The organism is Variovorax sp. 10N420 (assembly GCF_056394705.1).
The window spans coordinates 1-222,125 of record NZ_JBFTIJ010000007.1; the positions used below are offsets into that span (position 1 = coordinate 1).

The window sequence follows — 222,125 nt, forward strand, 5'->3', positions numbered from 1 at the left end:
AGGCGCGCTGGACTCGGCTCTCAAACGAATTGCCGGTGTGCCGACGGTCGAAAGCCTGAACACGCCGATTTCTCAGAGCACTCAGGCTTGGGAGCAAGCCATGGAACGAGATCAGCAGCAAGTTCAAGAGCGCACGCTGGAACAGCCACTCACCATGCTGCGACAAGCGCGGGCAATGAGTCTCTGAGCCGAAAAAAACGACTACATCACGCCAAAGGTCGCCAGCGCCTCGCAGGCACTCATGCCATCCTTGATCGCATCCGCCACCTTGTTTTCGGTGCGCACCTTGTCCAGTGCCTTTGCCACGGCTTCCGCCTCGACCGCGCGCGGAATCACCAGCACACCCTCGCGATCACCGAACAGCAAATCGCCCGGTGCAATACGTACGCCGTCGATCTCGATCGTGCAGCGATAGTCGATCACCTGCCCCCGCACTCCCTGGTCCTGCGCATAAGTGCCTCGGCAAAACACATTGAACCCGAGACGCTCGATTTCATTGGCGTCGCGCACGTAGCCGTCAAGAATGGCGCCCGCGGCCTTGAGGTGCTGCGCCCGCGTCGACATCAAGCCGCCCCAGAGCGCATAGCGCAACGAGGCGCCCGTGGCGATATAGATTTCGCCCGCCTTCAGATCGTCGAGCGCCTCGAGCATCAGTCCGAAGGGCTTGCCCGACAGCGGCCCGGCCGATCGATTGCCGTCATTGATGACGTCCGCCTCGAGCACCGGCATTGCACGCCCGACGATGCGCATCGTCTTCTCCAGCGGCGCGATGCCCGCGGGAAGAAACTGGTGCTGATAGCCCATCGTGTCGAGCACATCACCTACCGCAGCAACGAAGAGTTCGTCGCGGATTTGCTGGAACAGGGCGTGGTCGCTGTCGTTCATCGTCTTTCCTTGTGGTTCAAATCGGAAATGAAAAAAGCCGCGCCCTGGGACGCGGCTTGTTGTTGTCCAACGCAATCGCGCTCAACGCTCAATCGTCAGGGCAACCCCCATGCCACCGCCGATGCACAGCGACGCAATGCCCTTCTTGGCGTTCTGCCGCTGCATCTCGTGCAGCAAGGTCACCAAGATGCGGCAACCGGACGCACCGATCGGATGGCCGATCGCGATCGCACCGCCGTTCACGTTGACCTTGTTCACGTCCCAGCCCATTTCGCGATTCACGGCGCAGGCTTGCGCAGCAAAGGCTTCGTTGATTTCGAGCACGTCCAGGTCCTGGGACTTCCAGCCCGCGCGCTGCAACGCCTTCTGCGATGCCGGCACGGGTCCCATGCCCATGAATGCAGGATCGAGGCCGGTGCTCGCGTAGCTGGCAATGCGGCCAAGCGGCTTGAGCCCGAGCGCCGCGGCCTTCTTGGCGGTCATCACCATCACCGCGGCAGCGCCGTCGTTCAGGCCGGAAGCGTTGCCGGCCGTCACACCACCCGCCTTGTCGAAGGCGGGGCGCAGGCCCGCGAGCCCTTCGGCACTGGTCTTGCGATTGATGAACTCATCCTTGTCGAAGACGATCGGGTCGCCCTTCTTCTGCGGGATGTTGACGGCGACGATCTCGTCCTTGAACTTGCCGGCGTCCTGCGCAGCGGCGGCCTTGGTCTGGCTGCCCAGTGCGAGTTCATCCTGGGCGGAGCGGCTGATGTCGTATTTCTTGGCGACGTTCTCGGCGGTGATGCCCATGTGGTACTGGTTGTACACGTCCCACAGGCCGTCGATGATCATCGAATCGACCAGCTTCCAGTCGCCCATGCGCTGGCCGTTGCGCGAATTGGGCAGCACGTGCGGCGCGAGGCTCATGCTTTCCTGCCCGCCGGCAACGACGATTTCGCTGTCGCCGGTGGCCACGGCCTGTGCGGCCAGCATCACTGCCTTGAGCCCCGAACCGCAAACGGCATTGATCGTGAGCGCCGGAACCGAATTGACGATGCCGCTCTTCAGCAGCGCCTGGCGCGCGGGATTCTGTCCGCTGCCCGCCGTCAGGACCTGGCCCATGATGACTTCGCCGATCTGGTCATTGCCGACCTTGGCGCGCGCGAGCACTTCCTTGATCACGAGCGCGCCCAATTCCGTCGCAGGAATGTTGGCCAGCGAGCCGCCAAACTTGCCGACGGCCGTGCGTGCGGCTGAAACGATGACGATGTCTTCCATGATGTGCTCTCCGATGCGTGGATTGAAATGACAGTTGAAACGACGGGAAAGGGGCGGTTCAGGCTTTTGCTTTGACGTAGCGACCCGGCGCCGGCTCCAGCGCCTTGTAGGCGGTGCCCTTGCCGTAGGTCTTGGGGGCAGGGATCTGCTTGCCCGCATGGGTCTTGAGCCAGTTGGACCAGTCGGTCCACCAGCTTCCGGGGTGTTCGGTCGCGCCGCTCAGCCACTCGGCTTGCGTCTTGGGCAGCTTGCCGTCTTCGCGGATCCAGTGGCTTCGCTTCTTCTTCGCCGGTGGATTGATGACGCCGGCAATATGGCCGGACGCCCCCATCACGAAGCGCTTCTTGCCCTGCAGGAGTTGCGTCGACGCATAGGCCCCGCCGATCGGCACGATGTGGTCTTCACGCGAGCCGTAGATGTAGACCGGCGCATCGATCGCACCAAGGTCCACCTTCTCGCCCGCCACGGTCACTGCACCGGGCACCGCCAGTTTGTTCTCGTGATAGGTGTTGCGCAGGTACCAGCAGTACATCGGTCCCGGGAGGTTGGTCGCGTCGCTGTTCCAGTAAAGCAGGTCGAACGGAGGCGGCGTTTCGCCCTTCAGGTAGTTGCCGACGACGTAGTTCCAGACCAGGTCGTTGGGCCGCAGAAAGCTGAAGGTCGACGCGAGTTCGCCACCTTGCAGCAGCCCGCCCTTCCCCATCTGCATTTCGCGGAACTGCACGAAAGGCTCGTCGATGAAGATGTCGAGCACGCCGGTGTCGGTGAAATCCAGCAAAGTCGTCAGCAACGTCACTGAAGATGCCGGCTGTTCGCCACGCGCAGCGAGCACAGCCAGCGCCGTACTCAGGATGGTGCCGCCGACGCAGAAGCCCAGCGTGTCGATCTTTCCACCCTTCTTGTTCTGGCCGGTGATTTCCTGCGCGACATGAATCGCCTTGATGGCGCCGTCCTCCACGTACTGGTCCCACGTGTATTGCGCCATCGATGGATCCGGATTGCGCCAACTGACGACGAACACGCGATGCCCCTGCTCCACCGCATAGCGGATCAGCGAATTCTCGGGCTGCAGGTCGAGGATGTAGAACTTGTTGATGCAAGGCGGCACGAGCAGCAGAGGCCGTTCATACACCTTGGCCGTGAGCGGCTTGTATTCGAGCAGTTGGAAGAGATTGTTCTCGAAAACGACCGCGCCCTCGGTGGTGCCGACATTGCGGCCCACTTCGAACGCGCTTTCATCCGTCATGCTCAGGTGGCCCTGCTGCACGTCGTGGAGAAGGTTCTGGATCCCCTTCGCGATGCTCTCACCGTGCGTTTCGATGGCCTTCTTCTGGGCCTCGGCGTTGAATGCAAGGTAATTGCTCGGCGACGAAGCCGCCATCCACTGCTCCACCGCGAAGCGTAGGCGGGCGCGAGTCTTGGCATCGGCTTCGACCGCCTCGGCCATACTGAGGAGCGTCCGCGCGTTCAACAGGTAAACAGCTGCGGCAAACGATGAAACCGGATTGCTGCCCCACGCTTCGCTGGCGAAACGCTTGTCCGTTGCCGACCGGCTGGCCATGTCCTGACGCCAAAGCTCCGTGGCTTCGCTGATGTACTGCTGCTGCAGTTCCTGGAGTTTCTCGGTGGAAAGGAAGAGTTTCGGGAGATCCCAGGGCGCGTGGTGCCCGTCGCCCTGGATGCCCTGCGTGGCTTGGGCGCCCTGCAAGCCCAGTGATTGGAAGGATTCGAGCGCCTTGCTCCATCCCTCTGAAAGCGCCTGCTGAAAGGGCGCAAAAGGCTCTGCCGCCGCAGTGTGTTCTTGTTTCATCATGTCTCCTGCTGCCTCACCTCTTCAGAACGGGATTTGAGTATGCTGCATTCGCAACCGCCTCACCAGCAAGACCTCCGATAACTTCCTGAAACAAAACCGTCTATGCACCTTGTCGTGATCGCGTGGCTCTACGTTGCCTTGATGATGGCAGTCGCCGAGGCGACCAACACCAACGGCACCGTGCTGGGCGCCGTCTTCACCTTTCTACTCTATGGGCTGGCGCCGGTGGCACTGGTGGTTTACCTGATGGCCACGCCCGCACGGCGCCGCGCTCTGAAGGCGCGTGAAGCGGCTGCGCGAGAGGCGGCGATCCGGGCGCATTCAGCCGCGCCAGATGCAGGCGGCGAAGCGGCCGCTGAACCGGTCCCGCCGGTGCGAGAAAAAGCGTAACGGGTTGTGGACGGTGCACCAGGCGTCGCTGCTGTCGTTTCCGTGCAGTAGGGTGACGCCGGCAGCAACCAGGCGCTGGCGGGCCAAGCCCGCCAAGTCTGCCATCCATTTGCCTGCAGCCATTGGAGTGCCTGTGCTGTCCGCCGCGACGAAACATTTACGCGCCTCGGGTGAAACTGCTTCAAATGCAGCACGAACCTCATCGCCCACTTCGAAGGCGTCGGGGCCGATGCACGGACCGAGCCATGCCATGACACTGCCCGCACCGCCGTCGGCTTGAAAAGTCTCCAGCGTGCGTTCGATCACACCGGCGGCAAGCCCGCGCCAACCGGCATGCGCCGCGGCGACTCGCCTGCCAGCCATGTCGGTGAACAGCACCGGCAGGCAATCGGCGACCATGATCGTGCAGGCGATGCCGCTTACATCGGTGGTGCAGGCGTCGGCAGCCGCGCCGTCCACGCTGGAGGCATCGAGCGCGAGCACTCCCGTTCCATGGACTTGCTGCAGGAACACCGGCCGTGCGCCGATCGCGTCGCGAAGGGCTTGCCGGTTGGATTGCACCGCGGACGGGTTGTCGCCCACGTGGTCGCCAAGGTTCAGGCCCTCGTAGTTCGCGGTCGATATCCCGCCTGCACGCGTCGTGCACAACGCCTTTACGCCGGGCGGCGCCGGCCATTGCGGGACGAGCCAGTCAGGATCGATCACGCTTCAGCGTCAGGGCATTGCGAAGGTTGGGCGCGCTGGAAGGCTTCCAGCTGCATGCACGCCTCGAAAGCTGCCATCGTGCGCGGCAAGCCCGAAAAGTCGCAATCAAAGCGCTGCCCGTTGAAAATCTGCGGCACCAGGCAGCAATCGGCCATCGTCGGCGTGTTGCCGTAGCAGTACGTGCCGGCGGGCAGCAACGCAAGCTGACGCTCGAACGCCAGCATGCCTTCGCGTACCCAGTGGCGATACCACGCGTTCTTGGCGTCGTCGTCCAGCTTGAGTTCGCGGACCAGGTACTTCAGCACGCGAAGGTTGTTCAGCGGATGGATTTCGCAGGCAATCGACTCCGACAGCGCCCGCACGCGTGCCCGGCCCACCGGATCATGCGGCAGCAGGGCCGGCTCGGGGTGGATTTCGTCCAGGTATTCGATGATGGCCATCGACTGCGTAAAGCGTTCGCCATCGTCTTCGAGAAGGGGCACCAGCATGTCCGGCGAGATGGCCGAGAAGGGCCCCGTCTTGTGCTCGCCGCGGGCGATATGCACCGGGATGTAGTCGTAGTCCAGTCCCTTGAGATTCAGCGCAATGCGGACGCGGAACGATGCGGAGGATCGGAAATAGTTGTGCAGCTTCATCATGGCGCAAGCATATCCCCGCCCGGCGCCCACAGCCCTGGCGCGGACAACGCACCCTGCCCTCTGGCACACTGCCATCTTCGCTGAAAAGGACGTTTTTTCATGGCCTCCGAATACGTTTTCACCCCCTGCCCTGTCGTTTCGATCCCTGTCGTCGGCCAACCCGGCCGCTTTCCGGTGCACCGCATCTATTGCGTCGGCCGCAACTACGAGGAACACGCCAAGGAAATGGGGTTTACCGGCCGCGAGCCGCCCTTCTTCTTCATGAAGCCGGCCGACGCCGTGGTGGTGGTCGATGCCGGAACCACCGGCACTATGGCCTATCCGACGCTCACCAAGAACCTGCACCACGAGATCGAACTCGTTGCAGCGATCGGAACCGGCGGAAAGAACATCAAGGCCGCCGACGCGCACAAACACATCTTCGGCTATGCCGTGGGCCTCGACATGACCCGCCGTGATCTGCAGAACGACATGAAGAAGCAGGGTCGTCCGTGGGACATCGGCAAGAGCTTCGAGCAGAGCGCGCCCATCGGGCCGATCGTGCCGGTCGCGGAGGCGGGCGATGTCGAGAAGGCGGAGATTTCGGTGACCGTGGGCGGCGTCGACCGGCAGCGGAGCAACGTGAGCAAGCTGATCTGGAGCATCGGCGAAACCATCGAGCATCTGTCGGCCGCCTGGGAATTGCAACCCGGCGACCTGATCTTCACCGGCACGCCGGAAGGCGTTGCAGCGGTGGTCGCAGGAGACACGCTCGTCGGCGAAATCACCGGCCTGCCGTCGCTCACGGTCAAGGTCGTCTGAAACCGGCATGTTCCTGCGCGTCCCCATCAAGCACTGCAAGAACTGCGGCACGGCGGTGGTGTACCGCATTCCTGACGACGGCGACACCAAGGAGCGCGCCGTCTGTCCGGCCTGCAACACGATCCACTACGAAAACCCGCTGAACGTGGTGGGCACGATCCCCGTGCTGGGCGACCGCGTGCTGCTTTGCAAGCGCAACATCGAGCCGCGATGGGGCAAGTGGACGTTGCCGGCGGGCTTCATGGAGCTGAACGAAACGACTGAGCAAGGCGCAGCACGCGAAACCGACGAGGAAGCCGGTGCCGAATACGAGATGGAAGGCCTGTTCGCGGTGATGAGTGTCGTGCGGGTGGGGCAAGTGCACCTCTTCTACCGCGCGCGTCTCTTGAGCGACAGGTTCGATCCGGGTCACGAGACGATCGAGGCGAAGCTCTTCACCGAGGACGAGATTCCCTGGGACGAAATCGCCTTCCGCACGGTCAAGGAGGCGCTCCGGTTTTACTTCGAGGATCGGCGGCGCGGCAGCTTCGATCGCGTTCATACCCTGGACATCGCATGAAGCGGCTGAAGTCTTGCGCCGTCATCGTGGGCTTGTTGGCAACGACGCTGGCGCGCGCGGAGCCCGTGGGCGAAGTCGACACCGTCTTCAAGCTGATCGGCCCCGACCACAAGATCGTCGTCGAAGCCTATGACGACCCGAAGGTCAACGGCGTCACCTGCTATGTTTCGCGCGCCAAGACGGGCGGCGTGTCCGGCGCGCTCGGATTGGCCGAAGACAAGTCCGAGGCTTCGATCGCATGCCGGCAAGTCGGACCCGTGAGCATTGTCCAGCCGCTGCCGAAGCGCGAAGAGGTCTATAGCGAGCGCCTGTCGGTCATGTTCAAGCGGTTGCGCGTCGTACGGATGGTCGACGCGAAGCGCAACACGCTCGTCTACCTGACCTATTCCGATCTCCTCATCGATGGCTCCCCGAAGAACAGTGTCACTGCTGTTCCGATCGACCGCGCGACGCCGATCCCGCAAAAATAACGCGAGCAGCCGCGCATGAACACGAGCGCACCAGGCAACGCTGTCCGCGAGCTGTTCGCGGCTCTGTGGCGCTACGCCGAGGGCGCACGACCGCAGTTGCTCACCGCGACGGTGCTTCTCACCTGTTCGCAGCTCTTGCGGCTTACCATGCCGTGGTTCGCAGCGCAGGCGATCAACGCGCTGCAGACCGGCGACATCGGCCGCGCGGGCCGCTGGATCGCCGCGCTGTCGGGGGTGTATGTCTTCTCATGGGCAATCCACGGGCCTGGACGCATCCTCGAGCGCAATGTCGGCCTGCGCGTGCGCGAAAAACTGGCCGACACGCTCTATGCGCGCATCGCCTCGGCGCCGCTGGTCTGGCACGACGCGCACCATTCGGGCGAATTGCAGCACCGGGTGCATCAAGCGAGCCGCGCGCTCTCGGATTTCGCGCAGAACCAGTTCATCTATCTCACCAACATCGTCAACTTCATCGGCCCACTGATTGCACTGACCCTGCTTTCGCGCAGCAGTGGCGCGATGGCCATCGTCGGCTATGTGGTGATCGCTGTCGTGATCGTTCGCTTCGACCGCTCGCTGATGCGGCTCGCGCGCGTCGAGAACGATGCCGACCGCCGCTACGTCGCGGCGCTGCTCGATTTTCTCGGCAATGCATCGACGGTCATCGGCTTGCGCCTGTCGGCCGCATCGCGATGGCTCCTGGGCCGGCGGATGGAAGCCATCTCCGAGCCAATGAAGCGCACCGTCGTGCTGAACGAAGGCAAGTGGTTCGCCGTCGACCTGATGGGGTTGGCGTTGACCTGGGGCCTCGTCGTGATCTACGTCTGGCAGTCGCGCGCGCCAGGCCAGACGGTGTTGCTCGGCGGCGTGTTCATGATTTATCAGTATGCGCAACAGGCGGCGAGCGTTGTGTCGTCGATGGCAGCGAACTTTCAGTTCTTCGCGCGGATGCACACCGACTACAGCAGCGCAGCGCCCATCTGGGAAGCGCCTTCGCGGGTTGCCGATCTTGCGGACGAACGCATCGACAGCCAAGCCAATTGGCAGACGATCGAGGTCAGCGGATTGGTGTGGAACTACCGTCCGCGCGGCATGCAAGCGGCCGGCGAGACGGCGCGCAGCGGCCTGCATGAAGTGTCCCTCGCGCTCCGGCGAGGCGAACGCATTGCCTTGGTCGGCCCGAGCGGCGGGGGCAAGAGCACCTTGCTGCGCGTGCTCGCGGGCCTCTATGCCCCACAGGCGGGCACGGTGTTCATCGACGGGCAACCGCAACCCTGGCCTCTATTGCGAACCTTCGCGACGCTGATTCCGCAGGAGACCGAAGTTTTCGAGGCCAGCGTGCGCGAGAACCTGAGCTTCGGCCAGAGCTTCGATGACGCCGATCTTCATGCTGCCATGCACGTCAGCACTTTCGACGACGTGTTGACGTCAACGCACGCGCATCTCGACACACCGCTCTCCGAGCGCGGCTTCAATCTGTCCGGTGGCCAGCGGCAGCGCCTGTCGCTCGCTCGGGGCGTGTTGGCGGCGCAAGGCAGTTCGCTGTTGCTGCTCGACGAACCGACCAGCGCCCTCGACGCAGCAACCGAGGCGCGTGTCCTCGAACGGATGGCCGGTGCGTTTCCCAATGCTTGCGTGATCGCTTCGATCCACCGCCTGAGCTTGCTGGACCGATTCGACACTGTCGTTCTGATGGAGGCCGGAAGGGTCGTCGATGCAGGGCCACGCGACGCGCTCCTGGCGCGCCAGCAAAGCCTTCGCAGCACCGCGGCACCGGCCGCAACCGCGCCGTGCTAAAAATGCTCCCTCGCCGTGAGGCCGAGGAATCCCTCGCCTAGACCTCGTTTCGAAGAAAAGCCATGCAAGTTCAGACCTACCTCCTTCGCCTCGCGATTTCATCGATCGCAGCGGCCTCCTTGGTCGCATGTACGACCACACCGATGTCCACGCCGCAAAGCCAGGCCCCCGCGCCTGGGTTCTACCCATTGCCGCCCGCCTCGGCACCCCGCGCCACACCGCCTGCGCCCAAGCCGCAGGCGATATTCATTCGGCCCGCTCCAGGGCGCACGCTTTCCACTTTCGACGGCGGGCAAAACAAAGGCATCGACATTGCGGGCAACTTGGGCGACCCGATCGTGGCGGCGGCCGATGGGCGCGTCGTGTATGTCGGCGGCGAACTGCGCGGCTACGGCAACATGGTGATCGTCAAGCACAACGAAACCTTTCTCACTGCCTACGCGCATGCGCAGACCATCAACGTGAAGGAAAACGAGGTGGTGCGCCAAGGCCAGAAGATCGCCGAGATGGGCAACAGCGGCGCCGAACGCGTCAAGCTCCACTTCGAGATTCGCAAGCAAGGCGTCGCCGTGGATCCCGAGCCATACCTCAACGGCGATCTGCACTAGCGCCGGCCTGTCTATTGGGGCAGCCTTCGGCTAGCTTCCCCCCTGCAGGAGCCGCAAGGTGCCGCGGTCGGTGCTGCCGCCGAAGTATTTTTGAAGGCACGCGCGAAACACTGGAGTCGATGCATCCGCAGTGATCGAAAACAAGGTCATCGATGACCAGAACTTCTGGTCATCGGGCGCACCGAAAATCTCCGCGGCGCTGCGACCTTCCACCGCAAAGACCAACTCACTGCATGCCTTCAGCCGCGCACCGAGGACCGGATGCGCGAGGTACGCACGCGCTTCCTCGAGCGATGAAATGGCGTAGCGCTGCGCCATCGCACTTCGTCCGAGGCCAGCCAGTTGAGGGAATATGAACCACATCCAGTGGCTGCGCTTTTTGCCGGCGCGCAGTTCATCCAGGACGTGGTCCATCACGTCCTTCTGGGCATCCGTGAAGCGCTTCAAATCGAAGGGATCGTTCATGAACGAGCTCCTCCTGTAGGTCGCATCTGTCCGCGTATGACGAAGTATGCCGCGTGCTTTTCAGGTTGTGGAAGGGTGAAATCCATAAGTAGATAAGGAGACCACCATGCACTGCGAAGCGATCCATTGTCCCGATTCGGAGACAGTGAGGTTTGCAATTTATCCGGACGGCTTCGATGGACCCCGCATCATGGCTCACGTATCCGATGAGGCACTTCTCGAAATTTTCGGCTCAGGCGAAGGCGAGGAAGACCTCGTCGAGACCTGCGACGCAAGCTTCGACGTGATCGAACCGCTGGCCCTGGCGCGCCACAGGGCAGCGCCTTCCCTGCCCGTCAAGTTGGAGATCGCTGATTTCCTGTCGTTCGTGTCGCATTCGGTCGCTGAGATACATTGCGTTTGAGTGTCTCGTTGCCGAAGCGCGTTGCTGCTGTCTCAACAGCGTGACGCGTACGGCGCCATTCCGGGTGAATGTTCAGCCCTCGTCTTACAAGCGGCGGCTTGCTGTCCTCCGATAAAGCGTGATTGCGCGGATCTGCGCCGGACAGAGTGCTATTGCGCTGTCTGGCGAGTGCCCGCAAGCGAAGGGGCCCTGAAGATGACTGAGTTTGCTGCGTCCGCCTGGCCCGTTGCGCCAGACACGAACATTGCCTATGCCGAGATAAGCGACTATCTCGGCTTGATGTTTCATAAGGGCGTCGCAACCGCAAGTTGCCCGTCGTGCCATACGGTCAATCGAGGGTGCGTCACCCGTTGCCGCGCGTGCGGAGAGGCAATGCCGACCGGGGTCGATGAGCAGATCGACACTTCCTCGTCGCGGCACGCCGCTCGCAAGGGCGAGTTGCTGAACTCGAACTATCGCCCGCTCCGCAATGTTCTCTTTCTTGTGCTGACGCCCGCGGTGCTGCTTTCTTCGATGTTCGTCGGTTGGGAAATGTCCCGCTCTGCGTCCAGAACGGTCCCCGAAGTTGCGCAGACGGCACGAGTGGCGCGAGCGCAGACCGTTGCGCCCAACCTGTCCCCACCTCCTTCTACGCTGCAAGCGCCCAGGAAGTTGCAGGAAATCGCGTTGGTCACCCCGGAGAGGGACCACAGCGAAGCCGATGCAGCGCCTCGGCCTCAAGAATCGACCGTCGAGGCTGAAGACGACGACGCGGGTGCACTCTCCCCTCGCTCGTCGTCATCCGTGCCTCGCAAGGCTTCGAACGGCAGCCGCTCGCGCGCGGTGAGGGCGACGTCGGACCCGCTCGCCGCGTGCAGGGACCAAGTCTTCTTCGCTCGCGCCATTTGCATCAACACACGATGTGCGGAACCCGGCGCATCGCGTTTCGGGCAGTGCCGGCAGGCCCTCCGCCAGCGCAAGATCGACGAAGCACGGCGCAACCCGACATTGGTGGGGTGATGTGCGGACACTGCGATATCGCTGCCTCGCAGAAACCCGACACCTACTGCTGTCGTGACCCACTGAAGCGCAGCGCTTTCACGATCAGCGAAAAAGCCGGCGACGGTTGGCGCTTGCTGGGGTAGTACAGGTGGTAGCCGGCGAATTTCGGACACCAGTCCTGCAGCACCCGAACGAGTCTTCCGGATTCGATGTGCACCATCAACTCATCTTCCGGCAGCAGCGAAATTCCCAGCCCGGCCAGCGCCGCATCCACCTGCGGCGGCGCCGTGTTGAAGATGAGAGGACCATCGACTCGCACGTTGACCTTTCGCCCGCGCTTTTCGAAATCCCAAACGTACAGTCCACCCGATGTCGGCATCCGCTGATTAATGCATTGATGCGCTGTCAGTTCGGCCGGCGTCTTGGGTACGGGATGAACTGCAAAGTACTCCGGTGAAGCCACGACGGCCATTTGCAGCGGTGGGCCGATGGGAACGGCAATCATGTCTTTGTCGATGGTGTTCCCCATGCGAACACCAGCGTCGAACCGGTCTGCCACGATGTCCCGAAAACCGTAGTTCATGTCGAACTCGAGCTTGATGTCGGGATACTCGCGCAGCAGCGGCATGAGCTTCGGAAGCAGAACGGTTTGCAGAACGTGATCGCCGCAGGTGATGCGCACCGTGCCTGCAGGCTTGTCGCGCAACTCGGTCAATGCTTCGAGCTCTGCTTCGATCTCGTCGAATCGGTAGCCGATGGCCTTCATGAGCCGCTCGCCGGCCGGGGTGGGCGCGACGCTGCGCGTGGTGCGCGTCAACAAACGGATCTTCAAGCCTTCCTCCAACCCGCGGATCGCCTGGCTCAGCGCCGACTGCGTGACACCGAGCGTGCCCGCTGCCTTGGTGAAGCTGCCCTGGCGGGCCACTGTCACGAAAGCAAGCAGGTCGTTGAGGTTGCGGCGAGGCATATCGCTGTCTCACAGGAGAACTGATTAGTGGCGGTAATAAATGTATTAAGCATTCATTACCTAGTCAATCACGCCTCGGGTCGGCAAACTTCCCTCAAGCTGAATGCGAAGACATCGAACGAGGCAAGACATACCCGCCTCGGCACTCACACCACCTCCCAAGGACATCGACCATGAGAACCACAAAGTGCACCTCCGTCGGCGCAGAGCCGGTCGGCCCGGCGAGCGACCGACGCGAATTCCTGAAGATGGCCGCCTCCGGCGCGGCTGCTGTCGGCATGCTGTCGGCGACGGACCCTTCACTGGCGGCAGCACCACCAAAGAGCACAAGCCTGCCCAATGACGCCGACAACTTCTACACGAGCGACCAGGTCACGGTGCGCCAGATCGCCTTCAAGAACCAGTACCAGATGACCGTTGCCGGGAACCTCTTCGCTCCCAAGGCGCTGGACCGGAAGAAGCGCACGCCGGCAATCGTGGTCGGCCACCCCATGGGGGCGGTGAAGGAGCAAAGCGCAAACCTGTACGCCACCAAGATGGCCGAGCGCGGCTTCGTCACGTTGTCGCTCGATCTCCCCTTCTGGGGCGGCAGCGAAGGCCAGCCGCGCAATGCCGTTTCGCCGGACATGTATGCCGAGAGCTTCAGCGCCGCGGTCGACTTCCTCGGCAACCAAGCCTTCGTGGACAGAGAGCAGATCGGAGCCATCGGGGTTTGCGGCAGCGGCAGCTTTGTCGTCAGTGCGGCGAAGATCGATCCGCGCATGAAGGCCATCGCCACGGTGAGCATGTACGACATGGGCTCGGCCAACCGCAATGCGCTCAATCACTCGCAGACGCTGGAGCAGCGCAGACAGATCATTGCCGCGGCCGCGCAGCAACGCCAGGCGGAATTCGACGGGGGCGCCATTCAATACACAGGCGGCACGGTCCTCGAACTGACGGCGGATACAGATCCCATTCAGCGCGAGTTTTTCGATTTCTATCGAACGCCGCGCGGCCAGTTCACGCCACCGGGCGCATCGGCAAGAACCACCACGCGGCCTACGCTGACCAGCAACGTCAAGTTCATGAATTTCTATCCGTTCAACGACATTGAAACGATTTCGCCGCGGCCCATGCTGTTCATCACGGGCGACCATGCGCACTCCAGGGAGTTCAGCGAAGACGCCTACCAGCGCGCAGCCGAACCGAAGGAACTGCACATCGTTCCCGGTGCCGGTCACGTGGACCTCTACGACCGGGTGACCCTGATCCCATGGGACAAGCTGGGGGCGTTCTTCGGCAAGCACCTTGTCGCGGCGGTCGCCTGATGACGGCACAGTCCATCGCCGCATCCACAGGGAGCGGCCCTTTCGACCGCCATGGCAATGCCCCCGCTGCGCATTGGGGAGGCGTCTTCGCGATGGCGCTGTGCGTGTTTGCGCTGATCGCCTCCGAGTTCATGCCGGTGAGTCTGCTGACGCCGCTGGCGTCCGACCTCCAGGTCACCGAAGGCATGGCCGGACAGGGCATCGCAATCTCCGGCGCTTTCGCGGTACTCACAAGCCTGTGCATCCCAGCCATCGCAGTTCGAATCGATCGCAAGATGCTGCTGCTGGCGCTGACGGCGATGATGTGCCTCTCGGGGGCCATCGTCGCGCTCGCGCCGAACTATCAGGCATACATGGCCGGCCGGGTACTGATCGGCGTCGTCATCGGCGGCTTCTGGTCCATGTCGGCCGCCACCGCCATGCAGTTGGTACCGCCTGCCCAGGTGCCTCGCGCCCTGGCCATCTTCAATGGCGGCAATGCGCTGGCCACCGTTGTGGCAGCGCCACTGGGCAGCTATCTCGCTTCGATCGTCGGCTGGCGCGGCGCCTTCTTCTGCCTGGTGCCACTCGCGATCGTTGCATTCATCTGGCAGTGGTTCAGTCTGCCGGCCATGCCCGCGCAGGCACGGACACAGCGCTCCAGCAACGCCTTGAGGCTACTCAAGCGCCCCGTGGTGGCGTTCGGAATGATGGCGGTGGGCATTTTCTTCATGGGCCAGTTCGCGCTTTTCACCTACCTTCGGCCCTTTCTCGAAACAGTGACGCGCGTCAATGCGTCGGCCTTGTCGCTCCTGCTGCTCGCAGTGGGCGTCGCAGGTTTCATCGGCACCACGGTCATCGGCCGATTTTTGAAGATGGGTTTCTACAGCACGCTCGCGGTCATCCCTGTTCTGATGGCCGCCATCGCGGCGGCGCTCATCGCCGCAGGCTCTTCGGTGGTCGCCACGGCAGTTCTGCTGGGTGCCTGGGGGCTCGTAGCAACGGCCGCGCCGGTGGGCTGGTGGACTTGGGTCGCACGAACGCTCCCGGGGGACGCCGAGGCCGGCGGAGGGCTGATGGTGGCGGTGGTCCAGTTCGCTATCGCGCTGGGCTCCACCGCCGGTGGGGTGCTGTTCGATAGCAGGGGGTATCAGAGCACCTTCGCTTTCAGTGCCGGACTGCTGGTGGTTGGCGCGCTCCTGGTTATGGTGACAGCGCGGACGAATCGGACGCCGCCTTCGTGAGCTGTCGAGCTGTGGCTTATGCGGCGGGAAGAGGCTCAGGGCACCGCACAGGAATTCAGTTCGGCAATGAAAAAGGACGTCCGGTGATGAAACCGGACGCCCTTGGACGTTTTGTGAAATCGATCTAAAGAGGGGCTGTGCACCGCATGAATACTGGGCTTCGGCCAATTGGAAGAATCGGAATGGCTGGTTGCCCCTAATCGCATGACCGGCGGCAAGCCCCCGATTGACAAGCTCCGCGAGGGCAATGTCTCGCTGGTTAGGAGCGCGGCGGAAGGCGCATTGGACTACCCGTGAAGCTCGTCACCCCCAAGCTACGGGAGCGCGTCGTCGAGGCCCGTATCGGCCGACTGGCCACGCATCTTGCCGAGCCGGCACCGATCGACACCCGCCAACGCTGGCTTTGGATCAAGCCGCTTTTCAAGTCCTGCGGGAGCACTCCGTGTACTTTGTGCTGCCAACAATTTTGCAACGGCATTCGCAGAAGCCGTCGCGCGCGACCGTTTCGAAGGCAAGACGAGGCGTCTCCTCTATCGACCGCATCTGGAACAGCTGTGCGTGACATCGATCAGTTCGAGCCGCGAATTGACGCTGGTCGATCTGCGAGGTGCCGCCGTCTATGAAGTTGGGATCGATACGGATGCCAGCCGTGCACGCTCTCACGCCTCGGGGCAGGCGCTGTCGGAAGCGGTACACGCTGATATGCCCGATATCGACGGCATTCTCTTCAACTCGCGCTTGACCAGCGGTGACTGCATGGCCATCTACGATCGCACCTTCAAGGCCCTCTCCGGCAGCCCGCCGGTGGCGCTGGTCCAGGCAGCGCTGTTGCCAACCGAGCTTGCCCGCCTTGGCATTACGGTTCGGCGCAAGCGTGGATACGTGCAACCATGACGCGCGCCACCACAGGACACTGCCCATGATGCCAAGGCTGCGCATTCTTTCGGTGTGGCGTTCACGCCCGTTGCACAACACTCGGTCGGCTACGACTTCGGTATCCGTCACGCTTTCTGATCTGACGCTGGCGCAACGGCGTTGGACGCACTGCGGAAGAAGCGAAAGGCAATGCCCATGGAAGCCAAGAGTGCGTGCACCGCCGCCGAGCCGATTGCTCAATGAGCCATGCTGGCGGTACGTCTGCTGCACGCGGCACTCGCGCTTCTTTGCTCCGACCCGTTGCTGCCGCTCACACGTCCAGGTGAACGGCAGCTGTGCACAGCCTCATCCGGTATTCGGCGGCTTTTGAACGTCTCGATTGGCGTAGCGCTGCCGAGATGAGCTGCAGCTTTCTGACATGCCACACTACTGCGACCGACTACCGCCTTACAGCCAATAGCCGCCGCTCGGTGAGCCCGCCTCGAACGACGGCAACCAGAGTCTGAAGCAGCCATTGCAAAATCACACGCCAAGTTCACCACACATGGGCGACGCGTTGCAGTCGACCAAGCGAAGCTCTCTTGAGCATCTCAGCGCCTGATGGATCCTTGATTTTTCGATCGATACTGTACATGCTCGGTCAATGATCGCTGAACTTAAGACCCTCATCGCCGTTTGCAAGTACGGAACATTCGCGTCCGCTGGCGAGCACATCGGCCTGACGCAATCGGCGGTGAGCAGTCAGGTCCGTCGGATTGAGGAGGGCCTTGGCTTCGCTCTGTTCGATCGAACCGGGCGCTCCGCCACCCTCAACGCCGCCGGTCGAACGGTCCTCGAGCGAGCGGAACTCATCTGCACGCTGTTTGCAAAGCTCGGCGATCCGCCCGATGAGCAGTCAACGCAAGGTCTTTTGCGCATTGGCGCGATTGCGTCGGCGCAGTCGACGCTGGTCGTGCGTGCGCTCGACCAGCTCCGCACGGCGCTCCCGCTGGTTCGGGTCCACGTGGCTCCCGGCGTGTCTCTTCGGTTGATGGACGATCTCGATGCCGGAAGCATCGACGCCGCCGTGATGATCCGGCCGCCCTTCGGCATGCCGCCTGACATGACATGGCAGGCGCTCGTCCACGAGCCTTTCGTGCTGATCGTCTCGAAGAATGTTTCGAGCAGCAAGGACTGGCGCGAATTGCTGCGGGTGCAGCCGTTCTTGCGATACGACCGCGTGTCTTTTGGCGGGCGAATGGCAGAAGGCTTCCTGCGGCGGCAAGCGATCAATGTGAAGGAGGGCATCGAGCTCGATGAGATCGCCGCACTCATCCAGCTCGTGGCGAACGGGATGGGCGTCGCGCTCGTCCCGCTCGTCGAAGCCCATTTGCCGTTGCCCGACACCGTCCGGGTGGTGTCGTTGGGCGAGCACACCTTCTATCGGGAGATCGGGCTGCTCCAGCGCCGGGGTCGAGCGAGCTCGCCGATCGTTGCCCATTTTTCGCGTTGCCTGGCGGAAGCTTCGGAGCCCCCCACCACAAAGGCAGGTACTCGGGGTGGCGCGGCGGGCAAGAAGCGGTCTACCCCTTTGCGTTCATGATGTCCTTCCAGCGCTCAGCGCGCCTCGTACCCTTCAAGGGGTTTGTCGGTGGGGTTCGCCCACGCGGCTTTGGTCATCTCGGTGGCGGGCAAGCCCACGATCACGTTCTGCGGCGGGATCGGCTTCAAGAACCACTTGTCGTAGATGCGCGCGGCGTCGCCGCTCTTCGCCAGCGACACGATGCTCTGGTCGACCACCTTCTTGAGCGCAGCATCGCCCTTGGGCAGCATGATGGCGATCGGTTCGGTGCTCAACACCTGGTCCAGCAATTTGTACTGCGCTGGGTCCCTGCTCTTCGAGATCAGCGTTGCGAGGATCTGTCCGTCGGCCACGAAGGCGTCGGCACGGCCGGTTTCCAGCAACAGAAAGCCTTCGCTGTTGTCTTTGGCGGTCAGCTCCGTCGCATCGCTCTTGAGCTTTCGCAGCAACTGCACGGAAGTGCTCCCCGTCGTCGCTACCACCGTCTTGCCGGCAAGCTGGGCCGTCGAGCGGATGCCGGAGGTCGATTTGACTGCCAGGCGCACGCCTTCCACGTAGAGCGTGGGCGCGAAGGCCACGTCCTTTTGACGCGCCGCGTTGTTGGTGGTGGTCCCGCATTCAATGTCGACCGTGCCGTTCTGCACGAGCGGGATGCGGTTCTGCGGCGTGACCAATTGGTACTTCACCTCCAGCTTGTCGAGCTGGATCGCCTTCTTGATGTCTGCGATGACGTGCTCGCAGATGTCGACATGGAAGCCGGTGTACTTGCCGGGGCCGAGCGCGAAAGACATCGCGCCGGAAGCGTCGCGCACGCCCATCGTGATCACGCCCGATTCCTTGATCTTCTTCAGGGTGTCTGTATGCGCCGTAGCGGCACTCGCGCAGGTCAACAAGGCAGCGGCGACGCCTGCCAGGACCGGAAGTTGCTTTTGCATGATCTCGCCTTACTTTGCAAACAACGAGCCGAGATCGGCGAACGATTTCATCTCGATGGCGTTGCCCGACGGATCGAGGAAGAACATCGTGGCCTGTTCGCCGGCTTCACCCTTGAAGCGGATGTACGGCTCGATAACGAATTCCGTCTTGTTCGCGATCAGCCGGTCGGCCATGGCTTGCCACTTGTCCATCGGCAGGATGGCGCCGAAATGCTTGACCGGCACGTCTTGGCCATCGACGGCGCTGCTCTGCTTGTGGCCGCACTCATCGGGCGCCAGATGCGCAACGATCTGATGACCGTAGAAGTCGAAGTCGACCCACTCCGGCGCACTGCGGCCTTCAGGGCACCCCAGCAAATCGCCGTAGAACGTGCGGGCTTCTGCAATATCGCGAACCGGAAACGCGAGATGAAACGGAATGCGTTGGGATGTGTCGGTCATGGGGTCCTCGTGGTGCTGTGGTTCAGAATGACGCGACTTTAAAAAGCGGATCGCATAACCGAAAGCGATATAAATTCTCGCTAAGCAACACGTTTTGAAATGAATCAATGAACACGAGCAACTATCTTCCAGTGATCCTCGAGCACGCCAGCCGCATGATCAACCACGGTCCCACGGTCTTGATCACGACTTACGACGGTACGCGCCGCAATGTGATGGCGGCCGCGTGGTCGATGCCCGTGGAGTTCACACCGCCGCGCGTCGCAGTGGTCATTGACAAGAAGACCTACACCCGTGAATTGATCGCAGCCAGCGGCACGTTTGCGATCTGTTTACCGGGATCGACACTCATCGACCTGACGCATGCTGTTGGCAGCACCAGCGGACGAACCGTGGACAAGTTCAGTCATTTCGGTATCGCGACCGAGCTCAGCGCGTCGATGAATTTGCCAGTGTTGTCATCTGGCTGTTCCGCGTGGCTCGAATGCCGATTGATTCCGGAAAGGCACAGCGAAGATGCGTATGACACGTGCTTCGCAGAGGTTGTCGGAGCGGCCGCCGATCCGCGAATTTTCAGGGACGGTCACTGGCTGTTCGAGAGCGCCAACGCCGATCTGCAGACCATCCACCACCTTGGTGGTGGCAACTTCGTCTGCGCAGGGAACGTCATTCGCGCAGCGGGCCTGTAGGTCACCATGGAGTTACAGCAGTCTGAGAAAGCTGTGCATCGAGTTGAACCTCGGAAGTTCGTCGCACTGCCCGCCGGTCCTACTCCCGCTGCAATGCCCTCCAGATGCGGACTTGAAGAACCTTGCCTGCTACAAGTCGCGCCATCGCTTGAACCCGCAAAAGACTTATCAGCGTGCTGACGCTGCGGACATTGCGCGTCAGATCAAGCACGAGGGCTTCGCCGTATTTCTCCGGTCGTGCGAAAGTCGGGTTCGCCGATTTGAGGCGATCAGCACCAGCGGCCGACGGCAGTCACCTGGGGACATTGACGTCATCATTGGCTGTCGCTCATGAGCGTGCGGTCGCCGGCAGGCGCGTCAGAAGCCAGAAGGACGTGCCGGCGTACCTGATCGCTCGTGATGCGGTTCGCCGCCACAGACCGCTCCCCTCCCCCTCGGCCCTGCGTCAGGACCGAGCTGACCTCTGGGCTCGGCGATCTTCTGAAATGCGGGTCGCAGGACTTCAAGGTGCCGGCACCGCGACGCGATTTGCCGGCACGATCTGCGCCTGATAGGAAAACACCTCCCGGCTGCGCGAATCGACTGTCACCTTCAACCAGTTCACATCGTTGTTGCCGTTCGCCTGGTTGTCGCCGAAAGTCTCCACACGCGTGAAGTTCTCCAGACGATGTCCCTGTGCGTCAAGCAGCGGCTTGTCGATGCGGTGATAGTGCGAGTCGCCATGCACGTAAGCCACGGGACGACGGAATGCGACGACCTCATCGCGCAGCGCCATCAGGTAGTCTTGGAAACCGTCGGGTTGCCCGTCTGTTTGTGCCAGCGTCAGCGCATTGCGCAGCGGCGCGCGGGTGCCATCGGTCGCATCCCACCCCGGATTGGCCTGAGAAATGATCATCACGGCGGCCGACTGAAGCGCCGCCGCATAGCGGAACGACTCGCGCAGCCAGGCGATGTTCGCCTGATTGCGGGCCGTCCACTCGGCAGCGTCCGGCGCGGTATCGCAGAGGTTGTTGCACGAGCCCTGAACGTTGAGCGTGACGTACATGACGTCGCCTAGCGTCCAGCGGCGGTTTTCGACACATGGCACCGGGCCATTGACTCCGAGGCACAGGGGCGAAGTCTGCACCTCCTGGTGCATCCGCCGCTGCCCCAGCGAGTACGGGGTGCCGAAGAAAACCTTCCGCTCGTGGTCAAGACGCTCGCGCGAGGAGAAGCCACCATTTGCGGGACGATCGCAGTCCGTCCAGTCGTTGTCACCCGGGGTCAGCATCGCCGGCGCGCGCAACGCATTGAAGAAACCGAGCGCCTGGAGGTAGAGCGCATCGGTGCAGGTGGTGGGCGTCACTGATCCTGGCGTGCCGTTGCCGGCCTTGAGATCCCCGTCGTGGACACTGAAGGCAAGGTCCTGACGGTTCATGTCGGCGATCAAATTGGGCACACCGCTGAGTGCCTGGGCGTCGGAATATGGGAGGTCTCCCCACAATCCGATGGCGTACGGCTCAGAGCGGTCGTGCCGCTCGTCCCGCTGATCTGCGCTGGCGGCTCCCCCACCAGTCGCCAGCAGCACGCTCAGTGCGAGCGACAGAAGACGGCTCTTGTTCATGGGACTCCTTGAGAAAGGTCTTCGAAAGACGTGCAACGCAAAAGCAATCCCAGCAGTCTAGAAAGCAGTTTTGACGATTCGATGACCGAAGGGCGTGCTAAGCCGCGGAGCGCCAAGACGGCGCCCTCTGACCTTTATGAATGACCTCGATGGCGCGACCAGCCCCAATGCTGATGAATATTTGAGTCGTGGCTCGTCCGTCAGTACCTAGTCCCATCACCATGGCGGCGCCCGACGTGAATTCTTCCGCTTTTGCTGAAGCTGCTGAGGGGTCGGCAGCCAACTCGCCATCGCTCACGACCACTCCAGTCATCGCGGAATCTCCGAGGGCTGCAAGAGCGCCTCGCAAAACGACCTTGGCCAACAAGACCGTGACGGTCAAGCCCTGCTCGAAAGGGCACGACCGGGAAGAAGGCTAAGCCAGTCAAGGCCAAGGACGCGCTCGCTGTGCCGGCTCCGAAAACACTAGCATCGGCGGCACGCTCTGCAGACGAGCGCGCGCCGGACACCACCAAGAAGATGAAGCTTTTGCGAGACAGCTTCACGATCCGCATCAGGACTACGCGTTGATTGCATCTCTCAAGATGCGCGCCCTCGAATACAAGCGACCGGCGAAGAAGAGCGAGCTGCTACATGCCGGCCTGCATGCGTTGGCAAAGCTCACCCCACGCGAACTGGGCGGTGCACTGGACGCCCTCGCGCCTCTCAAGGCAGGTCGCCCAAAGAAGAACGCTGGCTGAGGTTGCCGCTGCCGGCGCGGCCTGGGTGGCCAAGAGTCGCGTTCAGGCGACCGGCGGTGGAGTCGTTGCGGCGGTCGGCGCTCCCCGGAAACTTTGACCGATTTCTACTGGACGAACGGTGGCGCCAAACGTTTCCCGATGGCCACCGCGTCAAGCGTGGGGGTGTTCTTAATGCAGGCCACAGAGTAGCGCGAAAATTGCTGCTCTGCAGCAAAAACGGACTGCGCCATGAAACGAAAGTCACCGGCAGAACGCATCCCTGTGACGGACCAGGTCGGCAAGCGACACGTCGTTGTGCGATACGTGGAGGTGGAGACCGACCTCGCCGCAGGAGAGCACCAGCCGACAATAGAGGCTTTTGAGTACCGCCTCGAGGCCGGCCGCAGTGTCACGCGCACGGGAGTCGGAACTTTTCAGACGGTCGACGGAGTGCTCATGCTGAAAGTCCTCGAGCCGTAGGCATTTCTTGCGCTTGAGCGCTGCCCTGACCCGGCGTGGACAAACCGAGGCTCGTCAGGATGGAATTCACCACGCCCTTGTTGCCGAGGATCAGCATCCATGCATAGGCTCGCGTGACGCCGCCCGAGAGAAACGTGGCGACCAGCCCGAACAGGATGGTGTTGCGCACGAGCGGCGACGGCGAACGCGCGAGCACGTACGCCAGGGGGAAGCCGAGCAGGATCGCCAATGCCGTGACCTTCACCGCGATCATGAAGGTCTGGAAGGCCACGTGCCGCGCATAGTCGGAGCCGAGAGCCTTGACGCAGTTGTCCAGCGTCATCGGCCCGCCGAAACTCGCGCCGCCCGGGTCCTGCTTCAGGAAGCTCATGCCGATAAAGGACACGAGGCTGATGGCGAAGCGCTAGCCTCTGATGTGCTCGACCGGATAATCCTCCAACTTTTAGAAGGAACCTCAGTTTGAACAAGACAGAACTTATCGCCGCCATCGCTGCGGACACGGAACTCAGCAAGGCCGATGCCGGTCGTGTACTTGATTCAGCACTTGAAAATTTGACGCAGGCATTGGCGCGCGGCGAAACAGTGCAACTCATCGGGTTCGGCAATTTCGCCGTGGCGAGCCGCGCCGAGCGCGCCGGCCGCAATCCTTCGACCGGCGAGACGATGACGATCAAGGCGAGCAAGGCCCCAAAGTTCACGGCAGGCAAAGCCCTGAAGGATGCTGTCAACGCAGCCAAATGACCCTTCGGCATAACCTGCCGCTGCCACTCGAGCCTTTGACAAGCGTCGCCGAAGGGAGGACAAAAGCACTGGGCCTCTCTTGCGCCATGACTGGGCATCGTAGCCCTCGCGCGAAAACTTGCGATTGCGCTGTGGCTTATTTGCAGCACGGAGAGATACCGACCGAGGCCTTGCTAAAGCCGGCCACAGCCTGAGCCGGGCTTGGTGACAATGCATTCATGATCAAGGTCGACGCGCCCGCGAAGCAGGCGGGTCACGCCATAGGTGGTCGTCCAAGTGGGGCGCGCCGGTGACTGGGTTTGTCAGTGCGCTTCGCGCGCATGCAGCATGAGGTGAAGGATGTTCACATCCTCACGGATAGAAGGTCGTCCGAGCACTGACCCGAACACTTGCGATACCCCGACCTCGCGACTGAGATGCATCTCGAATGCCATGCCATCGCCATTCGTTCCGCGACATCTTGGTGCCGTCATGAACTATCGCCGTTGATCCGAAAGATTTGACAAAGAAGTCCCCATGGAAGGCCTACGTGCGATCGCATTTTCGATGCGTGCGCAATCGACAAGCGGCCCAACGTAGCGCGCCGTGTCTTTTGACCGGCAAGTCAGCGCAACCTGGCTCCGCGGTGCCATCGGAGGCCTCATGCGGTCGAATGTCACAGCATCTAAGCCCGCCCCTTCCCAACAACCGGTGTGGCGCGTACTTCTGCTCCGCAGCGGTTGCGGTCCTTGCGCCGATGCGCGCGTACTACCGTAGTCGGCCCGGAAGCGGCTGGCTGCGGATTGTTCACCAGCACCCGATCAGTGCGCACGCGCTTCAATGTGATCGCGGCCTGCGAATCGCCTCCCCTGCCCCGCTTTTTGCCGTCCGTCCAGGCCGGGGCGTTCAACTTCCGGTCGATAACTGCCGAAGGCCACCATGATCAACGTCGGATTGCGGCCAATATCGTCGCTGCAAGCGCCTCGTAGTCGCCGCCGAAGTGATGGCCTCCGGGCATCGCGATGGTGTGCGCGCCGGCACTCTCCAGCAGCGGGCACAGGGAGTCCTTTCGTTCTTCGGTTCCATAAATGCACAACGTGGCATTCGCCGGCATGTTTCGCGCTTCGGGAGCGATCGGGCGATCGCCGCTCTTGCCGATCCAATTGCTCAGATGAAACTCGAACGAAGCCTTCTCCCCAGGCCCGAGAAGCGCAGTGAGGCGTACCTGGGCGCGTGTGGGCGCCGGCAGGCGGTTGAGGGCGAAGGGCAGGACGTCGGCCCCTTGGGAATAGCCGATCAAGACGACTTCACTTCGCCTCCAACGCGCCGCGTAGTAGCGAATCACCCGGTCGATGTCGACGGCGATGCCTTCTGGCGTGCGCGCGGACCAGAAGTAGCGCAATGAATCGATACCGACGACGGGTACGCCGCTCTCTGCGAGCGACGCTGCGACACCCTTGTCGATGCCCGCCCAGCCGCCGTCGCCCGAAATCATCACCGCGAAGCGAGTGCCTTCCCTGCCGGCCGGTACTTCGGTGATCGGCAAGTCCGCAAGTTCGGCGGGCGGCCCTTCGGGGGCCGCGCGGCTCTTGGCGAGTTGCTCGAATGCAGCCTGGAACCCAGCAGGCAGCTCCTGGGTGCTCGACCCGCCGCTTGCCGTAGGGGCGACCCACGTGGCTCCAGGCACCTTGCGCGTGAACGCCTCGGCCTCTGCGGCACAGGACGGCGGCACTTCGCCTTGCAACACGCTCCAGGGCGCCGTCAGACGCGGGCCGGCCTCGAAGTCGACACCGCCGGCGATGCGATGCCATCGCAGCGATCCTTCAGCGCACAACGGCATCGGCAGTGCCAGCTGGGGACAGAAATCGAGCGACACGGCGCCCGCGAAGGTATCGGCCGGCGCCTGCGCGAGCAACCCATAGACGAATGCACCGCCCTTTCCTGTGCCTACCAGCAGCGGCTCGAGGTACACGGGCAACTTCTCGGAGGCCTGCACGTAGCGCGCGAAATTCTCGATACCGCCCGGTCCGTGGACGCACTCGCGGCTCACCGCCGCGATGCCGTCATAGAAGGCGCCAAGAGGCACGACGAGCACCATCGCACCCTTGCCGACCATCCACCGCACGAGCTTCTGATCCTTCGCGTTCGGCGCGGAAGTGCCGGAGAAGAGAAGCACGAACTGCCGAACCTGTCCCGACGGACGAAAAACCGGGATGTCCACGAATACGCCATGCGAGATGGTGTGAGCGGGCTTGAGCATGGCCGTTGAGTCTCGCGTCTGCGCGCCGGCGAACTGCAGCCAACCCGCGAAGATGAGCGCCGCAAGGCCAAGCGCCCTCAGGCCACGCACGCGCGCAATCCAACCGTTCATTTCGTGATCACTCCCTTGGCGCCGCCGCCGATCAAAGCCGCCAAGTCGATCAGCACGAGCAGAGGCGACACACCGCCCGGGGCGGCCAGGTAGCGCGCCTCCCAGACGGGTTCGAACTTATCCTTGAAACTGTACAGACCCCGGAAGTTGTAGAAGCGCTCGCCATAGTCGAAGAGAACGCGCCCGAGCCGCTGCCACCTGGGTGCATTCTGGCGCGTCGCCATGCCGGCCATGGGCGACATCCCCAGGCCGAACTGCCGGAACCCTTCGGCCTGCAGGTGGAGCAGGATCTTTGCAAACATGAAGTCCATGGTGCCTGGCGGCGAATCGGGCAGATGACGCATGAGGTCCACGCAGGCCTCCTGCGCCGCGTCCGTGATGAACAGCGTCGCAAACGCAATGATGCGCCCCTCATGTCGCACCACCGCGATGGGACAGGGCGGCAGGCGATCGGGCTCGAAGCGCCCGACCGAGAAGCCCTTTTCGCGGGTGTTCTGCTTCTCCAGCCATGCGTCGGACACCTTCTGCAGCTCGGGTATGACGCTTTTCGCCTCTTCGGGCGAGAGCACCTCGAAGGACAAGCCTTCACGCTGGCCTCGATTCATCCCCGAGCGCAGGTTGGCCCTTCGAGCGCCCTTGAGGCTGAAGCCGGGCAAGTCGATGTGCGCGTACTCGCCCAGCTTGAAGACCTGCAGACCACAATCCAGGTACAGGGGCAAGCTCGCTGGCTCGACCTGATAGAAGGCCGGCCGACCACCATGGGCAGTTGCAAGTTCGACAAACGTCCAGATCAGGTCGGGCCACTCGCCCGTTTGCCCGAAGGGGCCGAAGAGCGCTATCCACGATCGGCCGCGCTTGCCGTACATGAGGAAGCTCTTGGCCGTCGGCGAGAACAGCAGGTGCTTGTCTCCCATCAGCGCCATCCAGCCTTGCGGCGCCGAACCGGCTCGGACGATGGCGGCCGCACAATCGATCTCGTCATCCGACGGCGAAGCCACCTCCCCTGCAGGAGGGCGCAACAGTTGCCACAGTCCGAATGTGAGTGCAATCAACGCCGCCCCTAGCAGCGCGCGCAGCGAACGCGGCGCTTGCGCATCGAGTTCGAACTGCCACCACAGCCCGCGCGTGTAGCTCACCTCCTGATAAGCGAACAGAAGGATCCAGACGCACGCTGCCAGGACCGCAGCCAGTGCGAGAAGCCATCCCGGCTCCAGGCGTTGGGAGAACAGCGACGAGGGACGATCGAACTCGCGTCGGGAGACCCACAGCAAAATCGCGAGCACCGACATCAGAGCGGCCTCGTTCAACGCGATGCCCTTGGGCAGTGCAAGAACGCCGGAAACGACGGCCAGCACCAGCGCAACCCACCACGCGCCGTCAAGCCGATGGAACAGCCCCCGAGCCACCAGGAGAAAGCCAAGGCCGGCAACACTGCCTAGAAAGTGCGATGCCTCTATCAGAGGCAACGGGACCTTCAAGGCTTCGAGCAAATCCCGCGCGTCCTCGGTCAGCGGCGTCACACCCGACACCAGCAGCCAGACGCCCGCGACCAACGCCAAGGCAGTCAGCAGGCGAGGGCTCAGGCGCATCGCTGCACGACCCACCGGGGCCGCGACGCCGGAGCGCAACTCGTAGGTCAGCACGATCGCTGTCGCCACGACCAGCGGGATCACGTAGTAGATGCCGCGATTGAGGAGCAACGCGCCGAGCATGGCTTCGGTCGAAACGTGCGGGCCACTCACCAACAGCATGACCGCCTCGAAAACTCCCACGCCGCCCGGCACATGGCTCACGATCGCTGCCGCAATGGCGATCGCATAGAAGCTGACGAAGGTGGGCAGCGGAATGCGATCCGCCGGCAACAAGAACCACAGTGCCGACGCCGAGGCAGTCAGTTCCAGGGCTGATATCGCCAACTGGCGCACCGCAAGTCCGATCGGCGGGAGCCGCAGTGTCCATCGCGCTCCGAGCTTGAGCGCTCGCCGTCCAACGCAAAGCGAGAGAAAAGTGCCCAGACCGAGCAGCGTCAGTCCTGCGGCCGATCGCAAGAAGGAAGATGGCAGGCGCAGCAATGGCGCGACGTCGGGTGCGCCCCAGAGGATGGCAACCGCTCCGAACGCGGAGATGCCCAGGCCAAAGGCCAAGGCGTTGAACGCGATCACCTGCGCAATCTGCTGTGGCGTCAGCCCGGCGGCTGTGTATATCCGCGTGCGGACGGCACCGCCCGTCAAGGGACCGAAACCGATGGTGTTCGAAAGCGCGTAAGCGACAAAGGAAGTCAGCAAGACTGTCGATGGCTTGATGCGGGCGCCTGCGTAGGAGAGAGACGAGAAGTCGTACCCCGTCAGGATCAGATAGCTCGCAGCGGTCGCCGCCAATGCAAGACCGATGCGAAGGTCCGGCGTTGCAGTGATTGCCTGCATTACGCTGGCGTAACGCACCTCGCTCAACAATCCGTGAAGTGCCTTGCCGATCAGGACGCACAGGAGCGCGGCCAGCACCACCATCAGCCATGGCTTGAGCCGTGGCCAGCCATTGGCGAATCTGTAACTCAGCAGCGAGAGACCTCTGGGGATGGCAGCTTCGGATTCGATCACGACAAGATGCTGGTTTCCAGAATGCCTCGCATTATGAGTCACCTGCGCACTCGGACTTGATGAATCCGGAACCTTCATCGGCTCTTGTCGATCACCTCAAGAGGGCGCTCCACCAAAGATCTGTGCCCCTCTAGAGGCATGAAAGGACTGCACATGACCCAGACCACTGAAGAAATGGCTGACATCGATCCCGATCGCGTCTTCAAGGATCTTGCGATGCAGCACGGGCTGCTTTCCTCCAACAGCGATTCGGTCGGAGACGAGCTCTGGTCTTACACGATGGCCGTGGTGGCACTGTGTGCCAGGATCGCCGACGCACACGACGAAGTTGATGAAGCCGGACCCGCGGGTGAATCGATTCGAGCGGCGCTCCTGGACTACCGGGTTCGATAGCGGCGCTGATACATTCCCGCATCGAGCTGGCTTACTTGCCACGCCACGTGCGGGACAGCTCGAGGCACTGACCGAGGCAGTCAGGCTTGCGAGCCACATTGGCAATTGAATACCGGCGCATTGCATGGACGCGACCCGCAACCAGCGACGACCGGCTTCCAAAGCGGCCATGCATCTCGGCAGGTGAAAGACGCTGGCTTCGCTGCGGCGCGAACCTGACGTCCCAGTGGCCCAGCATCGGCGTTCGGAGGAGGTCTACATCTGGCATATTGGACTGAACTGGCAACGGACCGACTGTAGCCTTGGACCAGGCGCCCTTAAAGCCAGATCAGCAGGAAGACTGAGCGGTCGTGACGAACGGCCGGTTGCGGCCGACTGTAGCCCGTCGCGGCACGGATTGAACCTTCGTCCGCCCTCGAAGACCTTTGCGCACAGAGACACTTAGGCTCGTCAGCCACCACTATTGCCCCGGCTAGTCGACGCCATAATTTTGAAACGTGAACACGGTCGAGGAATCGTGGTGGCTATATGCGATGTGCCGCAACACATAGTGCTTGCCTGCGGAAACTCCGGCCCAAGCGGCCAGTGGAAAGACTCCAGCGCCACGTTCGACTGCCCGACCTCGAAAGGATGCTTGCACCAAGTTGAATTTGCGCAGGCCATATGTGTTGCGGTGCGAAGACTGAACAGCCATGTCAAACGTCAGGTTCTAGCCCGGTGCCGCCTTGGCATACCGGCATAGACTTGTCGTGGAAAGCCCACGGCACCCCGGGCCAAGCCACCTGCTCCACCCGCACTCGTGAGCGCGTGCGCGTTAGGATTGATTGATGCACGACATGAAAGCTACCTTCCCGCACTACGACCGGCGAACGATCCTTCTACATTGGTTGACTGTGGCGTTGGTGGTGTCACTGTGGGTCCTGGGGCAGACCATCGATTGGTTTCCAAAGGGCAATCCGCGGATCTTCGCCCGCAGCACGCACATCTCACTGGGCGTTGCACTCGCAATCGTACTGGTCGCTCGCGTTCACTGGCGCTTCGGTTCGCGAGCGGTTCGCCTGCCACCTGCTGGGCTTGGTTGGCCCGACAAGCTCGCGACGATCCTGCACTGGCTGCTGTATGCCATGCTGATCGTGACCGTGGCTCTTGGCATCGCCAATGCGTGGGTGCGCGGGGACACGATCTACAACCTGTTCAGGATCCAGCCCTTCGACGCGAACAACAAGAGCCTTAGGGAGACGGTTGAAGATTTGCATGGGCTTGCAGCCAACACGCTGCTGATCATTGCCTTCTTCCATGCCATCGCAGCGCTGCTGCATCATTTCGTCTTGAAGGATGGCGTACTTCGACGCATGCTGCCGAACCGGCCCTGACAACATGAAAGAATTCCACAGGATCAAGCACGTCGGCTGGTTACGCGCAGCCGTACTGGGGGCAAACGACGGCATCGTCTCAACAGCAAGCTTGGTGATCGGTGTCGCGGCCGCGCATGCTGCGCACGGCAGCATTCTTGTGGCCGCAATCGCGGGGCTTGTGTCGGGCTCCATGTCGATGGCGACCGGCGAGTACGTGTCTGTCTCTTCCCAATCCGACACTGAATCGGCCGCACTGAAGGAGGAGCGCGCCGAACTCGCCCGCGATGCCAGCGGGGAGCACCGCGAACTTGCCGCGATCTACGTACGCCGAGGTCTCGACCTGGCGCTGGCGCGCCAAGTCGCCGACAAGTTGATGCGCCATGACGCGCTCGACGCTCATGCACGCGATGAACTCGGCATCTCGGCGATCACAACCGCGCGACCGCTGCAGGCAGCCTTTGCGTCTGCCCTCAGTTTTGCCATCGGTGCCGCACTTCCGCTCGTTGTCGTCGCTCTCTACTCAGGTCCGAACCTCGCAGCGGCCGTGGCGGTCGCGGCCTTGCTCGCGCTCGCGGGCCTCGGTGCATTGGCAGCCAGGACCGGCGGCGCGAAGCTTCTTCCGGGCGTCGTGCGTGTGACCTTCTGGAGTGCACTCGCGATGGCCGTGACCTATGCCGTGGGCACTTTCTTCGGGACGGTCGTTGCGTGATCCTGGCCCGGGGCTGCGATGCGCGGCTTGAGATTCAGCGTTGCGCACCCGACCCGGTCGATGCAGGCACGGCGCTGACCGTCCTGAGACTTCGATACTCATTCGATGGCAATTCGCCATGGACGTAGGCTGCACGTCATTTCACGGGCGAGGTGACTACCGTGGCCTGGCTTGCGCCATATCAATGGGCGACGCTGGGACGATCCGATACTGGTCGCATCTCCACTGCCAAAGAACGCGCCATGTATCAGCGAATTCTTGTTCCGGTTGACGGAAGTCCCACGTCACGCCGCGGTTTGGACGAGGCCATCCATCTCGCCCAACTCACTAAAGGCCGCCTGTGCCTGTGCTTCTGGTGCGCGCGACGGGGTCTGAGTCGAAGGACGACAACGGATCATCCGCGCCTTCGCAAGCAGACGCGCCGGAGATTGAAACTGGAACAAACTGAATGGCGGGCCGGGGCAACGACGCCACGGTCGCCAAGTCCAATCGGCTCGGTCAGGAAATGCACCGGCGCCAGTTCGAGTCGCCCCGCATCAGTTGCGGATCTCGACCGCGAACTCCCTTGGCGGTCATTCCACCAAGGCGCGCCAGCGAGTCAAGAGTGAAGGGATGTCCGGCGGTTCGTCGGTGGGGACATCAAGTGTCGCGGAACGCTCCATGTCGTCCAGCGGCTCCTGGGTGATCAATTGCTGCTCCAACACGGCAAGAGTCGCCTCGGAGGCGTCGTCGCCACGACGCAGTCGTGCCGCTACCCTTTGACGCAATTGGACTGCGGATGCGTGGCAGTGAAGGATTGTGAAAGGCACTTGCAGCTCGGCCGCCAAGGCACGGAACACCAGTCGTTCCTCTCGCCGCAGAAACGCCGCGTCGACCACGACCGGATAGCCAGCCTGCAGCGCCGCGCGGGCACAGGCTGACAGCCGCTGAAAGGTGCGCCGGGTGCCTTCGGGGGTGAAGATGCCAATCTCCTCATTTGCAGAGTGCTGCATTGGCGCCAAACCGAAGATCCTCTTGCGCTCGACGTCGGAGCGGATGCGGATCGCACCCGCAGCGGCCGATAGCTCCGCCGCAATCGTGGACTTGCCTGATCCAGACACTCCCTGAGTGATCATCAGGCCGAGCGTGGCGCCTGTGTCCTGCGCTCCAAGAGCTTCGGCGCAAGCGAGATAGTCGGGTTCCAGCTGCTCCGATCTCTCGCCGAGTGCTCGCCCACGTATGCAGGCCACCATCTCTCGCACCAACGCCCTGTACAGTTCGTAGCTCCGAAGCACCCCTGTACCGGCATAGTCTCCACTGTGCTGCAGGTATGCATCGAGGAAGCGAAAAGCAAGATCGATCCGGCCGTGCGCCTTGAGATCCATCGTGAAGAAGGCCACATCGCTCATGACGTCAATCCAGCGCAGTGCCGGATCGAACTCGATGCAGTCGAACGCGATCAAGTCATCGTCGATCAGGACCACGTTGGCCAAATGGAGGTCGCCATGGCATTCGCGCACGGCGCCCTCGCGCTGGCGCTCAAGCCATGCGGTTCGTAGCCACACGCCGTGCCGCGAAATAAAGTCCTGCAACCCGATCAGTCGCCCAGGACCATATCGGGCTCGCACAATTGCCAACGCTTCGTTCATCGTGCGCAAAACCTGCTGCGGCGCCCCAAAATCAGAGAACAGCGGGGCGACCTCCGCTTGTTGGTGGAATTCAGCCAGACGTTGCCCAAAGCGCACCAGATGATCGGTTCTGAGCCGCCCTGCCAAGAGCAAGTTGCGCACAAGCGCATCCTCGGGAAAGCGGCGCATGCAAACGGCAAAGTCGATGGCGCTGTCGCCGCCTCCCAGATACGGGGCCTCGCGTGTGCCGCATACCGGCACCACGCCGAGGTAGATCGAGGGCGCAAGGCGTCCATTGAGCCGCACCTCTTCCTCGCAGCAGTGCTTGCGCTCCGCCAGCGTACTGAAGTCAACAAAGGAAAGATGAACCGGCTTCTTAAGCTTGTACGCCAAGCGATCGGTCAGCAAGACCCAGGAGATGTGCGTTTCGATCAGCGCCACCTCGTGGCCGGACTTCTTGCGCAGGTGCTCGCGCAGCGCCACGACAAGAGTCGGGTCGACCGCCGGCGCAAAGGTGCTTTGCAGTTTCATCCGTGCGACCTCCGCAAAAGCCTACTTTCTGTCCTTGCGGCGCTTCTTCTCCTTCGCCGCGGCTTGCGCCTTCCCACATTTAAGCCGTGAAGCCGTCTGGACTGCGTGGCAGCCGAGGCGGCGTCAAGAGGACGGCTGTATGCAGCGATCCGCCGTTCGATCGCAGGCGCCGGTGATCGCCGAGGCCTGTTTTGCTTGTCGAATGTCTTCCCGGATGCGGCGCACCAGATAGCTCCCTGCGCTGAGGTGCCCCAGTGCGACCAAGTACGAGATCGCGGCAAAGACCGGGTCTTGATTGATGCCCGATCTCGGGTCCAGCAGGGCGACGGACCACGCCAGGAGAATGAAGATCCACGCGAGCAAGGCCAAACACGCGTGGACGTAGATCCACAAAGTCTTCACAGCAGTTCCTTCCGCATAGCAAGTGGCCGCCTTTTTTCACGTCGCTCAGTTCCTGACTCGGTGACTACTGGCGTTCAGTGCGCGCCGGCGTCATCACCACGGGCGCAACAGAGGGCGACTTGAATCCGTAGAAGCGTTCGTTCAGGTGCTGTGTCACGGCGAGGACATCCTCGTCACTCCAGTTGAGTGAGCCCGCGGCTTGCCAGCGAACGACCTGCGCTTGCAGGCTCGCCCAGTCCGTCGCCAGTCTGCGTTCGCGCCAATGCACCTGTGTCGTGTGACATGCAACGCAGTGGGTCGTGTACAGAAGTTCCCCGCGCGACTGAGCAATGGCCGAGGCGCTGACCAGTGCTGCCAACAGAATGCATGTTTTCAAAAGCTGAGTTGCCATTGGGCGCTCCTCGTGCGCATCGTCGCACCGCAGATGCTTGCCAACGACGAAGCGCCAGCATGTCGCATCGACCCCGGCTGCATCTTGATGCAGCGCAATGATGCGTGAAGTTCACAGCTACCGCGAAGGTTCGATGTCTTTCCTTGCGCGCGATCAAATTTCGGCCGCGCCCGCCTCTCCAACGTTCGCTGTATGAGTCGTCCAGTTCGTCCTCCGTGCGCAGGCTGCTGCTCCTCGCCGTGATGACCTTCTACTGGCCCTTCCAGCCCGATTGAGGCACAGATGAACTGGCGGACCTTTCAATTCACCCGTCGAAAGCCAAGGAGGAGGCAACCGCAAAATCGGCGGTCTCCAGCAACACGGGCTTTCGAGGATCGCGCCGATAGTGGCGCAAGGCCGCCGCCTCGATCTGGTCAAAGTGATCGCGACAAGCAGTGACGAGACTCTGGCCGCCACCTTGAGCACCGAACACGTCGCGCAACGCCTCCTCGGCGATCTGCGCGACGATTCGGAGTCCGGCGCTCCCCGTCGGATAGATCGCGAACAAAACGCTCGCTCGATCAAAGCAATAGATCGCATCGCTGGTCATGGCAACTCTCCTGATTCGTAGTCACGCGGTCGCACGGGCAAATCGAAGCCTGCTCCGAAATGGGCGACCGAGTCTTGCGTCAGATCAAGGAGCCGTTGCGGAATGCGCGCGATCCAATCTGACCCCGCGCACCCCGCGCCAGCCGCTGCTGAACATTCGCTCTCGGGAGACCCACATGAAAGACCAATGGATTGTCTTGGGCAATGCGTCGGTGGCCCGCATCCTGCGACGCGACGACGCCTGCTCGCCACCGGTGCCGGTGCAAACGCCGATAGACCTCGAGGGAAAACGGTCATGACATCGAAAAACCTTCTTACGACCGTGCTGATGGCCCTGAGCGCGGCCGCATGCGCGGCCGATGAGGCCGAGGAGGCCAAGGAGGCCGCAGAGCAGAGCAAAGCCAACGCGGGCAAGATCTCCCAGGCGATCGCCGAGGCCATCCGTCGGCGACCCGGTTCCAGGAAAAAGCGACGGCATTTGCCAGACAAGCGCTTGACTCCAGCAAGGAGGCTGCGATCAGGGCCGAGGAAGAAGGCAAGAAGGCATCCGCGGCCACCCGCGAAGCGCTCGCCAAGGCCGAAGTGGCGGTCCAGAGCGCGATGGCTCCCACCAAGGAAGAAGCCGAGAAGGCCGCGGCTGCCGCGCGCGAAGCGCTCCAGAGAGCCGAGGAAGCCACACAGCGGGCCGCGCAAGCCGCGAAGGATGCAGCGGCGAAGAGCATCGAAGCGGCCAGGGGAACGAAGCCGACCCCTGCCCCGCCGGCCGTCAAGTCCTAGAGCCCGCGCGCGCAACTGCGATGCGGGCGCGGCGCCCGAGTTCGAAGTGCCTGATTCTTGATCGAGCGCAAGTGGCCTGTGGACGCCCTTACATAGACTGAGATTGCCGATTGATGACTGTCTCAGCGACGTCCGGTCGACACCGTTCAACCCAACTTGGAGCATGTCAAATGAATGCATTGACTCGGTTCGATCGCCTCGACAATCCATTTCCGGAAATGTTCCGCCGACTCGCGCGACCAATGCAACTCATCGACGAAAGCGCACTGCCTGGTGACATTCGCCTCGACATCAGCGAGAACGACAAGGAATATCTCGTGAGCGCAGAGGTCCCCGGTGCCCGGAAGGACGACATTCGTGTGGCCATCGAAGGCAACTACGTCTCGATCTCCGCGGACGTCAAGAAGGCGCAGGAAGAACGGCACGGCCGGTCGCTCGTTCGCGAGACCTACCATGGCAGCGTTTCGCGCGGTTTCACGCTCGCCAGCGAGGTCGACGACAAAGCCTCTGTGGCGAAGCTCGAAGACGGTGTGCTACGTCTCACTTTGCCCAAGCGCGAAGGCTCCGCCAGCCGAACGCTGAAGATTCAGTAGAGCCCAGTGCAAATGAGCACCAAGCATTCCACGACGCTCAGGGCGATCGCTTTCGTCATGGCTACGCTCGGCGCGACGGGCCTGCTGATTGCCGCGGGCCTGACAGAAGAGCCGCAGCCGCAGCCGGCGAAAGATTGTCTCGTCTGCCCGGCGACCAGCGCGCGTTGACGCCTACCAATCATAAAAAGAGAAGCCATGAGCCAGCTCATTTCTTCACTGATGAAAGCAAGCGTCTCCAGCGCGAGCTTGGACGACACCGTTGCGCAAGTTGAGGCATTGCTCATCGGCAAGCGTCTGGGCTGGGTTCCGGTCCTTGATCCCTCGCGAGGCGTGGCCGTGGGGGTCATCAGTGCCTTGGACATCGTCAGCTTTCACGCGCACAAGCGCGATGCCCACACCACACGGGCATGGCAAATGTGCTCGTACAAGCCGATCGTGGTGGACGTCGAAACTCCGCTCGCCCTGGTTGCCTCGCTGATGGTCGAACAAGGCGTCCACCACGTGGTCGTGACCGATCGCAAAGGACTCGCGGGCGTTGTTTCTTCGCTCGATTTCGTTCGAACATTCGTCCCGCAAAACCGCCGCGCCGATGGTCGGCCGTAGATGCCACCCGAAGGGAAGGCCGTGTGTCACTGATGCGGTTTCACGCACACGTTGAAGACAACTCGGCCGCGTTCGCCATGGAAGGCTGAATCTCGTCGCTGCGAACGAGCAACACCGGGATGGAGCACCGCGCCATGACCTTGGTCGTCACGGACCCGAGCAGGAGGTTCTTCAGGGCGCCTTCACCATGCGAGCCCATGATCAGAAGATCGAACCTTCCCGCCTGGGCATAGGCGGCGATTTGGCTCGCCGGATCTCCGATCCTGTGGACAAATTCTGCCTTGACGCCCTGATGTGTCAGCAGGGCACGCACGGGCTCAAGCACCGCGTGCGCGCACTCCTCGTAATAGCTGTCGACGAGTGCCTTCCCCAGGGCAGCGGCCGCTCTCGCGGTGACGGCGGGGACCGCGTGCAACACAGTGAAGGTGTTGGCGCTTCCGAAGGAATCCATGTGTTCGCCAAGGAAGGACAGCATGTGCCTGGTGTAGGCGCTGCCGTCGACGGGCAGAAGAATCTTCATGGCCGCTAACCGTCCAACGGAACGCCGCCCCCGAAGCGGCAAGCCCACTGATCCCAGAGCTCTTGGTTTACAGCGATCAGGGTCTTCTGCCAGGCAGCGAAGATCTGGTACTGGTTGCGCTGTGCCTGAACGCAGACCTCGACTGCCGCCCTTTGCCAGTCCAGAGCGGAGATCGCGTAGCGGTCGCGAACCGGCGACAGCTCCGCGAGTGAAGCGGTGTGCGTCATATCGTTCATGGATGCCTTTCAAGTGACAAGTGACAGCGATTGAAAGATTCATGTTAGATGCAGCACTCTGCGCTGAATTTGCGCCACATCAAAATCTCCTCGCGCTGCGCCTTCAATACTGAGTGACCTATCTACCTCCGGAGCACGCCATGTACCAACGCATTCTGGTTCCCGTCGACGGCAGTTTGACCTCGCAGCGCGGATTGAATGAGGCCATCGAACTCGCGAAGATCACCAAAGGCTGTCTGCGGATGCTGCATGTCATCGACGACCTTTCGTTCTCCCTGGCCTTGGATGCTTACTCCGGCCATCCAGGCGAATGGATGAAGCAGTTGCGTGAAGGCGGACGCCGCATCCTCGATGCGGCGAAGGCAACCGCTGAAGCGGCGGGCGTAGAAGCCGATACCGTGTTATGCGATCGTGTCACCGGACCGGTCTACGAGCAGGTCACGACCGAGGCGAACAACTGGCACGCGGACCTGATTGTTCTGGGCACCCACGGTCGTCGTGGTATCGATCGATTCGTGATGGGCAGCGGTGCAGAAAACATCCTCCGTCATGCGCGCATTCCCGTGCTGCTGGTGCGCGCATCGGAGGCCGCAACCAAGGCTCAGTCCGAATCGGGCAGCGTCAAGGTGCATCTGCCCTCGGCCGCGCTCTCGCTCGAATAGCGCCGCACAGAGTCCAAGCTCGACGGAGCGTTTCGACACCGCCGGTTGACACAGTGTTTCTCGTTGATGCGCCACGTTCGCGGTGGCGTTGCGAAGCAGGTCTAGATTGGCGTCATGGAACTCACCCTCGTATTCAGGAGACCATGATGACCGCCACGCACGCTTCGCACGCCTACGAACTTCGCTTCCACGCGCTCTTCGCGGACCACCGCTCCTTTTCCTTCCCGTGCGACGCGACAGGGCGCGTCGATATGGATTTGCTGAGCGAACGCGCCCTCAACAACTATCTTTACGCCCGGGCGATGATGGGCATGGAAGTGTCATGGCCAGATGTTCGCCCGAGCACAACGCACTGAATTCGGCCGCGGGCAAGCGCCAGGGCCGGCGCGGCGACAAAGCCGCCCCTGCCTGCCGATTTCCGGGGCATTGCCGCTTGGCCATTTCGCTGCTTGCGCTTGTCGTTGCCCTTGCAGGGGGCAACTGCATGGGCGCGCAGCCCGGCCCGGCCGATCTGCGAACTTTCTACAACGCAATGGTCGACCGCCGGCTGGAAGTCCCGCCCGACGAGAGCCAGCGATACGGCCTGCTGGCAGTCGCCGAGCTTGAAAGCACCGGCACGGAAGCGCGATTGGCTCAGTACGTGGCAGTGGTCGACCGCAATCCGAACGTCCAAGCCATCTTCATCTATTGGTTGCCAGCCGCAGCACCTCCCGAGCTGATCGGCGCTTCGCCGGTTTCAACCGGACGCGGCGGCGAGTTCGATCACTTCCAGACGCCCTTGGGCGTCTACGAGCACACGCCGTCCAACCCCGATTTTCGGGCCGAAGGCACACGCAACGACAACGGTATTCGCGGCTACGGCCTGGCCGGCATGCGTGTGTTCGACTTCGGGTGGCAGCAAGCCGAGCGCCTGTGGGGGCGTGGCGGCGCCAGCACGATGCGACTGCAGATGCATGCCACCGATCCTGACTACCTCGAGCCCCGTCTCGGAAGCGTGCAATCCAAAGGCTGCATCAGGATCCCGGCGAGCCTGAATCGCCTGCTCGATCAGTTTGGCGTGCTGGACGCGGACTATCTCCGGGCTCGTAGCGAAGGTTCGTCAATGTGGGTGCTGCCGGCCACGCAGACCCCGGTCGACACCGGTGGTCGCTACCTCGTCATCGTCGATACGCAGCGAACACAGCGTCCCTTCTGGGTGCCCAAGCCGGGCCATTCCGAGCGGAGCAATTCCGCCCTGCCTGCGCCTTGATCCAGCGCAAGACCATCCCGGGAGCGAGCACCTAAAGTGGTGACGAAGCCCCAGCTGGCTTCCCGAAAGGAAATACCCATGAGATCGGATGCACAACTGCGAAGCGACGTCCAGGCGGAGCTGGACTGGGACCCGGAAATCAAGTCCTCCAGCATAGGGGTGATCGCCAATGACGGGGTCGTCACGCTGGCGGGTCATGTCGGCAGCCATGCAGAGAAGTACGCTGCAGAGCGCGCGGCGCAGCGCGTAAAGGGCGTCAAGGCGCTCGCCGTCGAGATCACGGTCAAGCTACCAGCGTCCGATGAACGCACCGACGCCGACATCGCACTCGCCGCAGAGCGCGGCCTTGAATGGTGCGCACTCGTGCCAGCGGGCAAGATCAAGCCCTTGGTCGAAGGCGGCTGGATTACGCTCAACGGCGAAGTAGATTGGGAATACCAGAGAAAGGCCGCCGAGAGTGCGGTGCGCAATTTGATGGGCGTCACAGGCGTCTCCAATCTGCTCAAGCTCACGCCAAAGGTTGTCCCGTCAGACGTCGAGAAGCGGCTGCACGAAGCCCTCGCGAGACAGGCCGATCGTGAAGCCGATCGGATCCAGATCACGGTGACCGGCTCGCAGGTCAACTTGACCGGCCGGGTGCATTCATGGGCCGATTTCAACGCCGCACAAGGCGCAGCCTGGTCCGCGCCGGGTGTCACGAGGGTCGTGAATGACCTCGTCGTTCGCGACTAAGCCAGGCGGAGGCCGCAATGAGCATGTCCTGGTAATCGTCTATTCCTACACGGGGACCTCACGTCGCGTGGCGCAACTGCTGTGCAGCCAGCAGCACTGGTACATGGCAGAGATCGTGGAACTCCGCCCCCGTAGGGGCGCCTTCGGGAGCTTGCGGTGCGTTCTCGACTCAGTGTTTCGGCGTACACCTGCCATCCGCTACGACGGGCCACCCCCGCAGGACTTCGATGTCGTGGTGCTGGTATCACCGGTCTGGGCGCAGCGACTTGCCGGACCCATGCGAAGCTTCATCGCCAAAAAATGCGCTCAACTGCCCGATGTGGCCGTGGTGTCCGTCATGGGCGGCACAGGTGCGCCCGACGTGATCTCCGAGGTCACGAGACGGATCGGCCGTGCGCCGATCCTCAGTACCTCGCTCGCGATGCACGAAGTGGATGACGGCAGTTTTGCCGCCCGGCTGCAGGCTTTCGGCACGGCAGTGGGCAGTGCCGAGGATTCACATTCGGTCGTACGCCCCGCGGTCCTGTCGCCGCTGGCCGTCTGAGGCATTCGGAAAGGGATCGAGCACCATGTATGGATTCAAAGTCGCCGTGAGCCGCATTCCCTTCGACGAAGTCGTCGCCATGGTCGTCAATGCGCTTAAGGGCGAGGGATTTGGCGTTCTCACTGACATCGACGTACAGCGCACGGTCAAGGAAAAGCTCGGCGTCGACATGGGAGCGTATCGCATCCTGGGTGCCTGCAATCCGCAACTGGCTCTTCGTGCATTGCAAGCCGAGCCCGACATTGGGCTTCTGCTGCCCTGCAACGTGATCGTTCGCGCAGAGCCGCCCGACCGCGTGGTCGTCGGCTTCGTGAATCCGCAGAGCCTGGTCGGTCTTTCGAGTGCGCCAGACGTCTCGGCGGTCGCTGACGAGGCCGAACAGCGCCTTCGTCGTGCGTGTGCACGCCTCAAGGTGTAGGGCTGCCATCAACCTGACGCTCGGGCGTCGCCCGCCAGGCACGCAGACTGACCCATCGGATTGGAGCTGGAGAAAGCCATGGAAACATCCATCAAGTCACTGCTTGTTCACATGGACGGCACGGCAGCCGCCGGAACCCGGCTGAATCTGGCGCGCCAATTGGCAACCACCTGCCACGCGCGGGTGAGTGCGCTGTTCGCTGTGGCGCCGCGATACCTTTCTGTGCTTCCCCTGATACCGGGCATGCCCTCGATGCCGTCCGGGGCGCCAATTGATCCGAACCATCGGCTTCTGGCGTTGAGCGCCTTCGAGCAAGCTTCCTCGGGCAATGCGCCGCCGTCCGAATGGATGGAGCTCACCGGCGAGCCCGTCGTCGAGACTTTTTCCCGCCGAGCCCTGAGCGCAGACCTGCTGTTTCTCGGGCAACGCGATCCCGACGATGTGTCCGGCTATGACGTACCGGCCGACTTCGTCGAATCAGTCCTGATCGACAGCGGCCGGCCTGCCTTCATCGTTCCGCACGCTGGCCCGGCGAGTATTGCGCCCAAGATCGTGCTTGTCGCGTGGAAGCCCACGCGTGAATGCGCGCGTGCCGTGACTGGCGCCCTTCCGTTCCTGCGAAGCGCGAGCAAGGTTTTTCTGATCGAGGAAGGCGACGACCCGACGCAGGCAGCGCCAGTCGAAGTCCGGGAGTATCTGCGCCTGCATGGCATTGTGAACGTGCATCAAAAGGCCAATCTTCCGGAGCACCGTGCCGGCGAGGCATTGCTCTCGGTCGCCGCGGAGTGCGACGCCGAGATGATCGTGATGGGTTGCTATGGCCACAGCCGCGCGCGCGAACTGGTCCTCGGCGGCGTCACCCGAACTGTGCTGGACTCCACCCGGCTCCCGGTGTTGATGGCCCACTGAGGCCTGGCCGCTCAGCCACCGTGGGCGCCAATGCGCGCTGGACGAACGTGGTCAATGCATCGTCAAGCGCTCCGAGCATGGCCTGAACAGGATCGCTTGACCTTCGTCAAACGAGCGACGTCACACGACTTGCATGATTGAGTCTCCCACGGGAGTCATTCATGACCATTCGCCATCTGGACCGCCTGCTCTCGCCGACCTCGGTCGCGGTCTTCGGCGCTTCCAGCCGCCCCGGCAGCGTCGGCGCGACCGTCTGGCGCAACTTGCGCGCGGGCAGTTTTGCCGGCGCGGTCTACGCCATCAATCCCAAGCACAGCTCGCTGGATGGTGTGCCCGTGTTCGCAACGGCGGCACAATTGCCAGCGGTGCCGGACCTGGCCCTTCTGTGCACGCCAGCCGACACGATCGCCCAACTGGTGGGCGAACTCGGAGCGCTCGGCACCCGCGCGGTCATCATCATGACGGCGGGACTCAGCGCGACACAGAAGCAATCGGCGCTCCACGCAGGGCGCCCCTATCTGATGCGTATCCTGGGGCCCAATTGCATCGGGCTGTTGAGTCCGCATATCGGACTCAACGCCAGCTTCGCCCACACCGATTCGCTGCCCGGCGAAATCGCTTTCGTGTCGCAATCCGGCGCATTGGTCACCGCAATGCTCGACTGGGCCAAGAGCCGCAAGATTGGGCTGTCTCACCTCGTCTCGCTCGGCGACCATTGCGATGTCGACTTCGGCGATTTGCTCGACCACCTGGCCAGCGATGCCCGCACCCGGTCGATCCTTCTCTACATTGAGTCGGTCCAGTCGCCGCGCAAATTCATGTCTGCCGCGCGTGCGGCAGCGCGCAACAAGCCCGTGATCGTGGTCAAGGCTGGGCGCGCTGGCCGCGGCGTTCAAGCTGCTGTCAGCCATACGGGCGCGCTGGCCGGCTCAGACGTGGTGTATGACGCCGCCATCCGCCGGGCAGGCATGTTGCGGGTGGACACGCTGCAGGATCTGTTGATCGCCGCCGAGACGCTGGCGCACTTTCGGGGCAACCGCAGCGAAACACTCACCATCATGACCAATGGCGGTGGCGCGGGCGTCATGGCAGCCGACGCGGCGGCACGCGCCGGCGTTGCGCTCGCCGAACCCGGCGAGGCGCTGATGGAACGGCTGAACGCCATGCTGCCGAGCCAGTGGTCGCATGCGAATCCGATCGACATCATTGGCGACGCACCCATCGAGCGCTACACCGCCACGCTCTCCACGCTGCTGGCCGACGAATCAACCGGCGCCGTGCTTTTCATGCACGCGCCGACCGCGATCGTGCGTAGCGACGACATTGCCCGCGCTTGCCTTCCATTGCTGCGCAAGAGCGTTCCGCGCGTCATGAGCGCCTGGCTCGGCGACGCTGCGGTCGCCCAGGCACGCCAGATCTTCGAAGAGGCCGGCGTGCCCGACTACCCAACACCGGAGGATGCGGTTCGCGCATTCGCGATGTTGCAGACCTATCGGCGCAACCAGGACATCCTGATGGAAGCGCCCTGCGCCAGCGAGCGGCCGGCGCCCGATGTTGCTGCGGCGCAATTGCAACTCGATGCGGCGCTGGCGCAAGGTCGCGAATGGCTGGGAGAGCAGGAAGCCAAGACCGTCCTCCATGCTTACGGCATCCCCGTCGTTCCGACGCTCAAAGTCCCAGCGTCGGCCGAGGCCCTCTTTTCCGGCGCGCGCGCGCTTGGCTATCCGCTGGTGGTCAAGATCGACTCGCGCGACATCACGCACAAATCCGACGTCGGAGGCGCCATGCTCGACCTGCGCGACCAGGCATCACTGGACCGCGCGATCAGCGACATGCTGCGTGCCGTCCGCGCCGCCCGACCCAAGGCGCGCATTGATGGCTTCACGCTGCAGCCCATGGTGCACCGCAAGCACGCGCAGGAGGTGATCGTGGGCGCTCGCATCGACCATGTCTTCGGTCCTGTCATCTTGTGCGGCCAGGGCGGAACTGCGGTGGAGGCCATGGCGGACAGTGCCATCGGCCTGCCTCCGCTCAACCGGAGCCTCGCGCGAGAGCTCGTATCGCGCACACGCGTGTCACGACTGCTGGCCGGCTACCGCGACCACCCACCCGCGCAGATGGATGCGCTCTACGACGTGCTGATCGCGGTGTCCCAGATGCTCGCGGATCTGCCGCAACTGGCCGAACTCGACATCAATCCGCTGTGGGTCGACGAGAACGGTGCGCTGGCGCTCGACGCACGCATACGCGTCACGGCCGCAGCTGGAGGCGGCGCCGACCGGTTCGCGATCCTTCCCTATCCCACGCAGTGGATTCGTACCCACGTCTGGAATGGTCGCACGATCACCGTACGACCCATCCGTCCCGAGGACGAGGCTCAGCACCGGCGCTTCCTGGAACAACTCGATCCGGAGGATGTCCGACTGCGCATCTTTCAGATGCGACGCGAGCTCCCGCGAAGCGAACTCGCGCGACTGACCCAGATCGACTATGACCGGGAAATGGCTTTCATTGCCGAGGCCGTCGATGCGCAGGGCGTTCTCGAGACGTTGGGCGTGGCACGCACGGTGAGCGACCCCGACCGCGTGGAAGCTGAGTTCGCGATCATCGTCCGCTCCGACCTCAAGGGACTGGGGTTGGGAAAGCTGATGTTCGAGCAACTGATTGACCATGCAAGAAGCCGCGGCATCGGCCGACTGGTCGGCCTGGTGCTACGTGAGAACACGCGGATGTTGAACCTGTCACGCGCCATGGGCTTCAAGGCAGATCCGATCGAGCCGGATTCATCCGGCGTGCGCCGGATGGTCAAGGTGCTGAACGACAGCAACGAAGCTTGATCCACCGCAACATTCACGATGTGGCACCGACGCACGATGAGTGCATCTGCATAGCCAAGGAGTCATCGCCATGATTCGCAACGTTGGAACCCTCGATCGCGCGCTGCGCGTTGGCGCCGGTGTGGTGCTGCTCGGGCTATCGATCATGGGGATGATCGGACCATGGGGCTTTCTGGGCATCGTGCCCCTGATCACGGGCCTGGTGGGCAACTGCCCGGTCTATTCAGTGTTCGGCTTGAAGACCTGCGCGACCATCGATTCGCCAGCTCCGAAAAGTTCGCGATGAAAGTCGCCATGCCGCCCAAAGTCCGGAGCGCCGCAGCCGCTTGGCAGATGGTCGTCGCCCTGGCAATGGTGGGAGCCGGCGTGCTCTGGCTTGCCTCGGCCCTGCTCGTGGCCTGGGTCACGCAGGACTGATCGTCCTTTGGCTCGACTTGTGTTGTTTGCGGCCGTGTAGCCGCGCAGCGCCTGCACGCGCGGCTTGCGCCTCAACGTGCCCAGCGCCAATCGAGGATCTCCGGCATGTCCTCTCCATGCGCAGTGATCCACGCCCGATGGGCCTGCAGGCGATCGCGCAGGGACTGCCGCACGTGGCCCGCCTCGTCCCGGATCCGCGCCACCCGATCGATCGCGTCGGCAGCGAGATGGAAGCGGTCGAGCTTGTTCAGCACGGTCATGTCGAACGGCGTCGTGGTCGTTCCCTCCTCCTGGTAGCCGTGCACATGGAAGTTGTCGTGGTTCGTACGCTTGTACGTCAACCGGTGAATGAGCCACGGGTAGCCGTGGTAGGCAAAGACCACCGGCTTGTTCGCGGTGAAGATTGAGTCGAACTCCGCATCCGGCAATCCGTGAGGGTGCGCGGAAGGCGACTGGAGCGTCATCAGGTCGACGACATTGACCACGCGCACCTTCAGGTCAGGTAACTGCACGCGAAGCAGGTCGACCGCCGCCAGCGTCGGCACGTCGCCCGCACACGCCATGACGACATCCGGTTCCGCGTCCTGGTCATTGCTCGCCCAACTCCAGACCCCTAGTTCGACGCTGCGTCGGCCGTGTGGCTCTACTCGATCAGTCCGCGTCCGATTAAGTACCGGCGGCCTTCGTGGCTGATCCCCCAATGTGCGCCCCCGGTGCCCATAGCCGACGCGATCAACTCGATGGGAGACTGGCCGACGATCTCCGTCGCGCCCGCCCAGGCTGGCCTGCCGATCCTGCTCCAGTGCAAGGATCGAACCGGCATCGTGCAGGGGAAGCGGATATGAGCCAGCTCGAACTGCTCATCGCCAAGAGCCGCCAGGATGCGCGCAGCCAAGGGATGCGCCAGTTCATTCTGATCGAGCGGCACCTCTGCAACCGCGAGATCGGAGACGTGGCGGAGCGCAACGTCGAAGACATCTTGCGCTACCGCGTGCCGGGCGAGCTTCGCATTGCCGAGCTGCGGGCCGTCGAGACCAGTCGCTCAATGGTGGCGTGGGAGGCCGACAACGAGGGCTCCCTGGGGCTCGATGGCCCCGCCCCAATCAAGTTCGTCACCGACTTCGATGGCGAGGTCGTCCGCATCACCGCCCCCGTCCACTACACCAAGGAGCATCGGCCATGAACGCCGCGCAAAACAAGGGTGGACGCCCCAGGTCGACCACCAATGAAAAGCTGCCCAAGGGCGTGCGAATGGTCGAGGGCAAGCTCTACTGGCGCGGCACCGATCCGGCCAGCCGGGAGGTCGAGAAGGCCCTGCGCGAGGCGGGCGTCAGCCGGCGCTGCGGCACCACGGTCGCCGAGGCCAAGAGCTGGTATTCCCAAAACGTCGAGCCCCGCCTGAAGGGTCAGTCATGAAGTGCGCCGCGTGCGAGAGCACCGAGCAACAGGTTGTCTCGACGCGACCAGGGGCGGCGAAGGTCACCCGCCTTCGCCGCTGTCTGGCGTGCGGCCACCGCTGGACTACGGTTGAGTTGGCGGCCGAGAATGTAACGATGTTGGAGAGGGCCGCCCAGGCTGTGCGGCATTTCGCAACCCTAGCCAAGGAGATCGATGATGCCGCGCCCTCGCACGGTTAACCGCAAGACTCCAGACCTCCCTCGCGGCATGCGAAAGGTGCGCGCGAATGCTTGGTACTGGCGCGGCACCGATGTGGGCACGAAGGAGATCGAGAAGCGACTGCGCGCGTTGGGCGTAACCATGTTCGCTGGCAAGACGCCGCTCGAAGCTCGACGCTGGTGGGAGAAGCACATCTCCCCTGCCCTGTCCGCCTTGGTGCCGACTGACGAGATCGTCGGCACGGTCGAGGAGATCATCCGCAAGTACGAAGCCGACGAGCTGCCCAAGTTCACCCGCGAGCTGACTCGGAAGGAATACGAGGGCCGGATCAAGCGCGTGCGCGCGGCGTTCGCGAAGAAGCGGTACGCAAAGACAGAGGCCGAGGCCATGATGCCTGGCTACCTGCGCGATATCAACATCACCCAGCACCTTCACGAGAACCGCTCACGCGGCGCGTCGGCCAACAAGGATATTCAGGCGCTCTCGCGCATGTTCCGGCTCGCCCGTATCCGCTGGGGGCTGACCGCTTACAACCCGTGCGCCGAGATCAAATACCTGCCCGAGAGCCCGCGCACCGAATACGTCAACGACACGCGCTACAGCGACATCTATGCAGCCGCCAGCCCGGTGCTCCAGTGCAAGTGCATGCTGGAGATCAGCACCCAGACCGGTGCCCGCGAGGGGATGATCTTCGACATTCGCTTGGGCGACTTCGACAACGACGGCATTGATCTGCGCGTCACCAAGAAGAAGAACGACAAGGGCTTTACGACCAAGCGGTACGTGATGACCCCCGATCTGAAGGCGGCGCTGGACCGCGCCAAGGAACTGCGGAAGAAGAACCGAGGCGGCGCGGCCAGCCTGCCGAGCGACTACCTGTTCATCACCCGAAACGGCAAGCCGTACACCAAGGAATCGTTCAAGAGCCTCTGGCGGGCGGTGCGCACGAAGCTCGGACTGAAGCCTCGCGAGATCGTTTTCCACGACATGCGGGCCAAGGCCGCCAGCGATTCGGAGTCCGACGTGGCCGCCCAGGAGCTGCTGCACCACGAGGACGTGAAGGTCACGAAGCGCGTCTGCCGTCGAAAGGTGCCAACTTCCACCCCGCTCCCCTCCGCAATCGGGGGACGCCGAGGAAGCTAACTCGCCGCAGGCTGCTGCGCGTGAAACATCTGCGAGAGTGCGCCTTCCGCTGCAGGTTGCCGGCCCCGCAGCAGTTCTGCCATTCTTCGCGCAGCATTCTGCTGTTGAAACGTCGCCCAGCCCGCTCGAATGTCCGCGCCGACAAAGTGCATAAACCGTTGATCGTTTGAAGCGAGGCGCATTCGACTCACGCACTCGTCTATGGCTACGCCTTTGAAGAACAGGTGGTAGAAGGTGATGTAGGCCACTGCGGCGTCTGCCCACAGGGCCTCTCCTGAGTTGCCGATCAGAGCCCAGAACGGGTGATCTTGATCCTCGTGCATAGCCATCCTGCAGCCCGAGCCGCCCATGCAAGAAGACATTGCGATCAACAGCGTCCCCTGCATGGAATTCGTGAGGGGTGCCAGCGACTGTCGCAGCTGAGCCCACTGGAGAAAGTGCCCGTTGGACAGTTGAATTCCCTCGTTGTTGCCGTGCATGCTCAGATGAAGGATCGGCAATCTTCCCGGGTTCGCCTGTAAAGCCTGCATGAGTCGATCGTTCAGGCTTTGTTCGAACGTTCTGGGCGTGGTGACCAGGCTGTACCAGTGGGGAATCCCGGCGAGCCGAAGTGCCTCGCACAGCGCACGGCCCTCGCTGCGACCATCGAGCAGATCGGTGTCTGCAGGGGACTCTATGACGTAAACGAAGCCGTTGACCATGTGAATGCCTCCAAAACCTACCGGCCGAGAAGACCGCGTTTGTCACAGACCGGGCCTATTTGTCACCGCCCACGAAAAAGGGGTTAGCGTTTTTTGCGCTAACCCCTTGATTCCATTGACGTTTTTGGTCGGTGTGAAAGGATTCGAACCTTCGACCCCTTGCACCCCATGCAAGTGCGCTACCAGGCTGCGCCACACACCGAAGCCCGCGATTATAGCGGCCCCAAATCAGTGACCTGTGGTCAGCAGCTCACGAATTTCGTTCAGCTCGCGCCGAAGGTGTAGCAACTGCGACAGATCGACCGTCCGCGCCGTGGATTGCGGTCGCTGTTGCGGCTGAGGAGCATCCACCTCGTCGTGAAGTGCAGCATCGAACTCCTCTTGATCGATTTCTACGGCTTCCATGCCTTGGAGCGGGACATCGCCTGCCTTCCGACGGTCGCGCTCGGACTGAACCATCTCCTGCAGCTTGTTGCGAGCGCCACTGATCGTGAAGCCCTGGTCATACAGCAGATCTCGAATGCGACGGATCATCAGCACTTCATGGTGCTGGTAATAGCGCCTGTTTCCGCGCCGCTTCATTGGACGAAGCTGCGTGAACTCCTGTTCCCAGTAGCGCAGCACATGCGGCTTGACGCCGCACAACTCCCCGACCTCACCGATGGTGAAGTAGCGTTTGACGGGGATCGGAGGGAGGGTTTTCTCCATTGAAATCAATACGGTGCGAGCGAAACCTGAGAGGTTACTCCACCTGATTACCAAGCGCCACGCCTTATTGGGAGCCCACGCTCCATTCCACTTCTTGAGGCCCCTCTTCCGAGATGCTTCCGTGGATTTGTTCCTTGAGCTTTGCGCTTGCGTGGAACGTTGCAACGCGGCGTTCGCCGATGGGGATGGCCTCACCGGTGCGCGGATTGCGCCCTGGCCTTGGCGCCTTGACGCGGATCTGGAAATTTCCGAAACCCGAAATCTTGACGTCGGTCCCTTCGATGAGGCTGTTGGCAATCAAATCGAAGAATGCTTCGACCATGTCCTTGGACTCGCGCTTGTTCAAGCCGATCTGCTCGAACAGCAGGTCCGCCAGGTGAGCTTTGGTGAGCGCCGGCGTTTCGAGGGCTTCGAGCGTGAATTCCATGGCGTTCATATCCGAAGCCGCGCACCAAGCTGCGCGGTGAGTTGATCGACGATTGCACGCAGTGCCGCTTCGACCTGCTGGTCAGTCAAAGTCGCTGCGTCGCTGTTGAAACTGAGTCGGACTGCCATGCTCTTTTCGCCCTCGGCGAGACCGCCCGTGACGCCTGAACCATCGCGCGACACGGTCGGGCGGTAAATGTCGAAAAGCGTGAGTTCGCGCAACAGGCTGGGATCCGCCGCAGCCCGGATTGCACTCATCAATGCATCGTGGGTCACTGTTTCGGAGACCACGACGGCGATGTCGCGGTCGACGGCCTGGTGCTTGGGAACCGCATGCGCCACAGGCACAGATCGGGCGGTGACGGCTTCTAAGTCCAGTTCGAACAAGACCGGCGCATGTGCCAGATCCCACTTCTGGCGCCAGCGCGGATGCAGTTCACCAACCACCCCGATCGCTTGGCCGTCCAGCCGCACACGGGCAGCACGCCCCGGGTGCAGCGCCGGATGCTCTGCAGGTTCGAATGTCGCGATGCGCGGCGCGAGCAGCGCTTCAACATCGCCCTTGATGTCGAAGAAATCGGCACGGTGCGCCTTGCCTTCCCACCGCGAATCTTCAGCATCGCCCCAAGCCAGACCCGCCACCCGCATCGGCTGACGGATACCTTTCACGGTACTGTCAGTGGTGAGGACGGTCTCGTCACGCATAAAGACACGGCCCAATTCAAAAACGCGCGCCCGCGGCGCCTTGCGATCCAGATTGAACTTGAGCACCTGCATCAGTGAACCGATCAGCGAAGAGCGCATGACGCTCATTTGACTGGCAATCGGATTCAGAAGTTTGATCGGATTGGTGTTGCCCGCGAGGTCTTGCTCCCAGTGGGATTCGACAAAGCTGAAGTTGATCGTCTCCTGATAGCCCAATGCCGCCAGTCGCTGCCTGACGGCAAAACGGCTGCGCTGGGCTTCGGGCCGCACGCGGGCCGTGATGAGCGCCAGAGGCGGCGTCGTGGGAAGGTTGTTGTATCCGATGAGTCGGGCCACCTCTTCGATCAGGTCTTCCTCGATCAACAGGTCGAAGCGATGCGGCGGTGGCGTGACGATCAGCTTGCCATCACCTTCTTCCACGTTCAACGCGAGGCGTCGCAACGCATCTGCGCATTGCGCCTGCGTGAGCGGCATGCCGATCACGCGCGCGGCGCGGGCCGGGCGCAATGTCACCGGCTTGGCTTCCGGCAGTCGCAAAACCTGGTCGTCGACAGGACCTGCTTCGCCGCCACAGATCTCGGTAACCAACTGCGTGATCCGCTCGATGATCGCCACCGTCCGACTTGGATCCACTCCGCGTTCGAAACGATGACCTGCGTCGGTCGAGAAATTGAACCGACGCGAACGACCTTGAATGCTCTCGGGCCACCAAAAGGCCGCCTCGATATAGATGTTGCGGGTGTCGTCGGAGACGGCGGTCGTATCACCGCCCATGATGCCTGCGAGCGACTCGACTTCCTGCTCGTCGGATATGACGCCGACCTTTTCATCGACAGTGACGGTGCTTCCGTTCAGCAGCTTCAGGTGCTCACCGGGCTTGCCCCAGCGAACGGTCAAGCTCCCATGAATCTTATCCAGATCGAAGATATGGCTCGGCTGGCCGTACTCGAACATGACGTAGTTCGAAATGTCCACCAGCGGCGAGACGCTGCGCTGCCCGCAACGTGCAAGCCGATCGACCATCCATGCCGGGGTGGTCACTTTCGTGTCGACGCCGCGAACAATACGGCCGGAGAACCGGCCGCAAAGCTCGGGAGCTTCGACCTTTACGGCGAGCTTGTCAGAGATTTTTGACGCCGCAGGTGCGATCGCCGGTGTCTCCAGTGGCGCCCCTGTCAGGGCCGCCAGTTCACGTGCAATGCCAAACACGCTGAGGCCATGGGCAAGATTCGGCGTGAGCTTCAGTGTGAGCAACGCATCGTCCAGCTTCAGCACTTCGCGAACGTCGGCCCCTACAGCGGCATCGGGTGCCAATTCGAGCAGTCCGCCATGGTCGTCGCTGAGCTTCAGTTCACGGGCCGAACACAGCATGCCTTGGCTTTCGACGCCGCGGAGCTTCCCGAGCTTGATGAGGAAGGGCTTGCCATCTTCGCCAGGCGGAAGCTCCGCTCCGACCAGAGCCAACGGCACCTTGATGCCCACTCGAGCATTGGGCGCTCCGCAGACGATGTTAAGCAGAGCGCCCCGACCGGCGTCGACCTGGCAGATGCGCAAGCGATCGGCGTTCGGATGTTGAACGGCTTCCTTGATTTCGCCCACCACCACCTTGGAGAAAGGCGGCGCGACGGGCCTGCGCTCCTCAACTTCGAAGCCACCCATCGTGAGTGTTTCGGCCAGTTCGGCGCTGCTGAGCGGCGGGTTGCAGAACTCGCGCAACCAGGACTCGGGAAATTGCATCTCGTCGTTCTCGTTCTGTTTACTGGAATTGGCGCAGGAAGCGCAAGTCGCCGTCGAAGAAAAGGCGCAGATCGTCGACACCGTAGCGCAGCATCGTCAGTCGGTCTGGTCCCATGCCAAACGCGAAACCGATATAGCGCTCGGGGTCCAAGCCCATATTGCGTACGACGTTCGGGTGGACTTGTCCCGAGCCCGCGACCTCAAGCCAGCGACCGGCCAGTGGACCGTCTTGAAATTGGATGTCGATCTCCGCACTGGGCTCGGTGAAGGGAAAAAAGCTTGGACGGAAGCGCAGCACCAGATCGTCGCTCTCGAAAAAAGTGCGGCAAAAATCGGTGAAGACAACCTTGAGATCCTTGAAGCTCACGTTTTCGCCAAGCCAGAGTCCCTCGCACTGGTGGAACATGGGCGAATGAGTGGCATCGCTGTCGACGCGGTAGGTGCGTCCGGGCGCGATCACGCGAATTTCGGGCGCCTTGACTGCTCCACCAGAATCCGCCGCTGCCGCTTCGAACTGCGCGGCGTACTTCTTGATGTGCTGATGTGCGTAGCGGACCTGCATCGGACTCGTGTGCGGACGCAGGTTGTATGGGATGCCATCCTCCCCATTGAGATCGACGTAGAACGTGTCCTGCATCGAGCGGGCCGGATGATTCGGCGGATTGTTCAGAGAAGTGAAACTGTGCCAATCGCTTTCGATTTCAGGACCATCCGCAACGTCGAAGCCCATGCTCGAGAAGATTGCCTCTATGCGCTCCATCGTTCGGCTGACCGGATGAAGGCCACCCGAAACGCGCTTGCGGCCCGGCAAGGTCACATCCAGAGCCTCAGAGCGCAACTGCACCGCCAGTTCTTCGTCGGCGAGTTGCTGACGGCGCTCCGCCAGCGCAGCTTCGATGGCCTGCTTGGCGAGGTTGATCGCTGCACCCCTGGATTTTTTCTCGTCCACGCTCAGCGAAGCCATGCCTTTCATCAATTCGGTAACGCGGCCGGCCTTGCCGAGAAATTGCGCTTTGGCGTTTTCCAGTTCGGCCGGAGCCTTCGCTTGGGCAAAGGCTTCGCGGGCGGTATCGACAAGGGAGTCCAACTCGTTCATGAGGGTGTGGGAGATGAAACAGGAACAAACGGGGGAGGATGAAGAAAGGGCTGGTGCCCTTTCAAGCGCCAGCCCTCATGTCGTGGGCGCAGGCACCATCGTGGATGGCAACCTGCTATGCGGGATCACGCTGCCAGCTTGGCCTTGACCTGCTCCACGATGCCGGCAAAAGCGGCCTTGTCATGCACGGCGATATCGGCGAGCACCTTGCGGTCGATTTCGATACCAGCCTTGCGGATGCCGTTGGCGAACTGGCTGTAAGTCAGGCCCAATTCGCGCGAGGCGGCGTTGATACGCGCAATCCAAAGTTGGCGGAATACGCGCTTCTTGGTACGGCGGTCACGGTAGGCATATTGGCCTGCCTTCATCACCGCCTGTTTGGCGATGCGGAAGACATTGCCGCGGCGACCACGGAAACCCTTGGCGAGTGCGAGAACCTTCTTGTGGCGGGCGCGAGCCGTTACACCACGTTTGACGCGAGGCATATGTGTACTCCTTGTTCGTCTGGTTAGATGCCGCTGCCGGGCAACATGGCGGCCATGGAAACCATGTTGGTCTCATGAACTGCTGTCGCACCCCGCAGGTGACGCTTGTTCTTGGTGGTCTTCTTGGTCAGGATGTGACGCTTGAAGGCTTGCCCGCGCTTGACGGTGCCACCTGGACGAACGCGGAAACGTTTTTTCGCGCTGCTCTTGGTCTTCATTTTGGGCATGTAAATGCTCCTCTTGTTTGTGCTCGTGAGGCGCCGCGGATGTTCCGCGGGCTTGTTGGCCCCGAGACACTTCTACATCTCGCCTATGCCTGCACCTTCAAGGCGCAGGCAGCGGCGAAATCCTTTAAAACAGCAACTTAGGCCGCCGCTGGAGCCGCCGTTGGCTCCACAGTCGGTTTTGCGGCTCCCGCCTTCTTGCGACCAGGAGCGATCATCATGATCATCTGCCGGCCTTCGAGTTTCGGAAACTGCTCCACCACGATCAGATCACCGAGTTCATCGCGAATGCGCTGCAGCAGTGCCAGCCCAAGCTCTTGGTGCGTAATCTCACGACCACGGAACCGGAGGGTGATCTTGCACTTGTCGCCGTCTTCCAGGAAACGGCGAATGTTGCGCATCTTGATGTTGTAGTCGCCGTCGTCGGTGCCTGGGCGGAACTTGATTTCCTTGACCTCAATCACCTTCTGCTTGGATTTCGCTTCGGCTGCCTTCTTTTGCTCGTGGTACTTGAACTTGCCGTACTCGATCAGGCGGCAGACCGGCGGATTGGCCGCCGCGACGACTTCCACCAGATCCACGTCCTGCTCGCCGGCAAGGCGCAGCGCCTCAGCGAGGCTCACGACCCCCAATTGCTCATTGTCGGGCCCGATCAGGCGAACTTCCGGGGCCATGATCTCCCGGTTAAGGCGGTGTTGGCGTTCCTCGCGGTGGCGGCGGTCGCGAAATGCAGTAGCGATGGTCAGAATCCTTCAAACAATTTGCTACAAGAATGTAGCGAACGCCATAGAGTTCGCGCCCACAAGTCGTCTGATAAAAATCAGCCTTTGAACTCTCTCTAATTCAAAGCTTGTGTTGGATGTCGTGAGCAATCTTTTGCGAGAACGCTTCTATCGACATGGCACCGAGATCCACATTGCCTCGGGCGCGCACTGCGACGGCACCTGCTTCCTTTTCCTTGTCGCCTACGACAAGGATGTACGGGAGCTTTTGCAACGAATGCTTCCGTATTTTATACGTAATCTTCTCGTTGTGTAGGTCGAGCGAAACTCTAAGACCTTGACTCTGCAGCGTTTTTGCAACCCCGGACGCGTACTCTAACTGTCCCTCGCTGATGTTGAGGACCGCCACATGCACTGGAGCCAGCCACGCGGGCATTGCCCCCGCATGATGTTCGATCAGCATGCCGATAAAGCGCTCCAGGCTCCCCACGACGGCGCGATGAAGCATGACCGGATAAGCGCGCCCGCTGGTCTCCGTCACATATTCACCACCCAAGCGCTCAGCGGTGTTGAAGTCAACCTGCATGGTCCCGCACTGCCATTGGCGGCCGATGGCGTCCTTCAGCGTGTACTCGATCTTGGGTCCGTAAAAGGCGCCGTCGCCAGGCGAGACGACGAAATCGACGCCCGAACGCCGGAGGGCCTCCATGACGGCGAACTCTGCCTTGTCCCACAATTCGTCCGAACCCACGCGGTTCTCGGGCCGGGTTGCGACCTTGTAGAGAATCTCCGTGAAGCCGAAGTCCGCATAGACCTTCTGCAGTTGCGCCGTGTACGCGACGCACTCATCGAGGATTTGATCCTCGGTGCAGAAGACGTGACCGTCGTCCTGCGTGAAACCACGAACACGCATGATGCCGTGCAAGGCGCCGCTGGGTTCATTTCGGTGGCATTGGCCGAACTCTCCGTAGCGCAACGGCAGATCACGGTAGCTGCGCAGATCCGATTTGAAAATCAGGACATGGCCCGGGCAGTTCATCGGCTTGAGCGCGTACTCGCGCTTTTCCGACTCGGTAGTGAACATGTTTTCGCGGTAGTTCTGCCAGTGGCCGGTTTTCTCCCAAAGGCTCTTGTCCAGGATCTGCGGTCCCTTGACCTCCTGGTAGCCGGTTTCGCGGTAAACGCGGCGCATGTACTGTTCGACTTCCTGCCAAATGGCCCAGCCTTTGGGATGCCAGAACACGACCCCCGGCGCCGTCTCGTCGATGTGGAACAGGTCAAGTTCCTTTCCCAGCCGGCGGTGGTCGCGCTTCTCCGCTTCCTCGATGCGGCGGATGTAGTCGTCCAGTTGCTTCTTGTCGGCCCAGGCCGTACCGTAGATGCGCTGCAATTGCTCGTTCTTTGCGTCCCCGCGCCAATAGGCGCCTGCCAGCTTCGTCAGCTTGAACACCTTCAGGAACCGTGTGTTCGGCACATGCGGGCCGCGGCACATGTCGACGTATTCCTGGTGGTAGTACAGCCCCATCTCCTGCTCATCGGGCATGTCTTCCACTAGCCGCAGCTTGTAGTCCTCGCCCCGCGATTTGAAGACGGAGATGACTTCCTCGCGCGGCGTCATCTTCTTGATCACGTCGTAGTCCTGCGCGATCAGTTGCCGCATGCGCGCTTCGATGGCCTCCATGTCCTCCGGGGTGAAGGGGCGCTCGAACGAAATGTCGTAGTAGAAGCCCTCATCGATGACCGGGCCGATGACCATCTTCGCCGTCGGGTAGAGCTGCTTGACCGCATGGCCGACCAGGTGGGCCACCGAATGCCGGATGATCTCCAGGCCTTCATCGTCCTTTGGAGTGATGATCTGCAGCTTTGCGTCGTGGTCGATCACGTCGCTGGCGTCTACCAGGCGGCCGTCGACTTTGCCGGCGAGTGTCATCTTCGCAAGGCCGGGACCGATTGCCTTGGCAACCTCGGCCACAGAAACCGGGCCAGGGAACTCGCGGCGCGAGTTGTCAGGGAGCGTGATCTGAATCATGAAAAACCTCAGCGAGAAAACAAAAAAGCGCGGTACTTGACCGCGCTTGGCTTGGTGATGTGCCGGTGACTTCCGGCGTGCGCGGCCTACTGGCCTTTCCCCTGAAGGAAAAGACCGCTGATTCCTTGCGGTGTAGTTCGCGGTGTCATAACCAAGGTGCCTTTCTCGCTCTTGTTGGGGCTGGAAGAAGCTGGAGATTCTATCCTCGGCGGCCGGTAATGCGCGTGCATCTCCGTCTCGCCCTGAGCGGACGAAAAAGATCCCCGAGGATCGCCCCTGCAGGGATCTTTCCGATTTTGCAGGCCCGTGGCGGGCCGCATCGGCTCAGTGGAACTGCTCTTCTTCCGTCGAACCCGTTAGCGCCTTGACGCTGGAGGAGCCGCCCTGGATCACCGTCGTGACGTCGTCGAAGTAGCCTGCGCCGACTTCCTGCTGGTGCGAAACAAAGGTGTAGCCCTTCTCGCGCGCCGCGAATTCCGGCTCTTGCACCATTTCGACGTAATGCTTCATGCCTTCGCCATTCGCATAGGCATGTGCGAACTTGAAGGTGTTGTACCAGTTGATGTGGATGCCCGCGAGCGTGATGAACTGGTACTTGTAGCCCAGCGCCGAGAGCTCGTCCTGGAACGCTGCGATGGTCTTGTCGTCAAGATTCTTCTTCCAGTTGAAAGAAGGCGAGCAGTTGTACGACAGCAGCTTGCCTGGACATGCGGCATGCACGGCCTGGGCGAATTCGCGCGCAAAGCCGAGGTCCGGCGTACCGGTTTCGCACCACACGAGGTCGGCAAAAGGCGCATAGGCGACGCCGCGGCTGATGGCTTGCTCCAGGCCGTTCTTGACACGGTAGAAGCCTTCCTGCGTGCGTTCGCCGGTAAGGAACGGCTTGTCGTTGGCATCGTGGTCGGATGTGATCAGGTTTGCCGCTTCGGCGTCCGTACGGGCCAGCACAATGGTCGGAACGCCCATCACGTCGGCCGCAAATCGTGCCGAAATCAGCTTCTCGCAGGCTTCATGGGTCGGAACCAGCACCTTGCCGCCCATGTGTCCACACTTCTTCACTGCGGCGAGCTGGTCTTCGAAGTGCACACCGGCAGCACCCGAAGCGATCATGTTCTTCATCAGTTCGAAAGCGTTGAGCACGCCGCCAAAGCCGGCTTCCGCATCAGCGACGATCGGGAGGAAGTAGTCGATGAACTCCTTGTCCCCGGGATTGACGCCGCGCGACCACTGGATCTCATCGGCGCGCTTGAACGTGTTGTTGATGCGGCGAACCATCGTGGGCACCGAGTCATAGGCATACAGCGACTGGTCCGGATACATGGTTTCCGAGGTGTTGCCATCCGCGGCAACCTGCCAGCCGGACAGGTAGACGGCCTCGAGACCGGCCTTGGCCTGCTGCATTGCTTGCCCCGCGCTGATGGCACCGAATGCGTTCACGTAGCCCTTCTTGGCGCCGCCGTTGATCTTCTCCCACAGCTTCTCGGCGCCGCGCCGAGCGAGCGTGTGTTCGATTGGCAATGAGCCGCGCAGACGCACCACGTCTGCAGCGCTGTAGCCCCGCTTGACGCCCTTCCAGCGCGGGTTGGTGGCCCAGTCTTTTTCGAGGGCGGCGATCTGTTGTTCGCGGCTGAGTTGTTCGGTGAGGGTCTGTGGCATGGTCACTCCGAGGGTTGATTGAGAGGAGGCGCTGTCGCGGCCGTTGGAGCTACTGTATGGCAAACGTGTCCACTCTTATGTCTTATAGAAGACATATTTTTCTGCGAACAAAATCAATGACTTATGGCGTTTTTTCTCAATGCAAAATTATTTTTCTTGTATTGAGAAAAAATATTGCGGCGCAGCACTCGCTTGTTTCACTATACGGAATGGCGTTTGGGGCAATGAAAAGGTGAAAAGGCGATTGCCCGATCTCGCGATGACTGGCTTGCCAGAGACGCTACGAGGGCGCACACGCAGCGAGAGCGCGCTGTCACATAAGGCATCATCGAATCAGTCCTCCTCAAGCATTCAAGTCTTTTGAACACCGCACTCCCGGCGCCGCAGCGCCTTGTCGCTTACGGCTGCCTCGCCTTGAGCATGTCGCTCGTGGGTGGCTACGTCGCGCTTTCAAAGCCGCTCGTCGCGGCGTTCCCGGTCCTCTTGCTCGCATGGCTGCGATTCGGCATTGCGGCACTTGCCATGCCTCACTGGCTTCGACGCCCTGCGAACGAGCCGCCCATGACACCGCACACGCGCGGACTGGTCTTCCTCGAATCGTTCCTCGGCAACTTCATGTTCTCGATCTGCATGCTCTTCGGCGTGAGTTTGACGAGCGCGGTGTCTGCCGGCGTGATCATGGCTTCCATACCGGCAGTCGTCGCAATTGGCAGTTGGCTCTTCCTGAGAGAACGCATCACGGCGCGCATCGGCGCGGCGATCGTATGTGCGGCCTTCGGCATCGGATTGCTGGCGCTGGCGCCGGCACAGGCAGCGGTGCATGCGAGCGACGCGTCGCCCGCCCGCATGCCATGGCTCGGCAATCTGCTCATCTTTTGCGCCGTTCTTTGCGAAGCCGCGTACGCAGTGATCGGCAAGTCGTTGACGGGAAGGCTGGGGCCGAAGCGGATTTCCTCTTTGATCAACCTGTGGGGATTCGCGCTTTCGACGCCGCTGGGCATCTGGTTCGCGCTGCGCTTCGACTTCAGCGCAGTCTCCGTTGGCATCTGGGTCCTCTTGCTCGTCTATGCGCTTGCAGCAAGCATATGGACCGTCTGGCTTTGGATGACCGGCCTCAAGAGTGTCCCCGCATCGCAGGCGGGCGTGTTTACCGTGATGCTTCCAGTGAGCGCGGCGGTGGTCGGCGTGGTGGTCCTGGGAGAGGATCTGTCGGTGCCGCAAGTGATCGCCTTCTCGCTCGCGCTGCTCGGCGTGTTGCTTGCGACTTGGCCGTCGCGACGTGCCTGAAGCCATCTCTTGCCACTGTCGAGGGAAATCACTGGGCTTCTCTCCTCTGAAAAAACAACAGCTCCCAATGAAAAAAGCCGTTTTTCCCTTGGAAACGCGTTTCTTCTCCTTTAGCATCCGCAATGCCGATGGAGACACTGCTTTTCATTGGTGAAAGTGTCCAACCAAAAAAGGAAATCAACCATGGCAACTGCAAAGAAGGCTCCGGCCAAGAAAGCGCCGACAAAGAAGGCGGCTCCCGCAAAGAAGGCAGCCGCACCGGCGAAGAAGGCTGCTCCTGCAAAGAAGGCGGCACCCGCCAAGAAGGCGGCTCCGGCCAAGAAGGCTGCTGCAAAGAAGGCTCCCGCAAAGAAGCGCACTCCCAACGCTGCGTTCATGAAGGCACTGACCCCCAGCCCGGCGCTTGCAGCTGTGGTCGGCTCGACGCCTCTGCCGCGCACCGCTGTCGTGAGCAAGCTGTGGGACTACATCAAGAAGAACAACCTCCAGGACAAGGCCAACAAGCGCAACATCAACGCCGACGCCAAGCTGAAGGAAATCTTCGGCAAGCCGCAGGTCTCGATGTTCGAACTGGCTGCACTGATTGGCAAGCACGTCAAGTAAGAGCCATCCAGGCGCCCCGCGCGCTTGAATCAAAAAAGCCGGCATGCGCCGGCTTTTTTTTGCCCTGAGCGCGTGCGCAGGTTCACCCCTTGGCCTGCGCCGCCTTTCTGATCGAACTCAACGTACCGCGGGTCGTGATCACCTCGGGGTCCAATGGAATCTCGATCAGGGTGCCTGTATCGGCAGCCAGAGCACGCATCAACGCCCCCTCGAACTGCGCGGTTTCCGTCACGCGTTCGGCCGCATAGCCATAGGCCTTGGCCAGCGCGCAGAAGTCGGGGTTGCGCAATTCCGTGCCGCTCACCTTGGACGGATATTCGCGCTCCTGGTGCATGCGGATCGTGCCGAACATGCCGTTGTTCAGCAGAACAATGATGCTCTTGGCCCCATGCTGCGCCGCTGTGGCGAGTTCCTGCCCCGTCATGAGGAAGTCTCCGTCCCCAGCGATCGTGAAAGCAACGCGGCCGGTGGCGATGTTTGCGGCGATGCCGGCGGGCACGCCATAGCCCATGGCGCCGCTGGTGGGCGCCAGTTGGGTCTTCGCACCTTTGACGAGGCCGTGATAGCGGAAGTAGCGATGCACCCAGCTCGCGAAGTTGCCCGCGCCGTTCGTGATTGCAGTGTCAGGCGGCAAATGCTTCTGGAGCAAACCGACGACCGTCACCATGTCGACAGCGCCGCGCGGCGCCTCTGCTGGCAGGCCGGCAAGCGCCTGCGGCTCGAGGTTTGCAACGTAGTCGGCGTTGGCCGCGCTCGTCCATGCCTCCCAGGGCAGTTCGGTCGGAGCGCTCAACACCTCCAGGCTGCGCGCGGCCGAACTCATGCCCGCGTTGATCGCCAGGTCGGCCTGATAGACCCGATTGAGCTCTTCCGCGCTGGCGTGGATGTGCACCAGCGTCTGTTTTGGCTTGGGTGCTTCGAGGAGCGTGTAGCCGCCGGTCGTCATCTCGCCAAGCCGCGGACCGATCGCGATGATGAGGTCGCTTTGGCGGACTCGATCGGCAAGCTTGGGATTGATTGCAATGCCCACGTCGCCAGCGTACAGCGGATGGTGGTTGTCGAAAGTGTCCTGAAAGCGGAACGCATTGGCAACGGGCAGCTTCCAGTTCTCGGCGAATCGCTGCAGTGCCTGGGCTGCTTGCGTCGTCCAACCACCGCCGCCGGCGATGACCAGTGGGCGCTGCGACTTCAGCAGCAGTTCACGGAGGGTGCGCAAGGCGCCAGGATCGCTCCAGGGCTCCACCGGCTCCACGCGCCGCAGCGGTCGCGCATCGGTGGTCGCGCGCAGCATGTCTTCGGGCAGCACGACCACTACAGGCCCGGGGCGCCCGTTCATCGCCGTCGCAAAGGCCCGCGCGACGTATTCGGGAATGCGGTTGGCATCGTCGATGCGCTCCACGCGCTTCGCGAAGGCCTTGGTGCTGGGTCCGAAGAAGCTGCCGTAGTCGACCTCCTGGAACGCCTCCCGATCTCGAAAATCGCTGCCGACGTCGCCAACAAAGAGCACCATCGGCGTCGAATCCTGGAACGCGTTGTGCACGCCGATGGACGCATTGGTGGCACCCGGCCCGCGCGTGACGAAGCACACGCCCGGCCGCCCGGTCAGCTTGCCGTGCGCCTCGGCCATGAAAGCCGCGCCGCCTTCCTGGCGATTGACGATGAACCGGATGCGCTCGCGATAGGCATGAAACCCGTCGAGCACGGCCAGGAAACTCTCTCCAGGAACGCCGAAGGCCAGTTCGACCCCCTGCTCTAGCAGACACTCGACGATCAGGTGACCCGCGGGTTGTGATGAACTCATTTAAGACGCGCCCTTTTGCTGCAACAACGTTGATGAATTATGTGCGGGCCTCGCGCCGGCTTGCCTTAATTCACCGATTGGTTAAATTCGCCACATGCGCACAAAAGCCAGACACACCGCGCCGAGCGAGCCGCGTTCCCGGGACGCCGACCGATCGCAGCTCGCCATCCTTGCATCGGCTCGCGACGAGTTCGCACGGCATGGTCTTGCCGGTGCCCGCATGGACAGCATCGCCGAGCGCGCGGGGCTCAACAAGCGGCTGATCTACTACTACTTCGGCAGCAAGGACGACCTCTTCCTCGCCGTGCTCGAAGGCACCTATGCGGACATCCGGCAAGCCGAGCAGCGGCTTCACCTGGACGAGGTCGAGCCCGTCGAGGCCATTCGTCGCCTGATCTCCTTCACGTGGCACTACTACCTGGAGCATCCGGAGTTCATCACGCTGCTCAACAGCGAAAACCTGCATCGCGCCGAGCATCTCAAGCGCTCCGATCGCATCCAGGAGATGAACTCGCCGCTGGTTCAACTGCTCGACGGTGTACTGGAGCGGGGCAAGCACAACAATCTCTTCCGCGCTGGCGTCGATCCCGTTCAGCTCTACATCTCCATCGCCTCGCTCTGCTATTTCTACCTGTCGAACAACGACACCCTGTCAGCTGTGTTCGGACGCAATCTGCGCGCACCCAAGGCGATGGCGCAGCGACTCTCGCACATGACGGATCTCGTACTGGGCTACGTCCTGCGCTGATACGGGTATCTCCTAGGCACGCACTCGTTGCGCCGTTGCAATGGGCTTCCTAGAATCGTTAATTCACTTGTCGGTGAATTGAACATACCTTGTCGATGCTTCGCAACTTCCTGCTCTCCCCCGCGCTGCGGCCTTTCCTGCTCATCGTGATTCTGCTGGTGCTGTGGGACCTCGCGATCCGGCTTTTCAAGATCCCTGCCTACCTGATCCCTCCGCCATTGCAGGTTGTGCAGCAGTTGATTGCCGAGTGGCCGCGCCTTCTCGCGGAAAGCTGGAAGACCACGGTCGCGACGCTCGGCGGATTCGCACTGACGATCGTGATCGGGATTCCGATCGCGATGGTGATCGCCTATTCGCGCCTGGTGGAGTCCTACGTCTATCCGCTGCTGGTGTTCTCGCAGAGCATTCCCAAAGTCGCGATCGCCCCGCTCTTCGTCGTGTGGTTTGGCTTCGGCATCTTTCCGAAGGTGATCTCCGCGTTCCTGTTGGGTTTCTTTCCGGTGGTGGTCTCGACGGTGATGGGTTTCAAGTCGGTCGAGCCCGACATGCTCGACCTGGCCCGCTCCATGGGTGCGAGCCGACTGCAGACCTTCTTGAAGATCAGTCTCCCGCAGGCGATGCCGGCGATCTTCAGCGGGCTCAAGGTTTCGGTCACCTTGGCCGTGGTCGGCGCAGTCGTCGGCGAGTTCGTCGGCTCCAACTCCGGCATCGGCTACGTGCTGCAGGTCGCCAACGGCAACTTCGACCTGCCGTTGATGTTCGCCGCCCTGGTCGTGCTGTCGACGATCGGAGTGATTCTTTTCGTCGCCGTCGACCTCGTCGAACGGCTGATGATTCCGTGGCATGCGTCGCAACGCCACGCCCAGTGAGTTCCAACCACTCTTCCAGGAGACAACCATGAAGAAGATGCTGACATCCCTCATTGCCGGAGCCACTGCGGCACTGGCGCTCGTCTTGACGCCCGCACATGCGCAGAACAAGCCGCAGGACAAGGTCACCCTGATGCTCAACTGGTATCTCTACAGCGAGCATGCCCCGTTCTTCCTGGGCAAGGAGCGCGGCTATTACGCAGACGAAGGCATCGACCTCGACATCCAGGAAGGCCGCGGCTCGGCCGTGACCGCGCAGGCAGTGGCCGCCAAGTCGGCAACCTTCGGCTATATCGACGTCACCACCATGATCAAGGCCGCCGCAAAGGGCGCTCCGCTGAAGTCGACGGGCGTCCTGTTCCAGGTCAGCCCGATGTCGGTCATGGGTTTCTCCGAAAAGAACATCAAGACGCCCAAGGACGTCGTCGGCAAGACTGTGGCCACGACGCCGGGCGACTCGATGTCGCAGATGTGGCCGCTCTTCCTGAAGGTCAACAACATCCAGGCCGACCAGGTGAAGATCGTCTCGGGTGACGCGCAGACCAAGCTCAATGCGGTAACCAGCGGCCAGGCCGACTTGCTGCTCGGCTATGTGATGGACCAGGCGATCAAGCTTCAGGACGCCACTGGCAAGCCTGTCACGCCGATCCGGTTCGCGGACTCCGGCGTCAACCAGATCAGCTCGGGGATCATCACCAACAAGAACCTCCTCACCGAGAACCCCGACCTCGTGAAGCGCTTCATGCGCGCCTCGACGCGCGCCGCCGAGGCCGCCGAGAAAGACCCCGCTGCCGCTGTTGACGCCATGCTCAAGGCCAACCCGAAGGCCGGCGTGCGCGACACGCTCATCCTGGGTATGAAGCAGAGCGTGGCGCTCTATCACACCAAGGACACCGCCAACCAGCGCCCCTTCCGTGTCGCGATGAAGAACGTGGACGACTCACTCGACCTGCTCGTGCAGTACGGCGGGATGGACGCCGCCACCCGCGGCAAGGCCGAAGACTACGTGACGCTCGACTTCCTGCCCTGACCAGCTCGCCCCCAGGCTGCGCGCACTTCGTGTCGCTTCGCCTACCCCCTACCGGGGGCAACACCAGCGGTCCGGCAAAGCCGGCTCCGCGGTGTTTCCCTAAAAGGTGCGTTCCAGTTCGGCTCCGTTTTTTCTTAATTCATGACTTCTGATGTTTTGATCGAAGCGCGCGGCGTCTCGAAGATCTACCAAAGCAAGGACGGGCCCATCGAATCGCTGAAGCCGCTCGACTTCTCGATTCGCGCAGGGGAGTTCGTCTCGGTGGTGGGGCCCTCAGGCTGCGGCAAGAGCACGCTGCTGAAGATGGTCGCGGGGCTCCTGCCGATCAGCGGCGGTACGCTCTCATTGGCTGGCCATCCGATCATCGGTCCGCAAAAGGACGTCGGGATCGTCTTCCAGAGCGCGGTGCTGTTGGCATGGCGAAGCATCGAGGAGAACATCCTCCTGCAGGCCGAGATCCGGCGGATGCCCAGGACGGCGGCACGCGAACGCGCTCGCGAGTTGATGAAGATGGCCGGACTCACCGGCTTCGAGAACAAATACCCGTGGCAACTTTCCGGCGGCATGCAGCAGCGAGCGTCGATCTGCCGCGCGCTGCTGCACGACCCGTCGGTACTGCTGATGGATGAGCCCTTTGGCGCTCTCGACGCGATGACACGCGAGAAGATGAACCTAGAGCTCCAGCGCATCTGGTCTGCCTCCAGGAAGACGGTACTCCTGATCACGCACAGCATTCCCGAGGCAATTTTCTTGTCGGACCGCGTGATCGTGATGAGCGAGCGCCCCGGTTCGATCGCCGCCATCTACGACATCGACCTGCCACGGCCCCGCCCCTTGGATGTCATGGGCACCGAACGCTTTGCTGCGTACGCACGCACTCTGCGCGCGCACTTCTTCGCGCAAGGTCACCTGGACGCGCACTGACGCTTCGCCATGTCCGCCGCGAACATCTCTTCCGCGCCTTTCGTGCGCGTGCTTGCCGTCGAAACCGGCATGCGGCCGATGACGCTGCGCCTGCCGTTCAAGTTCGGCGCAGTCACGCTCACCCGCTGTCCGCAGGTGTTCGTGCGGGCCACCGTCGACTGCGGTGCGCACGGGGTGGCCGAAGGCTTTGCGGCCGAACTGATGGTGCCCCGCTGGTTCGACAAGCGGCCAGACCGAACCCAGGCGGACAACGTCACGGACCTTGGATGGGCATTAGAGGCCACGGCCAATGCCTACACGACAGCCGAAGCCGCGCCGGCATTCGCCCTGTTCGCCCGGCACTATGAATCGCTGATGGCACACGGCGCTGCACTCGGCCGCACGACGCTCTCGACCGCCTTCGGCCAAGCCGTGCTCGATCGCGCAGTCCTCGACGCGCTATGTCGCGCGACACAGGTGTCGGTCTACACCGCTATCCAGTGCAACATGATCGGAATGGTCGACACATCTCTGATGAATGACCTCCACGGCTGGGACTGGAATCGCTGGCTTGCCAAGCGCACTCCGGCCGACCATCTGCAGGCGCGCCATACGGTGGGCATGCTCGACGTACTGGATGGCGACACGGAGGATGCGGCCGGGCTGCCCGTCAGCCTCCCGGCCGTGGTGCGCCGCTACGGCCATCGCTATTTCAAGATCAAGCTGGGCGGGAATCCTGAGACGGATCTTCAACGGCTGCAGCAAGTGCTGGCGACGCTCGACACCATCGCGCCTGGGCATCAGTTCACCCTCGATGGCAATGAACAGTACGCCGACGCATACGCGCTGCGCGCGCTCTGCGAGGGCCTGCGCCAATTGCCGCAGCTTGCCGCTCGTCCCGAAGCACTGCTCTATCTCGAACAACCCCTGCCGCGCGACGCCAGCATGGACCCGGCGCTGCTCGAATTGCAAACGCCTTCGCCGCTCCTGCTCGATGAAGCGGATGGCACTCTGGACGCGTTCCATGAAGGGCGTTCGCATGGATGGCGAGGTGTCTCCAGCAAAGCTTGCAAAGGCTTCTACAAAGCCTTGATCAATCGCGCACGCTGCGATTCGTGGAATTCGGCCGATGCAGGCGGTCAATATTTCATGTCCGCCGAAGACCTCACATGCCAGGCAGGACTGGCCGTGCAACAGGACCTGGCACTTGCTTCCCTGCTTGGTCTGCAGCACTGCGAGCGCAATGGCCATCATTACGTCGATGGCTTCGGCATTGCGCCAGCGGATGAACAAGCCGCCTTTGCCGCCGCGCACAGCGACCTCTACGAAACCAGCGCTGGCCGCCCTCGCCTGGCTATTCGCAATGGCCGGATCGAGATCGGTTCGTTGGCAAAGACCGGCTTCGCTCACTCGGCAGTGCCTGATTTCGCCGGCCTGCACCCCCTCTCGCTTGCGTCCACGTTCGTGTAGACGCTGGCGCACTTCAACTCTCAAACACAGCGGAGAACACCATGACAACACAAAGGCTCGGAATCATCATGCACGGCGTCACCGGACGCATGGGCACGAACCAACACCTGATTCGCTCGATCGTCGCGATCCGGGCGCAGGGAGGCGTGACGCTGTCTAACGGCGACAAGGTCATGCCCGACCCGATCCTCATCGGACGCAACGCAGAGAAGATCCAAGCGCTGGCCAAGGCGCATGGAATCGAGCGCTGGGGCACCGATCTCGATCTTGCGCTGGAGAACAAGGACGACACCATCTTCTTCGACGCGGGCACCACGCAGATGCGCCCCACCCTGCTGGCCAAGGCCATCCGCGCAGGAAAGCACGTCTACTGCGAGAAGCCGATCGCGACCAATCTGAACGAAGCGGTGGAGATCGCCCGTCTTGCCGAAGGCTCTGGGCTCAAGCATGGCGCGGTGCAGGACAAGCTCTTCCTGCCTGGCCTGCGCAAGCTCGACATGCTGCGGCGCGCCGGCTTCTTCGGTCGCATGCTGTCGGTGCGGCTCGAATTCGGCTACTGGGTGTTCGAAGGCGACCTGCAGCCCATTCAGCGCCCGTCGTGGAACTACCGCAAGGAAGACGGCGGCGGGATGATCCTGGACATGATGTGCCACTGGCGCTATGTGCTGGACAACCTGTTCGGTGAGGTCAAGTCCGTGTCCTGCCTCGGGACGACTCACATTCCCAAGCGCTGGGACGAAGAAGGCAAACCGTACGAAGCCACCGCGGACGACGCGGCCTACGCGACCTGCGAACTCAAGGGACACAACGGCGAGCCGGTGATTGCGCAGATCAACATGAGCTGGGTCACGCGCGTGCGGCGCGACGATCTCGTCACCTTCCACGTGGACGGCACCGATGGCTCCGCCGTTGCGGGCCTGTCGTCGTGCCGTGCGCAATCGCGCGTTGCAACGCCGCGGCCAGTCTGGAATCCGGACGAGAAGCAGACGATGAACTTCTTCGATCAGTGGCAGGAGATTCCGGATTCGCAGGTGTACGACAACGGCTTCAAGATCCAGTGGGAACATTTCATTCGCCACGTCGTGGAGAACGCGCCGTACAGGTGGACTCTGCCTGAAGGCGCCAAGGGCGTGCAGCTCGTCGAGGCGGCGCTCGAAAGCTGGAAAGACCGGCGCTGGGTCGACGTCCCCGAACTCAAGATCTGAGTCTTTCCCATGGCCATTTCACTCACTCTCCCCACCGCGAGTGGCTCTCTCGCGCCCTACACACTGCGCGGAAGCACCCCAGTCAAGCCGCCGGCGGGCGTCAAGTTCGACCGCACCGCCTATTCGGCAGCGCACGTCGTGGCCGATGCCACGGCCGCCATCGACCCGTGGCTGCAGTGCGCGGTCGACTGGGATGCCACTATCGACTACCGCCGGCACCTTTGGTCGCTCGGCCTCGGCGTGGCCGAAGCAATGGACACCGCGCAACGCGGCATGGGTCTGGATTGGCCGACCTCTCTCGAACTGATCCGCCGCTCACTCGACGCCGCAAAGCACGTACCCGGCGCGCTGATCGCATCCGGCTGCGGCACTGACCATCTGGACATCGACAACGTCAAGACCACCGACGACGTGATCCGCGGCTACGAAGAGCAGATGGCGGCAATCGAAGCGCTCGGCGGCAAGCTGATCGTGATGGCCAGCCGTGCGCTCGCCCGCGTCGCCAGGAGCCCCGCCGACTACGAGCGCGTCTACGACCGCATCCTCAGCCAGGCGAAGCAACCTGTGGTGCTGCACTGGCTCGGCGATATGTTCGATCCGGCGCTCAGCGGCTATTGGGGCATGCCGGACATCGATCGCGCAATGGACACGGCGCTCGGCATCATCGCGGCGCATCCGCACAAGGTCGATGGGATCAAGATATCCCTGCTCGACAAGGACAAGGAAATTGCCATGCGTCGCCGCCTCCCAGCGGGTGTTCGCATGTACACCGGCGACGACTTCAACTACGCCGAGTTGATCGCGGGCGACGGATACGGCAGCGAACCCACGCACGGCAAGAGCGATGCGCTGCTCGGCATCTTCGACGCGATCGCACCGGCAGCAAGCGCCGCACTGGGCGAGCTCGCGCTCGGCAACGTCGACAAGTTTCATTCGATCCTGGGCCCGACGGTTCCTCTGTCGCGCCACATCTTTGCGGCACCCACGCGCTTCTACAAGACGGGCGTGGTCTTCATGGCATGGCTCAATGGTCATCAGAGCCATTTCACGATGGTCGGCGGTCAGCAGAGCACGCGCTCTCTGCCGCATCTGACAGAACTGTTCAGGCTCGCCGACGCGGCGAACCTGCTGGAGCAACCTGAGTTGGCGGTTCGGCGCATGAAGACACTGCTGGCTCTGCACGGCATTGAAGGCTGATTGGACGATGCGCGACTTCTCGAAGAATCACGACTGGCTGTCGATCAACACAGCCACCATTCGCAAGCAGCTCGGTGCCGAAGTGCCGCTGGACCGCATCATCGATCAGTGCGCCGCAAATGGCATCCGTGCCATCAGCCCGTGGCGCGACCAGGTCGGGGCCGTCGGGCTCGACAAGATTGGCAGGCAGCTCAAGGCACACGGCATCGGGCTTTCAGGGTACTGCCGCGGCGGCTTTTTTCCGGCACCGGACGCGGCGGGGCTCAAAGCAGCGCTCGAAGACAACCGGCGCGCCATCGACGAGGCGAAAACGCTCGGCGCGCCTTGCCTGGTGCTGGTTGTCGGCAGCCTCCCGGGTGCGCTCGATGGCAAGGCGATCTACAAGGACATCAGCCGCGCGCGCAGCGAAGTGCGCGATGGCATCGCAGCGTCCCTCGACCATGCGCGCCAGGTCGGCATGCCGCTCGCCATCGAGCCCCTGCACCCCATGCAGGCGGCCGATCGCGCCTGCATCAACACCCTCGAGCATGCGCTCGATCTCTGCGATGAACTTGATCCCACACGCTCGGGAATGCTCGGGGTCGCTCTCGACATCTATCACGTGTGGTGGGATCCCAAGCTCCAGCAGCAGATCGCGCGCGCCGGCAAGGAGCGTCTGCTGGCCTACCACGTGTGCGATTGGCTGACGCCCACGCGCGATTTGCTGTCCGATCGAGGAATGATGGGCGATGGCGTGGTCGAACTGAAGAAGGTTCGAGGCTGGGTTGAGGATGCCGGCTTCGAAGGCTTCAGCGAAGTCGAAATTTTCTCGACGCTCGACTGGTGGCAGCGCCCAGGCGACGAAACGCTGGCCACCTGCATCGAGCGGCACCGCAGCGCCGTCTGACCGGCGCGCCTTGGCGCCTCAGAGACGGCGCGCCTGCACGCGCTGGCGCGACCAATAGATGCCATCCAGACGATCGAGCCGCACTTCCCCGCCCGTCGAAGGTGCATGCACGAAGCGGCCCTCTCCGACGTAGATGCCCGCGTGCGATGGCGTGGATGCGCCGAAAAGAACCAGATCGCCCGAGCGCAGGTCAGAGATGGCTACCGGATATCCGAACGAAGCCATTCTTGCGACGGTGCGAGGGGTCGCTTGACCGACGCTGCTTCGATAGACGTAGGCGATGAGTCCGCTGCAATCGAATCCCCCCTCGGGTGTGTTGCCCCCGTAGCGATAGGGCGTGCCAACCAGCCCCAGCGCATGAACGGCGACATCGTTCGATTGCTCGGCACTCAGTGACGCGACGCCGGCGCCGGGCAACTTCGCCGGTGGGCTCGCGCAACCCACCACCCAAAGGAAAGCACTCAGCGACAACAGCCGAAACAGCATGCGGAGAGGCATCAGTCCGAGTGGAGGGAAAGGAGCAAGAGGAGCTGCAGACATGGCCCGGGAGCATGCCATAGGCATCGACTGCCGAGCAGCCAGCGCCACGACTTTCCGCTGCATGTGCTGCAATTCGCAGATGCCTGAACCGAACCTCGACGCACTGCGGCGCTACGCCGTATCACGCACCCTCTTCAAGCCGACAACGTTGCCGGGTGCGATCAGGCGGCTGGGGTTCGTGCAGGCCGATCCGATCCGGGCGCCGGCGCGCGCGCAAGACCTCACACTGCGTCATCGCGTCGCGGACTACCGCGCTGGCGATCTGGAGCAACGGTATGCGCGGCTGCCGGTCGATGAGGACTGCCTCGTCAACTATGGTTTCCTGCCGCGGGAACACCTCTCGCTGATGCATCCACGCGAAGCCCGACGCGCATGGGACCCGGAGACGAGTCGCAGGGCCGCCGATGTGCTGGCCTTCGTTCGCGAGACCGGGCCAGTGCATCCGCGCCAGGTCGAGCAGCAGTTCGCCCATGGACGCGTGACGAACTACTGGGGCGGATCGAGCAATGCGACAACGCATCTGCTCGACGACATGCACTATCGCGGAATGCTGCGCGTCAAACGGCGCGAGAACGGCACCCGGATCTACGAGGCGATCACACATGCACCGGCCGACGACAGCCCAACCGGCCGCGCACAACGCGCGGCTGCGCTGATCGACCTGGTGGTACGCAAGTACGCACCTCTGCCGGCTGCGAGCCTGACTTACCTCGTGCGTCTGCTCGGATATGGCGCACCGCATCTCACGGTGCAAACGCAGGCAGCCTTGCGGCTGGCGCGCGATTGTCTTGCGAGCTGCCGCATCGACGGCGTGACCTGGTATTGGCCGGCCAAAGAGAATCCGAACTCGCGGCGCCACGAGCCCGATGAAACGTTGCGCCTGCTCGCGCCGTTCGACCCGGTCGTATGGGATCGCCGTCGATTCGAGCTGCTATGGGGCTGGACGTACAAGTTCGAGGCCTACATGCCCGCGCCGAAACGACAGTTCGGCTACTACGCGCTGCCGATGCTGTTGCACGACCGCGTGATCGGCTGGGCCAATGTCTCGGTTCGCGACGGACAGGTCGAGGCGGCCTTCGGCTACGCCGGCAAGAAACCGGCAGGGCCGGCGTTTCGATCCGCTCTTGACGACGAGTTGGAGCGCCTGACGTTGTTCCTCTTGCGACGTCCCGGCGCCGATTTCAGGGTTTTGCCGCTTGCGTGACAGCACGGGTGGCCGGCCTTGCCTAGAATTCGTGCTGTTCCGGCCTGAGGGCCGGGACAAGCGTTCTCAGGGCGGGGTGAAATTCCCCACCGGCGGTGATGGCGGCGAAAGTCGCACAAGCCCGCGAGCGCCCGCAGCGCGCCATGTGCAGCGGGGTCAGCAGATCCGGTGAGATCCCGGGGCCGACGGTCACAGTCCGGATGAAAGAGAGCGCGACCCCGTTGCCGGGCAGCGCATTCGTGCGCGTGCCCCGGCTCCGGGTTCGTGCGCCCTGATTCAGGAAACCTTCAAAGGCAAACCATGAGTCAGATCAACGACCTTCCCCTCTCCGCCACACGGGCTTCGGCCCAAGCGCCTGGCCGCCGCATTGCATTCGTGCAGGCGCAATGGCATTCGGACATCGTCCATCAGGCGCGCGACGCGTTTCTCGCCGAAATGGAGCGCCAGGGCGTGGCGCTCGACACCATCGACGTGTTCGACGTGCCCGGTGCATTCGAGATTCCATTGCACGCCAAGCGGCTCGCGACTTCCGGTCGATATGCCGCGATCGTCGGATGTGCGCTCGTTGTCGACGGCGGCATCTACCGTCACGAATTCGTCGCCAGCACGGTGGTGAATTCGCTGATGACGGTACAGCTGGAGACCAACGTGCCGATTCTTTCAGCCGTGCTCACCCCACATCACTTCCACGAGCATGTGGAACACCGCAAATACTTCCATCGCCATTTCGCCGTGAAGGGCACGGAGGCGGCCGAAGCATGCATGAAGACCATTGAAGGCCTGAGCCGCGTCGACGCGCTGATCGCTGCCTGACGGAGCGGGTTCAGGCCGATACGGGGATGAGCGCCTCGCGCCGTACGCGGCGCACGTTGAAGGCGCTCACGATCAGCACCCCCTGCACCATCGCGAGGCCGACGATCACGCTGGCGTACTGGCCGTGGTCCATCAGCCGGCCAAAGACCAGCGGTGCAAAGGCTTGCCCGATGTCGAGCCCCGCATACACCACGCCATACACGCGTCCCGTGGCGTTGGCTGGTGTCGAACGCTTGACCAGCAGATCCCGCGACGGGCCCGCGATCCCCGCCGCGAATCCCATGGCGCCGAACATCACCGGCACGAGCAAGGGCGCGAAATCGCCAAACGCCAGCACGAGCGCGATGGCGGCCGCAATGCCGAAGCCTGCGCCGACGATGCGTTCGCAACGTGACGGATCCGAGGCCAGGAATCCGCCTACGACCATGCCGGCCGCGCTCGCGACCATGTAGATCGTCAGGCACATGGCGATCAGCGTCACCGGCACTGCGTGCAGCCGCCCCGCCGCCGTCGGCGCGAAGGTCTGCACGACGCTCAAGGCCATCGCGTAGAAAAAGAAAAACCCGAAGCACATCCACACCGCGGGAATCTTGAGGAAGGCAAACTCGCCGCCGGCTGCATCGAACCCCGTCGCCTTGTGCACTGCCTTGACGTCCAGCGACAGCACGCTGCGATTGACCCAGAGGATGAGCAGGACCACCACAGCCAAGGCCCCCGCCGAAGCCAGCGCCACTCGCCACGAGAAAGCCATTGCCAACGGCACCACGAAGGCGGGCGCCAAGGCCCACCCCAGGCTCCCGGTGATGCCATGCACGCTATAGGCATGGCCCAATCGCGTAGGCGCCACCTTGCGGTTGAAAAGCGTGTAGTCGACCGGGTGAAACACGCCATTGCCAATGCCTGCCGCCACTGCGCAGACGAGCAGCATCCAGTAGCTTTGCGCCATGGCATAGCCGAAGGCCGCAAGGCTCAACATGCCGAGCCCGACAAAGAGCACAGGCCGGGGACCCAGTTTGTCGACGATGAATCCAGAGGCTGCCTGCACCATGCAGGAGACGACGAAGAACACCGTCAGCACGGCGCCCAGCTCGGTGTAGCTCACGTTGAACGCATCCTTCAGCCATGGGAACAACGGCGGAAGAATCAGTTGACTGAAGTGGCTGACGGCATGCGCGAGGCCCACGAGGCCGATCAGCTTGGCGTCCGAACCCAAGGAAGGGGCGGTGGCGGTCGCATTGGAGGAAGACATGGATTGCAACAAGAATCTGGGTTGAGCACCGATCCTAAGCTGCGCCGCCGCGGCAGAATGGCGATACAGAGACAACATTTGTCGAAACCATGCCGTCCACAGCCGCCCCAACGTCGGCGCCCGTCGACACGCCGCCAGGGCGCACGCTGCCAGCCAGCACAGCACCCTCGGCCAGCGTCGGTCCGCTCACGCCGCACCTCTACGCACCTGACGCGCTGCGCCCCTTGCGGGCCAAGGAACACTTTCTGAAGGCCGATACGCTGGTCGAACTGCACCGGCATCCATGGCCCCAACTGACTTTTTCGACGCGCGGCGTGATCCGTCTGAGCACCGAGGACGGCAGCTACATCGTTCCGCCCTCCCGGGCGCTCTGGGTCCCGGCGGACATGTCGCACAGCATCACGCTGATCGAAGACGCTGAACTCCGCACCGTGTATCTCCACAGCTGGTTGGGCCCGGCATGGGAGAAATGCGAAGTGCTCGAGATCAGTCCGTTGCTGCGCGCGCTGATGCTGGCGCTCGACACGACCCCCGACGGCCTGCCACCCGCCGAGCCGCACGCTGCCCAACGCGAACGCTGGATCGCACCACTGCTCATAGACGAACTCGAACGCGCGACGCAGATCCGCATTGACGTGCCGTTGCCTGCAGACAAGCGCTTGCGCCAGTTGTGCGAGGCGCTCCTGCGCAATCCAGCCAACCGTGCGACGCTCGCCGAGAGAGCGCATGCAATCGGCGCCAGCGAACGAACGGTCGCCCGGCTCTTTCGGGACCAGCTCGGCATGAGCTGGCAGCAGTGGCGCCAGCAGGCGGTGCTCGCGCATGCGCTGCCGCTACTGGCGCGCGGAATGGCGGTGAGCCAGGTCGCATCGGCCAGCGGTTACGCCACCGACAGCGCCTTTTGCGCAATGTTCAAGGCGGCCACGGGCCAGTCGCCCACCGCGTTCCAGCACAAGCGCCGTCTGTAGGGTGGGGGGCGGGTGCGGGAGCGGTCCAGCTCTTTTCCGTACGTATCATCGCCGGGTGAATTTACAAACCTATTGCGTCTGTGTCCGCAAGCCATGGCCATGAACCGCGACCGGCTCGTGCGCTGGCTTCCTTTTCTGGCATGGCCCCGGCCTGACCGCGCATTGCTCGTGAACGAGGCCGCTGCCGGCGTCACGGTCGCACTGATGGTCATTCCGCAGGGTGTGGCTTATGCAGCGTTGGCAGGCATGCCACTGGTCACCGGCGTGTACGCGGCCTTGCTGCCTGCACTGATTGCCGTCCTCTTCAGTTCTTCCGCCCGGCTGTCCGTGGGTCCGACGGCGCTCACGAGCCTGCTGGTCGGCGCATCTCTCGCACCTCTGGCCATTCCAGGGAGCAGCGAATGGGTTGCCTACGCTGTCTGGCTCACGCTGCTGTCCGGGGTGATGCAGGTGGTGCTCGGCGCGGCAAGATTCGGCTGGGTGCTGCGTATGGTGAATTCGCCGGTGTTGATGGGATTCACGCAAGGCGCGGCCGTGCTCATCACGTTATCGCAACTGCCGGCGCTGCTGGGCTTCACGGGGCGCTCCTATTCGCAGTTGCTCCACGGCCCGCTGCCGGACTTCATCGCCATTGCGTTCGGCCTCGGCGGCATGGCGGCGCTGTGGCTCGGCAAGCGCATGATGCCGCGCTTTCCGACCACCATGGCGCTCGTCGCGGTTGCGGCGGCCATCAGCGCTGCCATCGACTATGCGCTGCGCGGCGGCGCTGTCATTGGCAAGCTGCCCTCGGGCCTGCCCTCCTTCTACTGGCCGGGCGGGCTTTCGATGAGCAATCTGGGCGACCTCCTGCTGCCGGCGTTTCTCATCACGTTGGTCAGCTTTCTGGAGACGGCATCGAGCGCCAAGGTCGACAACGCCCGGGCCGGCAAGCTGTGGAACGAAAACCAGGACCTGATCGGCCAAGGCCTGGGAAAGATTGCATCCGGCCTGACCGGATCGTTCCCTACGAGTTCTTCTTTTTCGCGGTCGGCCATCACGCTCTACGCAGGCGCCAAGACGCAATGGTCAACGCTTTTCAGCGTGGCAGTGGTGGCGGCCGCGTTGCTGTGGGCCATGCCATGGCTCTATCACGTGCCGCAGGCCGTGTTGGCTTGCATCGTGGCAACCGCGACCATCGGACTGCTCCGGCCTTCAGCTTTCATCGCGTTGTGGCGCATCTCCCGCATCGAGGCGGCGATCGCGCTGGCGACCTTCGCTCTGACCATCGCGACTGCGCCGTCGATCTACTGGGGAGTGCTCGGCGGCCTGCTGGCGGCGCTGGCGCACTACATGTATCGCCATCTGCATCCGCGAATCATCGAAGTCGGCTTGCATCCGGACGGCAGCCTGCGCGACCGACACCTTTGGCACTTGCCATTGCTCGCGCCCAACCTTTACGCATTGCGCATGGATGCCGAACTGGATTTCGCGTCGGCCAGCACGCTCGAGCGCGCGATCAGTGTGGCACTGGCGGAGCGGCCGGGCCTGACGGACGTATGCCTGTTCGCATATCCGATCAACCGCGTGGATATCACGGGGGCCGAAGTATTCGGGAGCATTCGCCGGTTGCTCGAATCGCGGGGGGTGCGCTTGCACGTCTCAGGGCTTAAGCTGCCGGCACAACAGGTGCTCGAACGCGCGGGACTGCTCGCACCTGGACCCCTGCTCTTCACCTATCGGACCGACGCCGAAGCGCTGGCATCCATTGCACAGTGCGGCGCCTCGCCCGAAGTGCCGGCCGAACTCAGTCCTTCACTGGCCCACGCAGGCTCTTGATGGCGGACCGCTGGCTCTTGCCCTCGAGCCGCCGCTGTCTCGATCCATAGGTCGGCTTGGTGGCGCGCCGCACGCGCGGCGGCGTTGCGACGCCATCGATGAGTTCCTGCAAACGGGCGAGCGCGTCGGCGCGATTCATGTCCTGGCTCCGATGCCGCTGCGCCTTCATGACTAGCACGCCCTCGCTCGTGATGCGGCTGTCGCGCGCAGCGAGCAGCCGCGCCTTGACGTCCTCGGGCAATGAACTGGCCGAAATGTCAAAGCGCAAGTGAACTGCGCTGGACACCTTGTTGACGTTCTGCCCGCCCGCACCCTGCGCGCGGATGGCGCTGAATTCAACCTCCGCCGGATCGACCAGCACCGTGGTCTGCGGCATGGAAACCATCATTCGGCGTCATTCGCCGCGCGCGGATTTGACTGGCACGTCCGTCACGCCCCCGGGCTCCATCAGCCGCACCGGACTGTCGGTTGCCTGTCCTCGCGCACGAGCACCTGCAACATCGGCGGCCGATGGTTCCCGCGGCCGCGCCGCCGCGCGAAAGCGGTCAAAGCCGCCGCGAGGGTTGAAGCGCATGACCCAGGGAGTCGCCGGCTTGCCGGTAAGCCGAGCCCAACCGTAGCGCAGCCCCCAAACCATCGCCAGCAAAAGCACGGCAAAAGCCAGGCTGACCGCGAACACGAGACCGAGCAGGAACAGAACCAGGCGAACAAGAAAATTGACCATCGCTCTTAGGCCACGGCCTCGGCCCTTGGTTCCCCGGCCTTATGGAAGTCGAACTGGCCGGGAGCCCGGATCGGATCGGTGGTCACCACGATCGCGTCCTTCGGTCCGAAGGTGCCGTCGAGCAACAGCTTCGACAAAGGATTCTCGATGCGCTGCTGGATCGCTCGCTTGAGCGGCCGCGCGCCGAACACCGGGTCGAATCCGACCTTCGCGATTTCAGCCAAGGCGGCCGGCGACACGTCCAATTCCAGGTCCATCTTTGCCAGTCGCTCCTGCAACACCTTGAGCTGGATCGCCGCAATGGCTTCGATGTTCTTCGCGTCGAGCGCATGGAAGACCACCGTCTCGTCGATGCGATTCAGGAACTCGGGCCTGAAGTAGTTCTTCAGCTCGTCCCAGACAGCATCCTTGATCTCCTCGGTCGGTCGACCCACCATCGACTGGATGAGCGGCGAACCGATGTTGCTGGTCATGACGATGACCGTGTTCTTGAAGTTCACCGTGCGGCCCTGGCCGTCGGTGAGCCGGCCATCGTCGAGCACCTGCAGCAGCACGTTGAAGACATCCGGGTGCGCCTTCTCCACTTCGTCGAGCAGCAGCACGCTGTATGGCTTCCGGCGCACGGCTTCGGTCAGATAACCGCCCTCCTCGTAGCCCACGTAGCCGGGCGGCGCACCGATCAGTCGCGCGACCGAATGCTTCTCCATGAATTCACTCATGTCGACGCGGATCAAATGATCTTCGCTGTCGAACAGGAAGCCTGCCAGGGCCTTGCACAGCTCGGTCTTGCCCACGCCCGTCGGGCCGAGGAACAGGAAGGATCCCGTTGGGCGATTCGGGTCGGAGAGCCCCGAGCGCGAGCGACGAATTGCGTTCGCAACCGCGCCGATGGCTTCGTCCTGACCCACCACGCGCTCGTGCAGCTTGTCTTCCATCATGAGCAGCTTGTCGCGCTCGCCCTGCATCAGCTTCGATACCGGAATGCCCGTGGCGCGCGCCACGACTTCGGCGATTTCCTCTGCGCCAACCTGCGTGCGCAGCAGCTTCGGCGCGCTGGACTTGCCCTTGTCGGCTTCAGTCTCCTGCGCTTCCTTCAGGCGTTTTTCCAGCCCCGGCAATTTGCCGTACTGAAGCTCGGCCACCTTGTTGAAGTCACCCTTGCTGGTGAACTCGGCAATCTGAAACTTGATCTTGTCGATCTCTTCGCGGATTTGGGCGCTGCCCTGGGCTTGCGCCTTCTCGGCCTGCCAGATCTCGTCGAGGTCGGCGATCTCCTTCTGCAGCCTGGCGATCTCGTCCTCGATCAGCCCCAGTCGCTTTTGCGATGCTTCGTCCTTCTCGCGCCGCACGGCTTCGCGCTCGATCTGGAGCTGGATGAGCCGGCGATCAAGCCGGTCCATCACCTCGGGCTTGGAATCCATCTCGATCTTGATCTTGGCCGCGGCCTCGTCGATCAGGTCGATGGCCTTGTCGGGCAGAAAGCGGTCCGTGATGTAGCGGTCGGACAACTCGGCCGCGGCGACGATCGCCGGGTCAGTGATATCGACGCCATGGTGGACCTCGTACTTCTCCTGCAGGCCGCGAAGGATCGCGATCGTCGCTTCGACGCTCGGTTCGCCCACGAGGATCTTCTGGAAGCGGCGCTCCAGCGCAGCATCCTTCTCGATGTACTTGCGATATTCGTCGAGCGTCGTTGCACCGACGCAATGCAGTTCGCCGCGCGCGAGCGCCGGCTTGAGCATGTTGCCCGCGTCCATGGCGCCTTCGGCCTTGCCCGCGCCGACCATGGTGTGCAGCTCGTCGATAAAGACGATGGTCTGGCCTTCATCCTTGGCCAGCTCGTTGAGCACGCTCTTCAGGCGTTCTTCGAATTCCCCGCGGAACTTCGCGCCTGCAAGCAATGCGGCCATGTCCAGGGACAGCACGCGCTTGCCCTTGAGCGACTCAGGCACCTCGCCGGCGATGATGCGCTGCGCAAGCCCTTCGACGATGGCCGTCTTGCCAACGCCCGGCTCGCCGATCAGCACCGGGTTGTTCTTGGTGCGGCGTTGAAGCACTTGGATGGCACGGCGAATCTCTTCGTCGCGGCCGATGACGGGATCGAGCTTGCCAAGGCGCGCACGTTCCGTCAGGTCGAGACAATATTTCTTGAGCGCTTCGCGCTGGCCTTCGGCATCGGCGCTGTTCACGCCCTGCCCGCCACGAACGGCGTCGATGGCCGCTTCGAGCGATTTGCGCGTCACACCATGGCTGCGCGCGAGATTCCCGATATCGGCCTTGCTGTCCGCCACGGCGAGCAGATAGAGCTCGCTCGCAATGAACTGGTCATTGCGCTTGATCGACTCTTTCTCGGTCGCCTGCAGCAGCTTGCCCAATTCAGGACCCACCTGAACCTGGTCATGGCCCTGCACCTGCGGAAGCTTCTTGATGGCGGCTTCGGCGGCGTTGAGCAATCCGGGCACGTTGGCACCGGCTCGCTCCAGCAACGCTCGAGGACCGTCGTCCTGGCGAAGCATGGCGACCAGCAGATGGACCGGCTCTATATAGGCGTTGTCATTGCCCAAGGCGAGCGACTGGGCATCGGCAAGGGTTTCCTGGAATTTGGTGGTGAGTTTGTCTTGACGCATGGCTTGATTCCTGCATTCAAAATAGGGCTGTTCGGCGTCTATATCAAGACCGTCCGGATCTTTTTTACACCAGCAATCTTTGGAGTCGATAGATGGTCAAGTCAACATGGGGTGGCGCCAGGCGCCTGATGCTCGGCGTTCTGGCGGCAGGTCTGTTGGGCGCCGCAGGCGTAGTGTCGGCGCAGACGTCCTCCGCGCCAATCCGGCTGCTCGTTGGTTTCCCGGCAGGCGGCGGCACCGATGTTATTGCGCGCATGCTGGGCGACAAGCTCAAAGACCAATTGGGAACGTCGATCGTCGTCGACAACCGCGCCGGCGCCGGTGGGCAGATCGCCGCGCAAGTGCTCAAGAGTTCGGCGGCAGATGGCCACACCTTTTTCCTGACGCACGACCACACGATCTCGATCCTCCCGCAGGTGGTGAAAAACCCGGGCTTCGATCCCGCTCATGATTTCGTGCCGGTCGCGGGTTTTGCAACCTTCGCCAATGCGTTGGCTGTCTCGGGTGGCACGCCAGCGAAGTCGATGAATGAATATGTGGCGTGGGTGCGAAACCAGCGCGGCGGCAAGGACACCATCGGCGTGCCGGCGCCGGCATCCATTCCTGAATTTCTCGTCAAGCTGGTGGGCGCCAAATACAAGCTCGACTTGCAGGCAGCGCCCTATCGCGGCAGCGCGCCGATGATGTCCGACATGCTGGGCAACCAGATCGCCGCAGGCATCGGCTCCATTCCGGACTTCATCGAAAACCAGAAGGCCGGGAAGATCCGCGTCGTCGCCGTCATCGGAGACAAGCGCCAGGCGGTGTTGCCACAGGTGCCCACCTTCGCCGAGCTCGGCCTGGCCGGACTGGAGGACCTGCCCTACTACGGGATCTTTGCGCCAGTCGGCACCCCTCAACCAGTCATTGATCAGTTCAACAATGCCTTGGCCAAGGTGCTCGCAATGCCTGACGTGCGCGAACGCCTCACGGCGCTCGGTCTGACCGTCGGTTTCATGCCGCAAGGCCAATTCGCCGGCCGCGTAAGAAGCTATACGCAGACTTGGGCGAAGATCATCAAGGAAAGCGGCTTTACGCCTCAGTAAGGCACATCAAGCGTTGCTGGCGACGATGCCCCAGCGCGCCAGCGCCGCATCGTCGTCCACCCTGGCATCGACCCAGCGGGCGCCTTCAGGGGTCTGCTCTTTCTTCCAGAACGGCGCCTGGGTCTTGAGATAGTCCATGAGGAACTCGCACGCCTGGAAGCTCTGGCCGCGATGGGCTGAAGTCACCGCCACCATCATGATCTGGGCTTCTGGCTGCAGGAGCCCTACACGATGCACCACGCGTGCGCCGAGGATGTCGAAGCGGCGATGCGCCTCATCGATCATGGCTTCGATCGCCTTCTCGGTCATGCCGGGGTAGTGCTCGAGTTCCATCGAACTGACTGAACTGCCGTCGTTCCGGTCTCGCACGGTGCCGATGAAACTGCAGACCGCCCCGACGCGCGCATCGCCGGCGCGCAGCGTGGCGATCTCCGCTTGTAGGTCGAAGTCTTCCGCTTGAATAGAAACGCGTGCGCCAGCCATTCCAGGATTGTGGCACTGCGATAGACTCCCGCGATGCCTTCCAGCGCCCTGCAACGCTTCCCCTCTTCTCGCGAAGAACAGGTCTGCACGCGCCTGCAAGGCAAAGCCAAAAAACCAAAGCTCGTCTGACCGGAGCTTCGGTTCCGTCGTCGGATGAGCGACGGAACTGCAAGGCCCAAGCTGAAGCTGGTTGTGCGCGCGCATCTGACGGTGGTCATTCCATCGGTCGATTCCTCGAAGGAAAGTCGCGTGCAACATTCATCTCTCTCCACACCACCTGTCTCTGATTTCTCGGGGCTCTGGATTCCGCTGGTGACGCCTTTTCGTGACGGCGCCGTTGACCATGCAGCCCTGGCGGGGCTGGTCGAACGCCTTGCGCCGACCGGTATTGCAGGATTCGTGGTCTGCGGCTCGACAGGCGAAGCGGCCGCGCTCGATGAAGGCGAGCAACTGGCGGTCCTCGCGACCGTGGGCCGAGCAGCCCCGGCCATGCCGCGCATCATGGGGATTTCCGGCTACCACCTCGGCAAGACGCTTGATTGGGTTCGGCGCTTGAGCGAGCAAGAGACAGCCGGACTGCTTGTGCCCGCGCCGAGCTATGTCCGGCCGTCGCAAAGTGGGTTGGTGGAGTGGTTCAGCGCTATTTCCGAAGCCAGTGCAGCGCCGGTCGTGATCTACGACATCCCCTACCGCACCGGCGTTTCGATCTCGGGCGATACGCTCTTGACGCTTGCGGCACATCCACGCATTCGGGCGATCAAGGACTGCGGCGGCGACGGCGCAAAGACGCGAGCCTTGATTGCAGATGGTCGACTACAGGTTCTTGCCGGGGAGGATGGCCAGATCTTCAGCACGGTGGCCGAAGGTGGGGTGGGCGCGATTGCCGCCAGTGCACACCTGCAGACTGAGCGCTTCGTTAATGTGATTCGCCTGCTTCGGGAAGGAAAGTTGGCGCAGGCTCGAGCGTTGTGGCATCCGCTGCTGCCGCTCATCGAAGCCTTGTTCGCGGATGCGAATCCGGGCCCACTGAAGGCAGTGCTCGCCAGCGAGGGAGTTCTACTCGATGAGTTGCGCTCCCCAATGACGCGCGCGCCGGCGGCGGCCGGCGAGCACCTGTTGCAAATACAGGCCGCCCTCAACCGCCGGTGACAGGCGGGAAAAATGCGACTTCGCTGCCGTCGCGCAGGGCAGCGCTTTCGGTGCTCATGATCTGATCGAGCGCCATCCGCACGGCCCGGCCCCGCGCGAGGATGCTCGCGTGAGGCTCGCCGCGCGCGATGAGTTCATCGCGCAATTTGCCAAGGTTCTGCGCGTCTGTTTCGATGGTCTCGGCACCCGTTCCGAGCGCCTCTCGAACCGACGCGAAGTAGCGAACGTTGATCTTCATGCTCAAGCCAGCAGCGACGCAAAAGGAATGAACTTCACCATGTCGCCCGCCTTGAAAGGCTGGCCTGCGGGCGTGTCGATCAGGCCGTCGCCCCAGACAGTGGACGTCAACACGCCGGAACTCTGGTTGGGGAAGACATCCAGCCCGCCTGCCGCGTTGCGCCGCGCACGCAGGAATTCGCGCCTGCGGTCCGCGCGCGGCCAGTCGAAGTCAGCGCGCACAGCGACAGACTCGACGGCGATTCGCTTGGCGCCCTGGAGAGTGAGCAGGAAGGGCCGCACGAGCATCAGGAAGGTCAGGAAACTCGACACCGGATTGCCTGGCAATCCGCAAAGGTGGGCATTGCCAATCCGCCCATAGGCGAAGGGCTTGCCGGGCTTCATCGACAGCGACCAGAGATTCAGTTGGCCCAGATGCTGCACAGCAGCCTGGATGTGGTCTTCCTCGCCCACGGAAACGCCACCTGTGGTGATGATCAAGTCGTTATGAAGCGCCGCTTCTCGCAAAGCATCGATGGTCGCTTCGCGGCGATCCGGCACGATGCCCAGATCGCTGACGTCGCAGCCCAGCCGTTTCAGCAGCGCCCGCATGAAGAAGCGATTCGAGTTGTAGATCGAGCCCGGTTTCATGGCTCCGGGAGCAACCTCGCCCGGCATCACGAGTTCGTCGCCGGTTGACAGAAGTGCCACACGCGGCCGCCTTGAAACCAGGAGTTTGGCGAGACCTACGCTCGCCGCCAACCCAAGCCCTGCGGGGGTGAGCCGATCGCCTTTTGACAGCACCACGTCGCCTGTGGCCACGTCTTCACCGGCGCGGCGAATCCACTGCCCGGCGGCGGGAATGATGTCGATGCGCACGCTGCCGAGACCACCCTCCTCGGGCAAGGCACTCGTATCTTCCTGCATCACCACGGCATCGGCGCCTTCGGGGATCTGCGCGCCAGTGAAGATGCGTGCGGCAGTGCCAGGCTCCAAAGGCGTGCCCACGGTGCCCGCCGGGATCCGCTGCGATACGCGCAACACATTGCCTGGCGCTGTGCAGTCAGATATTCGAACCGCATAGCCATCCATCGAACTGTTGTCGCGCGGCGGCACTGTCAAGGCGGACGTGACGTCCTGCGCCAGCACCCGGCCGTCAGCATCGAAAGTCGAAACACTTTCCGCGCCGAGCAACGGCGTGGCCGCGCTCAACAACCGAGTCAGCGCCTCTTCAAGGGCCATCAAGGGGGGGCGCGAGGAAGGCTCAGCCATGGTGATTCACCTTGTAGTCGAAACGCTCCGCATGCTGCAGCAGCCATGCGCAGATGGCATCGACGTCGTCGAGGTCAAAGACCGGCAACTCCGTGCGCTCGGGCAACGCCGCCGGTGTGTTCGTCGCGATGCCGACCGTAAAAGGATCTTCCGGGTACCGCACGGGACGCGGCCGCTCTCCCACGGCGGGTGGTCGCCAAACCTCGATTCTGGGCAGATCGGTGTGCTTGAAGCCTTCGACAAGCACCCAGTCGACTCGTTCGTCGAGCTCAGCGATGAGGTCATGCACGTCCAGTTCCGTGGGCCGCTCGAACTCACGCATGAGCGCGAGTCGCTTGTCGGACGCGATCACGACCTCGAAGGCGCCCGCTTCGCGATGGCGGTATGTGTCCTTGCCCGGGTGATCGATGTCGAACTTATGGTGCGCATGCTTCACCACGGAAACACGTTGTCGCTCGCGCTTGAGCGCGGGAATCAGCCGCTCGACCAGCGTTGTTTTCCCCGCTCCCGAGAAACCCGCAAAGCCGATGACTTTCATGCGTCTACCGTGGCGTCAGTCGCAGTGAGTGGCGATATAGGCCTTGACTGCTTCGGCATCGGCAGGCAGCTTGACCACCCGTTTTGGAAGCGCTTCGATCCCCTCGAAGCGGGCCGGCCGCTCGGGCTCGTGGCCGAGCGCTTCGACGATGGTTTCAGCAAACTTGATCGGCAGCGCCGTCTCCAGGACGATCATCGGCACGCCGGGCGTGAGGTGCTCGCGTGCGGCCTTCAAGCCATCTGCCGTGTGCGTATCGATCAGGGTGGCAAAACGCTTGTCTGTATCTCGGATGGTCGCCAGGCGGTCCGCGTGCGTGCTGCGGCTGCTTGCAAAGCCGAAGCGCGACGCAGAATGTGCAAAGGCGGGGTCGAGGCTCAGGTCGAAGCGACCGGCCCGGCCGAGTTCGCCCTCGAACAGGCCGCGCGCCTTGGCAGCGTCACGTCCCACCAGGTCAAACACGAAGCGCTCGAAATTGCTCGCCTTCGAGATGTCCATGGAAGGACTCGATGTTTCGTGCGTGTCGGCCGCAGAGCGCACGCGGTAGACGCCGGTGCGGAAGAACTCGTCGAGCACGTCGTTCTCGTTCGTCGCAACCACCAGCGTGCGGATCGGCAGCCTCATCATGCGAGCCACGTGCCCGGCGCAGACGTTGCCGAAGTTGCCCGAGGGCACCGCGAAGCTCACCTGCTTGTCATTGCTGGCGGTGGCCTGGAAGTAGCCTGCAAAGTAGTAGACGACCTGGGCCAGTAGCCGCGCCCAGTTGATCGAATTGACAGTGCCGATCTTGTACTTGCGCTTGAAGGCCAGGTCGTTGGACACCGCCTTGACGATGTCCTGGCAGTCGTCGAAGACACCCTCGATCGCGAGGTTGTGGATATTCGCGTCCTGCAGGCTGAACATCTGAGCCTGCTGGAAGGGACTCATGCGGCCATCGGGCGAGGTCATGAAAACGCGCACGCCTTTCTTGCCGCGCATCGCGTATTCGGCAGCACTGCCCGTGTCTCCGCTGGTCGCCCCGAGAATGTTCAGTTCTTCACCACGGCGGGCCAGCTCGTATTCGAACAGGTTGCCGAGCAGTTGCATCGCCATGTCCTTGAAGGCCAAGGTCGGGCCATTGGACAGCGCTTCGAGGTAGACACCATCTTCAAGCTCGCGCAACGGCACGATCTCGGCCGTACCAAATACTTCCGCGGTATAGGTCTTGGCGCAGACGGCCTTGAGATCCGTAGGCGGGATGTCGTCGATGTACAGCGAGAGGATCTCAAAAGCGAGGTCGGCATAGGCCAAGCCGCGCCATTTCGCCAGCACGGCGGCATCGACGGCCGGGTATTGCTCAGGCAGGTACAAGCCGCCGTCGGGCGCCAGGCCTTCCAGGAGAATCTCGCAGAAGCGCCGGCGGTCGGGGTGGCCGCGGGTCGAAAGGTACCGCATCAGGACAGCTCTTCCTTGCGAAGACGAACGATCGGAGCGAGCACTGTGGGCAAGGCTTGCAGTTGGGCCAAAGCGTCGTCCAGGGTGCCTTCTCGGGTGTCGTGCGTCAGAATGATCAGGTCGGTCTGGGTTGATCCTTCGCCGCCGACCTCATCCGCTTCACGCTGCAGCACCGCGTCGATGCTGATGCCGGCAGTGGCCAAGAGTCCGGTCACCTTCGCGAGCACGCCAGCCTCGTCGGCCACGCGCAGTCGCAGGTAGTAGCTGGTCACCACTTCCGACATCGGCAGGACCTTCAGGTCGCTCATCGCGTCCGGGTGGAAGGCAAGGTGGGGAACGCGATGCGCCGCGTCGGCCGTGTGCAGGCGTGTGATGTCGACCAAGTCGGCGATCACCGCGCTCGCAGTGGGCTCGCTGCCTGCGCCCTTGCCGTAGTAAAGCGTGGTCCCGACCGCGTCGCCGTTGACGACCACCGCGTTCATGGCGCCCTCGACATTGGCGAGCAAGCGTTTCGACGGAACCAGCGCCGGATGAACGCGCAACTCGATGCCCTGCGCCACGCGCTTGGTCACGCCAAGGAGCTTGATGCGATAACCGAGCTGCTCGGCGTACTTGATGTCCTGCGCGGCGAGCTTGGTGATGCCTTCCACATGGGCCTTGTCGAACTGCACCGGAATGCCGAACGCGATGGCGCTCATCAGGGTGACCTTGTGCGCGGCATCCACGCCCTCGATGTCGAAGGTCGGGTCGGCTTCAGCGTAGCCCAGGCGTTGCGCTTCCTTCAGCACCGTCGCGAAGTCGAGGCCCTTGTCGCGCATCTCGGAGAGGATGAAGTTGGTGGTGCCATTGATGATCCCGGCAATCCACTGGATGCTGTTGGCCGTGAGACCCTCGCGCAATGCCTTGATGATCGGGATGCCGCCCGCTACGGCGGCCTCGAATGCCACCATCACGCCCTTGTCGTGCGCGGCTGCGAAGATTTCGGTGCCGTGCACCGCTAGCAGCGCCTTGTTGGCCGTCACCACGTGCTTGCCGGCGGCAATCGCCTCGAGCACCAGTTGCTTGGCGACGCCGTAGCCGCCGATCAGCTCGATCACGATGTCGATGTCGGGGTTCGCGATCACAGCGCGTGCGTCATTGACCACCTTCACGTCTTCGCCCACGACGCCTTTGGCGCGCGCAGTGTCGAGGTCCGCAACCATGGTGATCTCGATGCCACGGCCGGCGCGGCGCTTGATCTCTTCTTGATTGCGCTGCAGCACCTTGAAGGTGCCGCTACCGACCGTGCCGATGCCGAGCAGGCCAACTTGGATGGGTTTCATTGGGTTCGTCTTGGAATGCAAGGTGTTCGAAAGATGGGGTGTCGACGTTCACGTCCAGGCGAGTCATGCGAGCCGGGTTCGATAGCGCTCCAGGAAACCGGCGATTCGCCCGACAGCTTCCCTGAGGTCTTCTTCGTGAGGAAGGAAGACGATGCGGAAATGATCAGGCGTCGGCCAGTTGAAGCCAGTGCCCTGGACCAGCATCACCTTGGTTTCCTTCAGCAGGTCGAGGAAGAACTGCCGGTCGTCGTCTATCGGGTAGACCTTCCGGTCGAGCTTCGGGAACATGTACAGCGCCGCGCTCGGCTTGACACAAGTCACGCCGGGAATGGCCGTGATCAGCTCGTAGGCCAGGTCACGCTGACGTCGCAGCCGGCCGCCCGCCCCCACGAGGTCATTGATGCTCTGGTAGCCACCGAGCGCTGTCTGGATCGCCCATTGGCCCGGCACGTTGGCGCACAGCCGCATGTTCGAGAGCATGTTCAAGCCCTCGATGTAGTCACGCGCCATCTTCTTGTCGCCCGACACCACAAGCCAGCCCGCACGATAGCCGCACGAGCGATAGCTCTTGGACAGCGAATTCAAAGTGAGCGTGAGCACGTCGGTCGACAGGCTGGCAATGGCGGTGTGCTCGACTCCGTCGTACAGCACCTTGTCGTAGACTTCGTCCGCGAAGATCACCAACCCGTGCTCACGCGCGATGTCAACGATGCCATTGAGCAAATCGGTGGAATACAGCGCGCCGGTCGGGTTGTTCGGGTTGATGACCACGATGCCTTTGGTGCGCGAGGTGATCTTTGCGCGAATATCGTCGAGATTCGGCATCCAGTCGTTCTCCTCGTCGCACAGGTAGTGCACCGGCTTGCCGCCCGACAGGCTTGCCACCGCGGTCCATAGCGGGTAGTCGGGCGTCGGCAGCAACAACTCATCACCGTCGTTCAGCAGCGCGTTGGTCGCCATTGCAATCAGCTCACTGGCGCCGTTGCCCAGGTAGATGTCGTCGAGCGTCACGCCCGCGATCCCCTGCTTTTGCGTTTCATGCATCACGGCCTTGCGCGCCGCGAAAATTCCCTTGCTGTCCGAATAGCCTGCCGAGGCGGGCAGATTGCGGATCATGTCCTGCTGGACCTCTTCTGGCGCATCGAAGCCGAATACGGCGAGGTTGCCGATGTTGAGCTTGATGATCTTCTGGCCCTCTTCTTCCATCTGCTTGGCGGCGTCCATGATCGGTCCGCGGATGTCGTAGAGCACGTTGGCCAGCTTGGCCGATTTCTTGAGCGGTTTCAAAGTCCCTCCAAGGGGGTCAGCGCAGGGGAAAACCTATAATTTGACCACAGTTCGAACGCCCTCCCGATGAAGCTCCAGCCTGACAAATCCGACGTCCAAACACTCACTGCACACGGCCCAGGCTGGGTGGCCATCAACAACGAACGGGTCGAATCGAGCGTCGTCGTCGGGTCCCGTGGCGAACGTTTTGAGTGGAACTGCAGTACCTTCGAGGATTTGAACGCCGAGCACTTCGCTCCATTGGCAGCCCTTGGCGCCGAGCTGATCATCTTCGGAAGCGGCGCGCGGATCCGTTTTCCGCAGCCGAAATGGCTTCAGCCTCTCATGGCGCAGCGTACGGGCGTCGAAACCATGGATACGCCTGCTGCCTGCCGCACCTACAACATCCTCGCCAGCGAAGGCCGCCATGTGGTCGCGGCCCTGCTGGTGGAGAGGCCTGACGTTGGGCAGTAGAGGCTTTTCGAGGTAAAATCGCGGGTTGCGAACCGGCGGCCAGCCCTCAGTTAGCAACGACCAATCCTCCATGAACCCGACGCGCGCGGGGCATGGAATCAAACGGAGAAAACAAGTTTCATGGCGATCGTTGTCAACAAACCCATTCCCGAATTCGACGCCAATGCCACCGGCGGCCTGAAGGTCTCGAACACTTCTCATTTGGGCCACGTCCTGGTCATGTATTTCTATCCCAAGGACAACACGCCAGGCTGCACGACAGAAGCCATGCAGTTCCGGGATCGGTACAAGGACTTCGAGAAGGCCGGCGCCACGGTATTCGGCGTCTCGCGCGACAACATGAAGTCGCACGACGAATTCAAGGCCAAGCTCGAACTCCCTTTCGAACTCATTGCAGACACGGAGGAAAAGATGTGTCACATGTTCGGCGTGGTCAAAAACAAGATCATGTACGGCAAGAAGGTCAAGGGCATCGAGCGCAGCACGTTCCTCATCGGCGCTGATGGCGTGCTCAAGGCAGAGTGGCGCGGGCTCAAGGTACCAGGCCACGTCGACGACGTGCTCAAAGCTGTCAAGGCGCTCAAGAAAGCTGCCTGATCTCTGAAGTGTGTGAGGTTTGCGCGGACGCGTTGGCGGCGCGCAACGAACTCAGGAGGCGACACTGTCGATGTGCATAATGGCTCCATGCCGTTGAGCTCCGCGACCGCATCCACCGAACAAAGCCGCCCAGGTCTTCAGGCGGCTTTTTCGTTTTCTGGCCCCTTCACTTTTGCGAGCGAACCGCCCCATGCCCCTGCCCCCCGCCCCCACAAAACGTGCCGCATTGCTTTCGCCGGACGCACACAATGCGCCGGCCCGCTCCTTGCACGGGAGGAGCGGCCGTCGCCCGTCGCAGCGCCGGTCGGAACAGGAGGAAACAAACGAGCCCCGGCCCCTTGAGCTTTTCGACCGGCGGGCCTCCGAAGGCGGCGGTGACGTCGAAACTCCCCCGTCACCAAGGTTAAAGGCACCCGCACCCGCGCCACAGGAAGCTCCGCAACGGCTCCCGGAGCCGCTTTCAAGCGCCGTCACGCCGGAGCAACCAAGCCAGACTCGCTCCAGGCGAAACAAGGGAAATGGTCCTGCCAAGCTCTTCGTTCTCGATACGAATGTGCTGCTGCACGACCCGATGTGCCTCTTCCGGTTCGAAGAGCACGACATCTTCCTGCCGATGATCGTTCTCGAAGAGCTCGACGGTCACAAGAAGGGAACGACCGAGGTCGCCCGGAACGGACGCCAGAGCAGCCGTACGCTCGACGGCCTGGCCGCGGCGCAGGGTGCGGACATTGGCAAGGGGTTGAAGCTGGACACCACCGGCCACCGCGAGGCCGGTGGCAAACTGTTCTTCCAGACTGCTCCGCTAAATTACTCCTTGCCCACCAGCCTGCCGCAAGGCAAGGCGGACAACCAGATCCTCGGCGTGGTACAGGCGCTGCGCGATCTCTATGCCAAGGATGGTCCCGGCCGGGTAAAGCAGGAGGTCGTGCTGGTGTCGAAAGACATCAACATGCGTGTGAAAGCGCGCGCACTGGGTCTCGCCGCAGAGGACTACCAGAATGACAAGACTCTCGAGGACGGCGACCTCCTCTATTCCGGATCGCTCGCACTGCCGGCGGATTTCTGGACGCGCCAGAGCAAGACAATCGAAAGCTGGCAAAGCGGGAGCAGCACGTTCTACCGCGTGAGCGGCCCGATCGTGCCCAATCTGTACATCAATCAATTCGTCTTCTTCGAAGCACCCGGAGAGCCGAGCATGTATGCGCGCGTGACCGAAATCCGGGACAAGACGGCCGTCCTCAAGACTCTCAAGGACTACGGCTCCGTCAAGAATGCTGTCTGGGGCGTGAACACACGCAACCGCGAGCAGAACTTCGCGATGAACCTGCTGATGGACCCTGAGGTTGATCTGGTCACGCTGACCGGCACTGCCGGCACCGGCAAGACATTGATGGCACTCGCATCCGGGCTCACGCAGGTGCTCGACGATCGTCGCTATACCGAAATCATCATGACGCGCGCGACGGTGAGCGTGGGCGAAGACATCGGCTTCCTGCCGGGAACCGAGGAAGAAAAGATGGGCCCCTGGATGGGCGCACTGGACGACAACCTCGAGTTCCTCGCCAAAGGCGACGGCGGCGGCGCCGGCGAATGGGGCCGTGCCGCCACCAATGAGCTGATCAGAAGCAAGATCAAGATCAAGAGCATGAACTTCATGCGCGGACGGACCTTCCTGAACAAGTACGTGATCATCGACGAGGCGCAGAACCTGACGCCAAAGCAGATGAAGACACTCGTGACCCGCGCAGGCCCCGGCACCAAGATCATTTGCATGGGCAATCTGGCGCAAATCGATACGCCCTATCTCACGGAGGGTTCGTCCGGCCTCACCTTTGCAGTGGACAAATTCAAGGGCTGGCCCCACAGCGGGCATATCACCCTGGCACGCGGAGAACGATCCCGCCTGGCGGATTTCGCCAGCGAGGTCCTGTAGGCGGGCTGAATCTCTTAAGGGGCGCTACGGGCGCCCTTTTTTGAGTCTTCAGAACGCTCCTGACAAGACGTTGTCAGGAGCTGTCGCGCAGCATGACGGCTTCATTCACTGCAAAGGAAGCCGCTCATGACATCCGCCATCAACTGGTTCGAGATCCCGGTCGCCGACATGGACCGCGCGCAATCGTTCTATGAAAAGATTCTGGGGCGCACACTGAAGCGTGAAGACTTCGGGGGAGGCATCATGGCCGTCTTCCCGTACGAAAGCTCCGCCACCGGTGGATGCCTGGTCGCCGGAAACACCCAATCAGCCGCCGCGGGGACCGGAGTCCGGATCTACTTGGACTGCGCCCCGAGCATCGATGCCGCACTGGCCCGTGTGGTGGCAGCCGGTGGGCAGGTCGTTACACCCAAAACAGCGCTCCCGGCGGAAATGGGCTTCTTTGCCCATCTTCGAGATACAGAAGGCAATGAAGTCGGCCTGCACGCCTTGGGATGACAGCGATGACACGCAAGAACTGGATCGCCGTCGCCAGCGCCGAACACGCCCGCCGCGGGCGCGATGATCCCAAAGGCGGCTTCATGCAGGTGGGCCACGGAAAGCTGGCGCCGCTCAAGCGAATCGCTGCCGGGGACCGGGTCGCCTACTACTCGCCCACCACCGAATTCGGCCACGCCGATAGGCTGCAGAGCTTCGTGTCGATCGGAGTCGTTCAGGGGGGCACGCCCTATGAGGCAGACATGGGCAATGGATTCATTCCATGGCGAAGGGACGTACGTTACGCGCCAGCCTGCGAAGCGCAGATCCTGCCTCTGATTGAAAAATTCGACTTCGTTGAAGACCCCACGAGATGGGGTTCCAAGTTTCGTTTCGGCCTCTTGGAGGTCGACGAGCACGATATTCGTTTGATCGCCGACGCCATGAAGGCAGACAGTCGGCTATTGGAATTGGACCTCTGACCTTTGATCTTTGAATTCCGGATGGAGAACTTGATGCAACCCGAACTTCAACGGCTGGATGCCTTCCGCGTCGCAGGACTCACAGCACGCACGACCAACCGCGACGAAACCGACCCACAGATTGCCCGCATCGGCCCATTGTGGGCACGCTTTTTCGATGAGCGCGTATACGAAAGAACGCCCAATCGGAAGGCCGACATGCACCTTTACAGCGTCTATTCAGGGTACGAGAGCGATGCGCACGGGGCCTACGACATTACCACCGGCGTCGCCGTGACCGACGCGCCTGCGGCAGTGCGCATCGAAGGTGGTGACTACCTTGTCTTCACCGGACACGGACAAATGCCGCAAATGGTGCTCGCGGTATGGCAGACGATCTGGCAGTATTTCGAGTCGCATCCGGAGGTCAAGCGCCGCTATCGCAGCGATTTCGAAGCGTACAGCGGCCCAGAGGAAGTCGCCATCCACATCGGAATCCAACTGGATTGACATGAAACTGAGAGCGGCACGACCCAAACAATGCATCCGAACCTGACGACTCCATGCGCCGTGCCGATCGCCTATTTCAAATCGTCCAGATCATCCGCGGACGCCGCCTGACGACTGCCGCTTTTCTCGCGCAGCGCCTGGAGATTTCCGAGCGCACCGTTTACCGTGACATCGCCGATCTCCAAGCGCAGGGAGTGCCACTTGACGGCGAGGCCGGCGTCGGATATCGGCTGGGCTCCGGCTTTGACTTGCCCCCGCTCATGTTCACTCAGGACGAAGCAGCGGCATTGGTTGCTTCGGCACGGCTCGCGCAGAGTTGGGTCGATGCGGCCATGGCGCGCGACATCGAATCGGCTCTTGGCAAGATCCTGTCGGTACTCCCGCCAGCGGCACGCGTGTCCGCCGAGAGCCTGGCGCTCTATGCGCCGGCATACGCCCTTGACGACGGCACACGCTTGCGGCTGCAGACGCTGCGGGAAGCTGTGCAGGCACGCCAGAAGCTGCGCATGGACTATCGCGATGTCGTGGGATCGCCAAGCCAACGCACGGTGCGGCCACTGGGTTGCTTCTATTGGGGAAAAGTGTGGACGTTCTCTGCCTGGTGCGAACTCCGCGGAGACTTCCGCGGATTCAGGATCGACCGAATCAGTCAGATCGAAGTCCTGCCGGAGCGCTTTCGTGACGAGCCGGGGAAAACGCTCGCTGACATGCTTCGGAGGCTGCAGGCGGACTCGCAGAAATCAGACGCGTCGACGCGCCAGATCGATTGACTAAAAATCGTCGCTGCCCATCGCGAGATTTTCAAACTTGGTCAGTGGCTTGAGGAACGCAAGCTTGACGGTGCCTGTCGGACCATTCCGGTGCTTGCTGATGATCACCTCGGCAACGCCAGGCTCCTTGCTGTTCTTGTCGTAGTAGTCGTCTCGATAGATGAACATGATGATGTCGGCATCCTGCTCAATCGCACCCGACTCGCGCAGATCACTCATCATGGGCCGCTTGTCGGTGCGGCTCTCCACACCGCGGCTGAGCTGCGAAAGCGCAATGACTGGACATTTGAGCTCCTTCGCCAGCATCTTCAAGCCACGGGAGATTTCACCAACTGCCGTGGCTCGGTTCTCGTCGTTCATGCTGCTGGACACGCTCATCAGCTGAAGGTAATCCACCACAATCAGCCCCAGCTTGCCATATTGACGAGCGAGCCTACGTGCATTGGCGCGCAATTCGCTCGTGGTCAGGCCCGGAGTTTCGTCGATGTGAAGCGACACGTTGCGCAGCTTCTCAATCGCTTCGGTAAGGCGCGGCCATTCTTCGTCCGTGAGCTTGCCCGTGCGCAAGTGGCCTTGGTCGATGCGGCCTATCGACCCGACGATGCGCACAGCCAGTTGCGAGGCACCCATTTCCATCGAGAACACTGCGACCGGCAAACCTTCGTTGAGGGCAACGTGTTCGGCAATGTTGATGGCCAGCGACGTCTTTCCCATCGACGGTCGCGCAGCCAACACGATCATGTCGCCCGGCTGCAGCCCCGAGGTCATCTTGTCGAATTCGTAAAAACCGGTGCGGACACCCGTGATGTCGTTCGGGTTCTCGGCCATCTCGGTCACCCGATCAAGCAATTCGACGACCAGGGAGTCCATGCCCTGGAAGCCTTGCTTCATGCGGGAACCTTCCTCGCCGATGTTGAAGATCTTCTGCTCGGCCTCGTCCAGGATCTTGTCGACAGGCTTGCCCTGCGTGTTGAAGGCATTGGTCGCAATCTCGTCGCTCGCGCTTACCAACTTTCGCAGGATCGAACGTTCGCGCACGATTTCAGCGTATCGGCGAATGTTGCTCGCGCTCGGTACGTACTGCGCGAGCGAATTGAGATAGGCAAGCCCACCGATCTCTTCGGCCTTACCGAGATTCTGCAATTGCTCATAGACGGTGATCACGTCCGCTGGCTTGCTGGCGTTGATCAGCATTCCAATCGCGCCATAGATCAGCTTGTGCTCATGGCGATAGAAGTCACTGTCTACCACAACATCGCCCATGCGATCCCAAGCGCCGTTGTCGAGCAAAAGTCCCCCAAGCACACTGGATTCGGCTTCTATCGAATGCGGGGGGATGCGCAGTTGCGCAATCTGACGGTCTGTAGATGGGTCGTTATCGGCGTATGAAAAAACGGCGGACATGGAGTTCCTTGCAACCCTGCATGCTAAGCCGCACACCGCTCGGCGTCACGTGGACAAGGCTGTGAATAAACAGTGATCTTCCGGTGCAGCACGCGGGGACAACACGAAGCGGCAGAAAAAAAGCCGCCCGAAGGCGGCTCTTGAGACGGGGATGAGCCCGCAGTTCGATCAGGCGCTTTCGCCGTACACCGTCACGGTGATTTCGACCACCACGTCCGTATGCAGTGCAACGCTGACGGTGCTGTCGCCGACGATCTTGATCGGACCGCTGGGCATGCGCACCTTCGACTTCGCAACCTTGTAGCCGAGCTTGTTGAGCTCCTCGGCGACATCGTGGTTGGTCACCGAACCAAACAGACGGCCATCAACGCCGGCCTTCTGCGTCAGCTTGACTGTCGTGCCCGCGAGCTTTTCGCCTTGAGCCTGGGACTCGGCCAACTTGGCGGCCGCGGCCTTTTCGAGTTCGACGCGCTTGGCTTCGAATTCGGCCTTGTTTGCCTCAGTGGCGCGACGCGCACGTCCGGTGGGGATCAGAAAATTCCGTGCATAACCGTCTTTGACTTTGACGATTTCGCCCAGCACACCAAGGTTGACGACCTTGTCCAGAAGAATGACTTGCATGTTGTCTTGCTCCTTAGACGCGGTGTTGGTCGCTGTACGGCACCATCGCGAGGAAGCGAGCGCGCTTGATGGCGGTGTTGAGTTGACGCTGGTAAATAGCGCGCGTGCCAGTCAGGCGAGCCGGAATGATCTTTCCGTTTTCGCTGATGAAATCACGCAAGGTGTCGATGTCCTTGTAATCGATTTCTTCGACGCCAGCGACGGTGAAGCGACAGAAGCGCTTGCGCTTGAAGAGCAGCGATTGTGTATTGCGCTTGGGGCGCTTGTCTTTGTTGAATTTCTTGAACGTGGCCATTTGAGGACCTCTTTTCGAAAATTAATCTTGCTGAAAATCCTGAATGTGCAAAACCGGATGCTTGCCGTTACCAGGAGTGGCGAGGAAACCCTGAAAACGCCAGAAACTTCCAAGAGCCTGCTTTGCGAGTCGCTCGGCTATTGCGCCGAACGCGACAGCTTTGATGGCTGTCTTGACCTGCCGGGGATGACCCACTTCGGCAATCGTCGACTCATGTTCGAGTCTCAAATCGACAGCAGGCAATCCGGCGGGGGTGAATCGCAAAGTTCCGATTTCGGCGACGCAGGCAGTCAGCACAAGCTGATTGGCTGCGGCGGCGCTCACACAATCAGTTGTTGTTGGCGGCGTATTCGGCCTGCTGAGCCTTGCGGGCTTCTTCGCGCTCTACAGTCTTCATCATTGAAGAAGGGCCGGTTTCGGCTTTCTTCTTGACAACGGTGAGGTGACGAAGAACGGCGTCGTTGAACTTGAACGCATGCTCCAGCTCGGCCATCACGGCTTGTTCAGCCTCGATGTTCACGCACAGGTAGTGTGCCTTGTTGAGCTTGTTGATCTGGTAAGCGAGCTGGCGACGGCCCCAGTCTTCAACACGGTGGACTTTGCCGCCGCCGGCAGTAATCAAGCCCTTGTACCGCTCCAGCATGGCCGGAACTTGTTCGCTTTGATCCGGATGGATCAGCAAGATGATTTCGTAGTGACGCATAGCGCTCCTTGTGGATCTTCCGTAGAAGGGATTAAGCCACCCGCAGCGTCGGTCGCGGTGTGGCAAGGCAAAGCCGGAAATTATAGCAGCGAGGCTGTCAATCGCCCGTCAGGGCGCGCTCCAAAGCCATGACTTTCTCCGGCCCCACAGCACTGCGGATCTTCGGGAGGAGATCGAGCAGTTCGTCGTAGTTGGAGGTCTTCTCTACTGACAGGTTGAGCCTGAATCCCCGCAATCCCAGGGCCCCGGTGAGTTGCGTGGCAATGGGATAGGCGTCTTTGTAGCGCTGCTGATTTGATCTTCCGTCGTCCTGTCGAGCGAGAACAAGCACCGGTGCGGGCTCGACGGGCGAGGATGAAATCTGCGCCGACGCCACAACCGAGTTGGGGGGTGCGGCAGACCCGAATGGAACGCCCAGTAGCCCAAGCTGAACAAGTTGGTCGATGTCTTCTCGGGCCACACCCACGCCGGCACCGATCACGTCGTCGACGCAGCGTTTTCCGTCGAAAAGAATAAATGCCGATCGCTGCCGCGCAGTCAGCGGCAGTGATCGATCCTTGAGCACCCGATGCCCGGCCTCTGTCTTTACAAGAATCATGATTTCGACGCCAAAGTCTGAAGTCGCAAACGCCGGCCGGCCGGCCGGCGCGTGTGCGCTCCGCAACTGCACTCCCTTGGAGCCGAGTTTGACACCAAAGATGCGTCAATTTGTAAAAGCAGCAACCTGACGCCACCATTACAGCCGGCGGCGTGACGTAAGTCGTTGCGTGGCAGTCACACAGTCGGAGCGCTCTGCTCCGACGTGCCTAGCGCGCTGCGAGTTGCTTCCAGGTGTCGATGACGCTGTCGGGGTTGAGCGAAATCGATTCGATACCCTGCTCTGCGAGCCACTGAGCGAAATCCGGGTGATCGCTAGGGCCCTGGCCGCAGATGCCAACGTATTTGCCTTCGGCTTTGCACGCCTTGATCACGCGACCGAGCAGTGCCTTGACAGCAGGATCCCGCTCATCGAAATCGGCCGCTAGCAACTCCAGGCCGGAGTCGCGATCCAGACCGAGCGTGAGTTGCGTCAAATCGTTCGATCCGATCGAGAAGCCATCGAAGTACTTCAGGAATTCCTCTGGGAGGATGGCATTGCTAGGTACCTCGCACATCATGATCAGCTTGAGCTCGTTTTCGCCTCGCTTGAGACCGTGGTCGCCCAGCAACTCAGTCACGCGCTTGGCTTGGCCCAGCGTCCGCACAAAAGGCACCATGATCTGAACGTTGGTCAGGCCCATCTCATTGCGAACTCGCTTGAGCGCTTCGCATTCCATGGCGAAGGCTTCGCCAAAATCGTCGCTGAGGTACCGCGCCGCACCGCGGAAGCCGAGCATCGGGTTTTCTTCTTCGGGTTCGTAGCGGCTGCCGCCGATCAGCTTGCGGTATTCATTCGACTTGAAATCCGAAAGCCGAACAATGACGGGCTTCGGCCAGAATGCGGCACCGATCGTCGCGATGCCTTCTGCCACCTTGTCGACATAGAACGCCCGCGGAGATGCGTGGCCGCGCGCAACTGATTCGACCGCCTTTTTGAGATCGACGTCCACGTTTGGATAGTCGAGGATCGCCTTGGGGTGCACCCCAATGTTGTTGTTGATGATGAACTCGAGCCGAGCCAGGCCCACGCCATGGTTCGGCAATTGGGCAAAGTCGAAGGCCAACTGCGGATTGCCGACGTTCATCATGATCTTAAGGTCGATCTCTGGCATTTCTCCACGCTTGACTTCGGTCACTTCGGTTTCGAGAAGCCCGTCGTAGATGAAGCCCGTGTCCCCTTCGGCGCAGCTCACCGTGACAAGCGTGCCGTCCTTGAGGAGATCCGTGGCATCGCCGCAACCGACCACCGCCGGAATGCCAAGTTCGCGTGCAATGATGGCCGCATGGCAGGTGCGCCCGCCGCGGTTCGTAACGATGGCAGCCGCACGCTTCATGACCGGTTCCCAGTTGGGGTCAGTCATGTCGGTCACCAGCACGTCGCCAGGTTGCACCTTGTCCATTTCGCTGATGCTGTGCACCAGGCGGACGGGACCGGTTCCGATCTTCTGGCCGATGGCGCGGCCCTCTGCCAGCACGGCGCCCTTGCCAAGCAGCTTGTATCGCTGTTCGGCCTTGCCCTGCTGCTGGCTCTTGACGGTCTCCGGGCGCGCTTGAAGGATGTAGATCTGTCCGTCGGTGCCGTCCTTGCCCCACTCGATATCCATCGGACGGCCGTAGTGCTCTTCGATCACAAGTGCGTACTTCGCAAGCTGCTCGACTTCGGCGTCTGTCAGTGAATAGCGGTTGCGCTGCTCGGCCGGCACGTCGGTCGTATTGACCAGCTTGCCGCTCGCTGCCTTCTGAGCCGCAGTTGCGAATTCCATCTGGATCAGCTTCGAACCGAGGTTCCGGCGAATGACCGCTCGTTTGCCTGCTTTCAGGGTGGGCTTGTGCACATAGAACTCGTCAGGGTTGACGGCCCCCTGCACCACGGTTTCGCCGAGACCATAGCTGGACGTGATGAAAACTACGTCCTCGAAGCCTGATTCGGTATCGATGGTGAACATCACGCCGGCCGCGCCCAGATCGCTGCGAACCATACGCTGCACACCCGCCGAAAGCGCCACCACGTCGTGCGCGAACCCCTTGTGAACGCGATAGCTGATCGCACGATCGTTGTAGAGCGACGCGAAGACCTCTTTCATCTTGTGAAGAACGTCGTCGATACCGACCACATTGAGGAAGGTCTCCTGCTGACCTGCGAAAGATGCATCCGGCAGGTCTTCGGCCGTTGCGGATGAGCGAACAGCGAAGCTGGCCTGGGGGTTGCCGGCCGAGAGGGTGGCGAATGCGGCTGCGATAGCCTTCTGCAGGTCCGCGGGAAAGGGCTGGTTCTCGACCATAGCGCGAATTTCGGCCCCGGCTGCGGCGAGGGCTCGCACATCATCAGTGTCGAGCTTTGCAAGCCTCGCACTGATCTTGTCGGCCAGTCCGTCGTGCGCGAGAAATTGCCGGAACGCGTGTGCGGTCGTCGCAAAGCCGGTAGGAACGCGCACGCCCTGGGGCAGTTGAGAAATCATCTCGCCGAGGCTGGCGTTTTTGCCACCAACCGACTCGACGTCGGTCATCCTCAGGTTTTCGAACGGTACGACCAGGGCGGTCGCTTCGAAGAGTGCAGACATGGGAAAGCTCCAGAAGTTGAAACTGATGCTGCATGCAGACGGCGCAACGCGATCATTCTTCTTGCTTGGGGCGCTGACGAGGGTGCATGGAAGGATTTCGACGGGAACGGCGTTCGGCATTCCCGATAATGGGCCGAATTGTAGGCGCGCCACGGACCGGCGCGCCTACGGACAAGGCAGCCATACCATGCACACCCGCACTGTTTTCTTCGTCTCCGACGGCACCGGCATTACCGCCGAAACCTTCGGGAATGCCGTCCTTGCCCAATTTGAAATGAAGCCCCGCCACGTGCGGCTACCCTTCACGGACACGGTCGACAAGGCGCACCAGGCGGTTCGACGGATCAACCACACGGCCGAAGTAGAAGGGCTGCGCCCTATCGTCTTCACCACGCTGGCCAATATGGAGGTCCTCGAGGTGATCGAAACCGGCTGCAAGGGCATGCTGCTCGACATGTTCGGCACATTCGTCCGGCCGCTCGAAATCGAGTTAGCGATGAAGTCAAATCATCGGATCGGCCGTTTCAGCGATGTGAGCAAGAGCAAGGAATACAACGAGCGGATTCAGGCCATCGATTTCAGCCTTGCACATGACGATGGCCAGAGCAACCGAGACCTTGATGGAGCGGATGTGATCCTCGTCGGCGTCAGCCGCAGCGGAAAGACCCCCACTTCGCTCTATCTCGCCATGCAGCATGGCCTCAAAGCCGCAAACTACCCGCTGATCCCCGAGGATTTCGATCGCCGCCAGCTGCCGCCCGCTCTGCTACCGCACCGCAAGAAGATCTTCGGCCTCACGATTCAACCTGAGCGGCTGAGCGAAATCCGTAACGAGCGGCGGCCGAACTCTCGCTATGCCAGTATCGAGAACTGCCGACATGAAGTCAGCGAGGCGGAGGCAATGATGCGCCGGGCCGGCATCCGATGGCTGTCGACCACGACCAAATCCATCGAAGAGATCGCGACGACCATCCTGCAGGAACTGCGTCCTGAACGACTGACGTACTGAACTCAGTGCCAATCGGCTCTCTGCCGGTTGGCGAGTTTTGCGCGAAGGCGAGCGGCGTCAGGCGGTGACTGCCTCTTCGGCAGGCGCCGAGGTTCGAATCAGGTGATCAAATGCGCTGAGCGCTGCCTTGGCACCGTCTCCCGCTGCAATGATGATTTGCTTGAACGGCACTGTCGTCGCATCGCCCGCGGCAAAGACACCCGGCACAGACGTTTGCCCCTTGGCATCGACCACGATCTCGCCGTGTTTCGACAGTTCGACGGTGCCCTTGAGCCAATCTGTATTGGGCACAAGACCGATCTGGATGAACACGCCTTCAAGCGGCACGGTGTGACTCTCGCCGCTCGCGCGATCCTTGTAGACCAGGCCGCTGACCTTCTGGTTGTCGCCCGTGATCTCGGTGGTCTGCGCATTCGTGATCACCTTCACATTCGACATGCTGCGCAGCTTTCGCTGCAATACCGCATCGGCTCGCAGTTGCGTGTCGAACTCGATGAGCGTGACGTGCCCCACGATTCCGGCAAGGTCGATGGCCGCCTCAACCCCTGAATTGCCGCCGCCGATCACCGCCACGCGCTTCCCCTTGAACAGGGGACCGTCACAGTGCGGGCAGTAGGCCACGCCCTTGTTCTTGTACTCGTGCTCACCTGGCACGTTGATGTTGCGCCAGCGCGCGCCGGTTGAAATCACTACCGAGCGGCTCTTCAGGGAAGCGCCGTTTTCGAGCTTCACCTCGATGTAGTCATTGCCCGGCACCAAAGCAGCAGCACGCTGCAGGTTCATGATGTCGACTTCGTAGTCGCGCACATGTTCTTCAAGCGCGAGGGCGAACTTGGGCCCTTCGGTTTCTCGGATCGATATGAAGTTTTCGATGCCCATCGTGTCAAGCACCTGCCCGCCGAAGCGCTCCGACGCAACGCCGGTGCGGATGCCCTTTCTCGCTGCATACACGGCCGCAGCGGCTCCAGCCGGCCCGCCGCCGACGATCAACACATCGAAGGGTTCCTTGGCGGCAATCTTCTTCGCCTCGCGCTCGACTCCGCTAGTGTCGATCTTTGCGAGGATCTCTTCCAGGCTCATGCGACCCTGACCGAATTCTGTGCCATTGAGGAAGACGGTCGGTACCGCCATGACCTGTCGCTCCTTGACCTCGTCCTGGAAAAGCGACCCATCAATCATGGTCGTCTTGATGCGCGGGTTCTGAACAGCCATCAGGTTAAGCGCCTGAACGACGTCAGGGCAGTTGTGGCAAGTCAGCGAAATGTAGATTTCGAATTCGAAATCTCCATCAAGCCCGCGAATCTGTTGCAGCACCGCCTCATCCACCTTGGGCGGATATCCACCGACCTGCAGCAGCGCAAGCACCAGCGAAGTGAATTCATGACCCATCGGCAAGCCTGCAAAGCGGGGGCCGTGGTTTTCACTCGGACGATTGATCGAGAACGAAGGCTTGCGATGGTTGTCGTCCCGGCTCTCCGTGATCTTCACCAGCGGAGACGACTCAGCAATGTCTTTCAGCAGCGATTGCAAATCGCTCGATGCCTTGCTCTCGTCGAGCGAAGCCACGATTTCGATTGGTTGAGCGATGCGATCGAGGTAGCTTTTGAGTTGCGATTTGGTGCCGGCGTCGAGCATGGTGGGACTCTCTCTTGGTGGTGCGAACGGAATAAAAAAGGCCCGGGAGCTATGCGCCCGGGCCGCGGCGCACGGAGGCGACTTAGATCTTGCCGACCAGGTCGAACGAAGGCTTCAGCGTTTCGGCGCCTTCAGTCCACTTGGCGGGGCAGACTTCGCCAGGATGTGCTGCAACGTATTGCGCGGCTTTCACGCGGCGCAGCAGTTCGGCAGCGTCGCGCCCGATTCCGTTGTCATGCACTTCGATGGTCTTGATCTTGCCCTCGGGGTCGATCACGAACGTGCCACGGTAGGCGAGGCCGGCGTCTTCGCCCTCTTCGATCAGCACCTGGAAGGCGCGGGCAAGTTGCTGGCTGGGGTCGCCGATCAGCGGATATTGGACCTTTGCAATGGTGTCCGATGTGTCGTGCCATGCCTTGTGCGTGAAGTGCGTGTCAGTCGACACACCATAAACCTCAACGCCGAGTTTCTGGAACTCTGCGTAGTGGTCGGCAAGGTCGCCGAGTTCGGTCGGGCACACGAACGTGAAGTCGGCCGGGTAGAACACCACGACAGACCATTTTCCCTTGAAGTTCTCGTTGCTAACCGGCACGAACTTGCCGTTGTGATACGCGGTGGCCTTGAACGGGACGATTTCGGTATTGATCAGGGACATGTTTACTTCCTTGGTGGCTGATGAAATGGGCGAGCAGTGAGTATAGCTACCAGATCTACTATTTCAATAGTCATTTGCTATGAAAAGTATGCCTGTCACCTATTGGGCCGCTCCCCGGAGCTCGAATTTCGGCGAATGCGAACAGGTATGAGCCTCAAACGCATGCCGAGCGCTCCAGCATGGGATTGCTTGCGCCCCGTCCCCACGCGCTCACAATCGACCCTTTCAAGAACAAGGAAAATCCATGAAGGGCGACCCTCAAGTCATCGATCATCTCCAGGCGCAACTCAAGAACGAGCTGACAGCGATCAACCAGTACTTTCTTCACTATCGGATGCTCAAGCATTGGGGCTTGGACAAGCTCGCAAAGAAAGAGTACGAAGAGTCGATCGGCGAGATGAAACACGCCGACAAGCTCATGGATCGCATCTTCATGCTGGATGGGCTACCCAACTTGCAAGATTTGGCCAAGCTCAACGTCGGCGAAGACGTGCCGGAGATTCTGGAGTGCGACTTGAAGGCGGAAACGGGCGCTCAAGCAACGATCAAGGCTGGAATCGCCCACTGCGAAGCTGTACGCGACTATGTCTCACGGGATCTTCTGCAGGAGATCCTGGACGACACGGAAGAACATATCGACTTCCTGGAGACGCAAATCGACCTCGTCGACAAGGTGGGACTTCAGAACTATCTGCAAGCGCAGATGGGGGAGATCGACTAGCTTTGCCTGAGGCGATGCACGTGGGGCTTGCCCCGATTTTTTTTGGGACTTTGTGCGTTGGGAACGGTCGCCCTACTCGGTCCATAGTTATTGCAAATGCGAAGAATTCGTATTTATAATGAACCCGTTCCCAACAGCCAGCGAAGTCGCTTCAACCATGATCGTTTGTGTATGCCGCCGAGTCTCCGACCGCGAAATCGCACGTCATGTGCGGGCCGGCATGAGCTTTGATGAAGTGCAGTTTGAACTCGGCGTGGCCACGCAGTGTGGCCAATGTGAAGGCTGTGCACGCGATGTCGTCGCCCAGTGCAGCGCCTTGCATCCCGTCGCTGCGCTCAGTCGCGAAACGAACCAAAGGGCGATCCATCTTGCCGATTCCATCCAGGAAAGCAACGCATGGAACTGTTCGCAGCACTCGGTGGCAGTCTGATCTTCGTAGCTGGTTCGACCTGGTGGATCTTTCGCAAGTAGTTCGCTAAGTGGTCTGCTGATGCGGAGCGCTCAAAGAGTGCTTCCTTATCGAAAAATTGATTGTGTCTGACCGCTTCTCCTCCCCCTCCACTTCGGTCCTTGGGCTGTCGCGCAATGCTGTTATCGCGGGAGGTGTGGTTCTCGCGCACCTCGCGGCTTTATGGGCGCTTCAAAGCGGCCTTCTGCGGCGGGCTGCGGAAGTGGTCATTCCGGTCGAGATCCTGAGCGAATTCATCGAGCCGCCCAAGCCTGTTGATCCGCCGCCTCCACCCCCGCCCCCACCGCCGGAGCCGAAACGGCAAATCACGAAAACGCCACCTCCGCCCAGACCGCAGGCCATTCGAGAACCCAAGCCGACTCCGGCACCCAGTGCGCCGACCGGCAGCATCGAACCGCCGCCCCCACCTGCACCGATTGCGCCCCCGGCTCCACCGGAGCCGCCCGCCCCTGCACCTGCGCCGCCTGCGCCGCCATCGGTCCAATTGCCGTCAAGCGACGCCGACTATCTGCAGAACCCGAAGCCGGTTTTTCCTGCCATTAGTAGGCGGCTTGGCGAGCAGGGCAAGACGGTCGTGCGCGTGCTGATTGGCGTCGATGGTCTGCCCAAGCGGGCGAGCATCCAGACGTCGAGCGGCTACGAACGCCTGGATGAGGCAGCGCGCAATGCTGTGATGTCTTGGCGCTTCGTACCGGGAAAACGCGACGGCGTCGTCGAATCCATGGAATTCAATGTGCCGATCAACTGGGTACTTAAATAATTTTTTCTGGAGCAACTTCGTATGAACTCGCAATTCGGCCTGATGAATGTCTGGCATCAGGGTGACTTCGTTACCAAGGCGGTCGCTCTCTTGTTGATCGGCATGTCACTGGCGTCATGGGTAGTGATCATCATCAAAGCGCTGGATGTGATCAGGTACAAGCGCTTGGCCAAGCACTCGCAGGACTTCTGGCATAGCGAGGACTTTGCAACTGCACTCAATAAGCTCGGCAAGGACGACAGCAATCCGTTTCGTGCGCTTGCACTGGAAGGCCGAGAAGCCGCGGCGCATCACCGCAACACCAAAGCTCACCTCCATGATGCGCTCGACGTCAGCGACTGGATTACGCGCGCCCTTCGCAATGGCATCGATGAATTCACAGCGCGGCTTCAGACCGGGCTCGCAGTGTTGGCGTCAGTCGGTTCGACTGCTCCGTTCATTGGCTTGTTCGGCACGGTCTGGGGCATCTATCACGCCTTGATGAGCATCGGTTCCGCCGGTCAGGCAACAATCGACAAGGTGGCCGGACCGATCGGAGAAGCGTTGATCATGACGGCGCTAGGTCTCGCCGTGGCCATTCCCGCGGTACTGGGCTACAACGCGCTGGTCCGCGGCAACAAATTCGTACTAACCAAGCTCAACAGCTTTGCGCATGATCTGCACGCGTATTTCGTCACGGGCGCAAGAGTGCAAAGCGGCGGCGAAGCGACGGTCGTTCCACTCAAGAAGGGCTGAGCACCATGGCGTTCGGAACACAAGATGAACCCGATGAAGTGATGAACGAAATAAATATGACGCCGTTGGTCGATGTCATGTTGGTCTTGCTGATCATTTTCATCATCACCGTGCCGGTCATGAAGCATGCGGTAAATATCGACTTGCCGAGAGCCACGAGTGAGCCCGAGCAGGCCAAACCTCAGAACGTCTTGTTCACCGTGGCGGCGGACGGCACCTATTTCTGGAACGACCAGAAGATCGAGGATTCCGAACTGGCGGGGCGCCTCGCTGTCGAAGCGGCCAAAGAACCGCAGCCAGAGCTGCATATTCGCGGAGACAAGGCAGTCCGGTATGAACGCGTGGCTCAGGCAATGTCTGCCGCTCGTCAAGCGGGTGTACGCAAGATCGGCTTCATCACCGAGCCGGAGCCCAGATAGGAGTTCGGACGAAAGGTCGATCAGTTCGTTGACTTTTTGTTGAGAATAATTATCATTTGCAAATCGCCCGATAAACCCGGCAAGACACTTCATGCAAACCTCGCCCAACTCCCTCTCCGTCTCGAGTCATCGTTCGCTGGATCATGTCGGCCGTAGTAGAGCTTCGACTGTCGACGATTCAATAGGCCTACCGTCATTGGTCGAGAGCACCGAACTGCTCAAGGGCGGCAAGACGGTGGGTATTCTGCACAATGGTTCGCTCTATCGGCTGCAAGCCACCAAGCTGGGCAAGCTGATCCTGACCAAATAGTGGCCATTTCGATTTCGCGCAAGTTTCATCGTGGGGCGACCAAAGGAGAATCCTCCCAGGGTCGTTTTAGCTAGCCAACGGTTCGCCGACAGCCATGCTTTTTTTCCACGTTTGTCGATCAAACAAAAAAACGCCGACGCAGAGTCGGCGTTTTCGTTTGAGTCGCTGTCAGAGGCCAATTGCAGCAATACCAGCGCGTGCGATTTGCGCATCTTCATTGGACTTGACACCGCTTACCCCGACCGCGCCGATCACGTGACCGTCTTTCACGATCGGCACCCCACCTTCAAGCAATCCTTGGATGCCCGGCGCTGTCAAGAACGAGGTACGACCGCCGTTGATCATGTCCTCATACGTCTTGCTTTCGCGTCGCCCTATGGCGGCGGTGTGCGCCTTGGCAGGCGCAATGTGCGATGAAAGCGCTGCGGCCCCATCGAGCCGCTGCAGCCACAACAAGTTTCCGCCGTCGTCTGCGATGGCGATGGTGACAGCCCAATTGTTCTTGAGCGCCTCAGCCTCCGCTGCTGAAGCGATGGCCTTGACATCGGCGAGTTCGAGAAAGGACTTGGACTTCATGATCTTCAGGAAAAGTTGAGTAACCCGAGAGCATAGCGCTCGCTTTATCCCAGGCTCCGGTGCCCCCGGCAGCTAAGACCATCTCGGCGCAGGTATTTGTGATTTGACTCCCTTGCAACGACCTAGAATGCGCCCAACTGCAGCGTTGCAGCACATACCTGGAGTTTCAGCAATGAACGACCGTGTCACTACCCTCGATACCTCCTCCGCTTACGGCCGGCCGCTAGCCCAAGCGGATCGGCAGCGCGTACTGCGCAACACCTACTGGCTGCTTGCTCTGAGCCTGCTGCCCACCGTGCTCGGCGCCTGGCTTGGCGTCGCGACCGGAATCACTCGCAGCCTCACGGGCGGACTCGGGCTCATGGTGTTCATGGGCGGTGCCTTCGGCTTCATGTTTGCGATCGAAAAGACGAAGAACTCGGCTGCGGGCGTTCCCGTTTTGCTGGGTTTCACCTTCTTCATGGGCCTGATGCTCTCGCGCCTGATCGCAATGGTGCTCGGGTTCAAGAACGGCTCCGAACTCATCATGACCGCCTTCGGGGGTACCGCGGGAGTGTTCTTCCTGATGGCTTCTCTCGCCACGGTGATCAAGCGAGACCTCTCGGGTATGGCTAAGTGGCTCTTTGTAGGCGCGATGGTTCTGATGGTGGGCGCGATCATCAACGTGTTCGTCGGTTCGAGCGCGGGCATGCTGGCGATCTCGGTCGTCGCCATTGGAATTTTCTCTGCCTACATGCTGTACGACCTGAAGCAGATCATCGACGGCGGCGAGACCAATTACATCAGCGCGACGCTCGCGTTGTACCTCGACCTATTCAACGTGTTCCAGAGCCTGCTGATGCTGCTCGGTATTTTCGGCGGCGACCGCGACTGAACAATTTCGACCTAAACCAAAAAGGGCCCGCAGCAGCGGGCCCTTTTTTCATGCGCGGTCGAACACCGCTATAGATTCAACGTGTGCCGTATGAGGAAACATGTTGACCACACCGGCGAACGTACACCGATAGCCCGCTTGATGCACCAGAAGCCCCGCATCACGGGCAAGCGTCGAAGGGTTGCAGCTCACGTAGACAATCCGCTTCGGAGGTGTCCATTCTTCTCGCCCAAGCAAAGCCTGCTGATGGAGATCGGCGAGCGCCTTGGCGAGTGCGAATGCTCCCTCGCGCGGCGGATCCACGAGCCACTTTTCAGCAGCACCGTCTGCCATGAGCCTCTCAGGCGTCATGTCGAACAAGTTGCGTGCGACGAAGCTCGTCGCCGCGAGCGGCCGCCGGCCAGGGGTCGCCGCTCGATTGCGTTCGAAGTTTTCGGTGGCGCGCGCGACCAGCGTGTCGCTGCCTTCAATCCCCAGTACTTCACGCGCCCGGCTCGCAAGTGGCAGCGTGAAATTGCCAAGCCCGCAGAACCAGTCGATCACGCGTTCGTCAGACCTCACATCGAGCAGTCGAAGCGCCCGACCGACGAGCACACGATTGATATGCGGATTGACCTGCGTGAAATCGGTCGGTTTGAACGGCATCCTCACGCCGAACTCGGGCAATTCATAAGCCAGAAGGGTGCCGCCCTCTTCCAGCAATTTCACCGTCTCGGGGCCTTTGGACTGCAGCCACCACTGGACGCCTGAGTGCTGCGCCGCAAATGTCTTCAGCCGAGCAACGTCAGCATTGGACAGCGGTTCCAAATGCCTCAGCACGAGTGCGATGACGCCCAGACCAAGGCCATCCGGTGCGTCGCCGCAGGCCAGTTCAATTTGCGGACAGGTTTCGCGAGCGTCCATCGAGCCGATGAGTTCACGCAGAGGCATCAGCATCTCGCTGACCTGCACTGGCAACACGGGGCATACCTTCATGTCCGCCAAATAGCGACTCTTGCGTTCGTGGAAGCCGATCAGCACGGTTCCTTTTTTCACGACGTGGCGCACGGACAGGCGCGCCCGATAGCGGTAGTGCCAGGCGGGTCCTTCGAGCGGACGCAGGATGTTGTCGGGCCGCACCTTCCCGAGGTGCCAAAGGTTGTCTTCAAGCGCGCGCTGCTTCACAGCAACCTGCGCGGCCGCGTCGAGATGCTGCATCTTGCAGCCACCGCAAGCGCCTGCGTGCAAACCGAAGTGCGGGCAGCCCGGCCGCACTCGCTGCGACGATTCGCGACCAATGGTCGTCACGGTGCCCTGCTCCCAATTGTTCTTCTTGCGATGAACGTTGAACTGCACCTCTTCGAAGGGCAAGGCACCTTCGATGAACACCACCATACCGTCCGCTTTGTGAGCGACGCCTTGCGCGTCGAGGTCGAGCGATTCGACCTGCAGCCATTCACCGCTCGAGCGCTGCGCCTCTTTCTTTTCTTTCGAATCCGTCATGCCCGAATTGTCTCAGGCCGCGGGAGGGGATCATCCCAGGTCTTATAAAAGTGCGTCGCGCTGCACACCGGCGCGAGCCAGTTGTCGCCGCATCTTCGCAAGCGCCTCATTCTGGATCTGTCGAACGCGTTCACGCGTGAGGCCAAGACGCGCACTCAGCACCTCGAGTGTTTCTGGATCGCGATCATGCAGACCGAAGCGCCCTTCCAGGACCTCTCGCTCGCGCTCGTTCAGAACGCGGATCCACTGATCGAGAAGCTTCTCTATTTCGTGCGTCTGCGTAACGCCTGTCGGGTCGGCACCGTCATCGACCGAAGCCACGATATCGGCGAGCGTAAAGCTTTCATCGCCACGTTCGCTGCCTGCGTCCAGCGAACGCGGCGCCTCCGCGAGCGCCATCAGGTCCGCCACCGCTTGCACCTCAAGGCCCAGGAATACAGCCACGTCTTCGACGCGCACGCCGTCGGGTCGGCGAGCGAGAAATTCTGGATCGCCTTCCAGCGCACGGCGCGCGCGCATCAACTGCTGGAGTTCGCGCACGACATGCACCGGCAATCGGATGGCGCGCGCCTGCATCATTGCCGCACGTTCGATGGACTGCCGAATCCACCACGTCGCATAGGTCGAGAAGCGGAACCCGCGCTCCGGCTCGAACTTGTTGATCGCATGCATCAGGCCGAGATTGCCTTCCTCGATCAGATCGCCCATTGGGACGCCGCGTCCGAGATAGCCCTTTGCGATGTTGACCACCAGACGAAGGTTGTGCTCGATCATCGATTGCCGCGCGGAAAAGTTGCCGCTTCGCGCCGCGCAGGCGGTTCGATACTCTTCTTCCGGAGTGAAAAGCTGGGTTCGGCGGACTTCGCGCAAGTAGAGCGTCAGCGAATCGCCGCCTTCGCCCGCCGTATCAACCAGGGTCGCATCGCGCGGATTTCCGATGTGCTTCTCTTCGCCGCTCCCGCCTAAATCGCCCTGGAAGGTGATCCGTTCAGTGTCGGTGAGTTGCGCGGGACCGAAAGCCGCAGTGCCGCCGTCGCCCGCCGCTCGCCGCACGGCCGCAGTGCGATAAGGGCGGGAAGCGGCCATGGCATGCTAGCGCTGTGGCAGGTACCGAGCCGGGTCGACCGGCTTGCCCTGACGACGAATTTCAAAGTGCAGCTTCACTCGGTCTGCGTCGCTGTTGCCCATTTCCGCGATCTTCTGTCCCTTTTGAACGGACTGATCTTCCTTGACCAGCAGTGTGCGGTTGTGCGCGTAAGCAGTGAGATAGGTGTTGTTGTGCTTGAGGATGATGAGGTTGCCATAGCCCCTCAAGCCCGCACCCGCGTAGACCACCCGGCCATCGGCCGCGGCGAGTACAGAGTCGCCAGCCTTGCCGCTAATATCGAGGCCCTTGTTCTTGGCTTCGTCGAAGCCGGCGATCAACGAACCTTGCGCCGGCCAGATCCAGCCCACATCTTCGTCACCGGATGCCGCAGCTGCGGGCGATGTTGGCGACGCTGTGATGGGCGAAGCTGGCTTTGCCGCTGCGGAGGCACCCGCCGCCGCTGCTGCCGCGGCAGTTGCCGGCGCTACGATGGGCTGCGTGACTGGCCGAGTGACGACGCCGGATGCTTCCGCACCGGCAGCCGCCGAAGCAGGCGATCCTGCAGCCGTCGCGCCTCCGGGGGCTGGAGGAATGACGCGCAACACTTGGCCGACTTCGATCAGATCGGGATTGTCGAGATTGTTCCAGCGCGCGATGTTCTGCCAGCTCTGGCCCGTTTCGGTGCCGATGCGGCGGATGGTGTCACCAGGACGAACGGCGTAATAGCCAGGCTTGCCATAGTTCTCGATTCCGGGAAGCGGCTTGCCCGACGCATCGGTGGTGATGGGGGGAACGCCCGGCGTCGCGCTTGCATTCGACCCTGCGACCGGTGCACGCGTCATGGTGCCGCGGTCTTCGACTGGCACCTGACCGCGTGGTGCTCCACACCCCGCAATCACGAGCGCGGACACCAGCGTCACGCCGGCGAGCCAGCCCCGATTGCCAAAACCCTGCATGTGTTCTTCCTTCAAGCAATTCCCGATTTTAGGGGGACAAAGTGGACCGCCTCAAGAATGCGGCGCTCGAGTCCGCGGGCAGTTTTATCGATCACGACCAAAGCTTGTCCGCCGGTCGCGGATGATGTCGGGGCAACGATCCGGCCACCTACCGCAAGCTGTGTGACCCACGCCTCGGGCACCGTCTCTCCGCCCGCCGCCGCAATGATGGCGGCGTACGGCGCACCTTTGGCGTACCCCACCATCCCATCGCCCAGCAGAAGGTGCACAGTGGCCAAGCGGAAGGGCCGCAGGTTTGCACGAGCACGCTCATGCAGTCCTCGCAAACGCTCGATGCTGTAAACCTCGCTTGCCACTAGACCAAGCACCGCGGCCTGATAGCCACAACCGGTGCCGATCTCGAGCACCCGGCCCAACCGCTGCGCAGGCTTGTTCGCCAAGGCAGGCGCACCAAGCAGCAACTCGATCATCCGTGCGACCACGTTCGGTTTCGAGATTGTTTGGCCCAAGCCGATAGGCAGGCTCGTGTCTTCGTAGGCCTGGTTGACCAACGCGCTGTCGACGAACCGATGCCGTTCAACCGTTCCCATTGCTCGCAGCACGCGTCCGTCCGCGATGCCCTGCGCGGCAAGGCGCTGAACCATGCGCGCGCGCACCGCATCGGATGCCATCGAGGGCGCTCCTTGAATCATCGGTCTGGTGGGCGTCAAGGGTGCCCGGCTGGGAGCGGGAGAAGAGGCCGACGATGTCAGCCGCACGGGAAATCCAGGTCGCTGTGCCGCCATGTCAGGATGGCTCACCCAGCCGAGCCACCGTGTCGCGCCACTGGTCGAGATGAGCGTGATCAGTCAGGTCGATCTGCAGTGGCGTCAGCGCGATATGCCCCGCTGCTGTTGCGTAAAAATCAGTGCCTTCGCCGCTGTCCTTGGCGCCACCTGCCCCGGCGATCCAATACATCGTCTCACCGCGCGGACTGTCCTGCGTGATCACCTTCTCAGCCGAGTGGCGGCGTCCCAACCTGCAGACCTTGACCGACTTCAGTGCATCGAAGGGAAGGTTCGGCACGTTGACGTTCAACAGAAACGCGCCGCCTCCGAGCATCTGATCCCGCTCGATCTGCTCGACCAAGCGCTGCGCAGCACGAGCGGCAGCGTCGATGTGCGCCCATCCTTTTTCGATTTGCGAGAAGGCAATGGCGGGGATGCCGAAAAGATATGCCTCCATCGCAGCCCCGACGGTGCCCGAGTAGATCGTGTCGTCGCCCATGTTGGCACCGTTGTTGATGCCGGAGACAACCAGGTCCGGTCGATAGCCGAGAAGGCCCTTCAGAGCGACATGCACGCAGTCGGCCGGTGTTCCCGTGACGTAGCGAAACCCGTTGTGCGCGGTGTGCACGTACAGAGGCGCCGCCAACGTGAGCGCATTCGACTTGGCGCTGTTGTTGTGCTCAGGCGCGACCACTTCGACTTCCGCAATCTCCTTCAGCGCATCGTGCAAGGCAACGAGGCCAGGAGCCTGGTAACCATCGTCGTTTGAAATAAGTATTTTCATGGCGTCTATGGGTCCGCGCGATTGTAGGCGGCGGACGCGTCACGACTGGGACAACGCGGTCGTTGGAGCCCGCCTATCATGATCCGCATTCTTCACCATCCAGACTCATTGACAGGAGACACGAGCATGCACGCATGGCTTTGCGAAAACCCCACCGGCGTCGACGCACTGACGTGGAAAGAACTGCCGACGCCCCAGCCGGGCCCAGGTCAGGTGCTCATCGAAATCAAGGCGGCCAGCCTGAACTTTCCTGATCTGCTCATCGTGCAGAACAAGTATCAGATAAAGCCGCCGCTGCCCTTCGTTCCAGGCTCCGAATACGCGGGCGTGATCGCTGCGGTCGGTGAAGGTGTCACTCACCTGCGCGTGGCCCAGAACGTTGCATGCCTTTCTGGCACCGGCGGATTCGGCACGCACACGATCGCACCAGCGGCCCTCTGCATGCCACTGCCCGATGGTTTTGGGTATGTCGACGCAGCGGCATTCATCATGATTTATGCCACCTCGTGGCACGCCCTGATGGACCGAGCGCAATTGAAGGCCGGTGAAACCGTGCTCGTACTCGGTGCCGCAGGAGGCGTCGGCACGGCCGCAATACAGATCGCAAAAGCCGCAGGCGCGAAGGTTATTGCAGCGGCGTCGACAGACGAAAAATGCGAGCTCTGCAAATCGATAGGCGCGGACATCACCATCAACTACACCACACATCCAGTGCCCAACGCATTTCGCGATGCCGTCAAAGCGGCGACCGAAGGCAAAGGCCCGGACGTGATTTATGACCCCGTGGGTGGCGAATTCGCCGAGCCGGCGTTCCGTTCGATTGGCTGGCGCGGGCGTTATCTGGTCGTAGGCTTCGCTGCAGGGCCCATTCCCTCGCTGCCTTTGAATTTGATGCTCTTGAAAGGTGCATCCTTGGTTGGCGTGTTCTGGGGGGACTTCGCCAAGCGCGAGTCGAAAGCCAACGCGCAAATGATGGCCGAATTGGCAAAGTGGTATGGCCAAGGGAAGATCAAGCCGGTCATCGACAGCACGATGCCGATGGCGGATCTGAAAGCGGCCTACGCGCACATGGGATCGCGCGGCGTCAAGGGCAAGCTGGTGCTGGTCAACTGAACTGCCAGTCGATCCAACGAAAAAGGCCCGCCGATGCGGGCCTTTTCAATTACCAGGGAGTCCTTACTTGATTTCGAAGTCGGACAGCGATTTACCGGCCGCCAGAGCTTCGGTGACCCACCGCGGCTTACGACCACGGCCACCGGACCAAGTTTCACCGGTCGGGCCGCGATACTTGGCGGCCGACTTGGCAGGCACAGCTGAAACGCTCTTCTTGCCAGCGCGCGCCGAGAGTTTGAGGTCGGTTGCTGTCAACCCGTATTCAGCGATCTTCTTGCGCAGTTCCTCGATCACGCCTGCACGCTCTTGATTTCTAAGCTCTTCGGCTTGCTTTCGCAATTGCGCGATCTGCTCATCGTGCTTCTTGATCTGGGAATTGATGTCGGCAAGGGTTGAGGCCATCGGTGCTAATCCTCCGAATTGGAAAGCGAAAATTCTAATTGAAATCGCAATTGCCGCAACTGCATGAACCAAAAAAAAGCGCCGGCTTGAAGGCCGGCGCTTTTTTTGATCAAGTAGTTTGGGGTGGCTGATGGGACTCGAACCCACGACGACCAGAATCACAATCTGGGACTCTACCAACTGAGCTACAGCCACCGCAGAGCCACGAATTCTAGCGTGAAAAAATCACTTTTCCACGGCTACTGCGGAGTCGGACGGCTTCGACACCAAAATTTCTGCCTTGAACCGATCCTTCAGCATGTCGTAGTAGGCAGCGGTCTCGGCCGCTCCCACCGCTTGCCCTACCTGTTCCGTCTCCTGCTTTGCCACCTCTGGGCTCGGTGGAGTGCGTGGGACCGTCTTGTTGACGCGTACGACTGCGAACCCTTGCGCACCCAGATCCGCGCCGACAAGCGTGGGCAGTTTGGCACCGTCAGCGCGAAGGGCGCTTTCGATCACTGCAGCCGGTTGCGACTGCGTCTCCAGCCGAGAGACCGTGATTGGCGCACCGAGGTTTGCGCCAGCCGGATTCGCCTGCCATGCGGCAAGCTTGGCAAGGCCCTCTGCCTTTGCAAGCGCCGCGGAGCGTTCGGCGATCAGCTGCGTGCGAACCTTTTCCTTGACCTCCTCGAACGGCAGCGCGCGAGCGGGCGAATATTGGGTCACACGCCCGGAGGCTAGTTGATTCGGACCGATTTCAACCGCCTCGGTGTTGTGCTTGCGCTCGATCGAATCGGGGGCGAACAGGGCATTCAGGAAATTGCGGCTTGCCAATGGGCCGGTGACACCTGGGGCGGGAGTCCGTCCGACATTGTTGGCCGATTGAATCGTAAGCTTCAGCTTTTCGGCCGCGGGCTTGAGACTATCGGGCTGCTGATAAACGACGTCCGTGAAGATCTCTGCCGCCTTGGCAAATTCCTGCGTCGCTTGTTGGCTACGCACTTCGTTCTCGATGGTCGCGCGAACCTTTTCGAATGGCGGCACAACAGCCGGCTTGATGTCGTTGAGCTGGATGATGTGATAGCCGAATTCAGTCTCGACCACGTTGCTGATCTCGCCCTTCTTGAGCGCAAACATCGCGTCCTCAAATGGCTTCACCATCGCGCCGCGAGTGACGAAATCCAGATCGCCGCCTTTTTCAGCCGATCCTGGGTCCTGCGAATTCTTGCGTGCGACCTCTGCAAATGTGCTCGGCGCCTTTTGAACTTCTGCAAGCAATTGCTCCGCCTTCGCGCGCGCCTTTTCGCGTTCGGCTGCAGGAGCGCTGGCGGGCGCGGCAATGAGGATGTGGCTTGCTCGTCGCTCTTCCTTCGTGCCGAAGCGGGCGCTGTTCTGATCGTAGTAACTGCGAAGATCGGCTTCGCTGACGGAAATGTTCTTCTTTGCGGCCTCGAGATCGAGAACCAGGTATTCGACGCTGGCTTGCTCGGGTGCACGGAATTGCGCGGCATGCTCCCTGTAGAACGATTGGAGATCATCGTCGCTGACGCTGACCTTCGAAGCGAAGTCGGCCGGCTTGAAAAGCGACACCTGGATCTCACGACGGTCGTAGTAGGCATTGAGTGTTGTCGCGGCCTGGGCAGCGGTCGCGAACGAAGTGCCTGATACGCCGAGCGAGACTTGCTGCGTTGCCAGGTCCGCCCGAACCGCCGCCTCGTATTGCTCAGGCGTACGTCCAGTTGCGCGCATGAAGGTTTCCCGATCGAACTTGCCGTCCGGCGTGCGGAACGACGCGAGGCCTGCGTCTTCGGCGAAAAGGCGGGCAAGCCGCTCTTCGGACACGGTCATGTTCGACTTGGATGCCGCTGCCTGCAGCACACGCTCACGAACCATGCGCTCGAGCGTTGCATAGCGCGCTGCATCGGAGTCGAGCATTGCGGGTTCGATGTTGGGGGCCTGCTGGCGAATCCGGTCGACTTCATTGCGATGCTGCTGATCCCACTCGGGGCGCGTGATGTCGGTGCCCGCCACGTGCGCAACCGTCTCGCCTTGGCCGCCACCCTGATACCGGTCGACGCCAAACAGCACGAACGACGGAATGATCAGCAAGAACAAGAGCACCATGATGATCTTGTTGTACTTGCGGAAGGAATCAAACATGCTTGAGGCTCTCTCTGACGAATTGCGGAACGGCAACAAAAAAGGCGAACACTCTGTTCGCCTTTGCATCGGGGTGGTGGGTGCTGAGGGGCTCGAACCCCCGACCTACGCCTTGTAAGGGCGCCGCTCTACCAGCTGAGCTAAGCACCCCCGAAACAGTATCTCAGTTCAATGCGTCCTTGAGCGCCTTGCCTGGACGGAACTTTGGAATCTTGGCGGCCTTGATTTTAATCGCGTCGCCAGTGCGTGGATTGCGACCGGTCCGCGCGGCGCGCTTGCCGACTGCGAAAGTGCCAAAACCGACGAGCGACACGGAGCCGCCTTTTTTGAGCGTGGTACGAATGGCGCCGATGGTGGACTCGAGTGCGCGCGTCGCAGCGGCTTTGGAAATGTCGGCGTTTTTTGCGATGTGCTCAATCAGTTCGGTCTTGTTCACAAGGGCCCCTTGCAGAAAAAAATGTTGATCAGGGTCAGAAGCGATCCCGTCCCCGCGACCAAGCCGCGGGGTACATGAATGGATAAGGGTGGCAGTTCTGACGCGCCGGCAGCGCACTGCCGACAGGGATTACAACCACTGGTCTACGGGGTGTCAATACGACACTCACCCCATAGACCACGGCAAGGAGCGCGATTTTAGTGGCGTTTTCATGAAGCCGTTTTCAAAGCGCTTCAGCAATCGCTCGACCGAGATCGACCGTGTTCCCCGTACCACCGATGTCCGGCGTGCGCGGGGCACCGCTGTCGGGCGCGAGTACCTTTTCGATCGCCGCCAGGATCGCGTCGTGCGCGGCCTTGTGCCCCAGGAACTCGAGCATCATTGCGCCGCACCAGATCTGTCCGATGGGATTCGCGATGCCTTTGCCCGCGATGTCGGGTGCCGAGCCGTGGACGGGTTCAAAGAGCGAAGGCGTCGTGCGCTCGGGATTCAGGTTGGCACTGGGCGCGATGCCGATGGTGCCGGTGCATGCCGGCCCGAGGTCCGAGAGGATGTCGCCGAAGAGATTGCTCGCGACGACCACGTCGAAGAAATCCGGCCGCTGCACGAAATGAGCCGTGAGGATGTCGATGTGAAACTTGTCCAGGTTGACCCCCGGATAGCTCTTCGCCATCGCGGCGACGCGCTCGTCCCAATATGGCATCGTGATGGAGATGCCGTTGGACTTGGTTGCGCTGGTGAGATGCTTTTTGGGCCGTGATTGAGCAAGCTCGAAGGCGAACTCGAGCACGCGATCCACACCCACGCGCGACATCACCGTTTCCTGCACAACGATCTCCCGCGCAGTGCCCTCGTACATGCGCCCTCCGATGCTCGAATACTCGCCTTCGGTGTTCTCGCGCACGATGTACATGTCGATCTCGCCAGGCTGTCGCGGCGTGCCGTCGCGCCTCACCACCGGCGCAATGATGCCCGGCATCAGGCGAGCAGGGCGCAGGTTGATGTACTGGTCGAACTCGCGCCGGAACAGCAGCAGCGAGCCCCACAGCGAGATGTGATCAGGGATCTTCTCTGGCCAACCGACGGCGCCGAAGAAGATGGCGTCGTGCCCGCCGATCTGGTCTTTCCAGTCGTCGGGCAACATTTTTCCGTGCTTCTCGCAGTAGTCCCAGCTCGAGAAGTCGAAGTGGTCGAACTTCAGGTCGATGCCGAACTTGCGGGCCGCTGCGTCGATCACGCGCAAGCCTTCGGGCATGGTTTCCTTGCCGATGCCGTCGCCAGCAATGACTGCGATATGTTGGGTACTCATGTCTCGATGCTCGGGTGCCGCTTTGAAGAATGAAACGCCATTGTGCGTCGCTTGCACCAGGGATTCAGCGGCCGCCGCGAACAGCGAGGCTCACACCGACGGCCGTGATGGCAATGCCCGCGAGCGTCATGGCCGTGATCGGTTCGGAAAACAACAGCCACGCCATCACGGCCGTGCACGGCGGCACCAGATAGAGAAGGCTTGTGACGGCAGTGGCTGTGCCGCGCTGGATCAGCATGTAAAGCAGTGAGCTACCACCCAGCGATAGCGCCAGCACCGACCATGCCATGGCGCCGCCCGAAGCCACGTTCCAGTGGATGCTTTCCTGCTCCAGCGCAGCAAAGGGCAAGGTGACGATCAGCGCCGCCGCCAGTTGGATGGCGTTGGCGCTGCGCACATCGCACGGCGCCACGAAGCGCTTCTGGTACAGCGTGCCCGACGTGATCGACAGCAGCGCCATGATCGCGAGGCTCATCGTGAGCACGCTCACCTCGCCACCTTCGCCAAGCTTGCGCGATACGACGAGAAGCAATCCGATGAAGCCGAGCAGAAGCCCTGCCCATTGAGGACGCGTGACAGTGCCGCCGCGCAATGAAAGCCAGATCGCGGTCAATACCGGCTGGATGCCGACAAGCAGCGCGACCAAGCCCGAACCCATGCCCGCCCGTACTGCCGCCCACACACCGCCCAGATAACCCGCTTGCATCAACACGCCCGTGACGGCGAGATGACCCCACTGCATCCGCTCGCGGGGCCAAGTGACGCGCGCGAGCCTTACCCAGACCAGGAAGCAGGCGACCGACAGTGCGTAGCGCACAACCAGGAACTTCAAAGGTGGCGCATGGGGCATGCCATAGCGCGCCACGATGAAGCCGGTGCTCCAGATGAGCACGAAGACACCCGGCATCGCTCGCAACCAGCCCGCCGAGCGGGCTGCAACGCTCATTTGGCCCGCGCCCGAATTTCGGGGATTGCTTTTTGGAGGTAATAGACCATCGACCAGACCGTGAGGACTGCGGAAATCCAGATCAGCCACTGGCCCCAGGCACCGGTGTCGATCGAGCCGAACAAAGTGCCATTGAAGAGCAGGAACGGGATTGCGATCATCTGCACCGCCGTTTTGACCTTGCCGAGCATATGAACCGCAACGCTCTTGCCAGCCCCGATCTGGGCCATCCACTCGCGCAGCGCCGAGATGGCGATCTCGCGGCCGATGATGATCAGCGCCACGAACACATCGGCCCGATTCAGGTGCACCAGCACGAGCAGCGATGCGCATACGAGGAATTTGTCGGCGACCGGGTCCAGGAAAGCGCCGAAGGCCGACGTCTGGTTAAGCTTGCGCGCCAGAAAACCGTCGAGCCAGTCCGTCGCGGCGAAGACGATGAACATCACCGTCGCGATGAGATTGCGCATCGGCTCGGACAGCGGCAGATAGAACACGCCCACAATCAACGGAATCGCGACGATGCGCGCCCAGGTCATGATCGTTGGCAGTGTCCAGAACATCGGGTCGATTGTGTCATGGCATGAGGACGGTTCCAGGCTAGTGCAAAGCGCGATAGATTTCCTCTGCGAGGTCCAACGCGATTCCGTCCACCGACGCGATGTCTTCCACGCTCGCCGCCGCGACGCCGCGGATGCCTCCGAAGCGTTGAAGCAATCGAGCGCGGCGCTTTGGGCCGATTCCAGGGATGTCTTCGAGTTGGCTGCCGCCGACGCGCACCTTGGCTCGCTTGGCCCGCATGCCGGTGATGGCGAAGCGATGCGCCTCGTCGCGGATCTGCGCCACGAGCATCAGCGCCGCAGAATCCCGCCCGAGGTAGACCTTTTCCCGACCGTCCGCGAAGACAAGTTCTTCAAGCCCGACCTTGCGCCCCTCGCCCTTCTCCACGCCGACGATCAGCGACAGCGGCAATCCAAGTTCGCTGAATACCTCGCGCGCCATGGAGACCTGCCCCTTGCCGCCGTCGACCAGCACCAGATCGGGCATGCGTGCAGAGCGCGTGCCCGGCGGGGCGTCCGAACCTGCGCCAGCGGCGTCCCCAGCGGGCGGCGCATCCGTTTCGGCCGCCATGGCCTCCGCCAGCTTGCCGTAGCGACGGTGCAGCACCTGGCGCATCGCGGCGTAGTCGTCGCCGGGCGTGATGCCTTCGATGTTGTAGCGGCGGTACTCACGGTTCTGCATCGCATGATGCTCGAACACCACGCATGAGGCCTGGGTCGCTTCGCCGGCAGTGTGCGAAATGTCGAAGCACTCGACCCGGAAGGTGTCGAGATCGTCCGGCGCGAGTTCGAGCGCATCGACCAGGGCTCGTGTGCGCGCCTGCTGCGAGCCCTCTTCCGCGAGCAAGCGTGCGAGTTGCAGGCTCGCGTTCTTGCACGCCATCTCCAGCCAGTGGCGTCGCTGCTCGCGAGGCTGGAACACCGCCGTGATGCGCGTACCGGCCTGCTGCGACACCGCCTCGATCAGATCGCGGCTGACAAGTTCGCTCAGAACCAGCGTCGCAGGCACGGGGACATCGATGTAGTGCTGCGCGATAAACGCTTCGAGCACCTGAACCTCGACAGCGACGGAGACAGGCGATGCGTCGTCGTCTTCGACATCGCGCTCGCCATGCTGCATCTGCGCGGCGTCCTCGACGTGCACCGGAAAGTACGCCCTGTCGCCCAAGTGCCGACCGCCGCGCACCATCGCCAGGTTGACGCAGGCCTTGCCGCCCTGCACCTTCACCGCGAGGATGTCGACGTCCTTGTCCGAGGCAATTTCCACCGACTGCTGGTGCAAGACGCGTGACAGTGCCGACATCTGGTTGCGCAATTCGGCCGCTTGCTCAAACTCGAGCTTCTCGGCGTGCGACATCATCCGCGCCTCCAACTGCGTGAGCACGGCTTGCGTGTCGCCCATCAGGAAGGCTTCGGCATTGGCGACGTCCTGCGCGTAATCTGCAGGCGCGATGTAGTTCACGCAGGGTCCGCTGCAGCGCTTGATCTGATAGAGCAGGCAAGGCCGCGTCCGGTTGCTGAAGACCGTGTCCTCGCACGTGCGCAGCCTGAAGACCTTCTGCAGCAGTTGAATCGACTCCTTCACCGCCCATGCGCTCGGGTAGGGACCGAAATACCGGTGCTTTCGATCGACCGAGCCCCGGTAGTAGGCCAGCCGCGGAAAAGCATGCGAAGCAATCTTGAGGTAGGGATAGCTCTTGTCGTCGCGAAAAAGAATGTTGTAGCGCGGCTTGAGCGTCTTGATGAGGTTGTTCTCGAGAAGCAACGCCTCGGCCTCGGAGCGGACCACCGTCGTCTCCATCCGGGCGATCTTCGAGATCATGTGGCCGATGCGCGTGCCGGCGTGGTTCTTCTGGAAATAGTTGGCCACACGCTTCTTTAGATTGCGTGCCTTGCCCACGTAGAGCACGGCGCCCGCCGCGTCGAAATATCGATAGACGCCAGGCAACTGCGGCAACGCCGCCACTTCGCTGAGCAACTGTTCTGAATGCGTTTCTGACATGTCTTTATCGGGATTGCGCGCCGGGCAGCACCGGCTCGCATCGCACGTCGGTCTTGACCGAATTGGCGATGAAACATTGATCGTGCGCCAAATGGTGCATCTCTTCGATCTGCTCATGGGACGGGAGCTTTTCGCCGGAAAAGCGCACGTCTGGTTGCAGCGTGACAACGGTGATCATGATCTTGCCGGTCGCGCCGCGCCCCATCTTTCCGGTCGCATGGTCGCTATACCGATCCACGCAGAAGCCGCGCTCCGCAGCGATCGACAGGAACCACAGCATGTGGCAACTGGACAGCGACGCCACGAAAGCCTCTTCGGGGTCGACCGCCGCGGGGTCGGACAGCGGCACCGGCACCACGTGCGGCGACGAGGATCCGACCCATTCGGCGCCGCCGTCGAAGCGAATCGCGTGGCGGCGGCTGTACCGGTTTCCAAGGAAGTCCTGGTCGCCGCGCTGCCAGAGGATGTCGGCCGAATGCTGTGACATGAATGCCGTCTCCGGTGTCGTCATAAGGGGCTGTAGAGTATCCCGCGATGCGTTGGGACATTTTCTGCAAGGTGATTGACAACCACGGCGATGTCGGCGTCTGCTGGCGCCTCGCAGTCGCGCTGGCGAGCGCTGGGGAGACGGCTCGGCTCTGGATTGACGAGCCTTCCGCACTGAAATGGATGGCCCCCGATGGCTGCGAAGGCGTCACCGTCATCGTCTGGAAAAAACAGGTTGCGGCGGAGCAACTCGCTGCCCCGGGGCCCGACGTGCTGATTGAAGCCTTCGGTTGCGATCCGGCGCCAGGTGTCGTGGCGCTCTTCGCCCAGCAGCATCACGATTCCGGCATCGGCAACCGCTGGATCAACCTGGAGTACCTGTCGGCCGAGCCCTATGTCGAGCGCCTGCATGGACTGCCCTCCCCTGTCTTCCGCGAGCCAGCGGCCGGACTCACGAAGCATTTTTTCTATCCTGGATTCACGGCGGCGACCGGTGGGCTCTTGCGGGAGCCTGAGTTGATGGCGCGGAGGGAGCGCTTCGATCGTGCGGCATGGCTGGCGCAGCAGGGAATTCCGTGGCAGGGAGAACGACTCGTCTCTCTGTTCTGCTACGAGCCCGCGGCGCTTTCGGACTTGCTGGCGCAGTTGCAATCCGCTGGACAACCAAGCCGCCTTCTCGTCACGGCTGGCCGCGCGGCGGCAGCCTTGCCAGTTGGGCCTGCGCAACGGGGCGCCCTTTCCATTTCGTGGCTGCCCTACATGTCGCATCAGGATTTCGACCATCTGCTTTGGGCGTGCGACCTGAATTTCGTTCGCGGAGAAGATTCACTGACAAGAGCGCTGTGGGCCGGCGCGCCTTTCGTCTGGCAGATTTATCCGCAGGACGACGACGCCCACCACAACAAACTCAATGCGTTACTCGACTGGCTGCAAGCACCGCCCTCTCTGCGCAGGTTTCACCATCTCTGGAATGGCGTCGCCCCGGGGCCCCTTCCGGAGTTGGACCCGACGACGCTCGCAGCCTGGAACGCCGCGGCGCTCACGGCTCGCGCCCGCCTCCTGGCGCAGGATGACCTTTTGACGCGCTTGCGGCGCTTCGTCGCCCAAAAAAGCTAAAATTGCGGGCTTTGCGGATTTCCGGCCGGTTTCACCCGTAGCCCGCCTTCCGCTGAACCGCCGCAGTGCATGTGCAACGAGCGGCTTACATCCAGAGACCCTGAATATGAAAATCGCTCAAGAAATCCGTGCCGGCAATGTGATCATGCATGGCAAGGACCCAATGGTCGTCCTCAAGACTGAATACAGCCGCGGCGGCCGCAATTCCGCCACTGTTCGCATGAAGCTCAAGAGCCTGATTGCCAACTTCAATACCGAAGTGGTCTTCAAGGCCGACGACAAGATCGACCAGATCGTGCTCGACAAAAAAGAGTGCACCTACTCCTACTTTGCAGACCCGATGTATGTCTGCATGGACACCGAGTACAACCAGTACGAAGTCGAAGCCGAGAACATGGGCGATTCGCTCAATTACCTCGAAGACGGCATGCCCGTTGAAGTGGTGTTCTACGACGGCAAGGCCATTTCGGTCGAACTGCCCACCAGCGTCGAGCGCGAAATCACCTGGACCGAGCCAGCCGTCAAGGGCGACACCTCTGGCAAGGTCATGAAGCCAGCCAAGATTTCCACCGGCTTTGAAATCGGCGTGCCGCTCTTCGTTGCACAAGGCGACCGCATCGAAATCGACACCCGCACTGGCGAATATCGCAAGCGCGTCTAAGCAATTGAACGTCCTGGTGGATCAAAAAACTGGCTCCTGCGGGAGCCTTTTTTACGTCGCTCGAATGCCAGGTCCGAAAACTGCAAGGCGCACAATTCAGGATCGCTTTTTCGCAAGACCATGCCCAACAGTACACACGACCTTCACGACAAACGCCTCGCCGACGCCTGGGCCACCCTGCAGTCTCACGCCGACAAGGGGCTTCCGCTGAACACCGATCCATCGCGACTGGCGTTCGCCGATCCCGAATTCCTGCTGCGCCGCGAAACACGCGGGCTTCGCATGCAGTTGGAGCTGATGAAGCCCGACATCGAAATGCGTGCCCACGGAATTGAAAACACGGTGGTGGTCTTCGGCAGCGCCCGCTTTCGCAGCGAAGAAGAATCCGGAGCGCTGATCGCGCAGGCCGAAGCCGCCGGTGACACCGTTGCCGCGACACGCTGGCGCAAGCTCGCGCGCAGCTCGCACTACTACGAAAAGGCGCGCGCCTTCGGCAAACTGGTCGCGCAATACAGCAATGAGCGGGATCCGGAAGACAAGCTCTTCGTCTGCACCGGCGGCGGCCCCGGCATCATGCAGGCCGCGAACCGGGGCGCGTACGAAGGCGGAGGACTTTCCGTAGGCCTCGCCATTGCGCTGCCAATGGAAGAGGAAGCCAATCCTTACGTCACGCCGGCGCTCAGCTTCAAATTCCACTACTTCGCGATCCGGAAGATGCATTTCATGATGCGTGCGAAGGCGCTGGTCGCCTTTCCGGGCGGCTTCGGCACGCTGGACGAGCTGTTCGAGGTCATTACACTCGTGCAGACCCGCAAGGCCAAGCCGGTGCCGATCGTCCTTTTCGGCTCCGACTATTGGAAGCAGCTCGTCAATTTCGAGTTTCTTGCCGAGGAAGGGGTGATCTCGCCGGATGACGTCAAGCTGATCGAATACGTCGATGCGCCGCAGAACGCTTGGGACTACATCAAGCGCTTCTACAAGCTCTGACGATCACCTGACGCTCACGCGACGTCGGCCGCGCTGGGGACTCGCAAGCCCCAGACAGCGCGCGTGCCGAGCGCGACCACGCCGCCAACGATCCAGAACACACCCGCCACGCCGATCACCGCCCCCGCGGCGCCGAAGAGCATCGGCATCGCGACGCTGGATGCATTGAGCGTCATCACGCGCAGCCCTAGCGCCTCGCCGTGGCGTGCATGGGGCGTGATCTGGTGCAGCATGCTCATGACCATCGGCTGCACGGCACCGAGAGCAATGCCCAGCAGCACCGAACATATGCCCATGCCAACGGCCGAGGTCATCAACGGGTAGGCCGCAAACACCAGCGCAGTGATGACGTTCGATCCGGTGATCACGGTCCGCTCGCTCAGGCGAGAGGCCACGATCGGCAGCACGACCCGGATAGCGGCCGCCGCAACGGCAAAGGCTCCAAGAATGGAGCCGATCATCGACGCGCTCAGCCCGCGTTCGTGCCCGAGGATCGGCAAGACGAACGTATGCACGTCCCACGAGGCGGATTGCAGCCAATTGACGAACAACAGGCGCCGAAACATCGGCTGGCTCAGGAGATCCCACGCGCGCGGCTTGGGCGCACCATCGGGCAGGCGGATGGTCGGCAGTTCGGCTGTGCCGCGCGCCAGCATCCAGCACGCAATGGGCAGCAGCGCCAACAGCACGAAAGCCACCCGATAGCCAACCAGATCGCCCGGCACCGGCCCCGCATGGTCGATCAATAGGCCGGTCACGAACGGGCCGACGAAATTTGCAGCCGCCGGCGCGATCGCCAGCCAGCTGAATACCTGCTTGAGCTGTGTCGAATTTGTCGCTGCACGGCCAACGTGGCGCTGCAGTGCGATGACCGCGATGCCGGTGGCACCACCGGTGAGCAAAGCAGCAACGCAAAGCACGGGGAATACAGGAAAGGCCGCCGCCAGGCCGGCGCCCGAGGTGGCCGCGATGACGGCGATCGACAGCGGTCGCCGCAAGCCATGGCGATCGGCGAAGCGCCCCGCCGGCAACGCCAGAAAAACCTGAGTCAGTGCAAACAGCGACAGCAGCACCCCGACGGCCGCGGCACTATAGCCTTCGCTCAGCGCCAGGAGCGGCGACGCCAGCCGGGTGCCCGTCATCGCCGCGTGCAGGCACACCTGGGCTGCGATGAGCCGTAGCAAGCTGGCGTTCACGCGGCGCCGTCGTCCTCGACGTCGGCCATCGGCAGCATGCCTTGGGTCTGGGACTCAGGGAGTGCCTCGACCTTGCGCAGCGCGAGACGCATCTGCTTGGCGCGGGTGTCCGCCTTGTCGATCGTGTCGGACGCCTTTGCGACCTGCTCCTTGATGCGCGCCACCCATTCGCCGTAGCGCTCGAATTCGGTCTTGACGGCGCCGAGGACTTTCCAGACCTCCGAAGCCTGATGCTCCAATGCCAGTGTGCGAAAGCCCATGTGCAGACTGTTGAGCATCGCCAGCAGCGTGGTCGGGCCGGCCAGCGTCACCCGATGCTGGCGTTGGATCGCGTCCATCAGACCGGGGCGGCGCAGCACTTCGGCATAGAGGCTCTCGACGGGAAGAAAAAGAATCGCGAAGTCCGTGGTGTGCGGCGCCGCCAGGTAGTTTTCCGCGATGGACTTTGCTTCAGAGCGAATGCGCGCTTCGAGCGCCTTGGCAGCGACTTCGGCCGCGCCCGGGTCGGCCCGTTCATGCGCATCGAGCAATCGCTCGTAGTCGTCGCGCGGAAACTTGGCGTCGATGGGCAGCCACACCGGGGAGCCATCATCGCCCCGCCCTGGAAAGCGAATCGCGAAGTCCACGCGCTGGCCGCTGCGCGGCTTGGTCTCGATCTGCTTGGCGTATTGCTCGGTGGTCAACACCTGTTCGAGCAAGGCTTCGAGCTGGACTTCGCCGAACACCCCGCGCGTCTTCACGTTCGTCAGGACACGCTGCAGGCTTCCGACCCCCACCGCCAGCGTCTGCATCTCACCGAGGCCCTTATGGACTTGCTCAAGGCGATCGGCGACCTGCTTGAAGCTCTCGCCGAGGCGCGCCTCCAGCGTGCTCTGGAGCTTCTCGTCGACCGTCTTGCGCATCTCGTCGAGCTTGGCCGTGTTGGTCTGCTGGAGCTGCGCGAGTTGCGTCTCCATCGTGGCACGTACCTCGGCAAGCCGCCGCGCGTTCGATTCGCTCAGTCCCTGCAATTGCGTGTTGAGCGTGTCCCCGAGCGTCTTCTGCAGCAACGTGAGCTGCTGTGCGAAAGCGTCGATCTGCGCGTTTTGCGTGCGCGTGTTTTCCGCACCTTGCTGGACGAGCGCCTGTTGAAAGGTGGAAAACGCCTGCGCCGTCTCCTGGCGAGCGCCGCGAGAGGATTCGCCGATTTCGTGGCGCAGTTCGCGCTCGACGCGCTCGTTGCCGGCCGCCAGTGTCGCGATCAAGAAGGAATGGTCTGGAGGAGTGGGTGGAGGGGGTCTTCGCACCAGCAGCCAGATGACCAGCAAAAAATTCAGGGCCGCCAGGGCCAAGAGGATCCAGGTTTCGATCACGGGTCGCGTTGTCTTTTCAGGGTTTGCCAAGCACGTCCGGATTGAGCGGCGTGACGGGCTTGTTGTTGACGAGATAGCCAATGAGGTTGTCCGCAGCCAGGTCGGCCATGGCGAGCCGCGTCGGAACGGTGGCGCTCGCGATGTGCGGCGTCAGGACGACGTTCGGCACCTTCAGCAGGTCGGGATGGACTTTCGGTTCGCCCTCGAAAACATCGAGGCCGGCGGCGGCGATCCGCTTGTCGCGCAGGGCCGCAGCAAGTGCTGCGTCATCGACGATCCCGCCGCGCGCAATGTTGACCAGCGTGGCCGTCGGCTTCATCAGCGCCAACTCGGCGGCGCCGATGGTGTGGTGCGAGGCCGGTGTATATGGCACCACGAGCACCACGTGATCGGCAGTCCTGAGCAGATCTTCCTTGCTGGCGTAGCTGGCCCTGCAATCGGCTTCCAGCTTGGCATCGAGCCGCGATCGGTTGTGATAGATCACCTTCATGCCGAAGCCCAACGCGCCGCGGCGCGCGATCCCCTGCCCGATTCGGCCCATGCCGATGATGCCGAGCGTGGAGCCGTGAATGTCCGAGCCGGCGAACATGTCGAAGCTCCACTTTTCCCACTTGCCTGCGCGCAAAAAGTGCTCGCTTTCGGCAATGCGGCGGGCCGTGGCCATCAGCAGCGCGAACCCGAAATCGGCTGTGGTTTCGGTCAACACGTCAGGCGCATTGGTGCCGAGCACCCCGCGGGAGGTCATCGCATCGATGTCGAAGTTGTTGTAGCCCACGGCCATGTTGGCGCAGATTTTCAGCTCGGGGCAAGCGCCAAGGACCTCGGCGTCGATGCGCTCGCTGCCGGTGGTGAAGACGCCGACCTTCCCCTGCAACTTCTCGATCAGCTGGGCCTTGGTCCAGCTTTCGTCGTCAGGGTTGGATTGGACTTCGAAGTGCTCTTCAAGCCTCGCGATGGTCTCCGGAAAGATCGCGCGGGCGACCAGGATCTTGGGTTTATTCATGATCGATGAAAGAAGATGAAGCTGACAAGAACAAAGAGCGGCATCAGGATGGCGCCCGACCACAGCATGTAGCCAAAGAAGCTCGGCATGCGCACGCCGCGGCTCTCGGCAATGGCCTTGACCATGAGATTGGGTGCGTTGCCGATGTACGTATTGGCTCCCATGAACACGGCGCCCGCCGACAGCGCGGCCAGCGTCGTCGCATAGGTGGTCATTAGTGCCTGCGGATCACCGCCGGCGGTATTGAAGAACACCAGGTATGTCGGCGCATTGTCGAGGAACGAACTGAGAATGCCGGTGGCCCAGAAATACATGGCTGGATGGGGCTCACCGCCGGGGCGCGTGACCGCCGAGACGACCGCACCGAAAGGACCGTCCACCCCCGCCTTCAGCATAGCGATCACCGGCACGATCGTCAGGAAGATGCCTGCGAAAAGCTTTGCCACTTCGAGCATCGGTCCCCAGCTGAACTGATTGTCGAAGTGCACCTTGGGCGCCGTGATCTTGAGCGACAGCAGGATGATTGCGATGAGCGCCACATCGCGCACGACGCTCGGCAACCCCACCTCAGTGCCAAGAAAATCGAAGCTGATGGGAGATTTCCACAAACCGCTGAGCAGGACGAAAAAAATGGTGGCGGCCAGCAGCAGGAAGTTGACGGCTCCGTCTATGCCGATGGTTTTCGTGTCCGGCGTCGGGTCCACCGGGTACTTGCCCCCGTGCCTGTAGTACCAGGTGTCGAGCACATAGAACAGGACCAGCAGGATGGCGAGCATGAACAAGGTTTCAGGCAGGATGTTCCTTGCGGTCCAGAAGAAATCGACGCCCTTCAGGAAGCCCAGGAAAAGCGGCGGATCGCCCAGCGGGGTCAACGAGCCGCCGATGTTCGACACGATGAAGATGAAGAACACGATCACATGCACCTTGTGCTTGCGCTCGTCGTTGGCGCGGATCAAGGGCCGGATCAGCAGCATCGATGCGCCGGTCGTCCCCATCAGGCTGGCGAGCACGGCTCCCAAGGCCAGGATTCCCGTGTTGAGCTTTGGCGATCCCCGAAGATTTCCGCGGATATGGATTCCGCCCGAAACGGCGAACAACGCGGCCAGCAGGACGATGAAGGGGATGTATTCGGCGACCAGCGCATGCACCAGTTGGACAAGCGCCAGAGGCAAGCCGAAGGTTGCCGCGAAAGGCAGCAGAAAGGCCAGCGCCCAAGCGGCCACGACCTTGCCATAGTGGTGGTGCCAGAACAATGGCGCAATCAGTGGCAGCAGCGCAATCGAAAGCAAGATCCCGGCGAAAGGCACTCCCCATAGCGGAGACAGGCGGGCGCCATCGAACTCGGCCGCCAGCGAGATCGCCGGCAGCATGAGCCCGACGAGTGCCAGTGCGATCGACCGCGCGATGTTCCTTACGGGAGCCACGACCGTCATGCGGAGGGCTGGGCGATCTCGAAGACCTGGCGCAGATAGGCCAGGTATCGCTCGTCTTCGCACATGTTCTTGGATGGCGTATCCGAGAGCTTCGCCACAGGCTGGTCGTTGCAGGCCACCATCTTGATCACGATCTGCAGCGGCTCGTAACCCAGATCGTTGGTCAGGTTGGTGCCGATGCCGAAAGCAAGCTGGCAACGGCCGCGAAACTGCTGGTACAGCTCGACCGTGCGAGGCACTGTCAGGCTGTCGCTGAAGATCAGCGTCTTGGTGAGCGGATCAACGCGGTTGGTTGCGTAGTGTGCAAGCATGCGTTCGCCCCACTGGAACGGATCGCCGCTGTCGTGGCGTGCGCCATCGAAGAGCTTGCAGAAATACAGGTCGAAGTCGCGCAGGAACGCGCTCATGCCGTAGACATCGGAAAGCGCGATTCCCAGGTCGCCGCGATATTCCTTGGCCCACATCTCGAAGCCGAAGATCTGGCTGTCGCGGAGCCGCGGGCCCAGCGCCTGACAGGCCTGCAGGTATTCGTGCGCCATGGTGCCCAGGGGGATCAGGCCCAGCTTCATCGCATACAGCACATTGCTGGTGCCCGCGAATTGCGGCAGCTTCAAATGCCCCTGGGTTTGTTGCGGCGGCGCGGCCACGGCGCCCAGTTGGCCGGCGAGCGTACGCAGCACCTCTTCATGCCAATCCTTGGAAAAGCGGCGGCGCGTGCCGTAATCGGCGATCTTCAGGTCCGAAAGGCCGGCATGCTGTAGCTGCGAGATCTTGGTCTCCAGGCGCCGGCGGCCTTCCGCGAAGTCCGGCTGCGGCTGGGTATTGCGAAAGTACACCTCGTTGACGATCGCGAGCACCGGGATCTCGAAAAGAATGGTGTGCAGCCACGGTCCCTTGATGCGGATCTCGAGCTCGCCGGAAGCCTGCGGGACGATATCGATGTACTTCTCGTTCAGACGGAACAGCCCCAAAAAGTCGACGAAGTCGCTTTTGATGAACCGCATCGAGCGCAGGTAGCTCAATTCGGCATCCTTGAATTGCAGCGAGCAGAGGTGGCGCACTTCTTCGCGGATCTGCCCGGCAAAGCGGGCGAGATCGATGCCGGGATTGCGGCATTTGAAGCGGTATTCGACGCGCGCTCCAGGGAACTGGTGCAGCACCACCTGCATCATCGTGAACTTGTAGAGGTCGGTATCGAGCAGGCTGTGGATGATCATGATGCGGCGCGCTGGTCTCCGTAGTCATTCGGCGTGCGTTCGATTATCACGGGGCGCGTCGGCAAGTGCCTACGGACCCTTCCCCGAGCGTCCTACCGACTTGCTGAGTCCATCACGAGACAGTGTTTTCACGCCGGCAATCAGCTCTCTGACACCGGTGGAGAAACCCAAATTGAAGGAGCTAGTGATGAACAAAGACACCGTCGAAGGCAACTGGAAGCAGCTGAAGGGCAAGATCAAGGAGCAGTGGGGCAAGCTCACCGACGACGACTTCGATGTCATCGCCGGCAAGCGGGACCAGTTGCTCGGGCGCATCCAGGAACGCCATGGCGTCAGCCGCGACGAGGCCGAACAACAGGTGGCGGCCTGGGAAAACCGCGACGGCCGCACACCCGCCATCTGGATGGAACGTGTCTGAGGCAGCCGCTTCGCTCAGCCGGAATCATCCGACCCAGTTCAGCAACTTCAGAGGAACCAAGCCATGAAAAAACATCTGCTCATGATCGCCATTGCATCGACCTGCTGCCTCGTCGCCGGGCAAGCCAGCGCAATGTCATCCGACGAATACAAGGCCGCAAAGGACAAGATCGAGGCTGACTACAAAGCGGACAAGGCGCAGTGCGACGCGCTGAAGGACAACGCCAAGGACGTGTGCGATAAGCAGGCCAAGGGCAAGGAAAACGTTGCCAAGGCCGAACTCGAACAGCAATACAAGCCCAGCGACGCGCACGCCCGCAATGTCGCCGAAGAAAAGGTAAAGGCCAACTACGAAGTCGCGAAGGAAAAATGCGACGACCAGAAGGGCGCAGCCAAGAGCGCTTGCGAGAAGGAAGCCAAGGCCGAGGAAGCGCGCGGCAAGGCGGACATCAAGACGATGAAGATGTCGTCTTCGAAGCAATGAAGATGATGTAGATACATTCGCTTCATCAAAAAATGGCGTCCTCGGACGCCATTTTTTTATCCGCGCTCGAATCGAAGTTCGTCGACCACCGAAAGGAGTGCAGCTGAAAGCTTGACGGGCCGCTGTGTGTCGCGGTCCACGTAAACGTGAACAAAATGCCCCTGGGCAGCGGCAGTGTCTGCGCCCTCGGCGAACAAGCCGACTTCGTAGCGCACGCTCGAACTCCCGGCATGGGTCACGCGAATGCCCGCCTCCACAGTCTCGGGAAAGGACAGCGGCGCGAAATAGTTGCATTGAGTCTCGACGACGAATCCAACGGTCGTGCCTCGATGGATGTCGAGAGCGCCGCGGTCGATAAGGTACGCGTTGACGGCAGTGTCGAACCAGCTGTAGTAAACGACGTTGTTGACGTGGCCGTACATGTCGTTGTCGCCCCAGCGCGTCGGGATGCTGCGAAAAGCCCGATAGCTGCTGCGGTTCTGAGGGGAGGGTCGATCACTCATGGCGCGGCATTGTGCCAGCGGCGCCAATACTCGAAAGCGACGCGAAACGTGCCCAACTGCACCTGGACGGTGTCCGCAATGTCGGCCGCATAGCCACCTGCCATGGCAAACGCCAGCGGAATGCGCCGCTGCCAGGCGAAATCGAACACACGCCGATCGCGCGCCTCCAGGCCGTCGAAGCTCAGCTTGAGCCGGCCAAGGCGGTCACGTTCGAAAGGGTCGGCGCCTGCGAGATAGATGATCAATCCTGGCGTGAAGCGCCGTTCGAGTTCGTCGAGCGCCAGTTCGAGCGCCGCCAGGTAGTCGGCGTCTCCACAGCCATCGGGAAGTTCCACATCCAGGTCACTCGCCTCTTTTCGGAACGGAAAGTTCTTCTGGCCGTGCATCGAAAGGGTGAAGACGCTGCCATCACCACGGAAGATGCTGGCTGTTCCGTTGCCCTGGTGAACATCCAGATCGACGACGGCCACCTGGAGCGGTAAGCGGCCGCGGCGCCCGTGTTCGGCCTGCATGAGCCTGGCGGCCACCGCGGCATCGTTGAAGACGCAGAAGCCGCCGCCCTTGCCCGCACTCGCGTGATGCGTCCCACCAGCCATGTTGCCCGACACCCCCTCGGCCAAAGCCGCTCGGCAGGCGGCGATCGTTGCGCCAGTGGAGCGGCGCGAGCGCTCGACCATCGCCTCGCTCCAGGGGAACCCGATCTCGCGCATGGCCTCTGTCGACACACTCCCGTCGCTGATGGCGGCAATCCATTCCGGCGTGTGCGCGAGCGCGAGTTCACCGTCACTCGCCCGAGGTGCCTCGATCATTTCGACCTGCGGCTGATGACGCTGGAGGCCGTCGCGCAGCATGGCGTAGCGCCCCATCGGAAAACGATGTCCGGGCGGCAAGGGCAAAACAAACTGGCCTGAATAAAACGCACGCATCGGAAACATTGTCAGGTGCTGATTTAGAAATCACGTTCTAAATTGCTGCAACGCAACAAGAATCCTCTTGTTTACAAATCTCAGCTGCCTATACTTGCGTCCATGCTGCACCGCAACATGAGTCGAGGGGCAGCGCAACGCGAATCCACCTTTTACTTCTACTGGAGCACCTCATGGCCCTCACCGCAGACCAACTCATCGCAGTGCAAAAAGCAAACCTCGAAACCCTGTTCGGCCTGACCACCAAGGCTTTCGAAGGCGTCGAGAAACTCGTCGAACTGAACGTGACCGCTTCCAAGGCTGCTTTGACCGAAGCTGCCGGCACGACCCAAGCTCTCCTGAACGTCAAGGACGCGCAAGAACTGCTGTCCCTGCAAGCCAGCCTCTACCAGCCCCTGGCCGAAAAGACCGCTGCCTACAGCCGTCACCTGTATGACATCGCCCAAGGCACCGGCGCCGAGTTCACCAAGGCTTTCGAAGTCAAGGCCGCTGAAGCTCAGCAAGCATTCGTCGGCCTCGTCGACAGCGCTGCCAAGAACGCTCCGGCCGGTTCGGAAACCGCCGTCGCCGTGATGAAGAGCGCAGTGGCCGCCGCCAATAACGCTTTCGAATCGGTGCAGAAAGCCGTCAAGCAAGCGAGCGACGTCGCTGAAGCCAACTTCCAGGCCGTGTCGACCACTGCCGTGAATGCAGCCAAGAGCACCGCTCAAACCGCTACGCGCAAGCGCTAAGCAAGCAAGCAACGATTGTCTCCTTGGGTCCTTCGGGATCCAATTCAGGCCCCCGTCCTCGGACGGGGGCTTTTTTTTGCTCGCCCCCAGGCTCGCGCACTTCGTGTCGCTCTCCACCCCCGGCCGGGGGCAACACCGGTGGCCCGGCGAAGCCGGTTCCACGGTGTTCCTGTTGCTCGCCCCCAGGCTCGCGCACTTCGTGTCGCTCTCCACCCCCAACCGGGGGCAACACCGGTGGCCCGGCGAAGCCGGTTCCACGGTGTTTCTGGAAATTCGCTCTCTTTGCGGGCTGCTCTTTGATAATTGCGCAATTCTTTTGGAGACTTGGATGCAAATCGACGGCAAGGTTTTTATCGTGACGGGTGGGGCTTCGGGGCTTGGCGAGGGCACGGCTCGGATGCTGGCGGGCAGCGGGGGCAAGGTGGTGATTGCCGATATGCAAGCCGAGAAGGGGGAAGCGGTCGCCAAGGAAATCGGCGGGGTTTTCGTCAAGTGCGACGTGAGCCAGGAGGCGGATGGGCAGGCTGCGGTCGCTGCGGCGCAGAAGTTGGGCAAGCTGATGGGGCTGATCAACTGCGCGGGCATTGCGCCGGCGGAGAAGACGGTTGGCAAGACGGGGCCGCATGCGCTGGCTGTTTTCAGCAAGACCGTCACCGTCAATCTGATTGGCAGCTTCAACATGATTCGCCTTGCGGCGGATGCAATGAGCAAAAACGAGCCTGAGGCTACGGGTGAGCGCGGTGTGCTGATTTCCACTGCCTCGGTCGCGGCCTATGACGGGCAGATCGGGCAGGCTGCGTACAGCGCATCGAAAGGCGGCGTCGTGGGCATGACGCTTCCCATCGCCCGTGACCTGGCCCGCAACGGCATCCGCAACATGACGATCGCACCGGGCATCTTCGGGACGCCGATGCTGTTCGGCATGCCGCAGGAAGTCCAGGATGCGCTCGCCGCCAGCGTGCCCTTCCCTTCGCGCCTTGGTACGCCTGACGACTACGCCAAGCTCGCCAAGCACATCATCGAGAACGACATGCTCAACGGCGAGGTGATCCGCCTCGACGGCGCGATCCGTCTGGCGCCGCGCTGACACTTCCCAGGGCGCCTTCGGTGTCACCGTCAGGCATCAGGCTGCCGGTGCGCTCGAGGCGCTCGTATTGCGCGATCACCTGAGCGCCGAAAAGCACCAGCGTCGCCGCGATTTCCAGGCTCAACAGGACCACGATCGCGGTCGTCAACGAGCCGTAGACGACGTTCACCTGCGAAAGCGTCGCGAAATAGAGCACCAGCAGGCGGCGCGTCACTTCCCACAGCAACGTGGCGGTGATTCCGCCGAGCAGCGCATGCCTCAGCCTGAGGTGGCCGACCGGCATGACGAGGTAGAGCGACGTCAGCATCAGGATCTCACCGGCCAGTCCCAGCAGATACAAAAGCAGGCCGGAGACGCCCGACAACGACCACCTGTGGCCGAGCAGATCGATGCTCTCCTCCCCGATGATCTGCAGCGCTCCGGACACGAGTGTGACCAACAACAGGCCTACGCACAGGCAGAGGATGTAGACATACGGCATCACCACCGAAACGAGAAAGTGCCGGGAGTGATCCGCCTTTCGATGATGAAAAATCACTGCCATCGCGCTTTCGAGCACCGTGAAAGCGAGCGAGCTGAAAAAGATCATCGTCACCAGCAGCACTGGCCCGAGCACGTCCGCGTGCGTCAGAAAATTCGAGAGTTCGGCGACGATGGCGCGCGATTGCCCGGGTAGCAGCCATTCCAGATAGCGCCCCACGGCTTCGAGCAGCGCGGCCTGTTCGATGAAGTGCGACAAGGCGATCACGCTCACGATCAGAAGCGGCACGATCGACAGCAGCGCGTAGTAGGCAACAGCACCGGCCAGCAACAGCCCCTGGTTGGCCCTGAAGGCTTTGAGCGCCTGCCAAATGAACCGCAACGGGTGGCGCAACAAGGGCGCTGCGTGGATGATGTTTCGGCGAATCATGCGTCTACTTCGGGAAGGCCAGTATGCCGCCGGCCGGCGACTGATCGATGGCTTGCGTATCATCTGCCGCTCTCCGCCTACATGACCATCCCCGCTTCATTCATCCAGGAACTGATCGCGCGCGCCGACGTGGTGGAAATCGTCGGGCGCTATGTTCAGCTCAAAAAGGCGGGCGCCAATTTCATGGGGCTCTGCCCCTTTCACGGGGAAAAGTCCCCTTCGTTCTCCGTCAGCCCGACCAAGCAGTTCTATCACTGCTTCGGCTGTGGCGCACATGGCAACGCGATCGGCTTTCTCATGGAACACGGCGGCATGGGTTTTGTCGAAGCCGTGCAAGACCTTGCGGGCCAATATGGCCTGCAGGTTCCCGAGGACGATGCCTCCCCCGAAGAACGCGCCCGCGCCGCTGGTCAAAGGCAGAAGCAGGTCACCCTTTCCGAAGTACTCGAAAAGGCCGGCGAGGCGTACCGGAAGCACCTTCGACAGGCGCCGGGCGCGATCAACTACCTGAAAGCTCGGGGAGTGTCCGGCGAAATCGCGCGGCAGTTCGGCATCGGCTACGCGCCGGCGGGCTGGCGCACGCTGGCCAGCGTGTTTCCCGACTACGACGACCCGCTGCTGGTCGAAAGCGGCCTGGTGATCACGGGCGAACCCGAGGAAAACGGCGAAGGCAAGCGCTACGACCGCTTTCGGGACCGCGTGATGTTCCCGATCCGCAACGTCAAGGGCGAATGCATCGGCTTCGGCGGACGGGTATTGGGCGACGAAAAGCCCAAATACCTGAATTCGCCCGAAACACCGGTCTTCAGCAAGGGGCGCGAGTTGTACGGGCTCTACGAAGCACGTGCGGCCTTCCGTGACAGGGGCTATGCCCTCGTCACCGAGGGATACATGGACGTGGTGGCACTCGCCCAGTTGGGCTTCCCGAACGCGGTCGCAACCCTGGGCACCGCCTGCACGCCGGAGCATGTCCAAAAGCTATTTCGCTTCACCGAATCCGTCGTCTTCAGTTTCGACGGCGACGCCGCCGGCCGCCGCGCTGCCCGAAAGGCACTTGACGGCGCGCTCTCGTACGCGACCGACGTGCGCAGCATCAAGTTTCTCTTCCTGCCTGCCGAACACGACCCGGACAGCTTCATTCGAGAGTTCGGCGCCGACGCTTTCGCGCGCTTCGTCAACGACGCGACACCTCTCAGCCGCTTCTTGATCGAAGCAGCCAGCGAAGGCTGCGACCTTGGCACGGCGGAGGGCCGCGCCCACATGTCGAGCAATGCGCGGCCACTCTGGACCGCTCTCCCGGACGGCGCCCTGAAGCGCCAGTTGCTCGCCGAAATCGCCGCGTTGGCGCAATTGAGCGGGCAGGACCTTGAACGGCTGTGGGCGCCGTCGGCGGCGAGAACCCCCGCTCCCGCGACACCATCGCTGCCGCCGGATGAAGACTGGAGCGCCTGGGACGGTCGAAACGAGTGGGTCGACGAGCATCCTCGGAGTTCGTCCGAACGTCGGCGATTCAAGTCTTCCAGAGCGCCTGTACCTCGACCGCCACCCGGGGGGCGCAAGCTGCCGACCAGTCGGCCGGACGTCGCGGCAAGACTCATCCTGTCGAACATGGCGGAGTGGGAGGGCCTGTCCCATGAACTGCACGCCCTGCTCTGCGACCTGCCCGGCGAGCACGGGCTGCTTTTTGCCTGGCTCGACAGCCAATTGCATGAGCACGGGATCCAATCCTGGGCCGCATTGCGCGAGGGCCTGCGCGGCCAACCGCTCGAAGCGCTGGCTCTTCGCGTAATGACGGGCCCCGACGGAAGCCCCATCGGCAATTCAGAGGGCGAACAAGCGGCCGACGCCGCCCGGGAATTGCGCAGCGTGCTCGACTACATGCTGGACGACTTGCTCAAGTCGCAACAGACGGAGGCCATCGAAGCAGCCAAGACCGACCCGCATGCGCTGGAACGCTACAAGGCCCTCCAAGCACGTCGCCTCGAACTGCGACAGCGCCTTAAATCAAGCACCACGGACGGGGCTTGAAAAAGCTGTAACAGCTATAATTTAAGGCTTCGCCAGAACGCGAAATAGGCAAGAGCGACAGCAGCACCTCCGGGCCGACCCCAAGCGCAATGCACTTCCCAACGGGAAACGGGTCAATACACCGCAAGGACTGCACACCAAATGTTCGCCCGACATCTTGCCTTTTGATGGCCGTTCGAGGACCTCGCGTCCTCGCTGCCTCATTGTTTGTGCTCCCGCCTGCGCCGGTTTTGGCGCGTTGATTCCGTTGGTCCATCTTGTTGTACGAGGTTTTATGCCCAGTTCAAAGAAGCCTGCCGTGTCTACCGCCAAAAAACCGGCTGCAGAAAAGCCATTGAAGCCATTGAAAAAAGCCGCGCTGCCGGCAACCAAGACGGGCGCCGCCGCGTCCAAGGCGTCTGCAGCAACGAAAGTGAATACCGTGCCTACGAAAACGACCACCACCGCTGAAACCCTGAAACCCGCCGCAAAGAAAGTCGGCCGTCCTCCCAAGGCAGCCGGTGCGCCCGCCGCAACGGGCGGCGCAAAGCGCGGCCGCAAGCCCAAAGCGGGCAACGAGTCCGTCTCCAGCGACATCGATCTGTCCGACATCGAAGACGATCTGGCGGGTGAAGAACCGGTCGTCGCCGCGACCGAAGAAAAGGTCAAACCGCTCCGCATGAAGATCAGCAAGGCGAAGGAACGCGCCTTGATGAAGGAGTTCGGCCTTGACGAGACCGTGCTGTCCGAGGAAGACCTCGCAAAGCGCCGCTCGCGCCTCAAGACCCTGATCACGCTCGGCAAGACCCGCGGCTACCTGACGCACGGCGAAATCTCCGATCACCTGCCGGACAAGCTGGTCGACGCCGAAACCATGGAAGTGGTGGTCACCATGCTCAACGACATGGGCGTGGCCGTGTACGAGCAGACGCCCGATGCCGAGACTCTCCTGCTGAACAACACCGCTCCGACCGCCACGACGGTCGAAGAAGCCGAGGAAGAGGCCGAAGCGGCGCTTTCCACGGTCGACAGCGAATTCGGCCGCACCACCGACCCCGTACGCATGTACATGCGCGAAATGGGCACGGTCGAACTGCTCACGCGTGAAGGCGAAATCGAAATTGCCAAGCGCATCGAAGGCGGCCTGATGGCGATGATGGAAGCCATCTCGGCTTCGCCCGCCACCATTGCTGAAATCCTGCGCCTGGGCGAAGACATCCGCGAAGGCAAGGTCGTCATCTCGACCATCGTCGACGGCTTCTCGAACCCGAACGAGGCCGACGACTATGTGGCCGAAGAAGACTTCGACGAGTTCGACGAGGAAGACGACGACGACGGCAAGGGCGGTTCCAAGGCGCTCACCAAGAAGCTCGAGGAACTCAAGCGCGACGCACTCGAACGCTTCGACCGTATCGCAGTGTTGTTCGAAAAGATCCACAAGATCTACGACAAGGAAGGCTACGGAACGCCGTCCTATCAGAAGGCACAGCACTCGCTCTCCGAAGAGCTGATGACCATCCGCTTCACCGCCCGCACCATCGAGAAGCTGTGCGACCTGGTGCGCACGCAGGTCGATGACGTTCGCAAGAAAGAGCGCGAACTGCGCCGCATCATCGTGGACAAATGCGGCTTCCCGCAGGACGAGTTCATCCGCGACTTCAGCGGTTACGACAAGAACGGCAACCGCGTCCCGTCCAACCTGCTCAACCTCAAGTGGGTCGAGAAGCAGGCTGCCGCAGGCAAGCCCTGGAGCGCCGTGCTTTCGCGCAACATTCCGCCGGTGCAGGAACTGCAGCAACGTCTGGCCGACATCCAGTCGCGCGTCGTGGTGCCGCTCGCCGAGCTCAAGGACATCAACAAGCGCATGAACGAAGGCGAATCGTCTTCGCGCGATGCCAAGAAGGAAATGATCGAGGCCAACCTGCGTCTCGTGATCTCCATCGCCAAGAAGTACACCAACCGCGGCCTGCAGTTCCTCGACCTGATCCAGGAAGGCAACATCGGCCTGATGAAGGCGGTCGACAAGTTCGAATACCGTCGCGGCTACAAATTCTCGACGTATGCGACTTGGTGGATTCGCCAGGCGATCACCCGCTCGATCGCCGACCAGGCGCGCACGATCCGCATCCCGGTGCACATGATCGAGACCATCAACAAGATGAACCGCATCAGCCGCCAGCATCTGCAGGAGTTCGGCTTCGAGCCTGACGCGGGCATCCTGGCTGCGAAGATGGAGATCCCGGAAGACAAGATCCGCAAGATCATGAAGATCGCGAAGGAGCCGATCTCGATGGAAACCCCCATCGGCGACGACGACGATTCGCACCTGGGCGATTTCATCGAGGACAGCAGCAACACGGCGCCGATCGAGGCCGCGATGCAAGCCGGCCTGCGCGACGTGGTCAAGGACATCCTCGACAGCCTCACGCCGCGCGAAGCCAAGGTGCTTCGCATGCGCTTCGGCATCGAGATGTCGACCGACCACACGCTGGAAGAAGTCGGCAAGCAGTTCGACGTGACCCGCGAGCGCATCCGCCAGATCGAAGCGAAGGCGCTGCGCAAGCTCAAGCACCCGTCGCGTTCCGACAAGCTGCGCAGCTTTATCGATACCCTGTAAGCTCGCATTCGCTGCAAGCAGAGAAGATGGCGCCCTCGGGCGCCCTTCTTTTTTCCGAAAGCCAAGAATCGACTGGAGCCACCGCGCATGAATCCCGACGCCGACAAACTCTGGCTGGCCCCGCGCTGGGCGCTGGCCATTCTGCTGGCAGTGCTGGGCATGCTCGGTCCGTTCTCGATCGACACCTACATCCCCGCTTTTTCAGGTATCGCTCACTCCATCGGCGCCACGCCCGTGGAGATGCAGCAGACGCTCTCGGCGTATCTCTTCGGCTTTGCTTTCATGAACCTGTTCCACGGGGCACTGTCGGACAGCTTCGGCCGCCGCCCGGTGGTGCTCTGGGGGCTGGTCGTCTTCACGGTCGCTTCGCTCGGCTGCGCGTTGTCGCAGACCATCGGACAGCTGGTGCTTTTTCGCGCGCTTCAGGGCTTGTCGACGGGGGCCGGCATCGTGGTGTCCCGGGCAGTGATCCGTGACATGTTTCCGCCCGCCGAAGCGCAGAAGGTGATGAGCCAGGTCACGATCTATTTCGGCATTGCGCCGGCGATCGCGCCGATCGTGGGTGGATTCCTGTTCGTGAACCTGGGCTGGCACAGCATTTTCTGGTTTCTGGTCGCGGTGGGCGTGGTGCTGTTCATCGCCAACTACAAACTCCTTCCCGAGACGCTGCACGCCGAGCACCGCCAGCCCTTCGAGGTAAAGCACCTGATGCGCGGCTACTGGGAGCTGTGCTCCGACCCGCGTTTTCTGCTGCTGGCGCTCGCGAGCGGGGTGCCTTTCAACGGCATGTTCCTGTATGTGCTCGCCGCGCCGGCGTTTCTCGGCGAGCACCTGTCGCTCGCACCGACGCAGTTCTTCTGGTTCTTCCTGCTGACCATCGGCGGCATCATGGCTGGCGCATGGGCGAGCGGCCGGATGGCCGGCAAGGTGGCCCCCAAGCGGCAGATCCGCGATGGTTTCGTCATCATGTTGGCGACTTCCCTCGTGAACGTCGTCGCGAACGCGTTGTTCACCCCGCATGCGGGCTGGGCGTTGTGGCCGCTGGCGGTGTTCGCCTTCGGGTGGGCGCTGATGGTGCCGGTCATCACGCTGCTGGTGCTCGACTTGCATCCCGAGCGCCGCGGCATGGCTTCATCGCTGCAAGCCGTGATCGGATCGACCGCCAACGGCGTCGTCGCAGGCGTGATCGCGCCGCTGGTGATGCATTCGACGCTGGCACTCGCGGGCACCTCGATCCTGATGCTGGGCATCGGCCTTGTCGCATGGGTCTGGCTGCACGGGCGCTGGCCGGAGATCGGGCGCCTTGTCGCCGGGGCAGCCGCATGAGGCTCATGAGAATCGACGCGCTGCCCACTTTTGCTCGGGCCTGGATCCCAGGTCGCACTGCCGTCAATGGGCGCGAGCGCCTGCGGGCGGCAACCGGCGCCTTGGCCGGCTTGCTCGTCACGGCAGTGTTGTGCCAATGGATGGTTCACATGGCGTGGGGCAGCACCTGGCTGATCGCGCCGCTCGGGGCCAGCGCCGTTCTGGTTTTCGCAGTGCCGGGGAGCCCGCTGGCGCAACCTTGGTCCGTGATCGGCGGCAATACCGTCGCCGCCCTGGCGGGCGTTGCCTGTGTGCAGTGGCTGCCGGACGGCCCTTGGGTCGGCGCCATTGCCGTTGCGCTCGCCATTTCGTTGATGTTCGCGCTTCGCTGCCTGCATCCGCCGGGCGGCGCCGTTGCGTTGCTGGCGGTCCTGACACACGCGACGCAATTCTCCTTTGCGCTTTTTCCGACTTTCGCCAATTCGCTGCTGCTGGTGCTGGCAGGCGTGCTCTACAACAGCTTGACGGGCCGCCGCTATCCGCACGTGCAAATCGCGCCGCGGCAGCCCACTACAGACAGCCGCTTCAGTTCGGCGGACGTGGACGCGGTTCTGGCGCGCTACAACCAGGTGCTCGACATCAGCAGAGACGATCTCGAATCGCTGATCCGCGAGACCGAAATCGAGTCATGGCACCGGAGGCTGGGCACGGTGCATTGCGTCGACATCATGTCGCGCGACCTCGTCTCCGTCGAATTCGGCACGACGCTGCAGGAAGCGTGGTCGCTGATGCACGCCCGGCGCATCAAAGCCCTGCCCGTCGTCGACAAGACCCGGCGCGTGGTCGGGATCGTCACGCAGGCGGATTTCTTCAGGCATATCGATCTGCAGCACCACGAAGGCTTGGGCGGCCGCCTGCGCGATTTCATCCGGGCGACGCGCACCGTCATGTCGAGCAAGCCCGAAGTCGTGGGCCAGATCATGACGCGCCAGGTGCGTGTAGCCAGCGAGGACCGGCCCCTCGCCGAACTGGTGCCGTTGTTCTCGGAAGGCGGCCACCATCACATCCCGATCATCGACGACGAAAAGAGGCTCGTCGGAATGATCACGCAGTCCGACTTCGTGCGCGCGCTGTATCGCGCCGTGGGGCCCCAGGACTGAGCGGCCAGAAGGCCGGGTCTGCGAAGCACTCCACCAGAAAGTCGAGCAGCGCACGCAGCGAGGCCGGCATCTGGCGCCGTGAACCATATAGCCCGTATACACCGAGCGGCTGCGGCACGGCGTCCGGCAGGAGTGGCACCAAACGCCCGTCCGCAATCGGCGCACGAACGGCATACGCCGGCTGCATGGCGATGCCCGCGCCTTCGATGGCCGCCGAAAGCAGCACCTGCGATTCGTTGGCACTCAGATTGCCGCTGACCGGCACCGCAACCCGCTCGCCCGCCTGCTCGAACTCCCACAGGCTTTTGCCGAAGTAGGAGTAAGTCAGGCAGTTGTGGGTCGCCAGGTCTTCCACGCTCGATGGCTTTCCGTTTGCAGCCACGTAGGCGGGCGCAGCACAGATCACCGAATCGCATCGGCCGAGCGGGCGGGCGATGAGGTTGGGATCAAGATCGTTGGTGATCCGGATCGCCAAGTCGATCCGTTCTTCGACCAGGTTGACGGACTTCGCACCCATGTGGAGGTCGATGGAAACCAGCGGATGGCGGCGCAGGAATTCGGAGACGGCGGCGGCAAGCACCTCCTGGGCCAGAGAGTGCGAACTCGCTACCCGTAGCAGTCCTCGCAGCGTGTCGGCATCCGCCGCGGCGGCGGCTGGCATCTCCGCGGCCACTTCGAGCATGCGCCGGCAGCGCACAAGGGTTTCCGTCCCCGCTTCAGTCAGGCTCACGCGTCGGGTCGTGCGATGCAGGAGCCGCGCTCCCGCCCACTGCTCCATCTGTGCAAGGTGGCGCGAGACCATGGCGCGTGACATGTCGAGCGCCTCGGCCGCAGCTGTCATGCTGGCCCGCTCGGCAATCGATACGAAGACTTCAGCGGCGGCAATACGGTCCATATTCGACCGAATTCTGCAACAAACCTGCGCGCTCAACGGTGTTTTTAGACCGACCGGAGAAACATACGATCGATCGCACCCATCTTCGTACAAGGATCACCATGAGCAAAATCGCCCTCCTCGGTATCTCCGGCAACGCCGGTTCTCGTATCGCCCACGAACTGCTTCAACGCGGCCACACCGTGAGCGGAATTGCCCGCAAGGCGGAAGGCGTCGCGCCACACCCGCAACTCACCGTGAAGACTGCGGATGCCACTTCCGTCGATGCGTTGGTCCCGCTCCTTCGGGGCCACGATGCCGTGATCAGCGCCACCCGCTTCGTCGGCGGGAGTGATGCCGAAACGCTGATTGCAGCGACCAAGAGCGCGGGCGTGCCACGGCTGCTAGTTGTCGGCGGAGCAGGCAGCCTGGAGGTAGCGCCCGGCAAAGCCTTGATCGAGACGCCGGAGTTTCCAGACGCCTACAAGGCGGAGGCCAGCGCCGGCGGCGCGCTCCTGAAGCGGCTGCGCAGCGAGAAGGAACTGGACTGGACCTTTCTTTCGCCATCGGCGCTGTTTGCGCCCGGAGAGCGTACGGGCAAGTTCCGGCTCGGCGGCGATCAACTGCTGACGGACGCGAATGGCAAAAGCTGGATCTCGATGGAGGACTACGCCATCGCGCTGGCCGACGAGCTCGAAAGGCCCAAGCACTCGCGCGTTCGCTTCACCGCCGGATATTAGGCACACCCCCAGGCTCCGCGCACTTCGTGTCGCTCCTCCACCCCCTTGCAGGGGGCAACACCGGCGGCCCGGCTTAGCCGGTTCCGCGGTGTTTCTGGAAGAGAGGCGCTGCTGTGTTCAAGGGTTTGCTTCGAGGGTTCGCTTCATTGCGCGCATGCCCTCTTCGATCATGGCAGCGATCGGGGCGGCCATGGCATTGGGCAGGAGGTCGGCGATCCAGACGAGCCTGCTGGTGCCGGCCTCATCGGCGAAGACTTGCAGAGATGCGTTGTGATGCGTGAGACGGCCGCCGCTGGCGGACCAGACGATGCGGCGGGCGGCTTCGTCGAGGTCGACGATCACCTCTCGCGCGACGATGCCGTTGGCGAAGGTGACGATTCGGGCATCGTCGCCGTCCATGCGGCAATCACTGACGAAGCCCGGGACCAGGCGGCGATGAATTTCGCCGACGTCGCGGACGGCATCCCAGATGGCGGCGGCGCTTGCCGCCACCTGAATCTCGCGTCGAATGGAAGCCATGGCCTGATCTCCTCACGAAGATGAAGAACTGAGGCCGGAGATTAGCGCGAAACCCCCAGCAAACGCTCCAGCACTTCGGGTTGCGTGCGCAGCGTGGCCGCCCGGTCGGCATGGACGACCGTGCCATGGTCCAGCACGACCGCTTCGTCGGAAATCGCAAGGATCGCCTGTGGATGCTGTTCGACGACGATGGCTGACAGCCCCTCGCCTTGCGTGATGCGGCGAATGGCGCGAAGCAGTTCTTCCACGATGATGGGCGCGAGGCCTTCGAGCGGCTCGTCGAGCAGCAGCAGCGTCGGATTGACCACCAGCGCGCGCCCGACCGCGAGCATCTGCTGCTCGCCGCCCGACAGTTGCGTTCCGAGGTTGGACTTCCGCTCGGCCAGTCGAGGGAACATCTCGTAGACGCGCTGCGGGTTCCACTTGCCCGGGCGGGCGACGGCGGTGAGGTTCTCGTGCACGGTCAGCGACTTGAAGATGTTGCGCTCCTGCGGCACCCATCCGATGCCCGCTGACGCGCGCTGGTGTGACGACAGCTTGTGCAGCGCCACGCCGCCGAGCGAAATGCTGCCGCCGTGCTGGCGCGTCGCGCCCGCGAGCGTGTTGATCAGCGTGGTCTTGCCGGTGCCGTTGCGGCCCAGCAGCGCCAGCGTCTGGCCTTGTCCGATGGCGAGATTGACGTCGTGCAGCACGACCGCCTCGCCGTATCCGGCGCTCAGGTTTTCGATGCGCAGCAATTCAGACATGTCGGGTCTCCCGCCCGGCCGTCCCAAGGGAGGCCTGCGCCCCCTCGGGGGGCTGCGAACCAATGTGAGCTTGGGGGTCCACATCACTTCCATGGCCCAGGTAGACCTCTTTCACCCGCGGGTCGTTGGCGATCGTGTCGGGGTCGCCTTCGGTCAGCAGGGTGCCGTTGACCAGCACGGTCATCCGGTCGGCAAAGCTGAAGACGAGGTCCATGTCGTGCTCGATCAGCAGCACGGACACATCGGCCGGCAGCGCGGCGACGGTTTCGAGCAGTTCTTCGCGTTCGCCGGCAGGCACGCCAGCGACGGGCTCGTCGAGCAGCAGGACGCGCGGCTCGCAGGCCAGCGCAATGGCGATTTCCAGCAGACGGCGCTTGCCGTAAGCCAGATGCTTCGTCCGTTGCTGCGCCACGTCCGCGAGCCGGAATTGCTCCAGCAGCCGACCGGCCCGTTCGGCCACCTGCTTCGACGCGCCGAGCGGCCGCCACCAGTCGGTGCCGACGCCGGAGTGCTGGGAGACCACCAGCGCGAGCGTCTCCAGCGGCGTCATCGAATCGAACAGCTGGTTGATCTGGAAGGTGCGAACCATCCCTCTCGCCACGCGGCGGTGCGGCGCAAGGCGCGTAATGTCCTCGCCTTCAAGGACGATGCGGCCCTCGGTGGGCGTGAGCACGCCGGTCAGCAGATTGATCAGCGTCGTCTTGCCGGCGCCGTTCGGGCCGATCAACGCATGGCGTGCGCCGCGATGCAGGTTCAGCGTGACATTGTTGGTGGCCGTGATCCCGCCGAAGCGCATCACGAGGCCCGTTGCGGAAAGGACGATGTCGTTTGCCGTAGCGGTCATGGCTTGACTCCCGCGCGGGCGCCGAACCACGTCCACGGCTTGAACAGCCGATCGCGGCCGACCAGCACCATCAGCACAAGGATCAAGCCGATCCAGAACATCCAGTACTGCGGCGTGACGCTGGAGAGCGTGTCCTGCAACAGCTTGAAAACGATGGCGCCAACCACGCCGCCGTACAGCCAGCCAACCCCGCCGATCACCAGCATCAACAGCACGTCAGCCGAGCGGTCGAACGAAAGCACGTCGAGCGATGCGAAGCCGGTGGTCTGCGCAAGCAACGCGCCCGCCGCTCCGGCCGCTGCCGCCGCGATCGTGTAGATCACCGCGAGGCGCGAAACCACGGGAATTCCGATCGCCATGGCGCGCAGCCGGTTGTCGCGCACGGCCATCAGCGTGGCACCGAAGGGCGAATGCACAAGGCGGCGCATCAGCAGGAAGAGCAGCAGCAGTACGGACATCGAATACCAGGCCGCCGTGCGACCGAAGAGATCGAAGTCGAACAAACCGAGGACGGGACCCATCACCACGCCCTGCAATCCGTCGGCGCCGCCGGTGAGCCAGTCGAGCTTGTTGGCAAGCTCCAGGAGAAGCAGCGCGGTTCCGAGCGTGACCATCAGTCGCGTGAGATCGGTGCCGCGCAGGATGGTCACGCTGGCCATTGCGCCGACGACCGCGCACACCACGATCGCGACCAGCAGTCCGACAGTCGGGTCGGGCATCACGTGCTTGGCAAAGAGCGCCGCCGCATAGGCACCGAGCCCGAAGAACCCGGCATGTCCGAGCGACACGATGCCGGTGTAGCCGAGGATGAGATCGAGCGACATCGCGAACAGCCCGACGATGGCGATCTCGTTGATCATGAGCGCATGGGAGGGGAAGACCAGCGGCAGTACGAAAGCCACGGCCCAGACGACGAACTCCCAGGGTCGCCAGCGCGCCTTGCGCAAGAGCGGTTGCTGAAAGTCCATCAACGCGCTCCCTTGCGCGTAAACAGGCCCTGCGGCCGCCACATCAAGATGAAGATCATCAGCAGGTACACCGTGAAGGCGCCCATCTTCGGAATGAAATACTTGCCGGCCACATCGGCGATGCCAAGCAGCAGCGCAGCCAGCAGCGGCCCGGTGATCGATGAGGTGCCGCCGACGGACACCACGATGAGGAAGTAGATCATGTACTTCAGCGGGAAGGTCGGATCGAGGCCGAGGATCTCGGCGCCCAGCGCACCCCCCAGGCCGGCCAGCCCCGAGCCCACTGCGAAAGTCAGCAGGAACACCACGTTCACGTTGATGCCCATGCCGGCGGCAACCCGCGGATCATCGACGGCGGCGCGAAGCCGGCTGCCGAAGCGCGTCTTCGTGAGGATCAGCTGAAGCACCACGGTCAGCAACGCGCACACGGCGATGATGAAGATCCGGTAGTGGCCCATGCCCAGCATCAGCGCGCCGTCACCGATCTCGGTGCGTCCGCGAAGCCATTCGGGCAGGTGGATGTTCTGCTGCGAGGAGCCGACGAAGTAGTCGACCGCCGCGACCGCCATGAACGCAAGGCCGATGGAGAACATCACCTGGTCGAGGTGCGGCTTGCCGTACATCGGACGATAAAGCGTGCGCTCTAGCAGCGCGCCCGCGGCGCCGACGACGATGAACGCGAGCGGCAGGCAAAGGAGAAAAGGCACGCCGAGCTGTTGCATGGCGAATACCGTCAGGTAGCCGCCGGCCATGGCGAATGCCCCGTGCGCCAGGTTGATGAAGTTCATCAGCCCCAGCGTCACGGCCAGGCCGACCGCGAGCACGAACAGCAGCATGCCGTAGGCGATGCCGTCAAACAGAATGGTTAGCATGGCTCGCCCCCAGTCTTCGCGCACTTCGTGTCGCTTCGCCTACCCCCTACCGGGGGCAATACCAGTGGCCCGGCGGAGCCGGTTCCACGGTATTTTCCGAATGGGGTGGGGGCGGATTTTGCGTTGTCAGCGGTCAAGGGCGGGGGGTGCATCACTGCTTGGTCTTGCCGGGGTCTTTGACGTTTTTGATGACGTCGAACTCGACGTTGTAGAGCTGGCCGTCTTTTTTCTCGACTTTGCGCAGGTACACGTCTTGCACGATATCGCGGGTCTGGGCGTCGATGAGGACTTGGCCGCGGGGGCTTTCGAAGACTTGGCCCTTCATTGCGGCGAGGAGTGCTTCGCCACCGCCTTGGCCCTTGGTCGTCTTGAGGGCGTCATAGATGACGCGCATGCCGTCATAGCCGCCGACGGCCATGAAGTTGGGGCGCATGTTCTTGTTGGCCTTTTCGAAGGCTTCGACGAACTTCTTGTTCATCGCCGAGGGATGGGCCGCCGAATAGTGGTGCGAGGTGACCACGCCCAGCGCGCCGTCGCCCATGTCGTTGAGCTGATCGTCGTCCGTCACGTCGCCGGTGGCGATCAGCTTGATGCCAGCCTTGTCCATGCCGCGTTCGAGGAACTGCTTCATCACGGCCGAGCCCGCGCCGGAGGGCACGAAGACGAACAGCGCGTCAGGCTTGGCGTCGCGCACTTTCTGCAGGAAGGGCGCGAAGTCGGGATTGCGCAGCGGCACGCGCAGCGAATCGAGCACCTTGCCGCCGTTGAGCTGGAAGCGCTCCTTGAAGTACTTCTCGGCGTCGTTGCCGGGGCCATAGTCGGAGACCAGCGTGACCACGGTCTTGATTCCGTTCTTTGGCGCCCAGTCGCCCATGGCCACCGAGACCTGCGGCAGCGTGAAGCTCGAGCGCACGACGTACGGAGACGCTTCAGTGATGCTCGACGTGGCAGCCGCCATCACGACCAGCGGCGTCTTCGACTGCGTGGCAATCGGTGCGACGGCCAGCGCGGATGGCGTGATGCCCATGCCGGCGAGCACGTTCACCTTGTCGTTGACGACCAATTCCTGCGCCAGGCGCTTGGTGACGTCCGGCAAGCCGGTGTCGTCCTTGACGATCAGTTCGACCTTCTTGCCCGCGACGGTGTCGCCGTTCTGCGCCATGTAAAGACGCGCGGCGGCCTCGATCTGGCGCCCGGTGGAAGCCTGCTGGCCGGTCATCGGAAGGATCAGGCCGATCTTGAACGTGTTGTCCGCGGCGAATGCCGAAGGCATGGCCAGCGCAATGGCGGTCAGGCTGGCAGCCTTGACGAGATGACGACGAAGCATGGAGCTCTCCTTTTCGATAGGTGCTGAATTGGCGAAACGGTGGATATTGTGACGAGATGCAAGTGGACGCGGGCTTCGGCAAACACCTAGCTTGCCGCCGCAGCATCGGATTTCTGCGCGATCATGAAATTGGACGCGCGATCATCGCGCAATGGGGGGTGGCAGAGGCAAGTCATGCAGGTCCATCGTGCGGGTGCAATGTTCAGGTTCGGCGGCGGATGAGATTCACGCCCGGCAAAGGATGCGCCTGCAGGCCGTGCAGCGCCTCGCGGAGGTTGCGCTGGGCGATGCGGCTGTGCTCGCGCATCAGCGCCTCGGCGCGGGAACCCTCGCGGTTTTCGATCGCGTCCAGCACCTGCCAATGCTGGTCCTGTGCGATCAGCAGCATGTCTCGAGCGGCAGGCGCATTGGCCTGCACGACGACGAAGGCCGATGGCGATGCGAAGGGCAAGTTGGTGACGCGCTCGGTCTGCATGCTGATCAGCGGGCTCGCGGACAGCTCGGACAGCAGGCGATGAAACTCTTCGTTGAACGCCACATAGCGCGAGAACGCGGCATCGTCCAGCGCCGGTTCGCACAACAGCTCGTCGATGCGCTTGAGACACGCGCGGGCCTCGCGCAGCACCACCGGCGCCACGCCGCGCTCCGCTGCGAGCCGCGCCGACAACCCTTCCAGCGTGCCGCGCAACTCGATGGCGTCCGACACGTCACGCTCCGAGAAAGTCCGCACGGCATAGCCACCGTTGGGCAGCGCCTCCAGCAAGCCCTCCTGCTCGAGGCGCATCAGGGCGCTGCGCACCGGGGTTCGGGAGACGCCGAGCAATTCGGAGATGGCGACTTCGGCAATGCGGGCACCGCCGGGCAATTCGCCGGCGAGCACCATCTCGCGCAGGCGCAACTGGGCCTTGACGGCTTGCGAGCCGCCCGCTTCGGGTTCGCCGAACGCGGCGGCGACGGCATGGCTCGTCGCAGGATGGATGCGGTCATTCACGGGATACGGACTGTATACACACGAACCCAGAAAATTGACCAGGCCACCGGGTTTCGAGGGTAAACACTCATCCCGGTGTATCCGCTGCGCATCAGTCCTGTGCGGATACGATCGACCGTTCTATTCCAGTTTTGACGGAGCCACCTATGTCCCAGCATGCCCAACTGCCTGCCCGCTATGACCATGTCGGCAGCTTCCTGCGCCCCAAATACCTGCTCGAAGCCCGAGAGCAAAAAGCCAAGGGCGAAATCACGCCCGAGCAGCTTCGAAAGGTCGAAGACAAGGCCATCACGGAGATCGTCAAGTTCCAGGAAGACGTTGGCCTCAAGAGCATCACCGACGGGGAATTCCGCCGTACCTATTTCCACATCGACTTTCTCGAACAGCTCGGCGGCGTGAAAACGGATATTCCGGTCACGATCCGCAAGGCCGACGGCACAGAGGAACTTGCCCCGCCGGTGATGCGCGTGATCGACAAGGTCCGCCACGCCAAGAACATCCAGCTGGCGGATTTCCAGTACCTCAAGAGCCAGGTGTCCGCCGGGAGCACGCCCAAGGTCACGATCCCCTCGCCCACCATGCTGCACTTTCGCGGCGGCCGCGCCGGCATCAGCAAGGAGGCTTACCCGGAACTCGATCCGACCTTCTACGACGATGTGGCCAAGGCCTATGGCGACGAGCTTCGCTCGCTGGCTGATGCCGGTTGCACCTATGTGCAGATGGACGACACCAATCTCGCCTACCTTTGCGACGAAAGAATGCGCGAAGCAGCCCGCCAGCGCGGCGACGACCCGAACGAACTGCCGCACCGCTATGCCGCCTTCATCAACAAGGTCGTCGCGCAAAAGCCGGCCGGCATGACGCTGGCGATGCACCTGTGCCGCGGCAACTTCAAGAGCACGCACGCCGCAGCCGGCAACTACGAGCCGGTGGCCGAGGCGCTGCTCAAGGAAATGGATCTCGACGCCTACTTCCTCGAATACGACGATGCGCGCTCGGGAGACTTCCGTCCCCTGCGCTTCCTGCCGAAGGGCAAGACGGTCGTGCTGGGCCTAGTGACCACCAAGTTCGGCGAAATGGAAGACAAGGACGAGCTCAAGAGCCGCATCGAGGCCGCCGCCAAATACGTTTCGCTCGACCAGCTCGCCCTGTCGCCGCAATGCGGTTTCTCCAGCACGGTGCACGGCAACAACATCGCTGTCGAGGCGCAACGTGCCAAGCTGCGTCTGGTCATAGAGACAGCCCAAGAGGTCTGGGGGGGCTAGAGGCTAGGCTCGCCCCCAGGCTGCGCGCACTTCGTGTCGCTTCGCCGACCCCCTGCCGGGGGCAACACCAGCGGCCCGGCAAAGCCGGTTCCGCGGTGTTTCCCGAAGATGCCGTTCCGGCGGGCGGTTTGTTTTGGCGCTGGGGTGAAGTAGGCTTCGGGGATGAAGCTCTTCACCGGTCCCCTCAGCATGTTCGGCGCCAAGGCGCAGATCGCGGCTCTTGAGAAAGGGCTGCCGTTCGAATGCGTGATGGTGCCATTCGACCGCGACGACAACTACGAGCCCAAGCATCCCGATGTGCTTCGGATCAACCCGAAGCAGCAGGTGCCGGTGCTGGTCGACGGCGACCTCGAACTGTTCGATTCGACTCAGATCTTCGAGTACCTCGAAGATCTCGTTCCCGATCCACCGCTGTGGCCCGCCGAAGTCTCCGCGCGTGCCCGGGCGCGACAACTCGAACTCAAGTCGGATGAGGTTTTCTTTCCCCACGTCGTGAAGCTCTTTGGGCTGCAGGACGACATGCAAAGTCCCGCGGCGCGGGCGGCGTGTGCTGCGTGCGACCGCTTTTGCAAGGACCTGGATCTTCTTCTCGAAGGCCGCGACTATCTCGCCGGCCCCTATTCGTACGCCGATATCGCGTTCTACATGGCGCATGTATTCGCCGATCGCAAAGGAGCCGGCATGACATCTTCCACCCCGCGGTTGGTCGCCTGGCGTGATCGCGTCGGCGAGCGGCCCGCGGTGCGCGAAGTGGTCGGCGCAATGATGCGTTTCCTCGCATCGCACGGGCGGCCGGTGCCCGCGTTCCTGCAGTCGCATCTCCGCACGTGAATCAGATCGACGAGTTGCTCGACTGGCTGCCGTCGCCGTCGCAGCATTTGCTGGTCGTCACGTTCGCGCTGCTTGTCTATGTGCTGACGACCCGCGGGCGGCGCGAACAGCGCGCGCCTTCGACAGCCATCGCCTGGGTCATGGGACTTGCGCTGATGCCCTACGTCATCCTTCCCATGTACCTGTTGTTCGGCCAACGCAAGCTCCGGCCGGCGGGCTCTCCCCGTCCGCCGCGCACCGGCCCGACGGGGCATTGGGCCGCCGACTTGATCGAGAGCTTCGGCCTGGCGCCGCCCGGGCCCTGCGACATTCATTTCCATTCCGATGGCGCGGCTGCGCGCGATGCGCTCTTCGAGGTGATCGAACGCGCACGGACGCGGCTCGACGTCGGCACCTTCATCATCGGTGATGACGCGCTGGGACATGAAGTCATCAACCGGCTGTCGCGGCGCGCGCGGGAGGGGGTCGCGGTGCGCGTGCTGCTCGATGGTTTCGGCGCGCTTTCACTGCCGCGCTCGCACTTCGACACGCTGCGCGAAGCGGGCGCCGAAGTCGCGGTGTTTCGTCCCATCTTCAGCCTGCGGCGCACCGGCCCGCGAAACCTGCGCAACCACCGCAAGCTCACCATTGCCGACGACCAATGGCTCTGGTCGGGCGGCCGCAATCTTGCTGGCGAGTACTTCACCGGCAACGACGATCATCCGATTCCATGGCGTGACCTGTCCTTCGATCTCCAGGGCAGCGTGGCCGCCGCGGCGGCGCGGCAGTTCGACCATGACTGGTCGTCGGTGCGCAAGCGCAAGGCGCGCGCCTCGGCCGCCGTCGAAACGACCGCTGGAGGCGATCTCGCGCAGTTCCTGCCGAGCGGCCCCGACCAGACCGAAGACACGGCCCACGCCCTGCTCATCGACGCCTGCTTTCGCGCCGAACAACGGCTGCTCGCCATCACTCCTTACTTCGTGCCGGGCGACGGACTGCGCGACGCCTTGCGCCTGGCCGCGCGGCGCGGCGTGCAGGTGACGATCGCCATCCCGGCCCGATCGAATCACCGTCTGGCCGACTTCGTTCGCGCACGCGCGATGCGCGACCTCGCTCGCGCAGGGGTCACCTTTCGCATGTTGCCTTTCATGGCGCACGCCAAGGCCGTGGTGGTGGACGAAGACCTTGCGATGTGCGGATCGATCAACCTCGACCTGCGCAGCTTGCTCATCAACCATGAGGCGGCCGTGGTGTTCTACGGCCAGCGCCAGATCGATTGGCTGGCGCAATGGATCGAAACCACCGCTTCGGCCGGTGAGACCTACCGGGCGCGCCGGCCGGGCCTCCTTCGCGATCTGGCGGAGGGGCTGCTTCTCACTATCGCGTTCCAGCTCTGACCGAGCGCCGGGCGGCCATGGCGGCAATGCCTCGTTGTCCGATACTCGCTTCTCGTCGCAAGCAACTTCAGGAGAGATGCATGACAAAGCTCGTCCAGTTCAACCGGCCCGATGGCGGCGCCGTTCAAGGCTACCTTGCAGAAGCCGACAAGCCCTTCGGCTCCGTCGTGGTGATCCAGGAATGGTGGGGATTGAACGATCAGATCCGCGGGGTGGCCAATCGGTTTGCAGAAGCAGGGTTCACCGCCCTGGTGCCAGACCTGTATCGCGGAAAGTCCACGGTCGAAGCCGAGGAAGCCCATCACCTGATGGACGGCCTGAACTTCGCGGACGCGGCGTCACAGGACGTCCGTGGGGCGGTGCAGTTCCTGAAGGCGCGCGGTGGCAAGGTAGGTGTCACAGGCTTTTGCATGGGCGGAGCGGTCACCCTCCTCGCCTCGACCATGGTCCCCGAGGCCGACGCCGTGGTCGTGTGGTACGGCTACCCGCCGCTGGAGTACGTCGATGCGTCGAAGATCACTGCGCCGCTGATGGGTCACTGGGCCACGCAGGATCAGGCCTTTGCGATCGCAGGCGTCGAAAGCCTCGAAGAAAAACTGAGTGCCGCGGGCGTCCGCTACGAAGGGCACCGCTACCTGGCGCACCATGCCTTCGCCAACGAGGAAGCGCAGGGCCCGGGACGCATCCCGATCACGCAATACGACGCCGTTTGGGCGGAACGCGCCTGGGATCGCACGGTGCGATTCTTCGGCCGCGAACTCGCCTGAAACCAGGCGCACGTCAGCGATTCGTTTTCTTCTGGGTGCCCTTCCCCGATTCGGCGGACTTGTTCGTGTAGCTCGCGTTGCCGAGCCCGGTACCGATCGTCAGGATCGCCCAGCGCTCCACGTCGTGCATGAAGGGCAGTTCGCTCAGGCCTTGGACCACCGCATCGTTGTGCATCAGCGCGACCGTGGGGTGTCCGCCGATCAGCGGGATTTTTTTGCAAAGCTCGCTGGGCAGATGGAAATGCTCGCTCTCCCAGTCGCCCGGCAGGTTCTGCGCACCGCGCGCGATCGATCCGTCCTTGCGAATCAACCCGGGACATCCGATGCCGATGAACGGGGCAAGTCGAATGCCCTTCTTGTCGCAATGCCGCATCTGCTTGGCGAGCATTTCCGCGAGCGTTTCGACCAGGATCTTGCGGCTGGGACCGTCGTCGGCATGGCGCCATTTCTCGCGGTGAACCACCTTGGCCTTGGAGAGGTCGGCTGAGCGCCTGATCCGCGTCTTGACGACGCCGCAGCGCACATTGGTGCCGCCGATGTCGAGCGCAAGAATGGCGTCGCGGCCCTTCAGCAGCGGCGGCGGAACCAGGTGCACCCAGCCGAGAAGGCCGCCATCGTCGGTCTCATGCGAGATGCGGCCCAATTGCACCGACTGCCCCATTTCCTGGAGGATGGCCGCGGCCTGCAGGATCGCGCGTTCGCCGACATCGCTTTCCGGAAACCCGCCGCCAATCACGACCCGCTCGACGCCTTTCCATGACGGGTGACGCATGAAGCGGTCGATCACCCAAGCCAGGTCTTCCGCGAATTCCTCGATGACGGCATGCACGACATCGGCGGCCCGTGAGGCCTCTTCGCCGATGGCCTTGTCGAGGACCCGCTTGCTCAGGTCCCTGGAATGACGCCTTCCCAGCGGGTCAGTCCCCTTGCGTCGGCTGCGGCGGCGCCAGCGCTCGAGCAGCTCCCTGAAGGCTGTCTGGCTGGCCGCATCACCGACAAAACCGTCCTTGTCGCGCAACTGCAGGCTGTAGCCCTCGACCACCACCGAAGGGAGTTCGCGTGCGCCATGCACGTCCGGTAGGGGATGCGCGTCGTTGTCGTTTCCATCCTTGCTTTCGTTCTTCTCTTTCTTGTCTCTCTTCTCTTTCTTTTCTTTTGCCATCGTGTTCCCCGGGTGCGCCGTTCAGTCGGCCGTGGTCGCCAGTATCAGCTTTGCGGTTTCGTCCGGCGCGTCCCAGTGGGGATAGTGTCCGCACCGGTCAAACCAGTGGACGCGAGCGTCCGGAAAGAGTTGCTGCGCGCGAGCGGCCTGGATCGGGAAGCAGAGCCGGTCGAAGCGCCCCCAACCGATCACGAGTTGCTTTTCGAGACTGCCGACCAAAGCGCCTTCCTGCGGCGACCCTTGTATGAGGTTCTTCAGGACCAGGTTGAAGGAAGCTGCCGATGCGAAGTTGCGCATTTCATCCAGGACCAGCGAAGGCGAAAGACCGGCGGCGCGCGCCGAGACGTGCCCCAGCAGCAGCACGCGCGACCATTCGTTGGCCGTGATCGCCGGCATGGCGAATTGCAGTGCACGCGCCATCCGCCAGGAAAGGCACACGGATGCTCGATACGCATGGCGCTCCCAGCCTTCCCAGAAGCCGAGCGGACCAAGCGACACGACCGCCCCGACCACGCCGCCGCGCCGCGCCAGTTCCAGAATGAGTTGCCCGCCCACTGAACTGCCGGCGGCATCGATTCCGATCAGATCGTGTTCCTTGAGAAACAAAGCGACCGCATCGCACAGAGTGCCAATGGAGACTTCGCCGTCCAGTTCAGGGCTCTTGCCGAACCCCGGAAGGTCGATGGCCACCACGCTGCGCTCTGCAGCCAGCGGCGTCAGGATGGTCCTCCACGAACGCCAGGTGCCTCCCAGGCCGTGGATGAGCAACAAGGGCTTGCCTTCACCGCGTCGGACGTAGTTGATGCGCACGCATTCATTCTGCTTTCAGCCGCTGCGCTGCAGCATCGGCACGGCGCACGATCGCCTGTAGGAGACGAACCAGTCCATCGAATGGCCTCATCGGGGCCGCGTCGCCGATACACTGCCTCGATGCGTTCTCTGCGCCGAATCTGGCTCACCGCCTTGGCTTGCCTGGGTCTCCTCGGCGCGGCCTTTCCGTCGCAAGCGCAAGGAGGGGCCGGCGAACTCCGCATCGGATCGAAGCGATTCACCGAGTCGTACATCCTCGCGCAGGTGCTCGCGCAGACGGCGGCAGCGCACACCACACCCGCGCCCGTCGTGCGGCAAGGACTCGGCAATACGGCCATCGTCTACGAAGCGTTGACCTCCGGCGGCATCGATCTCTATGCCGAATACACCGGCACCATTGCCCTCGAAATCCTCAAGAGCGCCCAGCCCATGACGCTGGAGGACATGAACGCGGCGCTTCGTCCATTGGGACTTGGCATTGCGATTCCATTCGGCTTCAACGACGGCTATGCGCTCGCCATGCGCGCGGCCGATGCCGAGCGGCTGGGCGTGCGAACGCTCGGCGACCTCGCTGCCCACCCTGAGCTGAAACTCGGCCTGTCGAACGAATTCCTCGGACGCGCCGACGGCTGGCAAGGGCTGGCCGCTCGCTATGGCTTCACGCAGACGCCGACCGGGCTCGACCACGGACTGGCCTACGACGCGATCGCCGCGAAGCAGATCGACGTGACCGACATCTACACGACCGACGCCAAGATCGATCATCTCGGCCTGCGCGTGCTCGAAGACGACCGCCATTACTTTCCGCGCTACGACGCCGTGGTGCTCTACCGCCTCGACGTGCCAACGCGCTGGCCGCAGGCGTGGGCGGCGATGCAGAAGCTGGAAGGCCGGGTGGACGAGCACGCGATGATCGAGATGAATGCGCGTGCCGAATTGCAGGGCGTGGGCTTCGATGTCATTGCGCGCGACTTCCTCGCGCAAAGCAAGATCGTCGCCCAGCCGGCCAACGCCAACACGACCCAGGCAGCCGGCGCCGCGCGCCCGAAGGATGCCGCGGCGCGCGGTTTCCTCGCCAAGCTCTTCGGCCCGGACCTCGGCCGGCTCACGCGCCAGCACCTGCTGCTGGTCGCGGTTTCGGTGGGGCTGGGCATCCTGATCGCGGTGCCATTGGGCATCCTCGTGTTTCCACACCTTCGAACGCGTGCGCTCGTGCTCGGGCTCACGGGGCTGCTGCAGACGATTCCTTCGCTTGCGCTGCTGGCGATATTGATCTCCGCAGTGGGCGCGATCGGCCTCGTTCCGGCGCTGATCGCGCTCACGCTTTATTCGCTGTTGCCGATCATGCGAAACACAGTCACGGGCTTGGCCGAGGTTTCGGCAGGGCTGCGCGAGGCCGGCACCGCCTTGGGAATGACCGCCGGGCAGACGCTGCAAGTGGTGCAATTGCCGCTCGCACTGCCCACGATCCTTGCGGGCGTGCGGACGGCGACGACCATCGCCATCGGCACCGCCACGATCGCGGCCTTCATTGGCGCCGGAGGTTTCGGCGAGCGCATCGTGACGGGGCTGGCGCTCAACGATCGCGAACTGCTGCTGGCTGGCGCAGTGCCGGCCGCAGTGCTGGCATTGCTCAGCGAGGCATTGTTCGAATCGATCGAATACTTGATGCGCCGCAGAGGCTGAAGGCGCGGCGGAACAAGCCTTGCCCGGCTGGGCGATCGCACTGAAATCGCCGTTGAACGAGCTTTCGATCCCTTACACTGGCGCAGTCAGGAGAGAGCCCCGCTGCGCCGGGGCCGCCGAAGGCGCAGGTCCCACCAAAACACGGGCCCGAACGCTCAGGCAAAAGGACTGGCGAAGCGCCCCGCATCAGGGCGTTTCCTTGCTGGAGAGAGGCGACCCGTCGCACGACGGCCTCGCCCACCGAAGGAGCAAGCCCCGATCGTGGGGTGAATCTCTCAGGTAAAGCGGACAGCAGGGGTGGCCCATGGCTTCGGTCATGGATCTGGACTGCCCCTTTTGGAGAGAGCCTTGGCCTCCGCATCGACCGACCTTCTGAAGACTCCGCTTCATGACCTGCACGTCGAACTCGGCGCACGCATGGTGCCCTTCGCGGGCTACTCGATGCCCGTGCAGTATCCGGCCGGCCTCATGGCCGAACACAAGCACACGCGCGATGCCGCGGGTTTGTTCGACATTTCCCACATGGGCCAGTTGCGGCTTTCAGGCCCCGAGGCCGCGGCCGCGTTCGAGACCCTGATGCCAGTCGACGTCATCGGTCTCGCACCTGGAAAGCAGCGCTACGGGCTGCTGCTGAATGAAGACGGCGGCATCCTCGACGACCTGATGTTCTTCAACGAGGGCCACAACTCGCTGTTCGTGATCGTCAACGGCGCCTGCAAGCAGGCGGACATCGCGCATATCACCGTCAAAATCGGACACCGCTGCCAGGTTTCGCCGATGCCGGACCACGCGCTGCTCGCCCTTCAAGGACCGCAGGCTGCCGCAACACTGGCGTGGCTTTCACCGGGTATCGAACGGTTTGTCTTCATGACCGGCGGCGCAGCGCAAATCGGCGGCATCCCGACTTTCGTCACTCGCAGCGGCTATACCGGCGAGGACGGTTTCGAAATCTCCGTTGCCGCTGCGAACGCCGAGCGCCTGGCCCGGCTGCTGCTCGCCCAACCCGAGGTCAAGCCCATCGGCCTGGGAGCGCGCAACTCCCTGCGGCTGGAAGCCGGACTCTGCCTCTATGGCAACGACATCGACGAGACGACCACGCCGGTCGAAGCCTCGCTGGTGTGGGCCATGCAGAAGGTCCGGCGCACCGGCGGAGCCCGCGAAGGCGGATTTCCGGGTGCGGCCAAGGTGCTGGCACAGCTCACGGCTGCGGACGGGACGGCGGGCCACCTCGACCATCACACCCTCAAGCGCAAGCGCGTCGGCCTGGTCGCGATCGATCGAGTGCCAGTGCGCGACGGCACACTGCTCGAATCCTTCGAAGGCGTTGCGATCGGACAGGTGACCAGCGGATTGCTCGGCCCCACCGTCGACCGGCCGATCGCCATGGCGTACGTCGCTCTGGCCTATTCAGAGCCCGGCACGCGCATGCAGGCGATCGTCCGTGGCAAGCCGGTCCTGATGGAAGTGAGCACGATGCCTTTCATTCCCGCGCGCTATTTCCGCGGCTGAGGCCGATCCGCACGCGGCGCTCTTTTTTGCCTTTTTTCTTTGCTTTTTCCAGCCCACTTTCTCATCTCAAGGAGCTTCAGTTCATGACCACCAGGTACACCAAGGATCACGAGTGGGTTCGCCAGGAAGCCGACGCGGCGCTTGTCACGGTTGGCATCACGGTTCACGCGCAGGACGCGCTGGGCGACGTCGTTTTCGTCGACCTGCCCGAGGTCGGCAAGTCCTTCGCGCAAGGCGAAGTGGCGGGCGTGGTCGAGTCGGTCAAGGCTGCCGCGGACGTTTTCATGCCGGTCTCCGGCGAGATCACCGAAGTCAACGAAGCGCTGCGCGCCGACCCGTCGCTTGCCAACAGCGCTCCGATGGACGCTGGCTGGTTCTTCAAGGTGCGCGTCAGCGACGTGACACAGCTCGAAGCCCTGCTCGACGACACCGCGTACGAGAAATTCTCGGCGGAATAATGCGCACCCCCAGGCTTCGCGCACTGCGTGTCGCTCTCGCCCACCCCCTGCAAGGGAGCGACACCAGCAGCCTGGCAAAGCCAGTTCTGCGGTGTCCCTGACAACTTGCCGAAACCAGAACCTTCTCAAGCTACCCCATGTCGACACCCGTCCTGCCCCTTTTTCCTCCGCTCAGCGAGCTCGAGAATGCCGAGGAATTCATCGCGCGCCATATCGGAATCGAACCGGCCGACGAGACGCGAATGCTGTCGGCCATCGGATCGGCCACGCGGGCCGAACTGATCGACGGCATCGTGCCGCCCGCCATCCGGCGCGCGCGGCCGATGCGCCTGCCTGCCCCGGTCACGGAGGCTGAGGCGCTGGCCGAACTCAAGGCGATCGCCGCGAAGAACAAGGTGGCGAAAAGCTTCATCGGGCAAGGCTACTACGGCACCCATACGCCGGGCGTCATCCTGCGCAACGTGCTGGAGAACCCCGCCTGGTACACCGCCTACACGCCCTACCAGGCCGAGATCTCGCAGGGCCGGATGGAGGCGCTCGTCAATTTCCAGACCATGGTGTGCGACCTCACAGGCATGGCCATTGCCAATGCTTCGATGCTCGACGAGGCGACCGCCGCGGCAGAGGCGATGACGCTTGCCCGCCGCAGCGTCAAGAGCAAGAGCAACGTGTTCCTGGTGTCCGGCGACTGTCATCCGCAGACCATCGAAGTCATCAAGACACGTGCTGCGCCTCTCGGCATCGAAGTCCGCGTCAGCACCGTGTCCGAGACGCTGCCGCACCTGATGGCGAGCTGTGAATTCTTCGGCGTGCTGGCGCAATACCCGGCCACCACCGGCCACGTGCACGACCTGCGGCCACTCGCCGGGCATGCGCACCAGTTCGATGCCGCCTTCTGTGTGGCGGCGGACTTGCTCGCGCTCGCACTGCTCACGCCGCCGGGCGAATGGGACGCCGACATCGTCTGCGGCACCACGCAGCGCTTCGGCATGCCGATGGGCAACGGCGGTCCTCACGCGGCCTACCTGGCATGCCGCGACGAATTCAAGCGCTCGCTGCCCGGGCGCCTCGTCGGCGTCAGCGTCGACACGCATGGCGAGCCGGCCTACCGCCTCGCCCTGCAGACCCGCGAGCAGCACATCCGGCGCGAGAAAGCCACCTCGAACATTTGCACCGCGCAGGTGCTGCCGGCGGTGATCGCCAGCATGTACGCGGTCTATCACGGGCCGGAGGGCATTCGCCGCATCGCGCAGCGCGTGTCGTCGCTCACCTCGATCCTCGCGCAGGGGCTCGAACAGATGGGCCGTGAGCTGGTGAACGCAACGGCGTTCGACACGCTCACCGTCAAGACAGGCGAAGACACCGCGAAAGTCGTCGAACGCGCGGACGCCGCCAGCGTCAACCTCGGTCTGCGCGTGCAAAACCACGTCGGCATTTCGCTGGACGAGACCACGACGCGCGCGGACATCGAGACGCTCTGGGCGCTGTTCGTGCCCGCCGGAACGCCGCTGCCGCGTTTCGACGAACTCGCCGGCCGGATCGCATCGCGCATCCCCGACGACTTGCGCCGCGCGAGCGCTTTTCTCACGCATCCGGTATTCAACACGCACAAGAGCGAAACCGCGATGCTGCGCTACATCCGCAGCCTGGCCGACAAGGATCTCGCGCTCGATCGCAGCATGATCCCGCTCGGAAGCTGCACGATGAAGCTCAATGCGACCAGCGAGATGATCCCGATCACCTGGCCTGAATTCGCGAACATCCATCCTTTCGCGCCGGCGGAGCAGTTGCAGGGCTACGCGCAGCTCGACAAGCAATTGCGCGCATGGCTGTGCGAAGCCACCGGCTACGCCGGCATCAGCCTTCAACCCAACGCCGGATCACAAGGCGAATACGCAGGGCTGCTTGCGATCAAGGCTTTTCATGAAGCAAGGGGCGAGAGCCATCGCGACGTGTGCCTCATTCCGTTTTCCGCGCATGGCACCAATCCGGCCAGTGCGCACATGGCGGGGATGAAGGTGGTGGTCACGGCCTGCGATGCCGAAGGCAATGTCGACATCGACGATCTCAAGCGCGCATGCGGCACCCACGGCGACAAACTGGCCGCCGTGATGATCACCTACCCCAGCACCCACGGCGTGTTCGAGACGCGCGTGAAAGAGCTGTGCGAGATCGTCCATGCGCACGGCGGTCGCGTATACGTGGACGGCGCCAACATGAATGCGCTCGTGGGCGTCGCTGCGCCAGGCGAATTCGGCGGCGACGTGAGCCACCTGAACCTGCATAAGACCTTCTGCATCCCTCACGGCGGCGGCGGTCCGGGTGTCGGGCCGGTCTGCGTGGTCGAGGACCTTGTTCCGTATCTGCCCGGTCACGCGACAGGCGGCATCGCCTCGCATGGCGTCGGGGCCGTGTCGGCGGCACCGCTCGGCAACGCGGCCGTGCTGCCGATCAGCTGGATGTACTGCCGCATGATGGGAGCGCCCGGTCTCAAGGCTGCCACTGAAACCGCGATCCTCAGCGCCAACTACATCAGCGCGCGCCTGAAGGAGCACTACCCTACGCTCTATGCAAGCGCCAACGGCCACGTTGCGCACGAGTGCATCCTCGACTTGCGCCCGCTGAAGGACGCCAGCGGCGTCACGGCCGAAGACGTCGCCAAGAGGCTCATCGACTACGGCTTCCACGCGCCGACCTTGAGCTTTCCCGTGCCCGGCACGCTGATGGTCGAACCCACCGAAAGCGAACCGCTGGCTGAGCTCGACCGCTTCATCGACGCGATGATCGCCATTCGCGGCGAGATCCGCCGCGTCGAGGAAGGCGTCTGGCCGAAGGACGACAACCCGCTCAAGAACGCGCCGCATACCGCCGCGAGCCTGCTCGCCAGCGAATGGACGCGCCCTTACTCGCGCGAACTGGCGGCGTTTCCGCTCGTCGCGCTCAAAGCGGCGAAATACTGGCCGTCCATCGGCCGGGTCGACAACGTCTACGGCGATCGCAATCTGTTCTGCAGTTGCGTGCCGATGGACGAACTGGTCAAGTAGGAAACTTTCTCGGGGCGGCTACCAGCGTTGCTGCTGCCGCCCGCCATGGATGTTGCCGGCGATGCCACCCGCAACGCCGCCGATGGCCGCGCCTGTCCAGGCATCGCCTCCGGAGATCGCGGCGATCCCCGCGCCGGCTGCCGCGCCCATCGCGGCGCCGCTCACCGTCCCTTGCTGCTGCGGGCTCATGTTGGTGCAGCCGACGGCGAACACTGACCCGGCCAGTGCTGCCGCCGCCATCCAGTGGAGTCGTTTCATGATCCGTTTCCTTTCACTTGTTCTTTTGCAGACCGGGAACGGCCATTTCGAACCAGATGATGTCCAACACCGGCCGCTTGAGCTTGTCCGGGTTGGCGGCGTACCACTTATCGATGCTCGAACTCACGCTGTCGAGCGTCTGTCCTTGCATTCCCTTCGCCAGCCGCGGAATGAAGCTCTGCGCGTCCGGCGGCGGGTTCCTCGAAGAGTAGGCCGCGTCGACCTGCACGATATTGGCCAGACCGACCAGATACGCCTTCTTCACGGCCGGGGCCGACGTGGTCCATTGCTCGCCGGTCACGACCGGAATGTCGGCCGCCTTGGCGGGTACGCACGCGAGCGCCAGGGCCATGCACGCGGCCGACAGGGCGGCGCGTACTTGCAGTTTCGATGTCATTGCGTTTTCCAACGGGATTCCTTGGTTGGTTCTTGCGGCTGCGAAGCATCGTGCGCCGCTGCGTCGAAGCATGTCAAGCGCGTCAAAAAGAGCTGAAGGCCGCGCCTCCAGTGCGTACTTTTGTTGCAGCACGCGCGCTGCTGCTCTGCGAAAAGCACACAATATGTCGACCATGCGCAAGCTCGCACTTCTCGCGGTTTTGCTCGCCGCCGCTCCGATGGCCGGCGCGGACGTGATCCGCTGCGCCGACGCCGCCGGCAACGTGAGCTACACCGACGCGGCATGTCCGACGGGCGCCAAGAAGGTGGCACGCGTGTCGACGGTAGAGCCCATCAGCGTCGTGCGCGGCGCCGACAAACCTCGCCCCGCGGCGAACGTCGAATCCACGGATGTTGCGGCAGCACCGCCGCCTGCGCCTTCGGCCCCCATCATCATTGACGGCCGCCGCGACGGCAACGCCGGCGGCGCGGTGCCCGACAACTCACGCTGGAGCGATCGGGGCGTCGATAGCATCGTGATCGACGACGGGTCGATGTATGCCGCCCCGGGCGTCTCTCGTCCGCCCCGGCCACGCGACATGCGGCCGCGCATTCGCTCCTGCGGCTCGCGAACCTGCGAAGACACCCAAGGCAATCACTTCACGCACTCGGGTCAACTCGACCGCTACCGAAGCATCGACGGACGAACCTGCCAGCCGGTGGGTACGACCACCGTCTGCCGCTGAACAGAGCGTAGAGCGCCCGCTACTTGCCCTGCTTGCCCTACTTGCTATTTCTTGGCGACGGCGCCGGTCGCAACCAGCCCGCGAAACTCGGCGAGCTTGGTCTTCATCCGCCGCTCGTTCACCGGGCCCATGCGAATCAGGATCTTCTGCCCGGCAGACAAAGCTTCAAGTTGCGGATCGGCGAATTCATAGCGTAGCCATGGGGTGTTCGAGGCCGCGTCGCTCTTCATTTCGTCTTTCAGCTCGCCTTTCACTTCGGTCAGCCTGACCTGAACCGGCCCGGCAGGTTCCGGGGTCTTCAGGAGATGATCCAGCACGGCAACCAGCCGGTCATTGAAATAGCGCCCCGGATAACCCAGCTCTTCGTACGCCTGCTGAAACAGCGGATACAGCTTGGCATACAGCGCGGCGGCGTTGGCCGTGTTGACCGACTCCACGAACAGCACGAAGGGTGTGTAGCGATTGCCGTTGTCGACGCCGATGGTCTTGATCTCGCCGGCGCCCTGCGTCTCGAAGCGCTGCGGCGTCGGGTGCACCGGCCACAGGCGCGAAGATGCCTGCGCGCGCGGCAAGTTGTCCACCGTCGCAACCACGCGCCGGACGAAGCCGTCCGTCTGCACGAACGAAGTGACGCCCTTCTTGCCGAGCAAGTCGTTCAAGGCACCGTTGACGCGCGCGTCGGCGTCGTTCAGTGGCGGGAGCGTCTTGTCGGGCTCAGCCAGGGGCTCGACGAGGTTCTGCGGCCCGGTCGCCACGGGCGCGGGGTTGTCGGGCGGTGCCGGTTGCGGCTGAGGCGCTGTTGATACTGGCGGCGCTTCAGGCGGCGCTTCTTTTTGCATGGACCAACGCCACCAGGCGAAAGCACCCGCGAGGATCGCAATGATCACGAGCGCGGGGATCCACATCGAGGTTTCGCGAGCTGGCCTGAATTCTGCTGGGTCCCGATCGGGCATGTTTCAATCTTCCTTTCCCTGTCCATTGGAAACCACTGCGCCGCGGCTTGCCGTAACGTCCTGTGACCGCACGGTCACCGCAGTGCGAGCGCGCCATGAGAGCACCATGAACATCGACTTCGCGACACTGACGCAATACCAACGCTACAAGCTCATGGCGAGCCTCATCGTGCCACGGCCGATCGCGCTGGTCACCACGATCGGGGCCCTCGGCGTGGTCAACGCGGCGCCCTTCAGCATGTTCAACATGCTGGGCGAGGAACCACCGATCGTGATGATCAGTGTGAACCGGCTGCAGGACGGCGTCTTGAAAGACACTGCCGCCAACATCGTGCGCACGGGTGAGTTCGTCATCCATCTGGCCGACGAGGACATCGCCGAACAGATGCACCGTTGCGGCGACCGTCATCCGCCGCACGTGAGCGAACTCGACATCGTCGGCTTCACCGCCCTGCCGAGCAACGCCGTGAAGCCGCCGCGCATTGCCGAGGCGCCGGTCGCCTTCGAATGCACGCTGTGGGAAACGCTGGAAACCGACAGCCGCCAGATCTTCATCGGCCAGGTGCGCTGGATGCACGCGCGCGACGAACTGATCGACACCGAAGCATGGCGAGTGCGCCTGCAGCACTACTTTCCGGTCGGCCGCTTCGGCGCCAGTTTCTACGTGAAGACGCGCGAACGGTATGCGCTCGCAGCCCAGGGCGCGACGCGAAGCACCGCCATCGACGAAATGTAGGCGGACGGACGGCGGGCAGTCGCCGCGCTACGGGGATGGGCCGGCAACGCCCATCAATCTAGCGCTTTGTCAGGCAAGCGGTCATCGGCCTGTAGGACTAGCTCAATGGTTGGGTGCCGCGACGCACACGCCGGGGCCGATTGAAGTTAAAAATGCCTCCTCTTCGCTGCCTGACTGGAGGAATCCGATGTTCAGCATTTTTCAGCACAACCGGAACGGCCATCTGAGACGCATCATGACCTTGCTCGAGGAGGCAAACCTGGCGCGCATCGAGCACCAGGCCGCTGCCGAGCATCACGGCGCGCTCGCGCGCATGTACGCCGACCGCGCCAAGCGACTGGAGCGCGAGGTGTACGGAAGCACGCATGTTCCGGTCGGCGAAAGTGCGGCACCGCAAAAATTGGCTGACGAAAAGCCGGTCGTGTATGCGCTGGGCGCCAATCGCCGCGAAGCACCAGCGAAAGCCTGAAGCTCGAGCCGGACGGCCAAGCGATGGCCGATGAATTCGTCGATGTGCTGATCGTCGGCGCCGGGTTGTCCGGCATCGGCGCTGCGTCACACCTGCAGCGGCTGTGCCCCGGCCGCAGCGTCGCCATTCTGGAAGGACGGCACTCGCTCGGGGGTACGTGGGATCTCTTTCGCTATCCGGGCGTGCGTTCGGATTCCGACATGTACACGCTGGGCTATTCGTTTCGCCCCTGGACGCACGACAAGGCCATCGCCGACGGATCGGCCATCCTCCAGTACCTGCGCGACACGGCGCATGAAGAAGGTGTCGATCGGCTGATCCGCTACGGCCATCGCGTGCGAAACGCCAGTTGGTCGTCCGAGGCGGCGCAGTGGACCATAGAGGCCACACGCGACGACGGCGAGCCGGTTTCATTGCGCTGCGCCTTCCTGCTGATGTGCAGCGGCTACTACGACTATGCGGAAGGTTACACACCGGACTTTCCGGGCCGCGAGCGATTTGCCGGGCGCGTGGTGCATCCCCAGCAGTGGACCGATGACATCGAGTACATCGGCAAGCGCGTGGTCGTGATCGGCAGCGGCGCGACCGCGGTGACCATGGTGCCCGAACTCGCGCGACAGGCGGCGCACGTGACGATGCTTCAGCGCTCGCCCAGCTATGTGGCCTCGCGGCCCTCGGTCGATCGCGTCGCCGGTTGGCTCCAGCGGAACATGGGCGCGTCACGCGCGCACGCGCTTTCGCGCTGGAAGAACATGCTGCTCGCGCTCGTACTTTTCAGGGTGTGCCGGCACAAGCCGCAGTTTGCGAAGTCCGCGCTGATCAAGCAAGTCCGCCGTCAGTTGGGTCCGGGCTTCGACGTCGAGACCCACTTCACGCCCCGCTACAACCCGTGGGAACAGCGGCTGTGCCTGGTGCCCGACGGCGACCTCTTCAAGGCCATTCGTGCACAGCGTGCGAGCGTGGTCACCGACCGCATCGAATCCTTCACCGAATCAGGCCTGAAGCTCGCGAGCGGCGCGGAATTGCCGGCCGACCTCGTGGTGACAGCCACCGGACTCAAGCTCAAGGTGGTCGGCGGCGCCGAGCTTTTCGTCGATGGCCGCAAGCTGGAGCCGGCGGAATTGGTGAACTACAAGGGCATCATGTTTGCGGGCGTTCCGAACTTCGCGTCGATCTTCGGCTACACCAATGCATCATGGACGCTGAAGGCGGACTTGGCCGCCACCTTCGTCTGTCGCTTGCTCAATCACATGCAGCAGACAGGTGCACGGCAGTGCGTCGCGATGACGGACGATCCGGCCATGCCCTTGCAGCCGTGGGTCGACTTTTCGTCCGGCTACTTTCAGCGCGCCATGCAACAGATGCCTCGCCAAGGTGAGAAAAGGCCTTGGAAGCTCAACCAGAACTATCTCTCCGACTTCTTCACGCTGCGCTACGGCGCAGTGGACGATGGCGTCATGCGCTTCTCCGCTTAGTCCGCCCAGCGCTTGCGGCAATGGGACGCGCGACAACCTGCAGAACGCCTGAGGCGCAGGAACCAGCCTCGCGCTTCTTTGATCTGAAAGATCGCCATGTGCGATCTTTCGATCCTGCGGTTGTGGAACGGCGGCGCTTCCGTCGCGCAGACGGGGCGGCCGTCTCGGGTAATGGTCGCGTTGACCTTCGCGTTGATGATTGCTTGCCTCATGAGCGCATGCGCGGTCGCGCCTGGAGCGCCGCCGCATGAGGCGACCTCTTTTTCTTCGCTCGTGGCGAGCCGCAGCGCCAGCGTGGTGGACATCAGGACGCTGAGGATCGGACGCGAGGAAACGACGGACAGCGTCGACCTGGACATGGCGCCGGAGACCGACTTCGGCGACAGGCTGGCTTGGCCGCTGTCCGCAAGCGTGCGGGTCAGCCAGACCCGCGACCTGGCCTCCGGGATTGTTCTCACGAGCGACGGCCTGATCCTGACCAGCGCCCACGTGGTCTCCGCCATCGACGAAGCGCAAGTGCGGCTGGACGACGGCCGCCGCTTCCCGGCGAGGGTGCTGGGCGTCGACAAACGTACCGACATCGCGCTGATGAAGATCGACGCGAGCGGACTTCCGACCGCCATCCTCGGAGACTCGTCGAAACTCGCCCCGGGGGACTGGGTCGCCGCCATCGGGGCGCCTTTTGGCTTTCATGGCAGCGTCACCGCCGGCGTGGTGAGCGCCGTCGACCGCTACATTGGCGGCGCAGGGGAGACACCCTTCATCCAGACCGACGTAGCAATCAATCCGGGCAGTTCAGGCAGCCCGCTGTTCAACAACCGCGGCGAAGTCGTCGCCATCAATTCGATGATCTACAGCGGCAGCGGCGGTTATATGGGCCTGTCGTTTGCGGTTCCGATCAACCTCGCGGTCAAGATCGCGGCACAGTTGAAGGCTTCAGGCCGCGTGAGGCGGGCTCGAATCGGTGCCGACTTCCAGGAGATGACGCCCGCGCTCGCTCAGTCTTTCGCGTTGCCGGATGCGACGGGCGGCGCGCTGGTGGTTCGCGTCGATGCCGGCGGTCCGGCGCAGGGCGCAGGGCTGGTGCGCGGCGACGTGGTCACCACGCTCGACGGCGCGCCGATCGCGCACTTCACCGAGCTGCTGCGCCAGATTGGCGATCGGCCGCCCGGCAGCCGCGCGCGCCTGGAAGTGTGGCGCAAAGGCACGAAGCGCACTTTTCTGGTCACGCTCACCGAAGAGCCGGCACAAAGGAGCTTTCTCCGGGCCGAGTTCACACCTGAATGGAACGATGGCCTCGGCCTGAGCCTGGGTGAATTGTCGAGCGCGCAGCGCACGCAACTGGGCAGCGACGGCGGCTTGATGGTGAAGGAAGCCACGGGCGCGGCGCGCAGCGAAGGCATTCGGGCGGGCGATCTCATTGTGGCGGTGAATGACGCCAGGGTCGATCGTGTCGATGAGTTTCGACGGAGCGTGTCGGGTCTGCCGCCGGGACGCACTGTGGCGCTGCTGGTGATGCGAGATCGGCGGCTGGCGTATGTGCCAGTGCGGCTGCCGCAGCGGCGGCTCGGAGCATCGAGCGCGTCGAATTGAAGACAAAAAAAAGAGGCCGAAGCCTCTTTTTTTTTAAGAATTGGAGCGGGAAAAGAGTCTCGAACTCTCGACCTCAACCTTGGCAAGGTTGCGCTCTACCAACTGAGCTATTCCCGCATTGTTCGCCGCATTGTTCGCCGCGTTTGTTCGCCGCGTTTGTTCGCATTTTGCGAAGCCTCGAATTATAGGGGATTTTGTCGAGCGTCAGAACCGGCGGTTGTACGTGAAGATCAGACCGGCCGTCCCGAGCGCGCCAACCTGAACGGCATCCTTGGGTGTCAGCCGGTAGCCGATCGCAGGAATGATCCCGAGGCCGAAGCCGTCGTGGTTGAAGGGCACCTTGTCCTCGTACTTGCCCTTGTAGCCGTAGATGATCCCGCCGCTGAGCTTCGCGTAGAGTTTGGAGTAGCCGAAAAGGTTGTCCCAGCGATAGCCGTAGTAGGCATAGGCCGAGGGTTGCCCGAACGAATTGCTGAACGCGGAAAACCCCCAGATGAATCCGTTCGCCTGGGCTCGCTCGATGCCCAGTAGGTAGACGTTCTTGTGCTCGTCGCTGTTGCTCCAGTGCACCGCAAACGGGCCGATCAGCGCCTCCCAATAGGGTTTGCCGGAAAACTCGTCGGCCTCCGGCTCTTGCGCGCAAACCGCGGATGACGACAAGGCAATCAGAAGACTTGCCCCCACTGCGCTGGCACGACGATTCATAGGCTCCTCGATACTCATTCTTATGCTGTGAATTCAAGGCGGGGCGCCGATTCGCCATCGCCTTGCCGGAGTGCACCGATCGGCGCGACATGCTCGAAACCCGCTGCGCGGAACACCGCCACGACGGCGTCGACATCGTCCGCCCCGACGCTCACCAACAGCCCGCCGCTGGTCTGCGGATCGGCAACCAGCGAATGCTGCCACGAAGCGGCTGAATTCGGCCATTCGACTTGCGAACCATAGCCGATCCAGTTCCTGCCCGACGCGCCCGTCACGATGCCTTCTTTGGCGAACCTGGCCGCGGACTCGATGATCGGCAGGGCGCCGAGTTGCACGCGCGCCGCCAGCTTCGCACCACGGCAGATCTCGAGCAGGTGGCCCGCAAGGCCGAAACCTGTGACGTCGGTCATCGCGTGCACGCAGTCCATGGCGGCCAATTCGACGCCCACGCGGTTCAGTTGTGTCGTATAGCGCAGCATCTGTTCGTAGCCCGCGTCATCGAGCAGCCCCTTCTTGAGCGCCGCAGACAGGATGCCCACCCCCAGCGGCTTGCCGAGGACGAGCACGTCGCCGGCCCTGGCGTCCGAATTGCGGCGCACGCGATCGGGATGAACCAGCCCCAGGCCGACGAGCCCGTAGATCGGTTCCAGCACGTCGATGCTGTGGCCGCCCGCAATCGGAATGCCGGCTTCCCGACAAACGCTGGCGCCGCCTTCGAGCACGCGCCCGATCACTTCGGGCGGCAGCTTGTCGATGGGCATGCCGACCAGCGCCAGCGCCATGATCGGCGTGCCGCCCATCGCATACACGTCCGACAGCGCATTCGTCGCGGCAATGCGGCCGAAGTCGTACGGGTCGTCGACGATCGGCGTGAAGAAGTCGGTGGTGGCGACCAGCGCCTGCGTCGCGTTGAGCCGATAGACGGCCGCGTCGTCGCTGGTCTCGATGCCCACGAGCAGTTCGGGCGGCACGATGCCCTGCGGGGCGCGTGCCAGAATCTCGGCCAGAAGGCCGGGAGCGATCTTGCAGCCGCAACCGCCGCCGTGCGAAAACCTAGTGAGAGCGATCGGTTCCATGATGAAGAATTTGAGACTGCCGGTTTGGGTCGGCATTTTGCCAGCCGCGCAGACCCGCGCCTCCCGTGGGCACTGAACGGGTCATGCAACGTCCTCCTGTTCGGGTCACCGATCGTCACGCGTTCGACACGCTCATCGACGCGCGCTCGCCGGCCGAATTCGCGCTCGACCACATTCCCGGTGCCATCAACTGCCCCGTGCTGGACGACGAGGAGCGGCGCATTGTCGGTACGCTCTACAAGCAGCAAGGCGCGTTCGAGGCACGTCGTGTTGGCGGTGCGATGGTGGCAGTCAATCTTGCCAAGCATCTGCGCGAGCGCTTCGCGGACCGCCCCGCCAACTGGAAGCCGCTCGTGTATTGCTGGCGCGGCGGGCTGCGAAGTGGGTCCATGGTGACCTGGCTGCGGCTCGTGGGCTGGGATGCCCAGCAACTTGCCGGCGGCTACAAGAGCTTTCGCCATCACGTGCTCGAACAACTCGAATCGCTCTGCCCGCGGCTGCCGCTGCGCATTCTTTGCGGCGCAACGGGCAGCGCCAAGACGCGCGTCCTGCAGGCGCTGGCGCGGCGCGGCGCGCAGGTGCTCGACCTGGAAGATTTCGCAAGGCACAAGGGATCCTTGCTTGGCGCCCTGCCCGGCGTCCCTCAACCTTCTCAGAAGCATTTCGAGACGCGCATCGCGCAGGTGCTCGAATCGGTCGACCTCGATCGCCCGCTGTACGTGGAAGGCGAAAGCCCGCGCATCGGGCGCATCGCACTGCCCTTGCCGATGGTGGCGCGAATGCGCGAGAGCCCATGTATCGAGATCGCCGCGACGCCCGAAGCGCGCCTCGCCTACCTGCTGCGCGACTACGCTTATCTCGGCGACAACGCCGAGGCACTCGCGAACCAGCTCGGCATGCTGAAGGAGTTGCAGGGCAAGGAGACGGTGCAACGCTGGCAAGCCTGGGCGCGCGCTGGCGAGCTGTCGCCGTTGTTCGCCGAGCTGATGGCGCTGCACTACGACCCGCACTATGCACGCTCGCAGGCCCGCCACTTCACGGCATGGCCCGAACGCGCCCGGGTCGAATCAAGCGATCTTTCGGACGCGGGCATCGAGGCCGTCGCCGATGCCGTGCTCGCGCTGGAAGCCGATCGCCTTCAGGCGTAGGCCGGAACGAGCTCGCGCCGCAGCCGGCTGCTTGCACCATCGACGATGAAGACCAGCACGAACATGGCCCCCATCACCGTCGCGGCTTGCGCCTGCTGGAAGAGGGACAGATGGAAGTACAGCATCTGCCCGAGTCCGCCCGCACCCACGAAGCCGAGCACAGACGCCATACGGATGTTCATTTCCCAGCGATAGAGCGTGTAGGCAAGCCACTGCGGCCACACCAGCGGCAGGCCGCCATAGGCGAAGGCGGCTGCCGCGCCGCTACCGGCTTCCCGCAGGGCACGTTCAGGCGCGGTGGGCGCGTTTTCGAGCGCTTCGCCGAACAGGCGCCCGAACACGCCGGTGGTGTGCAGTGCCAGCGCAAGCACGCCCGCGAAAGGACCAAGTCCGGCCAGCAACACCATCAGCGCCGCCCACACGAGTTCGGGCACGCTGCGCAGCAGGTTCAGCACGAAACGAGCGCCCTGCTTTGCGACGGTGCCGAATCGGCCCGAAGCCGGCAGTGCCAGCAACGCACCGGAGACGAATGCCAGCAGAGTGCCTAGCGCCGATATCGCGAGCGTCTGAAGTGCGCCCCAGGCCGTCTTTGCCAGGAACCCCGAGGAAACGTCCGGCGGAAAAAATTCGGCGACGAACTTCGCCATCGATGTCGCCGATTCGCGCGTGAAAAGTGCCCGGAAGTCGATCGCCAGATTGGCAAAGCTCGCAATGACGGCGGCAAGCACGCCCATACCGATCGCGATGCATGCCACGCACGGCCTCGGTGCGCGCGGTGTCATGCGAGCACCTTGCGCAACATCGCACTCAGGCCGTCGGCCAGCAGCACCAGCAAAAGGAAGACGATCAAGATGCTGCTGGCTTCGCCGCCGTTCAACATCTTCATCGACTGGTCCATGAGTTGGCCCAGACCGCCGGCGCCGACAAAGCCCATCACAACCGATGCCCGCACCGCGCATTCCCAGCGGTATACGGTGTATGACACCAGTTCCTGTGCCGCGCCGGGCATCAGCCCATAGCAAAGCGCAGCGATGCGCCCGCTGCCCGCTTCGAGCAGTGCGCGCGCAGGGCGCGTGTCCCCCGATTCAAGAATCTCGCCGTAGACCTTGCCGAGCATGCCGCCATAAGTGATCGCCAGTGCCAGCACGCCAGCAGCCGGCCCGAGCCCGAAGGCGCGCACCAGCACCAGCGCCCAGACTACTTCGGGGATGGCACGCAGTACGACGAGCACACCGCTGGCGGTCGTGCGGACCGCTTGCGCCCGCCATCGTCCCGGCCCGGGGCCGATGCGCGAAACGGAGAGCGATCGCGTCATGGCGAACGCCAGAGGCGCTGCAATGACGAATGCCAAGGCAATGCCCGCGGTGGCCATGGCGAGCGTTTCGAGCGTGGCCTTCGCCAGCAGCGCCAGGAAGTCCGGCGCCGCCGAGGGCGGCAAGAAGCCTGCAAGAAAGCCGCCCATGACCCCGAGGCTTGCCGGATCGAACAACGCAAGCGGATTGAACTGCGCGACCAACGCCATTGGCCACAGCACGACAAGCGCAAGCAGCACGGCGGTCAGGCGTCCACGCGCCAGGGGATCGCGCAAGTTCGCGTCACGCGCAGAATCGAAACGCATGGCGCTCAGCGGCACATGATCGCCGGGGCCCGCGCGTCCGCGTCCGTCAGTGGCTGCTCGCGGCCGTGCGTCGGCAGCACGCCGCCTTCGGGCGCATACAGGTCCTGCAGCATGGCGCGCGTGACCTCGGGCGCAGGCGCGTCGAACAGCACTTCGCCATCGCGCAAGCCCACGATGCGGCCGAACCACTTCAGTGCGAGATCGACAGCGTGCAACGAGGCCACCACCGCTGCGCCGGTCGCCTCGCTCTGGGCGATGAGTTCGCGAATGGCGGCATCTGCCAGCGCGGGATCGAGCGCCGACACCGGCTCGTCGGCCAGGATGAGTTCCGGCGCCTGATAGAGCACGCGCGCAATGCCGACGCGCTGCAATTGACCGCCCGACAAGCGATCGCATCGGTCGAACACACGCTCGCCGAGGTCGAGCCGCTCCAGCACGTTCTGCGCACCGGCTGCGTCAGCGGGGCGCACCAGCGAAGCGATGGCCTTCCAGCCGGACCACACACCCAGTCGCCCTGCCAACACCGCACTGACCACACGCAGGCGCGGTGGGATGGGTGGTGTCTGGTGAATCAAGCCGATGCGCGCTCGCAGGGCCTTCAATGCCGAGGCGGACGACGCCCATGGCGCCTGGCCCAGCACTTCGAGGTGGCCTTCGCTCGGGCGCACCGAGGTTCCCGCGACGCGCAGCAGGCTGGTCTTGCCCGCGCCCGAAGGACCGATCACGGCGACGCACTCGCCGCGCCCGATGGCCAGCGTTGCGCGCTTCAGCGCACGGTGGCCATTGGGGTGCACCAGGCCGATGTCGCGCAAATCCAGCGTCAAGGCCGACCCCGCCCTACTTGATGAGGCCGGCTGACTTGCCCGCCGCCTCGATGCCGTCGTAGTTCGATGCCTGCGTCGGAATGAACTTGCTCGCGCGCTGCAGCGCAAGAATGTCCTTGTGTGCCGGATTCGCCGCATCGAGCGCCAGGAAGGCGTCGGCCAGCTTTTGGGTGACGGCCGGATCGAGCCCGGGGCGCACGGTCCAGTTGTAGTCGTAGAACGTCGGCGTGGTCGCCAGCACGCGCACCTTGCCGGCGTTGGGATTCTTTTCCTCGACCAGCTTGTCCCACACGGAAGCATTGAGCACGCCGGCCTGCGCGCGGCCCGCGGCAACGAAAGCGACCGTCGCATCGTGTGCGCCTGAATAGGCGACGCTCTTGAAGTCCTTCTCGGGGTTGAGGCCCGCCTGCATCAGGAAATAGCGAGGCATCAGGCTGCCCGATGTGGACGACGGTGCGCCGAATGCAAAGGTTTCGCCCTTGAGATCGGCCAGGGTCTTCGCCTTGCTGTCCGTCGGAACGATGAACTTGCTCGTGAAGACCTTGTCCTCGGCGCGCTGCACGATCGGCTGCGCTCCGCCGCCGGTGCGCAGCTTGGCCTGCACGAAGGTGAAACCGCCGAGCCAGGCCAAGTCGATCTTGTTGGTGGCAAGGCCTTCGACGACCGCGGCGTAGTCGGTCACGGGAGTGAACTGCACCGTCATGCCGGTGGCCTTCTGCAGGTAATCGCCCAGCGGCTTGAACTTGCGTTGCAGTTCGGTCGGCGCCTCGTCGGGGATCGCCGAAACGCGCAGCACCGGGGTTTGCGCATGCGCAGCCAGGCCGAGGCCGGTGGCCATCAAGGCGGCCAGCGCGCCTTGCAGGAAAAGTCGCTTCATGAGGAGAACAGTCGGTAGATGAAAGAAGGCGGCTGCGTGGCCGCGGGGCCCCGCATTATCGAGCCGCCCCTACGCCCTAGCCGCCGCTGCTCGCGGCTTCGGCCGCTTCGTCTTCGCCTGCGGGCAGATGGATGAGGCCGGTTCGCAAGTCGTACTCGAACACCTCGCCATAGCGGCCCCATTCGATCGCGGTGCGCAGGACGCGCTCGGCGGTGGACTCGTTCAGGCTTTCCTTCAGCAGTTCAAGGAACGGCTCCTGCGGCAGCTCGCCAGAAGGCGCCTGCTCCAGGCTGTGGCGAATGTGCGCTGCGAGCGGAACATGCGCCAACAATTGTTGGCCCAGCAACTGCTGTCGAAGCGTGTGCGTGCCGGCGACGTAGCGGCGGCCCAGTTCGGTCAGATGCAAATCGCCATCCGCGAGCTGCGCAAAGCCGAAGAGCGCCAGCGCCTGCGCCAGCGGCAGCAGGTCGTGGTCGGTGAGCTCGGCTTCTTCCGCGAGTTGCGGAAGATCAGCCCGGCCATCCCGTCCATCCTCGACGAGCATTTCGAGCAACGCTTCCATCCGGCCGACATCGGCGTCCGGCAAGCGTTCGCCCAAGTGCAGGCGCGCGGGCTCCTCGGCCGCACGGCCGGCCACCGGCGCCCCCGCGGTCATGAGCGCGTAGGCCTCGTCGATGAGCGCCCTCACCTCCAGGCTGTCGACATCGCGCGGACGCGGAAGATGGATCGGGAGTTCGGCGCGCACGCGGCCCGGATCTGCCGCGAAGATCAGCACGCGATCGGCCATCAGCACGGCTTCCTCGATGTTGTGCGAGACGATGAGCATGGCCTTGGTCGGCATCTCGCCGCCGCCCCAGAGCTGAAGGATGTCGTCGCGCAGGCGCTCGCCGGTCAGCACATCCAGCGCGGAGAAGGCTTCGTCCATCAGCAGCACCTCGGGCTCGACGACCAGCGCGCGCGCGATGCCGACGCGTTGCCGCATGCCGCCCGACAGCTCGCGCGGCAGCGCTCCCTCAAAACCCGCCAGGCCGATCAGCTCGATCGCATCGCTTGCGCGGCGCGCGCGCTCCACCGGCTCGACACCGCGCGCCTCCAGCCCCAACTCGACGTTCTGCTGCACCGTGAGCCACGGAAACAGCGCGAAGGACTGAAACACCATCGCGATGCCGCGCGCAGGGCCATACAAGGGCTGCCCACGGTAGTTCACGCTCCCGGCATCCACACCGATCAACCCGGCCATGATGCGCAGCAGCGTCGACTTGCCCGAGCCCGACTGTCCGAGCAAGGCGACGATTTCGCCTTCGGCCAATCGGAAATCGACGCCTTCCAGCACCGAACGCGCCGCGCCGTCCGCCAGCTTGAAGGACTTGCCGACGCCCCTGAGTTCAACGATGGCTTCTGCCATGGGGATTCCTCACACGATCATTCGCAGTCATTGGAGATCAGAAATGCATCCGGTTCTCGGCCAGCTCATAGAGCCGCCGCCAGACGAAGTGGTTCATGCCCATCACGAACACGCACATCACGCCGATGCCCAGCGCAATGCGCGGAAAGTCGCCGATGGCCGTCATGTGGGCGATGTAGCTGCCCAAGCCGACGGCCTGCAGCGTGGTGTCGCCCCAGGTCACGTATTCGGCCACGATACTGGCGTTCCATGAGCCGCCGCTGGCCGTGATGGCGCCGGTGACGAAGCTCGGGAACACTGCCGGCAGCAGGTAGCGCCGCCACTTGAGCCATCCGGTGATGCCGAAATTCTCGGCGGCGTAGCGCAGTTCGGTCGGGATGGTCGAAGCACCCGCGATCACGTTGAAGAGCAGATACCACTGTGTGCCGAGCACCATCAGCGGCGCCAGCCAGATGTTCGGATTGAGCTGCCAGCGCACGATGAACAGCACCGCGACCGGGAACATCAGGTTTGCCGGAAAGGCCGCCATGAACTGCGCGACGCCCTGCAGCCGCCCCGCCCAGCGGGGATTCATGCCGATCCACACGCCAATGGGCACCCACACCACTGCCGCCAGAGCGATCAGCACCAGCACGCGCAGCATCGTGTAGAAGCCCAGCAGGAAGACGTGGCCGACTTCGGACCAGCCGACCTCGGTATGGATGAACCGCATGAGCCAGCCGATGGCAAGCAGCACGGCCGCCGCGATCGTCGCGTCCCACACGCGCGCAACGGCCGGGTTCGCCATGCGCGGCCGCGCCTTGATGGACGTGCCGTCGTGATCGCGCCGAAACAGCACCAGCGAGCGTTCGAGCACCTTCGCCGCGCCGACCACCATCTGCTTGAGCCGATCCGTGCGGCGCACCCACGTGAGCAGCCACGAGCGCGGTGCATCTTCCGAACTGCCTTCTTCGAAACGGAACTTGTCGGCCCACGCGATCAAGGGCCGAAAGAAGAGCTGGTCGTACAGCGTGATGCCGATCAGCATGCCGCCGATGGCCCAGCCGATCGCGCCGATGTCGCGTGCCTCGATGGCCATCGCAATGTAGGAGCCAACGCCCGGCAGCTTGATGTTCTGGTTCGACACCGAGATCGCCTCCGAAGCGACCACGAAGAACCAGCCGCCGGACATCGACATCATCATGTTCCAGAGCAGTCCGGGCATCGCGAAAGGCAGTTCGAGCCGCCAGAAGCGGTGCCACGCGGAAAGCTGGAAAACCGCCGACGCTTCTCGAAGCTCCGCAGGCACCGTGCGAAGCGACTGGTACAGGCTGAACGCCATGTTCCAGGCTTGCGAAGTGAAGATCGCAAATATCGCCGCACATTCCACGCCCAGCAGATTGCCCGGAAACAAGGCGATGAAGCCGGTGACCGTGATCGACAGAAAGCCCAGGATCGGGATCGACTGCAGGATGTCCAAAACCGGCACGAGGATCTTTTCGGCCACCCGATAGCGGTTGGCCAGCACTGCGAAGACGCAGGCAAACACCAGCGATGCGCCCAGCGCGAGAAACATCCGCAGCGTCGTGCGCAGCAGGTAATACGGCAGCATCCACGGATCGAGGCTGATTGGCAGCGGCTGCCCCAGTTCATAGGGGCGCGCCATCTGCGAGGCGCCGAAGGCCAGCGCGAAGAGCGTGGCAAGCACCAGGGGCAGGAGTGCCCAGTCCCAGCGGTTGCCGCCGGAGGCGACGGCCTGGCGCGGGAAGAAACGTTTGTCGAGCATGAGCGATAGGAAGGGTCGGTTCACGGACCCTGTCCGCGCGCGACGCGATTGTGCCTGCCGACTTCGACACCAACCTGACCACGCGCCATGCCCGGCCGACGCGGCGACCAGTGCTTTCGCAGCGCCCTAAAGCGGGTACGCCTCCAGCGGCGGCTGGCCGTCGGCCGGCTTGGCCGGCGTGTGCGCAACGTTCATGACCCAGCAGACCATGACGAAGTAGCCGACCAGCGCACTGAGCTCGACCACCGTGCGCTGCCCGAATCGCGACTCGGCCGCCGCATACGTGGGCTGGCTTGCGCCGTTGTTCTGCAGCAGTTCGAGCGTGAAGTCGAGCGCGATCTGTTCGTCTTCGGCCAGCGGGGTCGCGCGGCGGCCGAGACGCAAGGCTTCGATGGCCTCGGCGCTGACGCCGGCCTTGACCGCCAAGGTGCTGTGCAGCAGCCATTCGAACTGATTGCCCACGTGGCGCGCGACCGCGCAGGTCACCAGCTCGCGCAAGCGAGCATCGATCGCGCTGTCGAAGCGCAGGTATTCGCCGAGCGTGCCGATGCGCTCCATCAGCGTCGGGCTCTGCAGCAGCGGGATGAACGGACCGAACACGCCCTTGCGCGGACCGTCGATCAAAGATTTCGCGGCGGCGAGCTGCGCGTCCGTCATGGACTCCGCGGCTGGCATGGGCAAACGCTCGGCCCAGGGCTGTGTATGGCCTTGTTCAATCATGTGAGGGATTCCTGTCAACCAATATGTGAAACGGTACGAGAAGGCTTGCGCGCCAGCCACACGGCACTGCCCAGAAGTGCCACGGCGCCGACCGCCAACGCAATGAAAAGCCCGCCGAAGCCTTCGGCCTTGCCGCTCAGAACGGAAGACAGCACCGGCCCGGCCATTTGCCCGATCGCGAAAGCGGCCGTCATGCGCCCGAGCATCCGCGTCGGGTCTCCGGCACTGCTTGCCTTTGCTTCCTGCATGCCTGCCATCGTCGCCACCATGAATGTGCCACCCACCAGCAGCGCCGCCGCAAGCACCGTGAGCGCCGACAGATGCAGCACCGGCAAGACGCAGCCGAGCGCCATCAGCACATGGCTGCCGGCCAGCACGCGCCGCCTGGGCACACCGCCCAGCACTGCGCCGGCAAACACGGTCGACAGCGCCGCCGCCGCGCCGAACACGGGCCAGGCTGCGCCGAAAACGGAAGGATCGTCGACCACCGCGCGCGCGAGCACCGGCAGAAAGGTGGCCGGCAGGATGTAGCCGAATCCGAGAAGGCCGTAGCTCACCACCAGCCCCCACGGCACGACGGCCGGCGTCGATGGCGCCGCGGCTGCAGAGCCGCCCGAAGCCGCCCCCTGCCCTGGCGCCTCGCGAGGCATCAACACCGCGACCATAAGCAGCCCGACGAGCGCCAGCACACCCAGCTGAATCCACAGGCTCTCGGCCAGGACGCCCGCCATTCCCGCCCGCCAGCAATACAGCCCGGCAAGTGCGATGCCCACGCCGACGCCCGCGTAAAGAACACCCGCGCCAGCCGGCCGCTCGAGCCGCGCCAGCCAGCCGAGGCACCAGACGCTGGTGCTCACGAGCGCCCACGCGCTGGCCACGCCCGCAACGAAGCGCAGCAAAAGCCAGACTGCGACGGATCCGCTCCAGCCCATCGCCGCCGTCGACAGCACGATCGCGGCAAGCGACAAAAGCCCTATGCGTTGCGGCGTGAGCGGCAGCCGCGCCGTCGTGAGCGCGCCCAGCAAGTAGCCCGCGTAGTTGGCCGCCGCAAGCCAGCCGCCGGCGCCCACGTCGACACTGCCCGCCCGGATCATCAGCGGCAGCATCGGCGTGAAGGCGAAGCGGCCGATGCCCATGGCGATCGCCAAGGCCAGCATGCCGGCAGCGCACACCGCGACAAGGGAAGGCGGTCTGGAAGCGGCGATGGAGGGGTTCGACATGGGTCGTCATTAGACGCAGAATGTGCCGCATCCACAAATGAATTATTCAGAACAATCATTCTTGCCATGAGAACGATCGACCTCGACTCGTTGGAGATTTTTCGCACCGTCGTGGCCGAAGGCGGAGTGATCCGCGCAGCGGACAAGCTCAATCGCGTGCAGTCGAACGTCACGACCCGCATCCAGCAACTCGAGGAGCGGCTCGGTCACAAGCTCTTTCATCGGCAGGGTCGCACGCTTGCGCTGGCGCCGGCCGGGCACAAGCTGCTGCCGTATGCCGATCGCCTGTTGCGCCTGGCCGATGAGGCGGAGAGCGAATTACGCAGCGATCTCCCGCTCGGCACCTTCAGGCTGGGCTCGCTCGAAAGCACCGCCGGCAGTCGGCTGGCGCCGGTGCTGTCGCGCTTTCACAGGCTTTATCCGGGGGTGGTTGTCGAGCTCGTCACCGGCACCACCGGCGCCTTGCTGAAGCGGGTGAAGGCCTTCGACATCGAGGCCGCCTTCGTGTCCGAGCCCTTCGCCGATGCGGGGCTCGAAACCCTGCCCGTGTTCGATGAAGAACTGGTGCTCGTCACGGCGCGCAGCGTGAGCTCGGTGACGCGCCCGGGCGACCTTGCCAATGCGACGCTGATCGCATTCGCGCAGGGCTGTTCATACCGCCGCCTGCTCGAACAATGGCTCGGCAAGGGCGGCGTTTCGCCATCGCGCTCGCTGGAGTTTTCTTCCTACCAGGCCATGATTGCCTGCGTGGCTGCGGGCACGGGCTTCGCGATTGTTCCCGTGTCCGTGCTCAAAGCGCTGCGCGCCACGGCCGATGTGCGCCAGCATGCGCTGCCCGAACGCATGCGCGCGAATCGAACGCACCTGGTGTGGCATGGCACGCCGTCGGTCGCCTTGGCTCGGCTGATCGAGATGCTGGCGAAGTCCTAGCCTGCTTCGACCAGGGCGTGTCCACTATTTGCCCTCCGCCTCCTGCAGCAGCCGCCACATCACCTTGCCGCTGCCGCTCTTGGGCAATGCATCGACGAACTGCACGCTGCGCGGGATCTTGTAGACCGCCATGTTCTCTCGGCACCAGTCGATGATCTGTTGCTCGGTCGTGTCCTTGTGCGTCGGGCGCAGCACGACGACTGCCTTGACCGATTCACCGCGATAGGCGTCCTTGGTCGCGATCACGCAGGCTTCCTGGATCGCCGGGTGGCGGAACATCAGCAGTTCGACTTCGGCAGGCCAGACCTTGAAGCCGCTCGCGTTGATCATCCGCTTGAGGCGATCGGTCATGAAGAAATAGCCGTCCTCGTCCATCCGGCCCATGTCGCCGGAGCGGAAGAACCGCTTGCCCTCGAATTCGACGAAGGCCGCGGCCGTGGCGTCCGGCCGCTTCCAATAGCCCTGGAACACCTCAGGCCCGTGGATGATGATCTCGCCCGATTCGCCGATCGGCATTTCCTGCAGCGTGTCGGGATCGACCACGCGTGCATCGGTGCTCATGTAGGGAATGCCCAGGCATTGCTGCTTCGGGTTCTCGAACGGATTCGCGTGCGAAGGCGCGGCGGTCTCGGTGAGGCCGTAGCCTTCCTGGTACTTCAGGCCGAACTGCTCCAGCAGTCGTTGCGCGACGGCCTGCGGCATTGCCGCGCCGCCACCGCCGATGTAGACCAGGCTGCTCAGGTCGTAGTTGGCGAAGTTCGGGCTGGCCATGAGGTCGATGACCATGGTCGGGATGTTGGTCCAGCTGGTGACCTTGCGGCGCGAGATCAGCCGGCCAGCCACGTCACGATCCCAGCGCGGCATGATGACCAGCGTGCCGCCGCAGAGGATGGTCGTGTGCATCATGCTCACCACGCCGGTGATGTGGAACATCGGCACCACGGCGAGCACCATGGCCTCCATCGAACCCAGGCCCCAGAGCTGGCCCGCACACGCGTTGTGCATCAGGCTCGAATGGTTGTGGATGCAGCCCTTGGGCAGGCCCGTCGTTCCGCTCGTGTAGGGCAGCAGGGCCATGTCGTTGGCGCCGACCACGTGCTCCGGGGCGGGATGGCCGGCGTTCATCGCATCGGTCCATGCCATCACGTCGCCGTCTTCCAGCATGGGCAGCGGGTGGCGGGTCAGCAGCCAGTCGCGCCAGGCCGGCGCGGGCGCCTCGTCGCCGGTCACCTCGGCATCGAAAACATCGGTGAACTGCGTGACGATCATGTGCGCCAGACGGTCCTTGGCTTCGAGCGCATTGCTTGCCTTGGCCAGTTCGGGCGCGAGATCGCCGGTGGTGATAGCGACTTTCGCGTCCGGATCGGTGATGTAGTGCTTCAGCTCCTCGGCGCGGTTCATCGGATTGACCGGCACCACGACGGCGTTCGCCCGCAGGATCGCGAAATGGGCGATCACGAGTTGCGGGCAGTTCTGCATGTCGAGGACGACGCGGTCGCCGCGCTTCACGCCCAGCGCGTGCAAGGTGCCGGCCAGGCGCTCGGCCTGGGCCGCGAATTCGCGGTAGGTGATCTCGCTGCCGAAAAAGACGAGCGCAGGCTTGTCCGGATAGCGCTCGGCGTTGGTCTTGAGGTTGTGCCAGAGCGAGGTGGCAGGGACGGTGATCGAACGAGGCAGGCGCTGCGGCCAGAACTTGTAATGCGGGCGGTCCATACAGTCTCCAAACAGCCCGTGAGCCTACGCCGCGAGGCGGCTCGCCTGCATCGGGGAAGCCCCGAAGGCGTCACATGGGCGACTCCCATTGCTGACAGACTCAACGGCCGATATGTCGTACAACGGCGGGTTCGTCCAGCATCGTTTTGCTTCCTTCAACCACCGCCAAGGAGTTCACATGCCAGCAGACAAGCACGCAAGCGTTCATTGGGAAGGCGCCGGCAAGACCGGCAAGGGCCAGATCAGCACCGAAACGGGCGCGCTGAAGGCGTATCCCTATGGATTCGCCAGCCGCTTCGAGGATGACAAGCGCGGCACCAATCCCGAAGAAATCCTGGGCGCCGCCCATGCCGGCTGCCTGACGATGGCCTTCGCGTTTGCGCTGGAGGGCGCCGGATTCACCGCGAGTTCGATCGACACGAAGGCCGCGGTGCGCCTCGCCAAGGATGGCCCGGGGTTCAAGATCGATCGCATCCAGCTCGAACTCGAAGCCAGCGTTCCGGGTCTCGACGAAGCCAAGTTCCAGGAACTTGCCGCTGGGGCGAAGGCAGGTTGCCCGCTGTCGAAGGCGCTTGCGAGCGTTCCGGAGATCACGCTCAAAGCGACGCTCAAGGGCTGAGCCCATCGCTATACTTTCCCGCGTCAGGTCGAAAAAGGGCGTGATCGGGTTTAGCAGCCCGAACAAGAAGAGATCAGAAGCCGCGTTGAACCAAGAGTTCTGCGGCTTCGTCGTTCGTGCCTCATTTTTTGGCGGCTCGAGTGGGGAGCCGCGAGGCTCGCCGGTTTTCTCTGATTGTCCGGTCTGCTAACCCGTTCGAGCCGCCGCCCCCGTTTAGCAGCGGGTGCGGTAGGTGTAACCACAGTCAGAGAGGTATCAATGGCACACCCTACTTGCGCGCCCGCGCGCCACCCCGATCCCGCCCTCACCGTTCAAATCACCGGTGAGATCAATGCACTGTGGGAAGCCCGCTGCGCCAACACATGCTTGCGCAGACTGGCGGCACTCGCACAGAAGTATCGCGACGACGAGCATTTCGTCACCTTGACCGAAGTGCGCGCTCTGGCCGCAGTGGTCAACACCGAATTCAAGCGTCGCCTCCGATCACTTCAAGCGAGCATCGCTACCAGATGAACTGATCCGGCACAGCTCTTGCGTACGGTCGGCGGATGAATTCCACCGACCTCTCCAGGAGCCATTCCATGACGTATTCCAAGCGCCAGTTCGCGTCGATCCTTGCCGCGGCCGCGCTCTTTGGCGTCGGTGCGGCGCACGCCCAAAGCGCGCTCGACCACATCATGAAGGCCAAGACCATCAAGATCGCAGTGCCGACGGACTACCCGCCCTACGGCTCTGTCGACAAGAACATGACGCCGCAGGGGCTGGACGTCGAGGTGGCGCAGCTCATCGCCAGCAAGCTTGGCGTCAAGGTCGAACTGGTGCCAGTGACAAGTGCCAATCGCATCCCCTATCTGCAGACTCGCAAGGCCGATCTGGTGATCTCCACGCTCGGTAAGAACGCCGAGCGTGAGAAGGTGATCGACTTTTCCGCCGCATACGCGCCGTTCTTTCAAGCGGTCTATGCCGCCAAAAGCTTGAACATCAAGAGCTTTGCCGACATGGGCGGCAAGAGCGTGGCGGTCACGCGCGGCGCGATGGAGGATCAGGAGCTCGCCAAGGTCGCGCCTTCGAACGTCGACTACAAGCGCTTCGAGGACAACAACGCCACCATCGCGGCTTTCGTCGCAGGCCAGACGCAGACCATCGCCACGAGCGCGGCCGTCGCGGGCGACATGATGCAAAAGAACCCACAGCTCGCTGCCGAATACAAGCTGCTGCTGAAGGACAGCCCCTGTTTCATCGGCATCGCCAAGGGCGAGGACGCACTGAAGGCCAAGGTGAACGAAATCGTGGCAAATGCGAAGAAGGACGGAACGCTCGACGCCATGGCGAAGAAGTGGCTGGGCCGCCCTGCCGGCGACCTGCCAGTCTGACGCAGCCCAATGGGCATCGATTTCGACTTCGGCGCCGTCCTCGGCCAATGGCCCCTGTTGCTCAGGGGCGTGCTGTGGACACTGGGACTGACCGCCGTCGCCACCGTGATCGGGATGGTGGTCGGCGTCGCCTGCGCATGGGCGAGGGCCAGCGGGCCGACATGGTTGCGCTGGGTCGTGGGCAGCTATGTCGAGCTCATCCGCAATACGCCCTTTATCGTGCAGCTCTTCTTCATCTTCTTCGGGCTTCCGGCCGCGGGTTTCAAGCTGTCTCCGGAAGTGGCATCGATCATCGCGATGGTGATGAACCTCGGCGCCTATGCGACCGAGATCATCCGAGCGGGCATTGAAGCGACGCCGCGCGGCCAGATTGAAGCGGCGGTGAGTCTCGCGCTCGACAAGGTGCAGGTTTTCACCCGCGTCGTGCTGCCGCCGGCGATGAAAAAGGTGTGGCCCGCGATGGTGAGCCAGATCATCATCGTCATGCTGGGGTCCGCCGTGTGCAGCCAGATATCGACGGAGGAACTGAGCTACGCGGCCAACCTCATCCAGAGCCGCAACTTCCGGGCTTTCGAGGCCTTCATCGTCGCGACCGTGATTTATCTGGCGCTGTCGCTCGGCGCTCGCCGGCTGCTCAACTGGGCAGGTCCCAAGTACTTCTTCGGACGATGAAGTCATGAGCGATTTCTCTCTTTGGGACATCCTGCGCAATCTGTTGATGGCGTTGCGCTGGACCGTCGTGCTCTCGCTGATCGCCTTCGTCGGCGGTGGCGTGGTCGGCGGGCTGCTGCTCTTCGGGCGGCTTTCCGGCGGACGCGTGGCCGAACGATTGATCAGCCTGTACGTGCAGGTCTTCCAGGGCACGCCGCTGCTGATGCAGCTCTTCCTTGCGTACTTCGGCATTGCACTTTTCGGCATCGATGTTTCCGCATGGACTGCGGCATCAGTGGCATTGACGCTCTACACCAGCGCTTTCCTGACCGAAATCTGGCGCGGCTGCGTGGCGTCGATTCCCAAAGGCCAGTGGGAGGCTTCCGGCAGCCTCGCATTGGTTTTCACCGAGCAGATGCGCCACGTGATCCTGCCGCAGGCGGTCCGCATCGCCATTGCGCCGACAGTCGGCTTCCTGGTGCAGGTGATCAAGGGCACGGCGCTGGCATCCGTCATTGGCTTCGTCGAACTCACCAAGGCGGGAAGCATGATCTCGAATGCGACTTTCAAGCCCTTCGTCGTGTTCAGCTGTGTCGCCCTGCTCTACTTCGTGCTGTGCTTTCCAGTGAGCCTGTGCGCCAAGAACCTCGAGAGGAAATTCCATGGCGCCCGTCGCTGAAGCACTCGCACAGTCCGTTGAGTCGTCCGCTGCGCCCGTCGTGCGCATTACCGCATTGCGCAAGTCCTATGGCAGCAATGAAGTGCTCAAGGGCATCGATCTCGAAGTCAGGCGTGGCGAGGTGATCGCCATCATCGGCAAGAGCGGATCGGGCAAGAGCACGCTCCTGCGTTGCATCAACGGCCTCGAAGCGTTCCAGGAAGGCTCCCTGACAGTCGATGACAAGCCGCTGCTGCACGAAAGCGCGATGGCGATGCGCGACTTGCGACAGCGCGTGGGCATGATCTTCCAGAGCTTCAATCTCTTTCCGCACCTGACCGTCGGGCGCAACGTGATGCTCGCACCTACGCTGGTCAAGAAGCGCAGCACGACGGAGGCGGCGTCGCAAGCGCGCAAGCTGCTCTCGCGTGTCGGCCTGGCGGAAAAGTTCGACGCCATGCCGGACCAGCTCTCGGGTGGCCAGCAGCAGCGGGTCGCCATTGCACGCGCCTTGGCCATGGAACCTGCCGTGCTGCTGTGCGACGAAATCACATCCGCACTTGACCCAGAGCTTGTAGGCGAAGTGCTGCGGGTCGTCGAATCGCTCGCCGTCGAAGGCATGACGCTCTTGATGGTGACGCACGAGATGAGCTTCGCGCGAAAGGTCAGCGATCGGGTCATCTTCATGCACCAGGGCCGCGTGCATGAGATGGGACCGCCGGGCGAGCTCTTCGGCAATCCTCGGACCGCCGAATTGAAACAGTTCCTTTCGTCGCTGCGCGACTGAGGCCAGGGACGGCGGGGAACCCGCCGGTTATGGCAAGCTCGGAGCGGTATGCGCAACCGCTCTCCCCTCCGTTCCCGACGTCTCTTGCTGCAGGCGCTGCTGGGCGCCGCCGCCTTTCCGGCCGCTTTCCCCGCGATGGCCGGCTTCAACTTCTTCACCAGCGAATACACCGCGAGCCGCGACGAACTCCAGGCGCAGATCGCCAAGCGTTTTCCGGTGCAGAAGCACTATGCGGAGATCTTCACCGTCAGCTTGCGTGATCCTCGACTGGGCCTCGATGCCCGCGAAAATCGCGCTGCGATCACGGCCCTGCTCATGATCAACAGCCCCCTGCTGCGGCCTTCGACGGTCGAAGGCATCGTCACCGTCAGCAGCGGACTCAAGTACGACGCACCTGCGCGCGCATTGCGCCTGGACAATCCGCAGGCCGATCGGATCGAACTGCAGGGCGTGACCGGACGCGATGCCGAGCGGCTTCAGCGTATCGGCGCTGTCGTTGCCCAGGAACTGCTGCGCGACCAGCCGTTGCGCACCTTCACCGCAGAGGAACTGACCGTCGGGCGCAAGACCTACGAGATCGGTGACATCACCGTGCAGGACGACGGCATCACCGTGCAACTCAAATGACAACGGAGATCGCATGATCGACTCGCTGCACCTACTTGTCCGAACTTGCCTGCCGTGGCTTGTTGCGGGCTCTTTGCTTGCTGGTTGCGCGTCGACCACGCAAGAGGCGAAGCCGCCCATCGACCTCCAGGCGCACCGGGGTGGACGCGCGCTCGCGCCGGAGAACACGCTTTCCGCTTTCCTGAATGCGATCGCATTGGGCGTAAACACGCTTGAACTGGACATCGGACTTACCGCTGACGACGTTGTCGTGATCTCGCACGACGTGGCGCTCAACCCCGATCACACGCGAGACGTGCAAGGCCGCTTTCTCGCTTCGAAGGGTCCGCCTTTGCGCACGCTGACGCTGGCGCAATTGCAGACCTACAACGTAGGGCTTATCAATCCTGACAGCAACTACGCCAAGCTCTTCCGCAAGCAACTGCCGCGCGACAGCGAACGCATTCCGACACTCGCCGCGTTGTTCGAGCGCGTCCAGAAAATGGGAGCGGACCAGATCCGCTTCAACATCGAGACCAAGGTCGATCCGACGCACCCTGAAGAAACCGCACCGCCTGACCGCATGGTGCGCGCCTTGCTCGCCGAGATCGACAAGGCAGGGATGGCGCAGCGCGTGACAATCCAGAGCTTCGACTGGCGCACGCTCGCGCTGGTCGCCGAGCAGGCACCACAGATGCCGCGCGCCTACCTCACGAGCGCAAGCACGCTCAAGGACAGCCGCTGGACCGCGGGCCTGCGGGTCGAAGACTTCGGCTCTGTTCCTCGCCTGGTGAAAGCGGCGGCCGGCGACGCCAAGGGGCCAGTGATCTGGTCGCCCGCGTTCAACAGCCTCACCGCCGCCCTCGTGAAAGAAGCGCATGGGCTGGGCCTCCAGGTGCTGCCGTGGACTGTGAACGAACGCGCAGACATGGCGCGGCTGATGGATTGGGGCGTGGACGGGATCATCACCGACGATCCGGCCATTCTTCGCGACGTGATGAGCGAGCACGGCATGCCGCTACCGGCCCGGAATCGCTAGGCCCGCCAAGCCCTGTGCGGCACTACACGTGACGGGCAGTGCGAGTACGCGGCGCATCGGCCGGCTGCCGATCCGCTCGCGCATGCAGGGTTTCGATGATGTGGCATTGCGCATCGGTGCCGTCGCAGCAGTCGCGCAACGCAATCAGGTCTTTTTCGAGCGTGCGCAACTCGCGCAGGCGTTCGCGCACGTGGCCGAGATGCGCATCGAGCGCCACGCAGGCGGCCTCGCAATCGGCCTTGCTGCGCAAGTCGAGCGCAAGCAAGGTGCGCACTTCGTCGAGCGACATGTCCATCGCGCGGCACAGCCGGATAAAGCGTAAGCGATGCACATCGGCGTCGCCGTAGATGCGATAGCTGTTGTCGCTGCGCGCCTGGGGCTCGATGAGCCCTTCTTTTTCGTAGTAGCGGATGTTGGCGGCGCTCACGCCGCTCTGGGCGGCAGCGTCGCCGATGCGCAGCCCCTGTCCGGCAATCTTTGTTGGGTTGACCACGGGTCGGCCTCGAGTGACTTCAATGTCCGGATGGTGGCATTTCGCGGAAATCGCGGCAAGTTACGCCGAACTTCTGTGGATAACGTTGTGGGTTGAGCAAGGACTGCCATCCGCAAACGACCGCCCCATGCGGCTCCTGGCTGAGTTGCCTGCCAAACAGGCAATGAGCAACCATAATCGTCCGATGCGCGATTTCCCTATCTCATCAGTGCCCGGCGCGGGCGCCATCACCGCCATCACCGATGTCGCCGGCATCGAAGTCGGCCATTTCACCGATCCACGCCGGCCGACAGGCTGCACGGTCATTCTTGCGCGCGACGGCGCGGTCGCCGGCGTTGACGTGCGTGGCGCCGCGCCCGGAACCCGCGAGACGGACCTGCTCGCGCCTGCCAACCTCGTTCAGCAGATTCATGCCGTGATGCTCGCCGGCGGCAGCGCCTGGGGGCTGGCCGCCGCAGACGGTGCGATGCGCTGGCTCGAAGAGCGCGGCGTGGGGCTCGACGTGCGCTACGGCACGCTGCCGATCGTGCCTGCCGCGGTGCTGTTCGACCTTCCCGTCGGCGACGCGCGCATCCGGCCCGACGCGGCCGCGGGTTACGCGGCGTGCGAAGCGGCCTCCGCCGCAGCGCCTGCGGAGGGCAACGTCGGTGCCGGCAGCGGAGCGCTCGTCGGCAAGCTGTTTGGCATACATCGCGCGATGAAAGGCGGCGTCGGCACCGCCTCGGTCACGGTCAACGGAGTCACTGTCGGCGCGCTGATCGCCTGCAACGCACTCGGTGATGTGATCGACCCCGATACAGCGCAAGTGGTGGCCGGCGCGCGCACCGAAGACGGCACCGCGCTGCTGGACACGCGTCGCGCCCTGCTTCGCGGCGAATTTCCCAAGCCGCTGCTCGCAGGCACCAACACCACACTGGGCGTGATCGCGACCGATGCGGTGCTTACGAAGGTGCAGGCCAACCGACTCGCCACCGTGGCGCACGACGGCCTCGCACGCGCCATCAACCCGGTACACACGATGAGTGACGGCGACACCTTGTTCGCGCTTGCGACGGGGCGCGTGTCGCTGGAGGGCGACGCGCCGGGCATGACAGTGTTGAGCGCGATGGCGGCCGAAGTCGTGGCGCTAGCGACGGTGCGCGCTGTGCGAGCGGCACAGGCCGTGCGCATCGGCGAGCATCACTTTCCTTGCGCTGCGGACCTGGGTTGAAGCAAGTTTCTGCAGCCGCGCGTGCCAGGCTGGAAATGAACCACCGCAATCAACAGCAGCGCGCCCACCCCTGCACATAGAAGAAACTTCGCCGGTGAAATGATCGGAAACAGTTCGCGCCCGACGATCAGCAAGAGCAGCGAGATCCCAAGGACTGCCGTGAGCATCCTGCCCGCAAAAAGCAAACGAGTCTGGAGGTGATTCATGGTGCACGTATTGGACGTGCAGCCTGCTTTCCCATCAATCGTCCATGCGGATGAGGCGATGGCCTCCTGGTCCGACCGAAGTGCTATGCCGGACATGCCTGTGCAAGCGCTTTGTAACCAGCACCGGCCCGAATCAACTGAAAATGCCGCTGCCGCAAATGGCACGCCCCCGTCCCGAGTCTCTCCCACGCCCGCGCATGCCCCAACCCATTCGACTCTTCCTCCTCTCCATCCGCGACCTGCTCGCGTCGGCCGGACCGGTCGTCTTCCTCGTCATTGGCCTGCTGGTCGCGGCGTATTGGTGGCTTCAGCCGCAACCGCCGAAGACGGTGACGCTTGCAACCGGGCCATCCGGCAGCGCCTACGCCGGGTTCGGCAAGCGGTATGCGGCGGCACTCAAGACCAATGGCATCGAGGTGGTGCAGAAGCCGACCGACGGCTCTTTCGACAATCTGCAACTGCTTCGCAGCGGTGAAGCCGACGTGGCTTTCGTCCGTGGCGGCAGCGCCGACCCGGTGAAGGACGAGGAGGCCGGCCTGACCTCGCTCGGAAGCCTGTTCTTCGAGCCGCTCTGGTTCTTCTATCGCACCGACGCGGCACGCGGCATCGATCGCAAGACGGCAACCCTGACGTCGCTCACCCAGTTTCAGGATCTGCGCATCAACGTCGACAAGCCGGGGAGCGGCGTGCCGGAGATCATGGACAGGATGTTCCGCGCCAATCACATGGACCCGGCCAAGCTCGAGTTGTCCAACTTGGAGCAGACGCCCGCCACGGAGGCGCTGCAGGCCGGCCTGCTCGACGTCATCGTGCTGGCATCGGCGCCGCAATCGCCGCTCGTGCAGCGGCTGCTGCGCGCGCCCGACATCCAGTTGATGGACTTTGCCCAGAGCGATGCCTATTCGCGCCGCTTTCCTTTTCTTCAGCCGGTGACGCTGCCGCGCGGCGTGGTCGACCTGGCCGCCGATCTGCCGTCGCACGACATTTCGCTGCTTGCCGCAACGACGTCGCTGCTGTCGCGCGAGGAGACGCACCCCGCCATCCGGCAGCTTTTCGCGCAGAGTGCGCAAACGCTGCATGGCGGATCGGGCTGGTTCAACCGCGCGCGCGATTTTCCGAACACCCGCACCAGCGAACTGCCGGTGAGCCCCGAAGGCGATCGCGCCATCAACGGCACCCCGCCTTTCTGGCAACGGTATCTCCCTTTCTGGGCGAGCAACCTCGTCGAAAGGATGTGGCTGGTGCTCGGCGGCTTGCTGGTGCTGATGCTGCCCTTGAGCCGCATCGTGCCGCCGCTCTATCAGTTTCGCGTGCGTCGGCGTGTGTTTCGCTGGTATGCGAGATTGCGCGATGTGGAAGCCAGGCTCGAGTCGCAGAGCGGCGATGCGGACGCACTTCTGAAGGAACTCGATGCGCTGGACCGCCGCGTCAACCAGGTGGCTGTTCCGCTGTCGTATGCGGATGAGCTGTATGCGCTGCGGAACAACATCTACGCCGTGCGCAAACGCATCCTGGCGCGTGCGCAGGTCGACGAAGACCCGGACGCGTGGCCTGAGCCCGGCTCCGCCTGAAGGCCCCTCGATCCTTCGCTAACGCTGCAGTCGCAGCAGCTTGCCGCTGGTGCTGTCGGTCAGCAGATAAAGCCATCCGTCCGGGCTTTGCCGGACGTCGCGAATACGCTCGCCGCGGTCGGCAAGCAGGCGTTCGCGTGACACAACCGTGTTGCCATTGAGGGTGAGGCGCCATAGCGCGGTGCCGGCCAGCGCGCCGATAAAGAGGTTGCCCTTCCAGTCCGGAAGAGCGTCGGCGGTATAGAAGGCCATGCCGCTGGGGGCGATCGACGACTTCTGCGTTCCCGGTGTCCAGGCGGAGCCATCGATTTTTTCCCAGTAGGTCAATGGCTGCTCCATGCCCGCTTTGGCGGTCCCCTCGCCTACTTGGGTCAAGGTGCCGTACTCCTGGCCATAGCTGATGATGGGCCATCCGTAGTTCCGGCCCGCCAGCGTCAGGTTGACTTCATCGCCGCCTTGCGGACCGTGCTCGCTGGTCCAGAGGTCGCCCGTCACCGGATGCAGCGCAGCGCCCTGCGGATTGCGGTGCCCATAGCTCCAGATATGGGGCTGGGCACCGGGCGTCGCCAGGAATGGATTGCCCGGCGCCGGCGCGCCATCGGTGGTGATTCGCACGACCTTGCCGTTGCCGCGTGAGAGATCCTGCGCAAATCCACGTTGCGTATCGAGTTCCCGCTCACCCATCGTCACGAAAAGATAGCCGTTGCGATCGAAGGCGAGACGCGAGCCGAAGTGCGCAGTGCTGTCCACTTTGGGCGACTGGCGATAGATGACGGCAAGATTGCCGAGGCTCAGGTGCTCCGTGTCCAGTTCGGCCCGCGCGACGGCGGTGCCATTGAGGTTCGGATCGGCCCCGTCGCGCTCCGAGAAGCTGAAGTAAATCCGCCGATTGCTTGCAAACGCCGGATCGAGCACCACGTCGAGCAATCCACCCTGCCCCACTGCCGCGACGGCCGGAACGCCACTGATCCGATCGGCTCCGCCATTGGCCGGCGTGCCGTCCGCGTTGCGCAGCCTCAACTGCCCGCCGCGTTGCGTGATCAGCATGCGGCCGTCAGGCAGGAACGCGAGGCTCCAAGGAGTGTCGAGATCGGTTGCGAGTTCGACGACCTTTACGACCATCGGTGACGATGGCGGCGCGGCGGCAGGAGTCGAGGGGTTCGCGGGGCCAGGCGGGGCGCCGCTGGGGGAAGGCGTCGAAGGGGCCGGCGTTGCGCTGCCATCAGGCGCAGGCGCCCCTGTCGAAGGCGCTGTCGAGGGGCCGGCAGCAACGCCAAGAGTCCCGGGCGAAAAGCCCCCGCCCCCACCGCCGCCTCCACACCCAGCCAGGAGGGCGCACGCCATCACGAAGCATCGCGTCGTCAAGTTCATGTCCATCTCCTCGGCGCTCATCACGCCAAGCTGGAAATGCGATTGAGACCGCGGTGCCGACCGGCACCGCCGACGCCAAGACTCTACTACTTGAGCGCCTTGAAGCGCATCCGGTGCGGCTTGGCACCCTCTTCGCCGAGTCGCTTTTTCTTGTCGGCTTCGTATTCCTGATAGTTGCCGTTGAAGAAAGTCCACTGGCTATCGCCTTCAGCGGCCAGGATGTGCGTCGCGATGCGGTCGAGGAACCAGCGATCGTGGCTGATCACCAGCACCGAGCCCGCGAATTCGAGCAGCGCGTCTTCCAGCGCGCGAAGCGTTTCGACGTCCAAGTCGTTCGACGGTTCGTCCAGCATCAGCACGTTGCCGCCCGCGATGAGCGTCTTGGCCAGGTGCAGCCGCCCGCGTTCACCGCCGGAAAGCGTGCCAACCTTCTTCTGCTGGTCCGCACCGTTGAAGTTGAAGCGCCCCGCATACGCACGGCTCGGCATCTGGAACTTGCCGACGTTGATGATGTCCAGCCCGTTCGAGATGTCTTCCCAAACGGTCTTCTCGTTCCCGAGTGCATCGCGGTTCTGGTCGACGAACGCCATCTTGACGGTCTGCCCGATGACCACCTCGCCCGCGTCCGGCTTTTCCTTGCCGGCGATGAGCTTGAAGAGCGTCGACTTGCCGGCGCCGTTCGGGCCGATGATGCCGACGATCGCGCCGGCGGGAATCTCGAAGCTCAGGTTGTCGATCAGCACCCGATCGCCAAAGGATTTGGTGACGTTCTTGAACTCGATCACCTGGTTGCCCAGACGCTCCGCTACAGGAATGAAGATTTCCTGCGTTTCATTGCGCTTCTGGTATTCGAAGTCGCTCAGTTCCTCGAACCGGGCAAGGCGGGACTTGCTCTTGGCCTGCCGCGCCTTGGGGTTCTGGCGCGACCACTCGAGTTCCTTCTTCAGGGCCTTGGCGTGGGCTTCTTCGCTCTTCTGCTCCTGCGCCAGGCGTTCGCCCTTCTGCTCGAGCCAGGTGCTGTAGTTGCCCTTCCATGGAATGCCGCGGCCGCGGTCCAGTTCGAGAATCCATTCGGCAGCGTTGTCGAGGAAGTAGCGGTCGTGGGTAATGGCCACCACCGTGCCTGGGAAGCGCTGCAGGAACACTTCCAGCCACTCGACGGATTCGGCGTCCAGGTGGTTGGTCGGTTCGTCGAGCAGCAACATGTCGGGCTTGCTCAGCAGCAGGCGGCACAGCGCGACGCGGCGCTTTTCGCCGCCCGACAGCACGCCGATGTTGGCGTCCCACGGCGGCAGACGCAGCGCATCGGCAGCGATTTCGAGCTGGTGCTCCGAATCCGTGCCGGCGGTGGCGATGATGGCTTCCAACTCGGCCTGTTCAGCCGCAAGTGCGTCGAAATCCGCATCTTCGGCGCCGTAGGCCACGTACACCTCTTCGAGGCGCGCCTTGGCGGCATAGACCGCGCCCATGGCTTCCTCGACCGATTCGCGCACGCTGTGCGCCGGATTGAGCTTGGGTTCCTGTTCGAGGTAGCCGATGGTGAGACCGGGCATCGGCAGGGCTTCGCCCTCGATTTCCTTGTCTATGCCGGCCATGATCTTCAGCAGGGAAGACTTGCCAGAGCCGTTCAGGCCCAGCACGCCGATCTTTGCGCCGGGAAAAAACGAAAGCGAGATGTCCTTCAAGATCTGCCGCTTGGGCGGCACGGTCTTGCTGACCTTGTTCATTGTGTAGACGTACTGGGCCATCAGATTGCTTGCATTTCAGAAGGTGGGAGGGATTGCGTTCACCGAGAAACGGCGCGCCGAACATCGATTATCGACTCATGCGACAATCGCGTCTGTTGCCGGGTCCAGTTGCCCGCAACACCGGCTCTCCGCCGGGGACGAAGAAGGCCATTCCCTCGACAAAGGCGGGCTTTCAGGCTCCCACTCCTGACCTTCATCCGCCTTTACTGGCTCGACGTCAACGTGACGACCGAGCGGGCGGATACCACTGCGCCGTGTAGGGCGCTTATTGAACTCAATGAACTTTGATGAACTGAAGCTGGCCCCGGCCATCTTGAAAGCCGTGCATGAGCAAGGCTACGAAAATCCCACGCCGATCCAGGCGCAAGCGATTCCCGCCGTCCTCGACGGCCATGACCTTCTGGGCGGCGCCCAGACCGGCACCGGCAAGACCGCTGCCTTCACCCTCCCCCTGCTGCACAAGCTCACCATGAGCCGCAGCGCCACCAACAAGTTCGGCGGCACAGGCATCCGCGCCCTCGTGCTGACACCCACGCGTGAACTCGCAGCCCAGGTCGAAGAATCAGTTCGCACCTACGGCAAGTACCTTCAGCTCAGCTCGACCGTGATCTTCGGAGGCGTCGGCATGAACCCGCAGATCAGCAAGCTCAAGAGCGGTGTCGACATTCTGGTCGCAACGCCCGGCCGCCTGCTCGACCTGCAGCAGCAAGGCATGCTTGATCTCTCGACCGTGCAGATGCTGGTGCTCGACGAAGCCGATCGCATGCTCGACATGGGCTTCATCCACGACGTCAAGAAAATCCTCGCTCTGGTGCCCAAGGAAAAGCAAAGCCTGCTCTTCTCGGCCACTTTCAGCGACGAGATCCGCGACCTCGCCGCAACGCTGCTGAAGAATCCGCAGAGCATCCAGGTCACGCCGCGCAACACGACCGTGCAGCGCATCACCCAAGTGATCCACCCAGTGGGCCGCACGAAGAAGAAGGCGATCCTCGCGCACATCATCAACGAGCACAACTGGAGCCAGGTGCTCGTATTCACACGCACCAAGTTCGGCGCCAACAGTGTGGCTGAGTTCCTGACCAAGAACGGCATCCAGGCGATGGCGTTGCACGGCAACAAGAGCCAGAGCGCACGCACCCAGGCACTCGCCGGCTTCAAGAGCGGCGAGATCCGCGCCTTGGTCGCGACCGACATCGCGGCGCGCGGCATCGACATCGACGAGCTGCCGCACGTCGTCAACTACGAAATCCCCAACGTCAGCGAAGACTACGTCCACCGCATCGGCCGCACCGGCCGCGCGGGGGCGAGCGGCGAGGCTGTGAGCCTGGTCTGCCTCGATGAAGAAGGTTTCATGCAGGAAATCGAGCGCTTCACGAAGCAGCAGATTCCGGTCAAGCCGATCGAAGGTTTCGGCCCTGAAGAAGGCGAGCGCGCCGAGCCGATCGCAATGGGTCGTCAGACGATCTGGGGCGGCGCCGGTCGCCCGCCGAGCCGTGAAGTGATGCAGGCCGCGGCCAAGGCGGCGCGCCAGGAAATGATGCAACGCATTCGCGAGAACAAGGGCGGCCAAGGCGAACGCAGCGGCGGCGGCAACGGCGGCGGCATTGGCGGTGGTCAGCGCCGCGGCGCTGGTAACGGCCAAGGCCAGGGCGCTCCTGCCGGGCGCAACGGCGGTGGGCAAGGTCAAGGCGCTCGTGGCCAGGGCGGCCGCGGCCAAGGTCCGGCACGTGGGCCGCAAGGACCGGCGCGCGCGCCGCACCACGCGCCGACGCACCATCACGCGCACGATCATCACGAGGAACGCCAGCCGCGCCATCACGGCAACAGCCACAGCCCAACGCAAGCGGATGCGGTCGCGCACCTGCGTGCAGAAGCAGTCGGCGGTGCCGCAGGCCAGCCTGATCCGTTGCGCACCAGCGTCGACAGCCTTGGCGGCCGCGGCCGCCGTGGCGGCGGCGGCGGCGGTGGCGGCTACGGCGGCAACCGTTCCGGTGGCGGCCGTTCAGGCGGCGGCGGCGGTGGTCGCTCCGGCGGCGGGTACGGCGGTGGCGGCGGCTACGGCGGTGGCCGCTCATCCGGTCGCTGAGTTCGACCATTCATCAGAAAAGGGCGCCAAGGCGCCCTTTTTCAATGAGACTGCCGTCCAGGCACCACCGGAGAGGCCTTCACCCCAACCGCTTCCCGCTCTCCCGGTCAAACAGATGCACGCTTTCGCTCGCAATCACGAGCCCGACCATCTGATCAGGCTCGGCATCCACCCGCCCATGAATGGCGAGCGTGATCTTCGCTTCACCCACTTCAACAAGCAACTCAGTCTCCGCACCGGTCGGCTCCACCACGACCACCTTCGCCGGCACGCCATTCGCGACATCCGACAGCGTCATGTCTCCCGGCCGAACGCCGTAGTGCACGGCCTTCCCGTCTGCCGCCAAAGCACCCGCAGGCACCGGCCACATCGCACCATGCGCCTCGAAGGCGCAGTGTCCGTTGCTGCGCCTCACGGTTCCTTCGATCACGTTCATTGCCGGTGATCCGATGAACTGCGCGACGAAGAGGTTGTCGGGCCGGTCGTAGAGTTCGAGCGGCGTGCCGATCTGCTCGACCGCGCCGTCGTGCATGACGACGATGCGATCGGCCATCGTCATCGCCTCGATCTGGTCATGCGTGACGTACACAGTCGTCGTCTTCAGGCGTTGATGCAGCGCCTTGATTTCGGCGCGCATCGCGACGCGCAGCTTGGCGTCGAGATTGGACAACGGCTCATCAAAGAGAAACACCTTCGGGTCGCGCACAATCGCGCGCCCCATGGCGACGCGTTGCCGCTGGCCGCCCGACAGCTCTCGGGGGTAGCGTCCGAGCAGTTTGTCAAGGTTGAGGATCTTCGCCGCATCCGCCACGCGTTTCTCTGTCACGCCCTTGTCGGCATTGCGAAGCCGAAGGCTGAAGCCCATGTTTTCGCCGACGGTCATGTGCGGATAGAGCGCGTAGCTCTGGAACACCATCGCGATGTCGCGGTCCTTCGATTCGAGTTCGTTGACCACACGGCCGTCGATCATGATCTCGCCGCCGGAGATGTCTTCCAGCCCTGCAAGCATGCGCAGCAGCGTCGACTTGCCGCAGCCGGACGGACCGACCAGCACGACGAACTCCCCATCCTCGATCTCGAAACCGAGCCGCTCGATGATCCGCGTCTTGCCGTATGACTTTTGGACGTTCTGAAAAGTGACTGAAGCCATGTTGTTGTCTTTCCCTTAGCTCTTGACGGCACCGGCGGTAATGCCGCCGACCATGTAGCGTTTGAAGGTGTAGTAGATCGCAGCGGGAGGCAGCGCATAGATCAGGCCGGTGGCCATCAGTAGTTCCCAAGGGGAATCATCGGCCGCAAGGAAGTTGCCGAGCGCCACCGCGAGCGTCACGCTCCGGTCGTTCGACAGCAGCAAGAAGGCATAGAGGTATTCGTTCCAGGCCAGCAGCAGTGCATAGGTGCCAACTGCGACGAGCGAGGGCACCATCAGCGGCAGGTACACCATCCGGAAGAGCTGCAGGGGCGATGCGCCGTCCATGCGCGCGGCTTCGTCGAGTTCATACGGCAGCTTGTCCGAAGCCTGCTTGAGCACCCAGATGCAGTACGGCGACGCGATGGTCACCATCGCGAGGATCAACGACCACTGGCTGTTGAGCAGCCCATAGTTGCCCATCGTCTTGTACATCGGCACTGCGAGGAAGGCTGCAGGGATGAAGTACGTGAAGAGCGCCATGTTCATCACCGTGCGCCCTCCCTTGACGCGCAACCGGCTGATGGCGAAGGCCGAGGTGGTCGCGACGAACAGGGTAAGTGCGCCGACCGCAACGGCGATCAGCACGGAATTGCCGAGCTGCAGCCAGAAGTGGTCCAGATAGAAGTGCCTCTGATGAAAGACGGTGCTGAAGTTGTCCAGCGTGGGTGACTTGGGCCACAGGTGCCCGGACGTGGCCTCGCCGCGTGGCGAGATCGCGAACAGCACCATGTGATAGATGGGGATGATCGTCCACAGAAGAACGGGAATGCCGATCAGCAGGAGCTTGGCCTCGGTGCCGACGGACTTGAGCGTCCAGCGTTTCATTTCGCCCTCCAAGTGTTCATTTCGACAGCCTCTTCATCATGAAATAGACAAGGGGCAGTACCAAGGGCATTGCGACGACGATCGATGCCATGGACAAGTCGACTTGGTCGAGCCGCAAATACCGGATGCCCAGCGTCGCAAGCACGTGCGTCAAGTCCGCGGGCCCTCCGCCAGTCAGCAGATAGACGCTGTTGAAATCGCCCAGCGTCCAGATCATCGACAGGATCAGCGACGTGACATACAACGTGCGCAGCGCCGGCCAGCTGATGAACTTGAACTTCTGCCACGACGTTGCGCCGTCGACCGATGCAGCCTCGTACTGCTCCGTCGGTATCGAGAGGCGCCCCGCGACCAGGATCAGCGTCCAGAAGGGCAGCGACTTCCAGATGTGCATCAGCATCGCGAAGCTGAGCGCCAGCGTCGGGTCGTTCAGCCAGTTGGGCCCGTCGAGCCCCGTCAGGCGAAAGATGGTGGTGTTGATCACGCCCCACTCGGGGTTGAGCATGAACCGCACCGAAAGAATGGTCGGGATCGACGGCACGGCCCACGGCAGGATGAAGATCCCCGAAAGAATCTTGATCCACCAGCGCGACTGCACGAAGAAGCCCGAGAGCACCAGCGCCACCACCATCTTGAGATTGATGGCGACGACCAGGAAGATGATGGTGTTGATGACCGACCTGAAGAAGATCGGATCGGCCACCAGGTGCTCGTAGCTTTGCGGATGGCGTGCCAGCCACAGGCCATAGCACACCGGATAGAGAACGAAGACCAGGAACACCAGCAGGTAGGGGACGACCATCATCCGCCCCCAGAACTGCCAGCGCCCGGTTTTCGAGGCAGGCGTTGCGGCGGCGCCAGCAGCATTGGTCACGATGCTTGTTGCAGTGGAACTCATGGCAACCGCCGATCAGTATTGCAGTGTTGATTATTGAGCGACGGTCTTGATGCGCTCGATCATCTCGTCGACCGCCTTGTCCACCGGCACCTTGTCACTCACGATGCGGTTCATCGCCTTGGCCCACACGTTTTCGTTGTTCAGGATGGTGAACTTGTAGTTCTTCGTGAATTCGAAAGTCACCGTGCCGGCAGCGTACTGGTTGTAGACCGACTTGCGATGCGAATCGGCCTGCCAGAACGGGCTTGCCTGCCCCGCCTTGGTCACCGGGAACCAACGGCCGAGCGAGCCTTCGACGTACGGCGTGAGGTTTTCTTCCTGCATCAGGAAAGTCACGAACTCCTTCGCGCGCTGCTTGTTCTTGCCGTCCTTGAACACCACGCCGGTCTTCACCGCAGTGCGATAGACCATCTTGCTGCCATCAGGCTTCGTCGGAAAGCCGGCGGTGCGGATGCGCTCGAAGTAGTTCTTCTTGGCTTCCTCGCGCTGTTCAGGCGTGAGCGTCGCGTTGTTCGAGTCGTCGAGCCACTTGGCCGGCAGCGAGATGGTCGCGTTGTGCGTCATCACCGTCGTCTTGTTGTGGAAGGCGACGTTGTTGTCCGGGTCCTTCCAGCTCGTCGACGATGGCGGTGTGCAGCCCTTCTGGTAAGGCGCCACGTAATCGGTCATGGCGTTGATGAGGCCCGTGCGCACCGCAGGATCATCGACCAGCAGCTTGCCGCTGTCGTTCACCATCTTCACGTTGTAGGCGTCCGCGAAGGTCAGGAACGAGTAGAACGAATCACTCGAATCAACGCCCATGGGCATGCCGGTGCCGAAGAGGCGCTTGCCCGTCTTCTGGCGGACCGCCGGCTGGACCTTTTCGCACCAGAACGACCAGTAGTCCTTCCAGGTGGTCGGAATGTCCGACTCCTTGAAGCCTGCATCGGCCAGCATGTCGATCCAGTAGTTGATGTGCATCGTCTGCTGTTTGATCGGGAAGGCGTAGTAGGCCTTCGACTTCGTCGTGTTGTTGTAAAGGAACGTGGTCTCGACCGTGTTGGGCGCAAAGCGGCTCACCATGGGCGCGAGCACGCTGCTGATGTCTTCGAGCTTGTTGTCGTAAGCCCACTTGCCAGTCACCTGGAAGTCATAGACGTCGGCATAGGCCACATCGGGCGGGCTGCCCGAGTCGAGGGCCGACACGGTCTTCGGAATCATGTCCTGCACGGGATATTGGGACAGCTCGACCTTGACCCCCTTGTGCTTCTCCTCGAACTTCTTGATGGCCGCGAAGAGCGCCTCGTCTTCCGCCTTGTAGAAGCCCTTGACCCACCAGACGGTGAGCGTCTCCTGCGCCGACGCCTGGCCGGCGACCGCGAGGCCCATCGCCATCAGCGCGGGGATCATCAATGCCTTCAACTTCATGCTGCTGTCTCCTTCTTTGAACGGGATTGCTCGATGCACGAGCGCGGGTTGGAAAGCGAAACGGGTGCGCCTCAGGCTGTGGCCTTGAGTCGCTGTGGTGGACGACCGAGCCGAGGCAGGCGGCGTCGCGAGCGCAGAACTTCTTCGATGTCCTCGCGCGCGCCTTCGATCAGCCGGGTGATGGCCCGCTCGGCGCGCGCGGGGTTGTGGGCGATGACCGCGTCGAGCACGGCGCGATGCATCGGCAGCGACAACGCCGGGCCGTCCTTCTTGATGGTCGATATCTCGAAACTGGTGCGCAACAACGCATGCAGCGCCTTGCTCATCTGCGCGAGCATGCGATTGCGTGCGGCGCGCAGCAAGCCGTGATGAAAGCGCAGGTCGAAGGTCACGTAGTCGCCGCCGTACTCCACGGCTTCCTTCATGCCCGCATAGGCGATCTCGATCTCCTCGATATCTTCGGGCGTTGCGCGCTCGGCAGCGAGCCGCACGGCCGCAGGCTCGACGACGCGGCGCAGATCCTGAAGATCGCGCAGGAACTCCGGCGTGAGGCCCGCGCGGGCCTGCCAGGTGATGACGTCGGGGTCGAACCAATTCCATTCGTCGTCGGGCAGCACCCGCGTGCCGACCTTCGGTCCGGTCACGATGAGTCCCTTCGCAACGAGGGACTTCACGGCTTCGCGCACGACCGTGCGACTGACGCCGAACTCCTCGCACAGCAGCGGCTCGGCGGGCATCGGCGCACCAATCGCAAAGCGGCGAGAGACGATCGCCTCACCCAGCAGGTCCAGCGTACGGCCGTGGGTATTCTTGGTCATTCGCTGCCTCAGGCGTCCACGGGCGTCAGCAGCGGCGCACCGGAGAAATGCGCTTGCAGGTTGTCGAAGGTGAGCTTGCCCATGGCTTCGCGGGTTTGCTTCGTTGCGCTGCCGATGTGCGGCGTGAGCACCACGTTGGGCATGTTGCGCAAGGCTTCAGGCACGTTGGGTTCGTTCGCGAAGACGTCGAGCCCGGCGCCGGCAATCACGTTGTTGCGCAGTGCCTCGATCAATGCGGCTTCGTCGACCACGCTGCCGCGCGCAACGTTGATCAGATAGCCTTCGGAGCCCAGCGCCGCGAGAACGCGCGCGTCGATCATGCCTCGCGTCCCTGCGCCGCCCGGCGTGATCACCACCAGGAAATCAACAGCCGCTGCCAGAGCGGCAGCGTCGGGGTAGTAGGGGTAGCCGACATTGGCGCGAGGCGAACGCGCGGTGTAGGCGATCTCCATCTTGAAGGCGCTCGCACGCTGCGCGATCGCCTGGCCAATGCGTCCCATGCCCACAACGCCAAGACGGCTGCCCGTCACTTTGCGGCTGAGCGAAATGGGGCCGGCAGGCCATTCATTGGCACGCACGAAGCGATCTGCCTGAGGGATGCGACGCGCAACGGCGAGCAGCAACCCGATGGCAAGATCGGCCACGTCGTCATTGAGCACTTCGGGCGTGTTCGTCACAGGCACGCCTCGCTCGTGGGCAGCGGCAACATCCACGCCGTCGTAGCCGACGCCGAAAACCGAGATGACCTCGAGTGCGGGCAGTTGCGCGATCAGCTCGCGCGGCACCTTCGCTTCGCCGTTGGCGACCACGCCGCGAATGCGCGGTGCAACGCCTGCGAATGCCGCAGGGTCGCTGACATGGATGCGGTCGTGCACTGTGTAGTCACGGCGCAGCGCCTCCATGAGAAACGGCATCAAGGGAGCGACCACCAGCAGTTCCGGTCGAGCGGTCTCGTTGGCGGCATTGATGGCTGACATGCGTTCGTCCCTCCAGCCTTCCGGCGTTGTCGATTCTTATCATATGATGATTGAAATCGATGCCCCGCAGGACAAACCCTGATGGCGAAGTCAGCTCTGCGGCATCACTGGGGCGTCAAGCTGCCTTTGCACGGGCGACGAAGCGGCCCGCGCGCGCACCTGTCGCGCGCCCTACTCCTGTGTAGCTCAAGATACCGTTGACCCACACGCGCTCGATGCCTTCACTGAACTGGCGCGGCTGCTCGAATGTCGCGCCATCCTTGATGCGCAGAGGATCGAACACCACCACATCCGCCCTGTAGCCCGCCTTCAGCAGGCCTCGTTCGCCGATCCGAAAGCGCGACGCGGACATGCCGGTCATCTTGTGAATCGCCTGTTCGAGCCGCAGCAAGCCCTTTTCTCGCCAATAGCTCGCAAGCACGCGCGGGAACGCACCCCACAGGCGCGGATGCGGCCTCTCGTCATGCGGCAAGCCATCGGAGCCGATCATCGAGAGCGGATGCAGCATGACGCGCTGCACATCGTCTTCACGCATCTGGAAGTAGCAAGCATTGCCAGGCTTGAGCCTCACAGCAGCCTCTTTCTGCGAAACGCCCCACTGAGAAGCAATGTCGGCCAGGTAGCGCCCGCCCATCTCGGGATGCGATTCACTGCCGGTGATCAGCACGTCGATGATCCCGTCGACCAGGTCTTCGCGCAACACGGTGGAGCCCGCCGTGTAGGGATACACATCCATGCCGATCTCCTGGCCGAGCGCGAGTTGCTCGATGAGCGGCAGTGTCTCGCGCGTGCGTCCCCAGTTGTCAGGGCCGGCGCACTTGTGATGGGAGATGACCAACGGCAAGCCGGACTGGCGCGCCGTCAGTGCCGCCTCTTGCAACGCAGGAAGAATGCCTGCCAGTTCGTCGCGGATGTGCGTCGCGTAGACGCCGCCATTGCGTGCAGCGACCGTGGCGACCGCGACAAGCTCATCGACGTCTGCGGCGTAGGCTTCCGCGTAGAACACGCCTGACGAGAGCCCCAAGGCGCCCGCATCCATCGCCTCTTGCATGCTCGCTGCCATTGCAGTGCGCTCAGTCTCATTGGCCGGTCGGTCGAGCGAGGCCATGTGACGCATGCGCAGCGCCGTGTGCCCGAGCAATGCGGCGACATTGACGCCCGGACGCGCAGCGTTCACTGCGTCGGCGTATTCATGCATCGTGCCGTGGCGGAACTGCTCGCGCCCCAACAGAGACAGCGGCGCCAAAGGTTCATCGGTCACAACAGGCGCGAGCGAAATGCCGCAGTTGCCGACGATGACCGTCGTCACGCCCTGCGAGAGCTTGGGCAGCATGTCGGCCTTCTCGATCGCGGCTGCATCGTCATGCGTGTGCACGTCGATGAACCCTGGCGCGATGACCATGCCGCTGCAGTCGATTTCTTCAACAGTGCCGCCCACGCGCAAGCTCGCAAGCAAGTCTGGAGGCGTTTCCCCGAGGGGAGCAACCGATGCGATGCGGTCACCGACCAGCAGCACATCGCCGAGCCAGCCTGGGCTGTCGCTGCCGTCGACGATCTGCCCGCTCTTGAGCAAGGTCGATTTGCCAATGTCTTGCGTCATCATCTCTCGTCGTCGAAGGTCTCGGTCGCGCCGGAATATTCGGCGCTGTCGAAGCCGTGCTTGTGAAGGAGCTGCTTGAATTGCTGCAGACCGCGCGTCGCGACCGGACCGAGCTTCTGCGCGAGCCGCACCATCAGTATTTCGATCACCACGAGATGCGCAAGGTATGCCTCGGTGCCCACGCGCATCACCGCATCCTGCGGCACCGACACGGCAAGCACGAGATCGGCGATCTCTGCCAGTTGGGTGCCAGGCTGCGTCAGCGCGACCACCGTAGCGCCCTGCGAACGCGCGAAGCGTGCGGCCTCCAAGGTGTAGGGCATGCGCCCGACATGCGAGATGACGAAAGCGACCCCGTCCGGGCCCAAGGTGCTTGCCGACACCAACTGCTGGTGCGCGTCGAAGATCGCGTTCGACGTGCAGCCCAGACGAAAGAGCCGGCTTTGCAGTTCGCTCGCCATGAACGTGGACGCCGCGCCAACCGAGTAGCAATCGATGCGTCGCGCGGCGGCGAGCCGTGTTGCGACCTGATCGAGAACGTCGACGTCGATGCGCCGTCCGAGTTCGGTCAACGACGAAACGGCCGCGTGAATGATCTTGCTCGCAACGTCACCCGCGCTGTCTTCGGCCAGGACGCTTCGGTGCAGGTACGAGCCGGTCACGGCAAGGTCCTGCGCCAGCGCGAGCATGAATTCGCGCACGGATTCGAACCCGAAGCTGCGGCAGGTTCGCACGATGGTCGGCATCGAAACACCCGCCTGCTGCGCGAGTTGCTCGACAGTCGCTGCGACGGCGGCGCGAGGGTCTTCGAGCACGCACTGCACGACGCTGCGCTGCGCAGCCGGCAATTCGGCCATGCGTTCGCGCAGGCGTTGCAACAGTTGAGCGGACGGATTGTTCATTGCAGTGCAGCCTTCAGAACCGAGTGCTGATGGCGCCCGTGACGGCCATATCGTCTTCAATGAGGGCCATCCAGCGCCACTTGTCGAAGGTCGTGCAAGGATGCGAGATGCCGAGCGCCACCCGGTCGCCTACTTTCGGTACGGCGCCAGACGGATCGAAGCGCAGGTAGGCGTGCTGATCGTTGAGGGCGCTGACCGTCCAGGCTGCAGGCGCATCGGCCGCGACTCGCGCCCCGCGCGGCGCATGGCGCACGGGGATCGGCATCTCCAGGTCATAGGAGATATCGCGCCGGCCGCAAGTCAGGAGCGCCAAGCCGGGCTCCGGCACCGATTGAACGATGGCCCACACTTCAAGCGCGGCGCGCAAGGAGCTATCCAAGCCCTCGCGCTTCTCGACCTGCTTCAGAAACCGCGCGTAGTTGCCGTCATCGTGCGTGACATAGCAACCGGAGCGCAACACGCCTTGCACCGGCCGGGACATGCCTTGTGCGCGAAGCAGCGGCACCACCAGGTCGAACACCGCTGAGCCGCCTGCGGTAAGCAGCATCGTGTCTTCATGGAACAGGTTGTGTGCGTCGCAGCGGCGGGCCACTTCGAGCACACGCTCGACCAGCGCCGTGACTTCGCGCGCGTCGTGTTCGCTGTCGCAGCGGGCAAGGCCGCCTTCGTAGCATTCGATTCCACCCAACTGCGCAGCGGGCGATCGCGAGATGGCCTCGGCGAGTGCAAGCGCTTCTTCGAGCGTGCGGCAGCCAGTGCGCTGGCCCGGAATCCCGATCTCCACAAGGACATCGAAGCGACGCCTGCTCTGGCGGCGCTTCGCCCAGTCTTCGATCAGCGACAGTTGCGCAATCGAATCGACAAGGAACCAGACGCGCAGATCGCCGTGTCCGGCCAGCAGCATCTCCAGCCCGTCGAGGTCCGCATCGCACACGACCTGGTTGGCGATGATCGCGCGCCGCGCTCCGGCCTCGACACCGACCGCAAGCTGGTAGATGGTGGCGAAGGTCAGTCCCCACGCGCCTCCGGCAAGTTGTTGCGCGAACAGTTCGGGCGACATGGTGGTCTTGCCGTGCGGCGCGAGAGTCACGCCTTTGCGCCGTGCGTAGTCCTGCATCCAGGCGATGTTGTGCGCGAGCGCCGAGCGGCGAATGACCGCCAGCGGATACGCCAGATCATCAGCCAGCACGTTCCAGCCCTTCTGTCCGATATCAGCGGCGCGGCAGGGCGCGGCATGCAGCGGATAGCTCTTGCTCCGATGGTCGAGGATCAGTTCTTCAGTCATGTTCGCTCCTGGCATGTTCAAAGGTCGTCGCGCCAGCAGGCGTTCCAATGTCCGGGCCGCACTTCGCGCAATTGCATGTCGGCACCGGCGCAGCGCTCTTCCGCCAGCGGACATCGCGTGCGAAAGACGCAGCCCGATGGCGGATTGGCAGGGCTCGGCAGATCGCCCTGCAGCAATGGCACCACCCGGCGTTGCGCCGGATCAGGAATTGGCGCCGCTGCGAGCAGCGCACGCGTGTAGGGATGCCGCGGACTTGCATAAAGGGCCTCGGTCGGTGCGATCTCCATCACCCGGCCGAGATACAGCACGACCACGCGGTCGCACAGGTACTCCACGACGTCGAGGTCGTGCGAGATAAAGAGCAGCGTGAGGCCGAGTTGCTCCTTCAGATCGCCCAGCAGATTGACCACCTGCGCTTGTATCGACACATCCAGTGCGGACAGCGGCTCGTCCGCGACGATGAACTGCGGTTCCACCGCCAGAGCGCGTGCAATACCGATGCGCTGGCGCTGCCCGCCCGAGAACTCGTGCGGAAAGCGTGCGGCATGTTCGGGGCGCAAGCCCACTTGCTGCAGCAGTTGATCGATGCGCGCCTTTCGTGCGCCGCCCTTCGCCAGTCCGTGCGTGTCGAGTGCTTCCGCCAGCACGTCGCGAATGCGCATGCGCGGATTGAGGCTCGCGTAGGGGTCCTGGAAGATGATCTGCACTTTCGAGCGCAATGGCCTGAACTGCGATTGCGACATCCCGGCCAGATCCTGCGGTGCCGCATCCGATCCCGCCGGCTGGTAGAGCATCTGCCCGCCCGTCGGATCGACCAGCCGAGTCAGCAATCGGCCGATGGTGCTCTTGCCCGAGCCCGATTCGCCGACCAGTCCCAGCGTCTCGCCCTTGCGGATGCTGAAGCTCACGTCATCGACCGCGCGCACGGGATGGCTGCCCTTGCCGAAGTATTTGCGCAGGTTGCGCACCTCCAGCAGGTTGTCGTTTGTCGCGGTCGTCATGCGGCCTGCTCCTCGATGAATCCGACGCAGCGAACCATGCGCTGGCCGCCCGCCGATTCGAGCAGGGGCATGCGGGCATCGCAAGCGTCTTGGCGGAATGCGCAGCGCGGCGCAAAAGCACACCCGGGCGGTGGTGCGAACGGGCTGGAGACCTGTCCCGGAATCGCCACCAACTGCGGACGCCGCCCCGCCGAGGCTCCAGGCACACCTCGCCGCCGGGCCACGCCCGGCAAGCACGCCAACAATCCGCGCGTATAGGGATGGTCCGGCCGCGCGAAGAGATCGTGCACCGGCGCGGATTCGACGATCCGCCCCGCGTACATCACCGCCACCGCATCGGCGTACTGCGCAACGACGCCGAGGTTGTGCGTGACGAAGAGCATGCTCATCCCCGTTTCTTTCTGCAAGCGCCCCATCAGCGCGAGGATCTGCGCCTGGATGGTCACGTCGAGTGCTGTCGTCGGCTCATCGGCGATCAGCAGCGTCGGATTGCACGCCATGGCCAACGCAATCATCACGCGCTGGCGCATGCCGCCGGAGAGCTGATGCGGATACTCGTTGACACGCTGGCCCGCGGCGGGGATTTCCACCAGTTCGAGCATGCGCCGCGCGTGCGCAAAGGCCGCGCTTCGATCGAGCTTCAGATGCAGCCGCACCGACTCGGCGATCTGCTCTCCGATGGTCAGCACCGGATTGAGGCTCGTCATCGGCTCCTGGAAGATCATCCCCAGCTCGTTGCCCCGCAATGCGCGTTTGTCGGCCTCAGGAATGGCAAGCAGGTCGACGCGCAATCCGTCGCGCCGCACGAACCAGGCCTCGCCTTGCACCTGTGCGTGCGAGGTCTTGGCGTGCAGGCCCATCAGCGTCAGGCTGGTGACCGACTTGCCCGAGCCCGACTCGCCCACCAGCGCCAGCGTTTCGCCGGGCCTGATGGAGAAGCTCACGTCGGCCACGCTCTGGATGCGCCCGGCTTCTGTCGCAAAGGAGGTGGAAAGCCCGCGCACTTGGAGGCGCGGCGTCTCGGATATGTTGGCGGCGCTCATGTCGCTTTCCTCAGCTTGGGATCGAGCAAATCGCGCACGCCGTCCCCCAGCATCTGCAGCGACAGCGCGGTCAGCACGATCGCAAGGCCGGGGCAGAAGATGGTCCAGAAAGCCTTGTCGGCGTAATCAAGACTGCCGGCGATCATCGTGCCCCACGTGGGAATATCGGGCGGCACACCAACGCCGAGAAACGAGAGCCCTGCTTCGGCGAGGATGGCATAGGCAAAGATGAAGGTCACCTGCACGAGGATCGGCGACATGAGGTTGGGCAGGATGTGCTTGCGCAGGATGCGCGGCGTGCGCACGCCGAGCGCACGCGCCGCATCGACGAAGAGCAGTTCGCGCAGCACCAGCGTCGTTGCACGCACCACACGCGCCACACGCGGCGTATAGACGATGACCAGCGCCAGCATCACATTCCACAGCGACACGCCGAGAATCGACACCAATGCAATGCCCAGCAGGATGTCGGGGAAGGACATCATGGCGTCGACCACGCGCATCAGCGGCGCATCGAGCCGGGGAAAGAAGCCGGCGAGCATGCCCAGCAGCGTGCCGAAGAGCACCGCCCCCGCAGCCGTCACGAAGCCGATCAGCAACGAATAGCGCGCGCCATGCACGATGCGCAGCATGACGTCGCGGCCGAGTTCGTCGGTGCCGGCCCAATGCGTCCACGACGGCGCACGCAGCCGCTCGCCGATCTCGATGGCGCCCGGATCCGCATCCGAGAGCCATGGGTAGATCACCGCGACGCCGACCACCAACAGCAGGACGATCGCCGCGGCAAGCACCACCTTGCGCGAAAACAGCCGCCGCGCGAGAGGCATCACGCCTGTCATGAAAGAAGTCACGGCGGCCTTCATTTCGACCCCAGCCGGATGCGCGGATCGACCAGCGTGTAGACGAAGTCGACACCCAGGTTGATGAACACATAGATCGCAGCGATCACCAGCAGCGTGCCTTGAATCACCGGATAGTCGCGCCGCAGCACCGCGCGCACCACGAGGTTGCCGACGCCGGGAAGGTTGAACACCGTCTCGGTCACGACCGTGCCGCCGATCATCAAGGCCAGCGTGAGGCCGAGCACCGTGATGATCGGCACCAGGGCATTGCGCAGCACGTGCTTGACCATGATGACGCTCTCCGGCAAGCCTTTGGCGCGGGCAGTTCGCACATAGTCTTCGCCGAGGATGTCGAGCATCGACGCTCGGGTAAAGCGGATGATCAACGCTGAGTTGAGCAAGCCAAGCACCAGGGCGGGCAGCAAGAGGTGATGCAGCCGCTCTCCCAGCGATGCGCTCGGATCACCGTAGCCCGATGCGGGGAACCAGCCAAGCTTGACGGCGAAGAACTGGATGAGGATCAACCCCAGCCAGAAACTCGGGACGCTTGCGCCCAGCATGGCCACGCCGCTCACGGCCTGATCGGCTGCACTGCCGCGCCAGACGGCAGCCGCCATGCCCGCCGGAATGCCGATCAATGCCGCGATGCCGACCGCGAACAGTGCGAGAAACAACGTCGGCTCCGCACGCTCGAGCAGCGCCTGCGCAACGGGCCGCTGCAAGAACAGCGACTGCCCCAGGTTGCCATGTAGCAGCTCTCCCACCCACAAGACGAACTGCGTGGGCAGCGGCTTGTCGAGCCCATATTGCGTGCGGGCATGGGCGATGTCCTCGGCAGTGGCCTGGTCGCCAAGCAGAAGCGCGACAGGGTCTCCCGACGCGAGGCGCGTCAGCGCGAAGACCAGCACCGCCACGATGGCGAGCACCACCAGTGCACCGGCGAGGCGTGAAAGCAGGAAGCGCAGCATGAAAGGAGCCCGAGGCGCTTACTTGGCGAGGCCGGTGTTCCAGAAGAACGGCCAGATCGCCGGCGTGAAGCCCTCCAGCTTTGCCGAACGTGCCGACAGGCTGTTGAACTTGCCGACTTCGATGAAGGGCACTTCGTCATAGACCGTCTGCTGCACCTGACCCCACAGCGCACCGCGCTTGGCCGGATCGCTTTCCTTGTTGAAGGCGCTGAGCGTCGACTTCTTGGCCGGCGTGTCCCACCAGCCCGGCGCGCCGTCGCCCAATTGCGGCGGCGAGAGCATCGGCTCCGGAAACAGGCCCGAATGCGTGAAGTAGACATCCCACAGCTTGGCGTCGTTGCGGCGCTGCACGAGCGTCGCCCAGTCGACCACCTGCAAGTCGGTCTTGAAGCCCGCCTTCTTGAGTTGCTCGGACATCACGAGCGCCATGTTGTAGTGAAACTCGTATTGCCGGCTCGCCATGATGCGGATGGGCTGGCCGTTGTAGCCGGCCTTCGCCGCGAGATCCTTGGCCGCTTGCGGATTGCGCGTGTTGTAGGCGTTGGCGCCGGCTGCGGAGTAGTAAGGCGTCCCCTTCGGAAAGAAGTTGGGCTCGACGACAAAGAAGCGGTTGTCTCCGAAGCCCGCGGCCATCAGTTCGCCCTCGCCCACTGCCGTCTGCACCGCACGGCGCAGCGGCTGGGAGGCCAGCACGCCTTCCTTGGTGTTGAACACGATGTATGGAAAGCCGAAGTTCTTCGTCACGATCGGCACCACGGCCGGGGCGCCTTTCTCGATTCGGCCGACGGCCTCCACCGGCAGCAGATCGGCGTACTGGAACTGCCCGGACAGCGAGCCTTCGACGCGCGTGTTGGCATTGGGCACGGGCACAAAGCGCAGTTCGTCGAGCAGCGCCTCGCGCCGGCCGGCATAGCCGCTCGGCGCTTCCTTCCGGGCGGTGTAGCCGTCATGGCGCACCAACACGGTGAACTGATCCGGACGGCGTTCCTTGAACTTGTAGGGGCCGGTTCCGATGAATTCCTTGAGCTGCGGCGCGATGCTTTCCTTGGCCATGATGGCCGCCATCCCGCTGGGCAATGCGAGCTGGGCCAGCAGTGGCGCGTAGGGGTTCGCAAGCTTCAGCTCGACAGTGAGCGGGCCCTTGGCCGTGAGCGAAGCGACTTCCTTGCCGACGGCCTTGCCACGTGGCGAGAGTTCCATCCAGCGCTGCAGCGAAGCCACAACGTCATCGGCATTCAGGTCACGCCCGTTGTGGAGCTTCACGCCCTTGCGAATCGCGATCGTGTAGGTCAGGCCGTCCTTGGAGACCACCGGCATGCCTTCGGCCAGCATCGGCGCAATATTCCAGTTTGCATCGAAGGTGTAGAGAGGCTCGTAGACGTGCTGCATGATGGTGCCCACGAGGTCGGCCGTGCTGGTCATCGGGTCGAGGCCCTGCGGCTCGCCCACCATGGCGAGGTTGGCAGCGCCTCCCTTTGCGGGCTCGGCCCACACGGCACCCGGCAAGATGGCCAACGTGAATGCGGCGGCAAGCGCGCCTGCGACACTCCGCCAACGCGGCGCGCGCACCGGGTTCAAGGGAGAAAAGCCAGGGGTCGGTACAGTGATCGCGGACGTTTGCATCGCGGCTCCATGAGTAATAACATTACATCGTCGATCGTATTTACAGCGGTATCTCACGTCAAACGGGGGTTTACCCTCGTATTTTCTGTAATTTCATTACAAGCTCATCACCATGTCCCAAGTTGAAATGCTCGGCCAGTCGCCCATCGCCTCAGACCGCCAGGCTCGTCCACTCTCGCCCGCCACCCGCGCGGGCGATTTCGTTTTCGTATCGGGCCAAGTACCGACCGACGACCAGGGCCAGGTCATCGTCGGCGGCATCGAAGCGCAGACGCGGCAGGTCTTCAAGCGCATAGAACAGGCGCTGGCGCTGGCCGACTGCACACTGGCCGACATCGCCAAAGTCAGCGTCTGGCTGAACGACGCGCGCGACTTCGGCAGCTTCAACCGCGTGTACATGGAGTGCCTGGGCGATCATCGGCCTGCGCGTTCCACGGTCGAGTCGCGGCTCATGATCGACGCGAAGGTCGAGATCGACGTCACTGCGTACAAACCCCGGGACCGCCCATGAGCCACACACGCCTTGTTGCCGTCGACTGGGGGACCAGTTCGCTGCGCGGCGCGCTGATCGATGCCGACGGGCACGTGCTTGAAGAGCAAAGCCATCCGCGCGGCATCCTCACCGTCAAGAGCGGAGGCTTCACCGAAGTGTTCGAGACGCTCTTCGGCGACTGGATGCGTCCGCAGGGAACGCGCTGCCTCATATCGGGCATGGCAGGAAGCAAGCAGGGATGGGTCGAGGCGCCCTACTGCCCTTGCCCGGCAGGACTCGCCGAAATCCGCAACAGGGTGATGGAGATCGAACCCGGCCGCATCTCGCTGGTGCCGGGACTGAGCGACATGCACGACGGCGTGCCCGACGTGATGCGCGGAGAGGAAGTGCAGATTCTCGGCGCGATGGCACTGACCGAATTGCGCGACGGCCTCTTCGTGCTGCCCGGCACGCACAACAAATGGGCCCGGGTCAAGAACGGCATGGTGACGGGCTTTCGCACCTTCATGACGGGCGAGTTCTACGCGGTGCTGAGTCAGCATTCCATCCTCGCGCGCACGATGGATACCTCCGCGCCGCTCGACGAAGCCGCTTTCTTGCAAGGCGTCACGCAATCGGACAACGGCCAGGGCCTGCTGCACAACGCGTTCGGCGCGCGCACCCTCTCGCTGTTCGAGCGCATGCCGGCACGCGAACTCTCGAGCTATCTGTCGGGCATCCTCATCGGGGAAGAACTGCGCACGCAATCGCTGCACGCAGCGGGCGAGGTGGTGCTGATCGGTTCGCCTGCGCTCACCCAGCGCTACATGCTGGCCCTGCAGGCCTCCGGCACCAGGGCCAGGACGCTCGGTGCCGAGGCAACCTGGGCCGGGCTGCATGCACTCCACACCAACCACACCAACGGCCATCGCAAATCATGACCTCTACAGTCAACACCGCCGCCACGGCGTCGCAGAAGTTCGATGCCGCCATGAAGCACCTGCCGCTGGTCGCGATCCTGCGCGGCCTGACGCCGGAAGAAGCTGCCGACGTGGGAGACGCCCTCGTCCAATCCGGCTTCCGGCTGCTCGAAGTTCCGCTCAACTCGCCGCGGCCGCTCGAGAGCATTGCCTTGCTTCGCCAACGCTTTCCTGACGCGCTGGTCGGCGCCGGCACAGTGCTCGATGCACAGCAGGTGCGCGACGTACACGCCGCCGGCGGCGAACTGATCGTCGCGCCGAACTTCAGCGCCGAAGTCATCGCCGAAGCGAAACGGCTCGGCCTCGTCAGCCTGCCCGGCGTCATGACGCCGACCGAAGCCTTCGCGGCGCTGGCCGCGGGCGCAGACGGACTCAAGCTGTTTCCCGCGGAGCTGGCAACCCCCGCGGGCGTGAAGGCGATGCTCGCGGTGCTGCCCAAAGGCACTTCGCTGATGCCGGTCGGCGGCATCTCGCCCCGCAACATGGACGAATGGCGCGCCGCGGGCGCAGTGGGCTTCGGCATCGGCTCCGCGCTGTACAAGCCGGGCAAGAGCGCCGCCGCGGTGCGCGAAGACGCGCAACGCTTCGTGGCGGCTTTCAGCGGAGTACAGCGCGCCTGAGCTCGGTCAGGCGCTCGGCCGCGCGCTGGGCCAGAAGAGGTCCATGGGCCGGCTGCGAACGCGCTGCCATACGCTGTTGTAGAGCGACCGCACGTCCGCATTGCGCAGCGCGCGCGACCGAACAGCCATGTGGAAGGCCAACGCAAAGCTCACCGCGACATTGAGCACGGCCATGCTGCCGACGCCGGCAACGGCCCACCAGAGTTCAGACGATCGAAGCGGTGCAGTACCGAGCACGCCCAGGGCCACGCCGACCGACCCCGCGCTGAGCGTCACATGCCGCACCTCGAAATTGAACACCAGGGCCGAGTGAATGGCCGGGATCAACCCGAGCATGAACCCGAGCGACACATTGCCCGCGACACCCGCGATGTTCAAGCGCCAGAACGCCGCCAGCCGCGCCATGCCAGCCACGCCGAAGGTCATGCGCAGGCGGCGGTTGTATTCGAGCGAATCACCGACCCGGTGCAATACGAACCAGTTGTCCACCCAACCCGCGAAAAGGCTCGAAGCCCACAGCAGCACGCCAGTCAGCGCGGCATAGATCGGCGTCGGCCCCAGCAGCGAGAACGACTGCAACGTTGCATGCGCCTTTTCCGGAGAAATCATGTCCGTCTGGAACAAGGCGCGCCAAAGCAGCGTGACACCGAGGCAAACCGGAAAAACGGCCAGCACATTGCCCAGCACCGCAGCCGCTTGGGTGCGGATCAGCGCCAGCACGGACGTCACGAACTCGTCCATGCCCTGCTCTGTCCCGGCGGCGTCGAGTTCGCGCGCGAGGGTCGGTGCAGTCATCGCGGGCTGTTTCGTCGCGAGCGAGAAATGCAGGAAGTGGATCAGCAGGAAACTCGCGGCGTAGTTGACCGACGCCAGAAGCCCTTCGAACAGCGACGGCAGATGCGCCCCGCTGATCCCCAGCTTGAGGCAGACGGTGATCACCGTCACCAGACCGCCGCCGAGCGCCATCCGCAGCATGCTCAGATACTCCTGGCGATCGCGCGTGATGTAGTGCTCGCCGGTCTCGGCGTTGTATTCGACCACCTTGCGCGCGAGCAGCGAGAAGTTGCTGCTCAGCAGGTGCGACATGCTCTGGCTTTCGCGGTTCGCCTTGACGAGCTCGGCCGTCAGCCGCGCGAGGGCGCGCATGTCGTCCGACGCCATCCATGCGTCCAGCAGGTGCTCGGCGCGCGCGATGCGCATCCGCATGCGCTCCATCTGGAACACGATGTCGACGCTCACGCCATTGCGATAGAGATTGCTGAACACATCGTCAATGGCGATGCGGCATTGGTCCAGCAGCACCCGCAGGTAGTTGACTTCGCGCAGCAACCGACCGGGCTCGGCACCGCTTTCGACCGCCTCGTGCGCCGCTTCTACCGCGAGCATCGCGCGCGGGAGCCGATAGAAGGGCTGCGACTCGGTCGCGACGCGCGCGTCGGCGTCGCCGAGCTTGCCGCGCACCAACTGAGACATGCCGGTCGAGCTGATCTGACAGGTGAGGTTGTGCAGCGCCGCGAGCAGATCGAGCGAAAACGCGCCCATGCGCCGCGCGTCGTCGGCCGAGCCGTGGTCGAACAGTTCGCGGACGCGAAGGAGCAAGTCGGACGGCAGGGTGTCGATCCAGTCGACATCGGCGCTGGACGTGAACATCAGCGTGAACAGCGCACTCAGTTCGCGCCGGTTCGGCGTCGGCGGAATCATCAATGACTGAAAGCGCTCGGCCAGCGCGCCGAAAAGGCCGGAGTGGATCGGCATGCCTGCGTCGCACAGCAGCGAAATGCCGTCGCTCTCGCGGAGCACCGCGCGCAAGATGCCGGCGACGTTGCTCTTCCAGGCAGGGTTGCGGTCGAGCACGTGGAGCAGATAGCGCACCCGCGCGTGGATCGAAGCGGCCCGTGACTTGTCCGCGATGCGTTCAGTGGCGTCGGCCAGAAGCTTGTCTCGGCGATGAATCCAATGCGCAAGCTCGATGAGCCATTCGTTGCGCTGGGCGTAGGAGGCGTTCGCGTTGGCCATGGCCAGCAAGGCGTCGAGCTGATGCCCGGCATCTCGCGAAGCGCGCCACCTCTTGAATGCGGTGAACAGACGAAGCATGTATTTTCCAGAAGGCGCGACGCTGGCGGAGTCGGACGATCGCGGCAGTGGCCAAGGCGCATGCCGATGCTTCTGGAACAGGATCCGATCCGCGCCGCGTCGACTCCGCAGAGCGCCGATCGAGGGGTACGGATGATAGCTGCCGCCGGCTCGCGGTTCAGCCCGCCGGATTCGCCGCCGGGTTCACCGCATACGGTGGCGCATCGGCGGAAAGGCCCGCCTTGACCTGTCGCGTCAGCGGATCGGCCAAGAATTCGAACCGCCCTGCTGCGAGTGCGTCGAAAGTCTGCTTCGCCACATCGTCCGGAGATGCCTTCGGGCCTGGCGCGCCACTCGCCATGTCGGTGTCCATGAAGGCCACATGCAGGCTCAACACCTGTGTGCCCTGCTCGCGCAACGCGGAGCGCAGCCCGTTGCTCAGCGACCAGGCGGCGGACTTCGAAGCCGAGTAGGTCGCGGAGGTCGGCAGCGTGAGCCAGCTCAGGACCGACAGCACATTGACGATGGCGCCGCCGCCGTTCGCCGCCAGCACCGGGGCAAAAGCGCGGCTCATGGCCCAGGGGCCGAAGAAGTTGGTCTCGAATTCAGCACGCGCGGCATCGAAGGCATCGCTGGTGCCGAAGAGGCTCACGCCGCGCGAGATGCCGGCGTTGTTGATGAGCAAGTCGACGTCGCCGCACGCGCGGGCTGCGGCCTCGATCTGCTCGGGGCGCGTCACGTCCAGCGCGACCGGATGCACGCCGGCAAGCGTGATGCTGGCCGGATCGCGAGCTGCCGCATACACCTTCTTCGCACCACCGGCGAGCGCCGCACGCGCAAACGCGAGACCGAGCCCGCGATTGGCGCCGGTGACGAAAACCACGGAGTCCTTGATCTGCATACTTGCCTTCAGGAAGTTTCGGGAAAAATCAGGAGAGTCGATCAGGAGAGTTGCATGCGGCGCAACAGCCCTGTCGTGGTGCGGGGCCAGCCGATACGGCCAAACCAGACGCCGCCGGCGACGGCTGCAGCCGTGACGCCGCCGTAGACCATCAGCGCGAGGCCTTGCGCGAAGAACACATGCATGAGCGTGCCGCCCCAACGCAGGGCGATCCAACCGCCGATCCCGGCGACCACGAGACGCGCGATGTTTCCGATGACGGGCCACAGCAGTCGCCCTGCCCCCTGCGATGCAAAGTACAGCACCAGCCCGACGCCGAAGAAGCCATAGAACGGCCCGGCTGCACGCAGATACTGCGCGCCTGTTTCGAGCATTGCCGGATCGCTGCCGAACAACATCAGCCAGGGTCTCGGGAACAACGCAGCAGCCAGGCCGATGGCGCCTGTCAGCACAAAAGCGATGGCAGCACCGGCCCACGTCGCATGCAATGCCCGCTCGCGCTGGCCAGCACCGATGCAGGTGCCGACCATGGCGACCAACGGTGCGCCGAGCCCGAACACGAGCGGCACCAGCAGGTATTCGAGACGTGCAGCCGTGCCGTAGCCGGCGATCGCACCCGGGCCGAAATGACCCGACAGCGCGGTCGCGATGCCGATCGACAGATTCGTCGCGACAGTGGAAATTGCGCCAATGAGGCCGATGCGCAGGATGTCGCTGAACAGCGGCCAGCGAAAGCGCGCGTTCGCCATCGAAGGCTTCAGCAGACTGCGGCTGGAGCGAAGATAGATCCAGAGCGCGACCGATCCGCCAAGGTAGTAAAGCAGCAACGCGACGGCACCGCCGGCAATCCCCAAGCCCGGAATCGGTCCCCAGCCGAAAATCAGCAATGGCGACAGTGGAATGAGGACGACCACGCCGGCGACAGTCACGTTCGCCGGTACGGCCATGTTGCCGGTTCCGCGAATCACCGCGGCCAGCGAATTGAAGAGCCACACCAGCACAGCACCCGCGAACACCACGTTGGAGTAGGCCATCGCCGCGCCGAGCGACGCGCCGGTCCCGCCCATGAGCATGTAGAGCCAGCGACCGCCGAGCAGCAGAACCAGCATGAAGAGCAATCCGAAGCCCAGGGCGATTGCGATCGCATGCAGCACCAGCGCGTCGGCATCGTCGCGGCGCCGCGCGCCGAGCGCACGTGCAATGGACGAAGCGATGCCGCCGCCCATCGCGCCGGCCGATGTCATCTGCATCAGCATCACGATCGGGAAGACCAGCGCCATGCCGGCAAGCGCATCGGTGCCCAGCTTGCCGACGAAGTAGGTTTCGATCAGCCCCACGGACGCCTGCGCGATCATCACCAGCACATTGGGCGCGGCAAGCCGCAGCAAGGTCGGCACGATCGGCGCTTCGAGCAACAGCCGCGTGCGCGGATCGACACCTTGGGGCGCGCTCATTGCTACACGCTCTTGAGCGCTCATGCTGCCGCCTTCGCGAGCATTGCCGGCCGTGCTTCGCGAATGGGCAGGTTGATCAGTGCCGCGCCGGCTGCGAGGGCAATGTCGATGTACCAGACGATGTCGTAACTGCCGGTGGCCTGGAACACATAGCCGCCGAGAAAGGCGCCAAGGAAGCCGCCGATCTGGTGCGCCAGCATCACGATGCCGAACAGCATCGCCATGTTGGCCGGCCCGAACATCTTGGCGACCAGCCCTGCCGTGGGCGGCACCGTCGAAAGAAAGGTGATGCCCATCACCGCCGCGAAGATCAGCATCACTGCTGGCGTCTTGGGAGCCAGCAGGAAGACGAGCACCGCAATGCCACGCGTCGCATAGAGCAGCGCCAGCAGCGACTTCATGCGCCAGCGCCCCACGGCCCAGCCCATGGCCAGGCTGCCGACGATGTTGAAGAGGCCGATCATCCCGAGTGCCCACCCGCCGATCTCCGGCGGCAGGCCGCACGCGGCGATCACGCCCGGCAGGTGCGTGGCGAGAAACGCCACATGGAAG

The 222,125-nt window shown here is 63.0% G+C and carries 231 protein-coding genes, 4 tRNA genes and 3 riboswitches (1 of these 238 running past the window's edge); of the genes, 112 read left to right on the forward strand and 123 right to left on the reverse strand.

Annotated elements, in window-relative coordinates; genetic code table 11:
- Positions 1-187, forward strand: a 187-nt coding sequence (locus AC1DEK_RS18625) for a hypothetical protein (RefSeq protein ID WP_478126764.1), incomplete at its 5' end; no start/stop codon positions are given.
- Between the two features lie 14 nt (positions 188-201).
- Here the strand turns inward: AC1DEK_RS18625 and AC1DEK_RS18630 are convergent.
- The 3 genes from AC1DEK_RS18630 to phaC form a co-directional block, all read right to left on the reverse strand.
- Positions 202-885, reverse strand: a complete 684-nt coding sequence (locus AC1DEK_RS18630; RefSeq protein ID WP_478126765.1) for an RraA family protein — start codon at positions 883-885, stop codon at positions 202-204.
- A gap of 81 nt (positions 886-966) precedes the next feature.
- The gene (locus tag AC1DEK_RS18635; RefSeq protein WP_478126766.1) at positions 967-2,145 is read right to left on the reverse strand and encodes an acetyl-CoA C-acetyltransferase; all 1,179 of its coding nucleotides are present in this window, start codon (positions 2,143-2,145) and stop codon (positions 967-969) included.
- A gap of 58 nt (positions 2,146-2,203) precedes the next feature.
- Positions 2,204-3,955 (reverse strand): class I poly(R)-hydroxyalkanoic acid synthase, encoded by a 1,752-nt coding sequence (phaC, locus tag AC1DEK_RS18640; RefSeq protein WP_478126767.1) that lies wholly within the window; start codon positions 3,953-3,955, stop codon positions 2,204-2,206.
- 105 nt (positions 3,956-4,060) lie between these two features.
- Here phaC and AC1DEK_RS18645 point away from each other — a divergent pair, with 105 nt between their 5' ends.
- On the forward strand, positions 4,061-4,348 hold the full coding sequence (locus AC1DEK_RS18645) for a hypothetical protein (RefSeq protein WP_478126768.1): 288 nt from the start codon (positions 4,061-4,063) through the stop codon (positions 4,346-4,348).
- Here AC1DEK_RS18645 and pgeF read toward each other — a convergent pair.
- Together pgeF and maiA are read right to left on the reverse strand one after the other, a co-directional pair.
- Entirely contained in the window at positions 4,280-5,053 is a 774-nt protein-coding gene (pgeF, locus tag AC1DEK_RS18650; protein WP_478126769.1) for a peptidoglycan editing factor PgeF, read from the reverse strand. The two genes, AC1DEK_RS18645 and pgeF, sit on opposite strands and share 69 nt — an antisense overlap.
- Positions 5,050-5,688 carry a maleylacetoacetate isomerase gene (gene maiA / locus AC1DEK_RS18655; RefSeq protein ID WP_478127075.1) on the reverse strand — a complete coding sequence of 213 codons (639 nt, stop codon included), beginning with the start codon at positions 5,686-5,688 and terminating at the stop codon, positions 5,050-5,052. Before maiA ends, pgeF begins: the two co-directional genes overlap by 4 nt.
- Before the next feature lie 102 nt (positions 5,689-5,790).
- On the opposite strand from maiA, the gene AC1DEK_RS18660 reads away from it, so the two are divergent.
- The 5 genes from AC1DEK_RS18660 to AC1DEK_RS18680 all read left to right on the forward strand — a co-directional run bounded on the left by AC1DEK_RS18660 (position 5,791) and on the right by AC1DEK_RS18680 (position 9,926).
- The gene (locus AC1DEK_RS18660; protein WP_478126770.1) at positions 5,791-6,492 is read left to right on the forward strand and encodes a fumarylacetoacetate hydrolase family protein; all 702 of its coding nucleotides are present in this window, start codon (positions 5,791-5,793) and stop codon (positions 6,490-6,492) included.
- Positions 6,493-6,499: 7 nt separating this feature from the next.
- Positions 6,500-7,051, forward strand: a complete 552-nt coding sequence (locus AC1DEK_RS18665; protein ID WP_478126771.1) for an NUDIX hydrolase — start codon at positions 6,500-6,502, stop codon at positions 7,049-7,051.
- Positions 7,048-7,521 (forward strand): CreA family protein, encoded by a 474-nt coding sequence (locus AC1DEK_RS18670; protein WP_478126772.1) that lies wholly within the window; start codon positions 7,048-7,050, stop codon positions 7,519-7,521. The genes AC1DEK_RS18665 and AC1DEK_RS18670 overlap by 4 nt, the downstream gene beginning before the upstream one ends.
- A gap of 15 nt (positions 7,522-7,536) precedes the next feature.
- Entirely contained in the window at positions 7,537-9,318 is a 1,782-nt protein-coding gene (locus AC1DEK_RS18675) for an ABC transporter ATP-binding protein (protein WP_478126773.1), read from the forward strand.
- Between the two features lie 62 nt (positions 9,319-9,380).
- Positions 9,381-9,926: a murein hydrolase activator EnvC family protein gene (locus AC1DEK_RS18680; protein ID WP_478126774.1), complete on the forward strand. Its 546-nt coding sequence runs from the start codon at positions 9,381-9,383 to the stop codon at positions 9,924-9,926.
- Between the two features lie 30 nt (positions 9,927-9,956).
- Here AC1DEK_RS18680 and AC1DEK_RS18685 read toward each other — a convergent pair whose 3' ends face one another.
- Positions 9,957-10,391 carry a DUF1810 domain-containing protein gene (locus tag AC1DEK_RS18685; protein ID WP_478126775.1) on the reverse strand — a complete coding sequence of 145 codons (435 nt, stop codon included), beginning with the start codon at positions 10,389-10,391 and terminating at the stop codon, positions 9,957-9,959.
- Positions 10,392-10,581: 190 nt separating this feature from the next.
- Between AC1DEK_RS18685 and AC1DEK_RS18690 the strand changes: the two genes are divergently transcribed.
- Positions 10,582-10,794 carry a hypothetical protein gene (locus AC1DEK_RS18690; RefSeq protein ID WP_478126776.1) on the forward strand — a complete coding sequence of 71 codons (213 nt, stop codon included), beginning with the start codon at positions 10,582-10,584 and terminating at the stop codon, positions 10,792-10,794.
- Between the two features lie 372 nt (positions 10,795-11,166).
- Positions 11,167-11,793 carry a hypothetical protein gene (locus AC1DEK_RS18695; protein WP_478126777.1) on the forward strand — a complete coding sequence of 209 codons (627 nt, stop codon included), beginning with the start codon at positions 11,167-11,169 and terminating at the stop codon, positions 11,791-11,793.
- 43 nt (positions 11,794-11,836) lie between these two features.
- Here AC1DEK_RS18695 and AC1DEK_RS18700 read toward each other — a convergent pair whose 3' ends face one another.
- On the reverse strand, positions 11,837-12,742 hold the full coding sequence (locus AC1DEK_RS18700; protein ID WP_478126778.1) for a LysR family transcriptional regulator: 906 nt from the start codon (positions 12,740-12,742) through the stop codon (positions 11,837-11,839).
- A 278-nt stretch (positions 12,743-13,020) separates the two neighbouring features.
- On the opposite strand from AC1DEK_RS18700, the gene AC1DEK_RS18705 reads away from it, so the two are divergent.
- The 4 genes from AC1DEK_RS18705 (at position 13,021) to AC1DEK_RS18720 (ending at position 17,733) form a co-directional block, all read left to right on the forward strand.
- Positions 13,021-14,052 (forward strand): alpha/beta hydrolase, encoded by a 1,032-nt coding sequence (locus tag AC1DEK_RS18705; protein ID WP_478127076.1) that lies wholly within the window; start codon positions 13,021-13,023, stop codon positions 14,050-14,052.
- Positions 14,053-14,144: 92 nt separating this feature from the next.
- The gene (locus AC1DEK_RS18710; RefSeq protein ID WP_478127077.1) at positions 14,145-15,275 is read left to right on the forward strand and encodes an MFS transporter; all 1,131 of its coding nucleotides are present in this window, start codon (positions 14,145-14,147) and stop codon (positions 15,273-15,275) included.
- 558 nt (positions 15,276-15,833) lie between these two features.
- A complete protein-coding gene (locus AC1DEK_RS18715) occupies positions 15,834-16,169 on the forward strand; it encodes an RES family NAD+ phosphorylase (protein WP_478126779.1) in 336 nt (111 codons plus the stop codon).
- Positions 16,170-16,794: 625 nt separating this feature from the next.
- Positions 16,795-17,733 (forward strand): LysR family transcriptional regulator, encoded by a 939-nt coding sequence (locus tag AC1DEK_RS18720; protein WP_478126780.1) that lies wholly within the window; start codon positions 16,795-16,797, stop codon positions 17,731-17,733.
- A 14-nt stretch (positions 17,734-17,747) separates the two neighbouring features.
- Here the strand turns inward: AC1DEK_RS18720 and AC1DEK_RS18725 are convergent, their stop codons facing one another.
- Together AC1DEK_RS18725 and AC1DEK_RS18730 are read right to left on the reverse strand one after the other, a co-directional pair.
- Positions 17,748-18,647: an amino acid ABC transporter substrate-binding protein gene (locus AC1DEK_RS18725; RefSeq protein WP_478126781.1), complete on the reverse strand. Its 900-nt coding sequence runs from the start codon at positions 18,645-18,647 to the stop codon at positions 17,748-17,750.
- A gap of 9 nt (positions 18,648-18,656) precedes the next feature.
- Positions 18,657-19,088, reverse strand: a complete 432-nt coding sequence (locus AC1DEK_RS18730) for a VOC family protein (protein WP_478126782.1) — start codon at positions 19,086-19,088, stop codon at positions 18,657-18,659.
- A gap of 107 nt (positions 19,089-19,195) precedes the next feature.
- On the opposite strand from AC1DEK_RS18730, the gene AC1DEK_RS18735 reads away from it, so the two are divergent.
- Positions 19,196-19,777, forward strand: coding sequence for a flavin reductase family protein (locus AC1DEK_RS18735; protein WP_478126783.1), 582 nt, complete (start codon positions 19,196-19,198; stop codon positions 19,775-19,777).
- 502 nt (positions 19,778-20,279) lie between these two features.
- Here the strand turns inward: AC1DEK_RS18735 and AC1DEK_RS18740 are convergent.
- On the reverse strand, positions 20,280-21,380 hold the full coding sequence (locus tag AC1DEK_RS18740; protein ID WP_478126784.1) for a hypothetical protein: 1,101 nt from the start codon (positions 21,378-21,380) through the stop codon (positions 20,280-20,282).
- Positions 21,381-21,946: 566 nt separating this feature from the next.
- On the opposite strand from AC1DEK_RS18740, the gene AC1DEK_RS18745 reads away from it, so the two are divergent.
- Together AC1DEK_RS18745 and AC1DEK_RS18750 are read left to right on the forward strand one after the other, a co-directional pair.
- Positions 21,947-22,120, forward strand: coding sequence for a hypothetical protein (locus tag AC1DEK_RS18745; RefSeq protein WP_478126785.1), 174 nt, complete (start codon positions 21,947-21,949; stop codon positions 22,118-22,120).
- 228 nt (positions 22,121-22,348) lie between these two features.
- Complete coding sequence (locus AC1DEK_RS18750) at positions 22,349-22,579, forward strand: hypothetical protein (protein WP_478126786.1); 231 nt, start codon at positions 22,349-22,351, stop codon at positions 22,577-22,579.
- On the opposite strand, the gene AC1DEK_RS18755 is transcribed toward AC1DEK_RS18750, so the two are convergent.
- Entirely contained in the window at positions 22,554-22,964 is a 411-nt protein-coding gene (locus AC1DEK_RS18755) for a hypothetical protein (protein WP_478126787.1), read from the reverse strand. The genes AC1DEK_RS18750 and AC1DEK_RS18755 overlap by 26 nt on opposite strands.
- 74 nt (positions 22,965-23,038) lie before the next feature.
- On the opposite strand from AC1DEK_RS18755, the gene AC1DEK_RS18760 reads away from it, so the two are divergent.
- A complete protein-coding gene (locus AC1DEK_RS18760) occupies positions 23,039-23,320 on the forward strand; it encodes an HU family DNA-binding protein (protein WP_478126788.1) in 282 nt (93 codons plus the stop codon).
- A gap of 922 nt (positions 23,321-24,242) precedes the next feature.
- On the opposite strand, the gene AC1DEK_RS18765 is transcribed toward AC1DEK_RS18760, so the two are convergent.
- Positions 24,243-25,670: a virulence factor family protein gene (locus AC1DEK_RS18765; RefSeq protein WP_478126789.1), complete on the reverse strand. Its 1,428-nt coding sequence runs from the start codon at positions 25,668-25,670 to the stop codon at positions 24,243-24,245.
- Entirely contained in the window at positions 25,667-28,267 is a 2,601-nt protein-coding gene (mprF, locus tag AC1DEK_RS18770) for a bifunctional lysylphosphatidylglycerol flippase/synthetase MprF (protein ID WP_478126790.1), read from the reverse strand. The genes AC1DEK_RS18765 and mprF overlap by 4 nt, the downstream gene beginning before the upstream one ends.
- A 153-nt stretch (positions 28,268-28,420) precedes the next feature.
- Between mprF and AC1DEK_RS18775 the strand changes: the two genes are divergently transcribed.
- The 4 genes from AC1DEK_RS18775 to AC1DEK_RS18790 all read left to right on the forward strand — a co-directional run bounded on the left by AC1DEK_RS18775 (position 28,421) and on the right by AC1DEK_RS18790 (position 31,332).
- Positions 28,421-28,660: a hypothetical protein gene (locus AC1DEK_RS18775; protein WP_478126791.1), complete on the forward strand. Its 240-nt coding sequence runs from the start codon at positions 28,421-28,423 to the stop codon at positions 28,658-28,660.
- 836 nt (positions 28,661-29,496) lie between these two features.
- The gene (locus AC1DEK_RS18780; protein ID WP_478126792.1) at positions 29,497-30,033 is read left to right on the forward strand and encodes a cytochrome b; all 537 of its coding nucleotides are present in this window, start codon (positions 29,497-29,499) and stop codon (positions 30,031-30,033) included.
- Positions 30,034-30,037: 4 nt separating this feature from the next.
- Positions 30,038-30,724, forward strand: a complete 687-nt coding sequence (locus AC1DEK_RS18785; protein WP_478126793.1) for a VIT1/CCC1 transporter family protein — start codon at positions 30,038-30,040, stop codon at positions 30,722-30,724.
- Positions 30,725-30,966: 242 nt separating this feature from the next.
- Positions 30,967-31,332, forward strand: a complete 366-nt coding sequence (locus AC1DEK_RS18790) for a universal stress protein (protein ID WP_478126794.1) — start codon at positions 30,967-30,969, stop codon at positions 31,330-31,332.
- Here the strand turns inward: AC1DEK_RS18790 and AC1DEK_RS18795 are convergent.
- The 4 genes from AC1DEK_RS18795 to AC1DEK_RS18810 all read right to left on the reverse strand — a co-directional run bounded on the left by AC1DEK_RS18795 (position 31,297) and on the right by AC1DEK_RS18810 (position 34,244).
- Positions 31,297-32,814: a bifunctional aminoglycoside phosphotransferase/ATP-binding protein gene (locus tag AC1DEK_RS18795; protein ID WP_478126795.1), complete on the reverse strand. Its 1,518-nt coding sequence runs from the start codon at positions 32,812-32,814 to the stop codon at positions 31,297-31,299. The genes AC1DEK_RS18790 and AC1DEK_RS18795 overlap by 36 nt on opposite strands.
- A gap of 171 nt (positions 32,815-32,985) precedes the next feature.
- On the reverse strand, positions 32,986-33,264 hold the full coding sequence (locus tag AC1DEK_RS18800) for a hypothetical protein (RefSeq protein ID WP_478126796.1): 279 nt from the start codon (positions 33,262-33,264) through the stop codon (positions 32,986-32,988).
- Positions 33,265-33,328: 64 nt separating this feature from the next.
- On the reverse strand, positions 33,329-33,655 hold the full coding sequence (locus AC1DEK_RS18805; RefSeq protein WP_478126797.1) for a cytochrome C: 327 nt from the start codon (positions 33,653-33,655) through the stop codon (positions 33,329-33,331).
- A gap of 304 nt (positions 33,656-33,959) precedes the next feature.
- Entirely contained in the window at positions 33,960-34,244 is a 285-nt protein-coding gene (locus AC1DEK_RS18810; protein ID WP_478126798.1) for a hypothetical protein, read from the reverse strand.
- A 599-nt stretch (positions 34,245-34,843) separates the two neighbouring features.
- Here AC1DEK_RS18810 and AC1DEK_RS18815 point away from each other — a divergent pair.
- The 4 genes from AC1DEK_RS18815 (at position 34,844) to AC1DEK_RS18830 (ending at position 36,216) form a co-directional block, all read left to right on the forward strand.
- Entirely contained in the window at positions 34,844-35,020 is a 177-nt protein-coding gene (locus tag AC1DEK_RS18815) for a hypothetical protein (RefSeq protein ID WP_478126799.1), read from the forward strand.
- A gap of 170 nt (positions 35,021-35,190) precedes the next feature.
- Entirely contained in the window at positions 35,191-35,613 is a 423-nt protein-coding gene (locus tag AC1DEK_RS18820) for an Hsp20/alpha crystallin family protein (RefSeq protein WP_478126800.1), read from the forward strand.
- A gap of 12 nt (positions 35,614-35,625) precedes the next feature.
- Positions 35,626-35,781 (forward strand): hypothetical protein, encoded by a 156-nt coding sequence (locus tag AC1DEK_RS18825; RefSeq protein WP_478126801.1) that lies wholly within the window; start codon positions 35,626-35,628, stop codon positions 35,779-35,781.
- Between the two features lie 27 nt (positions 35,782-35,808).
- Positions 35,809-36,216 carry a CBS domain-containing protein gene (locus AC1DEK_RS18830; RefSeq protein ID WP_478126802.1) on the forward strand — a complete coding sequence of 136 codons (408 nt, stop codon included), beginning with the start codon at positions 35,809-35,811 and terminating at the stop codon, positions 36,214-36,216.
- 40 nt (positions 36,217-36,256) lie between these two features.
- On the opposite strand, the gene AC1DEK_RS18835 is transcribed toward AC1DEK_RS18830, so the two are convergent.
- A complete protein-coding gene (locus AC1DEK_RS18835; RefSeq protein WP_478126803.1) occupies positions 36,257-36,736 on the reverse strand; it encodes a universal stress protein in 480 nt (159 codons plus the stop codon).
- A gap of 5 nt (positions 36,737-36,741) precedes the next feature.
- Positions 36,742-36,972, reverse strand: coding sequence for a hypothetical protein (locus tag AC1DEK_RS18840; RefSeq protein WP_478126804.1), 231 nt, complete (start codon positions 36,970-36,972; stop codon positions 36,742-36,744).
- A 140-nt stretch (positions 36,973-37,112) separates the two neighbouring features.
- On the opposite strand from AC1DEK_RS18840, the gene AC1DEK_RS18845 reads away from it, so the two are divergent.
- The 10 genes from AC1DEK_RS18845 to AC1DEK_RS18890 all read left to right on the forward strand — a co-directional run bounded on the left by AC1DEK_RS18845 (position 37,113) and on the right by AC1DEK_RS18890 (position 44,740).
- Positions 37,113-37,634 carry a universal stress protein gene (locus AC1DEK_RS18845; protein WP_478126805.1) on the forward strand — a complete coding sequence of 174 codons (522 nt, stop codon included), beginning with the start codon at positions 37,113-37,115 and terminating at the stop codon, positions 37,632-37,634.
- Positions 37,635-37,780: 146 nt separating this feature from the next.
- The gene (locus AC1DEK_RS18850; protein WP_478126806.1) at positions 37,781-37,990 is read left to right on the forward strand and encodes a hypothetical protein; all 210 of its coding nucleotides are present in this window, start codon (positions 37,781-37,783) and stop codon (positions 37,988-37,990) included.
- Positions 37,957-38,883 (forward strand): L,D-transpeptidase, encoded by a 927-nt coding sequence (locus AC1DEK_RS18855; RefSeq protein WP_478126807.1) that lies wholly within the window; start codon positions 37,957-37,959, stop codon positions 38,881-38,883. Before AC1DEK_RS18850 ends, AC1DEK_RS18855 begins: the two co-directional genes overlap by 34 nt.
- Before the next feature lie 78 nt (positions 38,884-38,961).
- Positions 38,962-39,615 (forward strand): BON domain-containing protein, encoded by a 654-nt coding sequence (locus AC1DEK_RS18860; protein ID WP_478126808.1) that lies wholly within the window; start codon positions 38,962-38,964, stop codon positions 39,613-39,615.
- A complete protein-coding gene (locus AC1DEK_RS18865) occupies positions 39,593-40,159 on the forward strand; it encodes a flavodoxin family protein (RefSeq protein ID WP_478126809.1) in 567 nt (188 codons plus the stop codon). Before AC1DEK_RS18860 ends, AC1DEK_RS18865 begins: the two co-directional genes overlap by 23 nt.
- 25 nt (positions 40,160-40,184) lie before the next feature.
- The gene (locus AC1DEK_RS18870) at positions 40,185-40,577 is read left to right on the forward strand and encodes a DUF302 domain-containing protein (RefSeq protein WP_478126810.1); all 393 of its coding nucleotides are present in this window, start codon (positions 40,185-40,187) and stop codon (positions 40,575-40,577) included.
- Between the two features lie 78 nt (positions 40,578-40,655).
- Complete coding sequence (locus tag AC1DEK_RS18875; protein ID WP_478126811.1) at positions 40,656-41,486, forward strand: universal stress protein; 831 nt, start codon at positions 40,656-40,658, stop codon at positions 41,484-41,486.
- 161 nt (positions 41,487-41,647) lie between these two features.
- A complete protein-coding gene (locus tag AC1DEK_RS18880) occupies positions 41,648-44,323 on the forward strand; it encodes a bifunctional acetate--CoA ligase family protein/GNAT family N-acetyltransferase (RefSeq protein ID WP_478126812.1) in 2,676 nt (891 codons plus the stop codon).
- A 70-nt stretch (positions 44,324-44,393) separates the two neighbouring features.
- Positions 44,394-44,609 carry a YgaP family membrane protein gene (locus AC1DEK_RS18885; protein WP_478126813.1) on the forward strand — a complete coding sequence of 72 codons (216 nt, stop codon included), beginning with the start codon at positions 44,394-44,396 and terminating at the stop codon, positions 44,607-44,609.
- An 8-nt stretch (positions 44,610-44,617) separates the two neighbouring features.
- On the forward strand, positions 44,618-44,740 hold the full coding sequence (locus AC1DEK_RS18890; RefSeq protein ID WP_478126814.1) for a hypothetical protein: 123 nt from the start codon (positions 44,618-44,620) through the stop codon (positions 44,738-44,740).
- Between the two features lie 71 nt (positions 44,741-44,811).
- Here AC1DEK_RS18890 and AC1DEK_RS18895 read toward each other — a convergent pair whose 3' ends face one another.
- Positions 44,812-45,441, reverse strand: coding sequence for a phosphoketolase family protein (locus AC1DEK_RS18895; RefSeq protein ID WP_478126815.1), 630 nt, complete (start codon positions 45,439-45,441; stop codon positions 44,812-44,814).
- 140 nt (positions 45,442-45,581) lie between these two features.
- Between AC1DEK_RS18895 and AC1DEK_RS18900 the strand changes: the two genes are divergently transcribed.
- From AC1DEK_RS18900 to AC1DEK_RS18915, 4 genes are read left to right on the forward strand one after another with little or no spacing between them, the layout of a single operon-like run.
- The gene (locus AC1DEK_RS18900) at positions 45,582-45,923 is read left to right on the forward strand and encodes a hypothetical protein (protein ID WP_478126816.1); all 342 of its coding nucleotides are present in this window, start codon (positions 45,582-45,584) and stop codon (positions 45,921-45,923) included.
- Positions 45,920-46,156, forward strand: coding sequence for a hypothetical protein (locus AC1DEK_RS18905; RefSeq protein ID WP_478126817.1), 237 nt, complete (start codon positions 45,920-45,922; stop codon positions 46,154-46,156). The genes AC1DEK_RS18900 and AC1DEK_RS18905 overlap by 4 nt, the downstream gene beginning before the upstream one ends.
- Positions 46,153-46,377, forward strand: coding sequence for an NrdR family transcriptional regulator (locus tag AC1DEK_RS18910; protein WP_478126818.1), 225 nt, complete (start codon positions 46,153-46,155; stop codon positions 46,375-46,377). Before AC1DEK_RS18905 ends, AC1DEK_RS18910 begins: the two co-directional genes overlap by 4 nt.
- On the forward strand, positions 46,355-47,500 hold the full coding sequence (locus AC1DEK_RS18915) for a site-specific integrase (protein ID WP_478126819.1): 1,146 nt from the start codon (positions 46,355-46,357) through the stop codon (positions 47,498-47,500). The genes AC1DEK_RS18910 and AC1DEK_RS18915 overlap by 23 nt, the downstream gene beginning before the upstream one ends.
- Here AC1DEK_RS18915 and AC1DEK_RS18920 read toward each other — a convergent pair.
- The 11 genes from AC1DEK_RS18920 to aceA all read right to left on the reverse strand — a co-directional run bounded on the left by AC1DEK_RS18920 (position 47,497) and on the right by aceA (position 57,989).
- Complete coding sequence (locus AC1DEK_RS18920) at positions 47,497-48,201, reverse strand: hypothetical protein (protein WP_478126820.1); 705 nt, start codon at positions 48,199-48,201, stop codon at positions 47,497-47,499. The genes AC1DEK_RS18915 and AC1DEK_RS18920 overlap by 4 nt on opposite strands.
- A gap of 125 nt (positions 48,202-48,326) precedes the next feature.
- Positions 48,327-48,403, reverse strand: a tRNA-Pro gene (locus AC1DEK_RS18925).
- A gap of 26 nt (positions 48,404-48,429) precedes the next feature.
- Positions 48,430-48,909 carry a MerR family transcriptional regulator gene (locus AC1DEK_RS18930; protein ID WP_478127078.1) on the reverse strand — a complete coding sequence of 160 codons (480 nt, stop codon included), beginning with the start codon at positions 48,907-48,909 and terminating at the stop codon, positions 48,430-48,432.
- 64 nt (positions 48,910-48,973) lie between these two features.
- Positions 48,974-49,345 carry an integration host factor subunit alpha gene (locus AC1DEK_RS18935; protein WP_478126821.1) on the reverse strand — a complete coding sequence of 124 codons (372 nt, stop codon included), beginning with the start codon at positions 49,343-49,345 and terminating at the stop codon, positions 48,974-48,976.
- Entirely contained in the window at positions 49,342-51,777 is a 2,436-nt protein-coding gene (gene pheT, locus AC1DEK_RS18940) for a phenylalanine--tRNA ligase subunit beta (protein ID WP_478126822.1), read from the reverse strand. Before pheT ends, AC1DEK_RS18935 begins: the two co-directional genes overlap by 4 nt.
- Before the next feature lie 19 nt (positions 51,778-51,796).
- Positions 51,797-52,873: a phenylalanine--tRNA ligase subunit alpha gene (gene pheS, locus AC1DEK_RS18945; RefSeq protein ID WP_478126823.1), complete on the reverse strand. Its 1,077-nt coding sequence runs from the start codon at positions 52,871-52,873 to the stop codon at positions 51,797-51,799.
- A gap of 125 nt (positions 52,874-52,998) precedes the next feature.
- The gene (gene rplT / locus AC1DEK_RS18950; RefSeq protein WP_028253492.1) at positions 52,999-53,358 is read right to left on the reverse strand and encodes a 50S ribosomal protein L20; all 360 of its coding nucleotides are present in this window, start codon (positions 53,356-53,358) and stop codon (positions 52,999-53,001) included.
- 23 nt (positions 53,359-53,381) lie between these two features.
- Positions 53,382-53,585 (reverse strand): 50S ribosomal protein L35, encoded by a 204-nt coding sequence (rpmI, locus tag AC1DEK_RS18955; protein WP_028253491.1) that lies wholly within the window; start codon positions 53,583-53,585, stop codon positions 53,382-53,384.
- Between the two features lie 137 nt (positions 53,586-53,722).
- Complete coding sequence (infC, locus tag AC1DEK_RS18960) at positions 53,723-54,331, reverse strand: translation initiation factor IF-3 (protein WP_478127079.1); 609 nt, start codon at positions 54,329-54,331, stop codon at positions 53,723-53,725.
- A 94-nt stretch (positions 54,332-54,425) separates the two neighbouring features.
- Positions 54,426-56,333, reverse strand: coding sequence for a threonine--tRNA ligase (thrS, locus tag AC1DEK_RS18965; RefSeq protein WP_478126824.1), 1,908 nt, complete (start codon positions 56,331-56,333; stop codon positions 54,426-54,428).
- Positions 56,334-56,657: 324 nt separating this feature from the next.
- Positions 56,658-57,989 (reverse strand): isocitrate lyase, encoded by a 1,332-nt coding sequence (gene aceA / locus AC1DEK_RS18970; protein WP_478126825.1) that lies wholly within the window; start codon positions 57,987-57,989, stop codon positions 56,658-56,660.
- 360 nt (positions 57,990-58,349) lie between these two features.
- On the opposite strand from aceA, the gene AC1DEK_RS18975 reads away from it, so the two are divergent.
- Together AC1DEK_RS18975 and AC1DEK_RS18980 are read left to right on the forward strand one after the other, a co-directional pair.
- Positions 58,350-59,276 (forward strand): DMT family transporter, encoded by a 927-nt coding sequence (locus tag AC1DEK_RS18975; protein WP_478126826.1) that lies wholly within the window; start codon positions 58,350-58,352, stop codon positions 59,274-59,276.
- A gap of 183 nt (positions 59,277-59,459) precedes the next feature.
- Complete coding sequence (locus tag AC1DEK_RS18980; RefSeq protein ID WP_478126827.1) at positions 59,460-59,879, forward strand: SWIB/MDM2 domain-containing protein; 420 nt, start codon at positions 59,460-59,462, stop codon at positions 59,877-59,879.
- Between the two features lie 82 nt (positions 59,880-59,961).
- On the opposite strand, the gene AC1DEK_RS18985 is transcribed toward AC1DEK_RS18980, so the two are convergent.
- On the reverse strand, positions 59,962-61,680 hold the full coding sequence (locus AC1DEK_RS18985) for a thiamine pyrophosphate-binding protein (protein ID WP_478126828.1): 1,719 nt from the start codon (positions 61,678-61,680) through the stop codon (positions 59,962-59,964).
- Between the two features lie 94 nt (positions 61,681-61,774).
- Here AC1DEK_RS18985 and AC1DEK_RS18990 point away from each other — a divergent pair, with 94 nt between their 5' ends.
- From AC1DEK_RS18990 to AC1DEK_RS19025, 8 genes are all read left to right on the forward strand, one after another.
- On the forward strand, positions 61,775-62,428 hold the full coding sequence (locus AC1DEK_RS18990) for a TetR/AcrR family transcriptional regulator (protein WP_478126829.1): 654 nt from the start codon (positions 61,775-61,777) through the stop codon (positions 62,426-62,428).
- A 95-nt stretch (positions 62,429-62,523) separates the two neighbouring features.
- Positions 62,524-63,297, forward strand: coding sequence for an ABC transporter permease (locus AC1DEK_RS18995; RefSeq protein WP_478127080.1), 774 nt, complete (start codon positions 62,524-62,526; stop codon positions 63,295-63,297).
- Between the two features lie 28 nt (positions 63,298-63,325).
- On the forward strand, positions 63,326-64,327 hold the full coding sequence (locus tag AC1DEK_RS19000) for an ABC transporter substrate-binding protein (protein ID WP_478126830.1): 1,002 nt from the start codon (positions 63,326-63,328) through the stop codon (positions 64,325-64,327).
- Positions 64,328-64,468: 141 nt separating this feature from the next.
- Positions 64,469-65,251 carry an ABC transporter ATP-binding protein gene (locus AC1DEK_RS19005; protein ID WP_478126831.1) on the forward strand — a complete coding sequence of 261 codons (783 nt, stop codon included), beginning with the start codon at positions 64,469-64,471 and terminating at the stop codon, positions 65,249-65,251.
- Between the two features lie 9 nt (positions 65,252-65,260).
- Positions 65,261-66,700, forward strand: coding sequence for an enolase C-terminal domain-like protein (locus tag AC1DEK_RS19010; RefSeq protein ID WP_478126832.1), 1,440 nt, complete (start codon positions 65,261-65,263; stop codon positions 66,698-66,700).
- A gap of 41 nt (positions 66,701-66,741) precedes the next feature.
- Positions 66,742-67,905, forward strand: coding sequence for a Gfo/Idh/MocA family protein (locus tag AC1DEK_RS19015; RefSeq protein ID WP_478126833.1), 1,164 nt, complete (start codon positions 66,742-66,744; stop codon positions 67,903-67,905).
- A gap of 9 nt (positions 67,906-67,914) precedes the next feature.
- Complete coding sequence (locus AC1DEK_RS19020) at positions 67,915-69,102, forward strand: dihydrodipicolinate synthase family protein (RefSeq protein WP_478126834.1); 1,188 nt, start codon at positions 67,915-67,917, stop codon at positions 69,100-69,102.
- Between the two features lie 7 nt (positions 69,103-69,109).
- Positions 69,110-69,988, forward strand: coding sequence for a sugar phosphate isomerase/epimerase family protein (locus AC1DEK_RS19025; RefSeq protein ID WP_478126835.1), 879 nt, complete (start codon positions 69,110-69,112; stop codon positions 69,986-69,988).
- 18 nt (positions 69,989-70,006) lie between these two features.
- Here AC1DEK_RS19025 and AC1DEK_RS19030 read toward each other — a convergent pair whose 3' ends face one another.
- Positions 70,007-70,474: a C40 family peptidase gene (locus tag AC1DEK_RS19030; protein ID WP_478126836.1), complete on the reverse strand. Its 468-nt coding sequence runs from the start codon at positions 70,472-70,474 to the stop codon at positions 70,007-70,009.
- Between the two features lie 133 nt (positions 70,475-70,607).
- On the opposite strand from AC1DEK_RS19030, the gene AC1DEK_RS19035 reads away from it, so the two are divergent.
- On the forward strand, positions 70,608-71,732 hold the full coding sequence (locus AC1DEK_RS19035; protein ID WP_478126837.1) for a DNA glycosylase AlkZ-like family protein: 1,125 nt from the start codon (positions 70,608-70,610) through the stop codon (positions 71,730-71,732).
- Positions 71,733-71,790: 58 nt separating this feature from the next.
- Positions 71,791-71,948: riboswitch (FMN riboswitch) on the forward strand.
- Positions 71,949-72,032: 84 nt separating this feature from the next.
- Complete coding sequence (locus tag AC1DEK_RS19040) at positions 72,033-72,545, forward strand: 6,7-dimethyl-8-ribityllumazine synthase (RefSeq protein ID WP_478126838.1); 513 nt, start codon at positions 72,033-72,035, stop codon at positions 72,543-72,545.
- A 10-nt stretch (positions 72,546-72,555) separates the two neighbouring features.
- Here the strand turns inward: AC1DEK_RS19040 and AC1DEK_RS19045 are convergent, their stop codons facing one another.
- Complete coding sequence (locus tag AC1DEK_RS19045; RefSeq protein ID WP_478126839.1) at positions 72,556-73,794, reverse strand: MFS transporter; 1,239 nt, start codon at positions 73,792-73,794, stop codon at positions 72,556-72,558.
- Between the two features lie 89 nt (positions 73,795-73,883).
- Here AC1DEK_RS19045 and AC1DEK_RS19050 point away from each other — a divergent pair, with 89 nt between their 5' ends.
- Together AC1DEK_RS19050 and AC1DEK_RS19055 are read left to right on the forward strand one after the other, a co-directional pair.
- On the forward strand, positions 73,884-74,762 hold the full coding sequence (locus AC1DEK_RS19050) for an AraC family transcriptional regulator (RefSeq protein ID WP_478126840.1): 879 nt from the start codon (positions 73,884-73,886) through the stop codon (positions 74,760-74,762).
- Between the two features lie 93 nt (positions 74,763-74,855).
- The gene (locus AC1DEK_RS19055) at positions 74,856-76,577 is read left to right on the forward strand and encodes a SulP family inorganic anion transporter (RefSeq protein ID WP_478126841.1); all 1,722 of its coding nucleotides are present in this window, start codon (positions 74,856-74,858) and stop codon (positions 76,575-76,577) included.
- Here AC1DEK_RS19055 and arfB read toward each other — a convergent pair.
- From arfB to clpB, 3 genes are read right to left on the reverse strand one after another with little or no spacing between them, the layout of a single operon-like run.
- Positions 76,546-76,953 carry an alternative ribosome rescue aminoacyl-tRNA hydrolase ArfB gene (gene arfB, locus AC1DEK_RS19060; protein WP_478126842.1) on the reverse strand — a complete coding sequence of 136 codons (408 nt, stop codon included), beginning with the start codon at positions 76,951-76,953 and terminating at the stop codon, positions 76,546-76,548. The two genes, AC1DEK_RS19055 and arfB, sit on opposite strands and share 32 nt — an antisense overlap.
- Before the next feature lie 18 nt (positions 76,954-76,971).
- Complete coding sequence (locus tag AC1DEK_RS19065; protein ID WP_478126843.1) at positions 76,972-77,301, reverse strand: hypothetical protein; 330 nt, start codon at positions 77,299-77,301, stop codon at positions 76,972-76,974.
- Positions 77,302-77,306: 5 nt separating this feature from the next.
- Complete coding sequence (clpB, locus tag AC1DEK_RS19070; RefSeq protein WP_478126844.1) at positions 77,307-79,928, reverse strand: ATP-dependent chaperone ClpB; 2,622 nt, start codon at positions 79,926-79,928, stop codon at positions 77,307-77,309.
- A 128-nt stretch (positions 79,929-80,056) separates the two neighbouring features.
- On the opposite strand from clpB, the gene AC1DEK_RS19075 reads away from it, so the two are divergent.
- Positions 80,057-81,013 carry a Bug family tripartite tricarboxylate transporter substrate binding protein gene (locus tag AC1DEK_RS19075; protein WP_478127081.1) on the forward strand — a complete coding sequence of 319 codons (957 nt, stop codon included), beginning with the start codon at positions 80,057-80,059 and terminating at the stop codon, positions 81,011-81,013.
- 6 nt (positions 81,014-81,019) lie between these two features.
- Here AC1DEK_RS19075 and AC1DEK_RS19080 read toward each other — a convergent pair whose 3' ends face one another.
- Complete coding sequence (locus AC1DEK_RS19080) at positions 81,020-81,496, reverse strand: molybdenum cofactor biosynthesis protein MoaE (RefSeq protein WP_478126845.1); 477 nt, start codon at positions 81,494-81,496, stop codon at positions 81,020-81,022.
- 153 nt (positions 81,497-81,649) lie between these two features.
- Here AC1DEK_RS19080 and AC1DEK_RS19085 point away from each other — a divergent pair, with 153 nt between their 5' ends.
- Complete coding sequence (locus AC1DEK_RS19085) at positions 81,650-82,645, forward strand: 4-hydroxy-tetrahydrodipicolinate synthase family protein (protein ID WP_478126846.1); 996 nt, start codon at positions 81,650-81,652, stop codon at positions 82,643-82,645.
- On the opposite strand, the gene moaD is transcribed toward AC1DEK_RS19085, so the two are convergent.
- The 6 genes from moaD to AC1DEK_RS19115 form a co-directional block, all read right to left on the reverse strand.
- Complete coding sequence (moaD, locus tag AC1DEK_RS19090) at positions 82,632-82,883, reverse strand: molybdopterin converting factor subunit 1 (RefSeq protein WP_478126847.1); 252 nt, start codon at positions 82,881-82,883, stop codon at positions 82,632-82,634. The genes AC1DEK_RS19085 and moaD overlap by 14 nt on opposite strands.
- 2 nt (positions 82,884-82,885) lie before the next feature.
- The gene (locus AC1DEK_RS19095) at positions 82,886-84,133 is read right to left on the reverse strand and encodes a molybdopterin molybdotransferase MoeA (RefSeq protein WP_478126848.1); all 1,248 of its coding nucleotides are present in this window, start codon (positions 84,131-84,133) and stop codon (positions 82,886-82,888) included.
- The gene (gene mobB, locus AC1DEK_RS19100; RefSeq protein ID WP_478126849.1) at positions 84,126-84,671 is read right to left on the reverse strand and encodes a molybdopterin-guanine dinucleotide biosynthesis protein B; all 546 of its coding nucleotides are present in this window, start codon (positions 84,669-84,671) and stop codon (positions 84,126-84,128) included. Before mobB ends, AC1DEK_RS19095 begins: the two co-directional genes overlap by 8 nt.
- Positions 84,672-84,686: 15 nt before the next feature.
- Positions 84,687-86,102, reverse strand: coding sequence for a threonine synthase (thrC, locus tag AC1DEK_RS19105; RefSeq protein ID WP_478126850.1), 1,416 nt, complete (start codon positions 86,100-86,102; stop codon positions 84,687-84,689).
- A complete protein-coding gene (locus AC1DEK_RS19110) occupies positions 86,102-87,424 on the reverse strand; it encodes a homoserine dehydrogenase (protein WP_478126851.1) in 1,323 nt (440 codons plus the stop codon). The genes thrC and AC1DEK_RS19110 overlap by 1 nt, the downstream gene beginning before the upstream one ends.
- A gap of 63 nt (positions 87,425-87,487) precedes the next feature.
- Positions 87,488-88,711 (reverse strand): pyridoxal phosphate-dependent aminotransferase, encoded by a 1,224-nt coding sequence (locus AC1DEK_RS19115; RefSeq protein ID WP_478126852.1) that lies wholly within the window; start codon positions 88,709-88,711, stop codon positions 87,488-87,490.
- A 66-nt stretch (positions 88,712-88,777) separates the two neighbouring features.
- Here AC1DEK_RS19115 and AC1DEK_RS19120 point away from each other — a divergent pair, with 66 nt between their 5' ends.
- The 7 genes from AC1DEK_RS19120 to AC1DEK_RS19150 all read left to right on the forward strand — a co-directional run bounded on the left by AC1DEK_RS19120 (position 88,778) and on the right by AC1DEK_RS19150 (position 93,912).
- A complete protein-coding gene (locus AC1DEK_RS19120) occupies positions 88,778-89,164 on the forward strand; it encodes an Mth938-like domain-containing protein (protein ID WP_478126853.1) in 387 nt (128 codons plus the stop codon).
- 120 nt (positions 89,165-89,284) lie between these two features.
- On the forward strand, positions 89,285-89,761 hold the full coding sequence (locus tag AC1DEK_RS19125) for a peroxiredoxin (RefSeq protein ID WP_021006537.1): 477 nt from the start codon (positions 89,285-89,287) through the stop codon (positions 89,759-89,761).
- Between the two features lie 190 nt (positions 89,762-89,951).
- Positions 89,952-91,694 (forward strand): PhoH family protein, encoded by a 1,743-nt coding sequence (locus AC1DEK_RS19130; RefSeq protein WP_478126854.1) that lies wholly within the window; start codon positions 89,952-89,954, stop codon positions 91,692-91,694.
- 126 nt (positions 91,695-91,820) lie between these two features.
- The gene (locus AC1DEK_RS19135; protein ID WP_478126855.1) at positions 91,821-92,192 is read left to right on the forward strand and encodes a VOC family protein; all 372 of its coding nucleotides are present in this window, start codon (positions 91,821-91,823) and stop codon (positions 92,190-92,192) included.
- 5 nt (positions 92,193-92,197) lie between these two features.
- Positions 92,198-92,653, forward strand: coding sequence for an EVE domain-containing protein (locus AC1DEK_RS19140; RefSeq protein ID WP_478126856.1), 456 nt, complete (start codon positions 92,198-92,200; stop codon positions 92,651-92,653).
- Positions 92,654-92,686: 33 nt separating this feature from the next.
- Positions 92,687-93,142 (forward strand): GyrI-like domain-containing protein, encoded by a 456-nt coding sequence (locus AC1DEK_RS19145; protein ID WP_478126857.1) that lies wholly within the window; start codon positions 92,687-92,689, stop codon positions 93,140-93,142.
- 53 nt (positions 93,143-93,195) lie between these two features.
- Entirely contained in the window at positions 93,196-93,912 is a 717-nt protein-coding gene (locus tag AC1DEK_RS19150) for a helix-turn-helix transcriptional regulator (protein WP_478126858.1), read from the forward strand.
- Here the strand turns inward: AC1DEK_RS19150 and dnaB are convergent, their stop codons facing one another.
- The 7 genes from dnaB to ppsA form a co-directional block, all read right to left on the reverse strand.
- On the reverse strand, positions 93,913-95,316 hold the full coding sequence (gene dnaB / locus AC1DEK_RS19155) for a replicative DNA helicase (RefSeq protein WP_478126859.1): 1,404 nt from the start codon (positions 95,314-95,316) through the stop codon (positions 93,913-93,915).
- A 168-nt stretch (positions 95,317-95,484) separates the two neighbouring features.
- Positions 95,485-95,937 (reverse strand): 50S ribosomal protein L9, encoded by a 453-nt coding sequence (gene rplI / locus AC1DEK_RS19160; RefSeq protein ID WP_478126860.1) that lies wholly within the window; start codon positions 95,935-95,937, stop codon positions 95,485-95,487.
- 13 nt (positions 95,938-95,950) lie between these two features.
- On the reverse strand, positions 95,951-96,232 hold the full coding sequence (gene rpsR, locus AC1DEK_RS19165; protein WP_007830781.1) for a 30S ribosomal protein S18: 282 nt from the start codon (positions 96,230-96,232) through the stop codon (positions 95,951-95,953).
- Positions 96,233-96,253: 21 nt separating this feature from the next.
- A complete protein-coding gene (priB, locus tag AC1DEK_RS19170) occupies positions 96,254-96,556 on the reverse strand; it encodes a primosomal replication protein N (RefSeq protein ID WP_478126861.1) in 303 nt (100 codons plus the stop codon).
- Between the two features lie 4 nt (positions 96,557-96,560).
- Positions 96,561-96,935, reverse strand: a complete 375-nt coding sequence (gene rpsF / locus AC1DEK_RS19175; protein ID WP_093109828.1) for a 30S ribosomal protein S6 — start codon at positions 96,933-96,935, stop codon at positions 96,561-96,563.
- Positions 96,936-97,032: 97 nt separating this feature from the next.
- Positions 97,033-97,533: a hypothetical protein gene (locus tag AC1DEK_RS19180; protein WP_478126862.1), complete on the reverse strand. Its 501-nt coding sequence runs from the start codon at positions 97,531-97,533 to the stop codon at positions 97,033-97,035.
- 208 nt (positions 97,534-97,741) lie between these two features.
- Positions 97,742-100,135, reverse strand: coding sequence for a phosphoenolpyruvate synthase (gene ppsA / locus AC1DEK_RS19185; RefSeq protein ID WP_478126863.1), 2,394 nt, complete (start codon positions 100,133-100,135; stop codon positions 97,742-97,744).
- Between the two features lie 187 nt (positions 100,136-100,322).
- On the opposite strand from ppsA, the gene ppsR reads away from it, so the two are divergent.
- Entirely contained in the window at positions 100,323-101,144 is an 822-nt protein-coding gene (gene ppsR, locus AC1DEK_RS19190; RefSeq protein ID WP_478097142.1) for a posphoenolpyruvate synthetase regulatory kinase/phosphorylase PpsR, read from the forward strand.
- Positions 101,145-101,201: 57 nt separating this feature from the next.
- On the opposite strand, the gene ahpF is transcribed toward ppsR, so the two are convergent.
- Positions 101,202-102,779, reverse strand: coding sequence for an alkyl hydroperoxide reductase subunit F (gene ahpF / locus AC1DEK_RS19195; protein ID WP_478126864.1), 1,578 nt, complete (start codon positions 102,777-102,779; stop codon positions 101,202-101,204).
- Positions 102,780-102,861: 82 nt separating this feature from the next.
- Positions 102,862-103,434: an alkyl hydroperoxide reductase subunit C gene (gene ahpC / locus AC1DEK_RS19200; protein WP_478126865.1), complete on the reverse strand. Its 573-nt coding sequence runs from the start codon at positions 103,432-103,434 to the stop codon at positions 102,862-102,864.
- 244 nt (positions 103,435-103,678) lie between these two features.
- On the opposite strand from ahpC, the gene bfr reads away from it, so the two are divergent.
- The 6 genes from bfr (at position 103,679) to hemP (ending at position 106,848) form a co-directional block, all read left to right on the forward strand.
- Positions 103,679-104,155: a bacterioferritin gene (gene bfr, locus AC1DEK_RS19205; protein WP_478126866.1), complete on the forward strand. Its 477-nt coding sequence runs from the start codon at positions 103,679-103,681 to the stop codon at positions 104,153-104,155.
- A 157-nt stretch (positions 104,156-104,312) separates the two neighbouring features.
- On the forward strand, positions 104,313-104,585 hold the full coding sequence (locus tag AC1DEK_RS19210) for a (2Fe-2S)-binding protein (RefSeq protein ID WP_478126867.1): 273 nt from the start codon (positions 104,313-104,315) through the stop codon (positions 104,583-104,585).
- 100 nt (positions 104,586-104,685) lie between these two features.
- The gene (locus AC1DEK_RS19215) at positions 104,686-105,384 is read left to right on the forward strand and encodes an energy transducer TonB (protein WP_478127082.1); all 699 of its coding nucleotides are present in this window, start codon (positions 104,686-104,688) and stop codon (positions 105,382-105,384) included.
- A 21-nt stretch (positions 105,385-105,405) separates the two neighbouring features.
- On the forward strand, positions 105,406-106,119 hold the full coding sequence (locus AC1DEK_RS19220) for a MotA/TolQ/ExbB proton channel family protein (protein ID WP_478126868.1): 714 nt from the start codon (positions 105,406-105,408) through the stop codon (positions 106,117-106,119).
- A 5-nt stretch (positions 106,120-106,124) separates the two neighbouring features.
- Positions 106,125-106,538 carry an ExbD/TolR family protein gene (locus AC1DEK_RS19225; RefSeq protein ID WP_478126869.1) on the forward strand — a complete coding sequence of 138 codons (414 nt, stop codon included), beginning with the start codon at positions 106,125-106,127 and terminating at the stop codon, positions 106,536-106,538.
- Positions 106,539-106,629: 91 nt separating this feature from the next.
- Positions 106,630-106,848, forward strand: coding sequence for a hemin uptake protein HemP (gene hemP / locus AC1DEK_RS19230; RefSeq protein ID WP_478126870.1), 219 nt, complete (start codon positions 106,630-106,632; stop codon positions 106,846-106,848).
- Between the two features lie 168 nt (positions 106,849-107,016).
- Here hemP and AC1DEK_RS19235 read toward each other — a convergent pair whose 3' ends face one another.
- Positions 107,017-107,424, reverse strand: a complete 408-nt coding sequence (locus AC1DEK_RS19235) for a GlcG/HbpS family heme-binding protein (protein WP_478126871.1) — start codon at positions 107,422-107,424, stop codon at positions 107,017-107,019.
- 172 nt (positions 107,425-107,596) lie between these two features.
- On the opposite strand from AC1DEK_RS19235, the gene AC1DEK_RS19240 reads away from it, so the two are divergent.
- Positions 107,597-108,298 carry a Bax inhibitor-1/YccA family protein gene (locus tag AC1DEK_RS19240; protein WP_478126872.1) on the forward strand — a complete coding sequence of 234 codons (702 nt, stop codon included), beginning with the start codon at positions 107,597-107,599 and terminating at the stop codon, positions 108,296-108,298.
- A 48-nt stretch (positions 108,299-108,346) separates the two neighbouring features.
- On the opposite strand, the gene rlmD is transcribed toward AC1DEK_RS19240, so the two are convergent.
- The 5 genes from rlmD to surE are packed head-to-tail and all read right to left on the reverse strand — an operon-like array spanning position 108,347 to position 113,374.
- Positions 108,347-109,780, reverse strand: a complete 1,434-nt coding sequence (rlmD, locus tag AC1DEK_RS19245; RefSeq protein ID WP_478126873.1) for a 23S rRNA (uracil(1939)-C(5))-methyltransferase RlmD — start codon at positions 109,778-109,780, stop codon at positions 108,347-108,349.
- A 42-nt stretch (positions 109,781-109,822) separates the two neighbouring features.
- Positions 109,823-110,866: a sigma-70 family RNA polymerase sigma factor gene (locus AC1DEK_RS19250; protein ID WP_478126874.1), complete on the reverse strand. Its 1,044-nt coding sequence runs from the start codon at positions 110,864-110,866 to the stop codon at positions 109,823-109,825.
- A 6-nt stretch (positions 110,867-110,872) separates the two neighbouring features.
- The gene (locus tag AC1DEK_RS19255; protein WP_478126875.1) at positions 110,873-111,823 is read right to left on the reverse strand and encodes a peptidoglycan DD-metalloendopeptidase family protein; all 951 of its coding nucleotides are present in this window, start codon (positions 111,821-111,823) and stop codon (positions 110,873-110,875) included.
- An 11-nt stretch (positions 111,824-111,834) separates the two neighbouring features.
- Positions 111,835-112,608 (reverse strand): protein-L-isoaspartate(D-aspartate) O-methyltransferase, encoded by a 774-nt coding sequence (locus AC1DEK_RS19260; RefSeq protein WP_478127083.1) that lies wholly within the window; start codon positions 112,606-112,608, stop codon positions 111,835-111,837.
- 1 nt (position 112,609) lies between these two features.
- Positions 112,610-113,374 carry a 5'/3'-nucleotidase SurE gene (surE, locus tag AC1DEK_RS19265; RefSeq protein WP_478126876.1) on the reverse strand — a complete coding sequence of 255 codons (765 nt, stop codon included), beginning with the start codon at positions 113,372-113,374 and terminating at the stop codon, positions 112,610-112,612.
- A gap of 126 nt (positions 113,375-113,500) precedes the next feature.
- Here surE and AC1DEK_RS19270 point away from each other — a divergent pair, with 126 nt between their 5' ends.
- On the forward strand, positions 113,501-114,487 hold the full coding sequence (locus AC1DEK_RS19270; protein ID WP_478126877.1) for an NADPH:quinone oxidoreductase family protein: 987 nt from the start codon (positions 113,501-113,503) through the stop codon (positions 114,485-114,487).
- 63 nt (positions 114,488-114,550) lie between these two features.
- Here the strand turns inward: AC1DEK_RS19270 and AC1DEK_RS19275 are convergent, their stop codons facing one another.
- The 10 genes from AC1DEK_RS19275 to AC1DEK_RS19320 form a co-directional block, all read right to left on the reverse strand.
- A complete protein-coding gene (locus AC1DEK_RS19275; protein WP_478126878.1) occupies positions 114,551-114,889 on the reverse strand; it encodes an H-NS histone family protein in 339 nt (112 codons plus the stop codon).
- Between the two features lie 119 nt (positions 114,890-115,008).
- Positions 115,009-115,084: transfer RNA gene (locus AC1DEK_RS19280), tRNA-His, on the reverse strand.
- Positions 115,085-115,114: 30 nt separating this feature from the next.
- Complete coding sequence (locus AC1DEK_RS19285; RefSeq protein WP_478126879.1) at positions 115,115-117,028, reverse strand: SurA N-terminal domain-containing protein; 1,914 nt, start codon at positions 117,026-117,028, stop codon at positions 115,115-115,117.
- A gap of 74 nt (positions 117,029-117,102) precedes the next feature.
- Positions 117,103-117,178: transfer RNA gene (locus AC1DEK_RS19290), tRNA-Val, on the reverse strand.
- A gap of 13 nt (positions 117,179-117,191) precedes the next feature.
- A complete protein-coding gene (locus AC1DEK_RS19295; protein ID WP_007830705.1) occupies positions 117,192-117,464 on the reverse strand; it encodes an HU family DNA-binding protein in 273 nt (90 codons plus the stop codon).
- Positions 117,465-117,687: 223 nt separating this feature from the next.
- The gene (locus AC1DEK_RS19300; RefSeq protein WP_478126880.1) at positions 117,688-118,773 is read right to left on the reverse strand and encodes a tartrate dehydrogenase; all 1,086 of its coding nucleotides are present in this window, start codon (positions 118,771-118,773) and stop codon (positions 117,688-117,690) included.
- Between the two features lie 64 nt (positions 118,774-118,837).
- Entirely contained in the window at positions 118,838-119,719 is an 882-nt protein-coding gene (locus AC1DEK_RS19305) for a DMT family transporter (RefSeq protein WP_478126881.1), read from the reverse strand.
- The gene (pgsA, locus tag AC1DEK_RS19310) at positions 119,716-120,282 is read right to left on the reverse strand and encodes a CDP-diacylglycerol--glycerol-3-phosphate 3-phosphatidyltransferase (protein ID WP_478126882.1); all 567 of its coding nucleotides are present in this window, start codon (positions 120,280-120,282) and stop codon (positions 119,716-119,718) included. Before pgsA ends, AC1DEK_RS19305 begins: the two co-directional genes overlap by 4 nt.
- 37 nt (positions 120,283-120,319) lie before the next feature.
- Entirely contained in the window at positions 120,320-122,281 is a 1,962-nt protein-coding gene (gene uvrC / locus AC1DEK_RS19315) for an excinuclease ABC subunit UvrC (RefSeq protein ID WP_478126883.1), read from the reverse strand.
- A 4-nt stretch (positions 122,282-122,285) separates the two neighbouring features.
- Positions 122,286-122,768: an OsmC family protein gene (locus AC1DEK_RS19320; protein ID WP_478126884.1), complete on the reverse strand. Its 483-nt coding sequence runs from the start codon at positions 122,766-122,768 to the stop codon at positions 122,286-122,288.
- A 47-nt stretch (positions 122,769-122,815) separates the two neighbouring features.
- Here AC1DEK_RS19320 and earP point away from each other — a divergent pair, with 47 nt between their 5' ends.
- The 3 genes from earP (at position 122,816) to AC1DEK_RS19335 (ending at position 125,531) form a co-directional block, all read left to right on the forward strand.
- Positions 122,816-123,883, forward strand: a complete 1,068-nt coding sequence (gene earP / locus AC1DEK_RS19325) for an elongation factor P maturation arginine rhamnosyltransferase EarP (RefSeq protein ID WP_478126885.1) — start codon at positions 122,816-122,818, stop codon at positions 123,881-123,883.
- 106 nt (positions 123,884-123,989) lie between these two features.
- Complete coding sequence (efp, locus tag AC1DEK_RS19330; protein WP_028253416.1) at positions 123,990-124,544, forward strand: elongation factor P; 555 nt, start codon at positions 123,990-123,992, stop codon at positions 124,542-124,544.
- Positions 124,545-124,664: 120 nt separating this feature from the next.
- Entirely contained in the window at positions 124,665-125,531 is an 867-nt protein-coding gene (locus AC1DEK_RS19335) for an LOG family protein (RefSeq protein WP_478126886.1), read from the forward strand.
- Between the two features lie 14 nt (positions 125,532-125,545).
- Here the strand turns inward: AC1DEK_RS19335 and AC1DEK_RS19340 are convergent, their stop codons facing one another.
- Genes AC1DEK_RS19340 through pncB form a run of 5 tightly spaced genes read right to left on the reverse strand, consistent with a single transcriptional unit; the run spans position 125,546 to position 131,732 of the window.
- A complete protein-coding gene (locus AC1DEK_RS19340; protein ID WP_478126887.1) occupies positions 125,546-126,727 on the reverse strand; it encodes an MFS transporter in 1,182 nt (393 codons plus the stop codon).
- Positions 126,724-128,076 carry a DNA recombination protein RmuC gene (locus AC1DEK_RS19345; RefSeq protein WP_478127084.1) on the reverse strand — a complete coding sequence of 451 codons (1,353 nt, stop codon included), beginning with the start codon at positions 128,074-128,076 and terminating at the stop codon, positions 126,724-126,726. The genes AC1DEK_RS19340 and AC1DEK_RS19345 overlap by 4 nt, the downstream gene beginning before the upstream one ends.
- Before the next feature lie 19 nt (positions 128,077-128,095).
- A complete protein-coding gene (locus AC1DEK_RS19350) occupies positions 128,096-129,082 on the reverse strand; it encodes a 2-hydroxyacid dehydrogenase (protein ID WP_478126888.1) in 987 nt (328 codons plus the stop codon).
- Positions 129,079-130,452 carry a sodium:proton antiporter gene (locus AC1DEK_RS19355; RefSeq protein ID WP_478127085.1) on the reverse strand — a complete coding sequence of 458 codons (1,374 nt, stop codon included), beginning with the start codon at positions 130,450-130,452 and terminating at the stop codon, positions 129,079-129,081. Before AC1DEK_RS19355 ends, AC1DEK_RS19350 begins: the two co-directional genes overlap by 4 nt.
- 59 nt (positions 130,453-130,511) lie before the next feature.
- Positions 130,512-131,732, reverse strand: coding sequence for a nicotinate phosphoribosyltransferase (gene pncB, locus AC1DEK_RS19360; RefSeq protein WP_478126889.1), 1,221 nt, complete (start codon positions 131,730-131,732; stop codon positions 130,512-130,514).
- A 187-nt stretch (positions 131,733-131,919) separates the two neighbouring features.
- On the opposite strand from pncB, the gene AC1DEK_RS19365 reads away from it, so the two are divergent.
- Positions 131,920-132,150, forward strand: coding sequence for a CsbD family protein (locus tag AC1DEK_RS19365; protein WP_478126890.1), 231 nt, complete (start codon positions 131,920-131,922; stop codon positions 132,148-132,150).
- 63 nt (positions 132,151-132,213) lie between these two features.
- Positions 132,214-132,633, forward strand: coding sequence for a hypothetical protein (locus AC1DEK_RS19370; protein WP_478126891.1), 420 nt, complete (start codon positions 132,214-132,216; stop codon positions 132,631-132,633).
- Positions 132,634-132,689: 56 nt separating this feature from the next.
- Here AC1DEK_RS19370 and AC1DEK_RS19375 read toward each other — a convergent pair whose 3' ends face one another.
- Both AC1DEK_RS19375 and AC1DEK_RS19380 read right to left on the reverse strand, forming a co-directional pair.
- Positions 132,690-133,136, reverse strand: coding sequence for an acyl-CoA thioesterase (locus tag AC1DEK_RS19375; protein ID WP_478126892.1), 447 nt, complete (start codon positions 133,134-133,136; stop codon positions 132,690-132,692).
- Positions 133,133-134,062, reverse strand: coding sequence for a histone deacetylase family protein (locus tag AC1DEK_RS19380; RefSeq protein WP_478126893.1), 930 nt, complete (start codon positions 134,060-134,062; stop codon positions 133,133-133,135). Before AC1DEK_RS19380 ends, AC1DEK_RS19375 begins: the two co-directional genes overlap by 4 nt.
- Positions 134,063-134,235: 173 nt before the next feature.
- On the opposite strand from AC1DEK_RS19380, the gene AC1DEK_RS19385 reads away from it, so the two are divergent.
- Both AC1DEK_RS19385 and AC1DEK_RS19390 read left to right on the forward strand, forming a co-directional pair.
- Positions 134,236-134,793: a phasin family protein gene (locus AC1DEK_RS19385; RefSeq protein ID WP_478126894.1), complete on the forward strand. Its 558-nt coding sequence runs from the start codon at positions 134,236-134,238 to the stop codon at positions 134,791-134,793.
- A 328-nt stretch (positions 134,794-135,121) separates the two neighbouring features.
- A complete protein-coding gene (locus AC1DEK_RS19390) occupies positions 135,122-135,880 on the forward strand; it encodes a 3-hydroxyacyl-CoA dehydrogenase (RefSeq protein WP_478126895.1) in 759 nt (252 codons plus the stop codon).
- On the opposite strand, the gene AC1DEK_RS19395 is transcribed toward AC1DEK_RS19390, so the two are convergent.
- A complete protein-coding gene (locus AC1DEK_RS19395; RefSeq protein WP_478126896.1) occupies positions 135,828-136,790 on the reverse strand; it encodes a YihY/virulence factor BrkB family protein in 963 nt (320 codons plus the stop codon). The genes AC1DEK_RS19390 and AC1DEK_RS19395 overlap by 53 nt on opposite strands.
- 81 nt (positions 136,791-136,871) lie before the next feature.
- Here AC1DEK_RS19395 and dnaG point away from each other — a divergent pair, with 81 nt between their 5' ends.
- The 4 genes from dnaG (at position 136,872) to AC1DEK_RS19415 (ending at position 143,879) form a co-directional block, all read left to right on the forward strand.
- Positions 136,872-138,818, forward strand: a complete 1,947-nt coding sequence (dnaG, locus tag AC1DEK_RS19400; protein WP_478126897.1) for a DNA primase — start codon at positions 136,872-136,874, stop codon at positions 138,816-138,818.
- A 274-nt stretch (positions 138,819-139,092) separates the two neighbouring features.
- Positions 139,093-141,414: an RNA polymerase sigma factor RpoD gene (gene rpoD / locus AC1DEK_RS19405; RefSeq protein WP_478126898.1), complete on the forward strand. Its 2,322-nt coding sequence runs from the start codon at positions 139,093-139,095 to the stop codon at positions 141,412-141,414.
- An 87-nt stretch (positions 141,415-141,501) separates the two neighbouring features.
- The gene (locus tag AC1DEK_RS19410) at positions 141,502-142,740 is read left to right on the forward strand and encodes a multidrug effflux MFS transporter (RefSeq protein WP_478126899.1); all 1,239 of its coding nucleotides are present in this window, start codon (positions 141,502-141,504) and stop codon (positions 142,738-142,740) included.
- 5 nt (positions 142,741-142,745) lie between these two features.
- Positions 142,746-143,879, forward strand: coding sequence for an HPP family protein (locus tag AC1DEK_RS19415; RefSeq protein WP_478126900.1), 1,134 nt, complete (start codon positions 142,746-142,748; stop codon positions 143,877-143,879).
- Here AC1DEK_RS19415 and AC1DEK_RS19420 read toward each other — a convergent pair.
- Positions 143,824-144,774, reverse strand: coding sequence for a LysR family transcriptional regulator (locus AC1DEK_RS19420; protein ID WP_478126901.1), 951 nt, complete (start codon positions 144,772-144,774; stop codon positions 143,824-143,826). The two genes, AC1DEK_RS19415 and AC1DEK_RS19420, sit on opposite strands and share 56 nt — an antisense overlap.
- Before the next feature lie 101 nt (positions 144,775-144,875).
- Between AC1DEK_RS19420 and AC1DEK_RS19425 the strand changes: the two genes are divergently transcribed.
- Complete coding sequence (locus AC1DEK_RS19425; protein WP_478126902.1) at positions 144,876-145,493, forward strand: NAD(P)-dependent oxidoreductase; 618 nt, start codon at positions 144,876-144,878, stop codon at positions 145,491-145,493.
- A 117-nt stretch (positions 145,494-145,610) separates the two neighbouring features.
- Here AC1DEK_RS19425 and AC1DEK_RS19430 read toward each other — a convergent pair whose 3' ends face one another.
- The 7 genes from AC1DEK_RS19430 to AC1DEK_RS19460 form a co-directional block, all read right to left on the reverse strand.
- The gene (locus AC1DEK_RS19430) at positions 145,611-146,012 is read right to left on the reverse strand and encodes an SRPBCC family protein (protein ID WP_478126903.1); all 402 of its coding nucleotides are present in this window, start codon (positions 146,010-146,012) and stop codon (positions 145,611-145,613) included.
- A gap of 41 nt (positions 146,013-146,053) precedes the next feature.
- The gene (locus AC1DEK_RS19435; protein ID WP_478126904.1) at positions 146,054-146,758 is read right to left on the reverse strand and encodes an ABC transporter ATP-binding protein; all 705 of its coding nucleotides are present in this window, start codon (positions 146,756-146,758) and stop codon (positions 146,054-146,056) included.
- Positions 146,751-147,602, reverse strand: a complete 852-nt coding sequence (locus AC1DEK_RS19440) for an ABC transporter ATP-binding protein (protein ID WP_478126905.1) — start codon at positions 147,600-147,602, stop codon at positions 146,751-146,753. The genes AC1DEK_RS19435 and AC1DEK_RS19440 overlap by 8 nt, the downstream gene beginning before the upstream one ends.
- A complete protein-coding gene (locus AC1DEK_RS19445) occupies positions 147,599-148,570 on the reverse strand; it encodes a branched-chain amino acid ABC transporter permease (protein WP_478126906.1) in 972 nt (323 codons plus the stop codon). Before AC1DEK_RS19445 ends, AC1DEK_RS19440 begins: the two co-directional genes overlap by 4 nt.
- Positions 148,570-149,442, reverse strand: coding sequence for a branched-chain amino acid ABC transporter permease (locus AC1DEK_RS19450; protein WP_478126907.1), 873 nt, complete (start codon positions 149,440-149,442; stop codon positions 148,570-148,572). The genes AC1DEK_RS19445 and AC1DEK_RS19450 overlap by 1 nt, the downstream gene beginning before the upstream one ends.
- 151 nt (positions 149,443-149,593) lie before the next feature.
- Positions 149,594-150,769, reverse strand: coding sequence for an ABC transporter substrate-binding protein (locus AC1DEK_RS19455; RefSeq protein ID WP_478126908.1), 1,176 nt, complete (start codon positions 150,767-150,769; stop codon positions 149,594-149,596).
- Between the two features lie 202 nt (positions 150,770-150,971).
- A complete protein-coding gene (locus AC1DEK_RS19460; RefSeq protein WP_478126909.1) occupies positions 150,972-151,760 on the reverse strand; it encodes a GntR family transcriptional regulator in 789 nt (262 codons plus the stop codon).
- A gap of 146 nt (positions 151,761-151,906) precedes the next feature.
- Between AC1DEK_RS19460 and AC1DEK_RS19465 the strand changes: the two genes are divergently transcribed.
- The 4 genes from AC1DEK_RS19465 to AC1DEK_RS19480 all read left to right on the forward strand — a co-directional run bounded on the left by AC1DEK_RS19465 (position 151,907) and on the right by AC1DEK_RS19480 (position 155,999).
- Positions 151,907-153,025, forward strand: a complete 1,119-nt coding sequence (locus tag AC1DEK_RS19465) for a 5-methyltetrahydropteroyltriglutamate--homocysteine S-methyltransferase (RefSeq protein WP_478126910.1) — start codon at positions 151,907-151,909, stop codon at positions 153,023-153,025.
- Between the two features lie 162 nt (positions 153,026-153,187).
- Positions 153,188-153,856, forward strand: coding sequence for a glutathione S-transferase family protein (locus tag AC1DEK_RS19470; RefSeq protein WP_478126911.1), 669 nt, complete (start codon positions 153,188-153,190; stop codon positions 153,854-153,856).
- Entirely contained in the window at positions 153,853-155,232 is a 1,380-nt protein-coding gene (locus AC1DEK_RS19475) for a phospholipase D-like domain-containing protein (RefSeq protein WP_478126912.1), read from the forward strand. Before AC1DEK_RS19470 ends, AC1DEK_RS19475 begins: the two co-directional genes overlap by 4 nt.
- An 80-nt stretch (positions 155,233-155,312) precedes the next feature.
- A complete protein-coding gene (locus AC1DEK_RS19480) occupies positions 155,313-155,999 on the forward strand; it encodes a dienelactone hydrolase family protein (RefSeq protein WP_478126913.1) in 687 nt (228 codons plus the stop codon).
- Positions 156,000-156,012: 13 nt separating this feature from the next.
- Here AC1DEK_RS19480 and AC1DEK_RS19485 read toward each other — a convergent pair whose 3' ends face one another.
- Positions 156,013-157,161, reverse strand: a complete 1,149-nt coding sequence (locus AC1DEK_RS19485; RefSeq protein WP_478126914.1) for an ROK family protein — start codon at positions 157,159-157,161, stop codon at positions 156,013-156,015.
- 21 nt (positions 157,162-157,182) lie between these two features.
- Positions 157,183-157,971 carry an alpha/beta fold hydrolase gene (locus AC1DEK_RS19490; protein ID WP_478126915.1) on the reverse strand — a complete coding sequence of 263 codons (789 nt, stop codon included), beginning with the start codon at positions 157,969-157,971 and terminating at the stop codon, positions 157,183-157,185.
- 120 nt (positions 157,972-158,091) lie between these two features.
- Here AC1DEK_RS19490 and AC1DEK_RS19495 point away from each other — a divergent pair, with 120 nt between their 5' ends.
- The 4 genes from AC1DEK_RS19495 to gcvP all read left to right on the forward strand — a co-directional run bounded on the left by AC1DEK_RS19495 (position 158,092) and on the right by gcvP (position 164,668).
- Positions 158,092-159,657, forward strand: coding sequence for a glycine betaine ABC transporter substrate-binding protein (locus AC1DEK_RS19495; protein ID WP_478126916.1), 1,566 nt, complete (start codon positions 158,092-158,094; stop codon positions 159,655-159,657).
- Positions 159,658-159,734: 77 nt separating this feature from the next.
- Positions 159,735-159,834, forward strand: a riboswitch (glycine riboswitch).
- Positions 159,835-159,849: 15 nt separating this feature from the next.
- Positions 159,850-159,959: riboswitch (glycine riboswitch) on the forward strand.
- A 46-nt stretch (positions 159,960-160,005) separates the two neighbouring features.
- Entirely contained in the window at positions 160,006-161,166 is a 1,161-nt protein-coding gene (gene gcvT, locus AC1DEK_RS19500; protein ID WP_478126917.1) for a glycine cleavage system aminomethyltransferase GcvT, read from the forward strand.
- 83 nt (positions 161,167-161,249) lie between these two features.
- On the forward strand, positions 161,250-161,624 hold the full coding sequence (gene gcvH / locus AC1DEK_RS19505) for a glycine cleavage system protein GcvH (RefSeq protein WP_478126918.1): 375 nt from the start codon (positions 161,250-161,252) through the stop codon (positions 161,622-161,624).
- A gap of 137 nt (positions 161,625-161,761) precedes the next feature.
- On the forward strand, positions 161,762-164,668 hold the full coding sequence (gcvP, locus tag AC1DEK_RS19510; RefSeq protein WP_478126919.1) for an aminomethyl-transferring glycine dehydrogenase: 2,907 nt from the start codon (positions 161,762-161,764) through the stop codon (positions 164,666-164,668).
- A gap of 18 nt (positions 164,669-164,686) precedes the next feature.
- Here gcvP and AC1DEK_RS19515 read toward each other — a convergent pair whose 3' ends face one another.
- Both AC1DEK_RS19515 and AC1DEK_RS19520 read right to left on the reverse strand, forming a co-directional pair.
- Entirely contained in the window at positions 164,687-164,926 is a 240-nt protein-coding gene (locus AC1DEK_RS19515; RefSeq protein ID WP_478126920.1) for a hypothetical protein, read from the reverse strand.
- Between the two features lie 13 nt (positions 164,927-164,939).
- Positions 164,940-165,323 (reverse strand): hypothetical protein, encoded by a 384-nt coding sequence (locus AC1DEK_RS19520; RefSeq protein ID WP_478126921.1) that lies wholly within the window; start codon positions 165,321-165,323, stop codon positions 164,940-164,942.
- A 163-nt stretch (positions 165,324-165,486) separates the two neighbouring features.
- Here AC1DEK_RS19520 and AC1DEK_RS19525 point away from each other — a divergent pair, with 163 nt between their 5' ends.
- A complete protein-coding gene (locus tag AC1DEK_RS19525) occupies positions 165,487-166,047 on the forward strand; it encodes a DUF4124 domain-containing protein (protein WP_478126922.1) in 561 nt (186 codons plus the stop codon).
- 44 nt (positions 166,048-166,091) lie between these two features.
- Here AC1DEK_RS19525 and AC1DEK_RS19530 read toward each other — a convergent pair whose 3' ends face one another.
- Entirely contained in the window at positions 166,092-167,000 is a 909-nt protein-coding gene (locus tag AC1DEK_RS19530; protein WP_478126923.1) for a DUF3014 domain-containing protein, read from the reverse strand.
- Positions 167,001-167,106: 106 nt separating this feature from the next.
- Between AC1DEK_RS19530 and AC1DEK_RS19535 the strand changes: the two genes are divergently transcribed.
- The 4 genes from AC1DEK_RS19535 (at position 167,107) to AC1DEK_RS19550 (ending at position 171,273) form a co-directional block, all read left to right on the forward strand.
- Positions 167,107-167,736 carry a flavin reductase family protein gene (locus AC1DEK_RS19535; RefSeq protein ID WP_478126924.1) on the forward strand — a complete coding sequence of 210 codons (630 nt, stop codon included), beginning with the start codon at positions 167,107-167,109 and terminating at the stop codon, positions 167,734-167,736.
- A gap of 187 nt (positions 167,737-167,923) precedes the next feature.
- Positions 167,924-168,205: a hypothetical protein gene (locus AC1DEK_RS19540; RefSeq protein ID WP_478126925.1), complete on the forward strand. Its 282-nt coding sequence runs from the start codon at positions 167,924-167,926 to the stop codon at positions 168,203-168,205.
- Between the two features lie 23 nt (positions 168,206-168,228).
- On the forward strand, positions 168,229-169,680 hold the full coding sequence (locus AC1DEK_RS19545; RefSeq protein WP_478126926.1) for a flavin-containing monooxygenase: 1,452 nt from the start codon (positions 168,229-168,231) through the stop codon (positions 169,678-169,680).
- A 96-nt stretch (positions 169,681-169,776) separates the two neighbouring features.
- The gene (locus AC1DEK_RS19550) at positions 169,777-171,273 is read left to right on the forward strand and encodes a trypsin-like peptidase domain-containing protein (RefSeq protein ID WP_478126927.1); all 1,497 of its coding nucleotides are present in this window, start codon (positions 169,777-169,779) and stop codon (positions 171,271-171,273) included.
- A 41-nt stretch (positions 171,274-171,314) separates the two neighbouring features.
- Here AC1DEK_RS19550 and AC1DEK_RS19555 read toward each other — a convergent pair.
- From AC1DEK_RS19555 to selD, 3 genes are all read right to left on the reverse strand, one after another.
- Positions 171,315-171,390, reverse strand: a tRNA-Gly gene (locus tag AC1DEK_RS19555).
- Between the two features lie 87 nt (positions 171,391-171,477).
- Positions 171,478-171,978 (reverse strand): ABC transporter ATP-binding protein, encoded by a 501-nt coding sequence (locus AC1DEK_RS19560; protein WP_478126928.1) that lies wholly within the window; start codon positions 171,976-171,978, stop codon positions 171,478-171,480.
- A gap of 20 nt (positions 171,979-171,998) precedes the next feature.
- Positions 171,999-173,090: a selenide, water dikinase SelD gene (gene selD, locus AC1DEK_RS19565; RefSeq protein WP_478126929.1), complete on the reverse strand. Its 1,092-nt coding sequence runs from the start codon at positions 173,088-173,090 to the stop codon at positions 171,999-172,001.
- 47 nt (positions 173,091-173,137) lie between these two features.
- Here selD and mnmH point away from each other — a divergent pair, with 47 nt between their 5' ends.
- Positions 173,138-174,202: a tRNA 2-selenouridine(34) synthase MnmH gene (mnmH, locus tag AC1DEK_RS19570; RefSeq protein ID WP_478126930.1), complete on the forward strand. Its 1,065-nt coding sequence runs from the start codon at positions 173,138-173,140 to the stop codon at positions 174,200-174,202.
- Here mnmH and phnE read toward each other — a convergent pair.
- The 8 genes from phnE to AC1DEK_RS19610 all read right to left on the reverse strand — a co-directional run bounded on the left by phnE (position 174,193) and on the right by AC1DEK_RS19610 (position 182,631).
- Positions 174,193-174,984 (reverse strand): phosphonate ABC transporter, permease protein PhnE, encoded by a 792-nt coding sequence (phnE, locus tag AC1DEK_RS19575; RefSeq protein ID WP_478126931.1) that lies wholly within the window; start codon positions 174,982-174,984, stop codon positions 174,193-174,195. The genes mnmH and phnE overlap by 10 nt on opposite strands.
- Positions 174,981-175,820: a PhnE/PtxC family ABC transporter permease gene (locus tag AC1DEK_RS19580; protein WP_478126932.1), complete on the reverse strand. Its 840-nt coding sequence runs from the start codon at positions 175,818-175,820 to the stop codon at positions 174,981-174,983. The genes phnE and AC1DEK_RS19580 overlap by 4 nt, the downstream gene beginning before the upstream one ends.
- A 5-nt stretch (positions 175,821-175,825) precedes the next feature.
- A complete protein-coding gene (locus tag AC1DEK_RS19585) occupies positions 175,826-176,644 on the reverse strand; it encodes a phosphonate ABC transporter ATP-binding protein (RefSeq protein WP_478126933.1) in 819 nt (272 codons plus the stop codon).
- 13 nt (positions 176,645-176,657) lie between these two features.
- Positions 176,658-177,521 (reverse strand): putative selenate ABC transporter substrate-binding protein, encoded by an 864-nt coding sequence (locus AC1DEK_RS19590; RefSeq protein ID WP_478126934.1) that lies wholly within the window; start codon positions 177,519-177,521, stop codon positions 176,658-176,660.
- A gap of 76 nt (positions 177,522-177,597) precedes the next feature.
- On the reverse strand, positions 177,598-178,926 hold the full coding sequence (locus AC1DEK_RS19595) for an ABC transporter ATP-binding protein (protein WP_478126935.1): 1,329 nt from the start codon (positions 178,924-178,926) through the stop codon (positions 177,598-177,600).
- Between the two features lie 37 nt (positions 178,927-178,963).
- A complete protein-coding gene (locus AC1DEK_RS19600; protein WP_478127086.1) occupies positions 178,964-180,691 on the reverse strand; it encodes an ABC transporter permease in 1,728 nt (575 codons plus the stop codon).
- A gap of 126 nt (positions 180,692-180,817) precedes the next feature.
- Positions 180,818-181,411: a carboxymuconolactone decarboxylase family protein gene (locus AC1DEK_RS19605; RefSeq protein ID WP_478126936.1), complete on the reverse strand. Its 594-nt coding sequence runs from the start codon at positions 181,409-181,411 to the stop codon at positions 180,818-180,820.
- Between the two features lie 14 nt (positions 181,412-181,425).
- Positions 181,426-182,631 carry a YbfB/YjiJ family MFS transporter gene (locus AC1DEK_RS19610; protein ID WP_478126937.1) on the reverse strand — a complete coding sequence of 402 codons (1,206 nt, stop codon included), beginning with the start codon at positions 182,629-182,631 and terminating at the stop codon, positions 181,426-181,428.
- 66 nt (positions 182,632-182,697) lie between these two features.
- On the opposite strand from AC1DEK_RS19610, the gene AC1DEK_RS19615 reads away from it, so the two are divergent.
- Positions 182,698-183,561 (forward strand): LysR family transcriptional regulator, encoded by an 864-nt coding sequence (locus AC1DEK_RS19615; RefSeq protein WP_478126938.1) that lies wholly within the window; start codon positions 182,698-182,700, stop codon positions 183,559-183,561.
- A gap of 24 nt (positions 183,562-183,585) precedes the next feature.
- Here AC1DEK_RS19615 and AC1DEK_RS19620 read toward each other — a convergent pair whose 3' ends face one another.
- A complete protein-coding gene (locus AC1DEK_RS19620) occupies positions 183,586-185,274 on the reverse strand; it encodes a long-chain fatty acid--CoA ligase (protein ID WP_478126939.1) in 1,689 nt (562 codons plus the stop codon).
- A 178-nt stretch (positions 185,275-185,452) separates the two neighbouring features.
- Here AC1DEK_RS19620 and AC1DEK_RS19625 point away from each other — a divergent pair, with 178 nt between their 5' ends.
- The 8 genes from AC1DEK_RS19625 (at position 185,453) to AC1DEK_RS19660 (ending at position 191,007) form a co-directional block, all read left to right on the forward strand.
- Entirely contained in the window at positions 185,453-185,893 is a 441-nt protein-coding gene (locus AC1DEK_RS19625) for an OsmC family protein (protein WP_478126940.1), read from the forward strand.
- Between the two features lie 258 nt (positions 185,894-186,151).
- Positions 186,152-186,406, forward strand: coding sequence for a hypothetical protein (locus AC1DEK_RS19630; RefSeq protein ID WP_478126941.1), 255 nt, complete (start codon positions 186,152-186,154; stop codon positions 186,404-186,406).
- A gap of 68 nt (positions 186,407-186,474) precedes the next feature.
- On the forward strand, positions 186,475-187,266 hold the full coding sequence (locus AC1DEK_RS19635) for a transporter substrate-binding domain-containing protein (RefSeq protein WP_478126942.1): 792 nt from the start codon (positions 186,475-186,477) through the stop codon (positions 187,264-187,266).
- 9 nt (positions 187,267-187,275) lie between these two features.
- Positions 187,276-187,938, forward strand: a complete 663-nt coding sequence (locus AC1DEK_RS19640; RefSeq protein WP_478126943.1) for an amino acid ABC transporter permease — start codon at positions 187,276-187,278, stop codon at positions 187,936-187,938.
- A 4-nt stretch (positions 187,939-187,942) separates the two neighbouring features.
- Positions 187,943-188,596 carry an amino acid ABC transporter permease gene (locus tag AC1DEK_RS19645; RefSeq protein WP_478126944.1) on the forward strand — a complete coding sequence of 218 codons (654 nt, stop codon included), beginning with the start codon at positions 187,943-187,945 and terminating at the stop codon, positions 188,594-188,596.
- On the forward strand, positions 188,580-189,362 hold the full coding sequence (locus AC1DEK_RS19650; protein ID WP_478126945.1) for an amino acid ABC transporter ATP-binding protein: 783 nt from the start codon (positions 188,580-188,582) through the stop codon (positions 189,360-189,362). The genes AC1DEK_RS19645 and AC1DEK_RS19650 overlap by 17 nt, the downstream gene beginning before the upstream one ends.
- A gap of 48 nt (positions 189,363-189,410) precedes the next feature.
- Complete coding sequence (locus tag AC1DEK_RS19655) at positions 189,411-189,989, forward strand: DUF1439 domain-containing protein (protein WP_478126946.1); 579 nt, start codon at positions 189,411-189,413, stop codon at positions 189,987-189,989.
- 13 nt (positions 189,990-190,002) lie between these two features.
- The gene (locus AC1DEK_RS19660; protein WP_478126947.1) at positions 190,003-191,007 is read left to right on the forward strand and encodes a glycerophosphodiester phosphodiesterase; all 1,005 of its coding nucleotides are present in this window, start codon (positions 190,003-190,005) and stop codon (positions 191,005-191,007) included.
- Between the two features lie 22 nt (positions 191,008-191,029).
- Here the strand turns inward: AC1DEK_RS19660 and AC1DEK_RS19665 are convergent, their stop codons facing one another.
- Complete coding sequence (locus AC1DEK_RS19665; protein ID WP_478126948.1) at positions 191,030-191,500, reverse strand: Cd(II)/Pb(II)-responsive transcriptional regulator; 471 nt, start codon at positions 191,498-191,500, stop codon at positions 191,030-191,032.
- A gap of 184 nt (positions 191,501-191,684) precedes the next feature.
- Between AC1DEK_RS19665 and AC1DEK_RS19670 the strand changes: the two genes are divergently transcribed.
- Positions 191,685-192,710, forward strand: coding sequence for a P1 family peptidase (locus tag AC1DEK_RS19670; RefSeq protein WP_478126949.1), 1,026 nt, complete (start codon positions 191,685-191,687; stop codon positions 192,708-192,710).
- 403 nt (positions 192,711-193,113) lie between these two features.
- Positions 193,114-194,487 (forward strand): TAXI family TRAP transporter solute-binding subunit, encoded by a 1,374-nt coding sequence (locus AC1DEK_RS19675; protein WP_478126950.1) that lies wholly within the window; start codon positions 193,114-193,116, stop codon positions 194,485-194,487.
- An 18-nt stretch (positions 194,488-194,505) separates the two neighbouring features.
- Here AC1DEK_RS19675 and AC1DEK_RS19680 read toward each other — a convergent pair whose 3' ends face one another.
- Positions 194,506-195,858 carry a PQQ-dependent sugar dehydrogenase gene (locus AC1DEK_RS19680; protein WP_478126951.1) on the reverse strand — a complete coding sequence of 451 codons (1,353 nt, stop codon included), beginning with the start codon at positions 195,856-195,858 and terminating at the stop codon, positions 194,506-194,508.
- A gap of 86 nt (positions 195,859-195,944) precedes the next feature.
- Positions 195,945-197,606: an energy-dependent translational throttle protein EttA gene (ettA, locus tag AC1DEK_RS19685; protein WP_478126952.1), complete on the reverse strand. Its 1,662-nt coding sequence runs from the start codon at positions 197,604-197,606 to the stop codon at positions 195,945-195,947.
- Positions 197,607-197,883: 277 nt separating this feature from the next.
- On the opposite strand from ettA, the gene AC1DEK_RS19690 reads away from it, so the two are divergent.
- Positions 197,884-199,692: a DEAD/DEAH box helicase gene (locus tag AC1DEK_RS19690; RefSeq protein WP_478126953.1), complete on the forward strand. Its 1,809-nt coding sequence runs from the start codon at positions 197,884-197,886 to the stop codon at positions 199,690-199,692.
- A 79-nt stretch (positions 199,693-199,771) separates the two neighbouring features.
- Here the strand turns inward: AC1DEK_RS19690 and AC1DEK_RS19695 are convergent, their stop codons facing one another.
- From AC1DEK_RS19695 to AC1DEK_RS19760, 14 genes are all read right to left on the reverse strand, one after another.
- Entirely contained in the window at positions 199,772-200,842 is a 1,071-nt protein-coding gene (locus AC1DEK_RS19695) for an ABC transporter ATP-binding protein (protein WP_478126954.1), read from the reverse strand.
- Between the two features lie 15 nt (positions 200,843-200,857).
- Complete coding sequence (locus AC1DEK_RS19700) at positions 200,858-201,709, reverse strand: carbohydrate ABC transporter permease (RefSeq protein WP_478126955.1); 852 nt, start codon at positions 201,707-201,709, stop codon at positions 200,858-200,860.
- Positions 201,710-201,725: 16 nt separating this feature from the next.
- Positions 201,726-202,607 (reverse strand): carbohydrate ABC transporter permease, encoded by an 882-nt coding sequence (locus AC1DEK_RS19705; protein ID WP_478126956.1) that lies wholly within the window; start codon positions 202,605-202,607, stop codon positions 201,726-201,728.
- 30 nt (positions 202,608-202,637) lie between these two features.
- Positions 202,638-204,014, reverse strand: a complete 1,377-nt coding sequence (locus AC1DEK_RS19710) for an ABC transporter substrate-binding protein (RefSeq protein ID WP_478126957.1) — start codon at positions 204,012-204,014, stop codon at positions 202,638-202,640.
- Positions 204,015-204,085: 71 nt separating this feature from the next.
- The gene (locus tag AC1DEK_RS19715; RefSeq protein ID WP_478126958.1) at positions 204,086-204,832 is read right to left on the reverse strand and encodes a FadR/GntR family transcriptional regulator; all 747 of its coding nucleotides are present in this window, start codon (positions 204,830-204,832) and stop codon (positions 204,086-204,088) included.
- Between the two features lie 8 nt (positions 204,833-204,840).
- Positions 204,841-205,809, reverse strand: a complete 969-nt coding sequence (locus AC1DEK_RS19720; RefSeq protein WP_478126959.1) for a 2-hydroxyacid dehydrogenase — start codon at positions 205,807-205,809, stop codon at positions 204,841-204,843.
- Positions 205,810-205,924: 115 nt separating this feature from the next.
- Positions 205,925-207,409, reverse strand: a complete 1,485-nt coding sequence (locus AC1DEK_RS19725) for an N-acyl-D-amino-acid deacylase family protein (RefSeq protein ID WP_478126960.1) — start codon at positions 207,407-207,409, stop codon at positions 205,925-205,927.
- A complete protein-coding gene (locus AC1DEK_RS19730) occupies positions 207,409-208,311 on the reverse strand; it encodes a MurR/RpiR family transcriptional regulator (RefSeq protein WP_478126961.1) in 903 nt (300 codons plus the stop codon). Before AC1DEK_RS19730 ends, AC1DEK_RS19725 begins: the two co-directional genes overlap by 1 nt.
- Before the next feature lie 13 nt (positions 208,312-208,324).
- The gene (locus AC1DEK_RS19735; protein WP_478126962.1) at positions 208,325-209,596 is read right to left on the reverse strand and encodes an amino acid deaminase; all 1,272 of its coding nucleotides are present in this window, start codon (positions 209,594-209,596) and stop codon (positions 208,325-208,327) included.
- A gap of 17 nt (positions 209,597-209,613) precedes the next feature.
- Positions 209,614-210,597 (reverse strand): ABC transporter ATP-binding protein, encoded by a 984-nt coding sequence (locus AC1DEK_RS19740; RefSeq protein ID WP_478126963.1) that lies wholly within the window; start codon positions 210,595-210,597, stop codon positions 209,614-209,616.
- Positions 210,594-211,640 carry an ABC transporter ATP-binding protein gene (locus tag AC1DEK_RS19745; RefSeq protein ID WP_478126964.1) on the reverse strand — a complete coding sequence of 349 codons (1,047 nt, stop codon included), beginning with the start codon at positions 211,638-211,640 and terminating at the stop codon, positions 210,594-210,596. Before AC1DEK_RS19745 ends, AC1DEK_RS19740 begins: the two co-directional genes overlap by 4 nt.
- Positions 211,637-212,467, reverse strand: coding sequence for an ABC transporter permease (locus tag AC1DEK_RS19750; protein ID WP_478127087.1), 831 nt, complete (start codon positions 212,465-212,467; stop codon positions 211,637-211,639). The genes AC1DEK_RS19745 and AC1DEK_RS19750 overlap by 4 nt, the downstream gene beginning before the upstream one ends.
- Before the next feature lie 32 nt (positions 212,468-212,499).
- Entirely contained in the window at positions 212,500-213,450 is a 951-nt protein-coding gene (locus tag AC1DEK_RS19755) for an ABC transporter permease (protein ID WP_478126965.1), read from the reverse strand.
- Positions 213,451-213,468: 18 nt separating this feature from the next.
- Positions 213,469-215,073 (reverse strand): ABC transporter substrate-binding protein, encoded by a 1,605-nt coding sequence (locus tag AC1DEK_RS19760; RefSeq protein WP_478126966.1) that lies wholly within the window; start codon positions 215,071-215,073, stop codon positions 213,469-213,471.
- Positions 215,074-215,185: 112 nt separating this feature from the next.
- Between AC1DEK_RS19760 and AC1DEK_RS19765 the strand changes: the two genes are divergently transcribed.
- The 3 genes from AC1DEK_RS19765 to AC1DEK_RS19775 are packed head-to-tail and all read left to right on the forward strand — an operon-like array spanning position 215,186 to position 217,145.
- On the forward strand, positions 215,186-215,584 hold the full coding sequence (locus tag AC1DEK_RS19765; RefSeq protein WP_478126967.1) for a RidA family protein: 399 nt from the start codon (positions 215,186-215,188) through the stop codon (positions 215,582-215,584).
- Positions 215,581-216,486: a 2-dehydro-3-deoxygalactonokinase gene (locus AC1DEK_RS19770; RefSeq protein WP_478126968.1), complete on the forward strand. Its 906-nt coding sequence runs from the start codon at positions 215,581-215,583 to the stop codon at positions 216,484-216,486. The genes AC1DEK_RS19765 and AC1DEK_RS19770 overlap by 4 nt, the downstream gene beginning before the upstream one ends.
- The gene (locus tag AC1DEK_RS19775; RefSeq protein ID WP_478126969.1) at positions 216,483-217,145 is read left to right on the forward strand and encodes a 2-dehydro-3-deoxy-6-phosphogalactonate aldolase; all 663 of its coding nucleotides are present in this window, start codon (positions 216,483-216,485) and stop codon (positions 217,143-217,145) included. Before AC1DEK_RS19770 ends, AC1DEK_RS19775 begins: the two co-directional genes overlap by 4 nt.
- A gap of 6 nt (positions 217,146-217,151) precedes the next feature.
- On the opposite strand, the gene AC1DEK_RS19780 is transcribed toward AC1DEK_RS19775, so the two are convergent.
- The 4 genes from AC1DEK_RS19780 to AC1DEK_RS19795 form a co-directional block, all read right to left on the reverse strand.
- Complete coding sequence (locus AC1DEK_RS19780; RefSeq protein WP_478126970.1) at positions 217,152-219,239, reverse strand: site-specific recombinase; 2,088 nt, start codon at positions 219,237-219,239, stop codon at positions 217,152-217,154.
- A gap of 157 nt (positions 219,240-219,396) precedes the next feature.
- Positions 219,397-220,119: an SDR family oxidoreductase gene (locus AC1DEK_RS19785; protein WP_478126971.1), complete on the reverse strand. Its 723-nt coding sequence runs from the start codon at positions 220,117-220,119 to the stop codon at positions 219,397-219,399.
- A gap of 41 nt (positions 220,120-220,160) precedes the next feature.
- Entirely contained in the window at positions 220,161-221,573 is a 1,413-nt protein-coding gene (locus AC1DEK_RS19790; RefSeq protein WP_478126972.1) for an MATE family efflux transporter, read from the reverse strand.
- 20 nt (positions 221,574-221,593) lie between these two features.
- Positions 221,594-222,125: the 3' portion of an MFS transporter gene (locus AC1DEK_RS19795; RefSeq protein ID WP_478126973.1), read on the reverse strand. It continues 740 nt past the right edge of the window; the window shows 532 of its 1,272 coding nt (coding positions 741-1,272); its start codon lies beyond the right edge, outside the window; its stop codon occupies positions 221,594-221,596.

Coding starts and splice junctions, on each gene's coding strand:
- AC1DEK_RS19605 (WP_478126936.1), bottom strand. CDS start 181,411: ATGATTGAACAAGGCCATACACAGCCCTGGGCCGAGCGTTTGCCCATG.
- AC1DEK_RS19720 (WP_478126959.1), bottom strand. CDS start 205,809: ATGTCAGCCATCAATGCCGCCAACGAGACCGCTCGACCGGAACTGCTG.
- selD (WP_478126929.1), bottom strand. CDS start 173,090: ATGCCGACCCAAACCGGCAGTCTCAAATTCTTCATCATGGAACCGATC.
- AC1DEK_RS19075 (WP_478127081.1), top strand. CDS start 80,057: ATGCTCGGCGTTCTGGCGGCAGGTCTGTTGGGCGCCGCAGGCGTAGTG.
- AC1DEK_RS19130 (WP_478126854.1), top strand. CDS start 89,952: ATGCCCCTGCCCCCCGCCCCCACAAAACGTGCCGCATTGCTTTCGCCG.
- AC1DEK_RS19270 (WP_478126877.1), top strand. CDS start 113,501: ATGCACGCATGGCTTTGCGAAAACCCCACCGGCGTCGACGCACTGACG.
- AC1DEK_RS19320 (WP_478126884.1), bottom strand. CDS start 122,768: ATGTCACAGCATTCGGCCGACATCCTCTGGCAGCGCGGCGACCAGGAC.
- AC1DEK_RS19125 (WP_021006537.1), top strand. CDS start 89,285: ATGGCGATCGTTGTCAACAAACCCATTCCCGAATTCGACGCCAATGCC.
- AC1DEK_RS18635 (WP_478126766.1), bottom strand. CDS start 2,145: ATGGAAGACATCGTCATCGTTTCAGCCGCACGCACGGCCGTCGGCAAG.
- AC1DEK_RS19365 (WP_478126890.1), top strand. CDS start 131,920: ATGAACAAAGACACCGTCGAAGGCAACTGGAAGCAGCTGAAGGGCAAG.
- AC1DEK_RS18810 (WP_478126798.1), bottom strand. CDS start 34,244: ATGACCAGCGATGCGATCTATTGCTTTGATCGAGCGAGCGTTTTGTTC.
- aceA (WP_478126825.1), bottom strand. CDS start 57,989: ATGCCACAGACCCTCACCGAACAACTCAGCCGCGAACAACAGATCGCC.
- AC1DEK_RS18740 (WP_478126784.1), bottom strand. CDS start 21,380: ATGAACAAGAGCCGTCTTCTGTCGCTCGCACTGAGCGTGCTGCTGGCG.
- AC1DEK_RS19695 (WP_478126954.1), bottom strand. CDS start 200,842: ATGGCTTCAGTCACTTTTCAGAACGTCCAAAAGTCATACGGCAAGACG.
- AC1DEK_RS18915 (WP_478126819.1), top strand. CDS start 46,355: ATGCCGCGCCCTCGCACGGTTAACCGCAAGACTCCAGACCTCCCTCGC.
- AC1DEK_RS18995 (WP_478127080.1), top strand. CDS start 62,524: ATGCTTCGCAACTTCCTGCTCTCCCCCGCGCTGCGGCCTTTCCTGCTC.
- AC1DEK_RS19760 (WP_478126966.1), bottom strand. CDS start 215,073: ATGCAAACGTCCGCGATCACTGTACCGACCCCTGGCTTTTCTCCCTTG.
- AC1DEK_RS19065 (WP_478126843.1), bottom strand. CDS start 77,301: ATGGTCAATTTTCTTGTTCGCCTGGTTCTGTTCCTGCTCGGTCTCGTG.
- AC1DEK_RS18805 (WP_478126797.1), bottom strand. CDS start 33,655: ATGGCAACTCAGCTTTTGAAAACATGCATTCTGTTGGCAGCACTGGTC.
- AC1DEK_RS18785 (WP_478126793.1), top strand. CDS start 30,038: ATGAAAGAATTCCACAGGATCAAGCACGTCGGCTGGTTACGCGCAGCC.
- AC1DEK_RS19725 (WP_478126960.1), bottom strand. CDS start 207,409: ATGACGCAAGACATTGGCAAATCGACCTTGCTCAAGAGCGGGCAGATC.
- AC1DEK_RS18885 (WP_478126813.1), top strand. CDS start 44,394: ATGATTCGCAACGTTGGAACCCTCGATCGCGCGCTGCGCGTTGGCGCC.
- AC1DEK_RS19700 (WP_478126955.1), bottom strand. CDS start 201,709: ATGAAACGCTGGACGCTCAAGTCCGTCGGCACCGAGGCCAAGCTCCTG.
- AC1DEK_RS19590 (WP_478126934.1), bottom strand. CDS start 177,521: ATGAAGCGACTTTTCCTGCAAGGCGCGCTGGCCGCCTTGATGGCCACC.
- pgsA (WP_478126882.1), bottom strand. CDS start 120,282: ATGTTCTGGACACTGCCAACGATCATGACCTGGGCGCGCATCGTCGCG.
- AC1DEK_RS19425 (WP_478126902.1), top strand. CDS start 144,876: ATGAGCAAAATCGCCCTCCTCGGTATCTCCGGCAACGCCGGTTCTCGT.
- efp (WP_028253416.1), top strand. CDS start 123,990: ATGAAAATCGCTCAAGAAATCCGTGCCGGCAATGTGATCATGCATGGC.
- AC1DEK_RS19250 (WP_478126874.1), bottom strand. CDS start 110,866: ATGGCCGCTTCCCGCCCTTATCGCACTGCGGCCGTGCGGCGAGCGGCG.
- AC1DEK_RS18780 (WP_478126792.1), top strand. CDS start 29,497: ATGAAAGCTACCTTCCCGCACTACGACCGGCGAACGATCCTTCTACAT.
- AC1DEK_RS19735 (WP_478126962.1), bottom strand. CDS start 209,596: ATGACTGAAGAACTGATCCTCGACCATCGGAGCAAGAGCTATCCGCTG.
- AC1DEK_RS19300 (WP_478126880.1), bottom strand. CDS start 118,773: ATGAGTACCCAACATATCGCAGTCATTGCTGGCGACGGCATCGGCAAG.
- AC1DEK_RS19235 (WP_478126871.1), bottom strand. CDS start 107,424: ATGAAGTCCAAGTCCTTTCTCGAACTCGCCGATGTCAAGGCCATCGCT.
- AC1DEK_RS19690 (WP_478126953.1), top strand. CDS start 197,884: ATGAACTTTGATGAACTGAAGCTGGCCCCGGCCATCTTGAAAGCCGTG.
- AC1DEK_RS18630 (WP_478126765.1), bottom strand. CDS start 885: ATGAACGACAGCGACCACGCCCTGTTCCAGCAAATCCGCGACGAACTC.
- AC1DEK_RS19390 (WP_478126895.1), top strand. CDS start 135,122: ATGCAAATCGACGGCAAGGTTTTTATCGTGACGGGTGGGGCTTCGGGG.
- AC1DEK_RS18645 (WP_478126768.1), top strand. CDS start 4,061: ATGCACCTTGTCGTGATCGCGTGGCTCTACGTTGCCTTGATGATGGCA.
- AC1DEK_RS19540 (WP_478126925.1), top strand. CDS start 167,924: ATGTTCAGCATTTTTCAGCACAACCGGAACGGCCATCTGAGACGCATC.
- AC1DEK_RS19550 (WP_478126927.1), top strand. CDS start 169,777: ATGTGCGATCTTTCGATCCTGCGGTTGTGGAACGGCGGCGCTTCCGTC.
- AC1DEK_RS19225 (WP_478126869.1), top strand. CDS start 106,125: ATGGCGTTCGGAACACAAGATGAACCCGATGAAGTGATGAACGAAATA.
- clpB (WP_478126844.1), bottom strand. CDS start 79,928: ATGCGTCAAGACAAACTCACCACCAAATTCCAGGAAACCCTTGCCGAT.
- maiA (WP_478127075.1), bottom strand. CDS start 5,688: ATGAAGCTGCACAACTATTTCCGATCCTCCGCATCGTTCCGCGTCCGC.
- AC1DEK_RS18855 (WP_478126807.1), top strand. CDS start 37,957: ATGGCCAGATGTTCGCCCGAGCACAACGCACTGAATTCGGCCGCGGGC.
- ppsA (WP_478126863.1), bottom strand. CDS start 100,135: ATGTCTGCACTCTTCGAAGCGACCGCCCTGGTCGTACCGTTCGAAAAC.
- AC1DEK_RS18930 (WP_478127078.1), bottom strand. CDS start 48,909: ATGGAGAAAACCCTCCCTCCGATCCCCGTCAAACGCTACTTCACCATC.
- AC1DEK_RS19645 (WP_478126944.1), top strand. CDS start 187,943: ATGAGCGATTTCTCTCTTTGGGACATCCTGCGCAATCTGTTGATGGCG.
- AC1DEK_RS18660 (WP_478126770.1), top strand. CDS start 5,791: ATGGCCTCCGAATACGTTTTCACCCCCTGCCCTGTCGTTTCGATCCCT.
- uvrC (WP_478126883.1), bottom strand. CDS start 122,281: ATGTCAGAAACGCATTCAGAACAGTTGCTCAGCGAAGTGGCGGCGTTG.
- AC1DEK_RS18980 (WP_478126827.1), top strand. CDS start 59,460: ATGGCAACTGCAAAGAAGGCTCCGGCCAAGAAAGCGCCGACAAAGAAG.
- AC1DEK_RS18670 (WP_478126772.1), top strand. CDS start 7,048: ATGAAGCGGCTGAAGTCTTGCGCCGTCATCGTGGGCTTGTTGGCAACG.
- AC1DEK_RS19005 (WP_478126831.1), top strand. CDS start 64,469: ATGACTTCTGATGTTTTGATCGAAGCGCGCGGCGTCTCGAAGATCTAC.
- AC1DEK_RS18730 (WP_478126782.1), bottom strand. CDS start 19,088: ATGACCGACACATCCCAACGCATTCCGTTTCATCTCGCGTTTCCGGTT.
- AC1DEK_RS18825 (WP_478126801.1), top strand. CDS start 35,626: ATGAGCACCAAGCATTCCACGACGCTCAGGGCGATCGCTTTCGTCATG.
- AC1DEK_RS18905 (WP_478126817.1), top strand. CDS start 45,920: ATGAACGCCGCGCAAAACAAGGGTGGACGCCCCAGGTCGACCACCAAT.
- AC1DEK_RS18705 (WP_478127076.1), top strand. CDS start 13,021: ATGCTGTCGGCGACGGACCCTTCACTGGCGGCAGCACCACCAAAGAGC.
- AC1DEK_RS19635 (WP_478126942.1), top strand. CDS start 186,475: ATGACGTATTCCAAGCGCCAGTTCGCGTCGATCCTTGCCGCGGCCGCG.
- hemP (WP_478126870.1), top strand. CDS start 106,630: ATGCAAACCTCGCCCAACTCCCTCTCCGTCTCGAGTCATCGTTCGCTG.
- AC1DEK_RS19395 (WP_478126896.1), bottom strand. CDS start 136,790: ATGATTCGCCGAAACATCATCCACGCAGCGCCCTTGTTGCGCCACCCG.
- AC1DEK_RS19600 (WP_478127086.1), bottom strand. CDS start 180,691: ATGCTCGACAAACGTTTCTTCCCGCGCCAGGCCGTCGCCTCCGGCGGC.
- AC1DEK_RS19680 (WP_478126951.1), bottom strand. CDS start 195,858: ATGAACTTGACGACGCGATGCTTCGTGATGGCGTGCGCCCTCCTGGCT.
- AC1DEK_RS19140 (WP_478126856.1), top strand. CDS start 92,198: ATGACACGCAAGAACTGGATCGCCGTCGCCAGCGCCGAACACGCCCGC.
- earP (WP_478126885.1), top strand. CDS start 122,816: ATGCGTTGGGACATTTTCTGCAAGGTGATTGACAACCACGGCGATGTC.
- AC1DEK_RS19660 (WP_478126947.1), top strand. CDS start 190,003: ATGATCGACTCGCTGCACCTACTTGTCCGAACTTGCCTGCCGTGGCTT.
- AC1DEK_RS19655 (WP_478126946.1), top strand. CDS start 189,411: ATGCGCAACCGCTCTCCCCTCCGTTCCCGACGTCTCTTGCTGCAGGCG.
- AC1DEK_RS18680 (WP_478126774.1), top strand. CDS start 9,381: ATGCAAGTTCAGACCTACCTCCTTCGCCTCGCGATTTCATCGATCGCA.
- AC1DEK_RS19410 (WP_478126899.1), top strand. CDS start 141,502: ATGAATCCCGACGCCGACAAACTCTGGCTGGCCCCGCGCTGGGCGCTG.
- rpsF (WP_093109828.1), bottom strand. CDS start 96,935: ATGCGTCACTACGAAATCATCTTGCTGATCCATCCGGATCAAAGCGAA.
- AC1DEK_RS19470 (WP_478126911.1), top strand. CDS start 153,188: ATGAAGCTCTTCACCGGTCCCCTCAGCATGTTCGGCGCCAAGGCGCAG.
- AC1DEK_RS19455 (WP_478126908.1), bottom strand. CDS start 150,769: ATGCTTCGTCGTCATCTCGTCAAGGCTGCCAGCCTGACCGCCATTGCG.
- thrC (WP_478126850.1), bottom strand. CDS start 86,102: ATGCGGTACCTTTCGACCCGCGGCCACCCCGACCGCCGGCGCTTCTGC.
- pheT (WP_478126822.1), bottom strand. CDS start 51,777: ATGCAATTTCCCGAGTCCTGGTTGCGCGAGTTCTGCAACCCGCCGCTC.
- AC1DEK_RS18820 (WP_478126800.1), top strand. CDS start 35,191: ATGAATGCATTGACTCGGTTCGATCGCCTCGACAATCCATTTCCGGAA.
- AC1DEK_RS18750 (WP_478126786.1), top strand. CDS start 22,349: ATGAAACGAAAGTCACCGGCAGAACGCATCCCTGTGACGGACCAGGTC.
- phnE (WP_478126931.1), bottom strand. CDS start 174,984: ATGACACCGCGCGCACCGAGGCCGTGCGTGGCATGCATCGCGATCGGT.
- surE (WP_478126876.1), bottom strand. CDS start 113,374: ATGAAAATACTTATTTCAAACGACGATGGTTACCAGGCTCCTGGCCTC.
- AC1DEK_RS19150 (WP_478126858.1), top strand. CDS start 93,196: ATGCGCCGTGCCGATCGCCTATTTCAAATCGTCCAGATCATCCGCGGA.
- AC1DEK_RS19480 (WP_478126913.1), top strand. CDS start 155,313: ATGACAAAGCTCGTCCAGTTCAACCGGCCCGATGGCGGCGCCGTTCAA.
- AC1DEK_RS19650 (WP_478126945.1), top strand. CDS start 188,580: ATGGCGCCCGTCGCTGAAGCACTCGCACAGTCCGTTGAGTCGTCCGCT.
- AC1DEK_RS19530 (WP_478126923.1), bottom strand. CDS start 167,000: ATGCCCGATCGGGACCCAGCAGAATTCAGGCCAGCTCGCGAAACCTCG.
- AC1DEK_RS18990 (WP_478126829.1), top strand. CDS start 61,775: ATGCGCACAAAAGCCAGACACACCGCGCCGAGCGAGCCGCGTTCCCGG.
- AC1DEK_RS19210 (WP_478126867.1), top strand. CDS start 104,313: ATGATCGTTTGTGTATGCCGCCGAGTCTCCGACCGCGAAATCGCACGT.
- gcvP (WP_478126919.1), top strand. CDS start 161,762: ATGTCGACACCCGTCCTGCCCCTTTTTCCTCCGCTCAGCGAGCTCGAG.
- AC1DEK_RS19275 (WP_478126878.1), bottom strand. CDS start 114,889: ATGGCCTCAACCCTTGCCGACATCAATTCCCAGATCAAGAAGCACGAT.
- AC1DEK_RS19000 (WP_478126830.1), top strand. CDS start 63,326: ATGAAGAAGATGCTGACATCCCTCATTGCCGGAGCCACTGCGGCACTG.
- AC1DEK_RS19745 (WP_478126964.1), bottom strand. CDS start 211,640: ATGAGCGCCGCCAACATATCCGAGACGCCGCGCCTCCAAGTGCGCGGG.
- rpmI (WP_028253491.1), bottom strand. CDS start 53,585: ATGCCCAAAATGAAGACCAAGAGCAGCGCGAAAAAACGTTTCCGCGTT.
- AC1DEK_RS19055 (WP_478126841.1), top strand. CDS start 74,856: ATGGCCATGAACCGCGACCGGCTCGTGCGCTGGCTTCCTTTTCTGGCA.
- AC1DEK_RS19705 (WP_478126956.1), bottom strand. CDS start 202,607: ATGAGTTCCACTGCAACAAGCATCGTGACCAATGCTGCTGGCGCCGCC.
- moaD (WP_478126847.1), bottom strand. CDS start 82,883: ATGAAGATCAACGTTCGCTACTTCGCGTCGGTTCGAGAGGCGCTCGGA.
- AC1DEK_RS19740 (WP_478126963.1), bottom strand. CDS start 210,597: ATGACGACCGCGACAAACGACAACCTGCTGGAGGTGCGCAACCTGCGC.
- AC1DEK_RS19015 (WP_478126833.1), top strand. CDS start 66,742: ATGACAACACAAAGGCTCGGAATCATCATGCACGGCGTCACCGGACGC.
- AC1DEK_RS18665 (WP_478126771.1), top strand. CDS start 6,500: ATGTTCCTGCGCGTCCCCATCAAGCACTGCAAGAACTGCGGCACGGCG.
- AC1DEK_RS18690 (WP_478126776.1), top strand. CDS start 10,582: ATGGCTCACGTATCCGATGAGGCACTTCTCGAAATTTTCGGCTCAGGC.
- AC1DEK_RS19495 (WP_478126916.1), top strand. CDS start 158,092: ATGCGTTCTCTGCGCCGAATCTGGCTCACCGCCTTGGCTTGCCTGGGT.
- AC1DEK_RS18840 (WP_478126804.1), bottom strand. CDS start 36,972: ATGAACGATATGACGCACACCGCTTCACTCGCGGAGCTGTCGCCGGTT.
- AC1DEK_RS19790 (WP_478126972.1), bottom strand. CDS start 221,573: ATGAGCGCGCCCCAAGGTGTCGATCCGCGCACGCGGCTGTTGCTCGAA.
- AC1DEK_RS19520 (WP_478126921.1), bottom strand. CDS start 165,323: ATGACATCGAAACTGCAAGTACGCGCCGCCCTGTCGGCCGCGTGCATG.
- rpoD (WP_478126898.1), top strand. CDS start 139,093: ATGCCCAGTTCAAAGAAGCCTGCCGTGTCTACCGCCAAAAAACCGGCT.
- AC1DEK_RS19610 (WP_478126937.1), bottom strand. CDS start 182,631: ATGTCGAACCCCTCCATCGCCGCTTCCAGACCGCCTTCCCTTGTCGCG.
- AC1DEK_RS19385 (WP_478126894.1), top strand. CDS start 134,236: ATGGCCCTCACCGCAGACCAACTCATCGCAGTGCAAAAAGCAAACCTC.
- AC1DEK_RS19525 (WP_478126922.1), top strand. CDS start 165,487: ATGTCGACCATGCGCAAGCTCGCACTTCTCGCGGTTTTGCTCGCCGCC.
- AC1DEK_RS19260 (WP_478127083.1), bottom strand. CDS start 112,608: ATGGCGGCACAGCGACCTGGATTTCCCGTGCGGCTGACATCGTCGGCC.
- AC1DEK_RS19640 (WP_478126943.1), top strand. CDS start 187,276: ATGGGCATCGATTTCGACTTCGGCGCCGTCCTCGGCCAATGGCCCCTG.
- AC1DEK_RS18720 (WP_478126780.1), top strand. CDS start 16,795: ATGATCGCTGAACTTAAGACCCTCATCGCCGTTTGCAAGTACGGAACA.
- AC1DEK_RS18725 (WP_478126781.1), bottom strand. CDS start 18,647: ATGCAAAAGCAACTTCCGGTCCTGGCAGGCGTCGCCGCTGCCTTGTTG.
- AC1DEK_RS18870 (WP_478126810.1), top strand. CDS start 40,185: ATGTATGGATTCAAAGTCGCCGTGAGCCGCATTCCCTTCGACGAAGTC.
- arfB (WP_478126842.1), bottom strand. CDS start 76,953: ATGCCGCAGACCACGGTGCTGGTCGATCCGGCGGAGGTTGAATTCAGC.
- AC1DEK_RS19095 (WP_478126848.1), bottom strand. CDS start 84,133: ATGGCTGAGCCTTCCTCGCGCCCCCCCTTGATGGCCCTTGAAGAGGCG.
- rplT (WP_028253492.1), bottom strand. CDS start 53,358: ATGCCTCGCGTCAAACGTGGTGTAACGGCTCGCGCCCGCCACAAGAAG.
- AC1DEK_RS18735 (WP_478126783.1), top strand. CDS start 19,196: ATGAACACGAGCAACTATCTTCCAGTGATCCTCGAGCACGCCAGCCGC.
- AC1DEK_RS18765 (WP_478126789.1), bottom strand. CDS start 25,670: ATGAACGGTTGGATTGCGCGCGTGCGTGGCCTGAGGGCGCTTGGCCTT.
- AC1DEK_RS19145 (WP_478126857.1), top strand. CDS start 92,687: ATGCAACCCGAACTTCAACGGCTGGATGCCTTCCGCGTCGCAGGACTC.
- AC1DEK_RS19020 (WP_478126834.1), top strand. CDS start 67,915: ATGGCCATTTCACTCACTCTCCCCACCGCGAGTGGCTCTCTCGCGCCC.
- AC1DEK_RS19035 (WP_478126837.1), top strand. CDS start 70,608: ATGCCTGAACCGAACCTCGACGCACTGCGGCGCTACGCCGTATCACGC.
- mobB (WP_478126849.1), bottom strand. CDS start 84,671: ATGAAAGTCATCGGCTTTGCGGGTTTCTCGGGAGCGGGGAAAACAACG.
- AC1DEK_RS19750 (WP_478127087.1), bottom strand. CDS start 212,467: ATGCCTCTCGCGCGGCGGCTGTTTTCGCGCAAGGTGGTGCTTGCCGCG.
- ahpC (WP_478126865.1), bottom strand. CDS start 103,434: ATGTCCCTGATCAATACCGAAATCGTCCCGTTCAAGGCCACCGCGTAT.
- AC1DEK_RS18910 (WP_478126818.1), top strand. CDS start 46,153: ATGAAGTGCGCCGCGTGCGAGAGCACCGAGCAACAGGTTGTCTCGACG.
- thrS (WP_478126824.1), bottom strand. CDS start 56,333: ATGATTCAGATCACGCTCCCTGACAACTCGCGCCGCGAGTTCCCTGGC.
- AC1DEK_RS19560 (WP_478126928.1), bottom strand. CDS start 171,978: ATGAATCGTCGTGCCAGCGCAGTGGGGGCAAGTCTTCTGATTGCCTTG.
- AC1DEK_RS18865 (WP_478126809.1), top strand. CDS start 39,593: ATGACCTCGTCGTTCGCGACTAAGCCAGGCGGAGGCCGCAATGAGCAT.
- AC1DEK_RS19415 (WP_478126900.1), top strand. CDS start 142,746: ATGAGAATCGACGCGCTGCCCACTTTTGCTCGGGCCTGGATCCCAGGT.
- AC1DEK_RS19625 (WP_478126940.1), top strand. CDS start 185,453: ATGCCAGCAGACAAGCACGCAAGCGTTCATTGGGAAGGCGCCGGCAAG.
- pheS (WP_478126823.1), bottom strand. CDS start 52,873: ATGAACGAGTTGGACTCCCTTGTCGATACCGCCCGCGAAGCCTTTGCC.
- mnmH (WP_478126930.1), top strand. CDS start 173,138: ATGCAACGTCCTCCTGTTCGGGTCACCGATCGTCACGCGTTCGACACG.
- phaC (WP_478126767.1), bottom strand. CDS start 3,955: ATGAAACAAGAACACACTGCGGCGGCAGAGCCTTTTGCGCCCTTTCAG.
- AC1DEK_RS19085 (WP_478126846.1), top strand. CDS start 81,650: ATGAGCGACGGAACTGCAAGGCCCAAGCTGAAGCTGGTTGTGCGCGCG.
- AC1DEK_RS19595 (WP_478126935.1), bottom strand. CDS start 178,926: ATGGCAGAAGCCATCGTTGAACTCAGGGGCGTCGGCAAGTCCTTCAAG.
- AC1DEK_RS18845 (WP_478126805.1), top strand. CDS start 37,113: ATGTACCAACGCATTCTGGTTCCCGTCGACGGCAGTTTGACCTCGCAG.
- AC1DEK_RS19180 (WP_478126862.1), bottom strand. CDS start 97,533: ATGATTCTTGTAAAGACAGAGGCCGGGCATCGGGTGCTCAAGGATCGA.
- AC1DEK_RS19545 (WP_478126926.1), top strand. CDS start 168,229: ATGGCCGATGAATTCGTCGATGTGCTGATCGTCGGCGCCGGGTTGTCC.
- AC1DEK_RS19710 (WP_478126957.1), bottom strand. CDS start 204,014: ATGAAGTTGAAGGCATTGATGATCCCCGCGCTGATGGCGATGGGCCTC.
- AC1DEK_RS18775 (WP_478126791.1), top strand. CDS start 28,421: ATGACCCAGACCACTGAAGAAATGGCTGACATCGATCCCGATCGCGTC.
- AC1DEK_RS19715 (WP_478126958.1), bottom strand. CDS start 204,832: ATGACCAAGAATACCCACGGCCGTACGCTGGACCTGCTGGGTGAGGCG.
- AC1DEK_RS18920 (WP_478126820.1), bottom strand. CDS start 48,201: ATGGTCAACGGCTTCGTTTACGTCATAGAGTCCCCTGCAGACACCGAT.
- AC1DEK_RS18875 (WP_478126811.1), top strand. CDS start 40,656: ATGGAAACATCCATCAAGTCACTGCTTGTTCACATGGACGGCACGGCA.
- AC1DEK_RS19135 (WP_478126855.1), top strand. CDS start 91,821: ATGACATCCGCCATCAACTGGTTCGAGATCCCGGTCGCCGACATGGAC.
- AC1DEK_RS19775 (WP_478126969.1), top strand. CDS start 216,483: ATGACCTCTACAGTCAACACCGCCGCCACGGCGTCGCAGAAGTTCGAT.
- AC1DEK_RS19010 (WP_478126832.1), top strand. CDS start 65,261: ATGTCCGCCGCGAACATCTCTTCCGCGCCTTTCGTGCGCGTGCTTGCC.
- AC1DEK_RS18860 (WP_478126808.1), top strand. CDS start 38,962: ATGAGATCGGATGCACAACTGCGAAGCGACGTCCAGGCGGAGCTGGAC.
- ppsR (WP_478097142.1), top strand. CDS start 100,323: ATGCACACCCGCACTGTTTTCTTCGTCTCCGACGGCACCGGCATTACC.
- rplI (WP_478126860.1), bottom strand. CDS start 95,937: ATGCAAGTCATTCTTCTGGACAAGGTCGTCAACCTTGGTGTGCTGGGC.
- AC1DEK_RS19370 (WP_478126891.1), top strand. CDS start 132,214: ATGAAAAAACATCTGCTCATGATCGCCATTGCATCGACCTGCTGCCTC.
- AC1DEK_RS19515 (WP_478126920.1), bottom strand. CDS start 164,926: ATGAAACGACTCCACTGGATGGCGGCGGCAGCACTGGCCGGGTCAGTG.
- AC1DEK_RS18685 (WP_478126775.1), bottom strand. CDS start 10,391: ATGAACGATCCCTTCGATTTGAAGCGCTTCACGGATGCCCAGAAGGAC.
- AC1DEK_RS19255 (WP_478126875.1), bottom strand. CDS start 111,823: ATGCAGGGTTTTGGCAATCGGGGCTGGCTCGCCGGCGTGACGCTGGTG.
- AC1DEK_RS19285 (WP_478126879.1), bottom strand. CDS start 117,028: ATGTTTGATTCCTTCCGCAAGTACAACAAGATCATCATGGTGCTCTTG.
- AC1DEK_RS19780 (WP_478126970.1), bottom strand. CDS start 219,239: ATGCTTCGTCTGTTCACCGCATTCAAGAGGTGGCGCGCTTCGCGAGAT.
- AC1DEK_RS19450 (WP_478126907.1), bottom strand. CDS start 149,442: ATGCTAACCATTCTGTTTGACGGCATCGCCTACGGCATGCTGCTGTTC.
- AC1DEK_RS19535 (WP_478126924.1), top strand. CDS start 167,107: ATGAACATCGACTTCGCGACACTGACGCAATACCAACGCTACAAGCTC.
- AC1DEK_RS19615 (WP_478126938.1), top strand. CDS start 182,698: ATGAGAACGATCGACCTCGACTCGTTGGAGATTTTTCGCACCGTCGTG.
- AC1DEK_RS19380 (WP_478126893.1), bottom strand. CDS start 134,062: ATGCGTGCGTTTTATTCAGGCCAGTTTGTTTTGCCCTTGCCGCCCGGA.
- AC1DEK_RS19220 (WP_478126868.1), top strand. CDS start 105,406: ATGAACTCGCAATTCGGCCTGATGAATGTCTGGCATCAGGGTGACTTC.
- dnaG (WP_478126897.1), top strand. CDS start 136,872: ATGACCATCCCCGCTTCATTCATCCAGGAACTGATCGCGCGCGCCGAC.
- AC1DEK_RS19335 (WP_478126886.1), top strand. CDS start 124,665: ATGCCCAACAGTACACACGACCTTCACGACAAACGCCTCGCCGACGCC.
- AC1DEK_RS19045 (WP_478126839.1), bottom strand. CDS start 73,794: ATGTCTTCCTCCAATGCGACCGCCACCGCCCCTTCCTTGGGTTCGGAC.
- AC1DEK_RS19305 (WP_478126881.1), bottom strand. CDS start 119,719: ATGAGCGTTGCAGCCCGCTCGGCGGGCTGGTTGCGAGCGATGCCGGGT.
- AC1DEK_RS19050 (WP_478126840.1), top strand. CDS start 73,884: ATGCCGTCCACAGCCGCCCCAACGTCGGCGCCCGTCGACACGCCGCCA.
- AC1DEK_RS19765 (WP_478126967.1), top strand. CDS start 215,186: ATGTCCCAAGTTGAAATGCTCGGCCAGTCGCCCATCGCCTCAGACCGC.
- dnaB (WP_478126859.1), bottom strand. CDS start 95,316: ATGTCCGCCGTTTTTTCATACGCCGATAACGACCCATCTACAGACCGT.
- AC1DEK_RS19420 (WP_478126901.1), bottom strand. CDS start 144,774: ATGGACCGTATTGCCGCCGCTGAAGTCTTCGTATCGATTGCCGAGCGG.
- AC1DEK_RS19785 (WP_478126971.1), bottom strand. CDS start 220,119: ATGCAGATCAAGGACTCCGTGGTTTTCGTCACCGGCGCCAATCGCGGG.
- AC1DEK_RS19080 (WP_478126845.1), bottom strand. CDS start 81,496: ATGGCTGGCGCACGCGTTTCTATTCAAGCGGAAGACTTCGACCTACAA.
- AC1DEK_RS19430 (WP_478126903.1), bottom strand. CDS start 146,012: ATGGCTTCCATTCGACGCGAGATTCAGGTGGCGGCAAGCGCCGCCGCC.
- rpsR (WP_007830781.1), bottom strand. CDS start 96,232: ATGGCCACGTTCAAGAAATTCAACAAAGACAAGCGCCCCAAGCGCAAT.
- AC1DEK_RS19445 (WP_478126906.1), bottom strand. CDS start 148,570: ATGGACTTTCAGCAACCGCTCTTGCGCAAGGCGCGCTGGCGACCCTGG.
- AC1DEK_RS18830 (WP_478126802.1), top strand. CDS start 35,809: ATGAGCCAGCTCATTTCTTCACTGATGAAAGCAAGCGTCTCCAGCGCG.
- AC1DEK_RS19675 (WP_478126950.1), top strand. CDS start 193,114: ATGCCCCAACCCATTCGACTCTTCCTCCTCTCCATCCGCGACCTGCTC.
- AC1DEK_RS19110 (WP_478126851.1), bottom strand. CDS start 87,424: ATGAAACCCATCCAAGTTGGCCTGCTCGGCATCGGCACGGTCGGTAGC.
- AC1DEK_RS18695 (WP_478126777.1), top strand. CDS start 11,167: ATGCCGACCGGGGTCGATGAGCAGATCGACACTTCCTCGTCGCGGCAC.
- AC1DEK_RS18710 (WP_478127077.1), top strand. CDS start 14,145: ATGGCGCTGTGCGTGTTTGCGCTGATCGCCTCCGAGTTCATGCCGGTG.
- AC1DEK_RS18815 (WP_478126799.1), top strand. CDS start 34,844: ATGGCTCCCACCAAGGAAGAAGCCGAGAAGGCCGCGGCTGCCGCGCGC.
- AC1DEK_RS19770 (WP_478126968.1), top strand. CDS start 215,581: ATGAGCCACACACGCCTTGTTGCCGTCGACTGGGGGACCAGTTCGCTG.
- AC1DEK_RS19465 (WP_478126910.1), top strand. CDS start 151,907: ATGTCCCAGCATGCCCAACTGCCTGCCCGCTATGACCATGTCGGCAGC.
- AC1DEK_RS18850 (WP_478126806.1), top strand. CDS start 37,781: ATGACCGCCACGCACGCTTCGCACGCCTACGAACTTCGCTTCCACGCG.
- AC1DEK_RS18935 (WP_478126821.1), bottom strand. CDS start 49,345: ATGAACGCCATGGAATTCACGCTCGAAGCCCTCGAAACGCCGGCGCTC.
- AC1DEK_RS19620 (WP_478126939.1), bottom strand. CDS start 185,274: ATGGACCGCCCGCATTACAAGTTCTGGCCGCAGCGCCTGCCTCGTTCG.
- AC1DEK_RS19730 (WP_478126961.1), bottom strand. CDS start 208,311: ATGAACAATCCGTCCGCTCAACTGTTGCAACGCCTGCGCGAACGCATG.
- AC1DEK_RS18900 (WP_478126816.1), top strand. CDS start 45,582: ATGAGCCAGCTCGAACTGCTCATCGCCAAGAGCCGCCAGGATGCGCGC.
- AC1DEK_RS19040 (WP_478126838.1), top strand. CDS start 72,033: ATGAGTCAGATCAACGACCTTCCCCTCTCCGCCACACGGGCTTCGGCC.
- AC1DEK_RS19240 (WP_478126872.1), top strand. CDS start 107,597: ATGAACGACCGTGTCACTACCCTCGATACCTCCTCCGCTTACGGCCGG.
- AC1DEK_RS19435 (WP_478126904.1), bottom strand. CDS start 146,758: ATGTCTGAATTGCTGCGCATCGAAAACCTGAGCGCCGGATACGGCGAG.
- AC1DEK_RS19350 (WP_478126888.1), bottom strand. CDS start 129,082: ATGAATAAACCCAAGATCCTGGTCGCCCGCGCGATCTTTCCGGAGACC.
- AC1DEK_RS18835 (WP_478126803.1), bottom strand. CDS start 36,736: ATGAAGATTCTTCTGCCCGTCGACGGCAGCGCCTACACCAGGCACATG.
- AC1DEK_RS19355 (WP_478127085.1), bottom strand. CDS start 130,452: ATGCTGCCGGCGATCTCGCTGGCGGCCGAGTTCGATGGCGCCCGCCTG.
- rlmD (WP_478126873.1), bottom strand. CDS start 109,780: ATGACGGATTCGAAAGAAAAGAAAGAGGCGCAGCGCTCGAGCGGTGAA.
- gcvH (WP_478126918.1), top strand. CDS start 161,250: ATGACCACCAGGTACACCAAGGATCACGAGTGGGTTCGCCAGGAAGCC.
- AC1DEK_RS18985 (WP_478126828.1), bottom strand. CDS start 61,680: ATGAGTTCATCACAACCCGCGGGTCACCTGATCGTCGAGTGTCTGCTA.
- AC1DEK_RS19630 (WP_478126941.1), top strand. CDS start 186,152: ATGGCACACCCTACTTGCGCGCCCGCGCGCCACCCCGATCCCGCCCTC.
- AC1DEK_RS19670 (WP_478126949.1), top strand. CDS start 191,685: ATGCGCGATTTCCCTATCTCATCAGTGCCCGGCGCGGGCGCCATCACC.
- AC1DEK_RS19120 (WP_478126853.1), top strand. CDS start 88,778: ATGAAGCTCCAGCCTGACAAATCCGACGTCCAAACACTCACTGCACAC.
- AC1DEK_RS19375 (WP_478126892.1), bottom strand. CDS start 133,136: ATGAGTGATCGACCCTCCCCTCAGAACCGCAGCAGCTATCGGGCTTTT.
- ettA (WP_478126952.1), bottom strand. CDS start 197,606: ATGGCCCAGTACGTCTACACAATGAACAAGGTCAGCAAGACCGTGCCG.
- AC1DEK_RS18675 (WP_478126773.1), top strand. CDS start 7,537: ATGAACACGAGCGCACCAGGCAACGCTGTCCGCGAGCTGTTCGCGGCT.
- AC1DEK_RS19025 (WP_478126835.1), top strand. CDS start 69,110: ATGCGCGACTTCTCGAAGAATCACGACTGGCTGTCGATCAACACAGCC.
- ahpF (WP_478126864.1), bottom strand. CDS start 102,779: ATGCTCGACGCCGGCACCAAATCGCAACTCAAAAGCTACCTCGATCGC.
- AC1DEK_RS19755 (WP_478126965.1), bottom strand. CDS start 213,450: ATGCTGCGCTTCCTGCTTTCACGCCTCGCCGGTGCACTGGTGGTGCTC.
- AC1DEK_RS18880 (WP_478126812.1), top strand. CDS start 41,648: ATGACCATTCGCCATCTGGACCGCCTGCTCTCGCCGACCTCGGTCGCG.
- pncB (WP_478126889.1), bottom strand. CDS start 131,732: ATGATCATCCACAGCCTGCTCGATACCGACCTCTACAAGTTCACGATG.
- AC1DEK_RS18890 (WP_478126814.1), top strand. CDS start 44,618: ATGCCGCCCAAAGTCCGGAGCGCCGCAGCCGCTTGGCAGATGGTCGTC.
- AC1DEK_RS19485 (WP_478126914.1), bottom strand. CDS start 157,161: ATGGCAAAAGAAAAGAAAGAGAAGAGAGACAAGAAAGAGAAGAACGAA.
- AC1DEK_RS18790 (WP_478126794.1), top strand. CDS start 30,967: ATGTATCAGCGAATTCTTGTTCCGGTTGACGGAAGTCCCACGTCACGC.
- AC1DEK_RS19030 (WP_478126836.1), bottom strand. CDS start 70,474: ATGCTGTTTCGGCTGTTGTCGCTGAGTGCTTTCCTTTGGGTGGTGGGT.
- AC1DEK_RS19440 (WP_478126905.1), bottom strand. CDS start 147,602: ATGACCGCTACGGCAAACGACATCGTCCTTTCCGCAACGGGCCTCGTG.
- bfr (WP_478126866.1), top strand. CDS start 103,679: ATGAAGGGCGACCCTCAAGTCATCGATCATCTCCAGGCGCAACTCAAG.
- AC1DEK_RS18700 (WP_478126778.1), bottom strand. CDS start 12,742: ATGCCTCGCCGCAACCTCAACGACCTGCTTGCTTTCGTGACAGTGGCC.
- AC1DEK_RS19580 (WP_478126932.1), bottom strand. CDS start 175,820: ATGCGTTTCGATTCTGCGCGTGACGCGAACTTGCGCGATCCCCTGGCG.